The 224,788-nt window shown below is 68.7% G+C and carries 207 protein-coding genes and 1 tRNA gene; 135 read left to right on the top strand and 73 right to left on the bottom strand.

The annotated features are described in order from the left end of the window. The 18 genes from ACPCUW_RS20220 to ACPCUW_RS20305 form a co-directional block, all read left to right on the top strand. A partial coding sequence (locus tag ACPCUW_RS20220; protein ID WP_423426440.1) for a peptidoglycan D,D-transpeptidase FtsI family protein occupies positions 1–1,810 on the top strand: 1,810 nt, incomplete at its 5' end. A 183-nt stretch (positions 1,811–1,993) separates the two neighbouring features. Further along, positions 1,994–3,679, top strand: a complete 1,686-nt coding sequence (locus ACPCUW_RS20225) for a UDP-N-acetylmuramoyl-L-alanyl-D-glutamate--2,6-diaminopimelate ligase (RefSeq protein WP_423426441.1) — start codon at positions 1,994–1,996, stop codon at positions 3,677–3,679. Beyond that, entirely contained in the window at positions 3,676–5,196 is a 1,521-nt protein-coding gene (locus ACPCUW_RS20230; RefSeq protein ID WP_423426442.1) for a UDP-N-acetylmuramoyl-tripeptide--D-alanyl-D-alanine ligase, read from the top strand. The genes ACPCUW_RS20225 and ACPCUW_RS20230 overlap by 4 nt, the downstream gene beginning before the upstream one ends. Then, positions 5,193–6,269: a phospho-N-acetylmuramoyl-pentapeptide-transferase gene (gene mraY / locus ACPCUW_RS20235; RefSeq protein WP_030514716.1), complete on the top strand. Its 1,077-nt coding sequence runs from the start codon at positions 5,193–5,195 to the stop codon at positions 6,267–6,269. The genes ACPCUW_RS20230 and mraY overlap by 4 nt, the downstream gene beginning before the upstream one ends. 48 nt (positions 6,270–6,317) lie before the next feature. After that, positions 6,318–7,781 (top strand): UDP-N-acetylmuramoyl-L-alanine--D-glutamate ligase, encoded by a 1,464-nt coding sequence (gene murD / locus ACPCUW_RS20240; RefSeq protein ID WP_063017874.1) that lies wholly within the window; start codon positions 6,318–6,320, stop codon positions 7,779–7,781. Further along, positions 7,778–9,301 carry a putative lipid II flippase FtsW gene (ftsW, locus tag ACPCUW_RS20245; protein ID WP_423426443.1) on the top strand — a complete coding sequence of 508 codons (1,524 nt, stop codon included), beginning with the start codon at positions 7,778–7,780 and terminating at the stop codon, positions 9,299–9,301. Before murD ends, ftsW begins: the two co-directional genes overlap by 4 nt. After that, complete coding sequence (gene murG, locus ACPCUW_RS20250) at positions 9,298–10,473, top strand: undecaprenyldiphospho-muramoylpentapeptide beta-N-acetylglucosaminyltransferase (protein WP_423426444.1); 1,176 nt, start codon at positions 9,298–9,300, stop codon at positions 10,471–10,473. Before ftsW ends, murG begins: the two co-directional genes overlap by 4 nt. Before the next feature lie 98 nt (positions 10,474–10,571). Then, the gene (gene murC, locus ACPCUW_RS20255; protein ID WP_063017892.1) at positions 10,572–12,017 is read left to right on the top strand and encodes a UDP-N-acetylmuramate--L-alanine ligase; all 1,446 of its coding nucleotides are present in this window, start codon (positions 10,572–10,574) and stop codon (positions 12,015–12,017) included. A gap of 46 nt (positions 12,018–12,063) precedes the next feature. Beyond that, positions 12,064–12,837, top strand: a complete 774-nt coding sequence (locus ACPCUW_RS20260) for a cell division protein FtsQ/DivIB (RefSeq protein WP_195075530.1) — start codon at positions 12,064–12,066, stop codon at positions 12,835–12,837. 424 nt (positions 12,838–13,261) lie between these two features. Continuing rightward, positions 13,262–14,482 carry a cell division protein FtsZ gene (gene ftsZ, locus ACPCUW_RS20265; protein ID WP_063017882.1) on the top strand — a complete coding sequence of 407 codons (1,221 nt, stop codon included), beginning with the start codon at positions 13,262–13,264 and terminating at the stop codon, positions 14,480–14,482. Positions 14,483–14,870: 388 nt separating this feature from the next. Further along, positions 14,871–15,596 (top strand): peptidoglycan editing factor PgeF, encoded by a 726-nt coding sequence (pgeF, locus tag ACPCUW_RS20270; protein ID WP_030514709.1) that lies wholly within the window; start codon positions 14,871–14,873, stop codon positions 15,594–15,596. A 44-nt stretch (positions 15,597–15,640) separates the two neighbouring features. After that, positions 15,641–16,363, top strand: coding sequence for a YggS family pyridoxal phosphate-dependent enzyme (locus ACPCUW_RS20275; RefSeq protein ID WP_423426609.1), 723 nt, complete (start codon positions 15,641–15,643; stop codon positions 16,361–16,363). Positions 16,364–16,550: 187 nt separating this feature from the next. Further along, positions 16,551–17,354 (top strand): cell division protein SepF, encoded by an 804-nt coding sequence (locus tag ACPCUW_RS20280; protein ID WP_030514707.1) that lies wholly within the window; start codon positions 16,551–16,553, stop codon positions 17,352–17,354. Positions 17,355–17,477: 123 nt separating this feature from the next. Continuing rightward, positions 17,478–17,780 (top strand): YggT family protein, encoded by a 303-nt coding sequence (locus ACPCUW_RS20285; protein ID WP_025348651.1) that lies wholly within the window; start codon positions 17,478–17,480, stop codon positions 17,778–17,780. Between the two features lie 75 nt (positions 17,781–17,855). Continuing rightward, positions 17,856–18,689 carry a DivIVA domain-containing protein gene (locus ACPCUW_RS20290; protein ID WP_030514705.1) on the top strand — a complete coding sequence of 278 codons (834 nt, stop codon included), beginning with the start codon at positions 17,856–17,858 and terminating at the stop codon, positions 18,687–18,689. Between the two features lie 133 nt (positions 18,690–18,822). After that, positions 18,823–19,023, top strand: coding sequence for a hypothetical protein (locus ACPCUW_RS20295; protein ID WP_030514704.1), 201 nt, complete (start codon positions 18,823–18,825; stop codon positions 19,021–19,023). A gap of 316 nt (positions 19,024–19,339) precedes the next feature. Continuing rightward, entirely contained in the window at positions 19,340–22,612 is a 3,273-nt protein-coding gene (ileS, locus tag ACPCUW_RS20300) for an isoleucine--tRNA ligase (protein WP_423426447.1), read from the top strand. Between the two features lie 529 nt (positions 22,613–23,141). Further along, positions 23,142–23,717, top strand: coding sequence for a C40 family peptidase (locus ACPCUW_RS20305; protein WP_063017899.1), 576 nt, complete (start codon positions 23,142–23,144; stop codon positions 23,715–23,717). Between the two features lie 114 nt (positions 23,718–23,831). Here ACPCUW_RS20305 and ACPCUW_RS20310 read toward each other — a convergent pair whose 3' ends face one another. Then, positions 23,832–24,986 carry an ABC transporter permease gene (locus tag ACPCUW_RS20310; RefSeq protein ID WP_423426450.1) on the bottom strand — a complete coding sequence of 385 codons (1,155 nt, stop codon included), beginning with the start codon at positions 24,984–24,986 and terminating at the stop codon, positions 23,832–23,834. A gap of 54 nt (positions 24,987–25,040) precedes the next feature. Between ACPCUW_RS20310 and ACPCUW_RS20315 the strand changes: the two genes are divergently transcribed. Next, the gene (locus ACPCUW_RS20315) at positions 25,041–25,487 is read left to right on the top strand and encodes a MarR family winged helix-turn-helix transcriptional regulator (protein ID WP_051755705.1); all 447 of its coding nucleotides are present in this window, start codon (positions 25,041–25,043) and stop codon (positions 25,485–25,487) included. Between the two features lie 56 nt (positions 25,488–25,543). Here ACPCUW_RS20315 and ACPCUW_RS20320 read toward each other — a convergent pair whose 3' ends face one another. Further along, complete coding sequence (locus ACPCUW_RS20320) at positions 25,544–26,422, bottom strand: UTP--glucose-1-phosphate uridylyltransferase (protein WP_063017888.1); 879 nt, start codon at positions 26,420–26,422, stop codon at positions 25,544–25,546. Positions 26,423–26,658: 236 nt separating this feature from the next. On the opposite strand from ACPCUW_RS20320, the gene ACPCUW_RS20325 reads away from it, so the two are divergent. The 3 genes from ACPCUW_RS20325 to ACPCUW_RS20335 all read left to right on the top strand — a co-directional run bounded on the left by ACPCUW_RS20325 (position 26,659) and on the right by ACPCUW_RS20335 (position 32,021). Further along, positions 26,659–27,987 (top strand): DNA polymerase IV, encoded by a 1,329-nt coding sequence (locus ACPCUW_RS20325; protein WP_423426611.1) that lies wholly within the window; start codon positions 26,659–26,661, stop codon positions 27,985–27,987. 112 nt (positions 27,988–28,099) lie between these two features. Further along, positions 28,100–28,597: a hypothetical protein gene (locus ACPCUW_RS20330; RefSeq protein ID WP_104363133.1), complete on the top strand. Its 498-nt coding sequence runs from the start codon at positions 28,100–28,102 to the stop codon at positions 28,595–28,597. A gap of 154 nt (positions 28,598–28,751) precedes the next feature. Then, a complete protein-coding gene (locus tag ACPCUW_RS20335; RefSeq protein WP_423426612.1) occupies positions 28,752–32,021 on the top strand; it encodes an arabinosyltransferase domain-containing protein in 3,270 nt (1,089 codons plus the stop codon). A 5-nt stretch (positions 32,022–32,026) separates the two neighbouring features. On the opposite strand, the gene ACPCUW_RS20340 is transcribed toward ACPCUW_RS20335, so the two are convergent. Further along, positions 32,027–32,734, bottom strand: a complete 708-nt coding sequence (locus tag ACPCUW_RS20340) for a sensor domain-containing protein (RefSeq protein WP_423426452.1) — start codon at positions 32,732–32,734, stop codon at positions 32,027–32,029. Beyond that, on the bottom strand, positions 32,722–33,717 hold the full coding sequence (locus ACPCUW_RS20345; RefSeq protein ID WP_227462937.1) for a hypothetical protein: 996 nt from the start codon (positions 33,715–33,717) through the stop codon (positions 32,722–32,724). The genes ACPCUW_RS20340 and ACPCUW_RS20345 overlap by 13 nt, the downstream gene beginning before the upstream one ends. Positions 33,718–33,829: 112 nt before the next feature. Between ACPCUW_RS20345 and lspA the strand changes: the two genes are divergently transcribed. The 8 genes from lspA (at position 33,830) to ACPCUW_RS20385 (ending at position 42,236) form a co-directional block, all read left to right on the top strand. Beyond that, positions 33,830–34,576 carry a signal peptidase II gene (lspA, locus tag ACPCUW_RS20350; RefSeq protein ID WP_063017907.1) on the top strand — a complete coding sequence of 249 codons (747 nt, stop codon included), beginning with the start codon at positions 33,830–33,832 and terminating at the stop codon, positions 34,574–34,576. Beyond that, complete coding sequence (locus ACPCUW_RS20355; protein ID WP_030514692.1) at positions 34,573–35,499, top strand: RluA family pseudouridine synthase; 927 nt, start codon at positions 34,573–34,575, stop codon at positions 35,497–35,499. Before lspA ends, ACPCUW_RS20355 begins: the two co-directional genes overlap by 4 nt. A 12-nt stretch (positions 35,500–35,511) precedes the next feature. Next, positions 35,512–36,171, top strand: a complete 660-nt coding sequence (locus ACPCUW_RS20360; protein ID WP_423426453.1) for a hypothetical protein — start codon at positions 35,512–35,514, stop codon at positions 36,169–36,171. Positions 36,172–36,238: 67 nt separating this feature from the next. Then, positions 36,239–37,183: an ADP-ribosylglycohydrolase family protein gene (locus ACPCUW_RS20365; protein ID WP_051755749.1), complete on the top strand. Its 945-nt coding sequence runs from the start codon at positions 36,239–36,241 to the stop codon at positions 37,181–37,183. A 66-nt stretch (positions 37,184–37,249) separates the two neighbouring features. Beyond that, positions 37,250–39,697 (top strand): cation-translocating P-type ATPase, encoded by a 2,448-nt coding sequence (locus tag ACPCUW_RS20370; protein ID WP_423426455.1) that lies wholly within the window; start codon positions 37,250–37,252, stop codon positions 39,695–39,697. 93 nt (positions 39,698–39,790) lie between these two features. Continuing rightward, positions 39,791–40,630: a PhzF family phenazine biosynthesis protein gene (locus ACPCUW_RS20375; RefSeq protein ID WP_423426456.1), complete on the top strand. Its 840-nt coding sequence runs from the start codon at positions 39,791–39,793 to the stop codon at positions 40,628–40,630. A 243-nt stretch (positions 40,631–40,873) separates the two neighbouring features. After that, positions 40,874–41,743 carry an EamA family transporter RarD gene (gene rarD, locus ACPCUW_RS20380; RefSeq protein WP_423426614.1) on the top strand — a complete coding sequence of 290 codons (870 nt, stop codon included), beginning with the start codon at positions 40,874–40,876 and terminating at the stop codon, positions 41,741–41,743. Between the two features lie 79 nt (positions 41,744–41,822). Beyond that, positions 41,823–42,236, top strand: coding sequence for a VOC family protein (locus ACPCUW_RS20385; protein ID WP_064908164.1), 414 nt, complete (start codon positions 41,823–41,825; stop codon positions 42,234–42,236). A 64-nt stretch (positions 42,237–42,300) separates the two neighbouring features. Here the strand turns inward: ACPCUW_RS20385 and ACPCUW_RS20390 are convergent, their stop codons facing one another. Together ACPCUW_RS20390 and ACPCUW_RS20395 are read right to left on the bottom strand one after the other, a co-directional pair. Next, positions 42,301–42,918, bottom strand: coding sequence for a class I SAM-dependent methyltransferase (locus ACPCUW_RS20390; RefSeq protein WP_423426458.1), 618 nt, complete (start codon positions 42,916–42,918; stop codon positions 42,301–42,303). A 39-nt stretch (positions 42,919–42,957) separates the two neighbouring features. Then, positions 42,958–44,334 (bottom strand): alpha/beta hydrolase family protein, encoded by a 1,377-nt coding sequence (locus tag ACPCUW_RS20395; protein WP_423426459.1) that lies wholly within the window; start codon positions 44,332–44,334, stop codon positions 42,958–42,960. A 366-nt stretch (positions 44,335–44,700) separates the two neighbouring features. Here ACPCUW_RS20395 and ACPCUW_RS20400 point away from each other — a divergent pair, with 366 nt between their 5' ends. Continuing rightward, the gene (locus ACPCUW_RS20400; protein WP_423426615.1) at positions 44,701–45,867 is read left to right on the top strand and encodes a serine hydrolase domain-containing protein; all 1,167 of its coding nucleotides are present in this window, start codon (positions 44,701–44,703) and stop codon (positions 45,865–45,867) included. A gap of 64 nt (positions 45,868–45,931) precedes the next feature. Here ACPCUW_RS20400 and ilvA (ACPCUW_RS20405) read toward each other — a convergent pair whose 3' ends face one another. Both ilvA (ACPCUW_RS20405) and ACPCUW_RS20410 read right to left on the bottom strand, forming a co-directional pair. Beyond that, positions 45,932–47,287: a threonine ammonia-lyase IlvA gene (gene ilvA / locus ACPCUW_RS20405; RefSeq protein ID WP_423426460.1), complete on the bottom strand. Its 1,356-nt coding sequence runs from the start codon at positions 47,285–47,287 to the stop codon at positions 45,932–45,934. A gap of 147 nt (positions 47,288–47,434) precedes the next feature. Continuing rightward, positions 47,435–47,878 (bottom strand): nitroreductase family deazaflavin-dependent oxidoreductase, encoded by a 444-nt coding sequence (locus tag ACPCUW_RS20410; RefSeq protein WP_030514681.1) that lies wholly within the window; start codon positions 47,876–47,878, stop codon positions 47,435–47,437. A gap of 107 nt (positions 47,879–47,985) precedes the next feature. On the opposite strand from ACPCUW_RS20410, the gene ACPCUW_RS20415 reads away from it, so the two are divergent. Beyond that, positions 47,986–48,219 (top strand): hypothetical protein, encoded by a 234-nt coding sequence (locus ACPCUW_RS20415; RefSeq protein WP_423426461.1) that lies wholly within the window; start codon positions 47,986–47,988, stop codon positions 48,217–48,219. Positions 48,220–48,307: 88 nt separating this feature from the next. Here ACPCUW_RS20415 and dnaE read toward each other — a convergent pair whose 3' ends face one another. Continuing rightward, positions 48,308–51,853 (bottom strand): DNA polymerase III subunit alpha, encoded by a 3,546-nt coding sequence (dnaE, locus tag ACPCUW_RS20420; RefSeq protein WP_104390762.1) that lies wholly within the window; start codon positions 51,851–51,853, stop codon positions 48,308–48,310. A 537-nt stretch (positions 51,854–52,390) separates the two neighbouring features. Here dnaE and ACPCUW_RS20425 point away from each other — a divergent pair. Both ACPCUW_RS20425 and ACPCUW_RS20430 read left to right on the top strand, forming a co-directional pair. Beyond that, on the top strand, positions 52,391–53,644 hold the full coding sequence (locus ACPCUW_RS20425; RefSeq protein ID WP_423426462.1) for a DUF2235 domain-containing protein: 1,254 nt from the start codon (positions 52,391–52,393) through the stop codon (positions 53,642–53,644). A 538-nt stretch (positions 53,645–54,182) separates the two neighbouring features. Beyond that, entirely contained in the window at positions 54,183–54,704 is a 522-nt protein-coding gene (locus ACPCUW_RS20430; RefSeq protein WP_081879377.1) for a transglycosylase SLT domain-containing protein, read from the top strand. An 18-nt stretch (positions 54,705–54,722) separates the two neighbouring features. On the opposite strand, the gene treY is transcribed toward ACPCUW_RS20430, so the two are convergent. The 3 genes from treY to ACPCUW_RS20445 form a co-directional block, all read right to left on the bottom strand. After that, entirely contained in the window at positions 54,723–57,149 is a 2,427-nt protein-coding gene (gene treY / locus ACPCUW_RS20435) for a malto-oligosyltrehalose synthase (RefSeq protein ID WP_423426464.1), read from the bottom strand. Beyond that, positions 57,146–59,302: a glycogen debranching protein GlgX gene (glgX, locus tag ACPCUW_RS20440; protein ID WP_423426465.1), complete on the bottom strand. Its 2,157-nt coding sequence runs from the start codon at positions 59,300–59,302 to the stop codon at positions 57,146–57,148. The genes treY and glgX overlap by 4 nt, the downstream gene beginning before the upstream one ends. A 128-nt stretch (positions 59,303–59,430) precedes the next feature. Further along, positions 59,431–60,396 (bottom strand): bifunctional helix-turn-helix transcriptional regulator/GNAT family N-acetyltransferase, encoded by a 966-nt coding sequence (locus tag ACPCUW_RS20445; protein ID WP_423426466.1) that lies wholly within the window; start codon positions 60,394–60,396, stop codon positions 59,431–59,433. 120 nt (positions 60,397–60,516) lie between these two features. On the opposite strand from ACPCUW_RS20445, the gene ACPCUW_RS20450 reads away from it, so the two are divergent. The 7 genes from ACPCUW_RS20450 to ACPCUW_RS20480 all read left to right on the top strand — a co-directional run bounded on the left by ACPCUW_RS20450 (position 60,517) and on the right by ACPCUW_RS20480 (position 67,752). Continuing rightward, positions 60,517–61,788, top strand: a complete 1,272-nt coding sequence (locus ACPCUW_RS20450) for an adenosylmethionine--8-amino-7-oxononanoate transaminase (RefSeq protein WP_104363126.1) — start codon at positions 60,517–60,519, stop codon at positions 61,786–61,788. Between the two features lie 147 nt (positions 61,789–61,935). Further along, positions 61,936–62,781: a class I SAM-dependent methyltransferase gene (locus ACPCUW_RS20455; protein ID WP_423426469.1), complete on the top strand. Its 846-nt coding sequence runs from the start codon at positions 61,936–61,938 to the stop codon at positions 62,779–62,781. Positions 62,782–62,855: 74 nt separating this feature from the next. Continuing rightward, on the top strand, positions 62,856–64,208 hold the full coding sequence (locus ACPCUW_RS20460; protein ID WP_423426470.1) for an FAD-dependent monooxygenase: 1,353 nt from the start codon (positions 62,856–62,858) through the stop codon (positions 64,206–64,208). A gap of 68 nt (positions 64,209–64,276) precedes the next feature. Beyond that, positions 64,277–65,425 (top strand): 8-amino-7-oxononanoate synthase, encoded by a 1,149-nt coding sequence (locus tag ACPCUW_RS20465; RefSeq protein WP_423426472.1) that lies wholly within the window; start codon positions 64,277–64,279, stop codon positions 65,423–65,425. A gap of 30 nt (positions 65,426–65,455) precedes the next feature. Continuing rightward, the gene (gene bioD, locus ACPCUW_RS20470; RefSeq protein WP_030514668.1) at positions 65,456–66,136 is read left to right on the top strand and encodes a dethiobiotin synthase; all 681 of its coding nucleotides are present in this window, start codon (positions 65,456–65,458) and stop codon (positions 66,134–66,136) included. 58 nt (positions 66,137–66,194) lie between these two features. After that, positions 66,195–66,533: an MmcQ/YjbR family DNA-binding protein gene (locus ACPCUW_RS20475; protein WP_064904672.1), complete on the top strand. Its 339-nt coding sequence runs from the start codon at positions 66,195–66,197 to the stop codon at positions 66,531–66,533. A 73-nt stretch (positions 66,534–66,606) separates the two neighbouring features. Beyond that, positions 66,607–67,752, top strand: coding sequence for an alpha/beta fold hydrolase (locus tag ACPCUW_RS20480; protein ID WP_423426474.1), 1,146 nt, complete (start codon positions 66,607–66,609; stop codon positions 67,750–67,752). A gap of 9 nt (positions 67,753–67,761) precedes the next feature. On the opposite strand, the gene ACPCUW_RS20485 is transcribed toward ACPCUW_RS20480, so the two are convergent. The 4 genes from ACPCUW_RS20485 to ACPCUW_RS20500 form a co-directional block, all read right to left on the bottom strand. Then, entirely contained in the window at positions 67,762–68,784 is a 1,023-nt protein-coding gene (locus ACPCUW_RS20485) for an ABC transporter substrate-binding protein (protein WP_423426476.1), read from the bottom strand. A 219-nt stretch (positions 68,785–69,003) separates the two neighbouring features. Next, positions 69,004–69,867, bottom strand: coding sequence for an ABC transporter ATP-binding protein (locus ACPCUW_RS20490; protein ID WP_423426477.1), 864 nt, complete (start codon positions 69,865–69,867; stop codon positions 69,004–69,006). Then, positions 69,864–70,895, bottom strand: coding sequence for a FecCD family ABC transporter permease (locus tag ACPCUW_RS20495; protein WP_423426478.1), 1,032 nt, complete (start codon positions 70,893–70,895; stop codon positions 69,864–69,866). The genes ACPCUW_RS20490 and ACPCUW_RS20495 overlap by 4 nt, the downstream gene beginning before the upstream one ends. Positions 70,896–71,079: 184 nt before the next feature. After that, entirely contained in the window at positions 71,080–71,664 is a 585-nt protein-coding gene (locus ACPCUW_RS20500; RefSeq protein ID WP_423426480.1) for a TetR/AcrR family transcriptional regulator C-terminal domain-containing protein, read from the bottom strand. A 172-nt stretch (positions 71,665–71,836) separates the two neighbouring features. On the opposite strand from ACPCUW_RS20500, the gene bioB reads away from it, so the two are divergent. The 4 genes from bioB to ACPCUW_RS20520 all read left to right on the top strand — a co-directional run bounded on the left by bioB (position 71,837) and on the right by ACPCUW_RS20520 (position 74,113). Next, positions 71,837–72,850, top strand: coding sequence for a biotin synthase BioB (gene bioB, locus ACPCUW_RS20505; RefSeq protein WP_064904668.1), 1,014 nt, complete (start codon positions 71,837–71,839; stop codon positions 72,848–72,850). A gap of 83 nt (positions 72,851–72,933) precedes the next feature. Further along, complete coding sequence (locus tag ACPCUW_RS20510; protein ID WP_030514660.1) at positions 72,934–73,158, top strand: hypothetical protein; 225 nt, start codon at positions 72,934–72,936, stop codon at positions 73,156–73,158. After that, positions 73,158–73,784 carry a DUF2567 domain-containing protein gene (locus tag ACPCUW_RS20515; RefSeq protein WP_063012966.1) on the top strand — a complete coding sequence of 209 codons (627 nt, stop codon included), beginning with the start codon at positions 73,158–73,160 and terminating at the stop codon, positions 73,782–73,784. The genes ACPCUW_RS20510 and ACPCUW_RS20515 overlap by 1 nt, the downstream gene beginning before the upstream one ends. A gap of 152 nt (positions 73,785–73,936) precedes the next feature. Beyond that, the gene (locus tag ACPCUW_RS20520) at positions 73,937–74,113 is read left to right on the top strand and encodes a hypothetical protein (protein WP_167356813.1); all 177 of its coding nucleotides are present in this window, start codon (positions 73,937–73,939) and stop codon (positions 74,111–74,113) included. Positions 74,114–74,129: 16 nt separating this feature from the next. Here the strand turns inward: ACPCUW_RS20520 and ACPCUW_RS20525 are convergent, their stop codons facing one another. Both ACPCUW_RS20525 and ACPCUW_RS20530 read right to left on the bottom strand, forming a co-directional pair. After that, positions 74,130–74,774, bottom strand: a complete 645-nt coding sequence (locus tag ACPCUW_RS20525; protein WP_064908173.1) for a DedA family protein — start codon at positions 74,772–74,774, stop codon at positions 74,130–74,132. A 110-nt stretch (positions 74,775–74,884) separates the two neighbouring features. After that, entirely contained in the window at positions 74,885–75,601 is a 717-nt protein-coding gene (locus ACPCUW_RS20530) for an NUDIX hydrolase (RefSeq protein WP_423426616.1), read from the bottom strand. Positions 75,602–75,755: 154 nt separating this feature from the next. On the opposite strand from ACPCUW_RS20530, the gene nadA reads away from it, so the two are divergent. Genes nadA through nadC form a run of 3 tightly spaced genes read left to right on the top strand, consistent with a single transcriptional unit; the run spans position 75,756 to position 79,463 of the window. After that, complete coding sequence (gene nadA / locus ACPCUW_RS20535; protein WP_423426482.1) at positions 75,756–76,787, top strand: quinolinate synthase NadA; 1,032 nt, start codon at positions 75,756–75,758, stop codon at positions 76,785–76,787. Between the two features lie 44 nt (positions 76,788–76,831). Further along, positions 76,832–78,568, top strand: a complete 1,737-nt coding sequence (locus ACPCUW_RS20540) for an L-aspartate oxidase (RefSeq protein ID WP_423426618.1) — start codon at positions 76,832–76,834, stop codon at positions 78,566–78,568. Between the two features lie 34 nt (positions 78,569–78,602). Beyond that, positions 78,603–79,463 (top strand): carboxylating nicotinate-nucleotide diphosphorylase, encoded by an 861-nt coding sequence (nadC, locus tag ACPCUW_RS20545; protein ID WP_423426619.1) that lies wholly within the window; start codon positions 78,603–78,605, stop codon positions 79,461–79,463. A 6-nt stretch (positions 79,464–79,469) separates the two neighbouring features. Here nadC and ACPCUW_RS20550 read toward each other — a convergent pair whose 3' ends face one another. After that, positions 79,470–80,642, bottom strand: coding sequence for a winged helix DNA-binding domain-containing protein (locus tag ACPCUW_RS20550; RefSeq protein ID WP_423426483.1), 1,173 nt, complete (start codon positions 80,640–80,642; stop codon positions 79,470–79,472). Between the two features lie 173 nt (positions 80,643–80,815). On the opposite strand from ACPCUW_RS20550, the gene ACPCUW_RS20555 reads away from it, so the two are divergent. From ACPCUW_RS20555 to hisH, 8 genes are all read left to right on the top strand, one after another. Then, positions 80,816–81,682, top strand: coding sequence for an arylamine N-acetyltransferase family protein (locus ACPCUW_RS20555; protein WP_423426485.1), 867 nt, complete (start codon positions 80,816–80,818; stop codon positions 81,680–81,682). Positions 81,683–81,747: 65 nt separating this feature from the next. Continuing rightward, the gene (locus ACPCUW_RS20560; protein ID WP_423426621.1) at positions 81,748–83,514 is read left to right on the top strand and encodes a penicillin-binding transpeptidase domain-containing protein; all 1,767 of its coding nucleotides are present in this window, start codon (positions 81,748–81,750) and stop codon (positions 83,512–83,514) included. Positions 83,515–83,747: 233 nt separating this feature from the next. Then, complete coding sequence (locus ACPCUW_RS20565) at positions 83,748–85,313, top strand: serine/threonine-protein kinase (protein ID WP_063012985.1); 1,566 nt, start codon at positions 83,748–83,750, stop codon at positions 85,311–85,313. A 93-nt stretch (positions 85,314–85,406) separates the two neighbouring features. Beyond that, a complete protein-coding gene (locus ACPCUW_RS20570) occupies positions 85,407–86,012 on the top strand; it encodes a maleylpyruvate isomerase family mycothiol-dependent enzyme (RefSeq protein WP_423426486.1) in 606 nt (201 codons plus the stop codon). Between the two features lie 490 nt (positions 86,013–86,502). Next, on the top strand, positions 86,503–87,840 hold the full coding sequence (hisD, locus tag ACPCUW_RS20575) for a histidinol dehydrogenase (RefSeq protein ID WP_030514647.1): 1,338 nt from the start codon (positions 86,503–86,505) through the stop codon (positions 87,838–87,840). Continuing rightward, a complete protein-coding gene (locus tag ACPCUW_RS20580; protein WP_423426488.1) occupies positions 87,837–88,970 on the top strand; it encodes a histidinol-phosphate transaminase in 1,134 nt (377 codons plus the stop codon). The genes hisD and ACPCUW_RS20580 overlap by 4 nt, the downstream gene beginning before the upstream one ends. Continuing rightward, the gene (gene hisB / locus ACPCUW_RS20585; protein ID WP_030514645.1) at positions 88,967–89,599 is read left to right on the top strand and encodes an imidazoleglycerol-phosphate dehydratase HisB; all 633 of its coding nucleotides are present in this window, start codon (positions 88,967–88,969) and stop codon (positions 89,597–89,599) included. Before ACPCUW_RS20580 ends, hisB begins: the two co-directional genes overlap by 4 nt. After that, positions 89,596–90,225: an imidazole glycerol phosphate synthase subunit HisH gene (gene hisH / locus ACPCUW_RS20590; protein WP_030514644.1), complete on the top strand. Its 630-nt coding sequence runs from the start codon at positions 89,596–89,598 to the stop codon at positions 90,223–90,225. Before hisB ends, hisH begins: the two co-directional genes overlap by 4 nt. A gap of 15 nt (positions 90,226–90,240) precedes the next feature. Here the strand turns inward: hisH and ACPCUW_RS20595 are convergent, their stop codons facing one another. After that, positions 90,241–90,717: a hypothetical protein gene (locus ACPCUW_RS20595; RefSeq protein ID WP_393526683.1), complete on the bottom strand. Its 477-nt coding sequence runs from the start codon at positions 90,715–90,717 to the stop codon at positions 90,241–90,243. A gap of 231 nt (positions 90,718–90,948) precedes the next feature. Here ACPCUW_RS20595 and priA point away from each other — a divergent pair, with 231 nt between their 5' ends. The 4 genes from priA to hisI all read left to right on the top strand — a co-directional run bounded on the left by priA (position 90,949) and on the right by hisI (position 93,703). After that, the gene (priA, locus tag ACPCUW_RS20600) at positions 90,949–91,680 is read left to right on the top strand and encodes a bifunctional 1-(5-phosphoribosyl)-5-((5-phosphoribosylamino)methylideneamino)imidazole-4-carboxamide isomerase/phosphoribosylanthranilate isomerase PriA (RefSeq protein ID WP_030514642.1); all 732 of its coding nucleotides are present in this window, start codon (positions 90,949–90,951) and stop codon (positions 91,678–91,680) included. A 1-nt stretch (position 91,681) separates the two neighbouring features. Beyond that, positions 91,682–92,524 carry an inositol monophosphatase family protein gene (locus tag ACPCUW_RS20605; protein WP_063012994.1) on the top strand — a complete coding sequence of 281 codons (843 nt, stop codon included), beginning with the start codon at positions 91,682–91,684 and terminating at the stop codon, positions 92,522–92,524. Next, the gene (gene hisF / locus ACPCUW_RS20610; protein WP_030514640.1) at positions 92,521–93,294 is read left to right on the top strand and encodes an imidazole glycerol phosphate synthase subunit HisF; all 774 of its coding nucleotides are present in this window, start codon (positions 92,521–92,523) and stop codon (positions 93,292–93,294) included. Before ACPCUW_RS20605 ends, hisF begins: the two co-directional genes overlap by 4 nt. A 61-nt stretch (positions 93,295–93,355) precedes the next feature. Then, positions 93,356–93,703 carry a phosphoribosyl-AMP cyclohydrolase gene (hisI, locus tag ACPCUW_RS20615; RefSeq protein ID WP_030514639.1) on the top strand — a complete coding sequence of 116 codons (348 nt, stop codon included), beginning with the start codon at positions 93,356–93,358 and terminating at the stop codon, positions 93,701–93,703. A 5-nt stretch (positions 93,704–93,708) separates the two neighbouring features. On the opposite strand, the gene ACPCUW_RS20620 is transcribed toward hisI, so the two are convergent. The 3 genes from ACPCUW_RS20620 to ACPCUW_RS20630 form a co-directional block, all read right to left on the bottom strand. Beyond that, on the bottom strand, positions 93,709–94,233 hold the full coding sequence (locus ACPCUW_RS20620; RefSeq protein WP_227463178.1) for a MarR family winged helix-turn-helix transcriptional regulator: 525 nt from the start codon (positions 94,231–94,233) through the stop codon (positions 93,709–93,711). 149 nt (positions 94,234–94,382) lie between these two features. Beyond that, positions 94,383–94,979, bottom strand: coding sequence for a permease (locus ACPCUW_RS20625; RefSeq protein WP_423426489.1), 597 nt, complete (start codon positions 94,977–94,979; stop codon positions 94,383–94,385). Positions 94,980–95,110: 131 nt separating this feature from the next. Beyond that, complete coding sequence (locus ACPCUW_RS20630) at positions 95,111–95,587, bottom strand: peroxiredoxin (RefSeq protein ID WP_030514636.1); 477 nt, start codon at positions 95,585–95,587, stop codon at positions 95,111–95,113. A gap of 96 nt (positions 95,588–95,683) precedes the next feature. On the opposite strand from ACPCUW_RS20630, the gene ACPCUW_RS20635 reads away from it, so the two are divergent. The 9 genes from ACPCUW_RS20635 to ACPCUW_RS20675 all read left to right on the top strand — a co-directional run bounded on the left by ACPCUW_RS20635 (position 95,684) and on the right by ACPCUW_RS20675 (position 105,613). Further along, the gene (locus ACPCUW_RS20635; RefSeq protein WP_393527807.1) at positions 95,684–97,261 is read left to right on the top strand and encodes an anthranilate synthase component I; all 1,578 of its coding nucleotides are present in this window, start codon (positions 95,684–95,686) and stop codon (positions 97,259–97,261) included. 50 nt (positions 97,262–97,311) lie between these two features. Then, positions 97,312–98,310, top strand: coding sequence for a TIGR02234 family membrane protein (locus ACPCUW_RS20640; protein ID WP_423426490.1), 999 nt, complete (start codon positions 97,312–97,314; stop codon positions 98,308–98,310). Between the two features lie 151 nt (positions 98,311–98,461). Continuing rightward, positions 98,462–99,286: an indole-3-glycerol phosphate synthase TrpC gene (gene trpC / locus ACPCUW_RS20645; RefSeq protein WP_030514633.1), complete on the top strand. Its 825-nt coding sequence runs from the start codon at positions 98,462–98,464 to the stop codon at positions 99,284–99,286. Continuing rightward, positions 99,283–100,557 (top strand): tryptophan synthase subunit beta, encoded by a 1,275-nt coding sequence (gene trpB, locus ACPCUW_RS20650; RefSeq protein WP_064904652.1) that lies wholly within the window; start codon positions 99,283–99,285, stop codon positions 100,555–100,557. The genes trpC and trpB overlap by 4 nt, the downstream gene beginning before the upstream one ends. After that, positions 100,554–101,345, top strand: a complete 792-nt coding sequence (gene trpA, locus ACPCUW_RS20655) for a tryptophan synthase subunit alpha (protein WP_104366094.1) — start codon at positions 100,554–100,556, stop codon at positions 101,343–101,345. Before trpB ends, trpA begins: the two co-directional genes overlap by 4 nt. Before the next feature lie 83 nt (positions 101,346–101,428). After that, positions 101,429–102,664 carry a prolipoprotein diacylglyceryl transferase gene (gene lgt, locus ACPCUW_RS20660; RefSeq protein ID WP_423426623.1) on the top strand — a complete coding sequence of 412 codons (1,236 nt, stop codon included), beginning with the start codon at positions 101,429–101,431 and terminating at the stop codon, positions 102,662–102,664. Between the two features lie 31 nt (positions 102,665–102,695). After that, a complete protein-coding gene (locus ACPCUW_RS20665; RefSeq protein ID WP_423426492.1) occupies positions 102,696–103,181 on the top strand; it encodes a TM2 domain-containing protein in 486 nt (161 codons plus the stop codon). Positions 103,182–103,284: 103 nt separating this feature from the next. Continuing rightward, complete coding sequence (gene pyk / locus ACPCUW_RS20670; protein WP_423426494.1) at positions 103,285–104,706, top strand: pyruvate kinase; 1,422 nt, start codon at positions 103,285–103,287, stop codon at positions 104,704–104,706. Between the two features lies 1 nt (position 104,707). After that, the gene (locus ACPCUW_RS20675; protein ID WP_062966168.1) at positions 104,708–105,613 is read left to right on the top strand and encodes an acyl-CoA thioesterase; all 906 of its coding nucleotides are present in this window, start codon (positions 104,708–104,710) and stop codon (positions 105,611–105,613) included. A 17-nt stretch (positions 105,614–105,630) separates the two neighbouring features. On the opposite strand, the gene ACPCUW_RS20680 is transcribed toward ACPCUW_RS20675, so the two are convergent. From ACPCUW_RS20680 to ACPCUW_RS20695, 4 genes are all read right to left on the bottom strand, one after another. Beyond that, positions 105,631–106,035 (bottom strand): hypothetical protein, encoded by a 405-nt coding sequence (locus ACPCUW_RS20680; protein WP_030514626.1) that lies wholly within the window; start codon positions 106,033–106,035, stop codon positions 105,631–105,633. A 107-nt stretch (positions 106,036–106,142) separates the two neighbouring features. After that, entirely contained in the window at positions 106,143–106,868 is a 726-nt protein-coding gene (locus tag ACPCUW_RS20685) for a low molecular weight phosphatase family protein (protein ID WP_423426496.1), read from the bottom strand. A 51-nt stretch (positions 106,869–106,919) separates the two neighbouring features. Further along, positions 106,920–107,501 carry a phenylacetaldoxime dehydratase family protein gene (locus tag ACPCUW_RS20690; protein ID WP_423426498.1) on the bottom strand — a complete coding sequence of 194 codons (582 nt, stop codon included), beginning with the start codon at positions 107,499–107,501 and terminating at the stop codon, positions 106,920–106,922. A gap of 111 nt (positions 107,502–107,612) precedes the next feature. Next, positions 107,613–107,699: transfer RNA gene (locus ACPCUW_RS20695), tRNA-Leu, on the bottom strand. Between the two features lie 196 nt (positions 107,700–107,895). On the opposite strand from ACPCUW_RS20695, the gene ACPCUW_RS20700 reads away from it, so the two are divergent. The 4 genes from ACPCUW_RS20700 (at position 107,896) to ACPCUW_RS20715 (ending at position 113,222) form a co-directional block, all read left to right on the top strand. Continuing rightward, positions 107,896–108,522: an ANTAR domain-containing response regulator gene (locus ACPCUW_RS20700; RefSeq protein ID WP_030514623.1), complete on the top strand. Its 627-nt coding sequence runs from the start codon at positions 107,896–107,898 to the stop codon at positions 108,520–108,522. 302 nt (positions 108,523–108,824) lie between these two features. Further along, complete coding sequence (polA, locus tag ACPCUW_RS20705) at positions 108,825–111,605, top strand: DNA polymerase I (protein WP_423426500.1); 2,781 nt, start codon at positions 108,825–108,827, stop codon at positions 111,603–111,605. Between the two features lie 138 nt (positions 111,606–111,743). Then, positions 111,744–112,388, top strand: coding sequence for a class I SAM-dependent methyltransferase (locus ACPCUW_RS20710; RefSeq protein WP_423426502.1), 645 nt, complete (start codon positions 111,744–111,746; stop codon positions 112,386–112,388). 405 nt (positions 112,389–112,793) lie between these two features. Then, the gene (locus ACPCUW_RS20715; protein ID WP_063013019.1) at positions 112,794–113,222 is read left to right on the top strand and encodes an alpha-isopropylmalate synthase regulatory domain-containing protein; all 429 of its coding nucleotides are present in this window, start codon (positions 112,794–112,796) and stop codon (positions 113,220–113,222) included. Between the two features lie 89 nt (positions 113,223–113,311). On the opposite strand, the gene trxA is transcribed toward ACPCUW_RS20715, so the two are convergent. After that, positions 113,312–113,677: a thioredoxin gene (gene trxA, locus ACPCUW_RS20720; RefSeq protein WP_030514619.1), complete on the bottom strand. Its 366-nt coding sequence runs from the start codon at positions 113,675–113,677 to the stop codon at positions 113,312–113,314. Positions 113,678–113,753: 76 nt separating this feature from the next. After that, the gene (locus ACPCUW_RS20725; protein WP_423426504.1) at positions 113,754–114,263 is read right to left on the bottom strand and encodes a 2'-5' RNA ligase family protein; all 510 of its coding nucleotides are present in this window, start codon (positions 114,261–114,263) and stop codon (positions 113,754–113,756) included. Positions 114,264–114,436: 173 nt separating this feature from the next. Here ACPCUW_RS20725 and ACPCUW_RS20730 point away from each other — a divergent pair, with 173 nt between their 5' ends. The 4 genes from ACPCUW_RS20730 to ACPCUW_RS20745 all read left to right on the top strand — a co-directional run bounded on the left by ACPCUW_RS20730 (position 114,437) and on the right by ACPCUW_RS20745 (position 118,331). Further along, on the top strand, positions 114,437–115,528 hold the full coding sequence (locus tag ACPCUW_RS20730; RefSeq protein WP_423426505.1) for an isocitrate/isopropylmalate dehydrogenase family protein: 1,092 nt from the start codon (positions 114,437–114,439) through the stop codon (positions 115,526–115,528). A gap of 152 nt (positions 115,529–115,680) precedes the next feature. Beyond that, complete coding sequence (locus tag ACPCUW_RS20735) at positions 115,681–116,589, top strand: ABC transporter substrate-binding protein (RefSeq protein WP_423426507.1); 909 nt, start codon at positions 115,681–115,683, stop codon at positions 116,587–116,589. Between the two features lie 6 nt (positions 116,590–116,595). Further along, positions 116,596–117,546, top strand: a complete 951-nt coding sequence (locus ACPCUW_RS20740; protein WP_063013085.1) for an amino acid ABC transporter permease — start codon at positions 116,596–116,598, stop codon at positions 117,544–117,546. After that, a complete protein-coding gene (locus tag ACPCUW_RS20745; protein WP_423426509.1) occupies positions 117,543–118,331 on the top strand; it encodes an amino acid ABC transporter ATP-binding protein in 789 nt (262 codons plus the stop codon). Before ACPCUW_RS20740 ends, ACPCUW_RS20745 begins: the two co-directional genes overlap by 4 nt. Before the next feature lie 14 nt (positions 118,332–118,345). Here the strand turns inward: ACPCUW_RS20745 and ACPCUW_RS20750 are convergent, their stop codons facing one another. Together ACPCUW_RS20750 and ACPCUW_RS20755 are read right to left on the bottom strand one after the other, a co-directional pair. Next, the gene (locus ACPCUW_RS20750; protein ID WP_305779698.1) at positions 118,346–119,188 is read right to left on the bottom strand and encodes an oxidoreductase; all 843 of its coding nucleotides are present in this window, start codon (positions 119,186–119,188) and stop codon (positions 118,346–118,348) included. 179 nt (positions 119,189–119,367) lie between these two features. Further along, positions 119,368–120,279, bottom strand: a complete 912-nt coding sequence (locus tag ACPCUW_RS20755; RefSeq protein ID WP_423426512.1) for a LysR family transcriptional regulator — start codon at positions 120,277–120,279, stop codon at positions 119,368–119,370. 71 nt (positions 120,280–120,350) lie between these two features. On the opposite strand from ACPCUW_RS20755, the gene ACPCUW_RS20760 reads away from it, so the two are divergent. From ACPCUW_RS20760 to ACPCUW_RS20775, 4 genes are all read left to right on the top strand, one after another. Next, positions 120,351–121,715 carry an FAD-binding oxidoreductase gene (locus tag ACPCUW_RS20760; RefSeq protein WP_423426514.1) on the top strand — a complete coding sequence of 455 codons (1,365 nt, stop codon included), beginning with the start codon at positions 120,351–120,353 and terminating at the stop codon, positions 121,713–121,715. Positions 121,716–121,798: 83 nt separating this feature from the next. Further along, positions 121,799–122,737 carry an SPFH domain-containing protein gene (locus ACPCUW_RS20765; RefSeq protein ID WP_064904635.1) on the top strand — a complete coding sequence of 313 codons (939 nt, stop codon included), beginning with the start codon at positions 121,799–121,801 and terminating at the stop codon, positions 122,735–122,737. After that, on the top strand, positions 122,737–122,916 hold the full coding sequence (locus tag ACPCUW_RS20770) for a hypothetical protein (protein WP_030514608.1): 180 nt from the start codon (positions 122,737–122,739) through the stop codon (positions 122,914–122,916). Before ACPCUW_RS20765 ends, ACPCUW_RS20770 begins: the two co-directional genes overlap by 1 nt. Positions 122,917–123,025: 109 nt before the next feature. Next, positions 123,026–123,835: a hypothetical protein gene (locus ACPCUW_RS20775; protein ID WP_305779695.1), complete on the top strand. Its 810-nt coding sequence runs from the start codon at positions 123,026–123,028 to the stop codon at positions 123,833–123,835. Here ACPCUW_RS20775 and ACPCUW_RS20780 read toward each other — a convergent pair. After that, positions 123,810–124,691 (bottom strand): class I SAM-dependent methyltransferase, encoded by an 882-nt coding sequence (locus ACPCUW_RS20780; RefSeq protein ID WP_063013037.1) that lies wholly within the window; start codon positions 124,689–124,691, stop codon positions 123,810–123,812. The two genes, ACPCUW_RS20775 and ACPCUW_RS20780, sit on opposite strands and share 26 nt — an antisense overlap. A gap of 473 nt (positions 124,692–125,164) precedes the next feature. Between ACPCUW_RS20780 and rpsA the strand changes: the two genes are divergently transcribed. Further along, a complete protein-coding gene (gene rpsA / locus ACPCUW_RS20785) occupies positions 125,165–126,637 on the top strand; it encodes a 30S ribosomal protein S1 (protein WP_030514605.1) in 1,473 nt (490 codons plus the stop codon). A 221-nt stretch (positions 126,638–126,858) separates the two neighbouring features. Further along, a complete protein-coding gene (locus ACPCUW_RS20790; protein WP_064904694.1) occupies positions 126,859–128,388 on the top strand; it encodes a phospholipase C in 1,530 nt (509 codons plus the stop codon). Between the two features lie 54 nt (positions 128,389–128,442). On the opposite strand, the gene ACPCUW_RS20795 is transcribed toward ACPCUW_RS20790, so the two are convergent. Continuing rightward, complete coding sequence (locus ACPCUW_RS20795; protein WP_146098606.1) at positions 128,443–128,649, bottom strand: hypothetical protein; 207 nt, start codon at positions 128,647–128,649, stop codon at positions 128,443–128,445. A 291-nt stretch (positions 128,650–128,940) separates the two neighbouring features. Here ACPCUW_RS20795 and coaE point away from each other — a divergent pair, with 291 nt between their 5' ends. Further along, the gene (gene coaE, locus ACPCUW_RS20800; RefSeq protein ID WP_423426516.1) at positions 128,941–130,137 is read left to right on the top strand and encodes a dephospho-CoA kinase; all 1,197 of its coding nucleotides are present in this window, start codon (positions 128,941–128,943) and stop codon (positions 130,135–130,137) included. Positions 130,138–130,160: 23 nt separating this feature from the next. Here coaE and ACPCUW_RS20805 read toward each other — a convergent pair whose 3' ends face one another. From ACPCUW_RS20805 to ACPCUW_RS20815, 3 genes are all read right to left on the bottom strand, one after another. Further along, a complete protein-coding gene (locus ACPCUW_RS20805) occupies positions 130,161–131,123 on the bottom strand; it encodes an aldo/keto reductase (RefSeq protein ID WP_423426518.1) in 963 nt (320 codons plus the stop codon). A gap of 42 nt (positions 131,124–131,165) precedes the next feature. Then, positions 131,166–131,690, bottom strand: coding sequence for a DUF402 domain-containing protein (locus tag ACPCUW_RS20810; protein WP_423426520.1), 525 nt, complete (start codon positions 131,688–131,690; stop codon positions 131,166–131,168). An 86-nt stretch (positions 131,691–131,776) separates the two neighbouring features. After that, positions 131,777–132,340: a hypothetical protein gene (locus ACPCUW_RS20815; protein ID WP_082856930.1), complete on the bottom strand. Its 564-nt coding sequence runs from the start codon at positions 132,338–132,340 to the stop codon at positions 131,777–131,779. Positions 132,341–133,205: 865 nt separating this feature from the next. Here ACPCUW_RS20815 and uvrB point away from each other — a divergent pair. Beyond that, the gene (uvrB, locus tag ACPCUW_RS20820; RefSeq protein ID WP_305779691.1) at positions 133,206–135,389 is read left to right on the top strand and encodes an excinuclease ABC subunit UvrB; all 2,184 of its coding nucleotides are present in this window, start codon (positions 133,206–133,208) and stop codon (positions 135,387–135,389) included. Positions 135,390–135,460: 71 nt separating this feature from the next. On the opposite strand, the gene ACPCUW_RS20825 is transcribed toward uvrB, so the two are convergent. Continuing rightward, a complete protein-coding gene (locus tag ACPCUW_RS20825) occupies positions 135,461–135,931 on the bottom strand; it encodes a VOC family protein (RefSeq protein WP_030514599.1) in 471 nt (156 codons plus the stop codon). 142 nt (positions 135,932–136,073) lie between these two features. Between ACPCUW_RS20825 and ACPCUW_RS20830 the strand changes: the two genes are divergently transcribed. The 3 genes from ACPCUW_RS20830 (at position 136,074) to ACPCUW_RS20840 (ending at position 138,322) form a co-directional block, all read left to right on the top strand. Then, positions 136,074–136,913, top strand: a complete 840-nt coding sequence (locus tag ACPCUW_RS20830) for an AraC family transcriptional regulator (RefSeq protein WP_231982774.1) — start codon at positions 136,074–136,076, stop codon at positions 136,911–136,913. Between the two features lie 104 nt (positions 136,914–137,017). Next, complete coding sequence (locus tag ACPCUW_RS20835; protein WP_063013048.1) at positions 137,018–137,434, top strand: DoxX family protein; 417 nt, start codon at positions 137,018–137,020, stop codon at positions 137,432–137,434. 435 nt (positions 137,435–137,869) lie between these two features. Beyond that, on the top strand, positions 137,870–138,322 hold the full coding sequence (locus ACPCUW_RS20840) for a universal stress protein (protein ID WP_030514596.1): 453 nt from the start codon (positions 137,870–137,872) through the stop codon (positions 138,320–138,322). 27 nt (positions 138,323–138,349) lie between these two features. Here ACPCUW_RS20840 and ACPCUW_RS20845 read toward each other — a convergent pair whose 3' ends face one another. From ACPCUW_RS20845 to ACPCUW_RS20855, 3 genes are all read right to left on the bottom strand, one after another. Next, entirely contained in the window at positions 138,350–140,728 is a 2,379-nt protein-coding gene (locus tag ACPCUW_RS20845; protein ID WP_305779690.1) for a HelD family protein, read from the bottom strand. A gap of 65 nt (positions 140,729–140,793) precedes the next feature. Beyond that, positions 140,794–141,129 (bottom strand): antibiotic biosynthesis monooxygenase family protein, encoded by a 336-nt coding sequence (locus ACPCUW_RS20850; RefSeq protein ID WP_423426523.1) that lies wholly within the window; start codon positions 141,127–141,129, stop codon positions 140,794–140,796. Positions 141,130–141,139: 10 nt separating this feature from the next. Continuing rightward, the gene (locus ACPCUW_RS20855) at positions 141,140–142,480 is read right to left on the bottom strand and encodes a diguanylate cyclase domain-containing protein (RefSeq protein WP_423426525.1); all 1,341 of its coding nucleotides are present in this window, start codon (positions 142,478–142,480) and stop codon (positions 141,140–141,142) included. A gap of 306 nt (positions 142,481–142,786) precedes the next feature. On the opposite strand from ACPCUW_RS20855, the gene ACPCUW_RS20860 reads away from it, so the two are divergent. After that, positions 142,787–143,929 (top strand): beta-ketoacyl synthase N-terminal-like domain-containing protein, encoded by a 1,143-nt coding sequence (locus ACPCUW_RS20860; RefSeq protein WP_305779688.1) that lies wholly within the window; start codon positions 142,787–142,789, stop codon positions 143,927–143,929. A gap of 128 nt (positions 143,930–144,057) precedes the next feature. After that, the gene (uvrA, locus tag ACPCUW_RS20865) at positions 144,058–147,012 is read left to right on the top strand and encodes an excinuclease ABC subunit UvrA (RefSeq protein ID WP_305779687.1); all 2,955 of its coding nucleotides are present in this window, start codon (positions 144,058–144,060) and stop codon (positions 147,010–147,012) included. 88 nt (positions 147,013–147,100) lie between these two features. Here the strand turns inward: uvrA and ACPCUW_RS20870 are convergent, their stop codons facing one another. Both ACPCUW_RS20870 and ACPCUW_RS20875 read right to left on the bottom strand, forming a co-directional pair. Beyond that, a complete protein-coding gene (locus tag ACPCUW_RS20870; RefSeq protein ID WP_423426527.1) occupies positions 147,101–148,399 on the bottom strand; it encodes a hypothetical protein in 1,299 nt (432 codons plus the stop codon). After that, positions 148,399–148,620 carry a hypothetical protein gene (locus ACPCUW_RS20875; RefSeq protein WP_030514590.1) on the bottom strand — a complete coding sequence of 74 codons (222 nt, stop codon included), beginning with the start codon at positions 148,618–148,620 and terminating at the stop codon, positions 148,399–148,401. Before ACPCUW_RS20875 ends, ACPCUW_RS20870 begins: the two co-directional genes overlap by 1 nt. A 211-nt stretch (positions 148,621–148,831) precedes the next feature. Here ACPCUW_RS20875 and ACPCUW_RS20880 point away from each other — a divergent pair, with 211 nt between their 5' ends. From ACPCUW_RS20880 to ACPCUW_RS20890, 3 genes are all read left to right on the top strand, one after another. Further along, positions 148,832–149,800, top strand: a complete 969-nt coding sequence (locus tag ACPCUW_RS20880; RefSeq protein ID WP_423426528.1) for an NAD(P)H-dependent flavin oxidoreductase — start codon at positions 148,832–148,834, stop codon at positions 149,798–149,800. A 140-nt stretch (positions 149,801–149,940) separates the two neighbouring features. Next, positions 149,941–150,768 (top strand): class I SAM-dependent methyltransferase, encoded by an 828-nt coding sequence (locus ACPCUW_RS20885; RefSeq protein WP_423426529.1) that lies wholly within the window; start codon positions 149,941–149,943, stop codon positions 150,766–150,768. Positions 150,769–150,773: 5 nt separating this feature from the next. Continuing rightward, complete coding sequence (locus tag ACPCUW_RS20890; RefSeq protein ID WP_064904615.1) at positions 150,774–151,388, top strand: TetR/AcrR family transcriptional regulator; 615 nt, start codon at positions 150,774–150,776, stop codon at positions 151,386–151,388. Between the two features lie 22 nt (positions 151,389–151,410). Here the strand turns inward: ACPCUW_RS20890 and ACPCUW_RS20895 are convergent, their stop codons facing one another. Beyond that, on the bottom strand, positions 151,411–151,785 hold the full coding sequence (locus ACPCUW_RS20895) for a DUF1844 domain-containing protein (RefSeq protein ID WP_030518933.1): 375 nt from the start codon (positions 151,783–151,785) through the stop codon (positions 151,411–151,413). A 377-nt stretch (positions 151,786–152,162) separates the two neighbouring features. Between ACPCUW_RS20895 and infC the strand changes: the two genes are divergently transcribed. The 4 genes from infC (at position 152,163) to ACPCUW_RS20915 (ending at position 154,481) form a co-directional block, all read left to right on the top strand. Beyond that, on the top strand, positions 152,163–152,843 hold the full coding sequence (infC, locus tag ACPCUW_RS20900; RefSeq protein ID WP_030518932.1) for a translation initiation factor IF-3: 681 nt from the start codon (positions 152,163–152,165) through the stop codon (positions 152,841–152,843). Between the two features lie 66 nt (positions 152,844–152,909). Next, positions 152,910–153,104, top strand: a complete 195-nt coding sequence (gene rpmI / locus ACPCUW_RS20905; protein ID WP_030518931.1) for a 50S ribosomal protein L35 — start codon at positions 152,910–152,912, stop codon at positions 153,102–153,104. Positions 153,105–153,177: 73 nt separating this feature from the next. Beyond that, the gene (gene rplT, locus ACPCUW_RS20910; protein WP_423426531.1) at positions 153,178–153,558 is read left to right on the top strand and encodes a 50S ribosomal protein L20; all 381 of its coding nucleotides are present in this window, start codon (positions 153,178–153,180) and stop codon (positions 153,556–153,558) included. A gap of 71 nt (positions 153,559–153,629) precedes the next feature. Beyond that, positions 153,630–154,481, top strand: a complete 852-nt coding sequence (locus tag ACPCUW_RS20915) for a TrmH family RNA methyltransferase (RefSeq protein ID WP_423426625.1) — start codon at positions 153,630–153,632, stop codon at positions 154,479–154,481. A gap of 64 nt (positions 154,482–154,545) precedes the next feature. Here the strand turns inward: ACPCUW_RS20915 and ACPCUW_RS20920 are convergent, their stop codons facing one another. Continuing rightward, positions 154,546–156,960, bottom strand: coding sequence for an MFS transporter (locus tag ACPCUW_RS20920; protein ID WP_423426533.1), 2,415 nt, complete (start codon positions 156,958–156,960; stop codon positions 154,546–154,548). Between the two features lie 185 nt (positions 156,961–157,145). After that, a complete protein-coding gene (locus tag ACPCUW_RS20925) occupies positions 157,146–157,718 on the bottom strand; it encodes a TetR/AcrR family transcriptional regulator (RefSeq protein ID WP_064907476.1) in 573 nt (190 codons plus the stop codon). Positions 157,719–157,862: 144 nt separating this feature from the next. Here ACPCUW_RS20925 and ACPCUW_RS20930 point away from each other — a divergent pair, with 144 nt between their 5' ends. The 8 genes from ACPCUW_RS20930 to ACPCUW_RS20965 all read left to right on the top strand — a co-directional run bounded on the left by ACPCUW_RS20930 (position 157,863) and on the right by ACPCUW_RS20965 (position 166,453). Continuing rightward, positions 157,863–159,341, top strand: a complete 1,479-nt coding sequence (locus tag ACPCUW_RS20930; RefSeq protein ID WP_423426535.1) for an MFS transporter — start codon at positions 157,863–157,865, stop codon at positions 159,339–159,341. 373 nt (positions 159,342–159,714) lie between these two features. Beyond that, entirely contained in the window at positions 159,715–160,863 is a 1,149-nt protein-coding gene (gene pheS, locus ACPCUW_RS20935; protein WP_423426537.1) for a phenylalanine--tRNA ligase subunit alpha, read from the top strand. Between the two features lie 55 nt (positions 160,864–160,918). Beyond that, positions 160,919–163,420: a phenylalanine--tRNA ligase subunit beta gene (gene pheT / locus ACPCUW_RS20940; RefSeq protein WP_423426538.1), complete on the top strand. Its 2,502-nt coding sequence runs from the start codon at positions 160,919–160,921 to the stop codon at positions 163,418–163,420. A gap of 36 nt (positions 163,421–163,456) precedes the next feature. After that, positions 163,457–163,669, top strand: coding sequence for a ribbon-helix-helix protein, CopG family (locus ACPCUW_RS20945; RefSeq protein ID WP_104390936.1), 213 nt, complete (start codon positions 163,457–163,459; stop codon positions 163,667–163,669). Continuing rightward, positions 163,669–164,013, top strand: a complete 345-nt coding sequence (locus ACPCUW_RS20950; RefSeq protein WP_423426540.1) for a type II toxin-antitoxin system PemK/MazF family toxin — start codon at positions 163,669–163,671, stop codon at positions 164,011–164,013. The genes ACPCUW_RS20945 and ACPCUW_RS20950 overlap by 1 nt, the downstream gene beginning before the upstream one ends. A gap of 50 nt (positions 164,014–164,063) precedes the next feature. Next, a complete protein-coding gene (locus ACPCUW_RS20955) occupies positions 164,064–164,846 on the top strand; it encodes an alpha/beta hydrolase (protein ID WP_423426542.1) in 783 nt (260 codons plus the stop codon). 39 nt (positions 164,847–164,885) lie between these two features. Next, positions 164,886–165,371, top strand: coding sequence for a hypothetical protein (locus ACPCUW_RS20960; protein WP_030518958.1), 486 nt, complete (start codon positions 164,886–164,888; stop codon positions 165,369–165,371). A gap of 41 nt (positions 165,372–165,412) precedes the next feature. Further along, entirely contained in the window at positions 165,413–166,453 is a 1,041-nt protein-coding gene (locus tag ACPCUW_RS20965; protein WP_064904604.1) for a hypothetical protein, read from the top strand. Between the two features lie 70 nt (positions 166,454–166,523). On the opposite strand, the gene ACPCUW_RS20970 is transcribed toward ACPCUW_RS20965, so the two are convergent. Together ACPCUW_RS20970 and ACPCUW_RS20975 are read right to left on the bottom strand one after the other, a co-directional pair. Next, positions 166,524–167,009: a carboxymuconolactone decarboxylase family protein gene (locus tag ACPCUW_RS20970; RefSeq protein WP_104366176.1), complete on the bottom strand. Its 486-nt coding sequence runs from the start codon at positions 167,007–167,009 to the stop codon at positions 166,524–166,526. A 96-nt stretch (positions 167,010–167,105) separates the two neighbouring features. Further along, on the bottom strand, positions 167,106–168,062 hold the full coding sequence (locus ACPCUW_RS20975) for an LLM class flavin-dependent oxidoreductase (protein ID WP_423426544.1): 957 nt from the start codon (positions 168,060–168,062) through the stop codon (positions 167,106–167,108). A 280-nt stretch (positions 168,063–168,342) separates the two neighbouring features. Here ACPCUW_RS20975 and ACPCUW_RS20980 point away from each other — a divergent pair, with 280 nt between their 5' ends. Beyond that, positions 168,343–169,896 (top strand): amino acid permease, encoded by a 1,554-nt coding sequence (locus ACPCUW_RS20980; protein WP_423426545.1) that lies wholly within the window; start codon positions 168,343–168,345, stop codon positions 169,894–169,896. 35 nt (positions 169,897–169,931) lie between these two features. On the opposite strand, the gene ACPCUW_RS20985 is transcribed toward ACPCUW_RS20980, so the two are convergent. Continuing rightward, positions 169,932–170,846 carry an aldo/keto reductase family oxidoreductase gene (locus ACPCUW_RS20985; RefSeq protein WP_423426547.1) on the bottom strand — a complete coding sequence of 305 codons (915 nt, stop codon included), beginning with the start codon at positions 170,844–170,846 and terminating at the stop codon, positions 169,932–169,934. 75 nt (positions 170,847–170,921) lie between these two features. On the opposite strand from ACPCUW_RS20985, the gene ACPCUW_RS20990 reads away from it, so the two are divergent. Continuing rightward, positions 170,922–171,362 carry a winged helix-turn-helix transcriptional regulator gene (locus tag ACPCUW_RS20990; protein ID WP_423426548.1) on the top strand — a complete coding sequence of 147 codons (441 nt, stop codon included), beginning with the start codon at positions 170,922–170,924 and terminating at the stop codon, positions 171,360–171,362. A 52-nt stretch (positions 171,363–171,414) separates the two neighbouring features. Here ACPCUW_RS20990 and ACPCUW_RS20995 read toward each other — a convergent pair whose 3' ends face one another. Further along, on the bottom strand, positions 171,415–171,666 hold the full coding sequence (locus tag ACPCUW_RS20995) for a DUF397 domain-containing protein (RefSeq protein WP_423426549.1): 252 nt from the start codon (positions 171,664–171,666) through the stop codon (positions 171,415–171,417). A gap of 486 nt (positions 171,667–172,152) precedes the next feature. Between ACPCUW_RS20995 and ACPCUW_RS21000 the strand changes: the two genes are divergently transcribed. Beyond that, on the top strand, positions 172,153–173,889 hold the full coding sequence (locus ACPCUW_RS21000) for a pyruvate dehydrogenase (protein ID WP_423426551.1): 1,737 nt from the start codon (positions 172,153–172,155) through the stop codon (positions 173,887–173,889). Between the two features lie 51 nt (positions 173,890–173,940). Here ACPCUW_RS21000 and ACPCUW_RS21005 read toward each other — a convergent pair whose 3' ends face one another. Continuing rightward, a complete protein-coding gene (locus ACPCUW_RS21005; protein ID WP_423426552.1) occupies positions 173,941–175,473 on the bottom strand; it encodes an acyl-CoA synthetase in 1,533 nt (510 codons plus the stop codon). A 273-nt stretch (positions 175,474–175,746) separates the two neighbouring features. On the opposite strand from ACPCUW_RS21005, the gene ACPCUW_RS21010 reads away from it, so the two are divergent. Continuing rightward, positions 175,747–176,151, top strand: coding sequence for a hypothetical protein (locus ACPCUW_RS21010; RefSeq protein WP_423426554.1), 405 nt, complete (start codon positions 175,747–175,749; stop codon positions 176,149–176,151). 343 nt (positions 176,152–176,494) lie between these two features. Here ACPCUW_RS21010 and ACPCUW_RS21015 read toward each other — a convergent pair whose 3' ends face one another. The 7 genes from ACPCUW_RS21015 to ACPCUW_RS21045 form a co-directional block, all read right to left on the bottom strand. Beyond that, positions 176,495–176,965, bottom strand: coding sequence for a MarR family winged helix-turn-helix transcriptional regulator (locus ACPCUW_RS21015; protein WP_423426555.1), 471 nt, complete (start codon positions 176,963–176,965; stop codon positions 176,495–176,497). Beyond that, on the bottom strand, positions 176,958–177,383 hold the full coding sequence (locus ACPCUW_RS21020; RefSeq protein ID WP_423426557.1) for an SRPBCC family protein: 426 nt from the start codon (positions 177,381–177,383) through the stop codon (positions 176,958–176,960). The genes ACPCUW_RS21015 and ACPCUW_RS21020 overlap by 8 nt, the downstream gene beginning before the upstream one ends. 263 nt (positions 177,384–177,646) lie before the next feature. Beyond that, positions 177,647–177,871, bottom strand: a complete 225-nt coding sequence (gene infA / locus ACPCUW_RS21025) for a translation initiation factor IF-1 (protein ID WP_423426558.1) — start codon at positions 177,869–177,871, stop codon at positions 177,647–177,649. After that, complete coding sequence (locus ACPCUW_RS21030) at positions 177,862–178,614, bottom strand: GNAT family N-acetyltransferase (protein WP_423426560.1); 753 nt, start codon at positions 178,612–178,614, stop codon at positions 177,862–177,864. Before ACPCUW_RS21030 ends, infA begins: the two co-directional genes overlap by 10 nt. A gap of 417 nt (positions 178,615–179,031) precedes the next feature. Next, positions 179,032–179,634, bottom strand: a complete 603-nt coding sequence (locus tag ACPCUW_RS21035) for a flavodoxin domain-containing protein (protein ID WP_423426562.1) — start codon at positions 179,632–179,634, stop codon at positions 179,032–179,034. Positions 179,635–179,804: 170 nt separating this feature from the next. Further along, positions 179,805–182,153 carry an FtsX-like permease family protein gene (locus ACPCUW_RS21040; RefSeq protein ID WP_423426564.1) on the bottom strand — a complete coding sequence of 783 codons (2,349 nt, stop codon included), beginning with the start codon at positions 182,151–182,153 and terminating at the stop codon, positions 179,805–179,807. Beyond that, on the bottom strand, positions 182,147–182,914 hold the full coding sequence (locus ACPCUW_RS21045) for an ABC transporter ATP-binding protein (protein ID WP_423426565.1): 768 nt from the start codon (positions 182,912–182,914) through the stop codon (positions 182,147–182,149). Before ACPCUW_RS21045 ends, ACPCUW_RS21040 begins: the two co-directional genes overlap by 7 nt. Positions 182,915–183,066: 152 nt before the next feature. Here ACPCUW_RS21045 and argC point away from each other — a divergent pair, with 152 nt between their 5' ends. Genes argC through ACPCUW_RS21075 form a run of 6 tightly spaced genes read left to right on the top strand, consistent with a single transcriptional unit; the run spans position 183,067 to position 188,983 of the window. Further along, positions 183,067–184,164 (top strand): N-acetyl-gamma-glutamyl-phosphate reductase, encoded by a 1,098-nt coding sequence (gene argC, locus ACPCUW_RS21050; RefSeq protein ID WP_423426566.1) that lies wholly within the window; start codon positions 183,067–183,069, stop codon positions 184,162–184,164. After that, entirely contained in the window at positions 184,161–185,378 is a 1,218-nt protein-coding gene (argJ, locus tag ACPCUW_RS21055; protein ID WP_423426567.1) for a bifunctional glutamate N-acetyltransferase/amino-acid acetyltransferase ArgJ, read from the top strand. Before argC ends, argJ begins: the two co-directional genes overlap by 4 nt. Further along, positions 185,375–186,310 (top strand): acetylglutamate kinase, encoded by a 936-nt coding sequence (argB, locus tag ACPCUW_RS21060; protein ID WP_423426569.1) that lies wholly within the window; start codon positions 185,375–185,377, stop codon positions 186,308–186,310. The genes argJ and argB overlap by 4 nt, the downstream gene beginning before the upstream one ends. Positions 186,311–186,321: 11 nt before the next feature. Then, positions 186,322–187,509 carry an acetylornithine transaminase gene (locus ACPCUW_RS21065; RefSeq protein WP_104363194.1) on the top strand — a complete coding sequence of 396 codons (1,188 nt, stop codon included), beginning with the start codon at positions 186,322–186,324 and terminating at the stop codon, positions 187,507–187,509. 2 nt (positions 187,510–187,511) lie between these two features. Next, complete coding sequence (gene argF / locus ACPCUW_RS21070; RefSeq protein ID WP_195050397.1) at positions 187,512–188,450, top strand: ornithine carbamoyltransferase; 939 nt, start codon at positions 187,512–187,514, stop codon at positions 188,448–188,450. A gap of 59 nt (positions 188,451–188,509) precedes the next feature. Next, on the top strand, positions 188,510–188,983 hold the full coding sequence (locus tag ACPCUW_RS21075) for an arginine repressor (protein WP_030518235.1): 474 nt from the start codon (positions 188,510–188,512) through the stop codon (positions 188,981–188,983). 39 nt (positions 188,984–189,022) lie between these two features. Here ACPCUW_RS21075 and ACPCUW_RS21080 read toward each other — a convergent pair whose 3' ends face one another. After that, positions 189,023–189,625 carry a TetR/AcrR family transcriptional regulator gene (locus ACPCUW_RS21080; protein WP_423426571.1) on the bottom strand — a complete coding sequence of 201 codons (603 nt, stop codon included), beginning with the start codon at positions 189,623–189,625 and terminating at the stop codon, positions 189,023–189,025. Positions 189,626–189,702: 77 nt separating this feature from the next. On the opposite strand from ACPCUW_RS21080, the gene ACPCUW_RS21085 reads away from it, so the two are divergent. Next, positions 189,703–190,257, top strand: coding sequence for a TIGR03086 family metal-binding protein (locus ACPCUW_RS21085; RefSeq protein WP_423426572.1), 555 nt, complete (start codon positions 189,703–189,705; stop codon positions 190,255–190,257). A gap of 10 nt (positions 190,258–190,267) precedes the next feature. Here ACPCUW_RS21085 and ACPCUW_RS21090 read toward each other — a convergent pair whose 3' ends face one another. Both ACPCUW_RS21090 and ACPCUW_RS21095 read right to left on the bottom strand, forming a co-directional pair. Then, positions 190,268–191,074, bottom strand: a complete 807-nt coding sequence (locus tag ACPCUW_RS21090; RefSeq protein WP_423426573.1) for an SAM-dependent methyltransferase — start codon at positions 191,072–191,074, stop codon at positions 190,268–190,270. A gap of 173 nt (positions 191,075–191,247) precedes the next feature. After that, the gene (locus ACPCUW_RS21095; protein ID WP_063016099.1) at positions 191,248–192,117 is read right to left on the bottom strand and encodes an NmrA family NAD(P)-binding protein; all 870 of its coding nucleotides are present in this window, start codon (positions 192,115–192,117) and stop codon (positions 191,248–191,250) included. Positions 192,118–192,189: 72 nt separating this feature from the next. Between ACPCUW_RS21095 and ACPCUW_RS21100 the strand changes: the two genes are divergently transcribed. Together ACPCUW_RS21100 and ACPCUW_RS21105 are read left to right on the top strand one after the other, a co-directional pair. Then, positions 192,190–192,804 carry a TetR/AcrR family transcriptional regulator gene (locus ACPCUW_RS21100; protein ID WP_423426575.1) on the top strand — a complete coding sequence of 205 codons (615 nt, stop codon included), beginning with the start codon at positions 192,190–192,192 and terminating at the stop codon, positions 192,802–192,804. A 47-nt stretch (positions 192,805–192,851) separates the two neighbouring features. Continuing rightward, on the top strand, positions 192,852–193,649 hold the full coding sequence (locus ACPCUW_RS21105) for a maleylpyruvate isomerase family mycothiol-dependent enzyme (protein ID WP_423426577.1): 798 nt from the start codon (positions 192,852–192,854) through the stop codon (positions 193,647–193,649). A 48-nt stretch (positions 193,650–193,697) separates the two neighbouring features. On the opposite strand, the gene ACPCUW_RS21110 is transcribed toward ACPCUW_RS21105, so the two are convergent. After that, entirely contained in the window at positions 193,698–193,865 is a 168-nt protein-coding gene (locus ACPCUW_RS21110) for a hypothetical protein (RefSeq protein ID WP_423426578.1), read from the bottom strand. A gap of 318 nt (positions 193,866–194,183) precedes the next feature. On the opposite strand from ACPCUW_RS21110, the gene ACPCUW_RS21115 reads away from it, so the two are divergent. From ACPCUW_RS21115 to ACPCUW_RS21130, 4 genes are all read left to right on the top strand, one after another. Beyond that, on the top strand, positions 194,184–195,386 hold the full coding sequence (locus tag ACPCUW_RS21115) for an argininosuccinate synthase (RefSeq protein WP_423426579.1): 1,203 nt from the start codon (positions 194,184–194,186) through the stop codon (positions 195,384–195,386). A gap of 415 nt (positions 195,387–195,801) precedes the next feature. After that, on the top strand, positions 195,802–196,734 hold the full coding sequence (locus ACPCUW_RS21120; protein ID WP_423426580.1) for a class I SAM-dependent methyltransferase: 933 nt from the start codon (positions 195,802–195,804) through the stop codon (positions 196,732–196,734). Next, positions 196,731–198,146, top strand: coding sequence for an argininosuccinate lyase (gene argH, locus ACPCUW_RS21125; protein ID WP_423426582.1), 1,416 nt, complete (start codon positions 196,731–196,733; stop codon positions 198,144–198,146). Before ACPCUW_RS21120 ends, argH begins: the two co-directional genes overlap by 4 nt. A 53-nt stretch (positions 198,147–198,199) precedes the next feature. Further along, positions 198,200–198,523: a DMT family transporter gene (locus tag ACPCUW_RS21130; RefSeq protein WP_030518245.1), complete on the top strand. Its 324-nt coding sequence runs from the start codon at positions 198,200–198,202 to the stop codon at positions 198,521–198,523. 7 nt (positions 198,524–198,530) lie between these two features. On the opposite strand, the gene ilvA (ACPCUW_RS21135) is transcribed toward ACPCUW_RS21130, so the two are convergent. Further along, a complete protein-coding gene (gene ilvA / locus ACPCUW_RS21135; RefSeq protein WP_423426584.1) occupies positions 198,531–199,751 on the bottom strand; it encodes a threonine ammonia-lyase in 1,221 nt (406 codons plus the stop codon). A gap of 151 nt (positions 199,752–199,902) precedes the next feature. Here ilvA (ACPCUW_RS21135) and ACPCUW_RS21140 point away from each other — a divergent pair, with 151 nt between their 5' ends. Both ACPCUW_RS21140 and ACPCUW_RS21145 read left to right on the top strand, forming a co-directional pair. Next, entirely contained in the window at positions 199,903–200,385 is a 483-nt protein-coding gene (locus ACPCUW_RS21140; RefSeq protein WP_030518247.1) for an RrF2 family transcriptional regulator, read from the top strand. 216 nt (positions 200,386–200,601) lie between these two features. Further along, on the top strand, positions 200,602–201,837 hold the full coding sequence (locus ACPCUW_RS21145; protein ID WP_423426587.1) for a globin domain-containing protein: 1,236 nt from the start codon (positions 200,602–200,604) through the stop codon (positions 201,835–201,837). A 4-nt stretch (positions 201,838–201,841) separates the two neighbouring features. Here the strand turns inward: ACPCUW_RS21145 and idi are convergent, their stop codons facing one another. Further along, positions 201,842–202,405, bottom strand: coding sequence for an isopentenyl-diphosphate Delta-isomerase (gene idi, locus ACPCUW_RS21150; protein WP_227462773.1), 564 nt, complete (start codon positions 202,403–202,405; stop codon positions 201,842–201,844). A 22-nt stretch (positions 202,406–202,427) separates the two neighbouring features. Further along, positions 202,428–202,751, bottom strand: coding sequence for a hypothetical protein (locus tag ACPCUW_RS21155; RefSeq protein ID WP_423426589.1), 324 nt, complete (start codon positions 202,749–202,751; stop codon positions 202,428–202,430). 88 nt (positions 202,752–202,839) lie between these two features. On the opposite strand from ACPCUW_RS21155, the gene ACPCUW_RS21160 reads away from it, so the two are divergent. Continuing rightward, entirely contained in the window at positions 202,840–205,791 is a 2,952-nt protein-coding gene (locus ACPCUW_RS21160) for an AMP-binding protein (RefSeq protein WP_423426590.1), read from the top strand. 19 nt (positions 205,792–205,810) lie between these two features. Here ACPCUW_RS21160 and rffA read toward each other — a convergent pair whose 3' ends face one another. Then, positions 205,811–206,947, bottom strand: a complete 1,137-nt coding sequence (rffA, locus tag ACPCUW_RS21165) for a dTDP-4-amino-4,6-dideoxygalactose transaminase (RefSeq protein WP_063016114.1) — start codon at positions 206,945–206,947, stop codon at positions 205,811–205,813. Further along, entirely contained in the window at positions 206,937–207,959 is a 1,023-nt protein-coding gene (locus tag ACPCUW_RS21170) for a glycosyltransferase (protein ID WP_423426628.1), read from the bottom strand. Before ACPCUW_RS21170 ends, rffA begins: the two co-directional genes overlap by 11 nt. Before the next feature lie 397 nt (positions 207,960–208,356). On the opposite strand from ACPCUW_RS21170, the gene ACPCUW_RS21175 reads away from it, so the two are divergent. From ACPCUW_RS21175 to ACPCUW_RS21185, 3 genes are read left to right on the top strand one after another with little or no spacing between them, the layout of a single operon-like run. Continuing rightward, positions 208,357–210,579: a hypothetical protein gene (locus tag ACPCUW_RS21175; protein ID WP_423426630.1), complete on the top strand. Its 2,223-nt coding sequence runs from the start codon at positions 208,357–208,359 to the stop codon at positions 210,577–210,579. Continuing rightward, the gene (locus ACPCUW_RS21180; protein ID WP_321190231.1) at positions 210,576–211,067 is read left to right on the top strand and encodes a GtrA family protein; all 492 of its coding nucleotides are present in this window, start codon (positions 210,576–210,578) and stop codon (positions 211,065–211,067) included. The genes ACPCUW_RS21175 and ACPCUW_RS21180 overlap by 4 nt, the downstream gene beginning before the upstream one ends. Before the next feature lie 10 nt (positions 211,068–211,077). Then, on the top strand, positions 211,078–211,299 hold the full coding sequence (locus ACPCUW_RS21185; protein ID WP_063016117.1) for a Trm112 family protein: 222 nt from the start codon (positions 211,078–211,080) through the stop codon (positions 211,297–211,299). Here ACPCUW_RS21185 and ACPCUW_RS21190 read toward each other — a convergent pair. The 4 genes from ACPCUW_RS21190 to ACPCUW_RS21205 form a co-directional block, all read right to left on the bottom strand. Further along, the gene (locus tag ACPCUW_RS21190; protein WP_423426593.1) at positions 211,283–211,945 is read right to left on the bottom strand and encodes a TetR family transcriptional regulator; all 663 of its coding nucleotides are present in this window, start codon (positions 211,943–211,945) and stop codon (positions 211,283–211,285) included. The two genes, ACPCUW_RS21185 and ACPCUW_RS21190, sit on opposite strands and share 17 nt — an antisense overlap. After that, a complete protein-coding gene (locus ACPCUW_RS21195) occupies positions 211,942–212,727 on the bottom strand; it encodes an ABC transporter permease (RefSeq protein WP_063016118.1) in 786 nt (261 codons plus the stop codon). The genes ACPCUW_RS21190 and ACPCUW_RS21195 overlap by 4 nt, the downstream gene beginning before the upstream one ends. Then, positions 212,724–213,455 (bottom strand): ABC transporter ATP-binding protein, encoded by a 732-nt coding sequence (locus tag ACPCUW_RS21200; protein ID WP_063016119.1) that lies wholly within the window; start codon positions 213,453–213,455, stop codon positions 212,724–212,726. The genes ACPCUW_RS21195 and ACPCUW_RS21200 overlap by 4 nt, the downstream gene beginning before the upstream one ends. 101 nt (positions 213,456–213,556) lie before the next feature. Further along, positions 213,557–214,306 carry a DsbA family oxidoreductase gene (locus ACPCUW_RS21205; RefSeq protein WP_423426595.1) on the bottom strand — a complete coding sequence of 250 codons (750 nt, stop codon included), beginning with the start codon at positions 214,304–214,306 and terminating at the stop codon, positions 213,557–213,559. Positions 214,307–214,473: 167 nt separating this feature from the next. Between ACPCUW_RS21205 and ACPCUW_RS21210 the strand changes: the two genes are divergently transcribed. From ACPCUW_RS21210 to ACPCUW_RS21225, 4 genes are all read left to right on the top strand, one after another. Beyond that, on the top strand, positions 214,474–215,730 hold the full coding sequence (locus ACPCUW_RS21210) for an NAD(P)/FAD-dependent oxidoreductase (RefSeq protein ID WP_423426596.1): 1,257 nt from the start codon (positions 214,474–214,476) through the stop codon (positions 215,728–215,730). Positions 215,731–215,782: 52 nt separating this feature from the next. Next, complete coding sequence (gene sigJ / locus ACPCUW_RS21215; RefSeq protein ID WP_423426598.1) at positions 215,783–216,706, top strand: RNA polymerase sigma factor SigJ; 924 nt, start codon at positions 215,783–215,785, stop codon at positions 216,704–216,706. A gap of 110 nt (positions 216,707–216,816) precedes the next feature. Next, the gene (locus tag ACPCUW_RS21220; RefSeq protein ID WP_227462772.1) at positions 216,817–217,104 is read left to right on the top strand and encodes a DUF3761 domain-containing protein; all 288 of its coding nucleotides are present in this window, start codon (positions 216,817–216,819) and stop codon (positions 217,102–217,104) included. A gap of 65 nt (positions 217,105–217,169) precedes the next feature. Then, positions 217,170–217,793, top strand: a complete 624-nt coding sequence (locus ACPCUW_RS21225; RefSeq protein ID WP_423426599.1) for a DNA-3-methyladenine glycosylase — start codon at positions 217,170–217,172, stop codon at positions 217,791–217,793. 4 nt (positions 217,794–217,797) lie between these two features. Here the strand turns inward: ACPCUW_RS21225 and ACPCUW_RS21230 are convergent, their stop codons facing one another. Then, a complete protein-coding gene (locus ACPCUW_RS21230; RefSeq protein WP_423426632.1) occupies positions 217,798–219,492 on the bottom strand; it encodes a 2-isopropylmalate synthase in 1,695 nt (564 codons plus the stop codon). Positions 219,493–219,706: 214 nt separating this feature from the next. Between ACPCUW_RS21230 and ACPCUW_RS21235 the strand changes: the two genes are divergently transcribed. Continuing rightward, positions 219,707–220,375: a FadR/GntR family transcriptional regulator gene (locus tag ACPCUW_RS21235; protein WP_423426601.1), complete on the top strand. Its 669-nt coding sequence runs from the start codon at positions 219,707–219,709 to the stop codon at positions 220,373–220,375. 82 nt (positions 220,376–220,457) lie between these two features. Further along, positions 220,458–220,856: a DoxX family protein gene (locus ACPCUW_RS21240; RefSeq protein ID WP_423426603.1), complete on the top strand. Its 399-nt coding sequence runs from the start codon at positions 220,458–220,460 to the stop codon at positions 220,854–220,856. Positions 220,857–220,930: 74 nt separating this feature from the next. On the opposite strand, the gene ACPCUW_RS21245 is transcribed toward ACPCUW_RS21240, so the two are convergent. Further along, positions 220,931–221,899, bottom strand: coding sequence for a cupin domain-containing protein (locus ACPCUW_RS21245; protein WP_423426604.1), 969 nt, complete (start codon positions 221,897–221,899; stop codon positions 220,931–220,933). A gap of 102 nt (positions 221,900–222,001) precedes the next feature. Beyond that, complete coding sequence (locus ACPCUW_RS21250; RefSeq protein ID WP_423426605.1) at positions 222,002–222,967, bottom strand: NAD(P)H-binding protein; 966 nt, start codon at positions 222,965–222,967, stop codon at positions 222,002–222,004. A 225-nt stretch (positions 222,968–223,192) separates the two neighbouring features. Here ACPCUW_RS21250 and tyrS point away from each other — a divergent pair, with 225 nt between their 5' ends. Beyond that, a complete protein-coding gene (gene tyrS, locus ACPCUW_RS21255; protein ID WP_423426607.1) occupies positions 223,193–224,476 on the top strand; it encodes a tyrosine--tRNA ligase in 1,284 nt (427 codons plus the stop codon). The last annotated feature ends 312 nt before the right edge of the window (positions 224,477–224,788 follow it).

The raw sequence follows: 224,788 nt of genomic DNA on the forward strand, positions 1-224,788 counted from the left end.
GCGCGCGGATGCCTCCACGCGGCTGCGGTTCGGAGTCGGGCGCGTCCTCATGCTGGTGGCGCTGCTCGTCGTCGCGATGCAATTGCTCTGGCTGCAAACGTTTTCCGCGCCCAACCTGTCGGCCGAGGCGGCCAGCCAGCGCACGGTGCATCAGACCGACTGGGCGCAACGCGGCGCCATCCTCGATCGGGACGGCCGCAGGCTCGCGTTCACCGTCGTGACCAAGAAGCTCAACTTCCGGCCGGTGGCCGTGCGCAAGGATCTGGCCGACGCGCGGGCGAAGAGCGACAAGGCGCCCGAGGTCGACAAGCGGCTGGAGGAGATCGCCAAGACGATCCACGAGAAGCTGGGCAAGGACGCGCCCCCCGAAGCGGAACTGCTCGCCAAACTGCGCAGCGACGACCAGTTCACCTATCTGGCCTACAACGTCGACTCCCGGGTCGCCGACGAGATCACCGAGAAGTTCCCCGAAGTCGGGACCGAACGTCAGGACACGCCGGTCTATCCGGGCGGCGCGCTGGCGGCCAACGTGGTGGGCGCGACCGGCTGGGACGGGCACGGCCAGGTGGGGCTCGAGGCGTCGATGGACGCGACGCTGGCCGGCACCGACGGCTCGCACACCTACGATCGCGGCTCCGACGGGGCGGTCATCCCCGGCAGCGAGCGCGACAAGGTGCCCGCGGTCAACGGCTCCGATGTCGAACTGACCCTCGACTCCGATCTGCAGTACTACGTGCAGCAGCAGGTCCAGGAGGCCAAGGACAAATCCGGCGCGCAGGACGCCTCAGCGGTTGTGCTGGACGCCCACACCGGCCAGGTGCTGGCCATGGCCAACGACAACACCTTCAATCCGGCGCAGGATCCGAAGTTCTGGGCCTCGGCCGATATCGGCAATCCGTCGGTGACCAATGCCTACGAGCCCGGTTCGGTGAACAAGATCATCACCGCGGCGGCCTCCATCGAGTACGGCCTGACCAATCCGGACGAGGTGCACCAGGTCCCCGGTGAGATCCACATGGGCGGCGTGGTCGTGCACGACGCGTGGTCGCACGGCGTGATGCCCTACACCACTACCGGCATCTTCGGTAAGTCGTCGAATGTGGGCACGCTGATGCTCGCGCAGCGAGTCGGTGAGGACCGCTTCGCGGATATGGTCAAGCGTTTCGGCCTGGGGCAGCGCACCGGTGTCGGACTGCCCGGCGAGAGCGGCGGCATCGTGCCCCCGCGCGACCAGTGGTCCGGCTCGACGTTCGCGAATCTGCCCATCGGACAGGGCCTTTCGATGACGCTGCTGCAGATGACCGGGATGTACCAGGCCATCGCCAACGACGGTGTGCGGATCCCGCCGCGCATCGTCAAGGACGTGATCGGCCCCGACGGGCACCGCACCGGCGAACCGCAGCCGGACGGCGTGCGGGTGGTGAGCCCGCAGACCGCGAGTACGCTGCGGCAGATGTTCCAGGCCGTGGTGCAGCGCGATCCGATGGGTTATCAGCAGGGTACGGGCGCTCCCGCGGCGATCGAGGGCTATCAGATCGCCGGGAAGACCGGAACCGCGCAGCAGATCGACGACAAATGCCAGTGCTATTCCAGCGATCGCTACTGGATCACCTTCGCCGGGATCGCCCCGGCCGACAATCCGCGCTACGTCATCGGCATCATGTTGAACGCCCCCGTGCGCAGCACCGACGGCAGTGGCGGGCAGTCGGCGGCGCCGCTGTTCCACAGCATCGCCTCCTGGGCGCTGCAGCGCGATCGGATTCCGCCGTCCACCGTGCCGCCGAAACAGCTTGTGCTCCAGGCGATGTAGTGGTGTGTGCGCCTGAATGTCCGGTTTCGGAACCGTGGGTGTCCGTCTGCGGCCCGCCGCACGGGCGGGTGCGGGCGCGGTGAGTCCGGGGACCCGGTGCGCGCGAGGCGGCCACGCTGCGTGGCCGTCGATCGCCCACAGGTAACCTGACTCCCCGACCCCGAATCTCGACCCGATGCACAGATGTGCGCCCACGAAAGGAGCCTGGTGCCCGTGCAGCCCAGCCCGCAGGTGCTTCGCCCCGCCGTTGCGTTGTCGACGCCGGTGCAGGCCGTTGCCGAACTGACCGGTGCGCGGCTGAACTCCGGCGACCCGGCCGGGATCGAGATCACCGGCATCGAACAGCGCTCGAACGCCGTGCAGCCCGGTGACCTGTTCGCAGGTCTGGCCGGCGCCAAGGCCCACGGCGCCCGCTTCGCCGCCGACGCCGTGGAGCGCGGTGCGGTCGCGGTGTTCACCGACGCCGCGGGGGCGGAGCTGATCGGCGAACTGGATGTGCCGGTGCTCGTGCACGACGATCCGCGCGCGGTACTGGGCGAACTGTCGGCGGCTGTGTACGGTCACCCCTCGCGGCGACTACAGGTCATCGGCATCACCGGCACCTCGGGTAAGACCACCACCTCGTATCTGGTGGAGGCGGGCCTGACCGCGGCCGGGCTGTCCACCGCGCTGATCGGCACGATCGAGACGCGGATCGCGCGGCGCGTCGATCCGAATCCGGAGGAGACCGAGGCCGGTGCGAGCGCCGCCGTCGAGTACCGCCGGGTGCCCAGCGCGCTGACCACACCGGAGGCGCCGCAGCTGCACGCGATGTTCGCGCTGATGGTGGAACAGGGCGTGCAGGCCGTGGTGATGGAGGTGTCCAGCCACGCGCTGGCGCTGGGCCGCGTGGACGGTGTGCACTTCTCCGTCGGCGCGTTCACGAATCTGTCGCAGGATCACCTGGACTTCCACGCCGATTTCGAGGACTACTTCGCCGCCAAGCGCCGGCTGTTCGTCCCGGATCCGGGCGCGCCGCAGCGACAGGTCGCGGCCGACACCTGTGTGATCTGCGTGGACGACGCCTGGGGCCGGCGGCTGGCGCGGGAGGCGGGCGGGCGCGCCCGGGTCGTCACCGTGGCGACCGCGGACTGCCCGACCGGGGAGACCGAACCGGAATGGACGGTGACCGGCGCCGCCGCGCCGGCCGACGGCGGGCAGCAGTTCACCGCGATCGGTCCCGCGGGTGAGATTTCGGCGCGGCTGCGGCTGCCCGGGCGCTACAACATCGCCAACGGCCTGCTCGCGATCGCGGTGTGCGCCGCGGCGGGCGTCGACGCGGCGGTGGCGGCCGCGGCGCTGGGCGAGGTGGATGTGCCCGGCCGGATGCAGCGGGTGAACGCGGGACAGGATTTCCTGGCCCTCGTCGACTACGCGCACAAGCCGGCCGCGGTGGAATCGGTGATCGCGACGCTGCGCCGGCATCTGCGCGACTCCGGCGGCCGCCTGGCCGTGGTCGTGGGCGCCGGTGGCGATCGCGACGCCGGTAAGCGGCCGCTGATGGGCGCCACCGCGGCGCGCGGCGCGGATCTGCTGGTCATCACCGACGACAATCCGCGCACCGAGGATCCGGCCGAGATCCGCGCCGCGATCCGCGCGGGCGCGCTGGGCATCGCCGAGGCCGAACGCGGTGAGGTGCGCGAGATCGGCGATCGGGCCGCCGCCATCGCCGCCGCCGTGGAGTGGGCACGGCGGGGGGATGTGGTGCTGGTGGCAGGTAAGGGACACGAGACCGGGCAGGAGATTGCGGGTGTGAAGTATCCGTTCGACGACCGTGAGGTGCTGGGACAGGCCCTGGAACGTAAAACGAAAGACCTGACGGTTTCATGATCGAAATGACTCTGCGGGAGATCGCCGAGATCGTCGGCGGCACGCTGCACGATGTGGGCGATCCCGCGGTGACGGTGACCGGTGCGGTCGAATTCGATTCGCGCCGAATCAATTCCGGCGACCTGTTCCTGGCCCTGCCGGGGGAGCATGTCGACGGGCACGACTACGCGGGCAAGGCCGTGGCCTCGGGTGCGGTGGCGGTGCTGGCGGCGCGGCCGGTCGGCGTGCCGGCGATCGTGGTCGAACCCTTCGCCCCCGCGGCCGGCGCGTCGGCGAATCGTTCCTATGTGCTGGCCCACGACACCGACGGCTCGGGCGCCGCGGTGCTGGCGGCGCTGGCGAAATTGGCGCGGGCGAGTGTGGACCGGCTGGCCGTCGCCGGCCTGAATGTGGTCGGGGTGACCGGTTCGGCCGGAAAGACCTCCACCAAGGACCTGCTGGCGCGCGTGCTCGCGCCGTTGGGCGCGGTGGTCGCCCCGCCCGGATCCTTCAACAACGAACTGGGCCATCCGTGGACGGCGCTGCGCGCGGGAGCCGACTCCCGCTTCCTGGTGCTGGAACTGTCCGCGCGCGGTCCGGGCCATATCAAGGCGCTGACGGAGATCGCACCCCCGCGGATCGGTGTCGTCCTCAACGTCGGCACCGCGCACCTGGGTGAGTTCGGCGGCCGGGACGCCATCGCGCAGGCCAAAGGCGAACTGGTGGAAGCGCTTCCGCCCACCGGCGTCGCGGTGCTCAACGCCGACGACCCGCGGGTGGCGGCCATGGCCGAGCGGACCCGGGCCCGGGTGGTGACCTTCGGTCAGGCATCCGGCGCGGACGTGCGGGCCACCGACATCGTGCTCGACTCCGAGGCGCGGGCGCGATTCACCCTGCACGCCAACGGGTCTCACGCCGAGGTGCATCTGGCGGTGTACGGCGAGCATCAGATCTCGAACGCGCTGGCCGCGGCCGCCGTGGCGCTGGAATGCGGTACGGATCTCGGCACCGTGGCCCGGGCCCTGGCCGGTGCGACGGTCGATTCGGCGCACCGGATGGATGTGCGGACCCGGGCCGACGGGGTCACCGTCGTCGACGACTCCTACAACGCCAATCCGGATTCCATGCGCGCCGCGCTCAAGGCGCTGGTGTCGATGTCGCGCGCCGGCGGTACGCCGGATGCGCCGCGCGGCCGGCGCAGCTGGGCGGTCCTGGGCGAAATGGCCGAACTGGGCGAGGAATCGGTCGTCGAACACGACAACATCGGACGGCTCGCGGTGCGGCTGGACGTCGACCGGTTGATCGTGGTCGGCACCGGGCGCCCGGCCCGCGCGCTGCACCAGGGCGCGGTCATGGAAGGCTCGTGGGGCGAGGAATCGATCCTCGTACCCGATATCGAATCCGCGATCGCCCTGCTGGACAACGAGATCGCGGCCGGTGACGTGGTACTGGTCAAAGCGTCGAACTCCGCCGGTCTGTGGGCGGTGGCGCAGCACGTGCTCGCATCGGGTGGGCAGGGCACGGAGGCAGCTGGATGAGGCAGATTCTGTTCGCGGCGGGGATCGCGCTGGCGGTATCGATCCTGCTGACGCCGCTGCTGATCCGCATGTTCGCCCGGCGCGGATTCGGCCAGGAGATCCGCATCGACGGCCCCGAGAGTCATCAGGCCAAGCGCGGCACCCCGACCATGGGCGGCGTCGCGATCCTGATCGGCATGTGGGCCGGATATCTGGGCTCGCATCTGATCGGGATCGGCTATCACGCCGACGGGCCCTCGGTCTCGGGTCTGCTGGTTCTCGGTCTGGCCACCGCGCTCGGCGTGGTCGGCTTCATCGACGACTTCATCAAACTGCGCAAACAGCGCAACCTGGGCCTGACCGCCGCCGGTAAGTACATCGGCCAGCTCGGCGCCGCGGTGATCTTCGGAGTGCTCGCGCTGCAGTTCCGCGGCGCGGGCGGGCGCACCCCGGCCAGCCGGCATCTGTCGTACGTGCGCGAGATCAACACCGTCTCGATGAGCGTGATCATCTTCCTGGCATTCGTCTGCCTGGTCGTGGTCGCGTGGTCGAACGCGGTGAATCTGACCGACGGCCTGGACGGCCTGGCCGCGGGTTCGATGAGCCTGGTGCTGGGCGCTTACGTGATCATCACGTTCTGGCAGTACTACCACGCCTGCGAGTTCAAGGCCGAGGCCGGCTGCTACAACGTGCGCGATCCGCTGGATCTGGCGCTGGTGTGTGCCGCGGGCGCGGCGGCGTGCGTCGGATTCCTGTGGTGGAATGCGGCTCCCGCCAAGATCTTCATGGGCGATACCGGTTCGCTGGCCCTCGGTGGCCTGCTGGCCGGATTGTCGATCACCACCCGCACCGAACTGCTCATGGTCGTGATCGGCGCGCTGTTCGTCGCCGAGACCGTGTCGGTGGTGCTGCAGGTGGCGGTGTTCCGGACCACCCGCAACCGGCTGTTCAAGATGGCGCCGTTCCATCACCATTTCGAGTTGAGCAAATGGGCGGAGACGACGGTCATCATTCGGTTCTGGCTGCTCGCCGGAATCGCGGCGGCGGTGGGTCTGGGCTTGTTCTACAGCGAATACCTCTCTCAGGTCGGGTAAGCAGCGATGGTCGAACATACTCCGCGGGCCCTGCGATCACCGGGTCCCATGCTCGAATTTCTGCGTGGCCGTGACGTTCTCGTCGCGGGATGGGGGGTGTCGGGCCGCTCGCTGATCGAGCCGCTGCGCGATATCGGCGCCCGCCCCGTCGTCACCGACGCCGGGGAGAAGGCGATGGCCGAGGCCGCCGAACTCGGCCTCGACACCGCCACCGCGGCCGAACTCGTCGAACCCGGTGCGCTGGAACGGTTCGCGCTGGTCATCACCAGCCCGGGCTGGCGGCCGGGTTCGCCGGTGCTGGTCTCCGCGGTCACCGAGGGCGTTCCGGTCTGGGGCGATGTGGAATTCGCCTGGTGGGTGGATCAGGCCCGGCTCTACGGTCCGGTGCGCAAATGGCTGGTGATCACCGGAACCAACGGTAAGACCACCACCACCCAGATGACCCACGCCATCCTGCGCGCGGCCGGATTGCCCAGCGTCGCCTGCGGCAATATCGGGCTGCCGATCCTGGACGCGCTGCGCCGCACCCCGGGACCGCAGATCCTCGCGGTCGAGCTGTCGTCGTTCCAGCTGCACTGGGCGCCGTCGGTGCGCCCGGAGGCAGGCGTGGTGCTGAATGTGGCCGAGGATCATCTGGATTGGCACGGCGGCCTCGACGCCTACGCCGCGGCCAAGGCGCGTGCCCTGACCGGACGGGTCGGCGTGGTCGGCCTCGACGACCCCGTCGCCGCCGCGCTGGCGCGAAAGTCCAAGGCGCGCCGCACCGTCGGATTCCGGATCGGGGTGCCGGCCGACGGCGAACTCGGCGTGGTCGACGGTAAATTGCTGGACCGCGCCTTCACCAAGGCCGCGATCCTGGCCGAGGTCGGCGACATCAGCCCGCCCGGACCCGCCGGTGTCGCCGACGCGCTGGCCGCGGCCGCGCTGACTCGCGCTATCGACGTGGCCCCGCAGTTCGTCAAGGAGGGCTTGGCCGAGCACAAGGTGGGCCCACATCGCGCCGCCTTCGTGCGGGAACTGGCCGGAGTCGGATTCGTCGACGATTCGAAGGCGACCAATCCGCACGCCGCGCGGTCCTCGATCCTGGCGCATCCGCAGGTGGTGTGGATCGCCGGTGGTCAGCTCAAGGGCGCCCATATCGACGATCTGATCGAGGAGGTCGCCGAGCGTCTCGTCGCCGCGGTGGTTTTCGGTCAGGACGCGCCGGTCATCGCGGCGGCAATGGCGCGACACGCGCCGGATGTCCCGGTGGTCGAGCTCGGTTCGGGTGACGATGCACAGATGAGCGGGGAACCCTCCACGGCCTCTCTGGTCGCCGAGATCGACGGCGCCGACGCGGTGATGGCCCGCGCGGTACGCATCGCCGCCGGATACGCGGGGCGCGGTGACACCGTCCTGCTCGCCCCGGCCGCGGCCTCCCTGGACATGTTCGCCGACTACACCCACCGCGGCCGCAGTTTCGTGGCGGCGGTGCAGGCCCTGGACGAGAGAGATATCGGGAGCCAGCAGTGACGAAACCGGCGCGCAAGCCCGTGGGCACCTGGTTCGGTGCCTGGCTGGCGCGCCCGCTGGCCGATTTCCACCTGGTCGTCACCATCGCCACCCTGCTCACCGTGCTCGGGCTGGTGATGGTGCTGTCGGCGTCCAGCGTGGAGGCCTACGCCGACGGCGGTTCGGCGTATTCGCTGTTCATGCAGCAGGCGTTCTTCGCGGCACTCGGCGCGGCGCTGTTCTACGTGGCGCTGCGGATCCCGATGCGCGTGCTGCGGCAGTTGTCGTTCCCGTTGTTCGCGGCGTCGGTGCTGTTGCTGGTGCTGGTGCTGATTCCCGGCATCGGTTCGCAGGTGCAGGGATCGCGGCGCTGGTTCGACCTCGGATTCGTCTCGGTGCAGCCGTCGGAGATCGTGAAGGTCACCCTGATCCTGTGGGGTGCGCACCTGCTGGCGACCCGCCGCAGCGACCAGACCGGCTACAAGGACATTCTGGTGCCGCTGGTGCCGGCCGGTCTGCTGGTCTGTCTGCTGATCGTGCTGGAACCGAACCTGTCGACGACCATCGCGGTCGGCCTGGTGCTGGTCGCGCTGCTGTGGTTCGGCGGGTTGCCGGTGCGGCTGTTCGTGACCATCGCGGTCTCGGGTGCGGTCGCGGCGGGAATTCTGGCGCTGTCGGCCGGCTATCGCTCCGATCGCATGCGCGCGTTCTTCAATCCCGGCGACGATCCGCAGGGCATCGGCTATCAGGCGCGCCAGGCGCTGTTCTCCCTCGCCGACGGCGGGATCTGGGGGCGCGGGCTCGGCCAGAGCCGGGCCAAGTGGAGTTATCTGCCCAACGCGCACAACGACTTCATCTTCGCCATCATCGGCGAGGAACTCGGATTTCTCGGATGTGCCTTGGTGCTGGGCCTTTTCGCGCTGTTCGTCTTCGTCGGCCTGCGCATCGCCGGCCGGTCGGCCGATCCGTTCCTGCGATTGCTGACCGCGGCCGCGACCACCTGGATCACCGGGCAGGCGCTGATCAACATCGGCTACGTGGTGGGTCTGCTGCCGGTGACGGGCCTGCAATTGCCGCTGGTGTCGGCCGGTGGTTCGTCGCTGGCGATCACGTTGATGATGTTCGGCCTGATCGCGAGCGCGGCCCGGCACGAACCCGAGGCGATCGCCGCGTTGAAGGCCGGGCAGGACGGGCGGTTCAGCCGGTTGCTGCGGCTGCCGATCCCGGAAACCTACGCACCCGCTCGCGCCGGCCGGGCCCGCGCGGTCTCCGGCCCGCGCCGGCGGGAACTGCCGCCGGCGCGCAAGCGGTCGGACAAATCCGGTCGCTCGCGCGGCGCGGGCACGTCCCGCGGGGCCGCTCAGGCGCGGGGTGGGGGTGCGGCGATACCCCGGCGGTCGATAGATTCGGATTCGGCACGACGACGCAGCGCCGACGCCGGACGGCGGGAGGCGCGTGGAGCGTCGTCGTGGCGCACGACCCGGGCCTGGGAGCCCAGCTATCCGATGACACATGCGAGAGAACGAGGTAATTCGAGGTGACAACCGGCGAGAGCGGCGGCACGACGGGTTCCGGGCAACGGACGCTCTCGGTGATCGTCGCCGGTGGGGGCACGGCCGGGCATATCGAACCCGCGATGGCGGTCGCGGACGCACTGCGCCGGCTGGATCCCTCGATCCGGATCACCGCACTGGGCACCCAGCGCGGGCTGGAGACGACGCTGATCCCTGAACGCGGCTATCCGCTGGAGCTGATTCCGCCGGTCCCGCTGCCGCGTAAACCCACCGTCGACCTGCTGCGCCTGCCCGGCCGGGTCCGCGCCGCGGTCGCCCGCACCCGCGCGGTGATCGACGCGGTCGAGGCCGATGTGATCATCGGATTCGGCGGCTACGTCTCGGTGCCCGCCTACCTCGCGGCCGGTGGGGGAGTGCTGCGGCGCTCGCGCCGGGTGCCGCTGGTGGTGCACGAGGCCAATGTGAAGGCCGGGATCGCGAACAAGCTCGGCGCCCGCCGCGCGGCGCGTGTCCTCGCCGCCGTGCCGAATTCGGGTGTGCACGCACGTGGGCGCGCCGACGCCGAGGTGGTCGGAATTCCGGTGCGCGACTCGATCGCCACCCTCGACCGGGCCGGATTGCGCAACCAGGCCCGCGACCACTTCGGCCTGCCCCAGCAGGGGCCGGTGCTGCTGGTCTTCGGTGGCTCCCAGGGCGCGCGCCGGTTGAACGAGGCGGTGTCCGGCGCGGCCGCGCAACTGCTGGCGGCCGGTATCTCGGTGCTGCACGCGCACGGTCCCAAGAACACCCTCGATCTGGAGGGCATCGATACCGAATCCGGTCGCGACGGCGCGAAATACGTTGCCGTGCCGTATCTGTCGCGGATGGATCTGGCCTATGCCGCCGCCGACGCCGCGGTGTGCCGCTCGGGCGCGATGACCGTGGCCGAGGTGTCGGCGGTCGGCCTGCCGGCGTTCTACGTGCCGCTGCCGCACGGCAACGGCGAGCAGGAGTTCAACGCCCGCCCGATCGTCGCGCAGGGCGGTGGCAGAATCGTCGCCGATGCGGAGATGACGCCGAAGTATGTGATGGACGAGGTGATCGCGCTGCTCACCGACCCGGCCGCGCTGACGAACATGTCGGTCGCCGCCGCCGGTGCCGGACATCGCGACGCCGCGGATACGGTGGCGCGAATCGTGCTGGAGGTGACCGGACGGTGACCGGAGGAAACGAGACGGCCGCAGTGGGAGCCGCGGACCCGGTGAACCACACCGGGCAGGCTCCCGCCGAACTGCCGGAACTGTTGCGGCGGGTCCACATGGTCGGCATCGGCGGTGCCGGCATGTCGGGGATCGCGCGGATTCTGCTCGCCCGCGGCGGCGAGGTGTCGGGCTCGGACGCCAAGGAGAGCCGCGGCGTGCTGGCGTTGCGGGCACGCGGGGCCCAGGTCCGCATCGGCCACGACGCGAGTGCGCTGGATCTGCTGGAGGGCGGCCCGAGTGCGGTGGTCACCACCTATGCCGCCATCCCGAAGACGAATCCCGAACTGGTCGAGGCGAATCGGCGCGGTGTGCCGGTGCTCATGCGTCCCACGGTCCTAGCGGAACTGATGCGCGGCCACCACACCCTGCTGGTGTCGGGCACCCACGGCAAGACCTCCACCACCTCCATGCTGGTCGTGGCGTTGCAGCACTGCGGCTTCGATCCGTCGTTCGCCGTCGGCGGTGAGCTGAACGAGGCGGGCACCAACGCCCATCACGGCACCGGCGGTTATTTCGTGGCCGAGGCCGACGAGTCGGACGGCTCGCTGCTGCAATACGATCCGGACGTCGCCGTGGTCACCAACATCGAATCCGATCATCTGGATTTCTTCGGCTCCGACGAGGCCTACGTCCAGGTGTTCGACGACTTCGTGGCCCGACTGGTCCCCGGCGGACTGCTCGTGGTCTGCCTGGACGACCCCGGCTCGCTGGCACTGGCCCGCCGGGTCGCCGAGCGAGTGGCGGCCGGAGAACTCGATATCCGGGTGGCCGGCTACGGCTCGGCGGAAACGGTCGACGTGCCGGTGCCGATGCAGGCCCGGCTGGTGGCCTGGGAGCCGCGCGACGTGGGCGGTGTGGCCACGGTGCACCTGGGCGACGAACCTGCGCCGCGCACGCTGCGCCTGTCGGTGCCCGGCCGCCATATGGCCCTCAACGCCCTCGCCGCGCTGCTCGCCGCCCGCGACGCCGGGGCCGACGTGGACGAAATCCTGCAGGGCCTGGAGGGATTCGGCGGCGTACACCGGCGCTTCCAGTTCGTCGGCCGGGAGAACGGGGTGCGGGTCTTCGACGACTACGCCCACCACCCGACCGAGGTGCGGGCCGTGCTCGGCGCGGCGGCCGAACTGGTCCGCCAGGAGGCGGCCGACGGCGCCCGCTCCCGGCAGGGGCGGGTGATCGTGGTGTTCCAGCCGCATTTGTACAGCCGCACAGCCACCTTCGCCGAGGAGTTCGGCGCCGCGCTGTCGCTGGCGGACGAGGTCGTGGTCCTCGACGTCTACGGCGCCCGCGAGAAGCCGCTGCCCGGGGTCAACGGCGCACTGGTGGCTCAGGCGGTCACCAAACCCGTGCACTACCAACCGGATATGTCGCGGGTGGGCCGGCAGGCCGCGAGCCTGGCGCGTGCGGGGGACGTGGTGATCACCATGGGAGCCGGCGACGTGACGATGCTCGGCGGGCAGATTCTGGACGGACTGCGGGTACGCCCGTCGACGGGACGGTGAACACGGCGCCCCCGCCCGGCGGTGCCGGCCGGAGAGGGAGGTGGACATGACACGCCGCGCGACGATCGACGAGTCCGATCCGGACGCCGAGGACGAGTTCGCGGACGGCGACAACCGTCTCCGCCGCGCCGGGACCCGCGCGCGGCTGCCCTTCGACGGCCGGTGGCGGCGAATCCTGCTGTGGGGCGCGCCGATCGTGGTCGTGGTGATCGGGCTGCTCGTGGTCGCCTACTTCACTCCCGCGCTCTCGGTGCGCACCGTGCAGGTCGAGGGGGCGTCCGCGGTGCCCGAACAGGATGTGCGCGCGGTGCTGCAGATCCCCGGCGGCCGCTCCATGCTGCGCATCGACACCGACGCGATCGCGCGCCGGGTCGCGTCGCTGCCGAAGGTGCGGGCGGCGCGGGTCCAGCGGGTGTTTCCGTCCACGGTGCGGGTCACGGTGGACGAGCGCGCCGCGGTGGTGTTCTTCGACAGTCCGCAGGGACCGCATCTGCTCGACGCCGACAGTGTCGAATTCGCGATCGAACCGCCGCCGCCGGGCGTCGCGAAGCTGGTCACCGACCACCCCGGCAGCGCCGATCCGGTGACCCGGGCCGCGGTCGCGGTTCTCGACGCCGCCCCGCCGGCGCTTCGTGCGCAGGTGGGAGAGGTTGTGGCGCGGTCGGTTTCGGATATTGAACTGAAGCTGCGCGACGACCGTACGGTGGTCTGGGGCGGTGCGGACGACTCCGAACGCAAAGCCGCGGTGGTGCTTCCGGTGCTGACGCGCCCGGGAACGGTATTCGACGTTTCGAGTCCCGATCTGGTAACGGTAAGATAGTGACACTCGTTGTGCCGTTGCGGTTTTCGACCGGCGGCCGGGAGTCGATGGCCGTGCGTGATGGCCGTGGCACCTGGGCCCGTCCGGGTGCCGCAGTCGCGTGCGGGGCCGGTGAATCCGCGGTCGTGCGGATATCGAGACTCGATCTCGGTGTTTGCTGCGGCCGTTTGCGGTACCATGCCCGACGGGCTCGGACGAGACGGATCACACAAGATTCTGACCCTCGTGTCGGCGCGCCTGCGCACGGATCGCGACGGGTGCGAATAGCGTTCCGCACCAGTCGGATACTTGACATAACGCCAACCCTATGGTTCAGGTTTAGGGTTTGTTCGAGTGAAACCCCGGGCGGACCGGGGACCTCGAATCGGCGCTCTGCCGAGAATCCGAAAACGACAGGCTTTGGATCGAAGGAAGGCGAGAGCCCATGACGCCCCCGCACAACTACCTTGCAGTGATCAAGGTCGTCGGTATCGGCGGCGGCGGCGTGAACGCCGTCAACCGGATGATCGAACAGGGACTCAAGGGAGTCGAGTTCATCGCCGTCAACACCGACGCGCAGGCACTGCTGATGAGTGATGCGGACGTCAAACTCGACGTCGGCCGCGAACTCACCCGCGGTCTCGGCGCCGGCGCGGATCCCGAGGTGGGCCGCAAGGCCGCCGAGGACCACAAGGACGAGATCGAAGAGGTGCTCAAGGGTGCCGACATGGTCTTCGTGACGGCCGGCGAGGGTGGCGGCACCGGTACCGGTGGCGCGCCCGTGGTGGCCTCGATCGCCCGCAAGCTGGGCGCCCTGACCATAGGTGTGGTGACGCGGCCGTTCTCCTTCGAGGGCAAGCGGCGCAGCAACCAGGCCGAGGCCGGTATCCAGGCACTGCGCGAATCCTGCGACACCCTCATCGTGATCCCGAACGACCGGCTGCTCCAGCTCGGCGACGCGGCGGTGAGCCTGATGGACGCCTTCCGCTCCGCCGACGAGGTGCTGCTCAACGGTGTTCAGGGCATCACCGATCTGATCACCACCCCGGGTCTGATCAACGTCGACTTCGCCGACGTCAAGAGCGTCATGTCCGGCGCCGGTTCGGCCCTGATGGGCATCGGCTCCTCGCGCGGCGAGGGACGATCCGTGAAAGCCGCGGAGGCGGCGATCAATTCGCCGCTGCTGGAGGCGTCGATGGACGGTGCGCACGGCGTGCTGCTGTCGATCGCGGGTGGATCGGACCTCGGTCTGTTCGAGATCAACGAGGCCGCCTCGCTGGTGCAGGAGGCCGCGCACATCGAGGCCAACATCATCTTCGGCACGGTGATCGACGATTCGCTCGGCGACGAGGTCCGGGTCACGGTGATCGCCGCCGGCTTCGACGGGGGCACCCCGGCCCGGCGCATCGAACCGGCGGGCAGAACGAATATCGGCGCGGGCCGAGCCGGAGACATCGGCCAGTCCACTACCCGCCGCGAGTTCGGCAGCACCCGCCAGCCGGAGCCCGAGCGCACGGCCGACCCGACGCCTGCGCGTGGCCCGGCCCCGTCCTACGAACCGCGCCCGGTCGCCGAACCGACCATCGCGCACAACAGCCGCTCACACATTCAGATGCCGGACGAGGACACCGACGACGTCGACGTCCCCGATTTCATGCGCCGGTAGCAGACGCCGATCTCGCTGCCCCCTCCGACGTTTCGGAGGGGGCAGCGGCGTTTCCGGCCCGTGGAGGCCGATCGAAACCCTGTGTGCCACGGAAATTCCGGTGGTCCGGCACCGGGCAGGGTCTGGTGTGGGTCGTCGGGTGTCGCCGTCGATGTCCCGGGGCGACGACGTGTGATACCGGACACCGCGAGGGGAGCCGTCCCACCCGGCGGTGGTGAACGCGGCGATCTCGTGTGGCGGCACTGTCGTGTGCATGAACTCGCACGCCGTGGGTACTTCGGCGGTCATGCTCGCGCTGTGCCCCGTTCCGTCGCCTCGCCACATCCGTTCCGGATCACTCGGCGGCGGGCTCGACTCCGAACCGGCGCGGCCTATTAATCTCGGAGATATGACACAGGCTTCGGTTCGGACGCGACGGGTGACGACCACGCGGGCCGGTGGGTTCTCGGTGGCGCCCTACGACTCGTTCAACCTGGGCGACCACGTCGGCGACGATCCGGAAGCCGTGCGCCGCAACAGGATTCGACTCGCGGAGGGCATCGGCCTGCCGCCCGGCCGCCTGGTCTGGATGGAGCAGGTGCACAGCCGCAACGTCGAGATCGTCGACGGCCCGCGCGCCGAACCGGTTCCGGTGACCGACGCGCTCGTCACCACCGTGCCGAATCTCGCGCTGGTGGTCCTCACCGCCGACTGTGTCCCCTTGCTGCTGTCCGACGACGAGGCCGGTGTGATCGCGGCCGTGCACGCCGGACGCGTCGGCGCCCGCATCGGCATCGTGCCGAAGGTCCTCGAGGCGATGATGTCGGTCGGCGCCCAGCCGCACCGCATCGGCGCCTTCCTGGGACCGGCCGCCGGCGGCGAGGACTACGAGGTGCCCGCCGCCATGCGCGACGATGTGGAGGCCCATCTGCCCGGCAGCGCCACCACGACCCGGCGCGGTACGCCCGGGCTGGACCTGCGAGCCGGCATCCGCCGTCAGCTGGAAGCGGCCGGGGTCGGCGCGGTCGCGGTCGATCCGCGCTCCACCATCACCGACGAAACCCTGTTCAGCCACCGCCGCGGCGCGCCCACCGGCCGCATCGCCGGGGTGATCTGGATGGAGGGGGAGCGGTGAATCACGCCGAATCCGAGGTCGGCACAACAGAATCCGGGCCGGGGATGCCACAGTCTCGGGAGGCCGAGCTCGCCGCCGCTCTCGCACGCCTGGAAGATCGCATCGATGCCGCGTGCCGCGCCGCCGGGCGCGATCGGGCCACCGTCCGGTTGCTGCCGGTGACCAAATACTTCCCGGCCTCCGACGTGGAGATCCTGTATCGGCTCGGCCGGCGGGAATTCGGCGAATCGCGGGAGCAGGAGGCCTCCGCCAAGGTGGCCTCATTAGGCCATCTGGCGCAGATGCGCTGGCATATGATCGGCCGATTGCAGCGCAACAAGGCGAAATCGGTTGTGCGCTGGGCCGATACGGTGCACTCGGTGGATTCGGAGCGTCTGGTGAGGGCCCTTGACACCGCCACGGCGGCCGCGCGTGCGGACGGAGCGCGCGCGGATCCGCTGCGTGTGCTACTGCAGGTGAGCCTGGATCGCGATCCGGCGCGCGGCGGCGTTGTCCCGGATGATCTCCGGGCGCTCGCCGATCAGGTCGCGAAATCCGAGAATCTGCAGCTCGCGGGCCTGATGGCGATTCCGCCGCTGGGCGCCGACCCGGATCCGGCCTTCGCCGAACTGGCCGGTCTGCATCGCACGCTGCTGGCCGCGCATCCGGGCGCGACCGAGTTGTCGGCGGGCATGTCGGGCGACCTCGAGGCCGCCATTCGACACGGGTCTACCTGCGTGCGTGTCGGTACTGCTCTGATGGGCGCGCGACCGATAACCTCGCAGTAGCAAAGAAACCTCATCAGTCACATTCGAAACATATGCTTGGGGCTGACGAGGTCTGAGCAGGACTTCAACACCCCAGGTCAGTCGGGGCCGTAGGAAGGTCGACCAGGATGAGCGAGCGTAGCGAGCGAGACATCAGCGCAGCCACGAGCATGCTCGTGCTGGAGCCCAGCGTTAGTGAGGTGGGAGCATGAGTACGCTGCACAGGTTCAAGGCCTACTTCGGCATGGTCCCGCTCGAGGAATACGAAGACGACTACGTCGACGACCGTGGCCCTCGGGGTATCGACGACCGTGGTCCGCTGGGTGCGGACGACCGCGGTGTGCGCCGCTCGCGTTTCGACGACGATCCGTACGACGCCGGGCGCTCGCGTTTCGGCGACGACCGCTTCGCCGACGATCCGGGCTACCCGGAGCCGGCCTACAAGGCGCCCTATCAGCCCGGCTACACGGTGCCGCGCCGCTCGGAGTTCGCCGACGAGTCCTATTCCGACGACCGTTACGAGCCCCTGCGCCGCCCGACCCGGATCGAATCCGCACCTTCGGGCCGCTCGCGCGGGCTCGGCGGTGGCACTCCGATGGTGCGTGGCACCACGCACGGTGCGCTGGCGGTCGATCCCGAGGCCGAACGGCGGATGGAAGAGCGGCGGATGGAGGAGCGCGCCCGGTTCGAGCCGGCTCCGCGCCGCGCCCCCGTCTTCGAGGACGGAGGTCCGTTGTCCAAGATCACGACACTGCGTCCGCGCACCTATGCCGAGGCCGCGATCATCGGCGAGCGTTTCCGTGACGGTACGCCCGTGATCATGGACCTGGTCGAAATGAGCAACGCCGACGCGCGCCGCTTGGTGGATTTCGCCGCCGGATTGGCGTTCGCGCTGCGTGGTTCGTTCGACAAGGTGGCCACCAAGGTGTTCCTGCTCTCACCGTCGGATGTCGATGTATCGGCCGAGGAGCGCCGGCGCATCGCCGAAAACGGCTTCTACAACCAGAAATAAACCCCGAACCGGGTGCCGCGGCGCGGCGGCGGCCCCGGTCGGGTGAGCCGCGTGGGGGGAAAGGACGCCGGATGCACGGCGCGGGGAGTTTGCAGGACACCGAATCTGAGGCAAAGTGGACAGGTGGCCTTGTTTCAGGTGCTGTATGTACTCCTGTTCCTCTTCTGGCTGTTGCTGATCAGCCGAGTGATCGTCGAGTTCATCCGCAGCTTTGCGCGCGACTGGCATCCGCGGGGGTTCGTCGCCGTCGTTCTGGAGGCGATCTTCACGATCACCGATCCGCCGGTGAAACTGTTGAGGCGCCTGATACCTCCCGTGAACTTGGGGGGAATTCGACTGGATCTGTCGATTATGGTCCTGCTTTTCATCGTGTTCATTCTGATGTCCATCGTCAGCAGGCTCGGGCAGCCGATAGCTCCGGTGTGACAGAATGGGCCGAGAAGAAGAGCTTGCTAGAAGATCTACGCTAGATCTCCGTACGAAGCGCGAAGGGATCCTTCCATGCCGCTGACTCCAGCCGATGTGCACAACGTCGCGTTCAGCAAACCGCCGATCGGGAAGCGCGGCTACAACGAGGATGAAGTCGACGCCTTCCTCGACTTGGTCGAACAGGAGCTCTCGCGCCTCATCGAGGAGAATGCGGACCTGCGCCAGCGGGTTGCTGAGCTGGATGCCGAATTGGCGGATGCCAAGAAGTCGCGTCCCGCGCCGCAGGCGGTGAAACCCGCGCCGCCGCAACCGGAACCGCCGAAGCCCGCGCCCGTCGCGCCGCCGATGCCGGTGCAGGCCGCCGCGCCGGTGGCTCCCAAGGACAACTCCGCCGCGGATGCGAACCTGCAGGCCGCGAAGGTGCTGAGCCTGGCGCAGGAAATGGCCGACCGGCTCACCACCGACGCGAAGGCCGAGGCCGAACAGCTGCTCTCCAACGCCCGGGCGAATTCCGAGCGAATGGTCAGCGAAGCGCAGACCCGCTCGGACGCGATGGTCGGCGAGGCGCGGCAGAAGGCCGATTCGCTGCTGTCGGACGCGCAGACCCGGTCCGACAGCCAGCTGCGCCAGGCCAAGGAGAAGGCCGACGCCCTGCAGGCCGACGCCGAGCGCAAGCACACCGAGATCATGGCCACCATCACCCAGCAGCGCAGCGTGCTGGAGAGCCGCATCGAGCAGCTGAAGACCTTCGAGCGCGAGTACCGGGTGCGCCTGAAGTCCTACCTGGAATCGCAGCTCGAGGAGCTGGAGAACCGCGGTTCGGCCGTTCCGGTCGACGGTGGCGAGGCCTTCGAGGCGGTATCGAACAGCCACGGTCCGGCGTCGTACGCCAAGGGTGGCAAATAGCTCGTCCCGGGTGCCCGCCACCCCGCCGATACGCGGGGTCCGGCGTCGCATGCCGCTGTGTGGTCGTAGTTCTGCCGAGCCGCCCGGCCCCTCGGGGGCGCTGCGGCCCGCCCTGCCCGCCTAGGGGGTGACCATGCTCGTTCTGACGCTCGTCCTGGCCGCGATCGGCTTCGCCCTGTTGGTGACGGCGTTGACGACCGGATCGGTGATCTGGGCGTGGGGTTGCATCGTCGTCTGCGTGATCGGTGCGATCCTGCTGCTGGTCAGCGCGCTGGCCATGCGTGAGCCCGAGGACGGCCCGCAATCGCGTCCCGGCCGTCATGCCAAACGCTGAGCGGGCACGGGTGCGGTGAACGGGGTGGGGAGCAGGGCACGGAAATAACGTTGCCCGCACTGGCTACAATCAAACCTGTAGATCGGCAGTGATCCGGCCATCACCGGGGAGCCTTCGGAAGAACGGCGCCCACCGGCGCCCAGTAGAACCGAACGGGTGAGCCCGTCACAGCTCGCAACGAGAGGTCCGCCCGCCGGAACATCCGGCCGGACAAGCGGGGTGGTACCGCGGCAGCGGCGCACAGGCGCCGACGTCGTCCCCGTGCCCACCGACTGCGCCGAACGAGCGCACTGGCACGAGGGAGACCACAGCCGCCATGGCGGACGAGACATCCACCCGCAACGCCTATCCCCGCGTCGACTTCACCGCCGCGGATGCCGGCTCGCGGCAGGGCGCGAGCGTGTCGTTCCCGGAGCTCGAGCGCCGGGTGCTGGACTACTGGGCCGCCGACGACACCTTCCGTGCCAGCATCGACAACCGCGCAGTGTCTTCGCCGGCGTCCGCGGGGCCCTCCGTGGTTACGCAGGCTGCCGCCTCCGGGCCCGTCGCTACCGCCGAGGGGTGCGACGAGTTCGTCTTCTACGACGGGCCGCCGTTCGCCAACGGTTTGCCACATTACGGACATCTGCTCACCGGATATGTGAAGGATTTGGTTCCGCGGTTCCAGACGATGCGCGGTAAGCGCGTGGAGCGGCGCTTCGGTTGGGACACGCACGGATTGCCCGCGGAAATCGAAGCGGAGAAGCAACTCGGTATCACGGACAAATCACAGATCGATGCGATGGGCCTCGCGGAATTCAATGCCGCGTGCAAATCCTCTGTGCTTCGTTACACCAATGAGTGGCGTGACTATGTGACACGCCAAGCGCGGTGGGTCGACTTCGACAACGACTACAAGACCCTCGATCTCGACTTCATGGAGTCGGTGATGTGGGCGTTCAAGTCGCTGTACGACAAAGGTCTTGTCTACCAAGGCTTCCGGGTGCTGCCCTACAGCTGGTACGAGCAGACGCCGCTGTCGAACCAGGAGGCGCGCCTCGACGACGCCTACCGGATGCGCCAAGATCCGGCGGTCACCGTCGACATGCTGCTCGAGGTCGCGGCCGATCATCCGCTGCACGAGCTCGACGGCGCCAACGCGCTGATCTGGACCACCACGCCGTGGACGCTGCCGTCGAACCTGGCGATCGCGGTCCACCCCGACATCACCTATGCCCACGTACGCGGCAAGGACGGTAAGCGCTACGTGCTGGCCACCGAGCGGGTCTCGCACTACGCCCGGGAACTCGGCACCGCCGACGACGGACTCGAGGTGCTCTCGGAGCACTCGGGCGCGGCGCTGGCAGGCCTGCGCTATCGTCCGCCGTTCGACTTCTTCCTCGGCCACCCCCACGCCCACCGCGTGCTGAACGCCGACTACGTGACCACCGACTCCGGAACCGGCGTGGTGCATCTGGCGCCCGCGTTCGGTGAGGAGGACATGGACGTCGCCTCCGCCAACGGGATCGAGGTCGTGCAGCCGCTCGACGCCGGCGGCAAGTTCACCTCGATGGTGCCGCCGTACGAGGGCCTGATGGTGTTCGACGCGAATCCGGTCATCATCAAGGACCTCAAGGCCGCCGGAAAGCTGTTGCGGCACGAGACGATCGAACACTCCTACCCGCACAGCTGGCGATCGGGTCAGCCGCTGATCTACATGGCGGTGCCCTCGTGGTTCGTGGCGGTCACGAAGTTCCGCGACCGCATGGTGGAGCTGAACCAGCAGATCACCTGGGTGCCCGAGCACATCCGCGACGGCCAGTTCGGCAAGTGGCTCGAGAACGCGCGCGACTGGAACATCAGCCGCAACCGGTACTGGGGTGCGCCGATCCCGGTGTGGATCTCCGACGATCCGGCCTACCCGCGGGTCGACGTGTACGGCTCACTGGACGAGCTGGAACGCGACTTCGGCGTGCGCCCGGCGGATCTGCACCGGCCGGGCATCGACGAGCTGGTGCGCCCGAACCCCGACGACCCCACGGGGAAGTCGATGATGCGGCGCACACCCGAGGTGCTCGACTGCTGGTTCGAGTCGGGGTCGATGCCCTACGCGCAGGTGCACTACCCGTTCGAGAACAAGGAATGGTTCGAGGGCACGCCCGATCGCCCGGCGCACAGCCCGGGTGACTTCATCGTCGAGTACAACGGGCAGACGCGCGGGTGGTTCTACAACCTGCACGTGCTCTCGACCGCGCTGTTCGACCGGCCGGCGTTCAAATCCGTTGTGGCGCACGGCATCGTGCTCGGCGACGACGGATTGAAGATGTCCAAGTCCAAGGGCAACTACCCCGACGTCAACGAGGTGTTCGACCGCGACGGCTCCGATGCCATGCGGTGGTTCCTCATGGCGTCGCCGGTGCTGCGTGGCGGCAACCTGATCGTCACCGAGCGCGGCATCCGCGAAGGCGTGAGCCATGCGCTGCGGCCGCTGTGGAACGCGTGGACGTTCCTGCAGCTCTACGCCTCGAAACCCGGTGTGTGGCGGACGGATTCGGCGCATGTGCTGGATCGCTACATCCTGGCCAAACTGGCCGCGGCCCGCGATGTGATGACCGAGGCGCTCGAGGTCTACGACATCGCCGCCGCCTGCGACGAACTGCGTTCGTTCGCCGACGCGCTCACCAATTGGTATGTGCGCCGGTCTCGTTCGCGGTTCTGGGAGGAGGACCGCGACGCCATCGACACCCTGCACACCGTGCTGGAGGTCACCTGCCGGCTGGCCGCCCCGCTGCTGCCGCTGATCACCGAGGTGATCTGGCGTGGGCTGACGGGGGAGCGGTCGGTACATCTGACCGACTGGCCGGGCGAGACCGAACTGCCACGCGATCCGGAACTGGTGTCGGCGATGGACGAGGTGCGGTCGGTGTGCTCGACGGTGCTGAGCCTGCGCAAAGCGCAGAACCTGCGGGTGCGGCTGCCGCTGTCCGAGGTCACCATCGCCGCGCCCGATGCCGAGCGGCTGCGTCCGTTCGCCGATCTCGTGGCCGACGAGGTCAACGTCAAGAAGGTGGACCTGACCACCGATGTGGCCGCCCACGGCCGGTTCGAACTGGTCGTCAACGCCCGCGCCGCCGGTCCGCGGCTGGGCAAGGACGTCCAGCACGTGATCAAGGCGGTGAAGTCCGGACAGTGGCGCGAGGACGACGGTGTGGTCAAGGCGCTGGTCCCCGGCCACGACGACGGCATCGCGCTGCTGCCCGAGGAGTACACCCAGCGCCTGGTGGCGGCCGAACCCGAATCCACCGCCGCTCTGCCCGGCAATGCCGGCCTGGTGGTGCTGAATTCGGAGGTCACCGAGGAACTCGAGGCCGAGGGCTGGGCCCGTGACCTGATCCGCGACCTGCAGGAGACCCGCAAGTCGCTGGGCCTCGACGTCTCCGACCGCATCACCGTGGTCCTGGAGGTGCCGCAGGAGCGTGCGGAGTGGGCGCGGACCCACCGTGACCTCATCGCCGGAGAGATCCTCGCCACCGCACTCGATTTCGGCGCGGCGGGCGCCGGGGCTGCCGACGTGGTCGGTGGTGTACGCGCGGCGATCGCCAAGGCCTGAGTACGCGCGCGAGTCGCGAAACGAGCCCGGTCCGCTTCTGGCGGACCGGGCTCGTTCGCTACCGCGCTGCGAATTTCTGCCCGCCTAGGGGAAAGGGCGGGTGCGAGATCGATGAGCCGCGTGGGCAGGTCGCGTCCGCTGTCAGGTCGGGGTCGGTCCCACGTATACCCAGCTAGACGGGGGTTACACATGGCCGTGGCGGGCGGCGACAGGTGCGAGCGGGGTGGGCGATACGCCGATTCCCGGTATGACCTGGGGTGTGTCCTGTGAGGCCGGAGCGGATCACGGTTGCGGATTGGCACTTGTGGTGTGCATGTGACTTGCGCTAAAACAGCTATGTCACAGCAACCGTCACTCTTTAGTTGAGCTTAGGTGTTTTTCCCGGATCGACCCCCGCTGAAAACTGCACTACCAGGTAGTTGACCGGCTGAGATGCCCGTGGGGAAGCGGCCATCCCAAGTCCATGCTGTGTGCTGTGTAATCGCCGGTCGGCGTGCCGTGGTGGCTACATGTAATGAAGGGCGAGCACATGGCACCGTCATCCGTGCGCGGATCCTCGCGCCGCAGATCCACCCGCTATCTCCTGGCCGCGATCGCCGCGGCCGTCTCCGTATCGATCTGGGCGGGTCCGGCCACCGCCGCACCCGCCGACACCGGCAGTTCCTCCCTCTCCGGCGATTCCGGGAGCAGTTCCGGGTCGGGGAGCGGATCAGGCTCCGGTAGCGCCAGCGGTTCGGCGGCGCTACCGCTGCCCAGCCCGCGGGCGTCGATCGCCCTGAGCATCGCCGGTTCGCAGGCGGGCAAGCCCTACGAATGGGGCGGGACCGGGCCCAACGCCTACGACTGCTCCGGGCTGGTGCAGTGGGCGTTCCGGCAGGTCGGCATCATGCTGCCGCGCACCACCTGGGAGCAGGCCACCGCCGGCAGCGCCGTGCCGGTCGGCGCGATGATGCCCGGCGATGTGGTCATCGTGAATACCGACGGCTCGCACGAGGGCATCTACGCCGGCGGCGGCATGCTGCTCAACGCCTACGGGCCCGGCGTGCCGATCGGACTGACGCCGCTGAGCGAATTCGACATCTACGCGATCCGGCGCTTCTTCTGAGCCGAGTGTCCGGGTTGCGGGATCTCGCGCCGCAGTCCGGACACTCGCCGACTACTCGGCGGTGTGCGTGCGTCCCGAATCGCGATCTGCCGATCCGCTCGGAGGGACGGGAGCTCAGACGCCCACCGCCTGTTCGATCTCCTCCTCGGCGTCGGAGTCCTCGTCGATGTCTCCGCGGCCTGCGGCGTTCTCGGGCATCGATGTACCGGGGCGGTGTGCTTCGACAGGCATTCCGCTGGTGACCGGGACGGCGGAGTGCGCGGCGCCGGGCGTGGCCGCGTGCGCCGGACCATGTGCCGTGGACTGCGCGTCGCGGCGGCGTTCGTAGACGCCGCCGACCAGCACCAGCACCACACCGGCCGCGAACCACAGCGCCAGGCTCGCGATCCGGCCGCCGAGGCCGCCGTTGCCGTCGAAGTACAGCAGGCTGCGGGCGCCCTCGACGAAGCCCGCGCCGTTCCAGAACGAATGCAGGGCGCCGAAGAAGCCGTTCTGCAGTTCGGGTCGGTAGATGCCGCCGGAGGTGGTGAAGTTCAGCATCACGAACAGCACCATCACCGCGAGCGTGGTCCAGCGCTTCAGGAACGGGTGCAGGCCGATGCCGATGAAGAGGATGCCCGCGGCGTACAGCCAGCCCATCGCCCAGATCGAGGCGTAGTCGTGGTCGACGACGTGGAAGACCGGTCCGGCGAGCACGATGCCGATCACACTCACGACGAACGAGGTGGCCACCGCGGTGAGCGCCCGCACGGCCATGCGCGTGCCCGCTCCGGCGACGCTGATCGCGGCGACGCTGCCGTAGGCGCCGATACTGAGCGCGACGAGCACGAAGAACAGGCCCTGTCCGGTCGGGTCGCCCGAGGCGGTGGGCGCGACGTCGATCGTGCGCAGCGGCAGATTCTGCTGGGCGGTCACGGCGCCGAACACGGTCTCGACGGCCATGGCGGTGGTGTCCGAATTCGCCTTGGCGACAAGCAGTTCGGGTGATTGCGCATCCGGGACGAAGGCGCCGGCCAGATCCCGATGCCGCAGCCGGTCGACGGCATCGGCGCGGTCGGCGAGCGTGACGACCTCGAGCGCGTCCCCGGCCCGGTCCTTCAGCGTCTGGGCCATCACCTTGACCTCGGGGCTGTCGCCGACGATCGCGACCTGCACGTGGTTGGGCTCGGGCTGGTGGAAGGCGCCCAGATAGGCCAGGCCCATGCCCAGGCACATGAGCAACGGGGTCAGCAGATGTCCGGCCATGTGCCGTAGCTGGTGCAGGGGCATGTTCGCACTCCAAAGGTTGGTAAATACAACTATTGTTTGTTGTACTATACAACCATGAAGGGGTCGCAGCCATACCCGTCGCGCACTGTGGCGATTCAGACAATTCAGCGTGAGCTCACCGCGTTCGCCCGTCGCGCCCGTGGTCGCGCCGCGGAACTGCATCCGGAGCTGCCGCTGGTGGCCTACAGCATTCTCGATCTGGTGATCGCGCGCGACGGCTGCCTGGCCGCCGAACTGGCCGACTACTTCGTGCTCGACAAATCCACGATGAGCAGGCAGGTGGCGGCGCTGGAGAAGCAGGGCTACCTGGTCAAGGAGGTCGACCCGGCCAACCGCCGCAATCACGTCCTGCACGCCACGCCCGACGGCAGGCGCGTCGCGGCCGACTCCGAACGCGCGCGCAGTGCCGCGGTGAACGAGCGCTTCCGCGACTGGGACGATCGCGACGTTGCCCAGCTCGCCGCCTATCTGGAGCGCTACAACGCCGCCGACGGCGGCTGAACGCCGCACTTCCCCCGCGCCCGTCCCCGGAGGGGCGGGTCGTTACACCGTGCTGGTCACTCTTTGCACAGCTCGCGCAGCAGCGGCCCGTACTGGGGATGGCTGAGCGCGGAGGCGAACTGGGCGACCAGATAGTCCGCCGGATTGCCCGTGTCGTACCAGCGGCCGCGAATCACCTGTCCGTAGACCGGGTTCGAGGCGGCGAACACGTTGATCGCGTCGGTCAGGTACACCTCGCCGGTGCGGTGGGTGTACCACTTGTCGACCTGCTTGCGCAGTTCGTCGACGATGCCGGGGGTCACGACGTATCCGCCGATCGCGGCGTAGGCCGAGGGCGCGTCCTCCGGCTTCGGCTTCTCCCGCAGCCCGCTGATGCGCATCAGGCCGGGCTCGAAGGAATCCTCGACCACCGGCACGCCGTAGCGCTGGGAGTCGGCCGGATCCATCGGCATCAGCGCCAGCACCGGCGAACCGGTCTTGTTGTAGGCGTCGATGAGCTGCTGCGCCCGCGGCACCTCGGCGACGAAGACGTCGTCGGGCCACAGCACCAGCATCGGCTCGTCGCCCAGCGTGCGGGCGGCGTTGAGCACCGGGGTGCCGTTGCCGTAGGGACCGTGCTGGTCCAGATAGGTGATGTGGCCGAGCCGGCCGAGTTCGCCGACCTCTTCCACGGCGTCGGCATAGGCGGACTTGCCGTCGGCGCGCAGCTGCGCCACCAATGCCGGATTGGGACGGAAATGGTCCTGGATCAGGGACTTCCCGCCGCTCACCACGATCGTGATATCGGTGATGCCGGAGGCTACCAGCTCCCGCACAGTGTGCTCGATCACCGGTTTGTCGCCGACCGGCAGCATCTCCTTGGGGATGGCCTTGGTCAGCGGCAGCAGGCGGGAGCCGATGCCGGCGGCTGGGATCACTGCCTTGCGGATGGTCATGAACCGATCATCACACACTTCCGCCGCCGGATATGTCGGTCCCCACGCGTAGATTTCCGGGTATGCACTCTGCCCCCGATGCGGCTACCAGCGGTCTCGTGCCTGGTCAGCGCGCATCCGCCGGGGTCGGTACGGGTGCCGGGGGTGGGTCGGCCGTGCATCTGCACGCACAGGAATCCGACAGCAATTTCGGCGCCGACACGGTCGCGGCGCGCCGCTGGGTGCTGCACATCGATATGGACGCCTTCTTCGCCTCGGTCGAACAGCTGACCCGCCCGACGCTGCGCGGCCGGCCCGTACTCGTGGGCGGGATGGGCGGCCGCGGCGTGGTCGCGGGCGCCAGCTACGAGGCGCGGGTCTTCGGCGCCCGGTCGGCGATGCCCATGCATCAGGCGCGCCGGCTGGTCGGCGTCACCGCCGTGGTGATCCCGCCGCGCGGGGTGGTCTACGGCGAAGTCAGCGGGCAGGTCTTCGAAACCCTGCGGTCGTGGATTCCGGTGCTCGAGACGCTGTCGTTCGACGAGGCGTTCGGTGAACCCGCCGAACTCGCCGGCGCCGATGTCCGGCGGGTGCGCGAATTCTGTGAGCAGGTGCGGCAATCGGTGCGGGAGCGAACCGGACTGGTGGCCTCGGTCGGCGCCGGCACCGGCAAACAACTGGCCAAGATCGCCTCGGGACTCGCGAAACCCGATGGGGTGCGGGTGATTTCACCGGCCGAACAGCAGGCGCTGCTGGCCGGGCTGCCGGTGCGCAAACTGTGGGGTATCGGGCCGGTGGCCGAACATCGGCTGCGTTCGGTGGGCATCGAAACCGTCGGTGCGTTCGCGGCGCTGCCCGAGCCGGAGGCGGTCTCGCTGCTGGGCGGCAGTGTCGGCGCGGCGCTGCATCGGCTCGCCCGCGGGATCGACGAACGACCCGTCGCCGAGCGGGCCGAGGCCAAACAGATCAGCGCCGAAACCACCTACGAGACCGACATCGTCACGCTGGCGCAGCTGCGCCCGGCGATCGAGGCGATGGCCCAGGCCGCACACCGGCGGCTGCTGCGCGACGGCCGCGCGGCCCGGACGGTGGTCCTGAAATTGAAGAAGGGCGATATGAGCATCGTGACGCGTTCGCTCACGTTGCCCTATGCCACCACCGATCCGGCCACGCTCACCGCCGCGGCTCAGCGCTCGGCCATCGATCCCGTCGAACTGGGCTCGATCCGGTTGGTGGGCGTGGGATTCGGCGGTTTGTCCGCGGTGCGGCAGGAATCACTGTTCCCCGAGCTGGACCGCGACACCGGTGCGGTGGGCGCCGCGATCTTCGAAGAGCCGATCGCCGCGTCGGCGCCGGCGGCCGAGCCGGTGGTGCCGCCGCCGACGCGTTCCTACACCACCGAGTTCTGGTATCCCGGACGCGATGTCGGCCATCCCCGGTATGGCCACGGCTGGGTACAGGGCAGCGGGCACGGCCGGGTCACCGTCCGATTCGAGACCCGCTCGACAGGGCCGGGACCGGCGTATACGTTCGCTGCCGACGATGACGATCTCACCCCGGCCGATCCGCTCCTTAGTCTTCGTTGAAATTTGGCGGGTAGCGTGAGGCCACTCGTGCACTGCCGCCGGTCGGGTGGGAGCTGTCACGTGAACGGAACCAGACCAACTCGAACGCAAAGGACGAGCATTGAAGCTTCAGATGACTGGACGCATCGCGGTCGCCACCCTGGCAGTCGTGGCTGCGCTCGGCATGTCGGCCTGCGGCAGCGGTGACAAGCACTCGAGCCACAAGTCCACCACGACCAAGGCGGCCGCCACCTCGGCTGCCAACGTGCCGCCGGTGCCCACGGTCGCCGATCTGAACTCGGAGTTGGCGCAGGCGCTGGACCCGGGCGTGCCGGCCGCGCAGAAGGCGCAGTGGCTCGAGGACGGTCAGGACGCCCTGGCCAAGGACCCCGAGATGATGCAGAAGCTGACCGACGCCTACCAGCAGAACAACGCCAAGATCAACGTCACCGATGTGGCGTATCTCGGCGGCGACACGCTGACCGCGAAGGTGGACTTCTCCGTCAACGGCGGTGCGCCGACCAAGGCCGACGTGCCGTTCGTCGCCCAGGACAACAGCTGGAAGCTGCAGAAGAGCTGGGCCTGCGCCGGACTGAAGAACCTGGGCCAGCAGTCGCCCGCGTGCGAGTAGTTCTCGTCGTACCGGCCCGAGTCGTCGGCAGGGCGATGACGAGGCGCTATGCCGTGCCGGAGTCACAACGAAACTAAACAAAGACTGAGAAAGGTCGGACGACTTCGCTCGTCCCGGACACCCCGCGCTAGCATCTGCCTCCGTGACCGACACGATGGTGAGGGCGGACGACACGCCCGCGGCAGGACAGGGACACCGGGTCGACCGGTCACGACTCGCTCGCTGGGCCCAGCCGATCGCGCTGATCGCAGGCCTCCTGGGCGCCCTGTGCGCCATCGCCGTACCGCTGCTGCCGGTCCAGGTCGACCACACCACGCTGTCGTGGCCGCAGCAGGGCTCGACCCGCGGCATCGACGCGCCGCTGGTCTCCTACGCCCCGCTGACCTTCGACGCCACCGTCCCGTGCGCGGCGATCGCGCAGCTGCCCGCGCAGGGCTCCACGCTGACCGCGACCATGCCGGCCGGCGCCCCGGACCTGGAGCGCTACGGTTTCGTCGCGCGGGTGCGGCCCGGCACCGACGGTAAGCCCGGTCAGTTCGAAGCGGTGCTGCGCAATCAGTCTCTGACCAGTGTGCCGGTGGACCGGCTCGGTGGCGACTGCGCGTTCACGGTGCATTCCGAAATCTCGTACACCACAGCAACTTTCACCGGCACCGACGCGAAACCGGTGACGCTGCAGGGTGATTGGCGACCGCAGCTGGTGGGCGTGTACAGCGACCTGACCCGGGCCGCCGGAACCAGCGTCACCGCCCAGGTCGACAGCCGATTCTCCGTGGTGCCCACCGTGATCAAGCGGATCGCGACCGTGCTGGCGGTGGTGTTCACCCTCATCGCGCTGGCCGCGTTGTTCCGCCTGGACCGGCTCGACGGCCGTCGCATCCGGCGCTGGTTGCCGCAGCGCTGGTGGAGCTTCGGCGCCGTCGACGCCGTGGTCCTGGGCGGACTGGTGATCTGGCATTTCATCGGCTCGACCACCTCCGACGACGGCTATCAGTTCGGCATGGCGCGCGCGTCGCTGGTGTCGGGTTATATGGCCAACTACTTCCGGTTCTTCGGTGTGCCCGAGAACCCGGTCGGCACACCGCCGTACGACATCATCGCGCATATGACCGAGATCAGCACCGCGAGTCCGTGGATGCGGATTCCGACGCTGCTGGCCGGTGTGGTCACCTGGCTGGCGCTGAGCCGGGAGGTGATTCCCCGCCTCGGGGTGGCGGTGCGCCACGACCGGGTGGCGGTGTGGACCGGCGCGCTGATCTTGCTGGCGGTCTGGCTGCCCTACAACAACGGTCTGCGGCCGGAACCGGTGATCGCGGTCTGTGTCCTGCTCACCTGGTGTTTCGTCGAACGTGCCATCGCGACCCGGCGCCTGCTGCCGTATGCGATCGCGATTGTGGTGGCGGCGTTCAGTTTCACCGCGGCACCCTCGGGCGTGATCTGCGTGGCGCCGCTGCTTGCCGGGATGCGCTCGGTGTTCCGCTTCGGCGGTGCCCGAGCGCGCGAGCTGGCCGCCGATCCGCGGACCGGTGAACCCCGCTCCCGCTGGGCCATGGGGTACGGCTACGGTGCCCTGCTCGCGCCGCTGGCGACTGCCGGTGCCCTGGTGCTGGCCTTCGCGTTCGCGGTGCAGCCGCTCTCGGCGATGTTCGAGATGCGCCGCGTGCACACCGCGGTCGGCCCGTCCGACCCCTGGTTCAACGATTACCTGAACTATCAGTGGCTGTTCATGCCGACCGCCGACGGTTCGATCGGGCGACGCTTCGGCATGGTGGCGATGTGGCTGGGCCTGCTCGTCTGTGTCTTCGTCCTGCTGCGCAAGGGCGGGCGGATCCCGTTCACCGCGGGCGGGCCGGCGCGCCGGCTGCTCGGCATCACCTTCGCGTCGATGCTGCTGATGGCGACCACACCCACCAAATTCACCCACCACAACGGCGTGTACGCCGGACTGGCCGGTGCGGTAGCGGTGCTGACTGCGGTCGCGGTCGGCCCGCGGGTGATGCGGTCGCCGCGCAACCGGGCGCTGTTCGGCGCCGTGGTGGCCTTGGTGATGGCGCAGATCTTCACCAGCGTCAACGAATGGTGGTACGTGTCCAGCTACGGCATTCCGTGGTGGGACAAACCACCGTCGGTCCACGGCTTCGGGCTGAGCAAGGTCTTCCTCGCCGTGGCCGTGGTGCTGCTGGCACTGGCCGGATGGTGGCATGTGCGCGCGCCGGAACCCGGTACCCCGCACCGGATTTCGCGACCGGCGTGGCGATGGGCGAAGATCCCGCCGCTGACCGTGGCCGCGGCGCTGCTGGTGGTGTTCGAGATGGCCTCGTTCGCCAAGGGGGCGGTTGCCCAGTATCCGGCGTTCTCGCTGGCCCGCTCCAATGTGGATGCGGTACTGGGCAAACCGTGCGGGCTGGCCAACGATGTGCTGGTCGAAACCGATCCCAACGCCTCGATGCTGCCGCCATTGACCGGCGACCCGCAGACGACCTTCACCGCCGGCGCCACCGGATTCGTGCCCAACGGGGTCGGCGATCTGACCCCGGAGGGGGAGCCGACCAACAGCAGCAGTATCTCCAGCGCCTTCGACAGCGGGAAGAACCAGGGCGAGGCCGGCACCCAAACCGCAGGTGCGCCACTGCCGTACGGCCTGGACTCGGCCACCACACCGGAACTGGGCACCGCCGGTGAGCAGGATCCGGCCGAACTCACCACCGGCTGGTACCGGTTGCCCCCGGCCGCCGAGCGCACCGGCATCGTGGCGATCACCGCGGCCGGGCGCATTCGCTCGGTCGACAAGGACGGCGTGGTCACCCCGGGCCAGCGCGTCGAGATCGAATACGGCACCAGCGACTCACCGACCGAGGCGCATGCGCTGGGCTCGGTGATCCCGGTCGATATCGGGCCGACGCCGTCGTGGCGCAACCTGCGGGTGCCGTTCGGCCAGATTCCGCCGCAGGCCGATGTGATCCGCATCGTCGCCCAGGACAGCAGCCGCGACCCCAACCAGTGGGTGGCGCTGACGCCGCCGCGCGTCCCGCGCACCACGACCCTGCAGGACATGGTGGGCTCGCGCAGCCCGGTGCTGCTGGACTGGGCGGTGGGACTGCAGTTCCCGTGCCAGCGGCCCTACGATCACCGCGACGGGATCGCACAGGTTCCGAGCTGGCGCATCCTGCCCGATCGCACCGCCGCGCACGACACCACGCTGTGGGAGAGCCACGACGGCGGCGGCCCGCTGGGCTGGAGCCAGCAGTTGCTGAGCTCGCAGACCCTGGCCACGTATCTGAAGGACGACTGGCGCCGGGACTGGGGTGAGTTGCAGCGGCTGACACCGTGCGACACCTCCGCGACCGTCGCGGTGCCCACGGTGACTCGGGAGACCCACGGCGGCATGTGGAATCCGGGCCACATCAACACCGCCTGGGGGTGAGGCCCCTACGGTCCGGCGACGCCTTCCAGTCGCCGGACCTGCTTGGTGGTGAGGTCCTGCAGCGAGGACGGATCCACCTGCGCCGGTGAGGTTTCCGCGATCTGCACCACGTTGCTGCCGACGACGGCGATCGTGGCCGCGGAATACAGCGACATGCCGCCGCTGGTGGTGCGGATCTGGAACGAGGTCGACGCGGAACCGGCCTTCGGCTGATCGAGCCCGCCGAGCCGGTAGTCGACGGAGGTGCCGTCGGCGTCGGTGCCGGAATAGCTGCGGCAGTCGCGCAGCAGCTTCTGTGCCGCCGCGAACGCCTGCGCCGCATTGCCGTCGGCGTAGCTGGCGATATCGATATCGATGCTCGCGAAGTTCGGCGACGAGTAGTGCACCGCGCCCCGGGCGGACGGCCCGCTGTACAGATCACCCACGGGTGCCAGCACTTTCGCGCATTCGGCCGGATCGGTGCGGGAGCGGTCCGGCGGCGTCTGCCCGTTACCGGCCGAGGCGTCCTCGAGCTGCGTGAACCCCGGGGGAAGATCGGCCGGGGTGAGCAATCGCGCCCGCAGCGCATCGGAATCGGTGACGGCCGGGGCGGTGATCGGCGGTACGGTCGCCGTCGCGGGCAGCGACGGCAGCGAATCGTCGTGGTGCCCGCATGCGCTCACCCCGACGACGACGCCCGCGAGCACGACCGCGGCGCGATTCACTCGCCCCATCGCACCTGCGTCCGGACGTCCTGGCGCAGCAGCACATCGGTGTGCGGATCGCGGTAGCACTGATTGCCGCCGATGGTGATCGCGCCCGAAACGGGAAGCGGCAGGCCGAGATCCACGGTGATGGTGCCCGCACCGTGCATCAGGTAGTCGATGATGTCGAGGTCGCCCGAATTGTTGGGCAGCTGCCAGGTCGCCGTTTTCGGCGTCTGGGTGATGTCGAGGGCGATGGTCAGCAGATTGCCGTCGCGCTTGGTGAGCGTCGCGGTCGTCATCTGGTCCAGCGGAACCACTCCCGAGACGCGCTGATGCACCGTCCACACCGCACCCTCGCCGACCGCGTCGGCGGGGAAGGCGATCGCCTCGTACACCGCCTGGTAGAAGGCTTGTTCGATGGCGGCGCGCGCGGTGTCGGGCGTCGACGGGGCCGGTGCCATCCGCAGCGCGGTGACGGCGCCGAGGTCGGTGAACTCGATGCCGGCGTGGGATCCGTCGGCCGCGACCAGTTGCTGATCCAGGGCCGGGTCCGGTGACGTGGCCGTGCCGAGGACGAGGTCCACCCCGTCGGCCTTCGCGTCCGCGGTCAGCGGAATGGCCACCGACGGCGGCGAGAAGTCGCGCACCGCCTGATCGTTGATCTGTTGTTCGACGTGGTGGTCGGTGCGCAGGGTCACCTGCTGGGAGGTGCCGGGGCGCACGGCCGGGCGCAGCGGAGCGTGCGGTTCCTCGCCCGGGGTGACCAGGGTGGCGACCGCGGCGGAGATCGGCAGGGTGACCTCCTTGCCGAAACCCGAGGGCTCGACCTCGGCGTCGCTGGTGGCCTCGGTCCCGTCGCTGCAACCGACGCCGAGCGCGGACAGGGTCACCGCCAGCACCATCAACAGCACTCCCGAGCGCACCGCGCGCGGATTCGGGCCCCGGCCGGACGCGCCCGCGGGGCGCAGACCGGTCACCGAGGCGCAGGAGTGGGAAGACAACACCGTCACGCCGAACAGGGTACGACCGGTTCCTGAAAAACAGCTTTGACTCCCGTCCGGCCACGCGCTGGGTGACAGCACCGCGAACCGGTGATGACGTGATAAGGAATGATGTCTAGCTGTGAATACGGACCGGCCGCGTGAGCAGCACCTCGACGACCCCGACGAACCCCCGCGCGAATCCGCGGCGGATCGGGGCGCCGACCGCGACGACGGATCCGGCACCCGCGGCGACAGCGCGGATTCCGCTCCGGCGCGGGACGGCTCGGGCGCCGGCGCTCCCGGCGATTCCGCGACGAACGGGACCTCCGGCACCCCGGCGGCCTTCCCGCGCCGCCTGCCGTGGCTGCTGTTGATCGCGGCCGTCGTGCTGGCCGTGGACCTCGGCACGAAGGCCCTGGTGGTGGCGAAGATGACCCCCGGCGAACCGATTTCGGTCATCGGCGACGTGGTGCGGCTGACCCTCATCCGCAATTCCGGCGCGGCCTTCTCCATGGCCACCGGTATGACGTGGCTGCTGACCCTGATCGCGGTCGCCGTGGTGATCGGGGTGATCCGCATCGGCCGCACCCTGCGCTCGCTGAGCTGGGCGATCGGTCTGGGCCTGGTCCTCGGTGGTGCGCTGGGCAATCTGGTGGACCGGCTGTTCCGTTCGCCCGGCCCGCTGCAGGGACATGTGATCGACTTCATCGCCGTCACCAAATGGTGGCCGGTGTTCAACGTCGCCGATTCCTCGATCGTGTGCGGGGCGATTCTGCTGGTGGTGCTGACGGTGTTCGGATTCGAACCCGACGGCACCCGCGCCGGCCACGACGATGACGAGGGCGCCCACGCCGGTGACGATCAGGACGGGAAGGCGGGCGAATGAGAGAGACACGAGCCATGCCGATCCCCGACGGTCTGGACGGCATGCGGGTCGACGCCGGACTTTCGCGGCTGCTCGGCCTGTCACGGACGGCGGTCGCCGCACTGGCCGAGGACGGTTCGGTGCAGATCGACGGCGCCGCGGCGGGGAAGTCCGATCGGCTCGTGGCCGGGGCCTGGCTGGAAGTGGAGTTCCCCGAACCGAAACGGGAGCTCACCGTCGAGGCCACTCCGGTCGAGGGCATGAAGATCCTCTACGCCGACGACGATATCGTCGCGGTCGACAAGCCCGTCGGCGTCGCGGCGCACACCGGTGTCGGCTGGTCGGGTCCCACCGTGGTGGGCGGACTGGCCGCGATGGGGTACCGCATCTCGACCTCCGGCGCGCACGAACGCCAGGGCATCGTGCACCGGCTCGACGTCGGCACCTCCGGGGTGATGGTCGTGGCGCAGTCCGAGCACGCCTACACGGTGCTGAAGCGGGCCTTCAAACAGCGCACGGTCGACAAGCGCTATCACGCGCTGGTGCAGGGACATCCGGATCCCTCCAGCGGCACCATCGACGCCCCGATCGGGCGGGCCCGCGGCAACGACTGGAAATTCGCGGTCACCGCCGACGGCCGGCCCAGCGTCACCCACTACGACACCGTCGAGGCGTTCCAGGCCGCGAGCCTGCTCGACATCCACCTGGAAACCGGGCGCACCCATCAGATCCGCGTGCACTTCTCCGCGATCCGCCACCCCTGCTGCGGTGATCTCACCTACGGCGCCGACCCGCGACTGGCCGAGCGGCTGGGTCTGCAGCGGCAGTGGTTGCACGCGCGCAGTCTCGGCTTCGCCCATCCCGCCGACGGCCGCTGGATCGAGATCACCAGCGACTATCCCGACGATCTGGAGCATGCCCTGGATGTGCTGCGCGCGGTGTGACGGGTGCGGCCGATGAGTGAGAAGTGGCGTCCCGCAATCGGTTTCGCGGTAGTGGTGGCGCTGCTGATCTCCGTGGTCGTCCTGGGCTGGGCGCGGCCGCCGCGCGCGTCGGTCCTCGGCACCGACCGGCTCGGGCCGGACTCCGGTGAACGCGTCGCCGACTATCTCGAGCGCGCGCACGAATCGCTGTCCGGCGCCGACACCGCGCCCCGCTGGGCGCTGGTGACCTCCGATACCGGCCTGAACACCGATGCCGTCGTCGACATCGGTGCGGGACTGCGTATTTCGCAGGTGCTCTACCACGTTCCGATCGAGCGCGTGTACACCCCGGTGATCACCGTGCCGGTTCCGGCCGGGACCGCCGCGCTGCGGTCCGCGCAGGCGGCGGCCGCCGGCGCGATGGATCACGTGCAGGCCGACGACGACCGCTCCCGGCGCCTGGCGGCGGTGCTGGCCGCGCGGCTGCACTCCGGCTGCGCCTGTGCGGTGAACTTCGTTGTCCGCGGCACCCTCGCCGAGCTGCGAGGTCTGGCCTCGCGCAGCGGGATTCGCAGTGTGCAGGCGCTGCCGCCGGATGCCTCCGCGGGCGCGTTCGCGGTGGTGCCGCTGCTGCCCGAGCACGCCGACGTCGTGGCGCCGGGACCCGACGACGGCCCGATTCCCGACCACTGAGGCCGGCCTGCGCTGTCGGTGCCGCGCGGCATAATCGAGGCGGCGGGCGAGGGGAGAGGATGTGCCGGTGGATCGAGACGCAGGGCAGCGGGACAGGGCGCAGGGGGTGCTACTGGGGACGGCCGCCGGTGACGCACTGGGCGCCGGATACGAATTCACCCATCCGGCACCGGATTCGGTGATCGAGATGCGCGGCGGCGGCTCGCTGCGGTGGGAACCGGGGGAGTGGACCGACGACACCGCGATGGCGGTGGGTATCGCGCTCGCGGCGGCCGAACACGGTGCGCTGCACCACCCGGCGGGCCTGGACGCCGTCGCCCGGGAGTTCGTGCGCTGGTGGGACAGCCGGCCCAAGGACGTCGGATATCAGACGAGTCAGGTGCTGCAGTGGCGCAGCGCCGACGCCGCCGATATGCGCCGGCGCTCCTTCGAACTCGACGGGCTCACCGGCGGCAACGGATCGCTGATGCGCACCGCGCCGCTCGCCCTGTGCTATCTCGACGACCCGGACAACTGCGCCCGCGCCGCCCGGGCGGTGAGCGAACTCACCCACAGCGACGTCCGGGCCGGTGAGGCATGCGTGCTGTGGTCGTGGGCGATCCGGCATGCCGTGCTCTACGGCGACTACGACGGCGTGCGCGGCGGCCTGGCCTTCGTGGACGCCGATTTCTGGGCCGCGGTACTGGACGAGGCCGAATCCGGCACTCCCGCGGACTTTCCGAAGAACGGCTGGGTGGTGCACGCGCTGCAGACGGCGTGGTGGGCGATCACCCATACCGAATCCCTGCCGGCCGCACTGGAAGCGGCGGTGCGCGCGGGCGGCGATACCGATACCACCGCCGCCGTCGCGGGCGGGTTACTGGGCGCCCGCTGGGGTGCGTCGGCGATTCCGCCGCAGTGGGTCGCGCTCCTGCACGGATATCCGCGGCTGCGCGGCGACGATCTGGTCGCGCTCACCCGCCGCATCGTCGATCGCCGGATCGCACCGCGCGTACGGCCGGATGCCGGATGATTGCCCGCCTGGGGGGCCGGGACCGCGTGCCGTCCGATTCGCCGGAAACGCTCTAGGCTGTCGGACATGTCGATCACCGAGCAGCAAGCGGGCGCAGCGGGCCTGACCGCGGCCGAGGTCGCGCAGCGCGTTCGTGACGGGCAGACCAACGATGTGCCGGATCGGGCGAGCCGATCGGTTGCCGACATCGTCCGGGCCAATGTGTTCACCCGGATCAACGCCATCCTCGGCGTCCTGTTCGTGCTGGTCCTGGCCACCGGCTCGATCATCGACGGCATGTTCGGCCTGCTGATCGTGGCCAACAGCGTGGTCGGCATCGTGCAGGAGCTGCGCGCCAAGCGGACCTTGGACAAACTCGCCATCGTCGGCCAGGCCAAACCGGTGGTGCGCCGCGACGGTGCCGCCACCGAGGTCGGCCCGAAGGATGTGGTGCTCGACGATCTGATCGAGCTGGGGCCCGGTGACCAGATCGTGGTCGACGGCGAGGTCGTCGAATGCGAACTGCTCGAGGTCGACGAATCCCTGCTCACCGGTGAGGCCGATCCGATCGACAAGGCGGTCGGCGCGAAGGTCATGTCCGGCAGCTACGTGGTCGCCGGATCGGGTGCCTACCGAGCCACCAAGGTCGGCAAGGACGCCTACGCCGCGCAGCTGGCGCACGAGGCATCGAAGTTCACGCTGGTCGATTCGGAGCTGCGCAGCGGTATCGACACCATCCTGAAGGTCATCACCTACCTGCTGATTCCGGCGGGCCTGGTCACGATCTACAACCAGCTGTTCTCCAGCCACCAGAACTGGCAGCACGCGCTGAACGGTATGGTCGCCGCGCTGGTCCCGATGGTGCCGGAGGGCCTGGTGCTGATGACGTCGATCGCGTTCGCGGTCGGTGTGGTGCGGCTCGGCCAGCGCAAATGCCTGGTCCAGGAGCTGCCCGCGATCGAGGGCCTGGCCCGGGTCGACGTGGTCTGCGCGGACAAGACCGGCACCCTCACCGAGAACGGGATGCGGTTGTCGGAGCTGCGGGTCGTCGGCGATGTGCCGCAAGACCGGTTGCGTTCGGTGCTGGCCGCGCTCGCCCACGACGATCCGCGCCCCAACGCCAGCGTGCTCGCCATCGCCGAGGCCATGACCGAGGATCCGGACTGGTCGTCCACCGCGGTCGCGCCGTTCAGCTCGGCCAAGAAGTGGAGCGGCATCTCCTACGGCGAGCACGGGAACTGGCTGCTCGGAGCGCCGGATGTGCTCCTCGACCCGGATTCCGGCATCGCCGCCACCGCCCAGGACATCGGCGCGCAGGGGCTGCGGGTGCTGCTGCTGGCTTCCTCGGATCGGCCCGTCGACGATCCGGACGCGCCGGGCACGGTGACGCCGCAGGCGCTGGTGGTGCTGGAACAGAGGGTTCGCCCGGACGCGCGCGAAACGCTGGATTACTTTGCCGGCCAGGACGTCTCGATCAAGGTGATCTCCGGCGACAACGCGGTGTCGGTGGGCGCGGTGGCCTCCTCGCTCGGCCTGCCCGGTGGTGAGCATGCCGTCGACGCGCGCCGATTGCCTGCCGCCCAGGCCGAATTGGCCGATGTGCTGGACCGCGAAACCACCTTCGGCCGGGTCCGCCCGGATCAGAAGCGGGCGATGGTGGGAGCGTTGCAGTCGCGCGGGCACACCGTCGCGATGACCGGCGACGGCGTCAACGACGTCCTGGCGCTCAAGGATGCCGATATCGGTGTCGCGATGGGATCGGGCAGTCCGGCCACCCGCGCGGTCGCGCAGATCGTCTTGCTGGACAACCGTTTCGCCACCCTCCCGTATGTGGTGGGGGAGGGCCGGCGGGTGATCGGCAATATCGAGCGCGTCTCGAATCTGTTCCTCACCAAGACGGTGTACTCGGTCCTGCTGGCCTTCCTGGTGGGGGTGGCCGGCATCGGATCGCAGATCTTCGATTACGCCCCGCTGTCGTATCCGTTCCTGCCGCGGCACGTCACGATCGCCGCCTGGTTCACCATCGGCATTCCGGCCTTCATCCTGTCGCTGGCTCCCAACAACGAAAGGGCGCGAACGGGTTTCGTGCCGCGGGTGCTGCGGCTGGCGGTACCCTCCGGCACGGTGATCGGGGTGATGACCTTCATCGCCTACCTGATCGCCTACTGGAGCGCCGACCAGAGCCTGCCGACGGAGGCGCGCGAGGTGCAGATCGGCACGACGGCGCTGATCACGCTGCTGGTGATCGCGGTGTGGGTGCTGGCGATCGTGGCGCGGCCGTGGAACTGGTGGAAGATCCTGCTGATCGCCGGTTCGGTCGCGGGTTATCTGATCCTGTTCACGGTGCCGTTCACCCGCCACTTCTTCAAACTCGACCCGTCGAATGCCGAGCTGACCGGGGTGGCGTTCGCCTGCGGCGCGGTCGGCATCGTGCTGGTGGAGGTGGCGTGGTGGGTCACCGCGATGGTAACCGGTGAACAGCGGCACCTGTTCCCGGATTCGCCGGGCCGGAAGCCGCTGGGGCGCAAGGACTGAGCCGCGACGGCGCGTCAACTGGTCGCATGGTATGGCGCGCCGTGAACGTCCTTGTGCCACGCATCGATTCGCAACGCGGGTACCTTCGGCAGTATGGAGGTCCTGCTGCATCAGATCGATGCGTTCGCGGATGCGCCCTTCACGGGTAATCCGGCCGCGGTGATGCCGCTGCTCGGCTGGTTGCCCGACGAGCTGCTGCAGCGACTGGCCGAGGAGAACCGGCTGTCGGAAACGGCCTTCTACACCTCGGCGCTGCCGGTGGAGGCCGGAGTGCCGCCCGGTGACGGCCCGGCGTTCTGGCTGCGCTGGTTCACTCCGGCCACCGAGGTCGACCTGTGCGGGCACGCCACCCTCGCAACCGCGGCGCAGATCTTCGACGATATGCATCCCGCCGCCGACCAGTTGCACTTCTACACCCGCAGTGGCTGGCTCGGGGTGAGCCGCAGCGGCGACGAGCTCGAACTCGATCTGCCGCTCGCGGAATCCGTGGACGCCGTCCCGGACCCGGACCTGATCGCGGCCCTCGGGGTGCGTCCGCTGCGCGTGCTGACCGGCCAGGACGAGGTGGTCGTGGTCGCCACCGAAGCGGAAGTGGTTCGTGCCCGCCCGAATTTCGCCGCCTTCCCGGTGCTGCGCCGCGGGGTGATCCTCACCGCACCCGGCGACCACACGGATTTCGTTTCCCGCTTCTTCGCCCCCGGCGTCGGTGTCGACGAGGACCCGGTCACCGGTTCCGCGCACGCCCAGCTGGCACCGCTGTGGGCCCGCGATCTGGGCCGCGGCGATCTGTCTGCCCGCCAGCTCTCCGCCCGCACCGGTCGCCTGCGCTGCGCGGTCAGCGGCTCGCGCGTGCTGCTCACCGGCCGCTGCCACCGCTACCTCGACGGAGTGGTCCGCCTCCCGCAGGCTGAAATCCTGCCGACCTCGCCCTGAACGAATCCGCTCCCGGCGCCGGAGCGGACCGGCGACCGCCGGGCACTCGTGACCGCGGCGGTCCGCGGCCGTGCCGACGAATGAGCGCGTGGTCCGAAACCCGCTCGACAGGCGTTACCGGACGGAAGTAGCGTGCGGCTGGTGCGGGTGCGTGGATCGGTGAACGACGTGGAGGAGGCGACCGGCGCGGGAGGTGCCGCCGGGGGCCGAGGACGGTGGGGGCGCGCTCCGGCCGGTGGCGGTGTGGCGGTCGGCGCGGGGGCGTATCTGATCTGGGGCATGTTCCCGGCCTTCTTCGGATTGCTCGGTTTCGCGGGGCCGGTGGAGATCCTGGCGCAGCGGATTCTGTGGACCCTGGTCGTGGTGCTGGTGTTGCTGCTGGCGGCCGGGCGGTTGCGCGAACTGGGCGCGATCGACGGCCGGACCTGGCGGCTGGCGGCGGTGGCCGCGGCGGCGATCTCGATCAACTGGGGGACCTACGTCTACGGCGTGACGTCGGGGCACGTGGTGGAATGCGCGCTCGGCTACTTCATCAACCCGCTGGTCACGGTCCTGTTCGCAGTGGTGCTGTTCCGGGAGCGGCTGGTGTGGCCGCAGTGGGTGGCGCTCGGGCTCGGCGGCGCGGCGGTGGTGGTGCTGACCGTCGACTACGGCAAGCCACCGGTGATCGCGCTCGTGCTGGCCTGTTCCTTCGCCACCTACGGTCTGGTGAAGAAGGTGATCCGGCTCGACCCGATGCGCAGCGTCGCCGCCGAGGGTGTGGTGTCCGCGCCGTTCGCGCTGGCGGTCGTCATCGCGCTGGGGGTGCGCGGGGACGCCGAGTTCGGGCACGGCGCCGGCCACACCGCCCTGATGGTCGCCACCGGCCCGGTGACACTGATTCCGCTGCTGCTGTTCGCCTTCGCCGCCTCGCGGGTGCCGCTGTCGACCATGGGAATTCTGCAATATCTCACTCCCGCACTGCAATTGGCGTGGGGTGTGCTGGTGGGGCACGAGCCGATGCCGGCCTCGCGCTGGATCGGATTCGGGCTGATCTGGACGGCTCTGGCGGTATTCACCGCCGACGCGCTGCACCGATCCCGGCGCTTGGCACGGCGGGACGCGCTGGGTTAATGTCGGATTCGTGGCGATGCTCCCGTAGGCCGACGAGTACCGGTCCGGGGTCGGGATCGTCACTATCAGAGGAGAAATCCTGTCCATCCAGTTCAACCACACCATTGTCGGCTGTCGTGACAATCGGGAATCGGCGCAGTTCTGGGCCGATATTCTGGGATTGAGCGTGGGAACGCCGTGGGGGCCGTTCATTCCGGTCACCGTGCACAACGGTGTCACCTTCGATTTCGCTCCGGTCCCGCCGCATGTCACCGAGATTCAGCCGCAGCATTACGCCCTGCTGGTGTCCGAATCCGAATTCGACGCGGCCTACGCGAAAATCCGGGATCGGGGCCTGAGGTTCTGGGCCGATCCGCGGCAGAGCCGGGAAGGCGAGATCAACCACAACGACGGCGGTCGCGGTATCTATTTCCTCGACCCCAGCGGTCACTACATGGAGTTGCTGACCGTGCCGTACGGCGGATGGCCCGCGGCGACCGGCGAACAGCGATAGTGTGCGACCGGCGGCCGAATTCGCTTCGGCCGCCGGTCTTTTCCTCGAACGAATTCCCCCGTTGTCAGGGCGAGACCGCGATACCCAGCGACAGTGCGGCGAAGGTTTTCGGTGCCGGAGAATCGTAGAACCGATCCATTTCGGTGATCTCGAATCCGGCCTCGTCCAGTAATCCGCGGATATCGCGATTGAGGTGGCATCCACCGGCGATCACCTGCTGAACCGGATCGAGCCGATGCTGCCAGGCACGGACGTTCGCATCCGGCGCCAGCCCGTGCTCGACGAAATGAAATGTGCCGCCGGGCAGCAGAACTCGCCGCACCTCGCGCAGCGCGACGGCGATATCGGGAATCGTGCACAGCGTCCACGTCGACAGCGCGCTGTCGAAACTGTTGTCCGCGAACGGCAGCGACTGCCCGTCCAGGCCCGCCCGCTCCACCGGCACCGGCGATTCCGCGACCCGCGCCGCCGCCAGTCGCCACCCCAGATCCGCCGGCTCCACGGCGCTGACGCGACTCACCCCGGCGGGGTAGAACGGCACGTTGCGACCCGAGCCGAATCCGATCTCCACCACCCGGCCCCGCAACCCCGCGCACACCCGTCGGCGCAGCCGATCGTTGGCCGGCACTCCACAGACCCGATCCGTCAACCGCGGCAGCACCCGCTCGCTGTAAATTCCCACCCTCTCACTGTGTCAAGTCGCCCTGCGCGCCGCTACCCGTCAGGGCACGGGGGTGACGTATTTGCCGAGCCATGTGGTGATGTAGCTCAGCACCTCGGGTGCGATGGTGGTTTCGATGGTCGGGTATTCCTTCGGGCTGCCGGTATCGGCGGGCTGCATCAGATGGTTGAGGCCGTCGAATACGTGGACGTCGGCATTCGGGTTGCCCGCCAGATCCGCGCGCGCGGCCGGGGCGCTCTGGGCGGCCGGAACCTGCATGTCCTTGGTCCCGTAGAAGGCCAGCACCGGAATACGCAGTGCCTGCAGGGCCGGCGCCGGGTCGTAGTCGACCAGGGCCTGGAAATACGGGGTGGTCAACTGATCGATCGCCGATTGCGGCTGCCGCTGCTCCGGTGGCAAGGAGTCGTTGTGCTCGGTGGCGAAGCGGCGGATCTGTTCGTCGTCGCCGGCGCGGATCAACGTGGTCAGGGTGGTGATGTAGCCGACCTGCTTGCGGATGGCGTCGGCGTCGGCGTGCTCGCTGCGCAGCAGCAGGTCGTTCTGCGCGAGTAGCACATCCGAGCCGGAGACGGCCGGTCCGGCCATCATGATCACGAAGGCGAGCCGGCTGTCGGGGCGGGTGGCGGCCAGCGGCGCGAGATAGCCGCCCTCGCTGTGGCCGAGCAGGCCGATGTGGTTGCCGTCGATATCGGGACGGCTGCGCAGATAGCCCAGCCCGGCCATGATGTCGTCGGTCAGGTCGGTATAGCTGCAGGTGTCGAGTTGCCCGCCGCTGCCGCCCACGCCTCGGTCGTCGGTGCGCAGGACGGCGTATCCGGCTCGCGTGAGGGTATCGGCGAGCAGCAGGAACGGTTTGTGCCCGGCGATCTCCTCGTTGCGATCCTGGGGGCCGCTGCCGGTCACCAGGACGACCGCCGGGAACGGTCCCGGCCCGCGCGGCCGGGTGAGCGTCCCGGCGATGGTGATGCCGTCGCTGCGATAGGTCACGTCCTCGGAGAGGTACGGCCACGGCGGGTGCGGCTCCTGCGGGCGCAGCGGAGCCGGCACCTTCCCCCGATGCATGGTCAGTGCCAGATCGTGACCGGACTGGGTGAAGGTTCCGGTGACGGTATCGGCGCGGCGGTCGTAGCGGCCGGTGAAATGCGGATCGCCCGGCAATCCGGGGATAGTGAAGGCGATCGCATCCGGGTTGGTATCGACCTGTTCGAGCGGCAGATCGAAGATGCCCTGCGCCGGAACCGTCACGCTCCCACCGTCTTCGGTGAAGGCTACCCCGATCGGCAGCTGCTGGTTCGGCAGCGGCAGGACGCCGTTCCAGTCACCGACGACGGGGGCCGGGCGCGGCGTCGCGGTCACCTTGTCGGAACTCGAGCAGGCGGCCACCAAGGCCACGGCGAGCAGCGTGGCCACTGCCACGATCAGATCCCGATGCCGCCGCGCTCTCGGCGGTGTTCCCGCCCAGCCGCGGGATTCCGGCAATTCGGACCTCGTTGACCGCAACGATCGCATGTCTCAACCATGACACACCGCAGCGGGTGTAGAGGTGTTTCGGCAGGTCACGACACTGGGTGGGCGCGTGGTCCGAAGATCACGGACAGGGTCGGCGCCGTGTGCGGTCCGGCTCGAACCGGTCTCGGGGGTGTCACTGTGCGGACAACGTCGTTGCCCGCACAACGGTACGCCCGTACCGTAGGGTATGTGAGCAACGACGCTTTACCCGCAGGTTCTGCGGCTCTGCCCGCAGGTGTGCGTGGCTCGGCCGCGGTCGAGTTCGAACCCTTGGTGCGCAATTTCGCGCGTATTGTCGGGGGCCGTGCCGGAGCCGGAGGCGGTCTGACCGTGCTTCGGCACGGTGAGCCGGTGGTCGATGTCTGGACCGGCTACTCCGATCTCACCACGCCCTGGACCCGCGATACGGGTAGCGTCGCGTTCTCCGCGACCAAGGGCATCGCCTCCACTGTGATCCACCGCCTGGCCGACCGCGGCCTGATCGACTACGCGGCCCCGGTGGCGGAATACTGGCCGGAATTCGGCGCTGCCGGAAAATCGCGAATCACGGTGGCGCAGTTGCTCACTCACTGCGCCGGACTGTCCTCGCTGCCGGGTGTCGCCGGCGGACTGGACGAGGTGCTCGACCACGAACTCATGGAACATCGGCTGGCCGCCGCCGCGCCGGACCGGTTGCTGGGGGTGCCGGCCTATCACGCCCTCACCTACGGATGGCTGCTGGCAGGACTGGCCCGCGCGGTCACCGGTACGAGTATGCGCGAGCTGTTCCGCACCGAAGTCTCCGAGCCGCTGGGCATCGACGGCCTGCATCTCGGGCGCCCGGCGCCGGACTCGACCACCACCGTCGCCGCGCTCGCCGGTTCCCGGCTGGCCGTGGCCGGCACCGCACTGGGTGCCCTGCTCCTCGGGCAGGCCGGGCGTTTTCCGGGTCCGCCCGGCGCCGCGATTCGTGCGCTGTTCCTGCCGGGCGTGCATGCCCTCTTCGACGGTGACGAGCCGTCGATCCTCGCGACCGAAATGCCCGCCGGAAACGGCGTATTCACCGCGGGCGCATTGGCCTCGGTCTACGGCGTGCTCGCCGACGACGGCATGATCGCCGGTCGCCGGTATCTGTCGGCGCAGACCATGCGTCATATCCGGCGCGTGCAGACGCGCCGGCTCGATCACGCCCTGTTCTACTTCCCGATGATGTGGCATCTCGGATACCACACGTTCCCTATTCCGGGGGCCGCCTCCGGATTCGGCCACATCGGCCTGGCCGGATCCTTCGGCTGGGCCGAACCGCGGCTGGGCCTGTCCGTCGGATTCGTGCACAACCGGTTCACGCCCCAGTCGTTCGTGTGGGATCAGCTGGCCGCGGCCTGGGTGCTGCCGCTGGTGATTCGCGGCGCGCGGGCCATGCGCGACGGCCGTCGTTCGTCGCAGCGCCGCGCTGCCTGATCGGACGCCGAACTGCCCTGTGCCGCAGAACATCTCGCGGCACAGGGCAGTTCGTTCGTAGAGATCAGGTGAGGTACTGGTAGGTGGGGGAGTCGGGATCCAGCTGCTGGCATTGGATCGGCGAGGCCTCCATGCGCGCCAGCAGTGCGTCCAGGCCGGACGGCGCGCCCAGTTCGATGCCGACGAGTGCGGCCCCGGTCTCCCGGTTGTTGCGCTTGACGTATTCGAAGAGGGTGATGTCGTCGTCGGGGCCGAGCACCTCGTCGAGGAACCGGCGCAGCGCCCCGGGTTCCTGCGGGAAGTTCACCAGGAAATAGTGTTTGAGGCCCCGGTGCACCAGTGACCGTTCGATGATCTCGCCGTAGCGCGAGATGTCGTTGTTGCCGCCCGACAGCAGGCACACCACCGTCGACCCCGGCTCGATATCGATCTCCGCCAACGCCGCCACCGCCAGCGCACCCGCCGGTTCGGCGATCACACCCTCGTTCTGGTACAGCTCGAGCATGGCGGTGCAGATGGCGCCCTCGTCGACCTGCATCATGCGGAAAGAGCCCGCGCCCCTGGGGGATTCGGTGCCGATGAGCAGCGGCAGCGACGCATGCGACACCACGCGCCCGCCGAATTTCGAGATCGTGGCATAGGGCAGGTCGCCCACCCGCCGCACGGCCGCGCCGTCGACGAAGGGATCGATCTGCGGCAGCGTGACCGGACCGCCCGCGACGAGGGCGGCCGTCATCGAGGCGGCACCGGCCGGCTCGACGCCGAGGATGGCGGTGGCCGGCGAGCGGTCGCGCAGATAGGTGCCGATGCCGGCCAGGCATCCGCCGCCGCCGACGGGGATGATCACCAGATCGGGAGCGCTGGGCAGCTGTTCGAGGATCTCCACCGCCACGGTGCCCTGCCCGGCCGCGGTGCGAGCGTCGTCGAACGGCGGGACCATGGTGGCGCCGGTGCGGGCGACGTCGTCGGCGGCCGCCGCGGCCGCCGCGTCGAAGGTGTCGCCGACGGCGATCAGTTCCACGAAGTCGCCGCCGTGGGCGAGGATGCGGTCGCGCTTCTGCTTGGGTGTGGTGGTCGGTACGTAGATGCGGCCCTGGATCCCCATCGTGCGGCAGGCGAAGGCGACGCCCTGGGCGTGATTGCCGGCGCTGGCGGTGACGACTCCGGCCGCGCGTTCGCCCGCATCGAGCTGCACGATCAGGTTGTAGGCGCCGCGCAGCTTGTAGGAGCGGACCGCGGTGAGGTCCTCGCGCTTGAGGTAGACGTTCGCGCCGGTGGCCGCCGACAACCGCTCGATTCGCTGTAGCGGCGTCGGCTCGACGATGTCGGAAATTCGCTTGGCGGCCGCGTCGATCTCGTCCGCGCTCAGTTCGGGCAGCGGAGCGGATACTTTCTCTACGACATCCAGCGGTTCAGACACCCGAACATGCTATCGGTCGCGCTCGGTCCGGCGCGCGGCAGTTTCCGTAGCGGTCCGGAACGCCCGGAAACCGGCGACGCCCGGACCGTAGGCCGGGCGTCGCGGCGGTGCTCGTCGTGGATTGGTGACCGTGGTGATCCGGGTGAATCAGGACTTCGGGGTCAGGACGAAGACCGGGATCTCGCGGGCGGTCTTCTTCTGGTAGTCGGCATAGTCCGGGTAGGCCGCGACGGCGCGCTCCCACCAGACTGCCTTCTCCTCGCCGGTCACCTCGCGTGCGGTGTAGTCCTTCACCACATCGCCGTCGCGCAATTCGACGGTCGGGTTGGCCTTGAGGTTGTAGTACCAGACAGGATGCTTCGGGGCGCCGCCCAGTGAGGCCACCGCCGCGTACTCGCCGTTGTGCTCGACCCGCATGAGCGGGGTCTTGCGCAGCTTGCCGGTCTTGGCGCCGATGCTGGTGACCAGGATGATCGGCATCCCGCGGTCGAGCAGGGTATTCGCTTCGGACCCATTGGAAGCCTCGTACTTCTCGGCCTGCTCGCGGGCCCAGTCGGATGTGCTGGGTGCGTAATCTCCGGTGAGTGGCATGCCCGGCACAACATCGACGGCCGCGGATGTGTTCCCCGCGTCCTTCGTGACCGGATCGCCGCAAATGTTCGGTGGACCGAAATTCCGGATACGTGTAGCCTGACGACATGACAGCGGTCAGCCCCATCGTTCGCCCGGTCCGCCGTGCCACGCATACGGTGCGGATCGCGGGTGTGCCGTGGCCGGTGTACAAACTCGAGTCCGTCGCGCTGGGCGCGCTGCTCGCGCTGATCCTGGGCCTTATCACCGGTTCCGCAGAGCTCGCCGTCCTGGTCGCCGCCGGCGCAGCGGCGCTGCGATGGATCGCGGGAGCCGTTGCCCATCGAGGTAGCACCGCCTGACGGTGACACCACCCGGCGCACGGTAGCCGAATCCGCGTGCGCCCAGCGCCTACGCACGGACCGTCGAGGAGCGTGGCGACGTTATGCCTCAGCTCGCCAGGCAGCCCGGGCCCAGCAGCGCTTTCAGATCACCCATCAGTGCCGAGGACGGGGAGACCCGCAGGTTGTCGGCGACCTTGAGCATCGTGGTCTTCTCGCGTGATCCGACGTGGCGGATGTGCACATCGGCGGTGCCGGGGTGGCTGGACAGGACCCGCTTGAGCGCGCTCACCTTGTCGGGAGTGCACAGCCGGGTCGGGATCGTCACCGACAGCGGCTTCTCCATACCGATCGACGACAGATCCGGCACCACCAGATCGTTGGCGATCAGCGAGATCCGGTCGTCGCGCACCGAGACGCGCGCCTTCACGAGCACGACGGCGTCCTCGGCGATGTCCATCCCGTACACCGAATAGGCCTGCGGGAAGAACAGCACCTCGATACCACCGGTGAGGTCCTCCAATTGTGCCGAGGCCCAAGGCATTCCGTTCTTGTTGACGCGCCGGGTCACCGAGGCGAGGATGCCGCCGATGGTCACCTGGGCGCCGTCCTTGACATCGCCCTGCAGAATGGCCGGAATCGGCGTGTCCGCCTGTGCGGCGAGCACATGCTCGACCCCGTTGAGCGGATGGCCGGACACATAGAGCCCCAGCATCTCTCGCTCGAGGGCCAGCTTGTGCTTGGCCTCCCACTCCTCGTCGGGCACCTTGACGTCGAAGACCGAGGAGATCGAATCGTCGGCGTCGTCGAGCCCGCCGAACAGGTCGAACTGCCCGATCGCCTCGGCCTTCTTGGTGGCCATCACCGCGTCGATGGCATCGGAATGCACGAGCAGCAGGCCCTTGCGCGGATGTCCGAGGGAGTCGAAAGCGCCTGCCTTGATGAGGGATTCGGTTACCTTCTTGGTGCAGGCGATGGTGTCGATCTTGTTCAGGTAGTCCGAGAAGTCGGTGAACTTCGACTTCTCGGTGCGTGCGGCGATGATCGAGGACACCACGTTGGTGCCGACGTTGCGCACCGCGCCCAGGCCGAAACGGATATCGGTGCCGACCGGCGCGAAGTTCTGTTCGGACTCGTTGACATCGGGCGGCAGCACCGTGATGCCGAGGCGGCGGCAGTCCGACAGGTAGACCGCGGCCTTGTCCTTGTCGTCGCCGACGCTGGTGAGCAGGGCGGCCATGTATTCGGCCGGATAGTTGGCCTTGAAGTAGGCGGTCCAGTAGGAGACCAGGCCGTAGGCGGCGGCATGCGATTTGTTGAACGCGTAACCGGCGAACGGGAGGATGGTGTCCCACAGCGCCTTGATCGCGGCCTTGGAGTAGCCGTTCTCCAACATGCCCGCCTCGAAGCCCTCGAACTCCGCGGCCAGCACCTCGGCCTTCTTCTTACCCATCGCGCGGCGCAGGATATCGGCTCGTCCGAGCGAGTAGCCGGCCACTTTCTGGGCGACGTGCATGATCTGCTCTTGATAGACGATCAGACCGTAGGTTTCGCCGAGGATGTCCTTGAGCGGCTCCTCGAGCTCCGGGTGAATCGGCTTGACCTCTTGGCGCCCGTTCTTGCGGTCGGCGTAGTCGTTGTGCGCGTTCATGCCCATCGGGCCGGGGCGATACAGCGCGCCGACGGCCACGATGTCCTCGAAGGCGGTGGGCTGCATGCGTCGCAGCAGATCGCGCATGGGCCCACCGTCGAGCTGGAACACACCCAGCGTGTCACCGCGGGCGAGCAGTTCGAACGTCTTCGGATCGTCCAGCGGCAACGCGTCGAGGTCGACGTCGACGCCGCGGTTGGCCTTGGCGTTGTCGATCGCGTCACCGAGCACGGTGAGGTTGCGCAGGCCGAGGAAGTCCATCTTCAGCAGGCCGATGGCCTCACACGACGGATAGTCCCAGCCGGTGATGATGGCGCCGTCCTGGGCTCGCTTCCACACCGGGATCGCGTCGGTCAGCGGCTCCGAGGACATGATCACCGCGCAGGCGTGCACGCCGGCGTTGCGGATCAGGCCTTCCAGACCCTTCGCCGTGTCGTAGATCTTGGCGATATCGGGATTGGATTCGATGAGGGTGCGGACCTCGGCGGCCTCTTTGTACCGCTCGTGCTCGGGGTCGGTGATACCCGACACCGAGATGTCCTTGGCCATGATCGGCGGCGGCAGCGCCTTGGTGATCTGATCGGCGATCGCGAAGCCGGGCTGGCCGAACAGGACGCGGGCCGAATCCTTCAGCGCCGCCTTGGTTTTGATGGTGCCGAAGGTGATGACCTGGGCGACTCGGTCGGTGCCCCACTTCTCGGTGGCGTAGCGGACCATCTCACCGCGGCGGCGATCGTCGAAGTCGATATCGATATCGGGCATCGAGACGCGCTCGGGATTGAGGAATCGCTCGAACAGCAGACCGTGCGGCAGCGGGTCGATATTGGTGATCTTCAGTGCGTAGGCGACCAGCGAACCGGCGGCCGAACCGCGGCCCGGCCCGACCCGGATCCCGACCTCGCGGGCGTGGTTGATCAGGTCGCCGACGACGAGGAAGTAGGCCGGGAAGCCCATCTTCAGGATCACGTCGATCTCGTACTCGGCCTGATCGAGGTACTTCTGCGGGACACCGTCGGGGAAGCGGTACTCCAGGCCGCGCGCGACCTCCTTGCGCAGCCACGAGGCCTCGGTCTCACCCTCGGGCACCGGGAATTTCGGCATCCGGTCGCGGTGGGTCCACACATCCTCGTAGGACTGCACGCGCTCGCCGATCAGCACGGTGTTGTCGCACGCTCCGGGGACCTCGCCGTCCCAGATCTCGCGCATCTCCGCGGCCGACTTCAGGTAGTAGCCGCTGCCGTCGAATTTGAAGCGGGTCGGGTCGGACAGCGTCTTACCGGTCTGAATGCACAGCAGCGCTTCGTGATTCGTGGAGTCGGATTCGTGCACGTAGTGGCAGTCGTTGGTGGCCAGCGGCGGAATGCCCAGCTTCTTGCCGATGTCGATCAGGCCTTCGCGCACCCGGCGCTCGATGGACAGCCCGTGGTCCATCAGCTCGAGGAAGAAGTTGTCCTTGCCGAAGATCTCCTGCCACTTGGCCGCGGCCTCCAGCGCCTCGCGCTCGTGCCCCAGTCGCAGCCGGGTCTGCACCTCGCCCGACGGGCAGCCGGTGGTGGCGATGATCCCCTCGGCGTACTGGGCGATGATCTCGGCGTCCATGCGCGCCCACTTGCCGAGCTGGCCCTCGATCGAGGCCAGACTCGACAGCTTGAACAGGTTCCGCAGACCGGTCGCGGTCTCGGCGACCATCGTCATATGGGTATAGGCGCCGGAGCCGGAGACGTCGTCGCTCTTCTGGCTCGGGTCACCCCACTGCACGCGCTTGGTGTTGAACCGGGACTCGGGCGCGATGTAGGCCTCGATGCCGATGATCGGCTTGATGCCCTGCTTCTTGGCCGAGTTGTAGAACTCCGAGGCGCCGTACATATTGCCGTGGTCGGTCATCCCGACCGCGGTCATCCCGAGCCGCTCCGCCTCCTTGAACAGGGGCGTGATCTTGGCGGCGCCATCGAGCATCGAGTACTCGGTGTGATTGTGCAGATGTACGAATCCCGAGTCGGCCACGCGAGGAATCCTAGTCGACCGGACCGACAGCCGATGCCAGGGAACTACATGCGTGCAATTCGGAGCTCGGCGTGTCGGGCGAGTCTCCCGGAATCGCCGGGAATGCCCCGCATCGCCGTGGCGAACCTCACCGCCGCGACCGGGGCGGGCGGGCGATCGCCGGAACGGATTCGAGTGGCACCGGTAACGCCGCGCGGGCCCGGCGGCGATAACCCGGCTGCGAGAGACGAACGGTCCGGAAGGGCAGATCGGTGCGTCACGGCGGTCGGCGGTCATCGTGCCGCTCCCCGTCTCGCCGATGACGGTCGACCGAGACGAGGGCGGTCGGCCGTCATCATTTCTTCGTCGCCATCGTTCTCTTCGCCGTCGAACGCCGTCCCAGGTAGCTGCCGGCGGATCGCGGACGGGCGGGCTCCCACTACTCGCATCTCTGCCCTCCGATGCCGGCGAGCATTAACGTAATCACGCGCCCGGCGGGATAATTCGGGTAGTTCGCTACTCGCGAGCGGCACGGTACGGGGCGGGAGGATTGCCGGTATGAAGCGTTTGGTTGTGTGCTGTGACGGCACGTGGGGATCGGAGAGCAATCCGACGGTCTCCAATGTTGTGAAGATCGCCGAGTCGGTGCGGTCGAGCGCCGTCACCGACGCGGGCGACCATGTGGGACAACGGGTTTTCTATGTCGACGGCCCCGGCTCCCGCGGCTATCTGGCCGACAAACTGCTCGGCGGCGCGTTCGGGCTCGGCCTCGACGCCAACCTGTCCACGATGTACTGGCAGCTGGCACTGAACTGGGAACCGGGAGACGAGATCTACGTCTTCGGATTCAGTCGCGGCGCCTATACCGCCCGCAGTCTCGTCGGGATGATCAACCGGCTCGGACTGCTCACCGCCGACGCGATGGTCGAGCGCGCCTATCCCGAGGCGTTGAAGATCTACCGTCAGCGCAAAGTGGATCCCGACGGTCCGGATCGGCCGGAGTGGATCGAATTCCGTGAGCGCAACTGCGTCTATCCGGTGCCGATCACCTTCCTCGGCGTCTTCGACACCGTCGGCGCGCTCGGGGTGCCGCTGCTGACGTCGTGGCGCTACCGCTTCCACGACGTGCGGCTGTCGCGAAATGTGCGGTACGCGCGGCAGGCACTCGCGATCGACGAACGCCGCCGGATGTACGCACCGTGCCTGTGGGAGATCACCGACGACCCCGAGGGCGGCCCGAGCGGAGCCGACCGGGTGCAGCAGATCTGGTTCGAGGGTGTGCACACCGATATCGGCGGTGGCTACGCCGACAGCCGGCTCTCCGACATCACGCTGCGGTGGATGGTGGAGCAGGCGCGGACCGCCGGATTGAGCTTCGACGACGAGCGCATCGAACAACTCCTGAACCGCCCGGCCGCCGTGCCCCCCGTGCCCTCGGCCGCGGTGGCGGAGCCGGCGGTCACGGTGCCGGATTCGCCTCCGCGGGCGCACGATTCACTCACCGTCTTCTACCGCGTCCTCAATCGCGTGGGCTGGGCGCTGCATCCGCGCAACCCCCGCTTCTACGCGGATTCCTGGCGCCGTCTGTCCGCTCCGGGTGATCGACGTGTCTACCTCGCCGACTGTGCCGCGCCGTGCCCGACCTACCGCCCACCGAACGTCGTCCGCTGGGCCGAGGAACTGGACGGACCGTTGCCCACCCTGCCGGTCGGTGTGAGCGACGACAGCGTCGACGGTCACCCGGCAGGCGAACCTGTCGCGGGCGGACAGCACCCGGCGGGTAGCGGTTCGGTGGCCGGCACCGCCGCTTGATCGCCGCCGCCTGATCGCCGCCGCCCATCACGGCCTTCGCCAGGTGCGTTTGCCGGCGGTGCGGAGCTACGGCCCTGCTGATGCGCCGGAAATGACCGGTTTCGGCAACCGTCGGGATGGCCGACGGCGAATCGGCAGCGCCTCGCTCGCGGTGTGGCGCTGCCGGTTGCCGGGCTGTGCCCGCCGGCTGAACCTGTCCCCGGGCGCGCCCGCTGCGCGCCCGGGTTCGCTTGTGTCTCAGCGCCTTAGGCGGGCACGGCGACCCGAGTTCCGCATGCGCCGAGGGTGCGTGACCTGATCGAGATAAACCCGGCGTGTGATCGGTCGCACACATCACTGCAGGTCCAGCCAATTTTTCTCAGCGTAATAACATCTGTTGTTCACTTTACGTTATGTTTACGTTAACTTGCCGCAATCATTCTGTGACTCGCCAAGAAGCAGACAAACGGTCTGTTTTCACCGCGGCGAGCGGGCTTTTGTTCTGTAGATCGTCGCGTTGGTCCCACCACCGTTCGACGCATCCGGAGTTCATATCGCCATGCAGATCAGAAGACTGTTACCCCTCGCCGTCCTCGCCGCCGTCGTCACCGTGCCCGTCGCGGCCCACGCCGATGCCCCCGCTGTGCCGCCGCAACTGCAGCAGTTGGTGCAGGGATTGCCGCAGACGCAGCAGGACCAGGCTCAGCAATTCCTGCAGACCCTGCCGCAGCCGCTGCAGCAGGTGGTCCCGCAGACCTATTCCGACAACCTCGACGGCTGGATCAAGCACGCGCTCTTCGTGATGGGCCAGCACGGCATTCCGGGCAGCTACGACGGCATCTACCGCAATGCCATGCGCGAGTCGGGCGGCAACCCGCGTGCCATCAACCTCTACGACTCCAACGCCGCGGCCGGCATCCCCTCCAAGGGCCTGATGCAGGTCATCGATCCTACCTTCGCCGCCTATCACGTCGACGGCACCTCGGGCGACATCTACGACCCGGTCGCCAACATCGCGGCCGCCTGCAACTACGCCGCGCACCGCTACGGCTCGATCGACCACGTGTTCTCGGCGTACTGATCCGGGCTCGATCCGGCCTCAGCGCACGAGTAGCGCCACCGGCAGGCGGGCGAACAGCTTCTCCAGCCGGGTGCGGCCGGTGAAGGTGTGGCCGGTGAGACGGTCGGTCCAGGTGCCCGAGGGCAGGTCGAGGACGGTATCGGCCCACCCGCCCTCGGTCAGGGCCACGCTGTAGCGGGTCGCGGCCACGATCATTTGCGGCGCCTCACCGCTGCGGCCGCGTGCGTATCCCACCAGGTGCTCGCTGCGGTCGCCGCTGCCGAACAGCGGTGTGTAGGAGCCGCCGACGAAGCAGTCGGGCCGCTCCCGCCGCAACCACAGGGCGTAGGCGACGATCCACATCTTCGCCGCGCCGGAGTTCTCCAATTCCGGTGTGCCCGTGAGCGATTGCAACATTGCCAGGCGATGGCCGAAATCGACCGGCCGCCGGTTGTCCGGGTCGACCAGCGAGTCCTCCCACAGCTCGCAGCCCTGATACACATCGGGGATGCCGGGACCGCACAGCTGAAGCAGCTTCTGCCCCAGCGAATCCGACCACGCGTGCGGTGCGAGGCGGGTCGCCAGCTCACCGAGTTCGGCACCGACCGGCCCATCGATCACGGTGTCGAGCCAGCGATGCACCTCGGCCTCGAAGTCGACGTCGGGTTCCTCCCACGAGGACCGCAGACCGGCCTCGCGCACCGCCTTCTCGGCGAACAGGTGCAGGCGTTCGCGAAACCGCGGCACCGTGGCGGGGCGCCGCCCGTCGACCGGCCACACGCCGAACATGTTCTGCAGCAGGAAGTTCGCGGTCGGCCCGTCCGGCGCGGGCGCGAGTTCCAGCCAGGCGCCCACCGCCTTGGCCCAGCTGTCGGCCACCTGCGACAGCACCGTGATGCGGGCGCGCACATCTTCGCCACGCTTGGTGTCGTGCGTCGACAGTGTCGTCATGGTGGCCGGGCGGCGCACCGCGCGTTCGGCATTGGCGAGATGGAATTCCAGCACCGAACGGCCGAACCGGCCCGGGTCACCGCCCATCTCCTGCAGTGACACCAGACGCGACGCCTGATAGAACATGGTGTCGTCGACCGCCTTGGCCGCGACCGCGCCGCCGACCTGATGCATCCGCCGCGCCGCTTCTCCGCCGGCGGCCAGGGCCCGCACCAGGACCGACAGCGGGGCGGTCAGCTCCCGGTTGCGCTGCTGCACCTCGGCCACCACGGTGCCGAGCACCCCGGACAGGGGTGCGTAGTCGGTGCGGTACACCGGCATATGGGACAGCACCTCGATGGTGGCGTTGGTCAGCGCCATATCGCTGATCGCGGCGGAATCGAATCCGTTCACCGCCGCGTCGCGCTTCACCGCGCCGACCAGTCGCCGGACCTCGGGCACGAGCAGACGCTCGGCCACCGCGCGTTTGATGCGGTGTTCGGTATCGGCCATCCAGGCGGCATCGCTGCCGTGTCCCGACATCCGCCGCGACAACTCGGTGAGCGCGTTCTCCCCGGCCGGATCGACGAAGATGCCGCCGACCTCCGCGAGCGCTTCGTATCCGGTGGTGCCGTCGACGGGCAGGGTGGCGTCGAGCGGTTCGTGGCGGCCGAGCACCTTCTCCACCAGCAGCAGCCGCTGCGGGCCGATCAGTCGGCGCAGTTTCGCCAGATAGGCGGCCGGATACGCCAATCCGTCGGGATGGTCGACGCGCACCCCGTCGATGAGATCGTGTTCGCACCAGGCGGCCAGTTCGCGATGGGTCAGGTCGAAGACCGCCGGCTCCTCCTGCCGGATCGCCGCCAGCTCCGAGACCGCCAGGAATCGCCGATAGCTGCAGATCCCGGCCTTCCAGCTGACGAGGCGATAGTGCTGGCGGTCATGGATGCGCAGCGCGTTCTCCCCGTCGGTGCCGGGCGCGATCGGGAAACGCAGATCACGCAGGGCCAGGACCGGTTCGGGGCCCGAGCGGTCGACGGTCAGCGCGGCCGGATCGTTCTCGCTGTGCAGTACGGGCAGCGCCAGCCGCCCGCCCGCGCCGTTACCCGGGCTCCAGTCGATGTCGAAGAAATGCGCGAATTTCGAATTCTTGCCGTTGCGCAGCACATCCCACCACCACGGATTGCGCCGCGGATCGCCGACGCCGACGTGATTGGGCACCAGATCGACGATCAGGCCCATACCGCGGCCGCGGACCTCGTCGGCGAGCGCCTTCAGCCCGCCCGGCCCGCCCAGTGCCGCCGACACGGTGGTCGGATCGGTGACGTCGTAGCCGTGCGCGGAGCCCGGCATCGCGGTCATCACCGGGGACAGGTACAGATGCGAAATACCCAGCTGCTGCAGATATTCGGCGATCGCGCGGGCATCGGCGAAGGTCAGGGCGTCCGGGCGCAGCTGTAGCCGGTACGTGCTGCGCACGGGGGTCCGGCGGGCGATCGGGCCGGTGCGGTGTTCAGGGGAAGGGGTGTCTGTCATCTCGATATCGGTGTGGATTCGGTGCGGCGGAGAACGAGCAGGCAGCGAGCGGGTACGGCGACCGTAGCCGCTGCGGGGTAGGTGGCATCTGTGCGCCCGGTGGGTGTCGAGCAGTCCAGCGCCACCGTCCAGTGCGCGCCGAATTCCGGTCCGGGTACGGCGAATTCGAGGGGTGCGTCGTGGGCATTGAAACACAGCAGGAAGGAATCATCGCGCACTCGTTCCCCGCGTGGGCCCGGTTCGGCGATCGCCTCGCCGTTGAGGAACACCGCCAGGGAGCGGGCGAAGCCGGTATTCCAGTCGGCGGTGGTCATCTCCGTGCCGCCGGGGGTGAACCACGCGATATCGCCGGCGCTGGGGAGTTCGTCGGGTGCGGCGTCGGGGAGTTCGCCGGGGCGTCCGTCGAAGAAGCGCCGGCGCCGGAACACCGGATGGGCGTGGCGCAGCGCGAAGGCGGTGCGGGTGAACGTCAGCAGGTCGGCGTATTTCTGCGCGGCGCCCCAATCCATCCAGGACAGTGGCGAATCCTGGCAGTAGGCATTGTTGTTGCCCTGCTGGGTGCGCCCGATCTCGTCGCCGTGCAGCAGCATGGGTGTGCCTTGCGACAGCGCCAGCGTGGCGATCATGTTGCGGCTCTGGCGATCTCGCAGCGAACAGACCTCCGGATCGTCGGTGGGACCCTCGATCCCGCAGTTCCAGGACCGGTTGTAATCTTCGCCGTCGCGATTGTCCTCGCCGTTGGCGTGATTGTGTTTGTCGTTGTAGGACACCAGATCTCGCAGTGTGAACCCGTCGTGGGCGGTCACGAAATTGATGCTCGCGCCGGGGCGGCGGCCGGTGGCCTCGTACAGATCGGAACTGCCCATGAACCGGGAGGCGAATTCGCCCAGGGTCGCCGGTCGGCCGCGCCAGTAGTCGCGCACGGTATCGCGGTACTTGCCGTTCCACTCGGTCCACAGCCCCGGAAAGTTCCCGACCTGGTAGCCGCCCTCGCCGACATCCCACGGTTCGGCGATCAGTTTGACCTGGCTGACCACCGGGTCCTGCTGCACCAGATCGAAGAAGGTGGAAAGCCGGTCCACATCGTGTAATTCGCGCGCCAGCGTGGCCGCCAGATCGAAGCGGAAGCCGTCGACGTGCATCTCGAGAATCCAGTACCGCAGCGAATCCATGATCAGCTGCAGGGTGTGCGGATGGCGCACATTGAGGCTGTTGCCGGTGCCGGTGTAGTCCATGTAGTGCGCCGGATCGTCCTCGGCCAGACGGTAATACGCCGCGTTGTCGATCCCGCGCAGGCCGATCGTCGGTCCCAGGTGATTCCCCTCGCCGGTGTGGTTGTAGACCACGTCGAGGATCACCTCGATGCCGGCGCTGTGCAGCGCCCGGACCATCGCCTTGAATTCGGTGACCGCGGCCCCGGCCCGCGGGTCGGCGGCGTATTCGTGGTGTGGTGCCAGATAGCCGAAACTGTTGTACCCCCAGTAGTTTCGCAGTCCGCGGTCGAGCAGGATCCGGTCGTGCAGGAACTGGTGGACCGGCATCAGTTCGATCGCGGTGACGCCCAGCGACAGCAGATGGTCGATGATCGCCGGATGCCCGATGCCCGCGTAGGTGCCGCGCAGTCGCTGCGGAATCGCCGGATGTGTCATCGTCATACCCTTGACGTGGGCTTCGTAGATGACGGTTTCGTGATAGGGCCGCCGCGGTGCGCGGTCACCGGCCCAGTCGAAGTACGGGTTCACCACCACGCCGGTCATGGTGTGTCCCAGCGTATCCGCGCCGTAGGTGTGCAGGGTGGCGTCGGCGGCGAATCGGCCCGCGAAGGCCTTGCCGTAGGGATCGAGCAGTAGTTTGCTGCTGTCGCAACGCAGACCGCGGGCGGGATCGTAGGGGCCGTGCACGCGGAACCCGTAGCGCTGCCCGGGGGCGACGGTGGGTAGATAGGCGTGCCAGACGTATCCGTCGACCTCGTCGAGCGGGATGCGGTGCTCACCGCCCGCACGATCGATCAGGCACAGCTCGACCCGCTCGGCAACTTCGGAGAACACCGAGAAGTTGGTGCCGGCGCCGTCGTAGGTCGCGCCCAGCGGATAGGCGGCACCCGGCCAGACGCCGAGAGGCGTCATCTCACCGGATGTATCGGGCCGAACCATATATCGACAGTAACCGTCGCGCCGGAGCCGCCGGTGCGGGTGGGCCGGGTCGAGCCGGGCCGGTAATCCGGTGGCTATCGATGGCCCGGCCGCGGCCGACGGTCCGCGCGGGTCGCGCGGCACCGTGGTTACCGCAGGCCGCGCCGCCAGGTCTGCCCGACCAGGTCGGCGCCGAAACTGTGGTGCGGCCGGGAATCGACGAGCTCGAATCCGGCGCGCTGGTAGATCCGCCGCGCCGCGGTGAGCACATCGTTGGTCCACAGCACCATGTCCCGATATCCGGCCTCGGTCGCGAATCGCAGGCACTGCTCGACCAGTGCGGTGCCGACGCCGAGCCCGCGCGCCGACGGTTCCACGAGCAGCAGCCGCAGCCGGGCGGTGGTGTCGTCCTCGCGCACGCAGAACACCGCACCGGCCGCCGCGCCGTCGGTCTCGGCGATCCACGCCCGCTCGCTTTCCGGATCGTGCCCGGCCAGGAAGTCGGCCACGATCTTCGCGACCAGCGCCTCGTAGTCGGTGTCCCAGCCGTATTCGGCGGCGTAGAGCACCGCATTGCGCTGGATGATCCAGCCGTAGTCGCCGGGACGGGGAGATCGGAGACGGACCTCGCGCGCGCCGCTCGCCGCTGGTGAACTTGCGCGGCTCGCCGCGGTGGCCGGGTCGAGCAGTTGTTCGATCGTGCGCATCGCGGTGCGCAGGCGACGCCGGTCGGCGGCGCTGTGCCCGGCCAGCAGCGCGGCGATGTCGTGCGCGGAGCGGCGGTCGAGATCGTCGGCCGCGGCCCGCCCGGCGTCGGTGAGCTGGACGAGTTGCAGGCGAGCGTCGGAGCCGGAGCGGTGCCGGCGCACCAGCCCGGCGCTCTCGAAGCGGGCGAGGATCCGGCTCAGATAGCCGGGGTCCAGGCCCAGGTCGGTACGCAGTGTGCGGACGCCCAGCGGTCCGGAGTGCGCGAGTTCGAACAGGATTCGCGCCTCGGTGAGCGAGAAGTCGCTGTCGAGCAGATGTTCCTCGAGGACGCCGATCAACCGGGTGTAGCGGCGGTTGAACGCGCGCACGGCGCCGACGTCGTCGTGATCGAGCGCGGGGATCGTCACGACCCTCCCTTCGCAGTTCTTTGACCGAGTCAAAGATATCGCGCGGCGGCCCCACGCACGCCGGATTCGCCGCGGTGATAACTTGAACGGCGTTCAAGACCATTTCGTGAAGGGATCCGCGTGGCCCTGACAGCCGACCAGATCACCGCCCTCGACGCCGCGCACGTCTGGCATCCCTACGGCGGCTTCCCGGCGAGCACCGAACCGCTGGTGGTCGCCTCGGCCGCGGGCACCCGCCTGACCCTGGCCGACGGCCGCGAACTGGTCGACGGGATGAGTTCGTGGTGGGCGGCGGTGCACGGCTATCGGCACCCCGTGCTGGATGCCGCGCTGCTCGAGCAGTCGCAGCGGATGAGTCACGTCATGTTCGGCGGGCTCACCCACGAACCGGCCGTGCGGCTGTCCCAACTGCTGGTGGAGCTGACTCCCGACGGTCTGGACAAGGTGTTCCTCTGCGATTCCGGTTCGGTCTCGGTCGAGGTCGCGGCCAAGATGTGCCTGCAGTACTGGCGGGCGCTGGGACAGCCGGAGAAACGGCGGCTGTTCACCTGGCGCGGTGGGTATCACGGCGACACCTTCACCCCGATGAGCGTGTGCGATCCCGAGGGTGGCATGCATTCGCTGTGGACCGATGTGCTGACCGAGCAGATCTTCGCGCCCGTACCGCCGGTCGACTTCGATCCCGGCTACGTCGCGGAGCTCGACCGGATGCTGGCCGCGCATGCGCACGAGACCGCGGCGGTGATCGTCGAACCGGTCGTGCAGGGCGCGGGTGGAATGCGTTTCCATCATCCGCGCTACCTGAACGAGCTGCGCCGCCTGTGCGACGAGCACGGCGTGCTGCTGGTCTTCGACGAGATCGCCACCGGATTCGGCCGCACCGGAACGTTTTTCGCCGCCGAGGCCGCCGGGGTGGCGCCCGATGTGATGTGCGTGGGCAAGGCCCTCACCGGCGGATATATGACCCTGGCCGCCGCCTTGTGCACCACCCGCATCGCCGAGACCGTCAGCGCGGCCCACGGCGGGCTCATGCACGGGCCCACGTTCATGGGCAATCCGCTGGCCTGCGCGGTCGCGGTCGCCTCGGTGGAACTGCTGCTCTCGCGGGATTGGGCGGGCGAGGTCGCCGCGATCGAAGCGGGTCTGAAAACGGGACTTGCTGCGGCACAGGATAATCCGCGCGTGGTGGACGTGCGCGTGCTCGGCGCGATCGGGGTGGTGGAACTCGACCACGCGATCGATATGGTCGCCGCGACCCGCGCCGCCGTCGAGGCCGGCGTGTGGCTGCGGCCGTTCCGCAATCTGGTCTATACCATGCCGCCGTTCATCAGCAGTGCCGACGATATCGCCCGCATCGCCGCCGGTGTGGTCGCCACCGCCGCGGCCGGTTGAACCGAATTCCCCTCCGGCGCGCGGTTCGTCGTATATCGGAAATTTATTTTCGTGTGATATGGTAACAGCGAGCACGAAAATTCCTGTCTATCATCGGCATTCGCGCGGTGATATCCACCGGCTCTTCGGACGGTGAAAGGGAATTCGATGATCGGCACCGAACCCAGTCGTACGGCGATGATGGCGGCCGCGGCCCGTGCGGCCCACCTGCTGATCGACAGCGAGCCCTATCTGTTCCGCGACACCATGGCATCCGCCCTGCTCGGCCCGCATGCGGAGGAGCTCATCGGCTACCACCTGCAGCGCGGCGACCATCCGCTGCTCGCCGCGGTCCGGGCGCAGGCGACGGTGCGCAGCCACTGGGTCGAACGGCGCCTCGCAGAATCGGCTGCGGCGCAATATGTCGTTCTCGGGGCGGGACTCGACAGTTTCGGATATCGCGATGCGGCCGAAGGGATCCGGGTATTCGAGGTCGATCATCCCGGCACCCAGCGGTGGAAAAGGGAAATTCTCGCCATCGGCGATATCCGCCCGGTCGGGGAGGTGGTTTTCGTACCCGTCGATTTCGAACGCGACGATCTGCCGCGGCATTTGGCCGATGCCGGATTCGAGCCCGCACGTCCCGCGCTCATCAGCTGGCTCGGCGTCAGCATGTATCTCACCGCCGAGGCGATCGGCACCACGCTGGCCGGCCTCTCCGGTCTGGCCCCGGGCACGGAACTGGTGATGGAGTACATGCTCGATCCGGCACTGCGCGACGGCAACGGACACGCCTACGCCGAATCCGTCCAGCCCGTCACCAGTGCCCAGGGCGAACCGTGGCTGAGCACCTTCACTCCGGAAACCCTCGACGACGTCCTGCATCGGTACGGATTCACCACCGTCGAGCACATCAGTCACCGCGCGGCGGTACCGGCAGGCTGGTGGAGGCGCGCCGATGCGCTGCAACCGGTGGATCTGTGCCGGCTGGCATATGCGCGCATCGGCGGGTGACCCCGCCGTGGCCTGCGGCGGTAGGCGCGGTGTGTTTGGCTGGACTCCGACGCCTAGGAGCCGAGGAGTGGGGAATGCGGGCACTGCGAGTGATCGTCGTCGGCGGGGGAATCGGCGGAATGGCCGCCGCGATCGCGCTGCATCAGGGCGGGCACGACGTCGAGGTCTGGGAGCGGGCCGCCGATATCGGCGCGGCGGGGTCGGGATTGACGCTGTGGCCCAACGGATTACGTGCCCTGGACGCGATCGGAGTGGGGGCGCGGGTGCGCTCGCGCGCGATGGCCGACACCGAGGGCGGAATCCGTGACCGCTCCGGCCGCTGGCTGACCCGCACCGACACCGGGAAAATGGCCGAGCGGTACGGCTCGGTGGTGGCCGTGCATCGCGCGGACCTGTTCGATATTCTGCGCACCGCACTCGGCGACGACCGGCTGCGCCTGGGACGCACCGTCACCGGCGTCGACACCGAAGGTAGTTGGGAGACAACGGCATCGGGAAACGGCGGCGCGGCGCCGGCAACGGGTGTGCCCGGGCACAACGCCGCGGAAGACGAGACTCCGGAGGCGCGTGACACCACCGGAGATGTCCGGGCGTCCAATGGCGGACAGGGGCCGGATACCGCCGCGAACGCGCGGGAGCCGGTGCGGGATGTGCCCGCGGAGCGCGCGGCGAGCGAACATGGCGGGCGGGGAGCGCGGGTTCTGTATGCCGGGGGAGCGGAGACGGCGGATCTGGTGATCGGGGCCGACGGCCTGCGCAGTGTCGTGCGGGCCGCGGTCTGTCCGCACGCCCACCCGCCCCGCTATGCCGGATACACCGCCTGGCGGATGGTCACCGCGCCGCGGCCCGAACTTCGCCAGGGCGGCCAGATATGGGGCAGCGGTGAGATTTTCGGCATCGTCCCGCTGTCCGACCACCGGGTGTACATGTTCGGCGCGGTGAACGCCGCCGAAGGTGAGCGCGGGGCAGACGGCGAATTCGCGGAAGTGCACAGGCGTTTCGGTGAGTGGCCGGATCCGGTGCCGCGGCTGCTGGCGGCGGTGTCGCCGGAATCGGTGATGCGCCACGACATCTACGAGCTTCCCGATCTGCCGACATTCGTGCGCGGTCCCGTCGCGCTGCTCGGCGACGCCGCGCACGCGATGACGCCGAATATGGGACAGGGCGCCAATCTCGCGCTCGAGGATGCCGCCACCCTGGCCGCGCTGCTCGACGACCGCGGGGTCGAGGACGCACTGCGCGGCTACGACTCGCTGCGCCGCCCGCGTACCCGCGCGCTCGCTCATCGCTCGCGGCGGATCGGGACGGTCGCGCAATGGTCGTGGCCGCCCGCCGTCCGGGCTCGCGACACCGCGCTGCGGCTGATGCCCGGCTGGGCCATGCTGCGCAGCTTCGATCGGGCCCTCGACTGGAACCCGCCGCGCTGACCTGTACGGGTTCGATCGAGGCCCCCGCCGCAATCGTCCTGAACGGCGTTCAAGTATGCTTCCGAGCTGTGAACGAGGATCCGTTGAGCTGGTTGGACGAGCGTGCGGGTGACCGGGTGCGCGCCGGATTGCGGCGGCAGCTGCGGGCGCGACCGGCGCACAGCGGTCTCATCGACCTCGCCTCCAACGACTACCTGGGCCTGTCGCGGCACCCCGAGGTGATCGCGGGCGCGGTCGAGGCGGTCCGGACCTGGGGCGCCGGTGCGACCGGATCGCGGCTGGTCACCGGCACCACGGTCGCGCACGAGGAATTCGAGGCCGACCTGGCCGACTTCGTGGGGGCGCAGGCGGGCCTGGTCTTCGCCTCCGGCTATGCCGCCAACCTCGGCATCGTCACCGCCTTGGCCGGGCGCGGCGCGCTGGTGGTCTCCGATGCCGGTAGCCACGCCTCGCTGGTCGATGCCTGCCGACTCTCGCGGGCGCGGGTGGAGATCGCGCCGCATCGCGATGTCGAGGCGGTCGACCGGTTGCTGTCGCAGCGCACGGAGGACCGCGCGCTGGTGCTCACCGACTCGGTGTTCAGCGCCGACGGCGACCTCGCGCCGCTGGCCGATCTGCATCGGGTGGTCCGCGCGAACGGTGCGGTGCTGATCGTCGACGAGGCGCACGGCATCGGCGTGCGCGGCGACGGTGGCCGCGGCCTGGTGCAGGAACTCGGCCTGGCCGGGCAACCGGATCTGATCGTCACAGCCACCTTGTCGAAAGCCCTTGCCGCGCAGGGCGGAATCGTGTTGTGCGACGAGCGGGTACGCGCCCACCTCATCGATACCGCGCGCACGTTCATCTTCGACACCGGATTGGCGCCCGCCGCGGTGGGCGCCGCACATGCGGCCCTGCGGCTGCTGCGCAAGGAACCGGAGCTGGGCGGGCGAGTGCTCACCCGGGCCGCCGATATCGCGCGCATCGCCGGTGTGCCGCAACCGGATTCGGCGGTCGTCTCGGTGGTGCTGGGACAGGCGCAGGTCGCCTACGACGCCGCGCAGCAGTGCCGGGAGCGCGGTCTGAGCGTGGGCTGCTTCCGGCCGCCGTCGGTGCCGGAAGGCACCTCGCGGCTGCGGCTGACCGCGCGTGCCGACCTCACCGATGCCGAGATGGAGACCATCGCCACGGTGCTGGACGAGGTGCTGACCGCGGCGCGGGATCCGCAGGCCGCCTGAGTGATGCGAGCACCGGAGGAGCGAGACGCTATGAGCAGGTTGATCGTCACGGGAACCTCGACCGACGTCGGGAAGACCGTCGTCACGGCCGCGCTGGCCGCGGCGGCGCGGTCGGCCGGGCGCACGGTCGCGGTCTGCAAACCCGCACAGACCGGCGTGGCTCCGGACGAACCGGGCGACCTCGCGGTGATCGAGCGGCTGTCGGGCGTGACCCGCACGCTCGAACTGGCCCGCTATCCCGAACCGCTGGCCCCCGACACGGCCGCCCGCCGCTGCGGGCAACCGTTGCTCACTCTCGGTGAGACGGTGGCCGGAATCGACTCGCTGGCCGATGCCGACCTCACGCTGATCGAGGGCGCGGGCGGACTGCTGGTTCGCGTCGGGGAGTTCACGCTGCTCGAACTGGCGCAGAAACTGGACGCACCGGTACTGGTGGTGGCGGCCGCGGGCTTGGGGACCCTCAACCACAGCGAACTCACCACCCGAGCCCTCGCCGCCGCCGGTGTGCGCTGCGCGGGACTGGTCATCGGATCCTGGCCGAGCGCACCGGATCTCGCCTCCGAATGCAACCGCACCGACCTGCCCGAGGTCACCGGTGTCGAGGTCGTCGGGGTGATTCCCGAGGGCGCCGGACAGTGGCTGCCCGAGCGATTCGCCGATACCGCCTCCGGCTGGTTCCATGCGGACTGGATGCGGCGATACCTCGGCTGAGCCGGCCGAGGCGGCGACGCCCCGGTTCGTGTCGGTGGGGCCTGGCAGGATGCGGGGTATGAGCGCAACCGGGGAGGATGCCCGCGACTATGCCCTGTCGCTGCCGGAGACGTCGGAGCAATTCGCTTGGGGGATGCCGACTTTCCGGGTCGCGGGCAAGCTGTTTCTGACGCTGCCCGAGGCAGAGACCTCGATGGCGGTGCGCTGCCCGATCGTCGATCGCGACGAACTGGTCGTGGCCGAGCCCGGGAAATTTTGGATCGCCGCGCACGAGGCCGGTAACGCGTGGGTGCGCGCCCGGCTGGCCGCCCTGGACGACCGGGCCGAACTCGAGGCGATCATCCTCGATTCGTGGCGCCAGGCTGCACCTCGCCACCTCCTCGACGACCAGCGGTAATCGATATCGGGTATCACCGCGGCGCGGCGCGGAGGGGATGCGCCGGTCGCGAACGCCCTTACAGTGGGTGGGGATGTCCATGCGAGATCGGCACCCTTCCACGGTCGCGGATTACGACGATGCGCGACGGCGGGCCCGGCTGGCCGAAACCCGTGTGGGGCACCGCTGGCGGACGCTGGGGCGGACGCGGCGCGTGCTGCTGCGGGCGGCGCTGGTCCCGATCGTCGTTCTGGTCGTGTTCGCGCAGTACTGGCATTACGACGTTTCCCCCGAGCAGGCACGGCTGGCGCGCACCGATCCCGCGGTGCTGCCCATCTCCGGCCCGGCCGCGGCGAGCGACCGCGACACCGCGGTGTTCGACCTCGTCGGCCTGGGTTCGCTCGATGCCTCCGATACCGCGCGCGCGTTGCCCTCACTGCGGCAACTGGGTTCGGTGTGGGCGGTGCGATACGACAACACCGGTATCGACACCAAGGTCATCAGCGATCTGATCATCCGCGTCACCGAGGCCGCCCGCATCCACAAGGTGGTGCTGGTCGGCCACAGCATGGGCGGGGTGATCGCCCTCGAGATCGCCAAACACATCCACACCCACAGCACGCGCACCCTGTCGGGGGTGATCCTGGACTGCACGCCGGTCGACCTGGCCGCGGTGCGGCCGGAAAGCCGCGACCAGGGCGAGGATCTGCTGCGCTGGTTCGGCTGGTTCCCGGGCACGCGGGAGAGCCGGGGGCTGCGACTGCTGGCGGAAACCTATTCCCGGCATGACCAATTCGTCGACTACGGTTCCAGTCCGCCCGGCATCCGGACCGCGTCGCTGCGCCGTACCGTCACCGAGGTGCTGCGGCAGAAGATCTTCAACACCGACGCCGCCAGCAACGGCCTCATCGAAGATCAGTTCAAGGCCATCGTCGCCAGCGGCGCGATCGACGACCTGCGCGCGCTGGCGAAACCGGCGGCCGGCAAACCCCGCCCGGCCGTCGTGTTCATCCGACCGCACAATCCGTACCGGGATTCCGTCGTGGACGACGTATACACCCATCGCGCACTGATCGACACCGTCGGCGGTGTCGACGGCACACTCCTGGTGGTGCTGACCCGCAGCACGGGCCACGCCGATCCGCGCCGGCATCCCCGCGAATACAACACGGTGATCGCGCAGCAGGTCGTGCCGTTCATCGGGCTGGTTCACTCCGAGCAGTCCATGGGCATGCCGTGAACCGGCGGTTCAGCGCACGGCGTCGTCGAAGGCCGGGCGAATTCCCGAGGGCGGCACCATGTTCCACCGCTCGAGGTGGGCCCGCACCTGCTCGGCGGCATCGATGTTGAGCGGGCTCGACGTCCACAGCACATAGGGCAGATCGAGAAACCGCTGGTGCGTGACGGCGCGCAGCCGGTTGATTCCGGGTTTGGCGCGCAGCGCTTCCACCTTCTGGGCGAAGCTCTGCCCCGGATAGTCGACGAAGACGATAGCGTCCGGGTCGGCGGCGGCCAGGCGTTCCCACGACACCGTAGTCCACGTGTCGGCCACATCGTCGAGTGCGTTGCGGGCACCCGCGGCCTCGAGGACGGCCTGGGGTCCGCCGAATCTGCCGCTGGAGAAGATGGTGTCGCTCGCGCTGTCGAAGACGAACACGGTCGGGGGTGTCGCGGCCCGCGGTGCCGCGCGCAATCGCTCGAGGCGGGTATCGATGTCGGCGACGAGTGCGGTGGCCCGATCGGGACGGCCGGTGATCGCACCCAGATTCGACAGATCCGCGCGCAGCGCCGCCCACGGCTCGACGGTGCCGCGCTGCCGCTGACCGGCGTGCGGGCGGCAACTCTCGGTGAGGATGTAGGGCGCGATGCCGTGGGCGCGCAGCGTATCCGGGGTGAGGTCGGTGGCCTCGCTGTAGCCGTAGTTCCAGCCGGCCACCATCACATCGGGGCGCTGGGCGAGCACCGTCTCCCGCGACGGCGAGGTCGGCGCGACATTGTTCAGGCGATCGACCACGTCACCGTAGTGGCGCCGCAGGGTCGCGACGTCCTGTTGCAGACCGGCCACGGCGGCCACCGAATCCTGTGCGCCCAAGGCCAGCGTCATCGCGACCATATTGGTGTCGTTGACGAACATGCGCTGTGCCGGAGCCGGAAAGCGTGCCTGTTCACCGCAATTGGTCAGGGTCAGGTTGCCGTCCGAAGGCTGCGCGGGGCCGCACGCCACCAAGCACGCGACGGTCGACCCGACGGCGAGCCAACGCAGAAGTTGCATATCGTCCACCTTCAACGGTTTTCGGGACTACAGCTGCCGGGTTCGCGGCGCCGGCGAGGTTCGTGCACGGTGGACGGCCGGCATATGCGCCGCCGTTTCCGGGCAGCGGTGAGCCGGGTGGTGCCGAATCACGATGACCGACGTCCGCGAGCGGCGGGTGGGCCCTGGGCGGCGTCGGGCGGTGCGGTCGGCTCGGGTCACCGCAGCGGTGCCGGTACCTCATCCGGCAGCCTCGGAATTCGGTTCCAGCAGTAGATGTGTCGCACCCGTCTCCGGGTGTCGCACGCGCGCCGCCCGCACACCGAAGACGGCGGCGAGGACCTCGGAACTCAACGCCTCCCGGGGCGGACGCGGATCCGATGCGGATCCGTCGTGCACGACCAGAACCCGATCGCAGTAACGGTCGGCCAAGGTCAGATCGTGCAGGGCGACCACGACCGTGCGGCCCAGTCCCCGAACCAGATTCAGCAGCGCGAGCCGGTGGGTGATGTCCAGGTGATTGGTCGGCTCGTCGAGCAACAGCAGCGGACTCGCCTGCGCCAGCGCCCGGGCCAGCAGCACCCGCTGCCGCTCACCGCCGGACATCCGCCGCACCGGGCGCTCTGCGAAGCCGTCGAGATCGACCGCCGCTAAGGCCTCGCCGACCGCGCGGCGTTCGGCCGGACTACCGGCGCCCCACGGCGGCAGATACGGCGTGCGCCCCAAGGCGACCACCTCACCGGCGCACAGATCCGCCGGCGGCTGGTCGTCTTGTCCCACCATGGCGACCAGGCGAGCGCGCCGTCGCGGCGATATCGCGTGCAGCGCTTCGCCGTTCACCAGAACCCGGCCCTGCCGTGGGCGCAGCAGTCCGCCCAGTGTGCGCAGCAGCGTGGATTTTCCGGCGCCGTTCGGCCCGACGATGCCGACCACTTCACCGGGCTCGACGCCGAAATCGACGCCTGTCAGCACGTCCCGGTGGCGGGGCCCGCACGCCAACTGCCGGACCCGGAGAACAGCGGGCGCGGACTCCGCCGCCTTCGCAGCGGGCAGCCGCGTTCCGTCCACAGGTTCGGGCTCGCGGGTCCGGAGACGGCGGATCATGCCGCACCGAACCGGTAGTGCCGCCGACCCATCAGCAGCAGGAACACCGGTGCGCCGATCAGTCCGGTGAGCACACCGACCGGAATTTCGGTGGGCCGCACCAGGATCCGGGCCGCCGCGTCGGCCGCGACCAGGAACAGCGCACCGCACAGCGCGGCGACCGGCAGTAATCGCCGATGGGTGGAGCCCACCAGCATCCGCGCCGCATGCGGTACCACCAAACCCACGAAACCGATCCCGCCGGACACCGCCACCAGGACGCCGACCAGAATCGCCAGCCCGGTGAACAGCCCGTAGCGCACGGCCCGCACCGGCACTCCCACCGATGCGGCGGTATCGGCGCCCACGCTCAGCGCGTCGAGCCAGCCGTGTACGGCGAACAGCGCCGCGCCCGCGACCGCGACCACGGTGGCGGGCACCGCGATTCGGGTCCAATCCGCCCCGGCCAGGCTGCCGAGCAGCCAGAACAGCACCGACTGCGCGGCCTTCGGATCGGCGCTGCGGAAGATGAGATAGCTGCTCAGTGCCGAAAACGCCGATCCCAGCACCGTTCCGGTCAAGACGAGACGCAGCGGCGTCAATCCGCCCTGCGCCATCGCGATCGCGAAAACCGTTGCCGCCGCGACGAAGGCGCCGACGAGCGCGCCGCCCGACAGCGCCCAGATGCCCGCACCCTCGAACAGGCCCGACGTGATCACGGCCGCGGCGCCCACCCCCGCGCCCGAGGAGACACCCAGCAGATAGGGATCGGCCAGCGGATTGCGCACCAAGGTCTGCATGGCGGCACCGGCGAGCGCCAGTCCCGCGCCGACCACGGCGGCCAGTATCGTGCGCGGCACCCGCAACTGCCACACGATGGTGTCGAAGGCGGGATCGACCGCACCGCCGCCGTTCAGATGTCCGCCCAGCACTTCGATCACTGCTCGAATCGGCAGCGGTTCGGCGCCGCACGCGGTCGCCACGACCATCGCGACGAGCAGCGACGCCAGCGTCAGGGGAACGACGATCGTTGTCCGGACGCGGTTCATCGCCGGAACTCCACAGGCATCACGCGACCTTTTCAGAGCAGTGCCCGGCGACCGAGGTCTGACTCCCGCACCGGTCCGCATCAGCGGCCGCCGCGGTCACAGTGGCGCGACCGTCCCGGATTCCCACCGGATTCCCGCGCCGCCGGGGATGACGGTCCCGAATACTACCGTCCGAAATGTCCGGCTAGCGCACCCGGCTCCCGAGCAGATGCAGTACCCCGCCCACGAACAACTGCAGTCCGAAGTCGAACCGCTCGGTGGCCGAGGTGTTCTCGTAGAGCGGGGAATCCTCCTCGGCCAGTGCGCCCGCGGAGTCCATCTGCATCCGCGACTGCTCGTCCACCGTCTCGCCGAGTACGTAGTAGAGCAACGTGTAGGCGGCCAGATCGGCCTCCTCGCGCGTCATGCCGCCGCGAATCATCGCACTGGCCAAGCGTTCCCGGCCCTTGCTGGTGGTCAGCCGGGAAGCGTAGGTGGCCGAGACCACCTCCGCGCCGTCGCGATACGCCAGCAGGCACGAACGCAGCCGATGCGCCAGTTCGCTGATCTGGCCCGGCCAGTCCTCGGCGGCGACGGGCTCGTCCATCGGGGTGAGGATGCGGTCGGCGACCGCGCCGAGCAGCGCCTGCTTGTTCGGGAAATGCCAGTACAGCGCGCCCGGCTGCACGAGCAGAGCGGTGGCGAGGCGGCGCATGGTCAGATCGGCGAGCCCGTACTGATCGAGGATGGCGATGGCGCCGTCGATCACATCCGCCCGATGTAGCTGCACTTCTACCCCTCGTATGTTTTGACTCACTGACCCCGCTACCCTAGCCTGAACACCGTTCAAGTTGCACGGCATGGACGCGCAGGCCCGGAGGCGGCAGCCTGCGTAACCACGGAGGGCCCAGTCCATGCCACTACGGGCACGGCCGCACCGGCCGAAAGAAGGGATTCGTGCTGTGACGCAGGCACCCGTGAAGACCGACATTCTGGCCACCGCGCGTGAGCAGGTGCTCGAACGTGGCGTCGGGCTGACCCAGGAGCAGACCCTCGAGGTGCTGCGTCTGGGCGACGACCAGCTCGAGGCGCTGCTGGAGCTCGCGCACGAGGTGCGGATGAAGTGGTGCGGCCCCGAGGTCGAGGTCGAGGGCATCATCTCGCTCAAGACCGGCGGCTGCCCCGAGGACTGCCACTTCTGCTCGCAGTCGGGTCTTTTCCAGTCGCCGGTGCGCGCCGCCTGGCTCGACATCCCGAGCCTGGTCGAGGCCGCGAAGCAGACCGCCAAGACCGGCGCGACCGAATTCTGCATCGTCGCCGCCGTGCGCGGTCCGGACGAGCGGCTGATGGCGCAGGTCGCCGCCGGCGTCGAGGCCATTCGCAACGAGGTCGACATCCAGGTCGCCTGCTCGCTGGGCATGCTCAACCAGGAACAGGTCGATCAGCTCGCCGCCATGGGCGTGCACCGCTACAACCACAACCTCGAGACCTCCCGCTCGCACTTCCCGAACGTGGTCACCACCCACACCTGGGAGGAGCGTTGGGACACCCTGCGCATGGTGCGTGAGGCCGGTATGGAGGTGTGCTGCGGCGGCATCCTCGGTATGGGCGAAACCCTGGAGCAGCGGGCCGAATTCGCCGCCGATCTGGCCGAATTGGAGCCCGACGAGGTTCCGTTGAACTTCCTCAACCCGCGCCCGGGCACCCCCTTCGGTGACCTCGAGGTGCTGCCCGCGGCCGACGCGCTGCGCGCCGTCGCCGCGTTCCGGCTCGCGCTGCCGCGCACCATCCTGCGCTTCGCCGGCGGCCGCGAGATCACCCTGGGCGACCTCGGCGCCAAGCAGGGCATCCTGGGCGGGATCAACGCGGTCATCGTCGGCAACTACCTGACCACCCTCGGTCGTCCCGCCGAGGCGGATCTGGACCTGCTCACCGATCTGAAGATGCCGATCAAGGCGCTCAACGAGACCCTCTGAGCGCCCGCGGCCGCGGCGGTTCGGGTATTGTCGAGCAGCTGGAGAGCTGCACTTCATAAGGGGTTTCGCGAATGGTGGTCCAGATGCCACAGCCTGATATGCAAGAGCGCTACAACCCGTACACGGGGAAGCGGATCGTCGTGGGTCTCGACGATCCGGTGCCGGCGGCCGCGGCCCTGGGCCTGGAACCGCCGCGTTACTGCGAGCACTGCGGCCGCCGGATGATCGTGCAGGTGAGTCCGGACGGCTGGTGGGCGAAATGCTCCCGGCACGGGGTAATCGATTCCCACAGCCTGGACCATCGCTGATGACCTCCCGCGGCGCCGCCGCAGCCTCTCCCGCACCGCGCGAGCTGCGCGCGGCGCTGGGCATCGTCGCGGCGGTGCTGGTGGTCAGCATCATCGGCGGCGGAGTGTGGGCCATGCTCGCCCCGACCGAGAAGGTCTTCGTCGTCGAACCCGGTAGCGGTATGGCGCTCACCGGTGAAAGCGCGCACCGCTTCGACGCGGTCGCGATCTTCGGCTGCGTCGGTTTCGTGGCCGGCTTGCTCACCGCCGCCGCGGTGTGGCGCTGGCGCGTGATGCGTGGGCCGATCATGCTGGCGAGTCTGCTGATCGGCTCGCTGGCCGGGGCCTGGGTGATGTCGTGGTTCGGCGAACAGGTCGCGCGCTGGATCCACCCCCGCTCACACAACCCGCCCGTGCACACCGTCGTGGAGCTCGCGCCCACCGTCGAAGGCTGGACCGCTCTCCTGCTGCAACCGCTGATCGCCGGACTGGTCATCCTCCTGCTGTCGGCGCTGAGCACCTCCGAGGACCTCGGGAGCGGCCGCGGTGACACGGCGGAACCCGCACCCCGCACGCCACTTTCCGAGGTGACCTACGGCCCCTACCATCGGCCCGGGTCCTATCAGAACGCCGATTCGCAGCGCTGAATCGCCGACCACGTTGCGCCACTGGGTGAATGCTGTCGTGCGCGGCATGGCTGACCGCTGCCGGCAGCCCGGATCGCCGCTTATTCGATGGCGATCCGGGCTCGCGGTGGTTACCGTTGCGCCGGATCAGCCAGGAGGGGAGGTGTATACGAATGGCAGGAACGAACGCGCGAATCGGAAGTGATTGCGCGGCAACCGAACAGCTCGAACGGCCCGATCTCACCGCGTGGCGGCGTCGGCACGAACTTCGCCGGTCCGCTGCGGCGCAGCCGGTGGCGAACAAGCGCACCTATCGGCGCACGGTCAAGCATCGGGATCGGCAGTGGTGAGCCGGCGGTAAGGGATTCACCGACCGTCGTGGGTGGCGTGGTATTCGGATTCGATCCTCTTCTCCTGGCGTCGTTCCCGCAGCTTCCACACGATCAGTGCCACGACGACGATCACCACGACCGCGATCGCCATATCGCGGCCGACGGTCTTCGCCACCTTCTCGTAGGAATTGCCGGCGATGTAGCCGAGGACCACGAAGGTCGTTCCCCAGACGATGCCGCCGAAGGCATTGAACGAGAGGAACCTCGGGTACGGCATACGGGAGGCGCCCACCAGGGCCGGCATCACCGCGCGGAAGAAGGCGGTGAAGCGGCCGAGGAAGACCGCCCAGCCGCCGCGGCGGGCGAGGAATTCCTGAGCGTTGTCCAGACGACCGCGGTGCTTGTCCAGGTAGGAGGCGGCGAGCAGGCGGCTGCCGAAATGTTTGCCCACCTCGTAGCCCACCGAGTCGCCGATGATCGCTGCGGCCACCACCAGCAGGATCATCACCCACAGCAGGACATGCCCCTGGCTGGCCGCGACACCGCCGAGGACGGCCGCCGTCTCGCCCGGAATCACGAAGCCGACGAAGATCGCGTCCTCGGCGAAGACGAGCAGGCCCACCGTCAGGTAGATCCACACCGGCGCGATATCGAGAATCCGGTGCATCAGCGATTCCATTCCGCCGACGCTACCGTGCGCGGACCACAGGCGTCGGCGGCGGTCGGCGCACATCGTTCGCAGTGACCCCGCTGCCGCGGGCGGTCCGCTCACACAGCGGCGGAGACCGCTCACCCCGGGGGGCGCAACGCCGCGAATTCGTCGGTGACCCGAATCTCGTCGTCGGTGAACCGATAGACCGCCGCCGGCCGCCCGCCCGATTTACCGGGCGCGGCGGTCTCCCCGGTCGGGGTGATCACTTTGCGGCGACTCAGCACGCGCTGCAGATTCGTGGTGTCGACCTCGTAACCCAGAGCGGTGCAATAGATTTCGCGCAAGGTCGACATGGTGAACGTCGAAGGTGCCAGGGCGAAGGCGATATTGGTGTACGACAGCTTCGCCGCCAGCCGGGTGCGGGCGTGATGGACGACGGTGCCGTGGTCGAACGACATGTTCGGCAGCGCGGAAACCGGATGCCAGCGGGTGTCGGCGGGCAGTTGCGGGTCCGCGGTCAGCGGCACCAGACCCAGATAGGCCGAGGCGATGCGGCGCACCCCGGGCACGCGATGCGGATCACTGAAGACCGACAGCTGCTCGATATGCCACAGCTCCCGCACGTCGACCTTCTCGGCCAGCTGACGGCGGGCGGAGGTGTCGAGATCCTCGTCGTCGCGCAGCCGGCCGCCGGGCAGCGACCAGGTGCCGGTCTGCGGTTCCATCGCCCGCTGCCACAGCAGCACCCCGAGTTCGGTGCGTCGCCCGTGATTGCCGCGCGGACTCTGTGGATCCACCGGTTCGCTCGCAATTACCGAGCGATCACCCTCCGGACCTGCGGTGATGGTGTCCATGAAGCGACGAACCTGGAACACCGCGGTGAGCGATTCGTGAATGGTGCTACTATGGGCCACGTTTTCGATTGTAAGTCGAAAACCGGGTTGAAGCTAATCGGCCCGGGGTGATGCGACCGGTGAGGGTGCCGGGCGCATGAGGAAGGAGCATGCCATGGCGTCACCGACGCAGGCATTCGCAGCGCAGGTCGTCGACGGTCCGGCCGGTTACGGCGGAGTCGAGGCCACACCGGAGTGGGCGGCCGAGATCAAGCGACTCGCGCGCGAGCGCAACGCCACCATCCTGGCGCACAACTACGAACTACCCGAGATCCAGGACATCGCCGATCACGTCGGCGATTCCCTCGCACTGTCGCGGATCGCCGCCGATGTCCCCGAGGACACCATCGTGTTCTGCGGTGTGCACTTCATGGCTGAGACCGCGAAGATCCTGAGCCCGGACAAGACCGTGCTGATTCCGGATCAGCGCGCCGGATGTTCGCTCGCCGACTCCATCACCGCCGACGAGCTGCGCGCGTGGAAGGCCGAGCATCCCGGCGCCGTGGTGGTGTCGTATGTGAACACCACCGCCGCGGTGAAGGCCCTCACCGACATCTGCTGCACCTCGTCCAACGCCGTCGACGTGGTCGCGTCGATCGACCCCGGCCGCGAGGTGCTGTTCCTGCCCGACCAGTTCCTCGGCGCGCACGTCAAGCGCGTCACCGGTCGCGAGAACATGCACATCTGGGCCGGTGAATGCCACGTGCACGCGGGGATCAACGGCGACGAGCTCACCGAACAGGCCCGCGCCCATCCCGATGCGGAACTGTTCGTGCACCCCGAGTGCGGGTGTGCCACGTCGGCTCTCTACCTCGCCGGCGAGGGTGCCTTCCCGGCCGACCGGGTGCACATCCTGTCCACCGGCGGCATGATCGACGCCGCCAAGAACGCGCAGTCGAAGCAGGTGCTGGTCGCGACCGAGGTCGGCATGCTGCATCAACTGCGCAAGGCCGCGCCGGACATCGACTTCCAGGCGGTCAACGATCGCGCCGCCTGCAAGTACATGAAGATGATCACCCCGGCGGCGCTGTTGCGATGCCTGACCGACAACGTCGACGAGGTGCACGTCGATCCGGAAACCGCAGCGCTGGCACGTAATTCGGTGCAGCGCATGATCGCCATCGGCAATCCCGGCGGCGGCGAATAGCACCGGCACCCGCCTCCGGGCGGGCCGGAAAGGTTCGATCGATGATGATGACGCCTTCGATCGGCTGGGAAGCCGAAGCTGATCTGGTGGTGATCGGTGGCGGTGTCGCGGGTTTGACCGCGGCCCGCACCGCCTCGCTGCGGGGGTTGCGGGTCCTGACCCTGAGCAAGGGCGGCCCGACGGATACGTCCACGCAATACGCACAGGGTGGGATCGCGGTCGTCGCGCCCGACGGCGACACCGTCGACTCCCATGTCGCCGACACCGTCGACGCCGGGGCGGGACTGTGCGACGCACAGGCGGTGCGCTCCATCGTGGCGGGCGGCCGGGATGCCGTCGCGGCGCTGACCGACCTGGGCGCGGTCTTCGATCTCGGCCGCGACGGGCAGGTGTCGCGCACCCGCGAGGGTGGGCACAGCACTCGCCGCATCATCCACGCCGGTGGTGACGCCACCGGCGCCGAGGTGCAGCGCGCGCTCAACGCCGCCGGCCTGCCCGTGCTGTTCGGCACCGCGGCCCTCGACATCGTCACCGGGCCCGACGGTGTGCGCGGTGTGATCGTGGTGTCGGACCAGGGTTTCGGCATCGTGCACACACCGGCCGTCCTGCTGGCCACCGGCGGTCTCGGCCAGCTCTACGCCTGCAGTACCAATCCGCCCGGGGCCACGGCCGACGGCATCGCGCTGGCGCTGCGGGCCGGTGCGCTGGTCGCCGATCTGGAATTCGTGCAGTTCCACCCCACCGTGCTGTTCAGTCCCGGCGGGCTGGGCAGGCGACCGCTGATCAGCGAGGCGGTGCGCGGCGAGGGCGCGGTGCTGGTCGATTCGAACGGTGATTCGGTGACCGCCGGTGTCGATCCGCGGGGCGATCTGGCGCCGCGCGATATCGTCTCCAAGGCCATCGCCGCCCGGATGCGACAGCTCGGCACCGATCACGTGTACCTCGACGCTCGCGCGATCGACGGTTTCGCACAACGATTTCCGACGATCACCACCTCGTGCCGCGCCGCGGGCCTGGATCCGCGTGCCGACCTGATCCCGGTCGCGCCGGCCGCGCATTTCCAGTGCGGCGGGGTCGTCACCGATACCCACGGGCGCACCGCCGTCCCCGGCCTGTACGCGGCCGGCGAGGTGGCGCGCACCGGTCTGCACGGCGCGAACCGGCTGGCATCGAACAGCCTGCTCGAGGGCCTGGTCGTCGGCGAGCGGGTGGGTGCCGCCGCGGCCGAGCGGAGCGCCTCCGCATCGGAGGTGACCACGGTGCCGGAGCTGTCGTTGCCGCGCATCGACCGCACCGCCCTGCAACAGTTGATGTCGGCACACGCCGGCGTGGTGCGCGACGGTGACGGGCTGCGCGGGGCGATGCTGCGCGTCCTGCATCTGCGCGGTGGCGGATCCGGGAAATCCGAGGCCGCAGATGCTACGGAAGGTGCTGTGACACACGGGGTTCCCGGCGCGGAGCCGTCCGATCCCGCGGACGACGGAGGCGGCCGCGCGCCGGAAACAGCCGCAGTGCAGGCGATTTCGCGGCTCCACGGCGAGCAGGCCGGCGTGCTGGCCGCGGTGGAGGACGCCGCCCTGACCCTGACCGCGCGGACCCTGCTCCTCGCGGCCACCGCCCGCGCCGAAAGCCGCGGCTGCCATACCCGATCCGATTACCCCGATCCGCGCGATGAGTTGCGGCGCAGCGTCGCGATCCGGCTCGGTGACGACGGCCGTCCGCAGGTCGTCGCCGATCCGCTCCCCGCCGCGGACCCGCTGCCGGCGGTGAGCACTCGATGACCGCCGCCACGCACCACCTGCTGAGGAGTAGATGATGGCACTGGACCCGCAACTCGACCCCGGGGAACTGCGCACCCTGATCCGCACCGCCCTCGACGAGGATCTGCGCTACGGGCCCGACATCACCTCGGCCGCAACGGTTCCCGCCGAGGCGACCGTCAAGGCCGCGATGGTCTCACGCCAGCCGGGCACGGTGGCCGGCATCGACGTCGGGCTGCTGGTGCTCGACGAGGTGATCGGCGCCGGGAACTACGAGGTGACCGATCGCGTCGCCGACGGCACCCGCGTCGGCCCGGGCGACGCGGTGCTGACGATCGTCGCGCCGACCCGGCAGTTGCTGACCGCCGAGCGCACCATGCTCAACCTGGTCACCCACATGTCGGGAATCGCCACCGCCACCGCCGCCTGGGTGGATGCGGTCGAGGGCACCGAATGCCGCATCCGCGACAGCCGCAAAACCCTGCCGGGACTGCGTGCGCTGCAGAAGTATGCGGTGCGCGTCGGCGGTGGCGTCAACCACCGGATGGGCCTCGGCGACGCCGCCCTGATCAAGGACAACCACGTCGTGGCCGCCGGATCGGTGGTCGCCGCGCTGCGTGCGGTGCGCGAACTGGATCCCGATATCGAATGTGAGGTCGAGGTCGACAGCCTCGATCAGCTCGACGCCGTCCTCGCCGAGGATGTGGAACTGGTGCTGCTGGACAACTTCCCGCTGTGGGCCACCCAGGCCGCCGTCCAGCGCCGCAACAGCCGCTCGCCGCGCACGAAACTCGAATCCTCCGGCGGGCTCTCCCTCGAGTCCGCCGCCGACTACGCGCGCACCGGCGTCGACTATCTGGCGGTCGGCGCCCTCACTCATTCGGTGCGGGTGCTGGATCTCGGCCTGGACATGTGAGGCGGATCAGCTGGTGAGTTCGCGCTCCAGCGGGGTGCGGAAGCGGGGGATGGCGCGCACGTCGCCGTACCAGGCGGCGGTGCGCTCGACCTCGGCGTCGATCAGCGCTTTCGCGTCGGCGCCGACGTCCTCCAGCAGCCGCCAGGCGATTTCGCCGTCGGCGCGCTGAGCCCAGCCGCCGACGATGCGGCCGTCCACCCAGATGCTCGGGCCGATATTGCCGTTGGTGTCGAACAGGGCCGGGGCGTGCGGGCCGAGGAACCAGTCGCGCGACTGCCAGCCCATCGGAGTCGCATCCAGGGCCGGCAGGAGCGCCGCCCACGGTTCGGTCTCGGGTTCGGGATCCGTATCGTCGGACAGCATCACTCCGGGCCTGCCGTCGAGGTCGACTTCGGTGAGGTCGAGACTCGAAAGCGTCTTGCGCACATCCGTTTTCGTCCACCCCGTCCACCAGGTCAGATCCTCGACGGGAGCCGGTCCGAAGCTGCGCAGCCAGCGGCGGGCCAGTTCGGCGCGCGCCGCGTCGAGTGCGATCGGCTCGGCGTCGGCGGGTAGCCATGTCTCGCGCGGCGCCCAGGTGTACTGGCTGCTGGTCCAGCCGCCGTTGGGACGGCCGCGCACGATCAGCCCGTCGCACCCGAGGATGAGCAGCACCCAGGTGGTGATGTTGGTGGGTTTCGAATACGGCTTGCCGGGTGCGGTGTCGACCTGGGTGCGCAGCCGGGGCACGGCGGCCGACAGTTGCGCGCCGGTCGCACTGCCGCGGGCCAGCAGTTCGCGATGGGTCTCGTCGGCCACGTCGGCCAGCCAGGCATCGATATCGCCCTCGACGACCTGGGCCAGATACTTCCCGTAGGCGCGGCGCTGCTTGATCGCGAGCGCGTCGGCCACCGCGGCCTGCAGGACGGGAACCAGGCCGACCGGCGCGACGAACATGGTCCGGCGCATCGCCAGCAGCCGCAGCAGCGACCGATCCTCGTAGAGGGCGCGCTCCACGTCCGCCGGAGCCAGACCCCGCGTGCGGGCGCCGACCGCGAGGAACACCGTCGCGGGATCGGTGGCGTGCAGGGCGACCATCGAATCGGCGATATCCGCGGGATCGGTACCGCGGGATTCGACAGCGAGCCGATGCCGCCGCGCCAGCCGCGCGCGTCGCTGAGCGACCGTAATCGAACGCATGGGCGAATCCTAGCCTGCTCGGGCCGCGTCGAGGACGACATCCGCACCCCGCAGTAGTGGGAAGGATGTGGGACACGCTGTCGTTGATCATGAGGCGAACGACAGTCACCGAGACCGCACCTGCACGCGGGCGGCTGCGCGCCCTCCGGACGCGAGACCACACAGGAGAACTCATGACGGAAAACCCGGCCCCGGTCTCGAACTGGGACGGTGCGGCACTGGATCTGCCGGCGTATTTCGCCCGCATCGGCTTCACCGGAACGCCGGCGCCGACCCTCGACACCCTGCGCGCGCTGCAGTACGCGCACACCACCACCATCCCGTTCGAGAACATCGAGCCGGTGCTGAAACGTCCGGTGCTGCTGGATCTTCCGTCGTTGCAGGACAAGATCGTCCGATCCCGCCGCGGCGGCTACTGCTACGAGAACGTGGGCCTGTTCGCCGCCGCGCTGGAACGGATCGGCTTCGGCGTCACCGGTTTACACGGGCGCGTGAGTATGGGCGCGGGCGGTGAGATCCGCCCGGCGACGCACGCCCTGCTGCGCGTGACCACTGCCGACGACGAGCGGGTGTGGCTGTGCGATGTGGGTTTCGGTTCCGGGCCGCTGGCCCCGCTCGAGCTGAATCCCGATGCGGGGGAGGTGCGCGCCGGCGACTGGCGATTCCGGCTGGAACGCACGCGCGGCGAACTCGATTCGCAACTGTGGGTGCTGCATCACTTCGCCCGCGACGGCTGGATCGACCGCTACAGCTTCACCATGAATCCGCAATACCGCATCGACTACGCGGTCGGCAACCACTTCGTCTCCACCTTCCCGCGCTCGCCGTTCGTGACCCGGCCGTACGTGCAGCGATTCCGGCCGGACCGGCACGACGTCATCGACAACACCACCTGGATCACCGAATATCCGGACGGCACCTCGCACAGCCGCGATCTGCCGCCGGCCGATCTGCCGAAGATCCTGGCGGCCGAATTCGATATCGAACTCGACGACGCGGACGCGGCGACACTGGCGGCGGGGGAGTGGCTGCGCGGCTGACCGGCGGCCCGCGCGGGGCGGGCGATTACCGCACCGCGGCGGCGCACGGCGGTAGTGTCGGCCGAGTGCGCACCGGATCGAAGTTGTTCGCCCTGCTCGCCGCCCCGATTCTCGCTGCCGCCGCCTGTTCCGGAGACAGTTCCGCCGACCGGCTCGACCGCAGCGTGCACACCTTCGCCGAGGCGTTGAGTCACGGTGATCCCGCCGCCGCGGCCGCCGTGACCAGCGATCCGGCGCAGGCCACGACCACCCTCGGCGCCCTCTTCGACAGCCTCGGCAAGAAGGTGCGCGTCGACGTGCGCTCGGTGGACCGGTCCGACCACCACGCGGCGTTCGGCCTCGCCACCACCTGGACCTTCGGCACGGCCGGAAATCAGTGGACCTACACCACCACCGGCACCGCCGACGAATCCGGCGACCAGTGGAAGGTCCGGTGGAATCCGGCCACCGTGGCGCCCGGCCTCGAGACCGGGCCGCTGTCCTACGACACCGTGGCCCCGCAACCGGCCGCGCGCGTGCTCGACCGTGACGGCGCGGAATTGATGACCCAGCAGGTCGTCACCCTGGTGCAACTGGCGCCCGGCGCCGACCCGAATGCCGTTGCGGCCGTACTGGGACCGATCGATCCGAGTATCACCGCGGCGAGCCTGCGCCAGGACATGGACAAGGCGCAGGGCAAACCCGTCACCGCGATCGCGTTGCGGGCCGATGATCTCGCCCCGGTGCAGGACCGGCTCGCCGCGCTGCCGAACGTCACGTCGGCACCGCAGACCCGGCTGCTCACCGTCGACAAGACGCTGACCTCGCCGGCCCTGTCCGGCGTGAGCGACCTCTGGCAGCACAGTACCGACGCCGCGGCCGGCTGGGCCGTGCGCGCGCAGGCCGCCGACGGCGTCCACACGGTGGGCGGACAGGACCCGAAACCCGTCGCCGACATCAGGACCACTCTCGACACCGGAATGCTGCGCCGTGCCGAGGCCGCGCTCGCGCCGATCCCGACTCCGGCCGCGATGGTGGTGCTGCGACCGTCCACGGGTGACGTTCTCGCCGTGGGGCAGAACGCGCCCGCCGACGCGCAGGGGCCGATCGCGCTGACCGGGCTGTACCCGCCGGGTTCGACCTTCAAGACGGTCACCGTGTCGGCCGCGTTGCAGGCCGGGCAGGTCACCGCCGACACGATGCTCGCCTGCCCCGGCACCGAGAACATCGAGGGCCGGCAGATCCCCAACGACAACAACTTCGACCTCGGCACCGTCGCCTTGCACACCGCTTTCGCGCGGTCCTGCAACACCACCATGGGACGGCTGGCGGTGAACCTGCCGCCCGATGGGCTGACCCGCGCGGCCGCGCAACTCGGCCTCGGTGTGGATTTCACCGCCCCCGGCATGACCACGGTGACCGGAAAGGTGCCCCCCGCAGACACTTCCGCGCTGCGGGTCGAGGAGGGCATCGGCCAGGGCCGGGTGACGGCGTCGCCGTTCGGCATGGCGTTGGTCGCCGCGACCGTCGCCCACGGTTCGGTGCCGGCGCCCACCATCGTGGCGGGATCGCCCGGGACCGCGGACCGGACGCCGGAGCCGGTGCCGGCGCCGGTGCTCGATCAGGTGAAATCCATGATGCGCGAGACGATTACGAACGGCACGGCCACCAGTCTCGCCGACATTCCCGGCATGCTCGGCAAGACGGGCACGGCCGAATACATCGACGACACCCACGCGCACGGCTGGTTCGTCGGCATCGACGGCGATCTGGCACTGGCGGTGTTCGTCGCCGATGCCGGCAGCTCGACGCCGGCGGTCGAGGCGGCCGGACGTTTCCTGCGGAATCAGTAGTAGCACGCCCTGAGATCGAGTGAAGTTCGTCACACATACTCTCGCTGTATAGCGGAGTGATCTCGACCGCATCGCATGGTGGTCACACATATCCGGCACAGATCTCGCTCCGGCGTCAAAGCGGCCCGTCACGCCCGCTACACTCGTCCGGGAACACGCGCGGGACCTGACCCCGCGCGCGGTAAGTCACGGATCGCGGAGAAACTCGGAGTAGTGCCATCGAAACCGGCCAAGTGATCGCAGGGCATTACCGCCTGGTCGAGCGGATTGGTAGCGGCGGCACAGGCGTCGTCTGGCGTGCCGTCGACGAACGACTCGAACGGTCGGTCGCGATCAAGCAGATCCTCACCCAGCCCAGTCTGCCGCCGGGTGAGAAAGAGATCGTGCGTCAGCGCGCGTCTCGGGAGGCCCGCAACGCGGCCCGCTTCCAGCACCCCAACGCGATCGTGGTCTTCGATATCACCGACCACGAGGGTGATCCCTGCCTGATCATGGAATATCTGCCGTCGCAGAGCCTGGCCGTGGTGCTGTCCTCGCAGGGGACGCTGCCGCTGCTGCAGGTGGCGCGCATCGGCGAGCAGATCGCCTCGGCGCTGGTGGCCGCCCATCGCGCCGGCATCGTGCACCGAGACATCAAGCCCGGCAACGTGTTGCTCGGCGACAACGGGACCGTGAAGATCACCGACTTCGGTATCTCGAAGGCCAAGGGTGACGTCAACCTCACTGCCACCGGCCTGATCTCCGGCACCGCCGCCTACCTGGCTCCGGAGGTCGCCCGCGGGGCGGAACCCAGCCCGGCCGCCGACGTATTCGCCCTGGGCGCAACGCTTTTCCATGCCCTCGAGGGAGAACCGCCCTACGGCACCAATCCGAATCCGCTGGCGCTGCTGTACGCCGCGGCCAACGGTCAGCTGAGCCAGCCGCGCAACGCCGGCCCGCTCACCGATCTGCTGCTGGATCTGCTGAGCTTCGAGCCGGAGGACCGGCCGAGCATGACCGACGTGCGTGATCAGCTGGCCGATTTCGCGGATCAGGCCGCCGATGCCGAATCGACCCGGATGCTGGCCACCCACCGCGGCGGTGGTCGCCGGCAGGCCACCCGCACACTGGATCGCCGTGCGGCACAGGCGGATATCTCCACCGCGGAGATGATGGCCACCGCGGCGGTGCTCTCCGAGCCGGAGATGCAGCCGGTGCGGCCCGCCGCGGCCGCCGCGCATCCCACCCGCTCCCATCCGGTGCCCCCGGCTGCCGAGCCCGCACCGACCCGCAATGCGAAGCCGTGGGTGTTCGCCGGTGGTTTCGCCGCCGGTCTGGTGATCGTCGCCGCGGCGCTGTATCTGATGTTCGGCGGCGCCAAGACGGAATCGCCGGGCTCGCAGGCACATTCGCCGGCGGCGACCGCCACCGCGCAGGCGGGTACCTCGACGCAGAGCGTCGCGGCCGTGGGGCAGACCAAGAGCGCCGGGAAGACGGATGTCGGCTCGGCGGCCGGTGTCATCCAGAACTTCTACGACGCCCTCGTCGACCAGAACACCGGCACCGCGTGGAATCTGCTCACTCCCGCGGCGCAGCAGGTGTACGGCAGCCAGCAGGCGTTCGCGACCTACTGGAAGCAGAACCAGATCACGGCGTACAACACCATCGAAGGCGCACGCGGCGGCGGCAGCGCCAATTCCGACGGCTCGGTGGATATGTCGGTCGCCAGCATCACCTACGGCGGTCAGTCCAAGTCGATCGAACTCCGCGTCGTGGTGGGCAGCAGCGGGAAGCTGCTGATCGACAGCGACACCCACTGATTCCGCCGCGCGCGGTGCCTCCGCCCACGGGCGGAGGCGTCGATCCGTCCGCGGTAGCTGTCACCTCCGGTGTGCCCCCGGTAGGGTCGAGGCGTGAGCACTCGGCAGCTGCTGAAGGACGAACGGGCCGAACTGATTACGCTTCTGCGTGATCTGAGCGACGACGAATGGGAGGCGCCCTCCCTGTGCGCGGGGTGGCGGGTGCGTGATGTGGTGGGGCACCTGCTCTACGACGAGATCTCCCTGCTGGGCTACGCCCGCTTCGCCCTCGGCCACCGGCTGAACACCGACCGGGTCAACAACGGTCTCGTCGACCGGGTGCGCGACCTCACCCCGGCGCAGCTCATCGAGCGATTCGAGAACTCCGGACAGCGCATCACCGGCAAGTGGCCGAGCCTGGGCCTGGCCGACATCCTGGTGCATCAGCAGGACATCCGCCGTCCGCTCGGCCGGCCCCGCACGATCCCCGCCGACCGCCTGGTCGCGGTGCTGCGCCATCCCGACCCGTTCGCCGGCCCGCGCAAATACACCCGCGGCCTGCGCTTCGTCGCCACCGACGTGGAGTGGTCCGCCGGCACGGGCCCGGAAGTCCGTGGGCCGGGCGAGGCGCTGGCGCTGGCCGTAGTGGGCCGCCCCGTCGCCCTGGAAGACCTCTCCGGTGAGGGAGTGGCCACGCTGCGCCGCCGTCACGGCGTGTGATCCGCCGCAGCGACCGCCGACCGCGAATGCCGCTGTCGCGCAGCGGTTTCGGTCTCGGCCGGCCAGTCGGCGAGTAGGCGCGGAGCGGTCGCGCTCGGCGAGTCGGGCTCGACTAAGCGATCGACGCCTGATCGAAGTCGTCGGGCAGTCGGCGAAGACCGGGCCGTAGGTGTTGTGCGGCCGGCCCGCATGGTGGTTGTGGAGCGCCGGCATGGGCCCGACGCCCTCGAGGCCCGTTTCGTCACGCCGCCCTTCCGCCATATCGCCGAGGTCCCGGACGTGATCCTGGCCGGGCCGGTGCCGCCGTATCGCCTGGTGCCGAAACGAGTCGCCGCGGCCGCGGCCGGAGGTGGGGGCGTGCCGCCGCGTCCGGCTCGGGCGGCGGATATCCACTGGCGCCGACCCGATAGGCTGGTAGGCGGTCCGGAGCTTTCGCTTCGATGTGATGACCAGCACAGACCGGCCGGACAGACAAGGATTTCACACCGCTATGACTAGCCGCATCGAGCTCGCCCGCGTGGATCTGCGCGGACGTACGCCCTCCGCTGCCGAACTGCGCGCGGCCCTGCCGCGCGGGGGAGTGGACGTGGACTCGGTGCTGCATCATGTGCGGCCGGTGGTGGAGGCGATCCGTGATCGCGGGGTCGAGGCGGCGCAGGAATTCAGCGCGAAGTTCGACGGCATCGCCCCGGCGAGCGTGCGCGTCCCGGCCGCCGAACTCGACACAGCCCTCGCCGAGCTGGATCCGGCCGTGCGCGCGGCGCTCGAGGTGGCCATCGAACGCACCCGCAAGGTGCATGCCGATCAGCGCCGCACCGACACCACCACCGAGGTGGTGCCCGGCGGTACCGTCACCGAACGCTGGGTGCCGGTCGAGCGCGTCGGTCTCTACGTGCCCGGCGGCAATGCCGTCTACCCGTCCAGTGTCGTCATGAACGTCGTCCCCGCGCAGGCCGCGGGCGTGGACTCGCTGGTGGTGGCCTCGCCGCCGCAGGCGCAGTTCGGCGGACTGCCGCATCCGACGATTCTCGCCGCCGCGAAACTGCTCGGCGTCGAGGAGGTGTGGGCCGTCGGCGGCGCCCAGGCGGTCGCGTTGCTGTCCTACGGCGGCACCGACACCGACGGCGCGCAGCTCGCGCCCGTCGACATGATCACCGGCCCGGGCAACATCTACGTCACCGCCGCCAAGCGCCTGTGCCGCGGCCTCGTCGGCATCGACGCCGAAGCCGGCCCCACCGAGATCGCGATCCTCGCCGACGCCACCGCCGACCCGGCGCACGTGGCCGCCGATCTGATCTCCCAGGCCGAACACGATGTGCTCGCCGCCAGCGTGCTCGTCACCGACAGCGCGGCGCTGGCCGATGCGGTCGACGCCGCGATCACGACCCAGCTCGAGGTGGTCAAGCACCGGCAGCGGGTGTCGGAGGCGCTGTCCGGCAAGCAGTCCGGCGTCGTGCTCGTCGACGATGTCGAGCAGGGGTTGCGGGTGGTCAACGCCTACGCCGCCGAACACCTCGAGATCCAGACCGCCGACGCGGCCGCCGTCGCCGGACGGGTCCGCAGCGCGGGTGCGGTGTTCGTCGGCGCGTGGTCGCCGGTGAGCCTCGGCGACTACTGCGCCGGATCGAATCACGTGCTGCCCACCGCCGGGTGCGCGCGCCACTCCTCGGGGCTGAGCGTGCAGACCTTCCTGCGCGGTATCCATGTCGTCGAATACAGCGAAGCCGCGCTGAAAGACGTTGCCGGACACGTGGTCTCCCTGGCCAACGCCGAGGATCTGCCCGCCCACGGGCAAGCCGTGCAGGTGCGTTTCGAGGCCCTGTCATGACCGCCACCGCCGATATCCCGGGCGCCGCTGCGACTCTCGACGATCTGCCGCTGCGCGAGAACCTGCGCGGCAAGAGCCCGTACGGCGCACCGCAACTGGCGGTGCCGGTTCAACTGAACACCAACGAGAATCCGCATCCGCCGAGCCGCGCGCTGATCGACGACGTGGCCGAATCCATTCGCGCCGCCGCCGCCGACCTGCACCGCTACCCCGATCGCGACGCGGTCGCGCTGCGCACCGACCTGGCCGCGTACCTGACCCGTCAGACCGGCGTCGCCGTGCAGACGGCGAACGTGTGGGCGGCCAACGGATCCAACGAGATTCTGCAGCAGCTGCTGCAGGCCTTCGGTGGTCCCGGCCGCACCGCACTCGGCTTCGTGCCCTCGTATTCGATGCACCCGATCATCTCCGAGGGCATCGACACCGAGTGGATCGAGGCCAAGCGCAACAGCGACTTCTCCCTCGACATCGACTACGCCGCCGCGGTGATCGCCGACCGCCGCCCCGATGTGGTGTTCGTGACGAGTCCGAACAACCCGACCGGACATTCGGTCGCCCTCGCCGATCTGGAGCGTCTGCTCGAGGCGGCGCCGGGCATCGTGGTGGTCGACGAGGCGTACGGCGAGTTCTCCGCCGCGCCCAGCGCGCTCGCGCTCATCGACCGATTTCCGGCGAAGCTGGTGGTCAGCCGCACCATGAGCAAGGCCTTCGCCTTCGCCGGTGGGCGGCTCGGCTATCTGGTCGCCGCGCCCGCGGTGATCGAGGCGATGCTGCTCGTGCGACTGCCGTACCACCTGTCGGTGGTCACCCAGGCCGCCGCCCGCGCCGCGCTGCGCCACGCCGACGAAACCCTGGCCAGTGTCGCCGAACTCGCCGCGCAGCGGGAACGGGTGGCGACGGCGTTGCGCGAGATGGGGTTCGAGGTGGTGACCTCGGATGCGAACTTTCTGCTGTTCGGCTACTTCGCCGACGCATCCCGCACCTGGCAGCGCTATCTGAACGAGGGCGTGCTGATCCGCGACGTCGGCATTCCCGGCTATCTGCGCACCACCATCGGACTGGCCGCCGAGAACGACGAATTCCTGCGCGTGAGCGAGATGCTGGTGGCCACCGAGGTGATCTCCCGATGAGTACGGAAGCGAGTATGAATCGAACCGCCCGGGTGGAACGCACCACCCGCGAATCCAGCATCGTGGTCGAGCTGAATCTCGACGGCACGGGCCGGACCGACATCTCCACCGGCGTCCCGTTCTACGACCACATGCTCACCGCCTTCGGCCAGCACGGCAGCTTCGATCTGACCGTGCAGGCCAAGGGTGATATCGAGATCGAGGCCCATCACACGGTCGAGGACACCGCCATCGTCATCGGGCAGGCGCTCGGTGAGGCGCTGGGCGACAAGAAGGGCATCCGCCGCTTCGGCGACTGCTACATCCCGATGGACGAAACCCTCGCCCACGCCGTCGTCGACGTGTCCGGCCGCCCGTACTGCGTCCACGACGGCGAGCCGGAACGGCTGCTGCACACGGTGATTCCCAGCGCCGGTCCCGGTGCCTCGTATTCCACGGTGCTGAACCGGCACGTCTTCGAATCGATCGCCCTCAACGCCCGTATCGCGCTGCACGTGCGCGTGCTGTACGGCCGCGACCAGCACCACATCACCGAGGCCGAATTCAAGGCAGTCGCACGGGCTTTGCGCGCCGCCGTCGAACCGGATCCCCGGGTCACCGGTGTGCCGTCCACGAAGGGAACGCTGTGAAATCGGTCGTGCTGCTGGACTACGGCTCCGGCAATTTGCATTCCGCGGCGCGCGCGCTGGCCCGCACCGGCGCGGAGGTCACCGTCACCGCCGATCCCCAGGCCGCGCTCGACGCCGACGGTCTGGTCGTGCCCGGTGTCGGCGCCTTCGCCGCGTGCATGGCCGGACTGACCCAGGTGCGCGGGGAGCGGATCATCGGCACCCGGCTCGCCGGCGGCCGTCCGGTGCTCGGCATCTGTGTGGGCATGCAGATCATGTTCGAGCGCGGCGTCGAATTCGGGGTCGAGTCCGAGGGCTGCGGGCAGTGGCCGGGCACGGTGGAACGGCTTCCGGCGCAGGTACTTCCGCATATGGGCTGGAACACCGTGCAGGCGCCCGCCGACAGCGTCCTGTTCGCCGGGATGGATCCCGAGACGCGCTTCTACTTCGTGCACTCCTACGCTGCGCAGAAGTGGGAATGGGACGACAACGGCACCATCGCCCCAGCGAAGCTGATCTGGGCCGAACACGGCGGGCCGTTCCTCGCCGCGGTGGAGAACGGGCCGTTGTGCGCCACCCAGTTCCACCCGGAGAAGTCCGGCGACGCGGGTGCGCAGCTGCTGCGCAACTGGGTCGGCTCGCTGTAGGGCCCCGCTGTAGAGCTACGTTTGCGGCGGCAGGGTGTCGACCCGCCCGGCGAGCCAGCGGCCGTCGACGTTGTCCAGGAACACCCGCAGCTGGGACCGTTCGGGGCGGGGCAGGCCCAGCGTGGCATCGCTGCGTTCGGATCGATCCACGGTCACCACGACCTGCGAATGTTCGGGGTCGGCCACATCGGTGCGGCATTCCACCGAGTTGGCCTCGGAGCGGACGTGCACCGAGGTCACGTGCGCGTGCCGATCGGGCGCGGACGCCGCGAACTGGTCGTGGAACGCGCCGGTGGACAACTCCAGGACCCGGCGGTCGTAGTCGTCGTAGCCCGCCCAGTCGTAGGTGGTGAACTGTCGCCCGAAGTCGCAGGCCGCCAACTGAATCGGGTCGGTGGGCGCGGCCACTGCCGTCGGGGGCACGAGCATCGCGGCGCCTGCGGCCCCGCACGACAACGCGAACATGATGGGCCGCAACGTGATCCGCGACATGGGTGAAGATCCTCTTCGTCGACAACGATGGCAGTACGTGCCCCCGACCCAGGGTACGTACGCGGAGACCGTCGGTCCGGACCTCCTGCGCACAGTGACACACGCAGTCTTCGGATTGCCCGGCGTTGTCCAGTTCAAACGTGTGATGCGCCTCCCCGCAGGCAGTGACCGGCGTCCCATTTGCGCCATCCCGGCACCGCGACGCCAACCGGTAGCCAGTAGGCTGCACACGTGAGTCTTGTGCTGCTACCCGCCGTCGATGTCGCCAATGGTGAGGCCGTGCGCCTGGTTCAGGGGGAGGCCGGCAGCGAAACCAGCTACGGCGCGCCCCGCGATGCCGCGCTGGCCTGGCAGGAGGCGGGTGCCGAATGGGTGCATCTGGTGGATCTGGACGCGGCCTTCGGGCGCGGCTCCAACCGCGAACTGCTCGCCGAGGTCGTCGGTGAGCTGGATGTGAAGGTCGAGCTGTCCGGCGGCATCCGCGACGACGACTCGCTGAAGGCCGCGATGGCCACCGGCTGCGCCCGGGTCAACCTGGGTACCGCGGCACTCGAGGATCCGCAGTGGTGCGCCCGCGCCATCGCCGAATACGGCGATCGGGTCGCGGTCGGGCTGGACGTGCGGATCATCGACGGCGACTACCGGTTGCGGGGCCGTGGCTGGGTCAGCGACGGCGGTGACCTGTGGGAGGTGCTCGAGCGACTGGAGCGCGACGGCTGCGCTCGCTACGTGGTCACCGACGTGAGCAAGGACGGTACGCTGCAGGGGCCCAACCTCGACATTCTGCGGCAGGTGTGCGCGGCCACCGAGGCGCCGGTGATCGCCTCCGGCGGTGTCTCCACTCTCGACGATCTGCGTGCCATCTCCGGGCTGGTGTCCGACGGGGTGGAAGGCGCGATCGTCGGAAAGGCCTTGTACGCCGGGCGTTTCACGCTGCCCGAGGCGCTGGACGCGGTTCGCTGACGTGACCTCCGCCGTCTCCGACCCGGCCGCGCTGCTCGCGACGGCGAGCGAGATATTGGACGGTGCGGCACCGCGTTTCGTCGAAGGGTTGGGGGCGCCGAGCGCGGTCCAGAAGGGCCGCGGCGACTTCGCCACCGCACTGGATCTGGAACTCGAGCGCACCCTGTCGCAGCAACTGGCCGACCGCACCGGAATCCCGGTGCACGGCGAGGAATTCGGCGGGCCGGAACTGAGCTCGGGCACCGCCTGGGTGCTCGATCCCATCGACGGCACCTTCAACTACTCTGCGGGCCATCCGCTGTCGGCGATGCTGTTGGCGCTGGTGGCCGACGGACAGCCCGTTCTCGGTCTGACCTGGCTGCCGCTGCTGGACCGCCGGTACGCCGCGGCGGCCGGCGGGCCGCTGCTGCTCAACGGAAAACCGTTGCCGCCCTTGGAACCCGGCCGTCTCGCGGAGGCGATGATCGGCTTCGGCGCGTTCAACATCGACGCCCACGGCCGGATCCCGGGCCGGTTCCGCTTCGACCTGCTGGGCGCGCTGAGCCGGCTGTCGAGCCGGGTGCGGATGCACGGATCCACCGGCATCGACCTGGCCTACACCGCGTCCGGGGTGCTCGGCGGCGCGGTCGTCTTCGGGCACCATCCGTGGGACAACGCCGCCGGAGTGGCGCTGGTACGCGCCGCGGGCGGTGTGGTGACCGATCTGCGCGGCGACGAATGGTCGATCACCTCGCGGTCGGTGCTGGCCGCCGCGCCCGGGGTGCACGAAGAGCTACTGGACATGATCGACAGCGCCGTCGACCGCGCCTCCGAGCGCAACGAGAATTCGGAAGGGACGCAATGACACTGGCGGTACGCGTGATTCCGTGCCTGGACGTCGACGCCGGCCGGGTGGTCAAGGGCGTGAACTTCGAGAATCTGCGCGATGCGGGCGACCCGGTGGAACTGGCCGCCGCCTACGACGCCCAGGGCGCCGACGAGCTGACCTTCCTCGACGTCACGGCCTCGAGCGGTGATCGCGGCACCATGATCGACGTGGTGACCCGCACCGCCGAGCAGATCTTCATCCCGCTCACCGTCGGCGGTGGCGTGCGCACCGTCGAGGATGTGGACCGGTTGCTGCGCGCGGGCGCGGACAAGGTGTCGGTGAACACCGCGGCGATCGCGAACCCGGAGATCCTGCGCGAGATGTCGCAGCGCTTCGGTTCGCAGTGCATCGTGCTGTCGGTCGACGCGCGCCGCGTGCCCGACACCGGCTCGCCCACCCCGTCCGGCTGGGAGGTGACCACTCACGGCGGTAAACGCGGCACCGGCATCGATGCGGTCGAGTGGGCGGTGCGCGGCGCCGAACTCGGTGTCGGCGAGATCCTGCTCAACTCGATGGACGCCGACGGCACCAAGGGCGGTTTCGACCTGCCGATGATCAGCGCGGTGCGCGCCGCGGTCTCGGTGCCGATCATCGCCAGCGGCGGCGCCGGCGAGGTCGACCATTTCGCGCCCGCGGTGCGGACGGGCGCCGACGCGGTACTGGCCGCGAGCGTCTTCCACTTCGGCGATCTGACGATTCCCCAGGTCAAATCCGCGATGCGGGCCGAGGGCATCACCGTCCGCTGAGGCCGGACGGCATCCTCCGCCCAGCACGCTCAGTTCCGACAGGACAGGTATAACGATGGCTATGAGTTTGGATCCCGCCGTCGCCGCCCGGCTCAAGCGCAACGAGGCGGGGCTGGTCGCGGCGATCGCGCAGGAACGCGGCACCGGCGATGTGCTGATGATGGCGTGGATGGACGACGAGGCCCTGGCCCGCACCCTCGCTACCCGCAAGGCCACCTACTATTCGCGCTCGCGGCAGCAGTACTGGGTCAAGGGCGAGACCTCGGGACATACGCAATACGTGCACGAGGTGCGGCTGGACTGTGACGGCGATGCCGTGCTGCTGATCGTCGACCAGCAGGGCGCGGCTTGCCACACCGGCACCCACACCTGCTGGGATGGGGATCTGCTGCTCGCCGACGCGAGCTGAACCGGTCAGCGGGCGGCGCCGGCCGTCGCCTCGGTGGCCGGCGGGTCGGGGAGTCCGTCGGCGCGCCCGATGCCCCGGGACAGGCCCGCGTCGAGCTGCGCTACCAGCGCCTCACCGAGAGTGAGCAGCTGTTCGACCTGCTCGTCGTCGATGCCGTCGAACACCAGCCCCCGCACGCCTTCCAGGTAGGCCGGGGTGGCCTTCTGTACCTGTTCGAAACCCTCGTCGGTGAGCACCGCATAGGCGCCGCGGCGGCCGCGCACCACGTCGCGGCGCGCCCAGCCCAGCCGTTCCAGCTTCGTCACCACATGCGACAGCCGTGATAGCGAAGCATTTGCCCTATTGGCCAGTTCGCTGAGTTGCAGGCGATGTCCGGGCTCCTCGGACAGCAGTGCCATGAGGAAATACTCGAAATGCGTCATACCGGCTTCGCGTTGCAGCTGGGTGTCCATTGCCGCCGGTAATCGCGTCGTCAGCGCGACCAGAGTCCGCCACGCTCGCCGTTCGGTGGGATTGAGCCATTCCGTCACTTCGCGCCCTCTCTTGCAGCCCAGTGACGCAAATCTCGGTTCACCGTCACTCGCGACCAACAAGTTTGCCACGACTTCGCTCGCTGGTCAGCCCGGTTGCCGATGACGTGACAGCGATCACGCCGGGGCGCGATCACGACGCTGTCGGTTCACTCCCTGATATCGCCTGGTGGACGCGTGTCGTTAGCAGTGTCCGGCGCGGTGACCACGCCGGCTTCGGCGCGGCGGGCCGAGCGTGCTCGCCATTGTTTGCGTAGCAGTAGCACGAGCAACACCACGAAGATCGCGGCCGCGACGATGGCGCCGACCAGTGAGGCGCCGCGGAAGCCGGGCGCGTCGACGTCGAGCACGCGTTCCCCGGCGTGCGCGGCGCTGTTGCCGCCCAGCACGATGGTCAGCGTCATCAGATTGGGCAGGGCCACGATCAACGCCAGCAGCGCCGCGGCGCCGGCGGCGAATTTGCCGGCTCGGGTGCGCCATACCCGCACCGCGCCCAGTAGGAGCAGCAGGGGGATCAGCGTGCACAGGAACCCGATCGCCAGGCCCGACCAGATGCCCTGGGCGAAGCTGCCGTGCCCGGACATACCGGCGATCCGCTGCGCCCACCAGCGCGGAATGAAGGCCGACAGCACGAAATAGGCGACGACCAGCACGATGATGACCGCGAGCAGGCCGAGGGCTCGATTCCGCCACACGGTGGCTCGGGGTTTGGTCCCGGAGTTCGTGAGGGAGCTCGTCGATGTCATGAATCCAGCGTATGCGCGAGGCGCGCGCCGACGCCGGGAGAATCGTGTCGTATCAGGCCGTCAGTGCGCTCTCACCAGGGCAAAGGCGGCCGTGCACCTGGAGGTGGCCCAGGGTGTGTCCAGTAGTCGATTCAGGCCCGGTGCTCGCGCAGGGCGGCCAGCGCGGCGTCGGCGTGGACGTTCGCGCGCAGTTCGCCCGAGATCACCGCGAGTACCGTGCGGTCGGTGTCGATCACGAAGGTCTGCCGCTTCACCGGCAGGAAGTTGCCGAGCAGACCGCCGATCGCCCCGGAACGCTTGACGCCGAACCGTTCCGCCACCGCGCCGTCGCGATCGGACAGCAGCGGATAGCCGAGGGTCTGCGCCTGCGCGAAACCGGCTTGGGTGTCGACCGAATCGGTGCTGATTCCCGCGCAACTCGCGCCCAGGGCCGCGAATTCGCTTGTCAGATCACGGAAATGGCAGGCCTCGGCGGTGCACACGGGAGTATTGGCGGCGGGGAAGAAGAACAGCGTCAACGGCCCGTCGGCCAGCAACGAATCGAGCGACCGGACGGTGCCGGTCTGATCGGGAAGTTCGAACCCGGGTGCGCGCTGGCCTTTTTTCACAGTCGCGAGGGTACCGGGCGGCACGGTCGCCCGGTACCCGCCGCGGATCGCGGGGGTCGCGGCGGGGCCAGGAAATCTCGGTTGCGGCCGACTGGAATGATGAGCGATATGCACGGCGCCGCATTCGACCGTCCGGAAACCGCAACCACCACCACTCGGGACCAGTTCCGCGTGCTCGCGGCCGCGCACCGGGTGGTGCCGGTGACGCGCAAGGTGCTGGCGGATTCGGAGACCCCGCTGTCCGCCTATCGGAAGCTGGCCGCGGACCGGCCGGGCACCTTCCTGCTGGAGTCGGCCGAGAACGGTCGTTCGTGGTCGCGCTGGTCGTTCATCGGCGCCGGCAGCCCCACCGCGCTGACGGTCGTCGACGGCCAGGCGGCCTGGCTGGGCGCCACCCCCGCCGACGCCCCGGCCGGCGGCGATCCGCTGGAGGCGCTGCACGACACCCTGGAACTGCTGCGCACCGAGCGCCTGCCCGGCCTGCCGCCGCTGACCGGTGGGCTGGTCGGCTATCTGGGCTACGACATCGTGCGTCGTATCGAACGGCTGCCGGAACTGACCGCCGACGATCTGCGGGTCCCGGAGATGGTGCTGCTGCTGGCCGCGGATCTGGCCGCTTTCGACCATCACGAGGGCGCCATCACCCTGATCGCCAACGCGGTGAACTGGAACGGCACCGACGAGCGTGTCGACGAGGCCTACGACGACGCCGTCGCCCGGCTCGATCGGATGACCGCGGCGCTGGCCGCACCCGCCGAATCGACCGTGTCCGTCTTCGACCGTCCCGAGCCGGACTACATCCGCCGCCGCACCAGCGAGGACTTCGGTGCGGGCGTGCGGCGGCTGGTCGGCGAGATCGAGGCCGGCGAGGCGTTCCAGGTGGTGTTGTCGCAGCGGTTCGAGATGGACTTCGACGGCGAACCGCGCGATGTGTACCGGATGCTGCGCGCATCGAATCCGAGCCCGTACATGTATCTGATGCACATTCCCGACGGTGCGGGCGGCACCGCCTTCTCCATCGTCGGATCGAGTCCGGAATCGCTGGTGACGGTCAAAGACGGTGTGGCGACGACACATCCGATCGCCGGCACCCGGTGGCGTGGCGCCACCGAAGAGGACGATGTGCTGCTCGAGAAGGATCTGCTCTCCGACGAGAAGGAGAACGCCGAACACCTCATGCTCGTCGACCTGGGTCGCAACGACCTGGGCCGGGTGTGCGAGCCGGGCACCGTGCGCGTCACCGAATACCGCCACATCGAGCGCTACAGCCACGTGATGCATCTGGTGTCGACGGTGACCGGGCGGCTGGCGGCCGGTCGCATCGCCCTCGACGCCGTACGCGCCTGCTTCCCGGCCGGCACGCTCTCGGGTGCGCCCAAGGTGCGGGCCATGGAGTTGATCGAGGAGAACGAGCCCACCCGCCGCGGCGTCTACGCCGGGGTCGTCGGCTACCTCGACTTCGCCGGCGACGCCGATACCGCGATCGCGATCCGCACCGCGCTGCTCAAGGACGGCATCGCCTATGTGCAGGCCGGTGCCGGCATCGTCGCCGATTCCCAGCCCGACTACGAGGACGAGGAATCGCGCAACAAGGCGATGGCCGTTCTCAAGGCCGTCGCCGCTGCCCGCACCGTACGCACCTTCACCCCCGAACCCGACGGCACCCTGCTATGAGTAACCCGGAATCCGAACCAGCCCAACGACATTCGCCGGACCAGCCGGAGGTGAGGCCCGCGCCCGGCGCGAACGACGCGTCTGCGGCCGATGCGGCAGTGCGCCCGCGGCAGTCCGATGCCGACATCTCTGCGGCACAGCGCGCGCCGATGCAGAGCGGCCCCGAGGGCGAGGCCGTCCGGTCGGGTGCCGGACAAGCCGATGGCAGGGAATCCGACGGCCACGCAGCGGCGGTCCGGCCCGGCTCCCGCCTCGACGACGCCGCCGCGCAGGTGCCTCCCGGCGGTGACCCCGACCGCTATGTCCCCGAGACGGATGCGGGCGGCGCCGACAGCGTGCCCGGCAAACGCGCCCGCCCGGTGCTGCCGGTCCTCCTGCTGGCCGTCGGCGCGGCCGCGCTGTGGGGCGCCTCGCGCATGACCTGGGTGACCCTGCGGTCCTCCGACGGTCTGACCGAACCGCGCACCCAGCATCTCAACGGCGGCCTCTGGTTCGGCGCGCTCACGCCGCTGGCGCTGGTGCTGCTGGCCTCGATCGCGGCCGTCTTCGCCACCAAGGGCTGGCTGCGCCGGCTGATCGGGGTGGTGGTGGCGCTGGTCGCCGCCGTCGCCGCGGTGCCCGGCCTGGCGCTGCTGACCCAGCACGGCAAGATCGCCGAACGGGCCGCCCGGCTCGCCGAACTGCCCGCCCGCGCGCACGTCGACGCCGCCACGGCGGCCACGTTCCCGGCCGCACTCAGCGTCGTCGGTGCGCTCGCGGCCTTCGCCGCCGGAGTCCTGCTGGCCCGCATGCCCGAAACGACCGCCCGCATGTCGGGTAAGTACGACAATCCGGTGTTCCGCCGGGCCGCGGCCGCCGAACAGGTCGCCGAATTGCGCCGCACGGGTGATCCGGAATCGGCCGCCGCGGCCACCGACGCACCGCGCACGTCGACGCCGAAGTCCTCGCCGCACACCCCGGAACCGGAGTCGGGCGAACTCTCGCAGCGCGTGCTGTGGGACGCGCTCGATGCGGGAGCCGACCCGACCGACGATGAGCCGGGCCGATGAGCGCCCTACCACGCCACGCCGGGCGGCAGGCGTCACACCCCGCCGTCGGCTCGGCTTACCCTTCCATTTACTCTTTATCAGCATCGGTGAGACAGCACCTGGGGGGATTCTCAGGTAGCAAGTCCGTCTCCCCAGAAAGGATTCGAGCCAGATGACGGTACTCGACTCGATTCTCGACGGGGTCCGTGCGGATGTGGCCGCTCGGGAAGCCCTCCTGGATTTCCAGGCCGTCAAGAAGGCCGCCGCCGCGGCACCCTCGCCGCGCGATGCGCTCGCCGCTCTGCACGCGGACGGGATCGGAGTCATCGCCGAGGTCAAGCGCGCCAGCCCCTCGAAGGGTGAGCTCGCCGACATCCCGGACCCGGCCAGCCTGGCGAAGTCCTACGAGGACGGTGGCGCGCGCATCATCAGCGTGCTCACCGAGGGCCGCCGCTTCCACGGCTCGCTCGACGATCTGGACGCGGTCCGCGCGGTCGTCGACGTGCCGATCCTGCGCAAGGACTTCGTCGTCGGCCCGTACCAGATCCACGAGGCTCGCGCCCACGGCGCGGACGTGATCCTGCTGATCGTGGCCGCCCTGGAACAGGACGTGCTGGCCTCGCTGATCGATCGCACCGAATCGCTGGGCATGACCGCGCTGGTCGAGGTGCACACCGAGGAGGAAGCCGACCGGGCACTGACCGCCGGCGCCTCGGTCATCGGCGTGAACGCCCGCAACCTGAAGACCCTCGAGGTCGATCGCGACGTCTTCGCCCGCATCGCGCCCGGACTGCCCACCGAGGTCATCCGAGTCGCCGAATCCGGCGTCAGCGGCACCGCCGACCTGCTCGCCTACGCCGGCGCCGGCGCCGACGCGGTTCTGGTCGGCGAGAGCCTCGTGACCAGCGGCGATCCGCGTGCCGCCGTCTCCGAGCTGGTGACCGCGGGTACCCATCCGTCCTGCCCGCGTCCGCTGCGGCGGGGTGTCACCCGATGACCGGCGTGCACGAGCCGCTGCCCCAGGCCAGCGAGGGCGTCACCCACCGCAGCCACGAACCGGATCTCGGCGGCCACTTCGGCGTCTACGGCGGCCGGCACGTGCCCGAGGCGCTGATGGCGGTGATCGAAGAGGTCACCGCCGAATACGACAAGTCCCGCCTGGATCCCGATTTCCTGGCCGAACTCGACCGGCTGCAGCGCGATTACGCGGGCCGGCCCTCGCCGGTCTTCGAATGCAAGCGGCTCTCCGAACACGCCGGCGGCGCTCGCATCCTGCTCAAGCGCGAGGATCTGAACCACACCGGCTCGCACAAGATCAACAATGTGCTTGGCCAGGCGCTACTCGCCCAGCGGATGGGCAAGACCCGGGTGATCGCCGAAACCGGCGCCGGTCAGCACGGTGTCGCGACGGCCACCGCCTGTGCGCTGCTCGGCCTCGAATGCGTGATCTACATGGGCGCGGTCGACACCGCGCGCCAGGCGCTCAACGTCGCGCGGATGCGACTGCTCGGCGCCGAGGTGGTCTCGGTGACCACCGGCTCGCAGACGTTGAAGGACGCGATCAACGAGGCGCTGCGCGACTGGGTCACCAACGCCTCGGAAACCTACTACTGCTTCGGCACCGCGGCGGGCCCGCATCCGTTCCCGCTGATGGTGCGCGATTTCCAGCGCGTCGTCGGCCTCGAGGCGCGGGTGCAGGTGCAGGCGCAGACCGGCCGGCTGCCCGATGCCGTCGTGGCGTGCGTGGGCGGCGGATCGAACGCGATCGGCATCTTCCACCCGTTCCTCGACGACGAGGGCGTGCGGCTGATCGGCTACGAGGCGGCCGGTGACGGCGTCGAAACCGGCAGGCACGCGGCGACTTTCGCCGGCGGCCGGCCGGGTGCGTTCCAGGGCGCCTACTCGTACCTGCTGCAGGACGAGGACGGACAGACCATCGAATCGCATTCCATCTCCGCCGGTCTGGACTATCCCGGCGTCGGCCCCGAACACGCCTACCTGAAGGACATCGGCCGCGCCGAGTACCGGCCGATCACCGATACCGAGGCGATGGACGCGCTGCTGCTGCTCTCGCGCACCGAGGGCATCATCCCGGCCATCGAATCGGCGCACGCGGTGGCCGGCGCGTTGCAGCTGGGCCGTGAATTGGGTTCCGGCGCAATCATTCTGGTGAATCTGTCCGGACGCGGCGACAAGGACATGGATACCGCGGCGCGCTGGTTCGGCCTGTTCGACGACGCTGCCGCCACGGAGGAGAATCGCTCGTGAGCCGTCTGGAATCGACCTTCGCGGCCAGCCGCGGCGAGGGCCGCGCCGCGCTGATCGGATATCTGCCCGCGGGCTACCCGGACCTGGCCGGATCCATCGACGTGTGCACCGCGATGGTCGAATCCGGTTGCGACATCATCGAAGTCGGTATCGCCTATTCCGATCCGGTGATGGACGGCCCCACCATCCAGGCCGCCACCGAGCAGGCCCTGCGCGGCGGCGTGCGGGTGCGGGACGTCTTCGGTGTCGTCGAGGCGATCACCGCCGCCGGGGGCAATGCCGTGGTGATGACCTACTGGAATCCGGTGCTGCAATACGGCGTCGATCGTTTCTCCCGCGATCTCGCCGCGGCCGGCGGTCTCGGGCTGATCACCCCCAACCTGATTCCCGAGGAGGCGGGGGAGTGGTTCGAGGCCTCCCGCGCCCACGATCTGGACCGCATCTTCCTGGTCGCTCCCTCCTCCACCGAGGAGCGCCTGGTCAAGACCATCGAGGCCAGTAGCGGATTCCTCTACGCCGCCTCCACCATGGGCGTCACCGGCGCCCGCGACGCGGTGTCCTCCGCCGCGCCGGAACTGTGCGCGCGGGTGCGTGCCCACTCCGATATCCCGGTCGGTGTCGGCCTCGGCGTGCGCAGCGGTGCGCAGGCGGCCGAAATCGCTTCCTACGCCGACGGAGTGATCGTCGGCTCGGCGCTGGTCACGGCCGCGGGACAGGGACTGGACCAGGTCCGCAAGCTCACCGCGGAACTGGCCGAGGGCGTGCGTTCGGCGACTGTCGCCAGCTGATCGGAGACGCGAACTGGGCGGCGCGCGCCCCCTCCGTTACGGTGGGGCCCGTGACTTTTCCAGTCCTGGCAGACGGCGTCGATGTGCACGGTGGGGCAATACTGGCCTATATTCCCAGTCCGCCGCGAGGCGTATGGGATGTGGGGCCGTTCCCGCTGCGCGCCTATGCGATCTGCATCATCATCGGCATCATCGTCGCGATCTGGTGGGGTGAGCGGCGCTGGCGCGAGCGCGGCGGCGAGCAGGGCAAGGTGCTCGACGTGGCGATGTTCGCGGTGCCGTTCGGACTCGTCGGCGGCCGGCTCTATCACGTGGCCACCGACTGGGAGAAGTACTTCGGCGCCGGCGGGCATCCGATCAACGCGCTGAAGATCTGGGAGGGCGGTCTCGGGATCTGGGGTGCCGTGCTGCTCGGCGGTGTCGGCGCCTGGATCGGCTGCCGGGTGTATCGAATTCCGTTGCCCGCCTTCGGCGATGCCATCGCCCCGGCGATTCTGCTCGCGCAGGCCATCGGCCGCCTGGGCAACTATTTCAATCAGGAACTCTACGGCCGCAAGACCGATCTGCCGTGGGGCCTCGAGATCTATCTGCGGTTCGATTCCGACGGCCGGCTGGACATGATGAACGGCGTTTCCACCGGCGTGGTGGAGAAAATCGTGCAGCCGACCTTCCTCTACGAGCTGATCTGGAATCTGCTCGGCGTTCTGGTGCTGGTGATGGTCGACAGGCGCTGGCGGATCGGCCACGGTCGCTTGTTCGCCCTGTACGTGGCGATCTACACCTTCGGCCGCTTCTGGGTCGAGTTGCTGCGCGACGACGAGGCCACCCACATCTTCGGCATCCGGGTCAACTCCTACACCTCGGCGATCGTATTCCTCTGTGCGCTGGCGTATTTCGCCCTTGCCACCAAGGGGCGCGAAACCGCCGCCCAGCTCGCCTCCGGCGGTGAGCGCCCCTGGCCGTGGCAATGGGGTGCGTTGCGCCGGTACGGCGCCGCCGGACAGGAAGCCGCCGCCGAGAGCGCACCTGCCGCCTCGGCCGGCGAATCCGCCGCCGGCGAGAAATCGGACGAAGACGCGAAAGAGGAGGAAGCTGCCGAATCCGAATCCGCGCCCGCCACCTCCGCATCCGACGAATCGGGCGAGTCCACCGCCGGCCCGTCCGATTCGGTGAAGACCGGTACCGAGGCGACCGGCAACGAACTGGATCCGCCCGCCGATGACAAGGATGCGGCCGGTGTCACCACCGCCGAGAACAGCGAGCAGCGGGCCGAGGGCGAGTCGGGTAAGCCGGGCCGGAAGAAGGCGGACAAGAGCTGAGCGGGCCGACCGCTCGAATCAGGAGGACTTCGTGACCGACCCCTATCAGCCGCAGCCCGGCTACGGCCCGCAGTACGGGACTCCCGGTACCGGGCCGGGAAATCCGGGCGGCTACGGCCAATCCGGCCCCTACGGAGGCGGGCAACCGGGCCCCTACGGGCCGGCCGGCTACAGCCAGCCCTACGGCCAGCCCGCAGACCCGTACGCCCAGCCGTACGCCCCGGGCCCCGGCTACCCGCCCGCGCCCTACGGCATGGACCCGGAGGCGCCGTACGGGCGCAACATGTACGGCGAACCGTTCTCGGACAAATCGAAGCTGACCGCCGGGCTGCTGCAATTGTTCGTCGGTGGCCTCGGGATCGGCCGGTTCTATCTCGGCTACACCGGCATCGGCGTCGCCCAGCTCCTGGTCACGCTGTTCACCTGCGGTCTGGGCGGAATCTGGCCGTTCATCGACGCGATTTTGATCCTGACCGGCAAGGTTCGCGATCCGTACAACCGTCCCTTGCAGGAGTGACGACCATGCCGGTCGAATATGTGATGTGCGTCATATTTTCGTCGATTGACAGTGGCGGGAGTGCCGATCAGCGCCACTGCGGCGGCAGGACTAGGCTCGGCTCGTGATGCGACGGACAAAGATTGTGTGCACCCTCGGGCCGGCCACCGCCACCGAGGACCGGATCCGTGAACTTGTCGACAGTGGCATGGACGTGGCCCGGTTGAATTTCAGTCACGGAGAACACGCCGATCACGCCGAGAACTATCACAAGGTGCGGCACGCCGCCGAGCAGATGGGTCGTGCGGTCGGCATCCTGGCCGACCTGCAGGGGCCGAAGATCCGCTTGGGCCGGTTCATCGAGGGCCGCACCGTGTGGGCGACGGGCGAGGAGGTGCGGATCACGGTCGACGACGTGGAAGGCACCCACGATCGCGTCTCCACCACCTACAAACAGCTGTCCGAGGACGCCAAGGCCGGTGACCGGCTGCTCGTCGACGACGGCAAGGTCGGGCTGACCGTGGTTCGCGTCGAGGGCAACGACGTGGTGTGCCGCGTCACCGAGGGCGGCCCGGTCTCCAACAACAAGGGCGTCTCGCTGCCGGGTATGGACGTTTCCGTTCCGGCGTTGTCCCAGAAGGACATCGAGGACCTGGAATTCGCCCTGCGGCTCGGTGTGGACTTCATCGCCCTGTCGTTCGTGCGGTCGCCGTCGGACGTCGAGCTGGTCCACGACATCATGGATCGCGTCGGCCGCCGGGTGCCGGTGATCGGCAAACTCGAAAAGCCCGAAGCCATCGACAATCTCGAGGCGATCGTGCTCGCCTTCGACGCGATCATGGTGGCTCGCGGCGACCTCGGCGTCGAACTGCCGCTCGAGCAGGTGCCGCTGGTGCAGAAGCGCTCGATCCAGATGGCAAGGGAGAACGCCAAACCCGTCATCGTCGCCACCCAGATGCTGGAGTCGATGATCGGCAACTCCCGCCCGACCCGCGCCGAGGCCTCCGATGTCGCCAACGCCGTGCTCGACGGCGCCGACGCGGTCATGCTCTCCGGCGAGACCTCGGTCGGCCAGTATCCGATCGAAACGGTGCGGACGATGGCGCGCATCGTGCACGCCGTGGAATCGGAATCCTCGACCCGGGTGCCCCCGCTGACCCACGTCCCGCGGACCAAGCGCGGCGTGATCTCCTACGCGGCCCGCGATATCGGCGAGCGGCTCAACGCCAAGGCGCTGGTGGCCTTCACCCAGTCCGGCGACACCGTGCGCCGGCTGGCCCGCCTGCACACCACGCTGCCGCTGCTGGCGTTCACCCCGCTGCCGGAGGTCCGCAGCCAGCTGGCGCTGACCTGGGGTGTGGAAACCTTCATCGTCCCGCCGGTCGGTACCACCGACGAGATGATCGGCCAGGTCGACAAGGAACTGCTGTCGCTGAATCGCTACGCCAAGGGCGATCTCGTGGTGATCGTGGCCGGCTCCCCGCCGGGTACCGTCGGCTCCACGAACCTGATCCACGTGCATCGCATCGGCGAGGAGGACCACTGAGGTGAGTGCATCACTGGGCGAATCGGTCGGCACCGGCCGTGAGAGCGGCGGCGATCTCGCCGTCCTGCTCGGCCTGCTCGAACTCGAGGAGATCGGCGAGGACGTCTTCCTCGGTCACCATCCGGAGAAGGTGTGGAGTCGCACCTTCGGCGGCCAGCTGGTGGCGCAGGCGATCATCGCGGCCGGCCGCACGGTCGGACCGGGGCGCCCGGTGCATGCGGTCAACGCTCATTTCGTGCGCGGCGGCGACGTGCGCAAACCGATCGAATACCGGGTCGAACGCCATCGGGACGGGCGTGCGTTCGCCAACCGCACGGTCACGGCGTATCAGGACGATCAGGAACTGTTCGTGATGCTGGCGGCGTTCCAGGACTGGGCCAAGGGCCTGGAACACGCCAGCCCGCAGCCGCAGGTGCCCGATCCGGACGGCCTGCCCCGGGTGGAGGAGTCCTTCTCCGGGTTCGAGGACAAACTGCAGATGTTCGTGCAGGCACCGCATCCGATCGATATGCGCTACACCAACGATCCGGCCTGGATCCTCAAGGGCACCGGCGGCACCTTGAACCACAATCGCGTGTGGATGAAGGCCGACGGTGAACTGCCCGACGATCCGCTGATCCACGTCGCGACGCTGGGTTATTCGTCCGATACCACGGTGCTGGATTCGATCATCACCACGCACGGGCTGTCGTGGGGCCACGACCGGATCGTGGCCGCCACGGTGAATCATTCGATCTGGTTCCACCGTCCGTTCCGCTTCGACGACTGGGCCCTGTACGCGACGCAGTCACCGGTGGCCGCCGGTTCGCGCGGCCTGGCCACCGGTCACTTCTATTCGCGGGCCGGCGAGCTGCTGGCCACCGTCGTGCAGGAAGGCGTGATCAGGCACTTCCCGGCGCGCAAGTAGCGCCGGGAGCGCCGGTATCAGAGGCGTTCGCGGTTCTCGTCGAAGTCGTAACTGTCGCGATGGAGCGCGTGAATCGTGTAGGGGACGGCGTCGGCGGTGGTGGCGATCCCGAGGACCAGTCGATGCTCGAGTGCGGCCAGGCCGGATTCGGTCAGCTGATCGGGATCGCCCACCAGGCTGAGCGCTATCTCGTAGGTGCGCCGCGAGCCGGGGTCGCGGTGGGGGTGTTCCAGGCGCCACTGGGTCTCCAGGACCGTATGGCCGGGTTGATCGGCGTCGACGGGCAGGGTGAAGCGCCAGGCGAAAACATCGTGCTCGGCGAGGTGGTCGTCGACCACGCAGCGCACGGTGTGCACGACGCGGTCGAGCGTTTCCGGTGTGACGTAAACATGGAGTGAAACATCCGAAATTCGTTTCGGCATGTCTGTGTCCTGTTCCGGTGTCGAACCATCGGCGTCGGCAGTTACCGCGGGGAGTCTAACCCCGGATCCCGCTCCGCGGGAGGGCGGCATGCCCGGCGCCGGATTGTTCAGGCGTGGCGGCCGATTCGCACGGGCTCGATACCCCAGGGCGGGGTCTCGATACGTCCACCGGGCAGCAGCACCAGCCGGGGCCGGCCGGACTCCGCGCGGCCCGCGTCGCGATGGGGGTGCAGGGCGAGCAGCAGCGGGACCAGCGTTTCGGCGATCCGATCGCCGACGGCACAGTACTTTTCGCTCGACAATCCCACCGGGTCGGCGATGTTCTCCCGGCCCACCAGCGCGAGATCGTTTCGCGCACTGTCGATCTGGGCGATCGTGCGGGCGCCGGAGACCTTCGTCACCCGGTAGGCTTCGAGCAGTGTGAAGGTCCGCGGCCGGGCGGCCGGAACCAGGTCGATGATGTGGTCGCGGATCTGCTCGGTCATCGCCAGCACCAGGTCCGCGCGCGTGACCATCTCCGGCTTCAACTTGCGTGCTGAGAAGTTGCCGGGATCCGCGCCGAGGCCTGTGATGGTCTGTGCCGCAAGCGGATCGACGCCGAAGCCGACGAGCGCGCGGGTGCCGGCGCTCTCGGCGGTCAGGTCGTCGAGACCGTGTTCGGCCGCGACGGCACGGGTCAGACGTTCGGCGATCACCGAGCGGCAGACGTTGCCGGAGCAGACGAACAGGACGTGCATGACCGATACGGTAGGTCGCCGCGGGCCCCGGCAGAAGCCGAGGACGGCCGAAAACCGCTTATTTAACGCGATGTTCAGCTGCCGGTAGCGCGTCACGTTCGACCGTTTGCCGAATTTTCGCTGACCGGCTGGGCGACGGATATGGCGCTACGGCTGCCGATCCGTGTCGGAACCCTCGGCGCCGTAAGCGTTTCGATAGTAGGAGGCTTCCTCGACGACCGGGGCGACCGTCGGTTCGGTGCCGAGATGAGCGTTGTCCGCGCCGGCGCGCGTGGCGTTGTCCTGGGCCCGGCCGCGCGCACTGAACAGCGGTCCGCGCATGGTCCGGGTCGGAGCGAAGGCGCCCAGCCCGGTGGGCGTGGTCATATCGTCGTACATGGTGTCGATGCCGCCGCGCAGGAAATAGGCCTCGTGCCAGAATCCGGTGCCGCCGGAGTCGCGCAGAAACCGCTGCCACCAGTCGCGATGCGGCTGGGAACGGGTCCAGCGCTCCAGGCTGTCCAGGTCGCGCCAGTATTGGCGGGCGCCCCAGTGCGGCGGGAACAGCGACCAGATGATGTCCTCGTGCCGCAACAGGCCATCCGGCCGATCACGATGGGAGCGATACAGTTTCGGCCCCAAGCCGAGTAGACGCAACACCCCCCGCGGGGTCCGCACCCGCATCCCCAGATAGATCACCACCAGATCGGGATATCCCGAAAGATCCGCGGTGAGCCGGTTCACCCGCATACGCGACCTCCTCCTGCCCGGGGTCGTGTGCACCACCCTACGCGTAGTCACGGGTCATCCCGCCGATTCGGTTCGAAAACGACAAAAGCGGCCCGATCGGACCGCCGACGATGGTGCCGAGTGTGGGACTCGAACCCACACGTCCGTGAGGACAACGGTTTTTGAGACCGTCGCGTCTGCCAGTTCCGCCAACTCGGCGCACCGGGAGGAAATGATAGCCGGTGGGTGCCCAGGTTACCGAATCGGTGCCGCGCGGGCGGGTTCCCGCTGGGTAGATGGGTTGTGAGCGAAGTTGAACGGTACGCTTTAGGACACTCGGCGTGCGTGGCCGGTGACAGGGTGGGACCGGAGGCGCACATCGGGTGTCGGCATCGGAATATCGAGGGGTCTGTCTATGGGAACGAATGCAGGGGGCGCGGGCGCGAAGCAGGACGCGCCGGCTGCCGCGAAGCGTGTCGTGGTGGCCGAGGACGAGGCGCTCATCCGGATGGACCTTGTGGAGATGCTCTCCGAGGAGGGCTACCAGGTGGTGGGTGAGGCCGGCGACGGCCAGCAGGCGGTCGACCTGGCCGTGGAACTGCGCCCCGATCTGGTCATCATGGATGTGAAGATGCCGCGGCGCGACGGTATCGATGCCGCCGGTGAGATCGCCTCCAAACGTGTTGCGCCCGTAGTGATCCTGACCGCGTTCAGCCAGCGTGACCTGGTCGAGCGGGCGCGCGACGCGGGTGCGATGGCCTATCTGGTGAAGCCGTTCACGAAATCGGATCTGGTGCCCGCGATCGAGTTGGCGGCCAGCCGTTTTCATGAGATCTCGGCGCTGGAACAGGAGGTCGCGAATCTGTCCGACCGCCTGGAGACCCGCAAACTGGTCGAGCGCGCCAAGGGCGTGCTGATGCAGACGCAGGGGCTGTCGGAACCGCAGGCGTTCAAATGGATCCAGCGCACCGCGATGGATCGTCGCACCACCATGAAGGCGGTCGCGGAGGTCGTCCTGGAGAATCTCGCGCCGAAGTCCTGATCGCCCCTGTGGTCGGCCGCGGCTCGCGTGCCGGTCGAGCGCGGGAGTGGTCGGGTCGCGGCCCGCGCCGTCGGCGGGCTCGCTCGTGGGCTTCGGGTGAGCTCCTCGGGTGAACTCCGGCACCGACGCGGGAAAACCGCGGACATCGGCGAGCTTGTGCACGCCTCGCTGTCGGTCCGGTGGGGCGGATGTGGCCGGCGTGAAAGCGGGCACCGTATCCGCGTGTGCGAATTCGAACGCGACACATGTCGGTCCGTGCCCGGTGGCCGGGGATGTCGGTGGATATCCCTAGACTCTGTGCCGTGACTCCAGCCTCCACCGATCAGCGTCAGGGCAGTGTGTCGTCCACCACCGCCGCAGCGGCCGCGCCGAAAGCCGGCAGTACGGCGCCGGGTGCTCCCGGCGAGCGGCCCACGCTGTTGTTGCTGGACGGCCATTCCCTGGCCTACCGCGCCTTCTACGCGCTACCGGCGGAGAACTTCAAAACCGTCACCGGGCAGACCACCAACGCCGTCTACGGCTTCACCGCCATGCTGATCAACCTGCTGCGCGACGAACGGCCCACCCATGTGGCGGCCGCGTTCGACGTCAGCCGGAAGACCTTCCGGGTCGAGGCCTATCCGGAGTACAAGGCCAACCGCATCACCACCCCCGACGAATTCCGCGGTCAGGTGGAGATCACCCAGGAGGTGCTGGGCGCGCTCGGCATCCCGGTGATGGCCATCGAAGGCTACGAGGCCGACGACATCATCGCCACCCTCGCGACTCAGGCTGTGCCGCAAGGCTTCCGGGTGCTCATCGTCACCGGCGACCGGGATTCGCTGCAGCTGGTCAACCCCGACGTCACTGTGCTGTACCCGAAGAAGGGCGTCTCCGAACTCACCCGTTTCACGCCGGAGGCGGTCGAGGAGAAGTACGGCCTGACCCCCGCCCAGTACCCGGATTTCGCGGCCCTGCGCGGCGACCCGAGCGACAACCTGCCCGGCATCCCGGGTGTGGGGGAGAAGACCGCCACCAAGTGGATTCGCGAATTCGGCGATCTGCCCACCCTGGTCGAGCGGGTCGACGAGGTGCGCGGCAAGGTCGGCGACGCCCTGCGCGCGAACCTGTCCAGTGTGGTGCTCAACCGGCAGCTCACCGAGATGGTCAAGGATGTTCCGCTGCCGTACACCCCGGAGCAGCTGGCGCAGCAGCCGTGGGACCGCGACAAGATCCACCGCCTGTTCGACGATCTCGAATTCCGGGTGCTGCGGGACCGGCTGTTCGAGACGCTGGCGCCGCCGGAGCCGGAGGCCGAGAGCGGTTTCGAGATCAGCGGCGGTCCGGTCGCGCCCGGCGCCGTCGCCGACTGGCTCACCGAACACGCGAAAGCCGGTGTGCGCCACGGTGTGTCGATCGTGGGCACGACCACGCCCGTACAGGGGGATGTGAAGGCGATCGCGATCGCCGCCGCCGACGGGGAGGGTGGCTACTTCGACGTGGTCGCGCTGACCCCGGAGGACGAGCTCGCCCTCGGCCGCTGGCTCGCCGACGCCGGCACCCCGAAGGCGGTGCACGAGGCCAAGGCCGCCATCCACGCTCTGCGCGGGCGCGGCTGGCGGCTGGCGGGGCTCACCAGCGATACCGCGCTCGCGGCCTATCTGGTCCGCCCCGGGCAGCGCACCTTCAACCTCGACGATCTGTCGCTGCGGTACCTGTCGCGGGAGTTGCGGGTCGAAGCCGCCGAGGACGCCCAGCTGTCGCTGCTCGACGACGAAGACCAGGTCGACACCGAACTGGCCCAGGCCGAGATCCTGCGCGCCCGCGCGGTGGTAGATCTGGCCGAGGCGTTCGATGCCGAACTCGACCGCATCGAATCCGTGCCGCTGCTCACCGAGATGGAACTGCCGCTACTGGGCGTGCTGGCCGAACTCGAGCACGCCGGCATCGCTGTCGACTGCGACAAACTGGACGAGTTGCAGCGCGAATTCGCCGACCGGGTGGCCTCGGCCGCGGAGGCGGCCTACGAGGTGATCGGTGAGCAGATCAACCTCGGTTCGCCGAAGCAGCTGCAGGTGGTGCTGTTCGACAAACTGGATATGCCCAAGACGAAGCGGACCAAGACCGGTTACACCACCGATGCCGACGCGCTCGAGTCGCTGTTCGAGAAGACCCAGCATCCCTTCCTCGAACATCTGCTCGCGCACCGCGACGCCACCCGCCTCAAGGTCACCGTGGACGGGTTGCTGAAGTCGGTGGCCGACGACGGCCGCATCCACACCACGTTCAACCAGACCATCGCCGCCACCGGCCGGTTGTCCTCGACCGAGCCCAATCTCCAGAACATCCCGATCCGCACCGACACCGGCCGGCGCATCCGCGACACCTTCGTCGTCGGCCCCGGCTACGAGTCGCTGATGACGGCGGACTACAGCCAGATCGAGATGCGGATCATGGCGCACCTGTCCAAGGACGCGGGGCTGATCGAGGCGTTCAACTCCGGCGAGGACCTGCACAGCTTCGTCGCGTCCAAGGCGTTCGACATCCCGATCGCCGACGTGCACCCGGAGATGCGCCGCCGCATCAAGGCGATGTCCTACGGTCTGGCCTACGGCCTGTCCGCCTACGGACTCTCGCAGCAGCTGCGGATCAGCGCCGAAGAGGCGAAGGCGCAGATGGAGGTCTACTTCTCCCGCTTCGGCGCGATTCGCGACTACCTGCGCGACGCCGTGGATCAGGCGCGCAAGGTGGGCTACACCGAGACGCTGTTCGGCCGCCGCCGCTACCTGCCCGATCTGGATTCCAGCAATCGCCAGCGCCGCGAGGCCGCCGAGCGGATGGCGCTCAACGCGCCCATCCAGGGCACCGCCGCCGACATCATCAAGGTCGCGATGATCAACACCCAGGCCGCCATCGCCGAGGCCGGGCTACGTTCGCGCATGCTGCTGCAGATCCACGACGAACTCGTCTTCGAAGTCGCGTCCGGTGAGCGGGAGGCGCTGGAATCGCTTGCCCGCGAACAGATGTCGAGCGCCATCGACCTTTCGGTACCGCTCGAGGTCTCCGTCGGCGTCGGCCGCAGCTGGGACTCGGCCGCCCACTGACCGGGGCGCCGAAGGCTCCGGCCGGCCCGGTCTCGCGCGGCGTATGGAGCCACAGACGGGGATGTGCCGCGCACGGTGCCGGAAATCGCTCCCGGGCGGTCGGCGCGCGGTCGACCGGCCGCATCGTAGGGTGGCGCGATGGGTGCAGTGGATTGGGATCACAACGCCTTCTACCACCGGACGCTGCTGCGGCAGCTGCCGCGGCGCTGTGAGCGGATCCTCGAAGTCGGTTGCGGGGCAGGCGCTTTGGCGGTCGAGCTGGCGCGGCGTGCCGACCGGGTCGACGCGGTGGACCGCTCGCCGGAGATGATCGAGGCGGCCCGCGATGTCGTCCCGGGCAACGTCGAATGCACCCGAGCCGACATTCTCGAGTACCCGCTGCCGGAAGCCGCCTACGACGCCGTCGTGTCGCTCACCACGCTCCATCACCTGCCCCTGGAACGGGTGCTGCCGCGGCTCGCGCACACGCTGCGGCCGGGCGGGGTGCTCGCGGTGATCGCGCTGCCGCGGGCCGATCCGCTGCGTGAACTGCCCGCGGAGATCGCGGGCGTACTCGGCCATCGCCTCTTCGGTGCGACGTTCGCGATGCTGCGTGCCACGGGCCGCGGCGCCTGGTACGCGCACCAACCCACGCATGCGGTGATGCCGGTCGTGCTCGATCCGCCACTGACCACGCGCGAGGTCGCGCGCCGGGCGGGCGGCATCCTGCCGGGCGCGCGCGTGCGGCGGCTGGTGTTCTGGCGCTATCTGTTGCGGTGGGACAAACCCGGGCAAACTCGGTGACGACACGCCGACCATGTCCGGGGCGCATCCTGTGCACCCGCTGTGGCCTGCATGAATGCGGCGTTCACCACGGCACTGTCCGTTGGGATGCCGTTCACTCGAAAATGTGACGAAGTTACTCGTTGGTTCCGCCGCAATATTGTTGCCATCGACGCGGTGAGTCCATATTCTCGAAGCCGTGCCGAATCCCGCCGCAAGCCACAGCGCCGCGCGCAACGTCGCCGACCGCGACCGCGTGGTGCTCCTTCCGCTTACCGCGATGGTGGCTGCGGCGCGACTTCTCGTAGTACCTCGCCGTAGCGGGAGCTGATTCGGACCGGCCCCCTCGCTGCGGCCGTTACAAGTGTTTGCGCTGGTCCCCTCTGTCATCCGACCAACGACAAAGCTTCGGGAAGACCTAGTCCAATGACGATCACTATCGATACACATGCCTTCATCGCGGCCGCGCCCAAGGGGCTGCGCGCCGAATCCGCCGACCTGACGCCCGCGGAGTTCTACGACCGCTACTGCGCGCACACCGGCCCGGTCAAGCTCAGCGACTGGGCGCGGGCCGAACAGCGGGCGACCTACACCGCGACCATCGAACTGGCCGGACATGCGCGGACCGTGGTGTCCGCGGGCAGCCCGGTCGCCGCGCTGACCTCGGCGCTCTACGACGAGGGCTACCCGGTGGAGATTCTGCAGTTCCACCAGCGGCGTACCGGCGCCGGCACGGCCACCTTCGTGCAGTGCGAATGCAACGGCCGCCGAGGCTGGGGCGCCGCGCTCGCCGGAGACGGGCCGGAGTCGACCGTTCGGGCCATGATCGCCGGCATCAACAAACTCGGGAACTGAGCCGGTTCGGCAACCGAGCCGACACGCGAAAACCACAGTGCCGCATCCCCTTTCGTGAAGAATCGGGATGCGGCACCGGTTCGTGCGGGTCAGCCCTGCTGCTGTTCGGCGAGCTGCTTGCGCACCTCTTCCATATCGAGCGCCTTCACCTGGGAGACCAGATCTTCCAGCGCGGCCGGCGGCAGTGCGCCGGGCTGCGCGAAGACCAGGACACCCTCGCGGAAGGCCATGATCGTGGGGATGGAGCGGATGTTGGCAGCGGCGGCGAGGCTCTGCTCGGCCTCGGTGTCGACCTTGCCGTGGACGACATCGGGATGCTGTTCCGAGGATGCCTCGAAGGTGGGCGCGAACGCCTTGCAGGGCCCGCACCAATCGGCCCAGAAATCGACGAGGACGACGTCGTTTCCGGTCACAATCTCGTCGAAGTTCTGCGCGGTCAGGGTCTGGGTGGCCATGACTTCCTCTCGTGTCGTTGTATGCGGTGCAACGCGGGACGTTGGGCATATCTTCCGCGCGGCCGGCGTCCGCGGCTCAACCGTGGACCCCACCCCCTGGGGCGATCGGCCACTCGATCCGCCGATCACCGTCCCACCGCCGAATACCCACCACGGTAGCCGCAAAATCCCGCTCGGCGGCCACCGCGTCGATCGCCGCGGGCCAGTGCTCCGGTTTCAGCCGCCGTGCCAGCGTGATGTGCGGGGTCCACGCGTCCGGGCACATGTTCGCCGGAACGCCGGGGCACGCGTCGACGACCGCCGCGATGCGCCGTTGCATCGTCAGCAGGTCCTCGGTGGGCACCACCAGCCGTACCAGAATCGGATGGCGGGCGCCGAATATCAGCAGCCCGCCCAGTCGGATCGGGAGCGGCCGGAACGGCAGGGCGGCCAGCGTCTTGTCCATCCGGGGCCAGATCTCGCGGGCGACCGCGACGGTGATGTGCGGCCGGTGTTCCGGTGTGGGACTGTGCATTCCGGCCGTGGCCAGCGCACCCCACTGCCGGCGGACCTCGGCCTCCGCCGCCTCGTCGAGTACCAGTTCCACCGACTGCACCATGGTTCAGGCCAACTTACGCGCGCGGGACGGGCCCGGTGCGCCGATTACGTGAGTTGCCGGGCAGGCCGGGCCCGCGGTCGGCTCGGTGACCCGGCACCCAATAGGGTGAGCCGGTGTGCCGGGCCACGGACCGGCCGGGACGGGGTGGTGCGAGTAGAGGAGTGAGCGCGGTGGATGCGCGGCGGGTGGTGCGGCTCGGGCTGATCGAGGGCGACGGCATCGGGCCGGAGGTGGTGCGGGCGACCCGGGCCGTGGTGGACGAGGCTCTCACCGCGGCCGGTGCGGCGACGCCGGAATGGGTCGAGCTGCCGATCGGGCATGCGGCCATCGCCGAATGCGGGGAACCGCTGCCGGAGACCACGCTGTCGGTCCTCGCCGATCTCGATGCCTGGATCCTCGGTCCGCACGACAACGCCTCCTACGCGCCGCATCACCGCATCGGGGCCCCGCCGGGCGGGGCGATCCGCAAACGCTTCGGCCTGTACGCGAATATCCGCCCGGCCCGGGCCTTTCCGGGCGTGCGGGCGGCGGCGAAGGACATCGATCTGGTGATCGTGCGCGAGAACAGCGAGGGCTTCTACGCCGACCGCAACATGTTCGCCGGTTCGGGCGAATTCCGGCCCACCGCCGATGTGGCGATGGCCGTGGCCGTGATCACCCGGGCCGCCTGTGAACGCATCGCGCATCAGGCCTGCACGCTCGCGGCAGCGCGGCGCGGCCGGTTGACGATCGTGCACAAGGCGAATGTGCTGCCGATGACGATGGGACTGTTCCGCGAGGTCTGCGCGGAGGTGGCCGCGGGATATTCCGGAATCGAGGTCGACGACGAACACGTCGACGCCGCCGCGGCCCACCTGGTTCGCGCGCCCGGTGACTACGACGTGCTGGTGACCGAGAACCTGTTCGGCGACATCCTCTCCGACCTCGCGGGGGAACTCGCCGGGTCACTGGGCTTGGCGGCCTCGCTGAACTGCTCGGACGACAAGGCGATGGCTCAGGCGGTGCACGGCGCGGCTCCGACGCTGGCGGGGCGCAACCGGGCGAATCCGGGCGCACTGCAACTGTCGGCCGCAATGCTGTTGCGCTGGCTGGGCACCCGCGACGGCGATCCGGCGCTGCTGGGCGCCGCCGACCGGATCGAGCGCGCGGTGGCGGCGACCCTGGCGGCCGGTATCGCCACCGCCGACCTCGGCGGACTGGCCTCGACCAGTGAATTCACCGAGCAGGTCCGGGCTCGCGTGCATCGCCGGTGAATCGGCGTGTACCCCTGCCGCCGGTCGTGGCGCGCATTAACCTTCGGTAACCGACCGGCGCATCTCGTGCCGATCGCCTAGATTTTCGAATGGCTGCATTGCTACACGGCGACCCGCTCACGGTGGCGGGTCGCGCGAATACGGAGGGCCGCGTGTCAGTTCGACTCGGCGCCCGCGGGTACATCCTGCGAGCCGCGTGCGTGATCGTCGGTGCGGCGGTGCTGGCAGCGGGATGCGCGGACAACACCGAGGACGAATCGCCCAAGGTGCCCAAGGTGCCGGTGACGAAGGTCGAATCGATCGCCGCGCAGCTGCCGCCGAAGATCGCGCGGGCGGGACGGCTCGTGGTCGGTGTGAACGTGCCGTACCAGCCCAACGAGTACCGGGACCCGCACACCGGACAGATCATCGGATTCGACGTCGATCTGATGGATGCGGTCACCGCTGTGCTCGGTGTGCGCGCCGACTACCAGGAAGCCGACTTCGAGAAGATCATCCCCGCGATCGAGGCCGGCACCGTCGACGTGGGAATGTCGTCGTTCACCGACAACCTGACGCGGGAGAAGACCGTCGACTTCGTCGACTACTTCTCCGCCGGCATTCAGTGGGCACAGCGCAAGGGCCGTCCGATCGATCCGAACGACGCCTGCGGCAAGAAGGTCGCGGTGCAGCGCACCACGACCGAGGACATCGACGAGATCCCCGCGAAATCGAAGGCCTGCGCCGATGCCGGCAAGCCCGAGATCCACAAGATGTCCTACGACGAACAGAGTGCGGCCGCCACCGCCCTGGTCCTCGGCCAGGTCGACGCCATGTCCGCCGATTCCCCGGTCACCGCGTATGCGATCAAGCGCAATCCCGACACCATCGAGGCTGCGGGCCCGGTCTTCGAGGCCGAACCCTACGGCTGGCCGGTACCGAAGGGTTCGCCGCTGGCCCCGGTACTGCAAGCGGCGCTGCAGCATCTGATCGATTCCGGCGTCTACCGCACCATCGCCGAGAACTGGGGCGTGGAGGCCGGTGCGATCACCACCTCGGTCATCAACGGTGCGAAAGGCTGAGTGCACATGTCCGCGCAACCCCCCGCCGTCTCGCAGGCCGGGCCGCCCGAGGCGTCCATGCCGGAGCCGATCGAGGCCGTACCGCTGCGGCGGCCCGGGCGCTGGATCGCCGCGGCGATCCTGCTGATCCTGCTCGGGCTGTTCGTCTACGGCGCCGCCACCAACCCGGCCTATCGCTGGGACACCTACTGGAAGTATCTGTTCGATCGGCGGATTTCCGAGGGGGCGGTGGTCACTCTCGAACTGACCGTGCTGGCGATGGCGATCGGCGTGATTCTCGGCGTGATCCTCGCGGTGATGCGGCTGTCGCCGAATCCGGTGCTGCGGTCGGTGTCGTGGGTGTATCTGTGGATCTTCCGCGGCACCCCGGTATACATCCAACTCGTCTTCTGGGGCCTCTTCCCGGCGCTGTACAAATCGATTCAGCTCGGAATCCCGTTCGGCGGGCCCAGTTTCGTGCAGTGGGATGTGCAGGACTGGTCGCAGCCGTTCATCTTCGCCATGATCGGCCTGGGCCTGAACGAGGCCGCCTACATGGCCGAGATCGTGCGTGCCGGAGTCAATTCGGTGGGTGAGGGGCAGCGCGAGGCGTCGGTGGCGCTCGGCATGTCGTGGGGACAGACCATGCGGCGCACGGTGCTGCCGCAGGCGATGCGGGTGATCATCCCGCCCACCGGCAACGAGCTGATCTCCATGTTGAAGACCACCTCACTGGTCACCGCGATCCCGCTGACCACCGATCTGTACGGCCGCGCCCGCGATATCTACGGCATCAACTTCCAGCCGATTCCGCTGCTGCTGGTCAGCGCGACCTGGTATCTGGCGATCACCAGTGTGCTGATGGTCGGCCAGTTCTATCTCGAGCGGTACTACTCGCGCGGGGTGACGCGGCAGTTGACCGGCCGGCAGCTGCGCGCACTGGCCACCACCCAGCAGACGACGGAGGTCGGCAAATGAGCAGCGCCTTGGCGGCCCCGGCCGATGTTCCGATGATCCGGGCCGAGCGGGTATGCAAGAACTTCGGTGCGTTGCAGGTGTTGCAGGGAGTGTCGCTCGAGGTCGCGCGCGGGCAGGTGATGTGCCTGATCGGCCCGTCCGGATCCGGCAAATCGACCTTTCTGCGTTGCATCAACCATTTGGAACGGGTGAACGCCGGGCGCCTCTACGTCGACGGCGATCTGGTCGGCTATCGCGAGCGCGGGGGCAAACTCTACGAACTGCGTCCGCGGGAGTCGGCTCGCCAGCGCCGCGACGTCGGCATGGTGTTCCAGCACTTCAATCTGTTTCCCCATCGCACCGCGCTGGCGAATGTCATCGAGGCGCCGATCCATGTGAAGAAGCTCTCCCGCGCCAAGGCGGTCGCCCGGGCGCGGGAACTTCTCGATCGAGTCGGCTTGGCGGACAAGGCCGATGCCTATCCGGCGCAGCTGTCGGGCGGCCAGCAGCAGCGGGTCGCGATCGCCCGCGCCCTGGCGATGGATCCGAAGCTGATGCTGTTCGACGAGCCCACCTCGGCCCTGGATCCCGAGCTGGTCGGCGAAGTCCTCACGGTCATGCGCGAATTGGCGCAATCGGGCATGACGATGGTGGTCGTCACGCACGAAATGGGATTCGCTCGCGAGGTCGCCGACCAGCTGGTGTTCATGGACGGGGGCGTGGTGGTGGAGGCCGGAGATCCGCGCGAGGTGCTGGCGAATCCGCAACACGAGCGAACCCAGGCCTTCCTGTCCCGCATACTGTAGAACGCGATCGAGGCTCAGTTCTCGTCGAACGCCGTTGCGCGCGAGACCTTTTCCCATTCGCGGATCTCGGCGCGCACGGAGTCGAGGTGTCCGAGCAGCGTGTCGACCGAATCGCTGCCCAGCGGCAGCCGCAACGGGGTGCGCTCAGCCTCGAGTGCGGCGCGGATGGCGGCTGCGGCCTTGACCGGGTCGCCGGGCTGGGTGCCGTCGCCGCCCTCGATCATGCGGCGGGTCTTGCCCGCGGTGTCGGCGTAGACATCGGATTCGGCGCTGAAATAGGCTGCGCCGGAACCGAACAGGCCGGTGCGGAAGGCGCCCGGCTCCACGACGAGCACCCGGATGCCGAACGGCGCCACCTCGTCGGCCAGCGCCTCCGACAACCCTTCCAGCGCGAATTTGGTTGCGCTGTAGGCGGAGAAGCCGGCGAACGACATCTGGCCGCCCACACTGCTCATCATGACGATCGCCCCGCTGCCCTGGGCGCGCATCTGCGGCAGGACGGCGCGGGTGAGCGCGGCGGGACCGAAGACGTGCAGGTCGAACAGGTCCCGCAACTCCCGGTCGGTGGTTTCCTCCACCGCGCCGACCTGGGTGCGTCCGGCATTGTTGACCAGCACGTCGATGCGGCCGTACCGGGCGATCACATCGGTGACGACCGCGTCGACGCGGGCGGTGTCGGTGACATCGAGGGCGACGGCCTCGATGCGATCGGGGTGGGCGGCGACCAGATCGTCCAGCGCGGCGGTGCGGCGGGCGACCGCGACGACGATATCGCCGGCATCGATCGCGTTCTGGGCGATCGCGCGGCCGAAACCGCTACTGGCGCCGGTGATCAGCCAGACCTTGCCTGTGCTCACGGAAACTCTCCTCGGTAGTTCGGGGTACGAGAGAAATCTTTGTCTGTCCCCAGTGGTGAAGTCCAAGGCCTTTCGCCCACCGCGTTCCCGCTCGCCAAACCCGTCCTGCGCCGATCGGGATGGTCCGATCCGTCCGCCGGACTGGGCGACGGGAGCCGCGCATGGTGGCCCCTGCCTCTTCATCGGCGCGCTGTCCTTCGGGGGCCCAGCGCGATCCGCAACTGCCCGAGCAGTACCTTCGCGGCCGGTGCCGCCGGCCGATCCGACCGCCAGACCAGGGCGAGCTGTCCGTACATCTCGGGGTCGGTGATCTCGATCATCCGGACTCCCGCGGCCTCGGCGTGGGCGGCACCGAGGGCCGGTACCACGGCGATACCCAGTCCTCCGGCGGCCAGTTGAACGAGCAGCGGCGGCGCGGCGGCCTCGAACTCGATCATCGGAGTGAATCCGGCAGCGGCACAGCAACGTTCGAGCACGCCGCGGATTCCGGTGCCTCGTGGCAGGCAGATCAGGGAGTGCTCGCGCAACTCGTCCAGTGCTATCCGGGAGCCGAACGCGTGGTCGTCGCGCGCCACGGCAGCGGCCAGGCGCGTCTCGAAGACGACGTCGGCGGCGAGGCGTTCGTCGAGTTTCTCACCGGTCAGCCCGACCAGGGCGATATCGAGTTCGCCGTGCGTCAACGCGGCGAGCATGCGGTCGGTGGTGTCCTCGGTGAGGGTGATGCCGACCTGCGGATGATCGCGGTGGAAGGCCGACAGGACCGTTGCGACGTCGAACTCCTCGGTCGCCGCCCCGGAGATCAGGCCGATGCGAACCTGCCCTCGCAACAATCCGGTGAACTCGTCGACGGTGAAGGAAACCTGTTGTGCCGCTGCCAATGCCGCCCGCGCGTGCGGCAGCACGGCGGCGCCGGCGGCGGTCAGTGTCACGGTGCGTCCCGACCGGTCGAGCAGCGGCTGACCCAATTCCCGTTCCAGCTGCCGGATCTGCGCCGAGAGACCGGGCTGGGCCAGGTGCAGCCGCTGGGCCGCCCGGGTGAAATTGGCCTCCTCGGCGACGGTGACGAAGTAGCGCAGCTGCCGCAGTTCCATAACTACCGATTCTAGTATCGAGAAGAACTATCTGTTTTACTTCTCATCTGCCCGGCGGCAGAGTTCAGGACATGACGAACTCGAACTTCCCCGCCGAACTGCCCACTGTCACCGGCCCGGTATTCCGTCCGGGTGACGACGGCTACGACGCCGAGGTCTCCGGCTTCCAGACCGCGTATACGCACCGGCCCGATCTGGTCGTCGGTGCGCTCCACGCCGAGGATGTGCGCGCGGCCGTGGAATTCGCCGCCCGGCACCGGCTGCCCGTTGCCGTGCAAGCGACGGGGCACGGGCTCTCGGTGCCGGCCGACGGTGGTGTGCTGATCAGTACGCGCCGGATGACCCGGGTGCGCGTCGATCCGGGCGCCCGCACCGCCTGGGTGGCCGCCGGCGTGCAGGCCGAGGCGCTGATCGCCGCGGCGGTCGCGCACGGTCTGGCGCCGCTGAACGGTTCCTCGCCCTCGGTCGGCGTGATCGGTTATCACCTGGGCGGCGGGCTCGGCATTCTGGCGCGCACCTTCGGCTACGCCGCCGACCGGGTCCGCGTCCTGGAACTGGTGACGGCAGACGGCCGGTTGCGCCGCCTCACCCCGGGCGACGAATTGTTCAGCGCCGCACTGGGTTCGGGCGGCAACTTCGGTGTGGTCACCGGCATGGAAATCGAACTGTTCCCGATCGCCGAGGTCTACGGCGGAAAGCTCACCTTCGACACCCCGCTGGTGGAACCCGCCCTCGAGGCGTGGCGGCAGTGGACCGCCGAGGTCCCCGAGGAGATGACCTCGGCGATCACCATGATGACGATGCCCGATGTCGCGGCGATTCCGGAACCGCTGCGCGGGCGCTATCTGGCCACCGTCAACATCGCCTTCACCGGGTCGGCCGCCGACGGTGAGCGGCTGGTCCGGCCACTGCGCGAGGTGGGCGCCCGGATCGCCGACGACCTGCGAACGATGCCCTACATCGACACCCACGGCATCTACCGCGACCCGAATTTCCCGCACGCCTATACCGCGACCAACGCGCTGCTGGCGGATCTGACCGCGGACGCGGCCTCGGCCTTCCTCGATGTCACCGGCCCCGAGGCGCCGGTCGCGGCGGTGGCGGGCTTCCGGCATCTCGGGGGAGCGCTGCGCCGCCCGGGTCCGGCGGGGATCGCGATGGATCACCGGGAGGCCGAATACAACGCGCGCGTCATCACGATGCCGAACTCGGACGGCCCGGATCCGCGGGGCTACCACGATCTGGTCGCGAAGACGTTGGCGCCGTGGACGATCGGCCACAACCTGAACTTCCTCTACGGCGCCGGAGGGTGGGCCGATGAGAACCAGACCCGGGCCGGGTACTCGGCGCGGACCTATGCGCGGTTGCGGGCGCTGAAGTCCGAGTACGACCCGGCCAACCTGTTCCGTTTCAACCGCAACATCCGGCCCGCCTGAGCGGAGTCCGCCGATTGGACCCCTGGCGTCCGGGATATCTCTGCGCTATCGTCGTGATATCACTTCAATATTGGGAGGATGTCATGTCGCTGCGTCCGGCCTTCCGGCTGAACGGGTTCTTGATGCTGTTGGTGCTGCTGGTGGTCGGCACCGCCGGACTGATCGGCGGGGTCGCCGCCTCCAGCGCCGCCGGTTCGGGCGGGGGCGCCGGTGCGGCGATCGGCGCGGCCGCGGGATACGTGATCTTCGCGGTCGCGGTGATCCTGCTGACCGGGCTCACCACGGTCGGCCCGAACGAGGCCAAGGTGCTGCAGTTCTTCGGCCGCTACGTCGGATCGGTCGCCGACGCCGGCTTCTTCTGGGCCCTCCCGCTGACCACCAAACGGCGAATCTCGCTGCGGGTCCGTAATTTCGAGACGCAGAAGTTGAAGGTCAACGATTTCGACGGCAATCCGGTGGAGATCGCGGCCGTGGTGGTCTACCGGGTCGTGGACAGCTTCAAGTCCGCCTTCGCCGTCGACGACTACGAGGAGTACGTGCAGACCCAGTCCGAGGCCGCGGTCCGGCACCTGGCCACGGTGCACCCCTACGACGCCGCCCCGGACGTGGTGCCCGCGGCCGTGGCGATGACGCCCGCTCTCGCGGGCGCCGACGACCCGGCCCCGACCAGTCTGCGCAACGGCGCCGAGGTCGCCGAGGAACTGACCACCGAACTGCGCGAACGTACCGCGCTCGCGGGTATCGAGATTCTCGAAGCGCGGATCACGCACCTGGCGTACGCGCCGGAGATCGCCCAGTCGATGCTGGTCCGCCAGCAGGCCGCACAGGTGGTGGCCGCGCGCAGCCGCATCGTCGAGGGTGCGGTCGGCATGGTGGGCATGGCGCTGCAACGGCTGACCGAGGAGGGAATGGTCGACCTGGACGAGGAACGGCGGGCCTCGATGGTGTCGAATCTGCTGGTGGTGCTGTGCGGTGATCGATCCGCCCAGCCCGTCGTCAACACCGGAACGCTCTACTCCTGATGGCCAAGCGCGAGCCCAAGAAGGTGCTCGTCCGGCTCGATCCGGCCGTCCACGAGGCGATAGCCAAGTGGGCGGCCGACGACCTGCGCAGCATCAACGCTCAGATCGAGTTCGCTCTGCGGATGGCGCTCGATCAGGTGGGGCGCTCCCCGCGGCGGTCCGGGGAGACCCCCGAATGAAAACAAACCTGACACCCGTTTCGTCCGATATTTATTACCAGGTGGTCACGCCTTGAACACAAAACGCCCCAGGAAGTGCGAAAAGGTCACAGATGGGTAGCTTGGTTGCGTGCCAATCGTGTTCGAAACCGGGGGACTGCAGCAGCTTGACCAGACCACGTGGGGGAATCCGGCCACCCGTGACATCATCACGCTGAGCTATATCGATCTGGTACCGGACTTACCCGCCCCGCTGGCCGACATCGACACATTGCGCCGCCGCCTCACCGAACTGCAGGCCGAGTTCGGCTGCCTGATCGAGGCACATGCCATCACCGTGGATTCCCAGCCGGCCCTGCTGCGCCTGGAGAAGTTCCCGCTGGCCGATCCGGCGTCCGGACTGGGCTTCACCGCCGGAATCGTCGTGCCCAAGGCCGGATGCAGCGCGATCGTGAAGATCATGTGTCCCGAAACCGGCCGCTCCGGCGTCCGGGAGGCCGCGGTCGTGCCGAAGGTCGGCTTCGCGAACATGTTCCCGCCGCATCCGTACGCGCCCGAGGTCAAGGGCAAGCTGCCCTACAACATCGCCGACGACGCGCGCTGGGATCCGCAGTTCCCGGACCATCCGCTGACCCGCGCGCGGCGCTGGATCACCCACGTCAGCCGGACCGCACGTATCGACCCGCGGTTCGCGGCCCTGCCGCCGTTCGCGGGTCCGGCCGGCGCGGAGGCGTCGAGCGGTAAGGCGGCGCCGACCGGTAAGACACCGCCGACCGGTAAGGCGGAGTCCGCCGCCGCGCCCGGCGCGCCGGTGGCCAAACCCGATCCGGGCAAGACCACGCCCATTCCCGCGCAGAACTCGGTGTCCGACGGCAAGGCGACGGTGGCGCCGCCGCTGCCGCGGGCCGCGCGGGCTAATGCCGCGACGGCTTCTCGGTAACGAAAATGGCTGTGCCGGGGAAGATCTCACCGCGCAACGGGCTCCACTGACCCCATTCGCGCTCGAGCCACTCCGGCCATTCGGGTTCGACGATGTCGAGCAGGATCAGGCCCGCGCCGACGATGTCGCGGACCCGATCGCCGATCGTGCGGTGATGTTCGACGTAGATCGGTTCGTCGTCGGCGTCGACCTCGACGTAGGGCGTGCGGTCGAAGTAGGGGATCGTGGCGCGCAGTCCGTCCGGGCCCGGATCGTCGGGGAAGATCCACCGCATCGGGTGATTGACCGAGAACACCCAGCGCCCGCCCGGCCGCAGCACCCGGGCCACCTCCCGCATCACCCGGGCGGCATCGGCGACGAACGGGACCGCGCCGAACGCCGAACAGGCCAGATCGAACGATTCGTCCGCGAACGGCAGCGCCTCGGCACCGGCCTGCACCAGCGGCACCCGCGGTCCGCCGCGCGCCATGGCCGCGAGTCCGCGGTCGAGCATCGCCCGCGACAGATCCAGTCCGACCGGATGCGCGCCCTGGGCGGCCAGCCAGCGCGAGCACGGCGCCGATCCGCAGCCGATCTCCAGGACGCGCCGCCCGGCGACCTCGCCCAGCAGATGCCAGTCGCCCTCGTGCAACCCCTCCGGGCACCAGACGAATTCTCCGGCCTCGGAGTCGACGCCCAGGAAATCGGCGTGCGTCTCGTGGTACTGCGCGGCATCGGCATCCCACCAGCGCCGGTTGGCGCGTTCGCTGACCGCCGACCCGACGGTCGCGCGGGTCACCCGCGCGGTGCCGAGCAGGGCATTGGCCTGGGCGTGGCGCTCGTCGTCGAGGAGGGCCGGATGCGGGTCGTCGGACATGGTTCGCAGCGTATGGCACGGCCCGGTCCGCGCCCCTGCGGACGCCGTCTCCGATCCGGCCGGCCCGGGCGCGACCGGGGTGCTTACGTCTCCGCCGTGACGGGTACCACACTGTGCGGGAACGGTGTTCGGTGCCGGCCGTATGATCATGGTGCGGGCGGGGGCCCGTGTTTGCTTGGCGTAACTCACGTCGCGTACGCTGTTTCCCGCGAGTGTCTTCGGCATTTGCGTAGCCGCTGTCGGTACTGTAGCGCTCGGTACCGGGCGCAGGGGTTACGGATTTCGGAAGTCGCCCGCGGGCTGTGATTTCGCAGCCGGTGCTGTGAGTTTCTGCAGTGAGTACAGCGTTGTGCTGTGTCGCAGCGATGTGCTGTGCATGGCCGTCAACGTAGTTCCACCGCTGTGACTTCACAGCAAAACCGAGAGTTCCAATGTCCACTACCGACCACAATCCGTCCGGAGCAACCCAACATATGCCCACCACCGTCACCTCGCCGCAGGTAGCCGTCAACGACATCGGCTCCGCCGAGGACTTCCTCGCCGCCATCGACAAGACGATCAAGTACTTCAACGACGGAGATATCGTCGAAGGCACGATCGTCAAGGTCGACCGCGACGAGGTTCTGCTCGACATCGGTTACAAGACCGAAGGCGTCATCCCTTCCCGCGAACTGTCCATCAAGCACGATGTCGACCCGGCCGAGGTCGTTTCCGTGGGCGATGAGGTCGAGGCCCTCGTTCTCACCAAGGAGGACAAGGAAGGCCGCCTGATCCTGTCGAAGAAGCGGGCTCAGTACGAGCGGGCGTGGGGCACCATCGAGGAGCTCAAGGAGAAGGACGAGGCCGTCAAGGGCACCGTCATCGAGGTCGTCAAGGGTGGTCTGATCCTGGACATCGGCCTGCGTGGCTTCCTCCCGGCCTCTCTGGTCGAGATGCGCCGCGTCCGCGATCTGCAGCCGTACGTCGGCAAGGAGATCGAGGCCAAGATCATCGAGCTGGACAAGAACCGCAACAACGTGGTGCTGTCCCGCCGCGCCTGGCTGGAGCAGACCCAGTCGGAGGTTCGCAGCGAGTTCCTGCACCAGCTGCAGAAGGGCCAGGTCCGCAAGGGCGTCGTGTCCTCGATCGTCAACTTCGGTGCGTTCGTCGATCTCGGCGGCGTCGACGGTCTGGTGCACGTCTCCGAGCTGTCCTGGAAGCACATCGACCACCCGTCCGAGGTTGTCGAGGTCGGCATGGAGGTCACCGTCGAGGTTCTCGACGTCGACCTGGACCGCGAGCGCGTTTCGCTGTCGCTCAAGGCCACCCAGGAAGACCCGTGGCGCCAGTTCGCCCGCACCCACGCCATCGGCCAGATCGTGCCCGGAAAGGTCACCAAGCTGGTTCCGTTCGGTGCGTTCGTGCGCGTCGAAGAGGGCATCGAGGGCCTGGTGCACATCTCCGAGCTGGCCGAGCGCCACGTCGAGGTGCCGGACCAGGTTGTCGCCGTGGGCGACGATGCGATGGTCAAGGTCATCGACATCGACCTGGAGCGTCGCCGGATCTCGCTGTCGCTGAAGCAGGCGAACGAGGACTACCACGCCGAGTTCGACCCGTCGAAGTACGGCATGGCCGACAGCTACGACGAGCAGGGCAACTACATCTTCCCCGAGGGCTTCGACCCCGAGACCAACGAATGGCTCGAGGGCTTCGACAAGCAGCGGGAAGAGTGGGAAGGCCGTTACGCCGAGGCCGAGCGTCGCCACAAGATGCACACCGCTCAGATGGAGAAGATGGCGGCCGACGCCGCCGCCGAGGCCGCCAACGGTGGTGCCTCCGGTAACTACTCCTCCGAGAGCGGCGCGCAGAGCTCGTCCTCCAGCTCCTCGTCGGAGTCGGCCGGCGGTTCGCTGGCCAGCGACGCGCAGCTCGCCGCGCTGCGTGAGAAGCTGTCCGGCAACGCGTAATTCGCTGAGCTGAAACGAAGGCCCCGGTCCATCGGACCGGGGCCTTCGCCCATCTCCGGGCTACTCGTTCAGCCCCTCGTCACCGCGTCGATGCCGCCGGTCCATTATTCTCGGCGAGGATCTGCCACTGTCCTCTGTCAGCCGGCACGGTCTTGTCGGCCGGCACTGTCCTGTCAACCGGCACTGTTCATTTCACCGACGCGGAAGGTCTCGGCACCGGCATGGGTCTGTTCGACGGCATCAACAGGCGTGATTTTCTGGCGAAGGCCATGGCGGCCGGTGGAGCGGGGGCCCTGGCCGCCTGGGCGAATCCGATCATCGAGCGCGCACACGCGGCCGACCCGGCGGGGATGGGCGGGCTCGGCGATATCGAGCATTTCGTCCTGCTCATGCAGGAGAACCGCTCGTTCGACCACTACTTCGGAACCCTGTCCGGTGTAAGGGGTTTCGACGACCCCTCGCCGGCGTGGAAGCAGTACGGCTATGCGCCCGGCGTCGGGCCCACCGCCGACGGGTTCATCGTCCCGTTCCGGCTCGACACCACCCGTGGCGCGACCCTCGACGGTGAGTGCATCAACGATCCCGATCATTCCTGGGCCGGAATGCACGAGGCGTGGAACGGCGGCCGCAACGACCGCTGGATGCCGATGTCGGTGGCCGGCGTCGGCGCTGCCAACGGTCCGGCGGCCATGGGGTATTACACCCGCGCCGATATTCCGGTTCACCACGAGCTGGCCGATGCGTTCACCCTCTGCGACCACTACCACTGCTCGGTGCTCGGCCCGACCGACCCGAACCGGCTGTACTGGATCTCCGCCACCATCGACCCCGACGGTCTGGCCGGCGGGCCGATGGTGGAGACGCCGACGCTGATCCCGCAGAACGTCTACAGCTGGCGCACCTATCCGGAGAACCTCTCGGAGGCCGGTGTCGACTGGAAGATCTACAACAATCGCGATGTCGGACCGATCTCGTCGGTGATCCTCGACGGCATGATGGGTTGCTTCACACAGGCCGCGGACCCGAATTCCGAACTCGCCAAGCGCGGCAAGGCCCCGGTGTATCCGCAGGACTTCGCCGCGGACGTGGCCGCCGACCGGCTTCCCTCGGTGTCGTGGGTGATCCCGCCGCTGTTCAACTGCGAACATCCCGCGCTGCCACCCGCGTTGGGCGCCGTGGGCATCATGCAGGTGCTCGACATCCTCACCTCCAATCCGAAGGTGTGGGAGAAGACCGCGCTCATCGTGAGCTACGACGAGAACGGCGGCTTCTTCGATCACGTCACCCCGCCGACCCCGCCGCCCGGCACACCGGGGGAGTACTTGACGGTGGATCTCGGCAGGGTGCCGGCGGCCAAGGGGGTCGCCGGTCCGATCGGGTTGGGTTACCGCGTCCCGTGCTTCGTCATCTCCCCGTATTCACGCGGCGGGCTGGTCGCCTCGCAGACCTTCGACCACACCTCGCAATTGCGTTTGCTGGAACGTCGTTTCGGCGTGGAGGTGCCGAATGTGACCGCCTGGCGGCGCAGCGTCACCGGCGATATGACCTCGGCATTCGATTTCGGTTCGACGCCCGATTCCGTGCCGCCGCGAATTAGCGATCCGAAACCGAAATCGGATGCCGCACTCGCGCAATGTGGGCCGAATATCGCGCTCGGTACCGAGGGTAAGGGAATTCCCTATCCGGTGCCGCCGAATGCGATGCCGAGCCAGGAACCGGGCTCGCGCCGGACCCCGAGCGGCTTGGTGTGAAAAACGGGCGGCCCACCGAATCCGCGGTGGGCCGCCGAACGTTCGATGTACTGGTCAGCTCGCCGTGGCGGGAATCCAGCGGGTGACCCCGCCCCGGCTGCGCATGGCCGCGAAGCTGTGCCGCGCCGGGCTGAGCAGGGCGGTCAACCACGAACGGCGATGTTCGGCCAGTGCTGCCGCAACGGCGGGAATCCGAATGCAGTGCACGGTGCCTGCCATACCCAGCCGGTGGCGACCCGACTGGATGTTTGTGGTGCCCAATGATCTTCCTTCGCTAGCTCGGATGGCCTGGATCGCCCGCGGCGAAACAGTAGCGGAACAAAAGTGTGGGGTTGCGGATTTTGCGTGACTTCGAGCCCGGCGTGTCGGAAAGTTGCCGACCCCAGGTCGGTATCGGGCGGAAAAAGTTGCGAATTGATATCACCGGCGTCACGGAATGGGTAATACCGCGTGGTCGAGGTGAAAAGTATTCACGCGGTGGGTAATCGGCCCTATCGCCTAGCGGCCGGGGTGCGGGCGCGGACCGCGGTGGTGGGATGCGAGACTGGGGAAATGTTGCGTATCGGTCTCACCGGAGGCATGGGAGCGGGTAAGTCGACGGTGGCGCGGCTGCTGGTGGAACACGGGGCTGTTCTGGTCGACAGCGACGCCATCGCCCGCGAGGTCGTCGAACCCGGCACCGAGGGCCTCGCCGCGCTCGTCGCGGCGTTCGGCCCGGAAATCCTGGCCGAGGACGGCAGTTTGAACCGCCCCGCGCTCGCGGCGGTCGCCTTCGCCGACGAGCAGTCGCGCACGACGCTGAACTCGATCACCCATCCGCTGGTCGGCCGGCGTACGACCGAGCTGATCGCCGCCGCGCCGGCGGACGCGATTGTGGTGCAGGACGTTCCGCTCCTGGTCGAGAACAATCTCGGCGCGATGATGAATCTCGTCGTGGTGGTGATGGCCGACGAACAGACGCGCGTGCACCGGCTCGAGCAGTTCCGCGGCGTGAGCCGAGCGGACGCGCTGGCGCGGATCAAGGCACAGGCCAGTGACGACCAGCGGCGGGCGGCCGCGGATGTCCTGCTGGACAACAACTCCGACGCCGAGGCGCTGGCGCCGCAGGTGCGGGCGCTGTGGGAGCAGCGCCTGGTGCCGTTCGAACACAATGCGCGCACCCGGACCCCGGCGCGCTCGACCGGCGCGGTGCGGCTGGTCGAGCCGGATCCGCAGTGGCCGGCGCAGGCGCAGCGGTTGATCGGCCGGCTGTGGCTGGCCTGCGGTGGCGATGCGCGCCGCATCGATCACATCGGTTCCACCGCCGTGCCGGGGCTGGCGGCCAAGGATGTGATCGACATCCAGATCACGGTCGCCGACCTCGCGACGGCCGACGCACTGCGAGACCGATTGGCACTCGCCGGTTTTCCCCTGGTCGACTCGGTCACCGGCGACAACCCCACACCGACGCCGCAGGATCCCGCGGGCACCGATGCCGAACTGTGGGCGAAACGTCTGCACGGCAATGCCGACCCCGGGCGGCTCGCCAATATCCATGTGCGCGTTGACGGTTCGCCGGGGCAGCGCTTCGCGTTGGACTTCCGCGACTGGCTGCGCGCCGACGCCGACGCCCGTACCGAGTATGCGGAGATCAAGCGCCGCGGGGAGGCAGAGGCAGCGGGCAAGGTGGGCGACGAGGCCGTCGAGGCCTACCTGTCGGTGAAGGAACCCTGGTTCGACAAGATCTACGAGCGAGTTCCTCGCGCCTGATACAGGCACCACCGGTACCGCGGTCAGCGCGATACGGAGGTGATCCGGTCGATCTCCGCGAGGTCCTCGGCGGTCGGATGCCACCGCCCGGCCCGGACATTGGCCTCGACCTGTTCGGGCGAGGTGGCGCCGGCGATCACCGAACTCACCGCGGGTTGCGCGGCGAGACCGCCGATGGCGACGTCGAGCACGGTGATCGAACGCTGCGCCGCGAAGTCCTCCAGCTGTTCCACGATGTCGAAAGCCGCGTCCGTGAGTGCGGATTCCCGGCCCCACGCCTGGATCCTGCTGCCTTCGGGCGCGGGCACGCCGCGCTTGTACTTCCCGGTGAGCAGACCGCTCGCCAAGGGGAAGTAGGGGAGCAGTCCGATCCCGTAGTGCTCGAGCGCCGGCACCAGATCGGCCTCGATCCCACGCCGCAGCAGGCTGTACTCGTTCTGCGCGCTGATGAATCGCTCGAGACGGCGCGTGCGTGCGGTCCACTCGGCGTCCGCGGTCTGCCAGCCGGTGAAGTTGGAATGACCCAGGTATCGGATCTTGCCCTCGTGGACGAGATCGTCCAGCGCCGACAGCGTCTCCTCGATCGGTGTCGCCGGATCGGGGCGATGGAGTTGATAGAGATCGATCCAGTCCGTGCGCAGCCGGCGTAGTGACTGCTCGACCGCCCGGCGAATATAGCGGCGTGAGCCACGCGCGCCCCAGTCCTCGCCGTTGTCCCCGCCGAGGCGGCGCACGTCGCTGCCGAACTTGGTCGCGATGACGACGTCGTCGCGTGTGCCCTGCAGGATCTCGCCGATTCGCCGCTCCGATTCCCCGTAGGAGTCGGCGGTATCGATCAGGTTGATGCCGTGGTCGAGCGCGGCGTGCAGCACCGCCCTGCTCTGCTCGAGATCGAGCTTCATCCCGAAATTGTTGGTGCCCAGTCCGACGACCGACACCGCGAGCCCCGAGTTCCCGACCCGGCGCAGCGAAGACGGCTCACCCATAGCTCTCCTTGTTCTCGAGGTTGCGTAGCTCGGCCCGGCCCGTTACCGCCAGCCGATCTCGATACCTCGCGAGCGCAGCCAGGACTCGAAATCGTAACCGTGCGAGGCGATTCCGTCGATCGCCCGGGTGGCGGCCTCGACCGCCTGCTGCGCCTGCGACGCGCTCAGATATCCGGCGGCGTGAGCGGCCAGGAGCTCGTCGACGTCGAGCAGAATCGCCTCGCGACCGGTGCGGACCACGATGTCGAGGTAGTGGTCGACCGACTTCCACATCTGCGGTCCCGCCGCCTCGAAATCGCCGATATCGAGGTAGAAGTCCTGGTCGCGCCGGTGGGTGGGGCGGAAGTGGAAGATGGTGGCGCGCAGCGACAGCTCCGGCAGCAGCCAGGATTCGAGGTAGTGGAATTCCGGATGATCGGCGGTGCGGGCCATGTAGAGCCCCCACGGTTCGGTCCGATAGGTTTCCACCGGCCGCACGAAGCCCTTCGGATCGGTGTTGGTGGACCCGGCGAGGTCGAAGTATTCGATCTTCGGCCGATGCAGATTGACCACATGCCCCTGCGTCATGCCCCGAATCTACCGCCGCGGGCCCGCAAAACGCCCGCTCGCGCCGCGATCCGGATGATCATCGACGCGAGCGGGCGGTGACGCGGTTACAGCCAGTGCAGGGCGATGCCCTGGGTGGTGAGCCAGCGTTCGAAGTTGTGATCGTGCGAGGCGATACCGTCGACGACCGCGGTGGCCTGCTCGAACGCGCGCTGAGCGGTCTCGGCCGATACGTGGCCGGCCGCGTGCGCGGCGAACAGTTCGTCGACCCCGTGCAGTTCGCAGACGTGGCCGTTGCGGGCGACGATGTCGATGTAGTGGTACTCGGCCCGCCAGCGCTTCGGCTCGATCTTGGCGAAGTTGCCGATATAGATGTGATAGATCGGATCGCGATCGTGTGCCGCGTTGATGTGATGCATGGTGACGCGGATCGACTGCCTGGGCAGCAGCCAGGTCTCGGTGTAGCGGTAGGGCGGGGTATCGGCGGCCCGGACCAGATACAGCCCCCACGGCTCGGCGTGATAACTGTCGACCGAATGGACGAAACCGCGGGAATCGGTTCTGGTGAGATCGGCGATATCGAAATATTCGACGTGCGGTCTGTGTGCCGTACCCGATGGTGGCACCGGAATCGGTGCTTTTCGGCCCGGAATGTTGCGATTCGACGGCATTGGGCTGACTCCATTGGGCGCGGCAGTGCGCAGAGTCCGGGTGACACGTTCAGCGAGGAAACCGGCCATAACACTTGCCCTTCTCGACTTCCGACCGGATCAGCGTACACCCGGGCAACCCCCTCCGGCGGGGTGAAAACGACACGGAATTCGGCTGATTCGGCCGTGCCGTGATCATCGACGCGGCTTGCGCTACCGGACATTTCGGGCATCTGGTCGGTTGATCCAATGCTGCGCGCGCGGTTGCCGGAGCAATGCTCCCGCAGCCCCGGCAAACCTCCGGCCAGGCCTGTCGCAATGGTCGGCGGCGGGGTTCCGGACCCGCCGGTGGGCGGGAGTGTGGCCGCGCGTTGGGGGAATTGTCGAATTACTCTGCGGGATAATATTTTCGGCCCGCAGGGGCCGAAACGTGGTGGCGTATTTCGAATTGTTCGGAATGTCCGAAAGGGGCGGCGGAGAATTGCGCCACCGGTAGCGCGGGCCGGGCCGAAATGATTGGCATACGGCATGTTCCGGAGGAGGGGACGGCCTCGGCGGGCCCGCCGGGTGTGTCGAGGCTCGATCCGGAGGGTCCGGCTCACGGTGGACGGTCCCGGGCATGTGCGGGTTCGGGCGCGCCGGCGGGGTCACACGGGGCAGCCGTCTCATCGAAGGCCGGAGGGCCGCCGGTTTTGCCGTGCGGTTGCCCCGCGTGGCCGTTGCGCACGCCGGGCGGCCGCACCGGCCGAGGCGGTGTCAGGGTCGTGCGGCGGCAGGCCGCTGCCGCCGATACACAGTCGTGGCCGAAAAATGATCACCGGGTGTCTGGCTGTGCCCGCGGTCACGGCGCCGGAACTTGTCGGTGCCGCGGCTTACCATGGTGACCATGGCTTTCGCAACGGAGATCCCCGCGGATTCGGACGCACCCGGCGGGCAGCTGCTGGCGCATTCGGAATTCCGGCCGATCGGGGCGATCGAGCGCTCCGACGGGCGGTTCGAGGTCGTCAGCGAGCATCAGCCCGCCGGTGACCAGCCCGCAGCGATCGCCGAGCTGGAGCGGCGGTTGCGTGGCGGCGAGAAGGACGTGGTGCTGCTCGGCGCCACCGGCACCGGCAAGTCGGCCACCGCGGCCTGGCTGATCGAGCGGGTGCAGCGCCCGACCCTGGTCATGGCGCCGAACAAGACCCTGGCGGCCCAGCTGGCCAACGAACTGCGCGAGATGCTGCCGCACAACGCGGTGGAGTACTTCGTCTCCTACTACGACTACTACCAACCCGAGGCCTATATCGCGCAGACCGATACCTACATCGAGAAGGACTCCTCGATCAACGACGACGTGGAGCGGCTGCGCCATTCGGCGACCTCGAGCCTGCTCTCGCGGCGCGATGTCGTGGTGGTCGCCTCGGTCTCGTGTATCTACGGTCTGGGTACTCCGCAGTCCTATCTGGACCGCTCGGTGCAGCTCGAGGTCGGTACCGAGGTCGAGCGCGACCGGCTGCTGCGCCTGCTGGTCGATGTCCAGTACACGCGCAACGACATGGCCTTCACCCGCGGGTCGTTCCGGGTGCGCGGCGACACCGTCGAGATCATTCCCTCCTACGAGGAGCTCGCGGTCCGGATCGAATTCTTCGGCGACGAAATCGAGGCGCTGTACTACCTGCATCCGCTCACCGGCGATGTGGTGCGTCAGGTCGACACCCTGCGCATCTTCCCGGCCACCCACTACGTGGCCGGGCCGGACCGGATGGAGCGCGCGGTCGTCGATATCGAGACCGAACTCGAACAGCGGCTGGCCGATCTGGAGCGGCAGGGCAAACTGCTCGAGGCACAGCGGCTGCGCATGCGCACCCAATACGACCTGGAGATGATCCGGCAGGTCGGGTTCTGCTCCGGTATCGAGAACTATTCGCGGCATATCGACGGCCGCCCGGCGGGGTCGGCGCCGGCGACGCTGCTGGACTACTTCCCCGAGGACTTCCTGCTGATCATCGACGAGTCGCACGTGACCGTCCCGCAGATCGGCGGCATGTACGAAGGCGATATGTCGCGCAAGCGCAACCTCGTCGAATACGGCTTCCGGCTGCCCTCGGCGGTCGACAACCGCCCGCTCACCTGGGAGGAGTTCGCCGACCGGATCGGCCAGACCGTGTACATGTCGGCCACGCCCGGCCCGTACGAGCTGGGCAGTACCGGTGGTGAATTCGTCGAGCAGGTGATTCGCCCGACCGGTCTGGTCGACCCGCAGGTGGTGGTCAAGCCGACCAAGGGCCAGATCGACGATCTGGTGCACGAGATCCGCGCCCGCACCGAACGCGACGAACGCGTACTGGTGACCACCCTGACCAAGAAGATGGCCGAGGACCTCACCGACTATCTGCTGGGCATGGGGGTTCGGGTGCGCTACCTGCATTCGGAGATCGACACGTTGCGCCGCGTCGAACTGCTGCGGCAGCTGCGGCTGGGTGAGTACGACGTGCTGGTCGGCATCAACCTGCTGCGTGAGGGCCTCGATCTGCCGGAGGTGTCGCTGGTCGCGATTCTGGACGCCGACAAGGAAGGCTTCCTGCGCAGTGCCACCAGCCTCATCCAGACGATCGGGCGCGCCGCGCGCAACGTCTCCGGCGAAGTGCACATGTACGCCGACAAGGTGACCGATTCGATGCGCCAGGCCATCGACGAGACCGAACGCCGGCGGGCCAAGCAGGTCGCCTACAACGAAGCCAACGGTATCGACCCGAAACCGCTGCGCAAGAAGATCGCCGACATCCTCGATCAGGTCTACCGTGAGGCCGACGAGACCGAGGTCGAGGTCGGCGGATCCGGACGCAATGCCAGCCGCGGACGCCGTGCCCAGGGCGAACCCGGCCGCGCGGTGAGCGCCGGCGTGTACGAGGGCCGCGACATCGCGAATATGCCGCGCGCGGAACTGGCGGATCTGGTGGCCCAGCTGACCGATCAGATGATGAACGCCGCCCGCGAGTTGCAGTTCGAGCTGGCCGGGCGATTGCGCGACGAGATCGCCGACCTGAAGAAGGAGTTGCGGGGTATGGACGCTGCCGGGCTGAAATGAGTTCCCGCACAGCATCTTTCCCGCGGATACGGCGGTGCCCCGGCCGGACCGGGGCACCCGTGCGGCCCGCTTCAGCTCTGCGTGGCCATCCACTCGTTGACCCGGCGCTCGCCCTCCTCGCGCGAGACGTCCTCGACCCGGGTCATGACCACCCAGCGATGTCCGAACGGATCCATCACCAGCCCGTAGCGGTCGCCGGTGACGAACGTCTGCGGCTCCTCGACCCGGGCTGCGCCGTGTTCGGCGGCGCGGGCGACGACCGCGTCGACATCGGGGCAGTAGTGCACGATGCTGGTGTGCACCCAGCCCGATTCGGGTGCGCGCACCCCGTGATCGGGGATGGGCATACCCATCTGGATGGTGGAATCGCCGATCGCCAGTTCGGCGTGCGCCGGTTGCCCGTCGGGGAGGTCGTTGCGGCTGAGCACCTTCGCGCCGAAGACCGCGGAGTAGAACTCGATGGCCTTGTTGCCGTCGGGTACGGCCAAGAAACAGTTGATGGAGTGATAACCCTCGGGAATGGGATTGACGTCGTTGCTCATAGGGACAACTCTCGGCCGTTGCGCGGAGAAGATCTTGGAAGAAGGCGACAATCTCGTCCGCGGCGGGAGACGATCCGTGCCGACCGGTGACGGGCGCGCGAAAGGCGCTGCACTGCAACCGGTTCCGGTACCACCACCGGAAGTGACCAAGGGCATTCTGCATCCTCGCGAGCAGGAGCGACACCGTCGGCTGATCCGCTTGCCGGCCGGTCCGGGCACCGCCGAATTCGTCGAATGGTATTGGTCGGTCTCCTGGGATCTGCGCGGCAGGCCGCCTTACCAGGCGCAGGTGCTGCCGTTTCCCTCGGTCAATGTCAGCTTCGAGCGGTCCGTCACCCGCACCGGCGGGTTCGTCAACGGCGTGACCACCGGCAAATTCGTCCGCGAACTGGCGGGGGAGGGTGAAACCTTCGCCGCGAAGTTCCGTCCCGGTGGCTTCGGTGCCTTCACCGGAATCGATGTGGGCGCCCTGCGCGATACCGCGATCGAACTGGCCGAGGTGCTGCCGGAGGCCGCAGGCCTGACCGAACGCGTGCTGGCGGCCGACAGCGCCGGCGACCGCCGCGACATCGTCGACGCATACTTCGCCCGCGCCGCGCGCCGCCGCACGCCCGACGACAACTATCTCCTGGTGCTGCGCATCATCGCCGCGATGGAAGCCGATCCGGACCTGACCCGCGTCGACCAGGTCACCGCCCGTTTCGACATCCCGATCCGCACCCTGCAACGCCTGTTCCGCCGCTACGTCGGAGCGGGCCCGAAGTGGGTGCTGCGCCGCTACCGGCTTCAGGACGGCGCACAACTGCTGGCGCAGGGCCGCACCGACGATCTGGCCACTCTGGCATTGGAACTCGGCTATTTCGATCAGGCCCATTTCAGTCGCGAATTCGCGAACGAGATCGGAATGGCGCCGCTGGAATACGCGCGCGCATCGCTACTGTCACACCACGCCTCACCGCGGGACTCGGCGCCGGATCGCTGATTCGTTTCGGCCGAACCGGTTCCGGGAATAACCGAACACATAAGTAGTTGAATGCTGTACTACCAGCCCGGCGGCGGTGCTGCCGGCCGACAGAGGAGTTGGCGATGAGTGTTCTGGTGCTGATCGGGCGGATTCTGTTCGTCATATTGTTCGCGAGTTCGGCGATCGGGCATCTGACGCAGGCCGATGCGATGACCGGTTACGCCCGCAGCAAGGGTGTTCCGATGGCGAAGGAGGCGGTGCTGGGCTCGGGGGTGGTGCTGCTGCTCGGGGCCTCGAGCGTGCTGCTCGGGGTGTGGGCCGATCTGGGTTCACTGCTGCTGTTCGTATTCCTGCTGCCGACCGCATTCCTCATGCATCCCTTCTGGAAGGAATCCGATGCTCAGGCCAAACAGGGGGAGATGATTCATTTCAACAAGGATCTGGCATTGGCCGGTGCGGCGCTCATGCTGTTCGCCTTCTTCGCTCATGTCGACGATCTCGGCGCCACAATCACCGGACCGCTATTCCACCTCGGATGATCGCGAACGGCCGCATTCGGCATTCCGTTTATTACCTCGCATATCCGGTAAGCGCCCGAATCGGTTCCCGCTGCCCGGAATTGTGAGTTCTCACCATCGCGCCCGGGTGTCGTTGTGCACCCGGGCAATCGAGGTCGGCGCAATTGGGGAATACCCCTTCTGTGACGAAAATCCCAGGGCCACAAGCGGGTTCGCAACTGCGACAACGATCGCAGCGAGATGGGTCTGCGGTCGGGATCCGCGCTGGTGAGACGGCTCGTGCGGCCATCCGGCCGGCTAATGTGGCGTGGGGATCGCGAGGCGCACCGATGTGATGTATTGCGATTGTCGATGATTCCGGCGCGATAGCGGTTATGGTCTAGCGCAGTTGCCCGCGCGGGTTTCTGCTCCGGAATTGCGCGCAGGCATCCGCCCACTTGTATGTTTGGAGGAAAGATGACCGCCTACCGGTCCATTGTCGTCGGTACCGATGGCTCGGATTCGTCGTATGTCGCTGTCGAGAAGGCTGCCGCGCTGGCCGGCGACGCGGGCGCCACCCTGTACGTCGCATGCGCGTACTACCCGACCGACGACCGCGATGTGGCCGCTGCGGCCGATGTCCTCAAGGACGAGGCCTACCAGGTGCGCGGCTCGGCGCCCACCAACGAGATCCTGCGCGTCGCGCGGGACAAGGCCGTCGCCGCCGGTGCGACCAACATCGTGGAGCGGGCCGTCGTGGGCGAACCCGTCGAGTCGCTGCTGAACCTGGTCAAGGAGGTGGAGGCCGATCTGCTGGTCGTCGGTAACCGCGGCCTCAACACCCTGACGGGGCGCTTGCTCGGCTCGGTGCCCTCCGACGTCGCGCGCAAGTCGCGCAGCGACGTCCTGATCGTGCACACCGTGCGCTGACGTTCGCCCGACCTGCCGCCCGGGTCCTCAGCGCAATGCGCCGAGGACCTCGGGCAGTGTGCCGGTGTGAACCACCGATAATCGCTGTGTGGCACGGGTGAGCGCCACGTAGAGGTCGTTGAGTCCGCGCGGCGACTCGTCCAGGATGGCCTGCGGCTCCACCAGCACGACCGCGTCGAACTCCAGGCCCTTCACCTCCGCCACCGTCAGCACCTGCACGGATTCGCCCGCCAGCGAGGCGAATTCGCTCACCGTCGCATGTGGGGCGAGCACGGCGGTGATTCCCGGCTCGCCGGCCTCGGCGTCGACGAGTTCGGTGACCGCGGCCAGCGAGCCGCCGGCCGCGACCTGCACGGCCCGCGGCGCAAAGCCGGATTCCCGGACGGAGCGGGGAATGGTCGCCTCCGGGTCGATCGCGGCCAGCACATCGGCAGCGACCGCCATGATCTCGGCGGGCGTGCGATAGTTGACCGTCAGCTCGGTGAGCTTCCAGCGCTGTGCGACATAGGGTTCCAGCATGCGCTGCCAGGACGAGGCGCCCGCCGGATCTCCGGTCTGCGCGACATCGCCGACCACCGTCACCCAGCGATTCGGAATGCGCCGCATCACCATTCGCCACGCCATCTCCGACAGTTCCTGCGCCTCGTCGATGATCACGTGTCCGTAGGTCCAGCTGCGATCGCCGGCAGCCCGCTCGGCGGTCGTCTGGCGGTTGCGCACATGCTGGCGTTCGGCGAGCTGTCCGGCGTCGATCAGGTCGTAGGCCATGAGGATTTCCGGATCCAGATCGTCTTCGAGATCCTGCGGCGCCGAACCGGTCAGGATGTCGAGCGCCTCCTGCGCCTCGGCCAGCTGCGCGCGCCACCGCCGCCGCGAGCGTTCCCGCTCCTCCGCGTCGTCGATGCCCAGCAATTCCGCCAGCTCGTCGAGCAGCGGCGCGTCCGCCGCCGCGAAAGCGGGCCCACTCGCCGCGTCGAGCGCGCGGAACAGCTCCTTGCGGTCCTCGGCGCTGAGCCGGTCCGCGGCGTGCGCGAGCCGCTCCGGCTCGGCCCACAGGTCGGAGAGCACCTGCTGCGGGGTCAGGATCGGCCACAACTGCGCGATCGCGCGCTGAATGCCGGCGTCGGCACGCATCTCGTCGCGAATCTCGGTGAGGTCGGCCTGGCTCAGCAGATTGCGCCCGGAACTCGACGGCCGCCGGCCCGCGGCGGCATCCGCCTCGTCGACGGTGTCGGCGAACTGGTCCTTGCCGATGATCTGTGCCAGCTGGTCGGTCAGCGCGTCGACCACCGAGGCGGCGAAGATCGGGCGGGCGAGGTTGTGCGGGCGGCGCGAGGAGCGCGCCCGGCCGCGCGCACGGGTGGCGATCTTGCGATCCAGCGTCAGCTCGTACCCGTCGAAGTCGAGGCGGACCGGGTCACGCGGTACCTCCTGCCGGTCGCGCACCGCCTTCTTCAGCACATCGATCATGTCGAGCGAACCCTTGAGTTCGCCCGCGCGCAGCGAATCCTCCAGTGTCGCTTCGACTCCCGGATACAGATTGCCGATCGTGGACAGCAGCACGCCGGTCTCGCCCAGCGACGGCAGCACTTGGCCGATGTAGTCGAGGAAGGTGGAATTGGGCCCGATGATCAGTACGCCGGCCTTGTCGAGCTGCTGGCGGTAGGTGTAGAGCAGATACGCCGCACGATGCAGCGCGACCGCGGTCTTCCCGGTACCCGGACCGCCCTGGACCACCAGCACGCTGCGGTGTTCGGAGCGGATGATGGCGTCCTGCTCGCTCTGAATCGTCTCGACGATATCGGTCATGTGGCCGGTGCGCGCCGCGTTCAACGCGGTGAGCAGGGCGCTCTCACTGCCGACGCCGCCGTCGTCGGAGTCGATCGCGCCGGCCCGCCGTGCCATTTCCAGATCGAGATATTCGTCGCTGATACCGGTCACGTTGCGGTTGCGTGAGCGGATGTGCCGGCGCCGGGTCACGCCGTCGGGGGCGGCGGTGGTGGCGAGGTAGAACGGGCGGGCCAGCGGGGCCCGCCAGTCCAGCAGCAGGGTGTTGTAGTCGTCGTCCTCGTCGAGGATGCCGAGGCGGCCGATGTAGCGGTACTCGCCCTCGGCGCCGTCGTCGCCGGTGTCGTCCGCGGCCAGATCGATCCGGCCGAAGCAGAGCCCGTTCTCGGCGGCGTCGTATTTGGCGAGGTCCTCGGAGTAGAGCTGGGTGAACGATTCGCGTTCGCTGCGGGCCTGCGGCGTGCCGCCGGTCTCGAGCAGCACCGTCTTCAACCGGCGCTGCGCGTACTCCCGCATACCGTCGAGCCGCTGATACAGCAGGGTGAGATAGCTCTGCTCCCGCTCCAGTTCGGCAGCGCGATCGGTGGCGGGGCGATCCTCGGTGAGGCGGTCGGGCAAAACGGAACTCCTTGTCACCACAGGGGCCGAGCGGGCCGCGCGCGAAGAGAACGGAATCGTCGAGTCTAGTTCGGGTTCGCGGGACTCGCCGTAGTCGCAGGTGAACGCGTCGCGCACAGGGTAGTGAAATGTTGCACTACCGGGAACGGATCGTAGAAGTGATGCAGGAGTCGCTTCCAGTCCTGATAGTCCGTGGAGCCGCGGAAGCCCTCGGTGTGATCGCTGAGTTGCTCCCACTCCACCAGCAGCAGATAGATGTTCGGCGACTCGGCGGACTTCGACAGCGTCAGCGACCGGAACCCCGGCGCCCGGGCGATCAGGGGGCGCGCCTGCTCGAACGCCGCCTCGAACTCGGCCGTGCGATCGGGCCGGACGGGCAGCAGCGCGTGTTCGAGGATCATCGCGGATCTTTCAGGAGGCGTGAGTGTTGTTCGGCCGCCGTCCCAGGGCGTTGCTCTCGGAGGTCGCCGGTTTGGCACGGTACATCGCCAGATCGGCGTCGTGCAGCACCGTTTCGGGGGTGCGCGGATCACCCGGGCGCAGCGCGGTGACGCCGATCGACGCCTCGATGTGGATGCGGTGGCCACGGGCGATGATCGGCTCGGCCATGGTCTGGCGCAACCGGGCGATAAGGCCGTCCAGGTCGTCCGGCTGGGTGCGGCCGGACAGCAGTACCAGGAATTCGTCGCCGCCGATGCGGCCGACCACATCGTCGGTGCGCAGGCCGCGCTGCAGTCGCTGGGCCACGATCTGCAGCACGGTATCGCCTATCGCGTGGCCCAGGGTGTCGTTGATGGCCTTGAATCCGTCGAGGTCGATGAACAAAACGTTCGATACCGGCGACTGTTCGTCGACGCCCAGCGCGGTCGCCAGCCGCGAGAGCACCAGCGATCGGTTGGCCAGCCCGGTGAGCGGATCGTGGGTCGCCTGATATTCCAATTGCCTTCGGCTGGCACGGAATTCGGTGACGTCGTTGAACGAGGAGACGGCCGGCGAGTCGGCTGCGCCCGGGTTGAGCAACCGGCTCGAACCCGACAGCCAGCGCCGCTGCCCGTCCGGGCGGTCCACGCCGAACACGTAGCGGGAGATGGTTTCTCCCGTGGCGAGGGTTCGTGCCACCGGGTGATGGCTCGGGGCCAGTGGCTGGGCGTTCGCGTCGAGCAGCGCCAACGGCAGCGAATCGATGCGGCGGCCGACCAGATTGTCGCCTTCCTGACCGAAGATGCGCAGCGCCGCCGGGTTGATCGATTCGATCCGGCCCTCGCGGTCGATGACGACCACACCCTCCTCGAGTTGCGACACCACGGCCGTGAAATGGTGTTCGGCCCGGCGCTGCGCGGCCTCGGCGCGGCGCTGAGCGGTGAGGTCGTGGATCACCACCTGATAGGCCAGCCGGTTCTGCCAGACCGTGAGCACCGAGACCGTCTCGACGTCGACCGCCTGGCCGTCGCTGCGGATCAAGGTCATTTCCGCTGTCTCGGACGCGTCGCCGGTCTGGTGCAGCCGGTCGATGCGCTCGAGCATCGCGGGCACGTCGCGATGCGCCACGAACTGGGTGACCGGATGCCCGACCACCTCGTCCACTCCGGGGACGGCCAGCAGCCGCACGATCGCCGGATTGGCGTAGACGACGATGCCGTCCTCGTGCACGACGACGCCATCGGGACTGTGCTCGACCAGGGTGCGGTACCGCTGGGCGAGCAGTTCGGCGTCCATCACGGCCTCGGGCCGGTTCTCACCTGCCTCAACCACATGTAACCCCCTGATCATGGTCTGTTCAGGTCAATTGGCGCACGGGATCATTCTGATGGTGACGTACCGCGGATCACAGCGCGGACGGTATTGGTTCGGTCACAGTTCAGGTTCTTATCGGGCCTGTGAGTGATCATGACAGGTGCCCGTTCCCGCGGTATCGGCGGACGGTACGCTGTCGGGTTCGGGTTCGGTCCGGTCGGGGGGCCGGACCGGGTGTTACGCCGGAGGCAGCTGCCCAGGCCGGGTGTAGGAGCGCGAATGCCGAACACAACCCCGATGTCAACTCGAGAATATCAAGATCGTATGCCGATCGCAGGTATCGGCGTCGTCAGCGGTTACGGCTGGGGCAGGGAGACGCTGTGGCGCGGTCTGCACACCGGTAAGGCGGCCGCCGGGCTCTATCCCGGCTACGGCGCCGACCGCGACGAATACGCGTGGATCGCCCTGGTGCCCGACGGCGGCGACGAGTCGCTGAGCCCGAGCCGCTACGCCCGGGCGGTTCAGGAGGCCGCGCGCGAGGCGATCGCCGACGCGACCGAACGAGGCTGGCGGCCGGGCCGCACCGTCGGGGTGATCCACGCGATCGTGCTCGGCGACGTCCGGGATTGGGAGGACTTCTACCTCGCCGACGACAGCCGCCGCCGCTCCCGCGACTATCTGCGCCTGCTGCCGTCGACTCCGATCTCGCTGCTGATGCAGGAATTCGCCTTCCACGGCCCCTCGATGAACGTCTCGGCGGCTTGCAGTTCGGCCAACGTCGCGCTGATCACCGCGCAGATGTGGCTGGATCAGGGCTTCGCCGACGACGTGGTCTGCGTGACCACCGACCTGTCGGCGAGCCCCGACATGGTCCACCACTTCGTGCAGATGGGCGCGGCCGTGATCGACGCCGACCCGCTGGAGGCGTGCCGGCCGTTCCAGGAGGGCAGCCGGGGCTTCAGCTTCGGCGAGGCGTCGGTGGCGTTCGTGGTCTCCCGGCAGGTGGAGCGGCCGTACTGCGCCATGCTGGGCGGGGCGATGACCAATGACGCTTATCACGTCGTGTCCGTCGACCCCGGTCTGGAGCGGATACTGGACTGTACGCACCAGGCCCTGGACCGGGCCGGGGTGCGCCCCGGGGACGTGAGCTACTACAACGCCCACGGACCGGGAACCCGGCAGTGCGATGTGGCCGAACGGGCCGTGCTGGCGCGGATCTTCGACGACCGCCCGCAGGTCTATTCGATCAAGCCGCTGACCGGACATTGCATGGGTGCGGCGGCCGGCGTCGAGATCGCGGCGACGGCGCTGGGGTACGAACGCGGCGTCGTGGTGGCGCCGCCGATCGTGGCCGAGGCGCATCCTCGCCTGCTGGACGGACCCACCCCGTTCGACGGCGGATTCACGGTGAAGACCTCGCTCGGAATGGGCGGGCACAACTCCGTGGTGGTGCTCGGCCCGGCGTGAGAGCCGGGACCCTCGGGTCCCGGAACGGGGCCGCTCGCGGTCGTGTCACCGAACTTGTCGGTGGGTGTGCTTAGCATGGCGTCTGGGGAGATTCTGGATGCCGAATTTCGATCGAGAAGGGACAGCCGGTGGCGGATCTGTTGACCGTGCGCGGAGCTCGGGAGCACAACCTGAAGGGAGTGGACCTCGACCTGCCACGCGACAGCCTGATCGTGTTCACCGGACTGTCCGGGTCCGGCAAATCCAGCCTCGCCTTCGACACCATCTTCGCCGAGGGCCAGCGTCGCTACGTCGAATCGCTGTCGGCGTACGCCCGCCAGTTCCTGGGGCAGATGGACAAGCCCGATGTGGATTTCATCGAGGGACTCTCCCCGGCGGTGTCGATCGACCAGAAGTCGACCAACCGCAATCCGCGCTCGACCGTCGGCACCATCACCGAGGTCTACGACTACCTGCGCCTGCTGTACGCCCGCGCCGGAACCCCGCACTGCCCGGTTTGCGGTGAACTGATCGCCAAGCAGACCCCGCAGCAGATCGTGGATCAGGTGCTGGAGATGGAGCCGGGCACCCGCTTCCAGGTGCTGGCCCCGGTGGTGCGGACCCGTAAGGGCGAATTCGTGGACCTGTTCGACCAGCTCAACACCCAGGGCTATTCCCGGGTGCGGGTCGACGGTGTGGTGTATCCGCTCACCGAGCCGCCGAAGCTGAAGAAGCAGGAGAAGCACGACATCGAGGTCGTGATCGACCGGCTGGCCGTCAAGCCGACTTCCAAACAGCGGCTGACGGATTCGATCGAGACGGCGCTGCGGCTGGCCGACGGCATCGTGGTCCTGGACTTCGTCGACCGCGACGAACACGCCCACGACCGCGAGCGGCGGTTCTCGGAGAAACTGGCCTGCCCGAACGGTCATCCGCTGGATATCGAGGATCTGGAACCGCGGTCGTTCTCCTTCAACTCGCCGTACGGCGCCTGCCCGGACTGCACCGGTCTCGGCATTCGCAAGGAGGTCGATCCGGATCTGGTGGTGCCCGACCCGGAACTGAGCCTCAACGACGGCGCGATCGCCCCGTGGTCGCGCGGGCAGACCGCCGAATACTTCAACCGGCTGCTGTCCGGGCTGTCCGAGGCGATCGGCTTCTCGATGGACGCGCCGTGGAATACGTTGCCGCTCAAGGCCCGTAAGGCGGTGCTCGAGGGCAGCTCCGATCAGGTGCACGTGTCCTACACCAACCGCTACGGCCGCAAGCGGTCCTACTATGCCGACTTCGAGGGCGTGATGCCGTTCCTGCAGCGGCGGTTGGAGAGCACCGAGTCCGAGCAGATGAAGGAGCACTACGACGGGTACATGCGCGATGTGCCGTGCCCGGTCTGTAGCGGTGCGCGGCTGCGCCCGGAGATTCTGGCCGTCACCCTCAACGCCGAAGCCGGACGCCGTTCCATCGCCGAGGTGTGCGATCTCTCGATCCGCGACTGCTCGCGCTTCCTGAACTCGCTCGAGCTGGGGGAGCGGGAGGCCGCGATCGCCGGTCAGGTACTCAAGGAGATTCAGGCCCGGCTGGGTTTCCTGCTCGACGTGGGCTTGGAATATCTGACGCTGTCGCGGGCGGCGGCGACGCTGTCCGGCGGTGAGGCGCAGCGCATCCGGCTGGCCACCCAGATCGGTTCGGGACTGGTCGGCGTGCTGTACGTGCTCGACGAGCCGTCCATCGGCCTGCATCAGCGCGACAACCGGCGCCTGATCGAAACCCTCACGCGGCTGCGGAATCTCGGCAATACGCTGATCGTGGTCGAACACGACGAGGACACCATCCACTCCTCGGATTGGGTGGTCGACATCGGCCCGCTGGCCGGTGAGCACGGCGGCCAGGTCGTCTACAGCGGCCCGTACCCGGGTCTGCTCGAGGATCCGAATTCGCTGACCGGCGCCTATCTTTCGGGCCGCGAAGTGATCGAGGTGCCGCTGGTACGCCGGCCGGTGTCGAAGAAGAAGCAGCTCACCGTGGTCGGCGCGAACGAGCACAATCTGCGCGGCATCGATGTGGCCTTCCCGCTCGGCGTGCTGACCTCGGTCACGGGCGTCTCCGGTTCCGGCAAGTCGACGCTGGTCAACGACATCCTGGCGACCGTGCTGGCGAACAAGCTCAACGGTGCGCGGCAGGTGCCCGGTCGGCACACCCGGATCAACGGTCTCGACCACCTCGACAAGCTGGTGCAGGTCGACCAGTCCCCGATCGGGCGCACCCCGCGCTCCAACCCGGCCACCTACACCGGCGTCTTCGACAAGATCCGCACCCTGTTCGCGGCCACCACCGAGGCCAAGGTGCGCGGCTATCAGCCGGGCCGGTTCTCCTTCAACGTCAAGGGCGGCCGGTGCGAGGCCTGTTCCGGCGACGGCACGTTGAAGATCGAGATGAACTTCCTGCCGGATGTGTACGTGCCCTGCGAGGTGTGCCACGGCGCCCGGTACAACCGGGAAACCCTCGAGGTGCACTACAAGGGCAAGACCATCGCCGAGGTGCTCGACATGTCGATCGAGGAGGCGGCCGACTTCTTCGAGCCGGTCACCTCGATCCACCGATACCTCAAGACCCTGGTCGATGTCGGCCTGGGGTATGTGCGGCTGGGGCAGAGCGCCCCGACGCTGTCCGGTGGTGAGGCGCAGCGCGTGAAGCTGGCCGCCGAACTGCAGAAACGCTCGACCGGGCGCACGGTCTACATCCTCGACGAGCCGACCACCGGCCTGCACTTCGAGGACATTCGCAAACTGCTCGCGGTGATCAACGGATTGGTCGACAAGGGCAACACCGTCATCGTCATCGAACACAACCTCGACGTCATCAAGACCTCCGACTGGGTGATCGACATGGGTCCCGAGGGCGGCTCCGGCGGTGGCACCGTGATCGCACAGGGCACCCCGGAAGACATTGCGGCCGTTGCCGACAGCTATACCGGCCAGTTCCTGCGCGAGGTTCTCGACAAGCCCGCCGCACCGGCGAAGGCGACGAAGACCAAGAAGGCGACGGCCGCCAAGTCGGCGGCTGCGAAGCCCGCCGGACGTCGCAAGACGGCTGCCGTCGGCTGAGCATCGCGCGGCGGACCCGCTGGTTTCCAGCGGGTCCGTCTCTCAACGATGTCGATCGGTATCAGCGGCCCCGGTAGGTCGCGCTCGATCAGACCGCGTCCCAGCTGTCGGCGCCGCGGCGGCGGCCGAGCTGCCGGCGCCGGAAGAAGACCTCTTCCACCGACACCGAACTGGCAGCCACCGCGTCGGCCACCGTGGTCAGCCGCGGGTCCTCACTGCGTTCGTCCAGATGCCATTGCACGCCCGCGCGGCGTTCCGGCGGCAGCATCGCCCAGCGGCTGCCGATCCGCGCCTGGACCGAATGATCGCCCGCCGCAATGATTTCCAGCAGGACGGGCCACAGATCGGCCTCGGTGGCATGCGAGGGCAGCGCCGCGATAGTGGCGTCGGACTGCTGGGCGAGCATATCGGCCAGCGCCGGCCGCATCGCCGGATCGAGCAGTGCCAGCAGGGCGAACAACCCGCGCCAGGGCGCCGGATCGGAGCAGCCCTCCAGGCCCTGCAGCAGGGCGGCGGCCACCGCGGTATCGGTGAAAATCGGCAGTGCCGCGATCGCCGCCAGGGCGGGCGGGCGCAAGGTGTCGAAGAAGACGGCCATATCGCGCACCGCCCGGCCGTGGATCGCGGTCGTCACCAGATTGCCCAGGAGGGCGGGCGTCCCGACGCCCAGCACGATATCTCCTACGTCGGCGACGACATCGGTATCGCAGCGCGCGAAGATCGACAACGCCGCCAGCCGCAACTCCGGTGACCCGTGCAGGACGGTCTGGATCATGCGCGGCATCCGGCGCGCCGGGCCGTTGAGCAACTGGCGCAGCACGGAGGTCAGGGCGCTGGTGGAGAAGGCGAACGACGCCGAGAAGATCAGGCCTTCGTCGTCGGGAACGCCGCGCTCCACGGCTTCGATCAGCCGGGGTGACGCGTAGCCGAGAAACGGCCCCGCGGTGATGTAGTCGCGCCGGCGAAGCACCTCGTTGACGATCTGCACGATCGGTTCCGGCGGCGCGATATCGGCCAGTTCACCGACCGTGCGCGGGTCCAGATACGGCGCACAGTCGGCCGCGTAGCCGATGCCGAGCAGTGCGACGGTTTCGGCGGCCTTCTTCGGGTGATCGACGCCCACCGCGCCGGCCGCGCGCCCGGTCAGCGCCGGCGGCACCAGCTTCTGTACCAGCGGCATCGAGATGCCGAGCGGAATGATCGGCACCAATCTGCTGATCCGCTTGAAGGTTTCGGCATGCTGATCGAAGACGATCGCGGCCATCCGCTGCTGCAGTTCGTGCAGATTCCGGGCGCCGAGGCGCTCCAGATGAGCGAGCCGTTCCGGTGGAACGTGCAACGTGCGGGCGAGCAGGATGAGCTGGGCGCGGGTTACCGGATCCGTCATCAGTCCAGCAGGTTCCCGAACATGATCTTCTTCGCCGGCGCCCGCAGCGGCCGCGGCAGGGCGCTGATCATCGAGTCCACCGACTGCGACAGCGCCTGCGCCTCCTCACGACGTGCCTGCGTGAACAGCGACAACAGGTCCGCGCACTCGTGATCGGTCAGTAGATCCGTGGCGGCGATCGGCCCGCCGAGTTCGTGGTCCAGATCTCTTCTGGCGGTCATGCTGCACCCCGGTATTCGTCACGTCTTCCGCTGGAACGTACCCACGAAGACATCCGGCGAATCATAGAAGCCGGCTACCGCGGGGCGAGGGCGGAAATGCCCGCATTGGGGTAAGTCACCGCGAAAAGCGGCGAGTGCTCGAGCACGACAACGACCGGCCGGTCCGCACGCCGCCGTCAGGTCCGCCGCGCACACCTGCGACGATCGGGGCATGGCGATCCCGACCGCATTCACCGAAATCCTCTCCGTCCGCCACCCGATCGTGTCCGCGCCCATGGGGGGCGAAGCGGGCGGGGCCCTGGCCGCCGCGGTCTCCGACGGGGGCGGTCTGGGGCTCGTCGGTGGTGGTCGCGGCGACCGGGAATGGGTCGAGCGCGAACTGCGGCTGGTGCGCGAGAACACCACCGCGCCATGGGGAGTCGGCTTCCTGAGCTGGGCGATCGACCGAGCCGTACTCGACCACGCGCTGTCGTTCGATCCAGCGGCGGTGGTGCTGTCCTTCGGGGACCCGATGCCGCTCGCGGCCGCCGTCCGGGACGCGGGTGCGGTGTTGATCGTGCAGGTCACCGATGCCGACGAGGCGCGGCGGGCGCTGGACGCGGGCGCGGACGTGCTGGTGGCGCAGGGCAGCGACGCCGGTGGTCACTGTGCGGCCCAGGGCATCGGGACGCTGTCGTTCGTGCCGACGATCGTCGATCTGGCGGGTGCGGTGCCGGTGCTCGCGGCCGGTGGCATCGCCGACGGTCGTGCGATCGCGGCCGCGCTGGCGCTCGGCGCGGCCGGGGCGATGGTGGGCACCCGCTTCCAGGCGACCCACGAGGCTCTCGTGCCCGCCGAACTGGGCAAGGCCCTGGTGGACGCCGCCGGCGCCGATACCGAGGTGAACTGGACGCTCGACATCGCTCGCGGCGCACCGTGGCCGGAGAGATATCCGGCCCGCACCCTGCGCAACACCTTCCTCGACCACTGGCGCGGCCGCGACGACGAACTGCGTACCGACGAGGCCGCCCTGCGCGACTACCGCGAAGCCGCCGCCCGCAACGACCTCACCGCCGTTCCGGTGTGGGCGGGCCAGGCCGTCGACCGGATCACCTCGATCGCTTCGGCCACCGAACTGGTGGGTGTGCTCGCCGCCGAAACCGAAGCGGCGCTGCGCCGAATCACGGTGCGCGAGGACTGAGTTCGACGACGGCGCCGCTGTCGTAGCGCCGTTCACTATCGGGCCGAAATCCGCCTGGACCTTGACCACAGGGCGACGCGTCCATCATTATGAACACACGTTCATGAACAGACGTTCATAATGACTCGAAGGAGACTCCCATGACCGCGATCGTCAATACCGCCCAATCGGAGGCGTGGAACGGGTACGAGGGTGAACACTGGGCCGGGAACGCCGACCGCTACGACGCGGTGAACTCGGGGATCAACGAGCCGTTGCTGGCGGCGGCCGGTATCGCGGCCGGAGATCGGGTCCTCGATATCGGCTGCGGTAACGGTCAATTGACGCGCGAGGCGGCCCGGCGGGCGGCCTCGGCGATCGGAGTCGACCTCTCCGGGCCGATGCTCGCGCGGGCGCGCTCGCTCGCCGAAGTCGAAGGCGTGCACAATGTTTCGTTTCATCAGGGCGATGCGCAGGTGTTCGAGTTCGCGCCCGGCTCCTTCGATGTGGCGGTGAGCCGGTTCGGCATCATGTTCTTCGCCGACCCGGTGGCGGCGTTCACCAATATCGCCCGCGCGCTGGGGCCGGGCGGGCGGCTCGCGATCGCCGTACCGGCGATGTCGGATTCCGACGTCAGTGCCGTATTCGCCGCGGCGGCAACACATCTGCCCGGATTCGAGGTGGGGCACGGCTTCAACGCCTTCGCCGATCCCGCGGCCACCGCCGATCTGCTCGGCGCGGCGGGGTTCGCCGATGTCGCGAACGAACTCGTCGTCACCGACAGCGTCTGGGGCGCGGATGTCGACGATGCCACCGAATTCGTCGTGGGCTGGGGGCCGGTGCGGTACCACCGGATGCGCAACGACTTCGCCACCGATGCCGAGGTGCGGACCGACGTCGCCGCCGCTCTCGCGCCGTTCGCGGGCGACGGTCCGATCCGGTTGCGCGCGGCCTCCCGGCTCGTCACCGCCACCGTCGCACTACCGTAGATCCCATGTCACCCCGACGGGCGGCGGCGCTGCACGACCGCGACGATCGCGATCTGCGCGCCCATCTGATCGCCACGGCCGAGAAGCTATTCGCCGAACAGGGCAGCGCCGGGCTCACCGTGCGTGCCATCGCGCGGGCGGCCGGGGTGTCCGACGGGGTGCTCTACAACCATTTCGCCGACAAGGAGGAACTGCTCGCCGCGGCGCTGCGGGCCCACGTGGAATCGGTGGATCGGAGCTTCCCGCCGCTGCCCGCCGCCGGTAGCGGCGATCTCGCGGAGAATCTGGCGGTGTGCCTGCGCCAGGGGCTGGCGCTGCATCAGGCGGTATTGCCGGTGTTCGCGGGCCTGATCACCCAGCCCGCGGTCCTCGCCAGATTCGCCGAAACCGAAGGCCGGCAGCGAATCTGGCGCGAGGAATTGGTGGTCTATCTGCGCGCCGAACGCGATCTGGGCCGACTGGCGGCCGACGCGGATGTCGATGCGGCCGCCGCGGTCCTGGTCGGCATCTGCCACGACGCGGTGCTCTCGTCGTTGCTCTCGGGAACGCCGCGTCCGTTCGCGCCGCCCCCGGTCGCCGCCGTCGTCGCCACTCTGCTGTCGGGGATCGCTGTGCGGTGATCCGCGCGGCGGATGCCCGAGCTCAGTACACCGGCCCGGTGTACTTCTCGCCCGGTCCCGCACCCGGCGCGTCCGGATGTGCCGACGACTCCCGGAACGCGCGCTGCAGCGACTGCAGACCCTCGCGGATGGGTCCGGCGTGGGGGCCCAGATATTCGACCGACGCCGTCACCAGCCCGGCGAGGGCCGTGATCACGCGCCGGGCCTCGTCCAGATCGCGACGCGGGCTGGAATCGGGGTCCTCGTCGGCGAGGCCCAGCTTCTCGGCGGCCGAGCTCATCAGCATCACCGCGGCCCGGCTGATCACCTCGACGGCGGGGATATCGGCCAGCTCCCGCACCGTTTCCGGATCCGCGGACTCACTCAGGGCCGACGGGTCGCCGGCATGCTCGCTCATATCCGTAGCATGTCATCGGGTTCGCGTCGCCGGGTTGCGGGGGCGGCCGATTGGGAGTAGAGGCGCCTCCGGTGTTAAAGTGGTTGGCGACGACCGCCCCGGTCCCGTGCTGGAACCGATCCAGCGCACCGGCTCGGGGCTGTAAGTGGAGCCCGACTCCCACCATCGGCCGGCCTGCGTGCCAGGTTCGATGGTCCGGTCACCCGCCGTATGCGGCGGGTTTCTCGCTCGGATCCGTCCGTGGCGAGGTCGAGGTGGCAGTCCTGTTGGTGGACGCCCGCGGCGACCGGTCGACATTCGGGCCCCGTGGCGGTGAAATACCGCAACGGGGCTTTCGTGTTGGGTATGGGGTTGCAGTTGTTGCTCGCGGTCGTTGGATGACACCGCTTGACCTAGGAGGCCCCATCAGCACTGAGACCCGCATCAACGATCGCATCCGCGTGCCCGAGGTCCGACTCATCGGACCGGGTGGTGAGCAGGTGGGGATCGTGCGTGTTGAAGATGCACTACGCGTCGCCCAAGAGGCTGACCTCGACCTCGTCGAGGTCGCACCGGACGCGCGTCCACCGGTCTGCAAGATCATGGACTACGGCAAGTTCAAGTACGAGACCGCGCAGAAGGCGCGCGAGTCCCGCAAGAACCAGCAGCAGACCGTGATCAAGGAGCAGAAGCTCCGCCCGAAGATCGATGACCACGACTACGCGACCAAACGGGGACACGTGATGCGGTTCCTCGAGGCCGGGTCGAAGGTCAAGGTCACCATCATGTTCCGTGGTCGCGAGCAGTCGCGTCCCGAACTCGGTTTCCGGCTGCTGCAGCGGCTGGCCTCCGACGTCGCCGACCTCGGCTTCGTGGAGACCTCCGCCAAGCAGGACGGCCGGAACATGACGATGGTCCTCGCGCCTCACAAGGGTGCGAAGACCCGGGTCAAGGCGCAGACCGCCGCGCAGCAGACCGCGCAGCGTGGTGCGGCGCCCGGCAGTTCCGCGCCCGCTGGGGGCGACGCTGCGGCCGGTTCGGCGCCCGCGCCGGAAGCCGAAGCGGCCAGCCCGCAGTAAACCGATACAGCACCGGCGGTATCGCACGATGCGATGTCGCCGGAACGAGACAAGATTGAGGAATCCATGCCGAAGATGAAGAGCCACAGCGGCACCTCGAAGCGATTCAAGGTGTCCGGTCGCGGCAAGCTGCTGCGCCAGCAGGCGAACCGTCGCCACCTGCTCGAGCACAAGTCCAGCCGCCGGACTCGTCGTCTGGACGGCACGGAGGTCGTCGCGCCCGCTGACGTCCGTCGCGTGAAGAAGCTGCTCGGTATCTGAGCGCACTCGCGCACCGTTCCCTCTCCCAACCTGTGGGCGCCGCCGCGCCCCTCGATCGAACAAGGACTGACCAGTGGCACGCGTCAAAAGGGCCGTCAACGCTCAGAAGAAGCGCCGTTCCGTGCTCGAGGCCTCCAAGGGCTACCGTGGGCAGCGCTCGCGGCTGTACCGCAAGGCCAAGGAACAGCAGCTGCACTCGCTCACCTACGCCTACCGGGACCGCCGGGCTCGCAAGGGTGACTTCCGCAAGCTGTGGATCGCGCGCATCAACGCCGCGGCTCGGCTCAACGACATCACCTACAACCGCTTCATCCAGGGCCTGAAGGCCGGGGGTGTCGAGGTCGACCGCAAGATCCTCGCCGAGCTCGCCGTCTCCGACGCCGAGGCGTTCGCCGGCCTGGTGGCGGTGGCCAAGGCCGCCCTGCCGGAGGATGTCAACGCCCCGGCCGCCTGAGCTGCGACCAGTTGACCAACACGTCGAAACGACCCGCGGAGCGCGGCTCCGACGACCGGACGAATCCGGAACTGTCGGAACGCAATCCGCGGGTCGTTTCCGCTGTCAAGCTGCACCGCTCGGCATCCCGCCGCAAGACCGGCCTCTTCCTGGCCGAGGGCGCCAATTCCGTGGCCGCGGCGCTGGATACCGAGCGGGTCGAGGAGTTGTTCTACTCGAATCGCGCCGCCGAACGCGAGCACGAACTGGTGGCGACGGCCGCCGCGCTCGGGGTCCGCACGACGCTGGTGAGCGAGCGGGCCGCCGAACATCTGGGTGAGACGGTCACCCCGCCCGGTTTGGTCGCGGTCTGCCGCCTCGTGGATGTGCCACTGTCGCAAGTCGTTTCGCCGCGGCACGAGGATGCACCGGCGGCAGCCGGTGCCGTGCCGGGACTCGCCTCGGGCGCCCGCCTGCTCGCCGTCCCGGTCGAGACCGCCGACCCCGGCAATGCCGGCACCCTGATTCGCGTGGCCGACGCGGTCGGCGCCGATGGTGTGGTGCTGGCCGGTGATTCGGTGGATCCGCACAACGGAAAATGTGTGCGCGCCTGCGCGGGCAGCCTGTTCCACGTCCCGATCGCGCGCGACCGCGATATCGACGCCGTGCTGAATGCGCTGCGCGACAACGACATCACCGTGCTGGCGACGACCGCGCGCGGTGAGGTCGATCTCGACGACGCCGACGACCTGCTGCGTACCGCGGGCGAATCCGGCGGCACCGCATGGCTTTTCGGCAACGAGGCGCACGGCTTGGACCCAGCGGTCGCGGCCCGCGCCGACCACCGCATCCGCATCCCCATCCACGGCCGCGCGGAAAGCCTGAATCTGGCCGCCGCCGCGGCGATCTGCCTCTACGCCGACGCGCGGGTCCGCCACCGCTGACCTCGTGCCCCGAATATGGCTGTGGGCGCCGGGTTTCCGAATCCGGCGCCCACACTCACGTCGATCAGTCGCGCGGGTGTGCCAGCTCGATCACGTGGTTGTCGCCGGTGCCCGCGGCCAGGGTCAGCGTGGAGGTGGTTTCCGGGTAGCCGGACGCCACCACCGTGTAGTCGCCGACCGCGAGGTTGGCGAACAGATAACTGCCGTCGGCGTCGGTGGTGGTGCTGTCGATCACCGCACCCGCCGCGTCGACGAGGGTCACCCGGGCATCGCGCAGCGGACCGTGCGCACCGTGCACGACACCGCGCAGCTGCGCGCCGCGCGACAGCACCACGTCGAGCTGGGTGATGCCCTGGCCCGCGACCTCCGCCGGCAACGCCACCGGCTGGAACGTGGCGGCGTTCACCGCGACGGTCACCGGTCCGGGAACCAGTTCGGTCAGCGCGTAGTCGCCCTCGGGCCCGGACGCGCCCGCCGCCAGCACATCGCCGCGGCTGTCGGTGACGATCACCAGCGCATCGGCCACCGGCGTGCCGTCGTCGGCCGCCCGCACGGTGCCGGCCAATCCGCTCATACCGCTCAGCCGCACATCGTGTTCCAGCGGCCGCGTACCCACCGTGATCGGCGTGGCCTGCGGCTGGAATCCGTCGGCCGAGGCGATCAGCACATAGGAACCGGGTTCCGGGGCGTCGAGCGCGTAGTGCCCGTCGCCGCGAGCGATCGCACGGCCGATCTGGCGGCCGGTGGGGGAGATCAGGGTGAGCGCTGTGCGCGTCACCGGCGTGCCGTCACCGGCCAGGACGCGGCCGTGGACCATGATCCCGGTGCTCACGAACTCCTCCGGGACCAGGCCCGAGGCGTCCTCGGCCATGACCTGGGCCGACAGCACCGGTTCCGGCCCCGACTCGGCGGCCTGTGCCAGCGCGCCGGTGGTCCGCAGCGCGACCTCCTTGATGAACAGCGTCAGCAGGAAGGCGACGAGCGCGATGGGCGCCGCGATGAGGAACACGTCGGCGATGCCGTGACCGTAGCCGTCCTCGACGACCGTGCGGACCGGACCGGGCAGCGCGGCGATGTCCGGAATCCGGCTGCCGCCGCCCATGGCCTGCGCCGCGGCCGGGTTCAGGTGGCTCAGACCGTCGCTGATGTAGTCCTTCACCCGCTCGGCCATCACCGCGCCGAGCGCCGAGACGCCGATCGCACCGCCGAGGCTGCGGAAGAACGTCACCAGCGAGCTGGCCGCGCCGAGTTCGTGCGGCGCCACCTGGTTCTGGGTGCACAGCACCAGGTTCTGCATCGTCATACCGATGCCCAGGCCCATCATCGCCATGTAGATCGCGACCAGCCAGTAGTTGGTGTCGTAGCGGATGGTGCCGAGCAGGCCCAGACCGGCGGTCACCAGCAAACCACCGGTGACCAGCCATGCCTTCCACCGGCCGGTGCGGGTGATGATCTGGCCCGACACCGTCGAGGAGATGAACAGGCCGCCGATCATCGGGATGGTCATGATGCCCGACATCGTGGGCGATTCGCCGCGCGCCAGCTGGAAGTACTGGCTGAAGAACACGGTGCCCGCGAACATCGCGACACCGATGAACAGCGAGGCGGCCGAGGCGAGGCTGATGGTGCGGTTGGCGAACAGGTGCATCGGCACGATCGGCTCGGCGGCCCGCAGTTCGGCGAAGACGAACAGCAAGGCCAGCGCGACGGCGCCGAGCACCATCGTCAGGGTCTGCCAGGAAGCCCACGCGTACTTGTCGCCGGCGAAGGTGACCCACACCAGCAGCAGGCACACCGCCGCGGTGACCAGGAAGGCGCCCAGCCAGTCGACCTTCACCTCGCGCCGGGTGACGGGCAGACGCAGCGTGCGCTGCAGCACGATCAGCGCGACCACCGCGAACGGCACACCGACGTAGAAGCACCAGCGCCAGCCCAGCCAGCTGGTGTCGGTGATGACACCGCCGAGCAACGGGCCGCCGACGGTCGCCACCGCGAACACCGCGCCCAGATAGCCGCTGTAGCGGCCGCGTTCGCGCGGGGAGATCATCGCGGCCATCACGATCTGGGCCAGCGCGGACAGACCGCCGGCGCCGATGCCCTGCACCGCGCGGCAAGCGATCAGCATGCCCGGGTTCTGCGACAGACCCGCGACCACCGAGCCGGCCACGTAGATCAGCAGAGCGATCTGGACGAGTGCCTTCTTGCTGAACAGGTCGGCGAGTTTGCCCCACAGCGGGGTGGTGGCCGTCATCGCGAGCAGGGAGGCGGTGACGACCCAGGTGTAGGCGGACTGTCCGCCGCCCAGCGTGCCGATGATCTTCGGCAGCGCATTGGTCACGATCGTGGAGGAGATGATCGCGACGAACATGCCCAGCAGCAGACCGGACAGGGCCTCCATGATCTGCCGGTGCGTCATCGCCGCCGTCTCACCCGGTTCCGGGGATCTGCGCGCGACGTCGTTCGCAGAGGTGATTGCCATCGTTCTCTTTCCGGAAGCGTTGATGCGGCGGTCGGCCGGTCGCCGACGTCGCCGCATCACAAGTGTTCGGGGGATATCAAACAAGTTGATTAACGAAAGTAACTATAATCCTGTGAGAACCCTGCGCAAAGGCCGAACGTCCGGTGTGTTCGATCACATCCGGGCGCGGAGGGCGAAACGGCTGGTCAGTCGTCCTCGAAGCAGGCGTTGATTTCCTCGGCCCAGCGGGTCGGCACCGCATCGGGTCCGATCACCTGCATGGCGGTCATGACGGTGATGAGCATGCCGGTGGCCATGAACTGGCGGGCATCGTCGGCGTCGGCGCCGGTGAGTTCGCGGACCAGGTCGTAGATGCGCCCGAACCGCTCGCGCACGTGGTCGCCGATCGCGGGATCGGCGCTGGCGGAGAAGCCGTGCAGCAGCAGGAGCGGCAGTTCCCGTTCGGCGAGGAAGGTCTCGTAGCCCTTGCCGAGCGCCTTCAGTGCTTCCTGTGGGGTCGCGTTCGCCGGTGCGTCGGCGCGCGCGGCGCGGAAAACCTCTTCGATCCGCGCGCAGGACCGATTGACCGCGGCGACGAACAGGCGTTCCTTGGTGCCGAACAGCCGGATCACATAGGGCTGCGACACACCGGCGAGGCGGGCGATCTCATCGGTTTTCGTTGCGGCGTAACCGGTTTCGGCGAATGCGGTGACCGCAGCGGCCAGTACCTGCTCGCTGCGCTCGGCTGCGGTCAGCCGCGTGCGGGTCGAGTCCGCCATGGTCCTCCTCGCGATCGTCCGACGGTCACGGTAGCGCGATGCGGGCGGGGATCGAGCCCGGCATCGCTACCTGTTGACATGTTATCAGTGGATGCATACTCTTTCGGCATCAAGTTATCAGTCGATAACAACAAAGGATCTGCGATGACCTCCACCCTCGAAACCATCCCCCGTGCCGGCACGGCCGGCTCCCTCCGCCGACCGCTGGGCGCGGTCCTGGCCGCCGTCGGCATCCCGATGTTCATGGTCGCCCTGGACAACCTGGTCGTCACCAACGCGCTGCCGGTGATTCGCACCGAACTGAACGCCTCGTTGAGCGACCTGCAATGGTTCGTCAACGCCTACACCTTGTCCTTCGCGTCGCTGCTGCTCACGGCCTCCGCACTCGGAGACCGCTTCGGCCGGCGCCGGATATTCCTCGCCGGCATCGCGCTGTTCACCGCCGCGTCGGCGGCCTGCGCCCTGGCCACCGAGCCGTGGATGCTGGTCGCCGCCCGCGCGATCCAGGGATTCGGCGGCGCGGCGGTCATGCCGCTGTCGCTGACGCTGCTGTCCGACGCGGTGCCGGAGAAGATGCGCAGTGCCGCGATCGGCATCTGGGGCGGCATCTCCGGACTGGGCATCGCGGTGGGGCCGGTGGTCGGCGGCGCTGTCGTCGGCGGCCTGAGCTGGCAGTGGATCTTCTGGCTGAACGTGCCGATCGGCATCGCGGTGCTGCCCTTCGCGGCCCGGGTGCTCGGTGAATCATTCGGCGGCGCACGACGTTTCGATCCGCTCGGGCTGGTCTTGTCGGCGGGCGGGGTGCTGGCGATCGTGTGGGCGGTCGTGCACGGCGCCGACGACGGCTGGACCTCCGCGCCGGTGCTGAGCGGACTGCTCGGCGGGGCCGCGCTGCTGGCCGCCTTCATCGCCTGGGAGATGCGAACCCCGGCCCCGATGCTGCCACTGCGACTGTTCCGGTCGCGTGCCTTCCGGGTCAGCAACATCACCAGCTTCACCTTCGCGGTCGGCGTTTTCGGCGCGATCTTCCTGATCTCGCAGTACTTCCAGGTCGTGCGCGGCTACAGCCCCTTCGAATCCGGTCTGCGCACGCTTCCCTGGACCGCCGCGCCGATGGTCGTGGCGCCCGTGGCGGGCCTCGTCGTCGGCCGGATCGGCGCCCGCACCCTGCTGGTGGCCGGGCAGGCGATGCTCGCCGCGGCCCTGGCCTGGATGGCGACGGTGAGCACGGTCGACGCCGGCTACGGCTCGTTCATCGGCGCCATGGTGCTCGGCGGCGTCGGCATGGGCTTGACCTTCGCGCCCAGCGCGACCGTCGTGATGGCGAGTGCCGCCGCCGAGGATCGGGCCATGGCCTCGGGAACGAACAACACCGTGCGCGAAGTGGGTGTCGCGATCGGTGTGGCGATTCTGGCCTCGATCTTCGCCTCGCACGGGTCGTATGCGAGTCCGCAGGGATTCGTCGACGGGCTGGTCCCGGCCGTGTGGACCGGCGCGGTGATCGTGGCGGCCGGGGCGGTGATCGTCCTGCTGCGGTTGCCCCGGCACCTCGTCGCGATCGAGGCGCCGGCCGGCGCGCGGGAATCGGACCGCGACGCTGTGACCGTATCGGCCGACGCATGACATCGGGCCCGGCGCGCCGTCGGTGAGCAGTAGGCCCGGTCCGCATCGATCGGCGAGGCCGGGCCGGACGCCGGGGATGCGTACCCCATATATCGGCTCGCAGGATGGCCTGCCCAGGCGCGCGCCCGGATCTCGGGCGACGCGCCCTTCCCTGTCGCCGCCTCCGATGGACCGATTGCCGGTGTTCGGGCCGATGCCGCGGAACGTCCGAACGCCGGAAATATCCGTGTGAGGCGGCCTGCCGACATCGCCTACGATTCGACCAGCGACAATAGTTGGCATCGCGTAGTCGTGTATCGCATGTGCCGATGCCCGATGTGCGTATGCAGGCAACCGCACGGACCCGACCAGCCCAGGGGAGAGACGAACCATCGTGGCCGACGAGAAGGATGCAGCCGAGCAGTCAGCGACGCCGGCGGAGGCGCTCAGCGAAGAGTCTCTCTCCGCTGCTGCCGCCGCCGCGGAGAAGGCGTTCGCGGCCGCGGCCGACCTGGATGCGCTCGCCACCGCCAAGACCGAGCATATGGGCGGCAAATCGCCGATCGCCCTGGCTCAGCGGGCGATGGGCGGGCTGCCCAAGCAGGACAAGGCCGACGCCGGTAAGCGCGTGAACGTGGCCCGCGGCCGCGTCTCGGACGCCTTCGAGGCCCGCCGCGCCGAGCTACTCGCCGAACGCGACGCCGCCGTCCTGGTCGCCGAGGCGATCGACGTGACGCTGCCGGCCCGGCGCGGTGCGATCGGCGCGCGTCATCCCATCACGGTGATCTCCGAGCAGATCGAGGACGTCTTCGTCGGCATGGGCTGGGAGGTCGCCGAGGGCCCCGAGGTCGAGACCGAGCACTTCAACTTCGACGCGCTGAACTTCCTGCCCGACCACCCGGCCCGCACCATGCAGGACACCTTCCACGTAGCGCGGTATATATCGGCGTCCGGGGCTGGGCCTGCGGGGTCACGCTCCGCTACCGCCTCCGGCCCTGACGCCTCGGACGCGGAAGGCTCCCGCCAGGTCCTGCGCACCCACACCTCCCCGGTCCAGGTGCGCTCGATGCTGTCGCGCGAGCTGCCGATCTACGTGGTCTGCCCGGGCCGCACCTTCCGCACCGACGAACTCGACGCCACCCACACCCCGGTCTTCTCCCAGGTCGAGGGTCTGGCGGTGGACAAGGGACTGACCATGGCGCATCTGCGCGGCACCCTGGACGCGTTCGCGCGGGCGCTGTTCGGTCCCGACACGCGAACTCGCATGCGGCCCAACTACTTCCCGTTCACCGAGCCCTCCGCCGAGGTCGATGTGTGGTTCCCGGACAAGAAGGGCGGCGCCGGCTGGGTCGAATGGGGCGGCTGCGGCATGGTCAACCCGAAGGTGCTGATCGCCAGCGGTATCGATCCCGAGGTCTACAGCGGATTCGCCTTCGGTATGGGACTCGAACGCACCCTGCAGTTCCGCAACGGCATTCCGGATATGCGCGACATCGTCGAGGGCGATGTGCGCTTCACGCTGCCGTTCGGCATCCGCGCCTGAGTCCGGCCCTCAATCCACCACCCGAGAACCTTCATACGAGGAAGCGAAACGTCACGTGCGAGTAGCGCAGTCCTGGCTGACGGAAACCCTGCAGCGGACCACCCCCGGCTGGTCGCTGACCCCCGAGGAGCTCGACGCCGGTTTCGTCCGCGTGGGCCTCGAGGTCGAGGAACTCGACACCCTCGCGCCGGTCACCGGCGATATCGAGCACCCGCTGGTGGTCGGCCGGGTCGCCGAGATCACCGAGCTGACCGAGTTCAAGAAGCCGATCCGCTTCTGCAAAGTCGATATCGGCAAGCCGGAACTGCAGGAGATCGTCTGCGGCGCGCGCAATTTCGCGGTCGGTGACCTCGTCGTGGTGGTGCTGCCGGGCGGCGTGCTGCCGGGCGGATTCGCGATCAGCTCGCGCAAGACCTACGGCCACGTCTCCAACGGCATGATCTGCTCGGTCGCCGAACTCGGTATCGGCAAGGACCATTCGGGCATTCTGGTGCTGGAGCCGGGCACCGCCGAACCGGGCGCCGACGCCAACGAACTGCTGGGCCTCGACGACACGGTGATCGAACTCAACATCACCCCGGACCGTGGCTACTGCTTCTCGGTGCGTGGCCTGGCGCGCGAACTCGCGTGCGGTTTCGATCTCGACTACGCCGATCCCGCGGTGCGCACGCTGCCCGACGACGAGGCCGACGCGTATTCGGTGACCGTCGAACCGGAATCCGGCTGCACCCGCTTCGCGGTGCGCAAGGTCACCGGCGTCGACCCGAACGCGGTGAGCCCGTGGTGGTTGCAGCGCCGGCTGCTGCTGGCGGGTGTGCGGCCGATCTCGCCCGCGGTGGATGTCACCAACTACGTCATGCTCGAACTGGGCCAGCCGCTGCACGCCTTCGATGCGGCGAAAGTGACCGGGCCGCTGGTGATCCGGCGCGCGCACACCGGTGAGACGTTGCGCACGCTCGACGAGGTCGAGCGGGTGCTGGACGCCGAAGATGTCGTCATCACCGACGATTCGGGGGTGATCTCGCTGGCCGGCATCATGGGTGGCGCGAGCACCGAGGTCGGCGACGCCACCACCGACATCCTGCTGGAGGCGGCGACCTGGAATCCGCTGGCGGTCTATCGCACCGCGCGCCGGCACAAGCTGGTGTCGGAGGCGGGTAAACGCTACGAGCGCGTCGTCGATCCCGAGATCAACGTCGCCGCGCTCGACCGCGCCGCCACGCTGTTGGCCGAAATCGCCGGTGGCACAGTGGAACCCGCGCTGACCGACGTGCGGCTCCCGGTGCCTGCCGTCGAACCGATCCGGATGGATATCGATCTGGCCGACCGCACCGCGGGCGTGGTCTATCCCACCGGCACCTCGGCGCGCCGGCTCGCGCAGATCGGCTGCGCGGTCGAGGTGAGCGTCAGCGAGACCGGCCACGGTCAGCTGGTGGTGACCCCGCCGAGCTGGCGGCCCGACCTCGTCCAGCCCGCCGATCTGGTGGAGGAGGTGCTGCGGCTCGAGGGCCTGGAGCAGATTCCGTCGGTGCTGCCGACCGCTCCGGCCGGGCGCGGCCTCACCGCCGTGCAGCGCCGTCGCCGCGCCGTGAGCCGTGCGCTCGCCTTCTCCGGATGTGTGGAGGTTCCCGCGCCGATCTTCATGACCGCCGGGGTTTTCGACACCTGGGGTCTGGACGCCGACGATCCGCGCCGCGACACGATGCGCGTGCTGAACCCGCTCGACGTGGAGAAGGCGGAACTGGCGACCACGCTGCTGCCCGCCCTGCTCGAGGTGGCCGCCCGCAACATCTCCCGGGGTGAGCGCGATCTGTCGATCTACGGCATCGCCCAGGTCGTCCTGCCCGGTCCGAACACCCGCGGGGTGGCCGAACTGCCGGTCGACCGCCGGCCCACCGACGAGCAGATTCGCGAGCTGATCGAGTCGCTGCCCGCCCAGCCGGTGCACGTTGCCGCGGTCCTGACCGGCCGACGCGAGCCGCGCGGCCCGTGGGGGCCCGGCCGGGTCGCCGAGGCGGCCGACGCCTTCGCGCTCGCCGACGCCGTGGCCGATGCCGCCGGCGTCACCATCGAGCGCCGCGCCGCCGCCTACCTGCCGTTCCACCCGGGCCGCTGCGCGGAACTGCTCGTCGACGGCACGGTCGTGGGCCATGCCGGTGAACTGCATCCGGCCGTGCTGGAGCGCAGCGGTCTGCCGCCGCGCACCTGTGCGCTGGAACTGGATCTGGACGCGCTGCCGCTGCGCGAATCCCGTCCCGCCCCCGTGGTTTCCGCCTTCCCGGCGGTTCTGCAGGACGTGTCGGTGAGTGTCGACAAGACCGTGGGCGCGGCCCAGGTCGAATCGGCGCTGCGCACCGGTGCGGGCGAGCTGCTCGAGGACATCGCGCTGTTCGACGTCTACGAGGGCGCCCAGGCGGGCGAGGGCCGCAAATCCCTCACCTACGCCCTGCGCTTCCGCGCGAGTGACCGCACCCTCACCGAGGACGAGGCGAGCGCGGCCCGTGATTCCGCGGTCGCGGCGGCGGCCGACGCCGTAGGCGCGGTTCTGCGTGGATAGTGTGAACCATATTCCTACCCTGGTAGCATCATGGGTATGAAGCTGAGTGTGAGTCTGTCGGAGGACGACCTGGCGACGATCGACGAGGAAGTGCGTCGGTCGGATTTGCCTGGTCGGTCCGCCGCTGTGCACAAAGCCATCGAGCTGCTGCGTGCCCGCGCACTGGAAGATGCCTATGAACAGGCGTGGGAAGAGTGGGAAGAAGCGGGCGAGGAAGCTGCCTGGTCGGTCGCGACCGGTGACCTGTAGTGCGGCGCGGGGACGTCGTGCTGGTCGACCTCGACCCGGTTCGAGGAAACGAGGTGGCGAAGACTCGTCCCGCCGTCGTCGTCAGCAACGACGGCGCCAACCGGCGTGCTGTACAGCTCGGACGCGGTGTGGTCACCGTGGTGCCGGTGACGAGCAACACGGAGAGAATCTTTCCGTTCCAGGTGCTGTTGGAGGATGTCCCAGGGTTGCGAGTGGCGTCGAAAGCGCAGGCCGAACAGGTTCGTTCGGTATCTGTGGAACGGATAGGGCGGGTGCTCGGCACCTTGCCACCCGCGCTGGTCAAGGACCTGGACCGGGCGCTACGCCTGCATCTGAACCTGTGAATTCAGCGGCCGAGTGGAGACTTGGTGGTAGTCGGCGCTAAGAAGGGGTTATGCGACATCCGGCCGAGGGCGTGCTCAACGCGCTGACGTTCCATCCCGAACGTCGGATCACGATGACGCCCGAGCAGTTCGGCTTCGACCACGAGGAGCTCTGGCTCACCGCGGCCGACGGAGCCCGGATCAATGCCTGGTTCGTGCGCGCCGAGAAGCCGATCGCCCACGTGCTGTACGCCCACGGCAACGGCGGCAATATCGGTGATCGCTCGCCGATCCTGGCATTGCTGGCTGCGGCCGGCTTGAACGTGCTGACCTTCGACTATCGCGGTTACGGTCGCAGTCCGGGCCGGCCGAGTGAACGCGGGCTGTATCTGGACGCCCGCGCCGCCCGCCGGGCGCTGCTGGAACAGTCCGGCGTGGAACCGAAACGCGTTGTCTATCTCGGTAAATCGCTCGGCGGCGCGGTGGTCACCGAACTGGCGACCGAATATCCGCCCGCCGCGATGATTCTGATGTCCACCTTCACCGGCCTGCGCGACGCGGCCCGCGCGGTCTACCCCTTCATTCCGAAAGCCTTGGTGCCGAACGCGTTTCCGACTCTGCAGCGACTCCGCACCCTGCGCGTGCCGACGTTCGTCATGCACGGCGACGCCGACGAACTGCTCCCGGTCGAGATGGGCCGGACGCTGCACGCGGCGGCGGCCGACCCCAAGCGGCTGCTGATCTACCCCAACGCCGGTCACAACACCCTGGTCTCGATTCCCGGGTGGTCGGGAACCGTATCGGCGTGGGTTCGCGAGGTTCTCGCGGGCGTGGAGTCGGTGACCGGCGAGTGAAATCGGCCGGACCGCGGTCGCGGTGCGTAGCCTGGGTGCATGTCCGAAACCGGTGATATGGCGGCCCTGCTCGCCGCGATGCAGGATGAGGATCTGCTCGAGGTCGTGGTCACCGCGACCACGGGCCGGCCGGGTCTGGAGAAGTTGCATCTGACCGCGGCCGAACTGGCGGCCCGCCCCACTCATGCCGAACCGGAGGTCGATGTGAGTTCGGACACTCCCGGTGCGGCCGCCGCCGTGCCGCCGCCGATCTCGGGCGGATTCGGGCAGGTCGCGGTGGGCTCGGGCGTGCCGCTGCCGCCGGAGGGCTTCGGGGTGCCCGGCGGATACTCCGAATCCGGAGTCCCTACTTTCGAGTCAGTTCGCGATAAGGTCGAGCAGCGCTACGGCACCGCCCAGGGGTTGGGCGAACTCGACCGGCAGACACCGGCGGGCCGCAGCGCCGACGAACAATGGCAGGCGCGGGAGAAAGCCGCGCGGGAACGCCTGGACGAGATCCGGAAGTCGCTGCGCGACGACGTGTGATTCCGGCTGGTCCGGCGGTCCGGACAGCTGAAGGGGAACCGATGACCGCAGCACAGGACATCGCCGCGAAACTGCTCGACGCGCAAGTGGACTACCTGCTCGCGGAGGTGACGGGAGATCGGTTCGCCGAGGTCGTCGCCCGCGATGTGGACGATGTGCTGGCGGTCGCCGACACCATCGTCTTCCGCGATGTGGTCTCCGTCGAGGAGGCGCGGCAGACGGTGCGCACCGTGGTGAATCGCATCGGCGGCAGCCCGGTGCTGCAGGATTCGGTGGCCGTGTTCGCCGACGCCATCTACGACAACGTCGCCGAGAACAACGACTACACCCTCGGTGACGTCGTGGACCGCGAGCCCGTGGAAGCGTTGCTGGAGAAGATCTTCGGCATGCACCAGGCGCAGGAGCGCCTGCTGGAGCGGCTGACCGAAAGCCCCTTGGTCGCGACGGCGGCGTCCAAATTCGTCGACAAGCTGATCGACGATTTCATGGAGTCGAACCGGCAGATGGCCAGCAAGGTTCCGGGCGTCGGATCGCTGGTGTCGTTCGGCACCAACGCGGCCAAGTCCGCCCGCAAGGCCGCCGAGAAGGCCAGCAGCGGCACCTTCATCGGCGATATGGCCGGTAAGGGCGCGATGTTCGCCCTCAAGCGCACCAACAACGCGATCCGGGAGATGCTGCGCGACGCACCGGTGCACGGCGCGGCGATGGAGTTCTGGGATCTGCACGCCGGTGAGCCGGTCAGCGGCCTGCGCGATTACCTGACCCAGGCCGACCTGCGCGAACTCGCCCTGCTGGTACACCGGATCGTCGTCACCACCCGCGACAAGGAGTACGTGGGTGTGCTCCTCGACGAGTGCGTCGACGTGTTCTTCACCAAATACGGCGACCACACCCTCGGCGCGCTGCTGCCCGAACTGGGCCTGTCCGCCGACGACATCCGCACCGAGATCCTGCGCTACGGTCCCGCGGTGGTCGAGGCGGCGAAGCGAAACGGCGTGCTGGCCAAGCTGATTCGCGAACGCCTCGAACCCTTCTACACCTCGGAGCCGGTGCTGGCGATCCTGGCCGAGGCCACGCAGTAGACGGGCACACCCGAACCGCGACCGCGGCCCGGCCCGGGGCGACACCCCTGAGCCGGGCCGAGCTCGCTGATCAGCCGTCGATATCGGCGAACATGCCGGGCTCGTACGAGCCGCCCTGCTGGCGCACGATCACGCCGAGCCGGTTGGCCGCGTTGATCTGAGCGACGAGGCCGACCAGTGCGGCGATCTGGTCTTCGTCGTAGTGCTTGCGCACCTGCGCCCAGGTCTCGTCCGAAACTCCCTGATGGGCGTCGGCGAGCCGGGTGCCCTCCTCGGCCAGTGCCAGCGCGGCCCGCTCGGCCTCGCTGAACACCGACGCCTCGCGCCACGCGGCGACCAGGTTGATGCGCACCGCGGGCTCCCCGGCGGCGGCGAGGTCCTTGCTGTGCACATCGGTGCACCACCCGCAGCCGTTGATCTGGCTGACGCGCAGCATCATCAGGTCCTGGGTGGCCTTGGGCAGCGTCGACTGGAGGATGACCATGCTGGTGTTGCCGAATCGCTTGGCGAACTTGGCGCCGAGTGCACTGTCGGTGAGGGTGAAGCGGGATTCCATGACGTCGTCCTTGCTGTCGTGATCGTTGGCGGGAACGCACACAAGATGCCGCTCACGCGATCGATGTGACAGTGCGGAAAAGTGATGTGCGGCACATCAGCGCGAGATCGTCATGGGCTGTAGCAGGGACTCGATCAGGGCCAATTGCCCGGTGAACTCGGCCGGGTCGAGGGCGGCGATGCGCAGGAGGATGTGTTCGGCGCCCGCGTCGATGTACCGATGCAGTTGCGCCGCAACGTGTTCGGCGGTGCCGGTCAGCAGGACCTGGATCGTTTCGACCGTCTCCACCGGCATCCGGTAGGTCGCCTGCGCGTAGCGGTCCAGCGCCGCCCGGCCCTCCTGCGCGTCCTCGCTGAGATAGACGGTCGCGAAAAGTGCCGGAGTAATGGATGTTTCGGCGCGGCCGGCGGCGGAGGCGGCGGACCGGACGGTGGCCAGGCCATCTGCGTAGGCGGCCACATCCGGTGGGTAGGGCAGCCAGCCATCGTAGCGCCGTCCGGTCCGGGCGAGCGCGGCGGGCGTGATGCCGGTGGCCCAGATGGGCGGTCCGCCCGGCCGATGCGGCTGCGGGACGTCCGGCAACCAGTCGTAGTGGAGAACCTTGCCGTGGAAGGGGTAGGTGTTGCCGGACCACAGCCGCCGCCACAGGTCGACGGTGTCGTCGAGCTGGGAGAAGCGGGTTCGGTAGTCCACGCCGACGAGGTCGAATTCGGCGCGGCTGAGTTCCGGGAATCCGGCGCCGACGCCGAGGATCAGTCGGCCGGAGGCGAGCTGGTCCAGCGATGCGAGGGTGGCGGCGGCCTGTACCGGGTGCCGGTAGGCCGGCATCAGCGCGGCCGTCCCGAGGGTGATCCGCTCGGTCACCGCCGCCGCGGCCGCCAGGACCGTCAGGGGTTCGATCCGAGCCCGGCTCAGCGAATCGCCCAGCCACACCGAATCGAATCCCATTCCTTCGGCTGTCACCGCCAGCTCGGCCAGGCTGCGGGCCGCGCCGCCGCGTTCCAACTGCGCGACGCCGCCGGGGAGGAGCAGGCCGTATCGAATGTCGTTCACGAGACCAGCGTGGGCCGCGGTGCGAGTGCCGGCAATTCCCTGCGGGGTATGGCCGGGTGCCGCTATCGCGGTCGCCGGACGCGGCCGGCAACGATTCGGCGACATCGAATTGCCCCTCGGCGAATTCGATTATGCACGTTTGAATTTTCGATATTGGGGGGATCGTGGCCATTTTCTGAGAACCGACCGCGCGGTATATGAATATTCCCACCAGTGAACGTACCGGTGTCCGACGCTACGTTGTTTGAAGATTCAATGTTGTCCACCGGAAGGTCCGGTCATGAGCACAGACCACCGACCCGTCGAATTATCGGCTCTGGCCGCGGCGTTGCATACGGAGCAGGACGGTTACCGAAAGTCGTTACGTAACCGTCAGTTGCAGATGATCGCGATCGGTGGAGTGATCGGCACCGGGCTGTTCCTCGGTGCGGGCGGACGTCTCGCCGATGCAGGTCCGGGGCTGTTTCTGGTCTACGCGGTCTGCGGTGTCTTCGTCTTCTTCGTGCTGCGGGCGCTGGGGGAGCTGGTGCTGTATCGGCCGTCGTCGGGATCGTTCGTATCCTACGCGCGCGAATTTTATGGCGAGAAACTCGCATTTGCCGTCGGCTGGATGTATTTCTTTCACTGGTGTATGACCGGCATCGTCGACATCACCGCGATCGCGACATATGTCCGCTATTGGGATGCGTTCTCGGTGGTGCCGCAGTGGGTGATCGCACTGGTGGCGCTGGTCGCGGTCGTCGGCACGAATCTGATCTCGGTGCGATGGTTCGGAGAGCTCGAATTCTGGGTGGCGCTGGTGAAAGTCGTCGCCCTCATCGGATTTCTGATCGTGGGCTCGGTCTTTCTCGCCGGCCGGTTCGCCATCCGGGGCGAAGCCACGGGGGTCGGCGTGATCGCTCATCACGGCGGACTGTTCCCGACCGGTGTGCTGCCGCTCGTCACGGTCACCACGGGCGTCGTATTCGCCTATGCGGCAGTGGAGTTGGTCGGTATCGCGGCGGGGGAGACCGAGAATCCGCAGGAGGTGATGCCGCGCGCCATCAATTCGGTCATCGCCCGCATCGGGGTGTTCTATGTCGGCTCACTCGTCCTGCTCGGACTGTTGCTGCCCTACACCGCCTTTCGTGACGGCGAGAGCCCGTTCGTCACCTTCTTCGCCCGCATCGGCGTCCCCGCTGCCGGGTCGATGATGAATCTGATCGTGCTCACCGCCGCGTTCTCCAGTCTCAACGCCGGCCTGTATTCCACCGGCCGCATCCTGCGCTCGATGTCGGCGAACGGCAGCGCCCCCGCGGTGGCCGGCCGCATGTCCCGTACCGGCGTGCCCTACATCGGCATTCTGGCCACCGGCGTGATCGCGCTGATCGGCGTGGGGCTCGACGCGGTGGTGCCGGACAAGGCCTTCGAGATCGTGCTGAACGTCTCGGCTCTCGGCACGATCGTCTCGTGGATGGTGGTGCTGCTCTGCCAGTTGCGCCTGTGGCGACGCTGGTGGGACGGCATCTCCCATCGCCCCGCGTACCGCATGATCGGCGCGCCCTACACCGGTATCGCCACCCTCGTCTTCCTGGTGGCCGTGGTGGTACTGATGGCCTGCAGCAGCGACCCGATCCAACGCTGGGCGGTCGTGGCGACGGTCTGTGTGATGGGCCCCGTCCTCGTCGGGGGATGGTTCCTGACGCGCCGGAAAGTGTTGCGAATAGCGGCGATTCGCCACGACCACACCGGCCAGTTCCCGGTGGTCGCCGAGCGACCGTGGCCGGGAAGGCCGGCGGAGCCGGAGGTGATCGTGGAGGATCCGGGCCGGCGCCGACCCAGCCACGAGGTATGAGCGGCCACAGAGTTAGCGGCTCCTCGGCGGCATGGTCAGCGACCGATTCCGTCCAGCGCGGCGACGTCCTCATCCGGCAGTGAAAGCCCGGCCCCCGCGATGTTTTCGCGCAGGTGAGTCGCGGATGACGTACCGGGGATGAGCAGAATGTTCGGTGCCCTCCGCAACAGCCAGGCCAGCGCCACCGGCAGCGGCGCGGCACCCACTCGGCTCGCGACCTGGGCGAGTGTCTCCGACTGTAGCGGCGTGAAGCCACCGAGCGGGAAGTACGGCACGTAGGCGATGCCGTCGGCGGCGAGCCGGTCGATGAGGTCGTCGTCGTGGCGATGGGCGAGGTTGTACATGTTCTGCACGCATACGATCGACGCGATGCTCCGCGCCTCGGCGACTTGATCCGCGGTGACGTTGCTGACTCCGAGATGGCGTATCAGGCCATCCTGCTGAAGGTCGGCGAGCGTCTCCAATGCCTCTGCGAGCGAGCCGGGCCGGGGGCCTGCGGCATCGCCCATGCGCAGGTTGACCAGATCGAGGGTCTCGACCCCGAGCGACCGAAGGTTCTGATGCACCTGTTCGCGCAGGTCTTCGGGACGCCGGGCCGTAGGCCAGCCGCCCTGCGCGTCGCGGCGCGCCCCGACCTTCGTGGCGATGTACACCGTGTCCGGGTAGGGGTGCAGTGCCTCACGGATCAACTCGTTCGTCACGTCGGGCCCGTATGCGGCGCTGGTGTCGATGTGGGTGATACCGGCATCGACTGCCTCGCGTAGCACGGCCAGCGCGCCGTCGCGGTCGGCGGGCGGCCCCATGACCCCGTGGCCGGCGAGCTGCATGGCGCCGTAGCCGAACCGGGTGACAGTCGCGTCGCCGAGCATTCGGGTGCCGCCGGGAAGTAGGGGTGTGCTCACGTGGTGCCTTTCGTCTCCGATCGGGAGTCTCCGATCTCCTGGCACCATTGTTGGAGAGCTACTTCCTTTCGGGAAGTAGGCACTTGAAAGTGCGTAACTCTCCGAAAGCGAAAGGCGAGACCGGTGACAGCGAAGGTATTCGAGGGGGCTCGAAGCAGCGCGGAGTACAACGCATTCCTGGCGGCATGCCCCAGTCGTCAACTCCTCGATCGGATCTCCGACAAGTGGGTCGTGCTGATCTTGTGCGCATTGAGCGGGGATGCGGGCGACCCATCCGATCGGCCCGGTGTCGCGGCTGCCGCGAAGGCGATGCGCTACTCCGAACTATCGCGCCTGCTGGTCGGAGTCAGCCAGAAGATGCTGACCCAAACCCTGCGGGCTCTCGAACGTGATGGCTTGCTCACCCGCACAGTGACGCCGACCGTTCCGGTCACGGTCACCTACGAGCTCACCGAACTCGGCCTCTCACTCCAGCACCTGACGCGCGGCCTCAGATCCTGGGCGCAGGACCATATGGACGAGGTGTTGGCCCACCGTGAGAACCACGACGCTGGCACCTCCTGATATGACAAGGGCGTTCGAGCGAGGTGCTCGAACGCCCTTGTGGCACAGAAGGTCAGGCCAGGTCGAAGCTGCCGCGCTCGAGGCGGGCGGTGAACGCATCCCATTCGGCGGGGGCGAAGACGAGGGCGGGGCCGGTGGGGTTCTTGGAGTCGCGGACGCCGACCATACCTTCGGAAAGGTGGGCTACCTCGACGCATTCCTTGCCTGACGAACTGGCATCAGCCTCGGTAGCCGGGAAGAACCAACCGCCGAATTCCGACCGTTTTCCGCGATGCGGCGGTCTCCGGCCTCGGCTATCGGGCATGCCATTACCGAAAGCCTCAGGAGCGCATGGATGTACCGACCTCCGATCGCCGATCACATCGAGATCACGGTGGTGGTTGCTCGATGTCGTGTATGCGTCGTCGGTCGTATCGGCAAGTGGGTGGTGCCGTATGCGGTGTGGCCGATATCTCTTGTCCGCCAACGTCTTTGCGGCTGCAAGATCGTGCCGGACGATGGCTCGGCCGGTTGGTCGGAATTCGCTGTGAATATTCAGGGGTAATTTCGCCGACGGCCGGCGCACCTTGGCCGTGAATCGCCTACGACATCGAACAGCAGGGCGCGCTTCGGCGCTCTGTGCGAAATCTGCTCAGCTGCGGCAAGCGGTCCGCGTGCTGTGCGACGCCATTTCCGCTCCATCCCGCCCGGTAGTATTCGTGGCGATCGCGATCTGTTCATCCGGAAGGGAGCTTCGGCTCCGGGCGAAGGCGAATACGCCGGCGCCGATCACAGCGGTGGAGGAGTGCGCATGGCGAAAACGAATGTGGCCGACCAATTCGTGCACGTTCTCGTACAGGCCGGAGTGCGGCGGATCTACGGCGTGGTGGGCGACAGCCTCAATCCGATCGTCGACGCCGTGCGCCGTACCCCGCAGATCGAATGGGTGCATGTGCGCAACGAGGAGGCCGCCGCCTTCGCCGCGGCGGCGGAGGCGCAGTTGACCGGCCGCCTGGCCGTGTGCGCGGGAAGCTGCGGCCCGGGCAACACCCATCTCGTCCAGGGCCTCTACGACGCGCACCGCACCGGGGCGCCGGTATTGGCGCTGGCCTCACACATCCCCTCCGATCAGATCGGCACGCAGTTCTTCCAGGAAACGCATCCGGAACGCCTCTTCGTCGAATGCAGCGGATACTGCGAAATGATCAGCCGGCCCGAGCAGATGCCGCGCATGCTGCGGATCGCGATCCAGCATGCGCTGGCGCGCCACGAGGTGTCGGTGGTGGTCCTCCCGGGCGATGTCGCCCAGTTGGACATCGCGCATCCCACCGGCGAAACGAGCCTCGTCTCCGAACTCGGTCGCGTCATGCCCGCCGCCGAACAGGTGCGGGCGCTCGCCGACGCGCTGAACGCGGCACGAACCGTCACCCTGTTCTGCGGTGCCGGCGTTCGCGACGCGCACGAAGAGGTGATGCGGCTCGCCGAGACGCTGCACGCACCCATCGGGCACAGCCTGCGCGGCAAGGAATGGATCCAGTTCGACAATCCCTACGACGTGGGGATGAGCGGTCTGCTCGGCTACGGCGCCTGCTACAAGGCCATGCACGAAGCCGATCTGGTCCTGCTGCTGGGCACCGATTTCCCCTACGACGAATTCCTGCCGGGAACCAATACCGTGCAGATCGACCACGATGCCGCCCGCCTCGGCCGGCGCACGCCACTGAAGCTGGCCGTGCACGGCGACGTTCGCGAAACCCTGCGCGCGGTCCTTCCCCTCCTGGCGCAGAAATCCGACCGGGAATTCCTGGACCGCATGCTCGGCGAGCACTACCGGCTGCTCGAGCAGGTCGTCGACGCCTACACCCGAAATGTCGCCGACCACAAGCCGATTCACCCCGAATACGCCGCCGACATTCTCGACGAACTCGCCTCCGACGACGCGATCTTCACCGTCGACACCGGCATGTGCAATGTGTGGGCGGCCCGCTATCTGACCCCGAACGGCCGCCGCCGGGTGATCGGGTCGTTCCTGCACGGCACCATGGCCAACGCCCTGCCGCATGCCATCGGCGCGCAGTTCGCCTATCCGGACCGGCAGGTGATCTCGATGTCCGGCGACGGCGGTCTGGGCATGCTGATGGGTGAGCTGCTCACCGTGGCGCTGCATCGGCTGCCGGTGAAGATCATCGTCTTCAACAATTCGTCGCTGGGTATGGTCCGGCTGGAAATGCTGGTGGACGGCCTGCCGAATTTCGAAACCGACCATGCCCCAGTCGATTTCGCCGCCGTGGCCCGCGCCGCCGGCATACACGCCGCGCGGGTCACCGATCCGTTCGCGATCCGGAATGCCATCGCCGAAGCGCTGGAACATCCGGGCCCCGCCCTGGTCGATCTCGTCACCGACCCCAACGCCCTGTCCCTCCCGCCGCACATCACCGCCGCGCAGGTACGCGGATTCGCGCTCGCGGCCAGCAAGATCGTGCTCACCGGCGGCGTCGGCCGCATGATCGACATGGCCCGATCGAACCTACGCAACGTGCCGCGCTGAAACGCGCCGTGTGCCAGCCGGATTCATGGTTGCCTGGGCCGCCGGCGAATCTCACACGTACTGCTCGCGCAGCTTGCCCTTGACCAGCTTTCCGGTGGGCGTACGGGGCAATTCGTCGGCGAAATCGACGCTGCGCGGCACCTTGTAGTGGGCGATGCGCTCGCGCAGGAAATCGCGAAGTCGTTGTGCCAGTTCGGGTCCCGGCTCGACGCCGGGTGCGGGCTGGACGACCGCCTTCACCGATTCGCCCATCTCCTCGTCGGGGACCCCGATCACCGCCACATCGAGGACATCCGGATGCAGGGCCAGGGCGTCCTCGATTTCCTGCGGGTAGATGTTCACCCCGCCGGAGATGATCATGAACGCCTTGCGGTCGGTCAGGAACAGGAATCCGTCGGCGTCGATATAGCCGATATCGCCGGTGGTGGTCCAGGTCGGATGCTCGGGATGGATTGCCTTGGCGGTCTTCTCGGGATCGTTGTGGTAGTCGAACGGGACTTCCTCGCGCTCGAAATAGATGGTGCCGATCTCGCCGGCGGGCAACTCGTGGCCGTCGTCGTCGCAGATGCGAACGGCGCCCAGGCCCGCCGGCCCGACCGAGCCGGGTTTGCGCAACCACTGCTCGCTGTCGATGAAGGTGGCGCCGTTGCCCTCCGTGGAGGCGTAGTACTCGTACAGCACCGGACCCCACCAGTCGATCATCGCCTGCTTCACCTCCACCGGGCACGGCGCGGCGGCGTGCACGGCGACTCGCATACTCGAAACGTCGTAGCGGGTACGCACGCTCTCGTCCAGTTTCAGCATGCGCACGAACATCGTCGGCACCCACTGGCTGTGGGTGACGCGATAGCGTTCGATCGCGGCGAGCGCCTGTTCGGCGTCGAAGCGTTCCATCACCACCACGGTTCCGCCGAGGGCATGAACCACGCCGCCGAATCGCAACGGCGCGGCGTGATAAAGCGGAGCCGGCGACAGGTAGACGGTGTCGGTGTCGAATCCGTAGAGCGGGCCGAAGACGGCGGTATAGGTGTCACCCGGCGCATCGCCGACCTGGCGATCCGGCAGCGGATGCTTGATGCCCTTCGGGCGGCCGGTGGTGCCCGACGAATACAGCATGTCGGCGCCGCGTGGCTGATCCGGCAGCGGTTCGGGAGACGCTGCGGCCACAGCCTTTTCATACGATTCGTAGCCGGGAACATCCCCGCCGAAGGCGAGCCGAATCCCGACCGCGGGAGTCTGCTCGACCACCCGCTGGGCCACCTCCGCCAGTTCCGCCGACACGATGAGCGCCCGCGCGCCGCAATCGTTGACGATATAGCTGATCTCGTCCGCGGACAGATGCCGGTTGACGGCCGTGATGTAAAGACCGGATCGCAACGCCGCCCAGTAGACCTCGTACACCTCGAGCGTATTGCCGGACAGCAGCGCGATGTGATCGCCCTTGCGCAGGCCCGCCTCGTACAGATGCCGCGCGAGGCGAACCGAGTTGTCCTCGAGCTCGCGGTAGGTCAGCGTGCTCCCGCTCCCGGCCAGCACGACCGCCGGTTTATCAGGGAATCGATCGACATGCGCACCGGGGTACATCCTGCTCCTCCACAACACCGCCGACGGCTCTGACACGACCGCCGGTCGAGAGGGACCTGCCTCGCCGCCGCGACACCGGCCCCGCCGAGACACCGTCCCGACGAGCGCGACGATAGCGGAAAGTGAACGACGATTCGTGAGTTATCGCCAAACTTGTGAACCGCTCGAGAGCACACGAAGGCTCGCGTGCCCGGCGCCCACCCTTTTCGGGGCATAACAGGTTTGCCGAGGTCTCGATATTCCGTACGAGAGTTCGTCGAGCGGGAGGTTCCTATGAAGATCGGGCGTATCAGCGTGCTGGCCGCCGGGGTGGCGATGGCGGCCACGACCGCGGTGGGTTTCGGCGTTGCGGCGCAGGCCGAACCGGCCGGTGCCGATGTGGAGGTCTACACCTACTGTGGCGGGGCGCTGCCGGGCTTCCCGCCGCCGTTGCAGGTGATCGTCCGCAACATCGGCACCGCGACCGCGGAGAATGTGGCGGTGAACTACTGGACGCCGTTCGGCCCGTCCGGATCCATCATCAAACCCACTCTGGCACCGGGAGAAATCGCCAACTACACGGTCGGCACCGCGCGCACGCTGGAACTGATCACCGCCACGGTGACGAGCACGACGCCGGATACGAACCCCGGCAACAATTTCGTGGTCCAGCCGATGGTGTGCACCGGCTCCATGTAGCCCTGCCCGTGCTGCGTCGCCGGCGGTGTCGACCGGGCAGACCGAATACCGCTGCAGCGACGCTGAACTAATCGTGCAAACTTCGGCGAAGTTGCCGCTTTTCGCCCGATCGCGCGGAGGTTTGCACGAATAGTTCGGCCGCGGAAAGGGTTCCGCGTGCGGAGAACGCGGCGAACGAGGCTCGGCTCGCCCTCGCCGGTCGGTGACCCATCAGCACCCGCGAGCCGGTGATGCTGCCCGGTGCGGATCCGGGTGCCGTCCGGCTGTCGGATCGCAGCCGCCTTCGCCCGGCGGACAACGTAATTCGTTCGGCGCTACCGGATCAGGTCGCTCGGTGTCGGTTTCATTCGGTCGGTCGGTCCGCCGGTACTCGGTGGGCGGCGATCGGGCGGAGGTGTTCGCGCAGGAGGTCAGCGTCGGCGCCGAAGATCTGTTCGTCGGTGTCTACGGCGACCTGGATCGCCGTGCTCGCCAATTTCCCTCCGGCGGAGGTGATTTCGAGTCGGAATGCGCGGGCGTCGGCGGGGTCGGGGTGACGCCGGAGCAAGCCGCGCTCCTCCAGGGCGCGGATCACCCGGGACGCCATCATTCGATCGACACCCGCCATATCCGCCGCCTGCTGCTGAGTGGGGAGCCCGCCGCGGTGGGCCAGCCATCCGGTGGAGGCCAGCAGATTGAACTGAGTGGGCGTCAGTCCGAGCGGACGGAGGTTTCGCTCCAGCGTCGCCCGCCATTCCAGGGCGGCGTGATGCAACCAGAACCCCGGAGAGACGAGTGGGCCCCGCGGTACGGCCTGTGCCGATCGCTCAGCCATGCCGTGCCGCCTCCGCCGCGAGGGCCGCGAAGGTGCGCGGCAGGTCGGCGCGCATACCCTTTTCCCAGATGAGCTTGAACAGCGGTCCCATCGGCCCGTGGACTTCGACGTTCTCCGATACCCGCACGGTGCCGTCGCCGAGTGGCTCGTAGGTGCGCCGGCCCCGCAACTTACCGAACGGCAGGCCCGCCTCGCTGGTCCACGACCGTCCGGGTTCCACCGCGACGATCGTGAACGGTCCCGCCGGTGCTCCTTTGGGCTTCACCCACCCCTTGGTTCCCGCTTCGAACGGCCCGTCGATACGCGCCTTCTCCTCGTGCGGATCCCATTCGGCCCAGCGGGCCACGTCCGTGGCCACCGCCCAGATGCGGTCGATCTCGCCCGTTACCACGGCTTCTTCGGTGAACGAGTACATCATGGCTGCCTCCCTGATTGTTGCTGCAACAACAATAACTGTTGTTGCAGCAACAATCCTAGGAGATGGCCGATACCCGCTAGGTCGGTCGTGGCTGAGCAGTCCAGGCGCGCGGGCCCCGAACCAACCGTGCAAACCTCGGCGAAATAGGCAGTTTTCGCGCATCTCCGCGGAGGTTTGCACGATTAGTTCGGCCCGGTAGGCGGCGAACCTGCGCCCACGGAAACGGGTGCGCAGATCGTCGACTTACCTCGCCCTATGGGGCCTCAACTCCGATAACGGAACAGGATTCGGCCCCTGGTCAGGTCGTAGGGACTCAGCTCCACCAGGACCCGGTCGTCCGGGAGGATCTTGATGTAGTTCATCCGGACCTTGCCGGACAGGTGGGCGAGGACTTTGTGTCCGTTGGGGAGTTCCACCGTGAAAGTCGCGTTGCGCAGGCATTCCACGACGTACCCCTGAACTTCGATCGCTCCTTTCTTCATCGCCACACCAACTCCAGGGTGCTGTTCGACCGCTCGGCGCCGATGCCTTCGAACAGGGCGGTCGCCGCCGCGTTGGATTCGTCGATTTCGGCCGAGGCCCAAGCCTTTCCGGCGCGATGCAGCGAGCCCAGCGCCCGCCCCAGCAGGGCGCGAGCGATGCCGCGCCGGTGCGCGTCGGCGCGAACCGCGATCAGGCCGATGCGCGGTAGCCGAGTCGGCTGCGTCACCCGGCACAGCCCCGCATAGCGGCCGGCCTGGGCCGCCACCACGTAATTCGCGGGATCGATCGGTGGGGAGATCACCTCGGCCGGCATGGTCTGCCAACCGGCGGCGGCCTCGACTTCGGCGCGTACGGCGCGGTCCAGTTCGCGCAGTGAATACGCCTCGGCCGCCCCGAAATTCAGGATCTCGATACCCGGCGGCGATGCCGAATCGAGTCCCGTGATCGCCGGATCGGTGGGAACCCGGTATTCCCATTCGCGCCGCCGGATCGCGAGACCCGCCCGGCGCCAGTGCGCGGTCAGTTCGAGGTCGGCCTCGTCGACCACCGTGTAGAGCGGTGTGGGCAGGTCGGCCAGCATGGCGGCGGCGAGCCGGTCGAAGGCGTCGGCCTGCCAGGAGTCGATGCTGAGAAACAGTCGCCCATCGGGCCGCGGCGATGCCTCGCCACAACCGACCATCCGGTCGCCGGCCAGCGCATGCCACTGCCGGTCCGCGATGCGCGTCACCATGAGTTCGGAAGAGTGCATTGTCGTCCCCTCTCGGGATCGCTCGGACGAGCACTCCCGATGACGACGTGCGTCAATCGTCCGATCGTGAGAACGGGGAGCGCCCAAGGAATGTCGTGAAAATGGGACTCACCCCCTCGCGTGATCAGGTCGGACCGCAGAAGGTTAACAACTCCGATATCCCGCGCCAACCCATTTTCCGAACATCCCGCCCGAAGTCCGGAACGCCGTGATCGCCCGCGAAGATCGCCACATTCAGCCGATCGCCGCGATGATCACCGGCTGCCTACCCGGCCTTGCGGAGGCGTCATCGGCAGCGCGATCATCGTCGCCGTCGTCCGATCGGCGGCGTGGCCAGCTCGGGAATATCGAATGATCCTGTAGCACAACACATTCAGTGAGCCGCAGGGCTCGTGCGCCGACGGGATCCGATGCGGCTCAGGCCGGGCCCGGATTGCCGTCGCCGATCGTGGTGTCCGCCGGGTCGCGGGTCGCCGGGAATCGAGTAGCGGGCAGGGCATCATCGATCCACGAGACGATCTCGTCGGCCCAAGCCGTGATCGCGGCCCAATCGCGTAGATCGCCGTACGGGCAACCGAACAGGCGGATCAGCAGCCGGTTGCGCAGCTCAGGGGGCCGGACGACGACACCGGCGAAACCGCGATATCCCTTGCTGCCGGCCGAAGTCCGGCATTCGGTGACGACGGGCGGCGTGAGGCGTTTGAAGAACGCTCCCACCGGGCCACGCAGGGCCGGCCCCATGCCGACGCTGAACAACCAGTTCGGGCGTTGTTTCAATGTCTTCGCATAGCGCTCGATGTAGTCGGCGAACCCGGGTAGGAAGCCTCCGTTGTGGATCGCGCTGCCCAGCACGACCGCCTCGAAGCCGCCGGGGTCCGGTGCCCGATCCACCGGCTCCACCCGGACGTGCAATCCCGCGTCCCGCATCCGGCGCGCCGTGAACTCGGCGATCTGGGCGGTCGAACCCGCTGCGGAGGCGTAGACGATGAGTACCGTGTGCTCGCTCTGATCGGATGCCATAGACCAACTGTCCGTCCAGGGTGATCGTTCGGGCAGGGTCCTCGGTCCCATCGCTTCGGCGACCTTCGTCGTCGGCTTCCGCGCAACGGAGGCGATCCGGCGGCAGCGGAACAGCCGGATGGCTCCGGTGCTGCTCGGGCGGTCCGCCACGCCGGCCGGAGCGCTCCTCGTCAGAGTGAGCGCTCGCGAACGATGCGGGCGATGTCGAGGTTGCGGACGCGGCGCAGTGCGGGAAGTTGGACGGTGATCGCGGCGGCCAGAACGGCTGACGCGACAAGTGCCGGTGTCGGCGAACTCATCGCCAATTCGAGACGGGCGCCCTGATTTTCGTAGGTGGCCAGCAGCCTGCGGGCGAGCAGGATGCCACATCCGATGCCGAGCGGAATGCCGACCACGACGAGGACGAGATTCTCGGCGGCGATCAGGCGCGACAGCATTCCGGTACCCATCCCCGCTGCCCGCAGGGCGCCGAGTTCTCCCAGCCGCTCGCCGATGTTGGCCGACATCGCGTTGAAAAGCAGCGCCGCGGCCATGGCTGCGGCGAAAATCAGCATGATTCCCACCAGCGTGTTGTACATCGCGAATGCCTGCCGCATGGCCGAGGCCACGGTGGCCGTGGAAAGGTACGCGACCGCACCGGGGATCGCGGTGAGCCGATCGGAGACGGCGCGCTCATCGGTCACGCCGGGCCGCAGTTTCACCAGCACGCCCGTATCCGGTACGGGACCGATAGCCTGCCGCAGGTAGTCGGCCGAAACGTACACAACCGGAGACAGCGGCTCGTCGACGAATCCGGCGATCGGTGCCGATAGGTGTTGTCCGGTCGCGGTATCGGCGACATCGACGGTGTCCCCGACCGAGACGCCCAGGGTGTCGTGCAACCCCGAGCCGAGCAGTAAACCTTTGTTGGACAATTGGTTCGAACCGGACTCTGCGATGAACCGGTGCATCTGCGTCGTGGGCGGCAAGCTGATCACGAGGGTGTCGTAGTGACGATCCCCGGCCGAGAGTGCCACGTCGTAGCGGCCCATCGGCTCGGCTGCGGCGACGTCGGGGTCCTGCCGGACGCGGGTCAGCACCGAATCGGTAGCGCCGGGGGCGGTCGCGATCTCGCCGTCCTGCAGCATGATCCGGCCGTACTGCCGGTCGATGAGTGTCGCGACGGTGTCGCGCAACCCGGCGAACACCATCACCAGGCTCACCGAGACGGCCACACCGACGATGGTCAACACCGCGCGGCGACGATTCCGCAGCACGGCCCGCAGCATCATCCGCCAGCGTGCCGGTGCGCGTTCGAGCGGTGGAACGAGGCGTTCGAGGACGCTGCGTCCTCCGCGCCGGGACGGCGGCGCGACTCGCATGGCCTCGGCGGGCGACATTCGCGCTGCGGCCCGCGCGGGCGCCCACGCGGCAACGGTCGCGGCGGCCAGGGTCGCGGCGGAAGCGACGAACAGGATGCCCGGATGCCATGCGGTCACATGCAAGGGCAGTCCGAGAGCCTGGGTATAGCGGGTGGTGATCCAGCCGCCGAGTAGATAGCCCCCGGCCAGGCCGGGAACGATGCCGAGCACCGCGCACGCCACGCCGTATCCGAGGTAGTGCCGGCGCAGTAGCCCGGGGGAGAAGCCGTTGGCAGCGAGGGTTCCGATGACTGCCCGCTGCGCTGCCACCACGCGGGACAGCAGCACGTAGGTACCGAGCACGGCTGCGGCCAGGAACAACCACGGCAACAGATTCGCGAAGGTCCCGAATGCCTCGACGTCGTCCTGCAACGCTCGATACGACGGCTGCTGATCACGCGGGACAAGCTGCAGTCCGTGTGCTCGCGTGTAGCGTTCGGCTGCATTGACCAGATCACCCGCCGCAGCACGATCCGTTGCGTACAACGCGACCTGTTCCACCGGATCGGGCAGATTCCGGACCAGATCGCGGTCGGGAAGGAACACGACGCCGAAGTGCTCGGGGGTGGTCATGATCTCCTGCGTGGAGCGGGCGGGCCAGAAGTACTCCGTCGACAACGCCGAACCCGCCACCGGAATCGCTTGCCAGCCGCCGGGATTCAGAAGTTCGACGCTGTCGCCGGGGTGCAGGTCGTAGTGATCGGCGAGGTGCTGTTCGACCACGAGCCGGCCCGCCGACGGCAATGTACCCGACCGCATCGAGAGCCGGGAGACCTCGGGTTGTGACCCGTCCGGGATACCGATCGCGCGGCCGAGGAAGGTCCGCCCCCCGATGCGAATGCCGACCTCGCTCTGATGTCTGACCTCGGCCACCGGCGCGCCCGGTAGCGCCTCCAATGCCGCAACGGATTGTCCGGCGCCCGGGCCGGAGACGACCACGTCGGGCAGTCGTTGCGCACTGTAGGCCCGGGAGAAGGATTGATCGAGATTGCGGTAGGCGCTCGCGGCGGCGACGAACGCCGCGACGCCGATGGCCAGGACCGTGGCGACGGCCAGGAACTGCCAGCGCTGCCGCCATAGATCCCGGCGCAGCTTGCGTAGCAGCGTCCGGCCTACCACTGCAACTCCGACGCCTCGACCGGATGGTCCACCCACTCGGAACGGCTGATCTCACCCGACTGGAGCCACACCACGCGGTCGGCCATCCGGGCGATTTCGGAGTTGTGCGTCACGATCAGGACGGTGTGATGGCCCTCCCGTGCGAGACCGCGCAATACGGCCAGCACCTGTCGGCCGGTGGTGAGGTCGAGACTGCCGGTGGGTTCATCGCACAGCAGCAGCGGCGGTTCCTTCACGATCGCCCGGGCGATGGCCACTCGCTGCTGCTGTCCACCTGACAGCTGTCCCGGAAATCGCTCGGCGACATCTGCGACACCGACGAGGTTCAGTGCGGCGCGACTGCGGGCGGCGGCATCCGGCCCCGTCAGCTCCGCCAGGATTTCCACATTCTCCAGCGCGGTCAGGGTCGGGACCAGATTGAAGAATTGGAAGACGAATCCGACGCGGTCCCGCCGGAACGCGGTGCGCTGCTTGTCGTTCAGCGCGCCGATGTCCATGCCCGCCACTTCGATGACACCGCCCGAGGGCTCCTCGATCCCGCCCACCAGGTTCAGCAACGTGGTCTTACCCGACCCCGACGGACCCAGCAGGACCACGAACTGCCCCGGCCGAATCTCCAGGTCTACATCGCGCAGCGCGACCACCTGACCCGCACCGGAACCGTAGGTCTTACCGACTCCGGTCATTCGTAGCGCGGGCGCGCCCGATGCCACGGCGGCCTCGGCCGCGAGCAACGGATCCGCGTGGGTGCGGCGATTCATGATCTCAGCGTCGCGAACCGGCTGTTACGGCGGGAAGGGCCGGTTGTCACATATCGTTGCTGAACTGGGTCTTCACCCACCGGAGCGATCCTGTGCCCACGGATCCGCAACCCGCCCGTGAATGAGCTTGCATGATCGTGCATAATCATCACATGGCGGATACCTCGAGTGGGCCCGTGGTGCGGGTCGCGGTAGCTGGTGCGAGCGGATACGCGGGCGGTGAGGTCCTGCGTGTGCTGCTGGGGCATCCGGAGTACCGAGCCGGGCGCCTCGAGATCGGGGCGCTGACCGCGGGATCCAATGCCGGGACCACGCTGGCACAGCTGCAGCCGCATCTGCTGCCGCTGGCCGATCGCGTCCTCGAGGCGACCACGGCGGAGGTGCTGGCCGGGCACGACGTGGTGTTCCTCGGGCTGCCGCACGGGCAGTCCGCCGCCATCGCGCAGCAGCTGCCGGAGTCCACGGTGATCATCGACTGCGGGGCCGATTTCCGGCTCACCGACCCCCAGGACTGGGAGACCTATTACGGATCCCCGCATGCCGGAAGCTGGCCCTACGGTCTGCCGGAGCTGCCCGGCGCCCGGGAACAGCTGCGCGGGGCCACCCGGATCGCGGTACCGGGCTGCTATCCGACGGTGTCGAGTCTGGCGCTGGCGCCGGCGGTCGGGGCGGGCATCGTCGAACCGGATGTGACCGTGGTCGCGGTGAGCGGCACCTCGGGCGCGGGCCGCAAACTCGACGTGGGGCTGCTGGGTTCGGAGGTGATGGGCTCGGTCCGCGCCTACAACATCGCCGGCGCGCACCGGCACACCCCCGAGATCGCGCAGAACCTGAAGGCCGCGGCCGCGGCGACGGGCGCCGACATCGGCGATGTCACAGTCTCTTTCACGCCGGTGCTGGCCCCGATGCCGCGCGGCATCCTGGCCACCTGCACCGCGCGCCTGCGCCCCGACGCCGCGGGCGCGGTGGCCGACCCGGCCGCCGCCCGCGCGGTCTACGACAAGGCATACGGCGACGAACCGTTCATCCACCTGCTGCCCGAAGGCGTACTGCCACAGACCGGTTCGGTGGTCGGCTCCAACGCCATCACCCTGCAGGTCGCCGTCGACACCGCCGCCCGCACGCTGGTGGTGATCGGCGCCATCGACAATCTGACCAAGGGCACTGCGGGCGCCGCGGTGCAATCGATGAATCTCGCTCTCGGTCTCGACGAGACCGCCGGACTTTCCACCGTAGGAGTGGCACCGTGACCGACACCGATATCGCCGGCGGCAAACTGGTCCGCACCCAGGGTGTGACCGCACCGCTCGGATACCGGGCCGCCGGCATCGCAGCCGGCATCAAGGCCAACGGAAAGCTCGATCTGGCACTGGTTTTCAACGAAGGCCCGGACTATGCTGCGGCGGGTGTGTTCACCCGCAACAAGGTGAAGGCCGCGCCGGTGCTGTGGTCGCAGCAGGTGCTCACCAGCGGGCGCCTGCGCGCGGTGATCCTCAATTCCGGCGGCGCCAACGCCTGCACCGGCCCGGGCGGCTTCCAGGACACCCACGCCACCGCCGAGGAACTGGCGAAAGCGTTGAGCAACTGGGGAACCGAAACCGGCGCGGGCGAAATCGCGGTCTGCTCAACGGGTTTGATCGGTGACCGGCTGCCGATGGACAAACTGCTGTCCGGCGTGACCGAGATCGTGCACGAGATGGCGGGCGGCCTGTCCGGCGGCACCGACGCCGCGCACGCCATCATGACCACCGACACCGTGCCGAAGCAGGCCGCGTTCCATCACGCCGACAAATGGAATGTCGGCGCGATGGCCAAGGGCGCGGGCATGCTCGCCCCGTCCCTGGCCACCATGCTGGTCGTGGTCACCACCGACGCCGCTGCCACCCCGCAGCAGTTGGATACGGCGCTGCGCAATGCCACCCGGCTGACCTTCGACCGGCTCGACGTCGACGGCTCCTGCTCGACCAACGACACCGTATTGCTGCTGGCCAACGGCGCCAGCGGCGTCACCCCGAGCCAGGAGGAGCTCGACGCCGCGGTGCTGGCGGTCTGCGACGACCTCGCCGCGCAGCTGATGGCCGACGCCGAAGGCGTCACCAAGCGCGTCGAGATCACCGTCACCGGCGCGGTGAGCGAGGACGAGGCGCTGATCGCCGCCCGAGCGGTCGCTCGCGACTCGCTGGTCAAGACGGCGTTCTTCGGTTCCGATCCGAACTGGGGCCGGGTGCTGGCCGCGGTGGGCATCGCCCCCATCGAACTCGATCCCGATCGGATCACCGTGTCGTTCAACGGAAATCCGGTGTGCGTCAACGGAACCGGCGCTCCCGGCGCACGTGAGGTGGACCTGTCCGGGCCCGATATCGCGGTGCTGGTCGAACTGGGGCTCGGCGAGGGCACCGCCACCGTGCGCACCACCGACCTCTCGCACGGCTACGTCGAAGAGAATTCGGCCTACAGCTCATGACCACCGAAGCGACACCGGAGGTTCCGGTGACCACCCAGGACCTGTCGGCGCTGGACAAGGCGCACGTGCTGGCCGGCGCGCTGCCGTGGCTGCAGAAGTTCCGCGACAAGATCGTGGTCGTCAAATACGGCGGCAACGCCATGATCGACGACACCCTCAAACATGCCTTCGCCGCCGATATGGCGTTCCTGCGCACCGTCGGCGTGCATCCGGTGGTGGTGCACGGTGGTGGCCCGCAGATCAGCGCCATGCTGAAGAAGCTGGGGCTGCAGGGCGAATTCCGCGGCGGCTTCCGCGTCACCACCCCCGAGGTGATGGATGTGGTGCGGATGGTGCTGTTCGGTCAGGTCGGCCGGGAACTGGTCGGGCTGATCAACGCGCACGGCCCGTACGCGGTCGGCATCTCCGGTGAGGACGCGCGGCTGTTCACCGCCACTCGCCGCACCGTCACCGTCGACGGCGAGCAGACCGATATCGGCCTGGTCGGCGACGTCACCGCCGTCAATCCGGACGCGGTGCTGGATCTGGTTCGCACCGGGCGCATTCCGGTGGTCTCGACCATCGCGCCCGATGCCGACGGCGTGGTGCACAACATCAACGCCGACACCGCCGCCGCCGCGCTGGCCCAGGGCATCGGCGCGGAGAAGCTGGTGGTACTCACCGATGTCGAAGGCCTGTACACGAATTGGCCCGACCGCTCGTCGCTGACCACCCATATCGACACCGACGCCTTGGCAGCCCTGCTGCCGAGCCTGGACGCGGGCATGGTGCCGAAGATGGAGGCCTGCTTGCGCGCGGTGCAGGCCGGTGTCCCGACCGCACATGTGATCGACGGCCGGGTACCGCATGCGGTACTGCTGGAACTGTTCACCGGGGAAGGTATCGGAACGATGGTGACCCCACCCGAGACGGCAGGAACGACAACGTCATGAGCGACAACGTCATGAGCACAGAGCAATTGCAGCAACGGTGGTCGTCCGCGCTGATGAACAACTACGGCACCCCGAAGGTGGCGCTGGTGCGCGGCTCGGGCGCGGTTGTCTACGACGCCGAGGGCAACCGCTACGTCGACTTCCTGGGCGGTATCGCGGTCAACAGCCTGGGCCACGCCCATCCGGCGATCGTGGAGGCCGTCACCCAGCAGCTCGGCACCCTCGGCCACGTCTCGAATCTGTATGTCAGCGAGCCGGTTCTGGAACTGGCCGAGAAGCTGCTCGCGCATTTCGGTGACGGACACGGACGGGCGTTCTTCTGCAATTCGGGCACCGAGGCCAACGAGGCGGCGTTCAAGATCGCGCGCCTCACCGGACGGCACAAGATCGTCGCCTGTGACGAGGCCTTCCACGGCCGCACCATGGGCGCGCTCGCGCTCACCGGGCAGCCGTCGAAGCGGGCGCCGTTCGAACCGATGCCACCCGGTGTCGTGCACGTGCCTTACGGTGACGCCGCCGCGCTGGCCGCCGCGGTGGATTCCGATACCGCCGCGGTCTTCCTCGAGCCGATCATGGGGGAGAGCGGTGTGGTGGTGCCGCCGCTGGACTATCTGGCCGAGGCCCGCCGGATCACCTCCGAGCACGGCGCGCTGCTGATCCTCGACGAGGTGCAGACCGGAATCTGCCGCACCGGACCGTTTTTCGCGCATCAGGCCGCGGGCATCGTGCCCGATGTGATCACGCTGGCCAAGGGGCTCGGTGGCGGTCTGCCCATCGGCGCGGTGCTGGCGCAGGGCCGGGCGGCGGAACTGCTCACCCCCGGACTGCACGGCACCACCTTCGGCGGTAATCCGGTCAGCGCCGCGGCGGCGCTGGCGGTGCTGCGGACCATCGACGAGCAGGGGCTGGCCGCGCACGTCGAATCGGTCGGCAAAACGCTGATCGACGGCATCGAGGAACTCGGCCATCCGCTGGTCGACCACGTGCGCGGCGCGGGGCTGCTGATCGGAATCCAACTGACGGAGGACGTTTCGGCGAAGGTCGAGGCGGCCGCGCGTGCCGCCGGCTATCTGATCAACCCGCCGAAGCCGAATGTGATCCGGTTGGCCCCGCCGCTGATCCTGACCGAGGCACAGGCGCAGGGCTTCCTCGCCGACCTGCCCGGCATCCTCGACGCGGCTTCCCAGGAGAGTGAGTGACCATGGTGCGGCATTTCCTGCGTGACGACGACGTCACGCCCGCCGAACAGGCCGAAATCTTAGCGCTGGCAGCGGAATTGAAGGCCGCGCCGATTTCTCGTCGGCCGCTGGAGGGGCCGCGCGGGGTGGGTGTGATCTTCGAGAAGAACTCCACCCGTACCCGGTTCTCCTTCGAGATGGGCATCGCGCAACTCGGCGGGCACGCGGTGGTGGTCGACGGCCGCGACACCCAGCTGGGCCGCGAGGAAACCCTCGCCGATACCGGACGGGTGCTGTCGCGCTACGTCGACGCCGTCGTCTGGCGCACCTTCGAACAGCACCGGCTCGACGAGATGGCTTCGGCGGCAACGGTTCCGGTGGTGAACGCGCTGTCCAACGAATTCCATCCGTGCCAGGTGCTGGCCGATCTGCTGACGTTGCGCGAACGCAAGGGCGAACTCGCCGGGCGCAAACTCACCTACTTCGGCGACGGCGCGAACAATATGGCGCATTCGCTGCTGCTGGGCGGCGTCACCGCCGGACTGGATATCACCATCGCCGCGCCCGAGGGGTTCCAGCCGTACGACTGGGTGCTCGAGGCCGCCCGCAAGCGGGCCGCCGAAACCGGCGCCACGATCACCCTGACCGAGGATCCGGTCGCGGCGGCCACCGGCGCCGACGCCCTGGTCACCGACACCTGGACCTCGATGGGGCAGGAGAACGACGGCCTCGACCGGGTCGGCCCGTTCCGCCCGTTCCAGCTGAACGCCGAACTGCTCGCCCATGCCGCCTCGGATGTGGTTGTGCTGCATTGCCTTCCGGCGCATCGGGGCGAGGAGATCACCGACGAGGTGCTCGACGGCCCGCACAGTGTCGTATGGGACGAGGCCGAGAACCGGCTGCACGCGCAGAAGGCGCTGCTGGTGTGGTTGCTGGAGCGACGATCGGGCGGTGCGGCGTGAGCACCGCGAGAACGAACGGGTCGGGCGCCGGATCGGAGGGTCCGCGCACCGGCCCGGCCATCGCACGCACCCGCGCCGGGCGCCAGCAGCGCATCGTGGAACTGTTGTCCGCCAACGCGGTTCGCAGCCAGACCGAGTTGGCGGCCCTGCTCGCCGACGAGGGCATCGAAACCACCCAGGCCACCCTGTCGCGTGATCTGGACGAACTCGGCGCGGTGAAACTGCGCGCCGCCGACGGTGGCGCCGGTATCTACGTCGTCCCTGAGGACGGCAGCCCCGTGCGCGGCGTTACCGGCGGCACGTCCCGGCTCTCCAAACTGCTCGGCGACCTGCTGGTCTCCACCGACCACAGCGGCAACCTCGCTGTCCTGCGCACGCCGCCGGGTGCGGCGCACTTTCTGGCCAGCGCACTCGACCGCGCGGCACTGCCCGAAGTGGTCGGCACCATCGCCGGTGACGACACCATCGCGGTCATCGCTCGCGAACCCATGACGGGTGCCGAACTGGCCGCGAAGATCGAACATTTGGCGTAGACGGCCGAATCGGAGATCGACCCGGCTCGGACGTCTGCTTCACGGCGCCAGCCCCAAGGCGGCTCGAAGCGCCGCCCGCCCGCGATCGGCGGCGCGGGGATCGTCCAGCAGTTGAATCTCCTGGTTGACCGCCATCGTGATTCCGATGACAGTCGTGACCAGTTCGTCCACCGGGCGATGGGGACCGTCCGATTCTGCTCGGCAGGCAACGATTTCGGCTGCCAGCGCTGCGCGAGCGCCGTCCACGTACGCGCGGAGGCGATCGCGGAGCACTCCCGGCCGGCCGTCGAGTTCGGTCGAGGCGGCGGTAACGAAACAGCCTCCGGGAAAAGGGCATTCGGCCAGATAGACGATCCAATTGTCGATCATCCGCCCCAGCCTTTCGGTGCCCGGCGGCAATCCCTCCAACGGTGCGATCACCGCCTCGCGGAAGATCTTCCCGGCTTGTTCCAGGGCGGCGAGTTGCAGCTGTTCCCGCGAGCCGAAGGGGCCGGCGACGCCGGCCTTGCTCATCTCCAGGCTCTCGGCGAGAGATCCGATCGTCACACCCTCCAGGCCCCTCAGCGAGGCCTGCTCGACGGCGACGGAGACGATGCGCTCTCGCGTGCGAGATGCGTCGACGGCGGAACGGCGAGGTGACATCCGTTCAGCATAGCGTCCGATCGTTCGCTATAGTCATTTGGCGAACGCTCGTACGCTAAATGATGAAAGGTGTTGTGATGAGCGAACTTCTGCGGCTGGACGCGATGGCTCTGGCCCTGATCGGCCACGATGTGGTCACACTCGAGGACGCGGATCTCACCGCGCCGACGCCGTGCGCGGGATGGAATGTCGCCGATCTGATCTCGCATATGAACGAGCGGCACGAGGCGGTCAACTCCTCCGTGCTCGGCACCTCGGCCGAATTCGCGGACGATCCGCGCGCCGCGTTCGCGCACGTCACGGCCCGGTGGATCGCGGCGATCGAGCGCTGCGGTGAGGTCGTGGAACTGCCGCGGTCCGGCCCGCTCGCCACCGAACGAGTGCTGGGCATCCATCTGGTGGATATGCTCACTCACCGGTGGGACCTCGCGCGGGCGCTGCACCGTCCCTGTCCCGTCCCGCCGCGATTGACGGCGGTGGCATTGCCGATCGCCCGGTCGATCACCGCGCCCGGCAGCCCGCTCACCGGCCCCGGCGGCGCCTACCGGCCCCGGCTGGCCGAGGACGAATCACGCCCGCCACTGGACCGTATCGTCGCCCTCCTCGGCCGCGACCCGGACTGGCGCGGCTGAGCGTCGAACGCTACGGCTTACGGGCGACCGCGCCCCAGCAGTTGACCTGGGCGTCGAGCCAGGACGGGGGTTCGATGCCGGGGCGCCAGCGGTTGACCGGGACCACGCCCGGATCCAGCAGTTCGAGGCCGTCGAAGAAGGCGGCGAATTCGTCGCGGGTGCGGGCCTGCGCGTATACGGCGCTGCGGCGATACATCTCGAGCGCCCGGTCCATCCCTTCCGGATCCAGATCGGCGGTGATGTGTGACGCGACGACGAACGAGCCGGGCGCGAGGTTGTCGAGCAGGGTCTTCAGGATGCCGGCCGGATTCTGTTCGGCGGACAGGAAATGCAACACCGCGACCAGGCTCAACGCCACCGGACTGGCCAGATCGAGGGTCTCGCGCAATTCCGGTGCGGACAGGATCGCCTCGGGATCGGTGAGGTCGGCCTGAATGTAGGCGGTGCGGCCCTCGGGCGATCCCGCGAGCAGGGCGCGCGCGTGTGCCAGCACCACCGGGTCGTTGTCGACGTACACCACGCGGGCCTCCGGGGCCCGCTCCTGCGCCACTTGATGCAGATTGGGTTCGGTCGGGATGCCCGTGCCGATGTCGAGGAACTGTTTCACCCCGGCATCGGCGAGGGCGTCGACCGCGCGGTGCATGAACTGCCGGTTGTGGCGGGCCGCGATCCGTACCGTCGGAAAGCCTTCCATGACCTTCTCGAGGGCGCGGCGGTCGACTTCGTAGTTGTCCTTGCCGCCCAGTGCGTAGTCGTAGATGCGGGCACTGCTCGGCGCCTCGGCATCGGAGGTCGCACTGCTGTCGGACGCGTTCATCACATTCCTGTCGGCACGGGATCGTCTCGATCGGATGGTATTCGAAATCAAGCGCTCGTGCACGGATTCCGCGCCGACCGGAAGGCGTTGCCGATCAAAGGGTTTGGGGTTCCGGAACGGCGGCCGCCGATGACGCGGGCGACATTCCGGACCCGACGGCCGAATCGGGCGAATCAGCCGGCGACCGCCGGAGCGAGCACCTCCTCGCACCACTGCCGGAAACCGGTGGGGGAGTAGGATTCCGGTGTGCGAGGCGTGTCGTAGAGGCCGTCGTCGACGGCGGCCGACATATCCGCCAGCCCCTGCGCCCAGGCCGCGCTCATCCCGTGCGCCGTCAGCGATGCCGTGTAGTCGGCCGCCGAGACCTGCTGGTAGCCGATCGGGCGGCCGAGTACCTCGGACATGATGCGCGCCATATCGTTGTGCGACAGATCTTCCGGACCGCGGATCTCCACGCTGTCCTGTCCGGTCCAGGAATCGTCGAGCAGCAGCCGGGCCGCGACGGCCGCGATATCCCGTGTGGCACAGGCGGGCAACCGGTGATCGCCGGATACGGTGCCGAAGAAGGTGCCGAGGTTCCGGATCGGATCGACCTGCCGCAGCATATTGTCCATGAATCCGGGCGGGCACAGCGACCGGTAATGCACCCCGCTGCTCTCGATCAGCGCGTCCATCGCGAAAATCGCCGAGATCTGTCCCGCCTTGCGGCCGTTGGCGCGACCGAGGCTCGAGACGGCGACGATCCGGCCGATGCTGTCGAGCGCCTCGCACAGCGGCGTCACGAATTCCAGCAGGTGACCGGGCACGCTGGGCGCCGACGGATTCGGCGGAACCAGCCAGAACACGGTGTCGGCGCCCTTCACCGCGGCGGCGACGACCTCGCGATCGGAGGTCGATCCCTGGACCACCTCGACCCGCTCGCGGATGTGCGGGGCCAGGCGCGCCGGATCGCGGGCGATCACCCGGATCGGCTGGTCGCTGCCGGCCACGAGATCGAGGACCTGCTGTCCGATACTGCCTGTAGGTGTGGTTACGACGATCATGAACTACTCCTGAACGAGTGCGACGTAAGTAAACTACACCGTACCGTTTACTTTGACGGAAGGGAAGACCGCATGGCGAGGCGTGGTGATCGGCTGCGCGAACACATCCTGTGGACGGCCAAGGACGTCTTCCTCGAGGTGGGGTTCGAGCGGACGTCGATGGATGTGCTGGCCGCGCGCGCCGAAACCTCGAAGCGAACCCTGTACGCGCATTTCGAGAACAAGGACGCGCTGTTCCTCGCCGTCGTCGACTTCGTGCGAGGGCTGCATCTGAACCGGCTGGGGACTCCCGAGGACTACGGTGACGACCGACTGGCCGCGGTGACCGGATACTGCGTCGGATTCCTCCGGTCGGTGGTCTGGGTCCAGTCCGTGCGCACCTGCCGGCTGGTGATCGCCGAGGCGGAGCGGGTACCGGCGGCCGCCGCCGATTTCTACGACGCCATCTTCGCGACCACCCGGCGCAATCTCACCGCATTCGTGGCGGCGAAGTGGCAGCTGCCCGAATCCGAAGCGCTCGCCGCCGTCGACGAAATCTTCTCTCTCACAATCCATCCGCGCTTCACGGCGGTCCTGTTCGGCATCGAGGAAGCGCCGGACGAGTGGCCCGAACGGCAACCGGCCACGACCGATCCGGACCACGAGCGAATTCGCCGGATCGTCACCGGAGTACTCGGGGACGCCTGACCCGTCGAGTCCGCGAATCTGTCGGTGCCCGTCCTTAGGGTGTGCGCATGGCGCTGACCTTCGAGCGGTACTGCGATGAGATCGTTGCCCAGACCGACTTGCTGCGAGCCACACTCGCGCATGCCGATACCGCGCTTCCCGTCCCGACCTGTCCGGGCTGGACCGTGGGCCAGCTGGGACGCCACCTCGGCGGTGCGCAGCGGTGGGCACGGGCGGCCGTGGCCGGCCGGGTTCGAGAACCGTTGCCGGAGGACGACTTCGCGTTCCGGGATCTGTCCGGATATCTGGACGAGGACCCCGAACAATTACGTGATTGGCTCGCCGAGGGTGCCGCGGAGTTGTCCGCCGAACTGCGCGAGGCGGGGCCCGGCCTCGCGCTCTGGACGCCGGTGCCGGTCGTGCCGACCACGGACTTCTATGCCCGCCGCTTCACCCACGAAACGCTGATCCATCGCGCGGATGCCGCGCTCGCGCTGGGTGCCGAATATCACGCCGCGCCGGATGTGGCCGCGGACGCCATCGACGAATGGCTGGAACTGGGCTCGCTACCGGTGATGTTCGACTACAAGCCGGAGGCGCGGGAACTGCTGGGGCCCGGTCGCACGCTGCACTTCCATGCCACCGACACGTCCGAGGAGTTGCAAGCCGAATGGATCGTCGATCTCACCGGCGACGCCATCGGCTGGCGGCGCGCCCACGAGCGCGCCGCGGTCGCGATTCGCGGGCCGCTCACCGAACTCCTGCTGGTGATCTACCGGCGCCGGCCGGTCGAGGACGCCGATATCGAGATCCTGGGCGAGCGGGAACTGTTCGACTTCTGGCTCGATCGGGTCAGCTTCGGGTGAGTAGCGGGCCCGCAACGAGCCGCAGGCCCGGCGCTCGGGTCCCGCGGCTCAGGCCAGCGGATACTGCCCGGGCGGGTAGTTCCCGCCGAACCCGCCGCCCGGCGTGCCCGCGCCGCCCGTGCCGATGAGGTCGGAGATGAGGGTGATCACCGATTGGCCGATCGCCAGCACGTCCGAGCCGATCGTGCCGAAATAACCCGCAAACGTGGAGAGCATGGGTCCGCCTTTCCCGGGGCATCTGGGGTCGTTCGCTATCAGGGTGACATATCGGTGATACCCGGTTGCGGCAATCTCATTGACGCTCACGGGTTTCGGGGTGAATGTCCGCGGTTGTCCGATCCGTCGGGTGGGCCGGTGGGGGCGCCGTGGTGCTCGGGCGGTGGTACGCCCACCCCCGGTTATGAATGGGATTGCATCATCATGCATAATCATTTGCAGTTGATGTGAGCCGTCCGAGGGCGGGTAGCGGCGGCACATCGCACCGGTGACATCGCGCACCCCTACGCATACGCACGAACCTGAGGAGCATCAGATATGGCCGATCGCGTCGTACTCGCCTATTCCGGCGGGTTGGACACCTCCGTTGCCATCAGCTGGATCGGCAAGGAGACCGGGGCCGAGGTGGTCGCCGTCGCGATCGATCTGGGTCAGGGCGGCGAGGACATGAACGTGGTGCGCCAGCGCGCACTGGACTGCGGCGCGGTCGAGGCCATCGTGGTCGACGCCCGGGACGAATTCGCCGACGAGTACTGCCTGCCGACCGTGCAGGCCAACGCCCTCTACATGGGCCGCTACCCGCTGGTGTCCGCGATCAGCCGCCCGTTGATCGTCAAGCACCTGGTCGAGGCGGCCGAGTACCACGGCGCGACCACCGTCGCGCACGGCTGCACCGGTAAGGGCAACGACCAGGTTCGCTTCGAGGTCGGCATCGGCGCGCTCGCGCCCGATCTGAACGTCATCGCCCCCGTGCGCGACTACGCGTGGACCCGGGAGAAGGCCATCGCCTTCGCCGAGGAGAACGCGCTGCCGATCACCGTCAGCAAGAAGTCGCCGTTCTCGATCGACCAGAACCTCTGGGGCCGCGCGGTGGAGACCGGCTTCCTCGAGGATCTGTGGAACGCGCCGACCAAGGACGTCTACGACTACACCGTCGACCCGACCGTCAACTTCGAGGCGCCCGACGAACTGATCGTCACCTTCGACAAGGGTGTGCCGATCGCGATCGACGGCCGCCCGGTCAGCGTGCTCGAGGCCATCACCGAGCTCAACAAGCGCGCGGGTCGCCAGGGCGTGGGCCGGCTGGACATGGTCGAGGACCGCCTGGTCGGCATCAAGAGCCGCGAGATCTACGAGGCGCCGGGCGCCATCGCGCTGATCACCGCGCACCAGGAGCTCGAGGCCGTCACCGTCGAGCGCGAACTCGGCCGCTACAAGCGTCAGGTCGAGCAGCGCTGGGGCGAGCTGGTCTACGACGGCCTGTGGTTCTCCCCGCTCAAGCGGGCCCTGGACGCCTTCGTGCGCGACACCCAGCAGCACGTCTCCGGTGAGGTGCGCATGGTGCTGCACGGCGGCAACGTCGTCGTCAACGGCCGCCGCAGCGAGGAGTCGCTCTACGACTTCAACCTGGCCACCTACGACGAGGGCGACAGCTTCGACCAGTCGCTGGCCAAGGGCTTCGTCCAGATCCACGGCCTGTCCTCCAAGGTCGCCTCGCGCCGGGACCTGTCCAAGAAGTAGGAAGCCGGCGGGCTCGGCCGCACGATCGGCCGAGTCGTGCGGCCGGTCGGGAGCAGCGGCAGCCGGTCGTCGCCGCGAGCGCTCGGTCATCGTTCGGTCGATGGCCGAGCCGCCGAGCAGGGTGTCCATGTCGGCGCGTGTGTCGAGCCGGAGGTGCGCTGTGATCGCCGCCGTAGCGCCGCGCGTGGCACACCGAATGCCGTTGCGTTTGGCAATCGTCGCCACAATGCCGGATCGCCTCCGGCGGGAAGTCGGCGTGATCCGGCCGCACCCACTCCTCGCCGAGCGTGTACATCCGTGGTGCGGAGTCCGGCGCCGCACCAGGCGCGGAGTAGCCTGCCACCGGGTGAAACCGCACGACCGCAGGGTGCGCATCGTGTAGGAGGCGACGCAGCCCGAACGGGAGGAGATGTCCGTGCGCAGTGACGACGACAGCTGGGATATCACCGAAAGTGTCGGCGCGACCGCCATCGGTGTGGCCGCGATGCGGGCGGCCGAGACCCGGCGCCCCGATGCGCTGTTCCGTGATCCCTACGCCGCGCGTCTGGTCGAGGCCGCCGGTTCGGGCTGGAGCCACATCATGCGCGCTCAGGTCGCGGCGACATCGGCCGGTGCGGATCCCGCCGGCGAGGGCGGGCATGCCTACAGCTCGCTGGCCGCGATGCTCATCGCTCGCACGGTCTACTTCGACGAGTACTTCGCTGCCGCCTCCGCCGCCGGCATCCGGCAGGTCGTGATCCTCGCGAGCGGACTCGACGCCCGTGCGTATCGGCTCGAATGGCCCTCCGGCACTGTGGTTTTCGAGATCGACCAGCCGAAGGTGCTGGAGTTCAAGAACTCCGTGCTCGCCGATGAGCAGCCCGCCGTCGACCGGCGCGCGATCGGCGTGGATCTGCGCCAGGATTGGCCGAAGGAGCTGTGGGACAACGGTTTCGATCCCACCGCACCGACCGCCTGGCTGGCGGAGGGACTGCTGCGCTACCTGCCCGGCGAGGCGCAGGACCGGCTGTTCGGCGATATCGCGGCGCTCAGCGCGCCCGGCAGCCGGATCGCCCTGAACATCGGACGCGGACGGAGCGAGGATTCGCCCGCACTGCAAACGATGCGGGAGCGCCGCAAGCGACTGCTCGCCGAGGCCGGGATCACGCTGAACCTCGAAGAACTCTGGTACCCCTGGGAGGGCCGTACCGACCCGCGCGACTGGTTCACCGCGCACGGCTGGGCCGTGACGGTCGGCGATCCGGTCGCCGTCCTGTCCGACCACGGCCGCGAGCAGCCCGAGGCCGCTCGCGCCGAACTGAACCGCCACATTTTGATGACCGCCACACGAGGAGACGAGAACCGATGAGCCAAGCCACCAACGAGGGCGCGCTGTGGGGTGGGCGTTTCGCCTCCGGCCCCGCCGCGGCCATGGCGGCGCTGAGCAAATCGACCCATTTCGACTGGGCGCTGGCGCCCTACGACATTCGCGCGTCCAAGGCCCACGCTCGTGTGCTGCACAAGGCCGGACTGCTGTCGGAGGCCGATCTGGCGGACATGCTGGACGGACTCGACCGGCTCGCGGCCGATGTCGCCTCCGGCGCCTTCACTCCGGCCGAATCCGATGAGGATGTGCACGGCGCGCTCGAGCGTGGTCTGATCGATCGGGTCGGCGCCGAACTCGGCGGCCGGTTGCGCGCGGGGCGCTCCCGCAACGATCAGGTGGCCACCCTGTTCCGCATGTGGCTGCGTGATGCGGTGCGCCGCATCGCCTTCGGCGTGCTCGAGGTCGTCGACGCCCTGGTCGAGCAGGCCGCCGCGCATCCGGATGCGGTGATGCCCGGCAAGACCCACCTGCAGGCGGCCCAGCCGGTGTTGCTGGCTCACCAGCTGCTCGCCCACGCGCACCCGCTGTTGCGCGACGTCGACCGGCTACGCGATTTCGACAAACGCGCGGCGATCTCCCCGTACGGTTCGGGCGCGCTGGCCGGATCGTCGCTGGGGCTCGATCCCGAGGCCATCGCCGCCGACCTGGATTTCGATGCGGCCGCGGCCAATTCGATCGATGCGACCTCCGCACGCGACTTCGCCGCCGAGGCCGCCTTCGTCCTCGCGATGATCGCGGTCGATCTGTCGCGCATGGCGGAGGAGATCATCATCTGGAGCACACCGGAATTCGGCTACATCACCCTCGCCGATGCCTGGTCCACCGGATCGTCGATCATGCCGCAGAAGAAGAATCCCGACGTGTCGGAGCTGACCCGCGGTAAGGCCGGTCGCCTGATCGGCAACCTCACCGGCCTGCTCGCCACTCTCAAGGCGCAACCGCTGGCCTACAACCGGGACCTGCAGGAGGACAAGGAGCCGCTGTTCGATTCGGTCGCGCAGCTGGAACTTCTGCTGCCCGCCATCGCCGGTCTCGTCTCCACCCTGACCTTCCACACCGAGCGGATGGCCGAACTGGCGCCCGCCGGGTACACCCTGGCCACCGATATCGCGGAATGGCTGGTGCGCCAGGGCGTTCCGTTCCGCGTGGCGCACGAGGCGGCCGGTGCGTGCGTGCGCACCGCCGAAACCCGGGGCGTCGGCCTGGACGAGCTCACCGATGCCGAGTTCGCCGCCGTGGATCCGGCGTTGACGCCGCAGGTACGCGAGGTGCTCACGGTGCAGGGGTCCATCGCCTCCCGCAACTCTCGCGGTGGCACCGCCGGGGTGCGGGTCGCCGAACAGCTGGGCGAGGTCCGCGCCACCGCCGCCGAAGCCCGTACCTGGCTGCACTGACCCAGCGGGTAGTTGCCCGCGCTTCGGTCACCGCGCCCGATATCGTGCGCGCTATGATGTTCCTCTTTCTCGGATTGGCCATCGTGACCGAGGTGTCGGCGACGGTGTCGCTGAAGCTGTCCGAGGGGTTCACCAAGCTGGTGCCCTCCCTCGTCGTGGTGGTCGGCTACGTGGCGGCGTTCATCTTCCTGTCGCAGGCGCTGAAGCGGGGGATGTCGGTCGGTGTCGCCTACGGGGTGTGGTCGGCGATCGGGGTGGCGCTGGTCGCCACGATCGGCGTGCTGTTTCTCGACGAGCCGCTGTCCGCGGTGCAGATCGGCGGCATCGCGCTGCTGATCGCCGGGGTGCTGGCGCTGGAACTGGGCGGCGCGCACTGACGCGCGCTCAGTCCTGAACGCGCACAGCGTATTCCGCCTGCTCGAGCTCGTCGAGAACATCGTCGCGATGGGCGGGGCCGCGGGTCTCGAGGGTCAGCTGCACCTCCACCTCGTCGATGGCCAGCGCGGCGGGAGTACGCGAATGCACCACGTCGAGCACATTCGCGCCGGTGCCGGCGACGGCATCGAGTAACCGGCTCAGACTGCCCGGCCGATCCGAAATGGTGATCCGCACGGCGAGGTAGCGCCCGCCGGTGCTGAGCCCGTGGCCGATGATGCGAGTCAGCAGGATCGGATCCACATTGCCGCCGGAAATGATCGCGCAGACCGGTCCGCGCAGGCGCAGTTCCTCGGCGGGCAGGCTCAGCAGCGCCGCGACCGCCGCCGCGCCCGCCGGTTCCACGACGAGTTTCGCCCGTTCCAGGCACAGCAGCACGGCCGCCGAGAGCGCGTCCTCGCCCACGGTGACGATCGTCGGCTGATGGGCGATGACATGGGCGAACGGCACCTCACCGGGTCGCCCGACGGCGATGCCGTCGGCGATGGTCGACATACCTTGCAGGGCAACGGGTTCCCCGGTACGCAGCGAATCTGGCCAGGCTGCCGCCAGCGCCGCCTGCACGCCGATCACCCGCACCTGCGGTGCGGCCGGGTGCAGGGCCGCGGCGACACCCGCGAGCAGTCCGCCACCCCCGGTCGGCACCAGTACGGTCCCGACGTCCGGAAACTGTTCCAGCAGCTCCGAACCGACGCTCGCCTGGCCCGCGACGATATCCGGATGGTCGAAGGGATGGATCAGCGTCGCCCCACTGCGATCGGCGAATTCCTGGGCCGCGAGCAGCGCCTCGTCGACCGTCTCGCCCACCTGATGAACGGTGGCGCCGTAGGCGCGGGTGGCGACGAGTTTGGGCAGAGGCGCTCCCACCGGCATGAACACCGTCGAGGCGATGCCCAAAGTCGTTGCGGCCCAAGCAACTCCCTGCGCATGATTGCCGGCGCTCGCGGCCACCACCCCGTGGGTGCGTTCTGCCGGGGCGAGATTGGCGATCCGGAAGTACGCGCCGCGCGGCTTGAACGACCCCGTGCGCTGCAAATTCTCGCATTTGAGCCGCACATCGGCGCCGGTCCGCTCGGACAGCACCCGCGAGGCGATCATCGGGGTGCGGCGGATGACGGGCGCCAGCATCTCCCGGGCCGCGCTGATGCGATCGAATCCGATCAGCTCCATGCGGCCATGCTGCCAGACACCTGCGGTGAATCCTCGCAGCCGGACGCGCGATGGTGGTGTGAGCCGGCCCGCAAAATCCGCACGATGCGGGGTAATTGAACCCACACCGCTGAATGCGCTTTTGAAAGGCGGAATTAAGTAGCCTGGGGGAATGCAGTTGTCGCGATTCACCGATCTGGGGCTGCGGGCGATGATGCGGCTCGCGGTGAGCAGCGGCGTCGAGGAGCGGGTTACCGCGAAGCTGATCGCCCGGCAGGTCAACGCCTCCGAGCACTACGTCGCCAAGGCCGTCACCAAACTCTCCGAGCTGGGCCTGGTGGCCTCGCAGCGCGGCCGCGCCGGTGGCATCTTCCTCACCGACGCCGGTCGCACCGCCACCGTCGGGCAGATCGTGCGCGGCCTCGAGGGGGCGGCCGAAGTGGTCGACTGTGTGGGTGAGCACCCCTGCCCGATGGCCGGGGCGTGTCGTCTGCGGCGGATCCTGGCGGAGGCGCAGGAGTCGTTCTATCGAGAACTCGACCGCTACACACTCAGTGATCTGGTCGATCAACGGACGCAGCAATTACTGCATCTGTCGGCCTCGCCGAAATTGCCGTTCGGCGGTTTCGCGGCCGATATTCCCGCCGTGTCCTGACCCCATCGCCTCTTCGTGATGCGCTGTGCACCAACACCTTCGGCGGCACAGCGCATTTCCTGTATTCGAACGAAAATGTGGCGCGGACAACATAATCCGCACCCGGAACCGTAATTGAACACACGGGCTCGGAAATGGATTCGAGGCACCCGAAATGGTTACCGTGGAATTCGCCCGGTGATGCACCGGAATTGTTGCTCGAAGAGGAGTTTCACCATGACGACCGCGTCGACATCGGCCCTGGACACCAGCGCCGAACTGGAACCGCATCACGCCGAGATCGTGCGGGCGACCCTGCCGGTGATCGGGGCGCGGATCGACGACATCACCGCCGAGTTCTATCGGCGTCTCTTCGCGGCACACCCCGATCTGCTGCGCAACGTCTTCAATCGCGGCAACCAGGCCCAGGGGGAGCAGCAGCGCGCGCTGGCCGCCTCGATCGCCACGTTCGCCACCCACCTCGTCGATCCGAACCTGCCGCATCCGCGCCAGCTGCTGGCCCGCATCGGGCACAAACACGCCTCGCTCGGGGTGGTGCCCGACCAGTATCCGATCGTGCACGAGCATCTGTTCGCGGCGATCGTGCACGTGCTGGGCGAGGCGGTCACCCCGGAGGTCGCGGCCGCCTGGGACCGGGTCTACTGGCTGATGGCCGACACCCTGATGGGATTCGAGAACGAGTTGTACTCGGACGCCGGTGTCGAACCGGGCGCGGTCTTCCGTGAGGTCCGGGTGGTGGAGCGCGTCGAGGACCCCGCCGAGACCGTCACCTTCGTCGTGGAATCCGCCGACGCGGCCACGCCGCTTCCCGGCTTTGTTCCGGGACAATATGTTTCGGTCGGCGCCGATCTGCCCGACGGCGCCCGGCAGTTGCGCCAGTACAGCCTCGTCAACGCTCCCGGCGCGGGCCGGCTGGCCTTCGCGGTGCGCCGTGTCACCGCCGCCGGCGACCGCCCCGAGGGTGAGGTGTCGTCGTGGCTGCACACCGACGTCGAGGTGGGCGACCGGCTGCAGATCACGCTGCCGTTCGGCGATCTGACCATCGACACCGCCGCGCGGACGCCGCTGGTGCTCATCTCGGCCGGTATCGGCGTCACGCCGATGGTCGGAATCCTGGAATATCTCGCGGCCGCCGGGTCGCCGCGCCGCGTGCTGGCGCTGCACGCCGACCGCGCCGCCTCCACGCACCCGCTGCGCGGCACCCAGGCCGATCTGGTCGCCGGTCTACCGGATGCCGAGCTGCACGTCTGGTACGAGGAGCCCACCGCCGGTGCGCACGCGGGCCTGCTGTCGCTGGCCGGCATCGACCTGCCCGAGGACGCCGACATCTATCTGTGCGGCGGCACCGGTTTCCTGCAGGCGGCACGGGCCCAGCTGAAGGCGGCCGGCGTGTCCGACGAACGGGTCCACTTCGAACTGTTCGCGCCCAACGACTGGCTGCTGGATCTTTGAGCGGTCAGCGCCCTGTGCGCGCCGCGGCGAGCACTCCGTGCAACCAGGGCGTGAAATCCGCTGGGGCGGAGGCGATATCGGCCTCCAGCCGATCGGGCTCCGCCCAGCGCACCGCGGCCACCTCGGCCGGGTCGGGATGGTCGGGCACGCCGGCGAACTCGCCGATCAGCACATGATCCCACTCGTCCTCGACCCGCCCGGTCGCCGGATCGTCGGCCCGATAGCGATAGACGCCGACCTCGCGCAGTTCCGCGCTCACCCGCAGTTCCTCACCCAGCCGGACCGCGGCGGCCTCGGCGAGGGACTGCCCCGGCGCCGGATGTCCGCAGCAGGTGTTGGACCAGCGCAGCGGGAACCGGGTCTTGACCGCGGCCCGCTGCTGGAGCAGCACCCGGCCGTCCGGCCCGAACAGCAGCACCGAGAATGCGCGGTGCAGCCGTCCGGGCGCGGTGTGGGCATCGGACACCGGGCAGATTCCGGTCGCGCGGCCCTGCTCGTCGACCAGTTCGACGGGCAGGGACTCGCGGTCGACCGTGCTGTCGGTGGAGGTGATGTGGGTGCCGGTCACGGTCCCACCTTATCGGCGGCTGTCACCAGGGGAAGGAACCTGCCCTCGCGATATGCCGCTCGGCGACGACGGTGCCGCCGCAGCCGGCCCGGGCCTCCGCCGGCCGGTCGCCGGGGCCGATATCGGTGGGGAAGCCCGCGCGGCGATCGGTCCCGGCGATGGCCGAAATCGCCGGCGCGGTGAATTCCCCTCCGCAGGAGAGGCCTTCGGGCACCATCGCGGCCGGGTCGCCTACCGGCCGGGGCACGGTCGGCGCTGCGTGACCGTATTCGCGAAAACGTGGCGCCGCCTGCCGCATCCGCACCCCGTCCGTGCGCAACCTGTGATCGCGGATGGGACCGATCACACCAGGCCCGCAGTAGGCTGTCGATGTGGCAGGCTCGACCCGCACGCAGGGGGCGTGAAGGTGTGAGCGCAGGGCGCAAGGGCTGGGAGTGGTTGTGAAATTCGATACGAGAACCCTGACGGGACCGGCGCGACGGTTGATGGCGACCGCGCAGAACGGTCTCGAGGTCATCCGTTTCGGCGGCCTCGCCCACGATGTGGAGTCCTCGCCCTTCGAGGTCACCGAGCGCAAGCGGATGTACCGGCTGCGCCACTACTTCCCGGACGACCCGGCCGCCGACCGGCCCGTCGCGCTGCTGGTGCCGCCGCTGATGGTCAATGCCGACATCTACGACGTCAACGCCGAGGGCGGCGCTGTCGGTATCCTGCATCGCGCCGGAATCGATTGCTGGGTACTGGATTTCGGCTCGCCCGCCACAGAGGAAGGTGGCTGGCAGCGCGATCTGGCCGACCACGTCCTCGCCCTGTCGAGCGCGATCGACACGGTCAACGAACTGACCGGCCGCGGCGTGCACCTGATGGGGTACTCGCAGGGCGGCATGTTCGCCTACCAGGCCACCGCCTTCCGCTACGGCAAGGGCGTGCAGAGCATCGTCACCTTCGGCAGCCCGGTCGACATCGTCGCGGGGCTGCCGTTCGGACTGCCCTACGGGCTGGTGTCGGAGGTGGCCGATTTCGTCGCCGACCACGTCCTCACCCGGTTGCCGATCACCGATGCGATGGTGCGCGTCGGTTTCCAGTTGCTCGACCCGGTGAAGACGGCGAAGGCCCGTATCGACTTCCTGCGCCAGCTGCACGACCGAGAAGCGTTGCTGCCCAAGGAACGTCAGCGCCGCTTTCTCGAACACGACGGCTGGGTGGGCTATTCCGGACCCGCGGCGGCCGATCTGCTCAAGCAGTTCGTCGCCCACAACCGAATGATGTCCGGTGGCTTCGTCATTCGCGATCAGCCGATCTCGCTGGCCGAAGTCAAATGCCCCATCCTCGCCTTCGTCGGCGAGGTCGACGATATCGGCCAGCCGGCCGCGGTGCGCGGCATCGTGCGCGCGGCGCCCAATGCCGAGGTCTACGAGGCCACGCTGGTGGCCGGGCATTTCGGCCTGGTGGCGGGCAGTACCGCCACCAACCAGACCTGGCCGCTGGTGCGCGACTGGGTGAACTGGCTGGGCGGGAACGCCGACCTGCCCGAACAGATCGCGCCCATGCACGAGCACGTCGCCGCCGACCGCCAGACCACCGCGGCCACCCGGGTCGTGCACACCGCGGCCACGCTGGCCGAGGCCGGCGCCGGAATCGGCGCGGCGTTCGGCAGCCTGGCCGGAAACGCGCTGCGCGGATCCAGGGAGCTCACGGGGGAGGCCGCCCGTGCGCTGCCCCGGCTGACCCGGCTCGGCATGATCCAGCCGCACACCCGGATCTCGCTGGGCCGCCTGCTCGCCGAACAACAGCGCAACGCGCCGATGCGCGAGCTGTTCCTCTTCGACGACCGGGTGCACACCCACGCCGCGGTCGGCGCCCGCATCGACAACGTGGTGCGCGGGCTGATCTCGGCGGGCGTACGCCCCGGCACCCGCGTCGGAGTGCTGATGGAAACCCGCCCGAGCGCGCTGGCCTCGGTCGCGGCACTCTCGCGGATCGGGGCGGTCGCGGTGCTACTGGCGCCCGGTGGCGAGACCGCGCGGGCGGTCGAATCGACCGGGACCACGGTGATCGTGGCCGATCCGGAGAACCTGCGGGCCGCGGCCGCCGCCGGAACCCGGGTCCTGGTGCTCGGCGGCGGCAATGCCCGCACACTCGACATCCCGGACGGCGCGGACGTCGTCGACCTGGAGCAGGTCGACCCGGCGGCGGTGGACCTGCCGGGCTGGTTCCGGCCCGATCCCGGATTGGCGCGCGAGCTGGCGTTCATCCTGGTCACCGGTACCGGCGACAAACTCGACCTGAAGTACATCACCAACCACCGGTGGGCGCTGTCGGCCTTCGGCACCGCGACGGCGGCCGACCTGGACCGCCGGGATACGGTGTATTGCCTCGCACCGCTGCATCATTCGTCGGGCCTGCTGGTGAGTCTGGGCGGTGCGGTGGCCGGTGGCAGCCGGATCGCGCTGGCCCGCTCGCTGGATCCGCCCAGCTTCGCCGCCGAGGTGCACCGCTACGGCGTCACCGTGGTCACCTACACCTGGACCATGCTGCGCGACATCCTCGACGTGGAGACCTTCCCCGCCGGCCATTCGCATCCGATCCGGCTGTTCATCGGCTCCGGCATGCCGGCCGGTCTGTGGCGGCGCACCACGGAGCGGTTCGCGCCCGCGCGGGTGCTGGAGTTCTACGCCTCCATCGAGGGTGACGTCGTGCTCGCCAATGTGGCGGGCGTGAAGATCGGCTGCAAGGGCCGGCCGGTGCCGGGCACGGCGAAGGTGGAACTGATCTCCTACGATCCGATCGCCGAACAGATCGTCACCGACACCCGGGGCTTCGCGCGCCGTGCCGCCGACAACGAGGTGGGCCTGCTGATCGGGCGGGCCGCCGACACCGTCGACATCTCCCGCGGCGGCCTGCGCGGGGTCTTCACCGCCGGTGATGCCTGGATGCCGACGGAAAATCTGTTCCGCCGCGACAGCGACGGCGACTACTGGCTGATGGACCGCCGCGACACCGTCATCGCGACCGCCCGCGGGCCGGTCTACTCCCAGCCGATCGTGGACGCGCTCAACGACATCACGGCCGTCGATATGGAGGTCGCCTTCGGCCGCCGCACCACGAGCACCACGCTCGCGGTCGCCGTGGTGAGCGTGCGCGCGGGCCACCGCCTCGAACCCGCCGACGTCACCGAGGGCCTGCGCTCCCTCGACCCCGCCCAGCGTCCCGACATCGTGCAGGTGGTCGACGAAATCCCGCGCAGCTCGAGCTTCCGTCCCGCCACCCATGCGGTGCGATCGGCCCTTCGCCTGGAACCGAACGAGAACACCTGGTACTACAACCGGGAATCGGAGAGCTACGAAGTGCTCACCCCGGAGGTCGCGGCCGCACTGCTGGGATAGGTGCCACGAGGTCTCCCGCTCACACCGTGAACGCGGTGACCGTCTCGATGACGCGCGCGACCTGCTGATCGCTCAGATCCGGCCACAGCGGCAGGCGCAGCAGAGTCGCCGAGAATTCGTCGGTGCGCGGGCAGGGAACCGTGGTGCGGCCGAGTTTCTGCCCGGCCGGGCTCGAATGCAGCGGCACGTAGTGGAACGGGGCCGAAATGCCTTGTTCGCGAAGGTATCCGATCAACGCGTCGCGGGTGTCCTCGGTGGGGGTGCGCAGGTAGTACAGATGCGCGGTGTGCTCGCGATCGTCCGGTACCTGCATCAACCGCACGTCGTTGCGCGCTGCCCACTGCGGCAGTGCGGCGGCGTAGGCGTTCCACACCCGCATCCGCCCGGCCTGGATCCGGTCGAATTCGGCCAGCTGCGCATCGAGCACTGCGGCATTCAACTCACTGGGAAGATAACTCGATCCGATGTCCTGCCAGGAGTACTTGTCGACCGCCCCGCGCAGGAACCGGGCCCGGTCGGTGCCCTTCTCGCGGATGATCTCGGCGCGCCCCATCAGGATCTCGTCGGTGAGCAGGATGGCCCCGCCCTCACCGCAGTGCACGTTCTTGGTGTCGTGGAAGCTGAGCGCGCCCACGGTGCCGATCGTGCCCAGCGGCCGTCCGCGCCACCGGCCGCCGAGGCCGTGCGCGGTGTCCTCGACGATGGCCAGGCCGTGCGCCTCGGAAATCTCGAGCAGCCGGTCCATATCGGCGCCCACTCCGCCGTAGTGGATGACCACGATCGCCTTGGTGTGTTCGGTGACCGCCGCGGCCACCGACTCAGGATCGAGGTTGCCGCGCTCGTCGATATCGGCGAAGACGCAGGTGGCCCCGCGCATCGCGACCGCCGTGGCGGTGGAGGTGAAGGCGAAACTGGGCACGATCACCTCGTCGTCGGGCCCCAGTTCGAGCAGCAGCCCGGCCATCTCCAGCGCATGGGTGCACGAGGTGGTCAGCAGGGTGTGCGGGGCGCCGGTGATGGCGCGCAATTTCGCCGTCGCCGCCGCGGTGAACGGCCCGTCGCCGTGACTGTGGTCCGAGGCCAGGACGGCGGCCAGATTCGTCAGCTCGGCCTGGGCGCGGTAGGGACGGCTGAAGAGGATGCGGTCAGTGCTCACCCGGATTGTGTCCCCCGATTGCTGCGGCCGTGGTCGGAACCCGCGCCTCGGCATGCGGACGCGGTGTCGGGGAATCTACCGTCAGATACAGCGGTTTGCCCACCAGCACGTGCAACGCCACACCCAGATACTCCGCGATCAGGCCGAGCGAGAACAGGATCGCGCCCGAGACCAGCAGCAGCACCACGATGATCGAGGCCCAGCCCTCGGGGTCGTGACCGCTGCCGAACAGGGCATTCCAGATCACCACCGCGGCCATCACCGCACCACCGGCGGCCAGGGTCACGCCCAGCAGGCTCACCAGGCGCAGGCCGCGGGTTCCGCTGCACAGCACCATCTTCCAGAACAGCGAGAACAGCCGGCGGTAGTTGTAGCCGGACTCTTCGCGGCCCTCCGCGCGCAGGACCACCGGCGCCTGCGCGGTGTTGTCCACCACCCAGGTCAGCGCCACATCCAGATACACCCCGTTGGAGGCGACCTCGGCGAGCTGACGGCCGATATCGCCGCGGATCAGCCGGTAGCTTTCGAAGCGGGTGGAATCGGGGAAGGCGAAGACCGTCGCCAGCACCACCTTGGCGCCGCGCGAGGTGAGGTTGCGCAGCACGCCGTGCGGGCGGGTGTTGGTCGGCTTCGAATAGACCAGATCCGCGCGCTGCGCGAGCGCGGTGTCGAGGAAGGCGCCGATGAATCCCGGATCGTGTTGGCCGTCTTCGTCCATCGTGACGATCCATTCGCCGCGCGCGGCGGCCATGCCGGCGATGGTGGCCGCGTCCTGGCCGAAGTTGCGGCTCAGCCAGATCACGCGCACCTGCGGGTATTCGGCGGCGAGCCGCTGCAGCACGATGTCGGAGCGGTCGGGGCCGTGATCGTGGACCAGCACGATCTCCTCGACCGCGAAGCTGTTGCCGTCCGGCGTGCGCGCGGACTCCGCCAATCCGTGCAGTTCGGCGACCAGTCCGGCGATGGTCTGCTCGCCGCGATACACCGGGATCACCACCGAGACCGCATGCACTCGCTCGCCGCCGCCGGTGACCGGCGGGTGAACATTCGGTGTCGAAGCCTGCCCGGCGGCAGGGGGATATGCGGTTGCGGACGGAATCGGCATCAGCTGGTTCGACTTTCGATGACGGTGCGCACCGGAACTCCTCGCCTGTATCCAGAGCCCGAATCGGGGTGAACTCTAACACGCTGCTGGTCACCGGCTTCGGCTGCGCGAGAGGGGCGGCGGTTCCGGGGGCGATGCCCGCGAGCGCGCGGGCGGGTAGGGTCTGTCAATCGTGGTGGAAAGTGCAGTGTCGACGACGGCGCTCGCGGAGCCCGGGAAGGATCGGCGCGATGTCGCCGTCGAGAATGGGCGGCCCGCCGCTCCCCGGCCCGAGTCGAGCGCCGCGGGGCATCCGCGGCAGACCGTGTTCCGATGGGGAGCGGTCACCGCGATCGGGGTCATTGCCGGATATGTCGCGGTGCTGCTCGCCAACGCGCGGCATTTCTACACCGACGACACCGAATCCCAATACACCCCGCTGTGGGTGATGCTCGGCCGGCACCTGCGCGAGGGCCATCTGCCGCTGATGGTGCCCGAGCAATGGATGACCGGGAACTACACCATGGAAGAGGCGGGCCTGTTCAACCCGCCGCAACTGCTGATCGATCTGATCGCACCGTCGGTGGACAATCTCGCGCTGCTGGCGACGGTCGTCAAACTGATCTTCTCGATCATCGCCGCACTCGGCGTGTACCGGGTCTGCCTGGTCTACGGCAGTCGCGCGTCCTGGGCCGCCGTGGCGGGCATCGCCTTCCCGCTCTCGGGCTGGTTCCTGTTCTTCGACGAGGCCAGCTGGGTCACCTCGCTGACCGGCACCGCCTGGATGCTGCACGCCTGGGCCAGTGCGGTCCGCTACGCCCGCGGCCCGGCAGGGGATCGGTCGCGCTACGGCGGCACCCGCGGTTACGGGCCGATTCCGTTGTTCGTCTACCTGTATCTGGCGATTTCGGTCGAATACGTCTTTCCGGCCGTCGAGGCGGCGCTGATGTTGGTCGCCGTGGCGGTGGGAGAGCTCGTCGTCCAACGCGCCTGGCGCCCGGTGCTGCGGGTGGCGGTGGTCGCGGGCGCGGCCGGTATGGCCGGTTTGATGACGTATCTACCGAGCATGTTGTCCGCGACGGTGAGCTGGCGGGGCAACTCGCAGATCAACAACGACCGGTTCCTCACAGTGCCGTGGTCGGAATCGCTGAATGCCAGCCTGCCCTCGGCGATGCCTGCGTTCACCTCCTGGTGGGGGTATGTGCAGCCACTGCCGGTCACCTATATCGCGTGGTTCCTGATTCCGGCGCTGGCATTCGTCGACTGGAATCGCGCGCGCCGGGTGTGGCGGGAACTGATCTCGGTGGCGCTGTTCGCGATCATGTTCCTGATGTGGACGGCCGGACCGGGCACGGTCGGCCCGCTGCGCTGGCCGGCGCGGGTGCTGCCGATGGTGGCGGTCGGCCTGCTGATCCTGGTCTGCGTGCTGCTGGGCCGATTCGGCACGGTGCGGGACTGGCGCCCGCGCGCGGTGGCGGCGGCGGTGCTGATCGGATTGCTCTGGGTGCGAACGTTTTCCGCCGATCCGCACCACATCTGGTGGCATGTGCTCTCCGCGCTCGCGGTCGCGGCACTGGGCGCCGGCGTGGTGTGGCTGTGGGCGCGCCGCGGAAGTGGGGCGGCCGCGCTGGCGACCGTCGTCGCCATGCTCCCGATCGCCTACCTGCAGGTGAGTCTGGTCCAGCCGACGCCGATGGGCTGGAATCTGCCCGTGCACCGCTCCGAGGCGGAGGCGGCGTTCCCGGCATTCGACGGTGTCACCATTCAGCTCGGCGACCGCGGACTGCTGCAGCCGGCGGACAAGAGTCTGCAGGGCGCCTACGGATCGCTGGTGTTCGGCAACTTCGCCAAGGACGTGCATCGCAACTACGTCAACGGCTACACACCCAACGGGCACTACTGGTTCGGCGAAATGCTGTGCATGCGATGGGATTCCAGCGTCTGTCCGGACTCGTTCCGGCGGCTGTTCACCGCCGAGCCGATCACCGGTCGCGCCCCGGTGGACCTGATGAAACTCGACCGGGTCGTGCTGCAGCGGGCGATGTTCCCCGACCTCGGGAACCAGCCCGCGCCGCCCGGCTGGAAGTGGGTCGGCTACCCGGGCCACGAACGCTACATCTGGGTGCTCGAGCGGGAGCAGGGTCCGGTGTCGACCACGAACGGCCGCATCTCCGACGCGCACGACGTACAGGCGACCTCACTGTCGGAATCGGACCGCACCAGCCGGGTGCGCGTGAGCTCGGCCGACGGCGGTCGCGTGGTACTCGCGCGGCTGAACTGGCCCGGCTATCGCGCCACCCTCGACGGCCACGAACTCCCGATCCGCGAGATCGCGAAATCGATCATCGCCGTGGATATCCCGGCCGGCACCCGGGACGCCACGCTGGAGGTCTCCTGGGAGCCGCCGGGCTGGCGTATCGGTGTCGCCGGCGCGGTCGGCGGCCTGGTGCTGCTGGCGGTGATGCAGTGGCTGTACCTGCGTTCCCGCCGGCGCGCGAGCGAATCCGGCGATTCGGTGAAACAGGAAGCAGCGGAAGTGGTTTCGTGAGCGTCGGCGCGGACGGAACGGCCGCGGCGCGGGCGGCGGGGGAGCCGGACATCCCGCCACCGGGTCTGCTGCTGCGACTGATTCGCCGCCAGGAGATCGCGTTCGCCGCGGTCGGGGCGGCCAACACGCTGCTGGGCATGGTGCTGACGGTGATGTGGCTGAAAGTGTTGCCCGGCGGCTGGCCGCCCGCGGTGGCGGTGGCACTGGCCTACGCGATCAGCATCGTGTTCGCCTTCTTCGCCCATCGCACCCTGGTCTTTCGAGTGCGCGGTCACCTGATCGCCGACTTCCTGCGATTCGTCGCGGTCAACTCGGGCGGGTTGATCTTGAACATGGCGGGCGTGCAGCTCGCGGTCGGGGTGTTCGACCTGCCGGAGACCCCCGCCACGGTGGTCGTGATGGGCGCGGTGGCGGTGCTCAGCTTCTTCGGGCATCGGCACATCTCGTTCCGCCGGGCGGCCCGGCCCGCGGATTCGGCGGGCGGGTAGGTTGTCGGATATGGCGGAGCAAACCCTGGACCCGACGTTGTTGAGCCTGCTGGCCTGTCCCGAGGACAAGGGGCCGTTGTCGCTGGTGCGCGACGCGGAGGGCAACAGCGTGCTCTACAACCCGCGCCTGCGTCGCGCCTACCCGGTCGACAACGGCATCCCGGTGCTGCTCGTGGACGAGGCGCGTGCGGTCGGCGACGCCGAGCACGAGTCCTTCACCGCCCAGGGCTGATTCCGGACGGCGGTAAGTCCGCCCAGCCGCCGGCGAAGGGCAGATCGCCCGTCAGATAGCGCTGGATGGTCGGCCCGACCGCCGCGGCCAGCTCGTCCAGCGGCATCGACGCCACGGGTTCGACCTGCAGAATCTTGCGCGCAACCAGCAGGCCGATCATCTGCGACACGGCCAGCACCACTCGCGTGGTCCCGCTGCCCGGTGGCGAATCCACCTTCTCCCGAACATCTTTCAGCGCGACCTCCAGCAGGAAGCTGCGGGCGAGCGCGGCATCGCCGCCGGCAAGGATGCCGCGAAAGGCCGCGACCGCGTGCACGCCGACCGAGGAATCCCATGCGCCGACCACGGTCCGGACCACGGTCTCGCCGAGCCGGTCGGGTTCGGCGGCCCGGATCGGCGCGCGGATCAGCTCCGGATCGATCGGCAGATTCAGTGCGGCGGAGAACAATTGCTGTTTGGTGCCGAAGTAGTGATGCACCAGCGCGGGATCGACCCCCGCCGCGCCCGCGATCGAGCGGATCGACGCCTTGTCGAATCCGACCTCGGCGAAACGGGTGCGTGCCGCATTCAGAATCGCCTCCCGGGTCCCCGATTCACCGGCCCGCCGCCCACTGCGGGCGCTCACACCATCGGTCACATCGCTCATGCTGTTCGCCTGCGTAGAGTGGCGGCGCCCAAAGTCAGTGCGACAGCGGCGAATGCGGCGACGATGCCGAGATCGCGCCACATCGCGGCGGTCGCGCCCGGATGGCGGGAGACCTCCTGCAGCGCGTCGACCGCATAGCTCAGCGGCAGCACATCGCTGATGATCTCCAGCCAGCGCGGCAGCTGATCGCGCGGCACCAGCAGCCCGCAGAGGAAGAACTGCGGGCCCACCACCAGCGGCATGAACTGCACGGCCTGAAATTCGGTGCGCGCGAAGGCGCTCGCCAGCAGTCCCAGCGCCACGCCCAGCACCGCGTCGACCACGGCGATCAGCAGCACGAGCCATGCGCTGCCCGCGGCATGCAATCCGAGCAACCAGAAGGAGACCAGACACGCCAGGCCCGCCTGCGCCGCCGCGGCGACGGAGAACGCCGTGCCGTATCCGCCCAGCAGATCCAGCTTCGACAGCGGTGTGGTCATCAGCCGCTCCAGCGTGCCCGAGGTCCGCTCGCGCTGCATGGCGATCGCGGTGATCAGGAACATCACGATGAATGGCAGGATGCCCAGCATGCTGATGCCGACGCGGTCGAACAGCGACGGCGCTCCCGGCATGGTCGGCGTCTCGTGATAGACGAAATACAGCAGTGCCATGAGCAGAGTCGGCACCAGCAGCAGCATGGCGACGGTGCGCCGGTCCGCGCGCAACTGACGCAGGATGCGCGCCGAGGTCGCGGTGTAGCAGCGCAGCGGCGGGCGTGACGGCGGGGCGAATGTCGTTGTCATCGCGGCTGTCCCATCGTGATGAGGGCGAGAAATGCGTTCTCCAAACTGGTTTCGCCGGTGTCGGCGCGCAGTTGGTCGGGAGTGAGCTGGGCCAGGAGATGGCCGTCGCGCATGAGCAGTAGCTGGTCGCAATGCTCGGCCTCGTCCATGACATGACTCGACACCACGAGGGTGCGGCCCTGAGCGGCGAGCTCGTGGAACTGCTTCCACAACTCGACCCGCAGCACCGGATCCAGTCCGACCGTCGGCTCGTCGAGGACCAGCAGTTCCGGGTCGGCGACCAGCGCACACGCCAGCGATGCCCGGGTGCGCTGCCCGCCGGAGAGTTGATTGCCCCGATGCCGGATATGCGGGCTCAGGCCGACCTGTTCGATCGCCGCGTGCACCGCTTCGGAGTCGCGGCCGTACAGCGCGGCGAAGTAGGAGACGTTGTCCAGCACGCTGAGATCGTCGTAGATACTCGGCGCCTGGGTGACGTAGCCGACGCGCGCACGCAGTCCGCGGGCGCCGGCCTCCTCGCCGAGCACCCGCACACTGCCGGCCTCGATCAGCTGGGTGCCGACGATGCTGCGCATCAAGGTGGTCTTACCGCAGCCGGACGGCCCGAGCAGGCCGGTGATGCTGCCCGCCGGAACGGTCAGCGAAATATCGTGCAGCACTTCATGTCCCCCGCGACGCACCCGCAGGTGCTCGACGGTGATCGCCGGGGACGAATCGGGGTTCGCCACGTCCACCTCTCACGTCACACGGCCGGCGAGGTTATTCACCGAGCGTTGAATTCATTATGTGTTGAATTCTGCCCGGGGTCCGGTCGCGACGCAAGAGGGGATCAGTGGTGATCGCGCGGTGGCGCTGCGGCGGTGCCGCCCGGCTCGATCACGCAGCCGTCCGGACCGCAGGTCTCGCCGTCGCCGAGCACCTGCAGCGCGGGGGCCTGATCTGCCCATGCCCGCTCCAGTGCCTGCGTGAACACCTCCGGCGGCTGAGCCCCCGATACGCCGTAGGTGCGGTCGAAGACGAAGAACGGCACGCCGGTCGCACCGAGTTCGGCGGCGGTCTGTTCATCGGCGCGCACCGCCTCGGCGTAGGCCCGCGGGTCGTCGAGGGTCGCGCGCACCTCGGCCGCGTCCAGCCCGGCTCGCGAGGCCAGCTCGATCAACCGTTCCCGGTCCCCGAACACCGGCCGCTCGTCGGCGAAATTGCCCTCGTACAACGCGTCGAGCAGTTCTTCCTGCCGCCCGCGCTCCAGTGCGAAGTGCAGCAGCCGATGCATGTCGAAGCTGTTGCCGAAGTCGCGTCCCTCGGTGCGATAGGGCAGGCCGACGGCCTGCGCCTGGGCCGCGATGCCGCGTTCGTTGGCGGCTGCCTGAGCCTCGCTGATGCCGTACTTCTCGGCGATATGGGCGACCACGGGGCCGCTGTGCCCGGCCGGCAGTATCGGATCCAGCTCGAAGGATCGATGCACGACCCGCACCTGGTCGCGGTGCTCGAAACCGGCCAGTGCCTGCTCGAAGCGCCGCTTGCCCAGGTAGCAGAACGGGCAGTTGATATCGGTCCAGATCTCGACCTGTACGGCCATGGTCACCTCATTCGCGTCTTCCGAAAGTCCTGACATGTCAACCGGGCGGGTATCCGGCCTGTTCCCGGGGGTGTGACCGGCATCACATCGGGGCGTGTCACGAAAGTCGCGGCCGACTTGTCCCATCACCGAATCGCACAGTCGACCCGCCGCGAAAGGACAGGACCATGAGCGACACCCAGCGCAGTGATCGGAAGACCCAGCGCAGCAACCACGAGACTCGGTTCGAGCCGGACGCCGGGCGTCAGCACGAGATCGTCGTCCTCGGCGCCGGTTACACCGGAATGCTGGCGGCGATCCGGCTCGCGCGCCGCACCCGCAAGCAGGCGGTGCACATCACGCTGGTCAACCCGTCGGACCGGTTCACCGAACGGCTGCGTATGCATCAGGTCGCGGCCGGCGCCGAACTCGCCGATCACCGGATCCCGGACCTGCTGGCCGGAACCGGTGTGGCCTTCCGCCGCGCCTCCGCCACCGCGATCGATCCGGTTGCCCATCGCGTGATCTGCGACGACGGCGTCGAACTCGGCTACGACACCTTGGTCTACGCCCTCGGCAGCCGCGCCGATACCACCACTGTGCCGGGTGTGGCCGAGCATGCGTGGACCCTCGACGATCCGCGCACGGCGCATCGGATGTCGCAGCGTCTCGCCGAACTCGAGGCCGGCGGGGGAGCGGTCGCGGTCTGCGGCGGTGGTCTCACCGGCGTCGAGGCCGCCACCGAAATCGCCGAATCCCACCCCGGCCTCACCGTCACCCTGATCAGCACCGGTGAACCCGCCGCCATGCTGGGCGAGGGCCCGCGCGCCTACGTCGAGCGTGCGCTGGACCGCCTGAACATCGTGCGCCGCAGCGGAACTCGCGTCACGAAGGTGCTGCCCGACGCAGTGCGCCTGGACAGCGGCGTGATGGTGCCCGCCGGGCTGACGCTGTGGACCGCGGGAGTGCGCGTAGCCGCCGTGGCCGCCGCGGCCGGCATCACCACGGATGTGGCGGGGGCCGTCGTCACCGACCCGACTTTGCGGTCGGTCTCGCATCCGGACATCTACGCCATCGGTGATGCCGCCGCCATCACCCAGCCGTGGGGGCGGATGCACGGCACCTGCCAGAGCGGTATGCCGACCGCGGCCTACGCCGCGGACGCCATCGCGCGGCGGCTGCGCGGAAAGTCGGTGCGGCCGTTCCGGTTCGGATACTTCCATCAGCCGGTCAGCCTCGGCCGCCGCGATGCGGTCATCGGATTCACGCGCGCCGACGACAGCCCCCGCCGCGCCTACCTGAAGGGCCGCGCCGCGGTGCGCTACAAGGAGTTCGTGAGCAGCAGCCCGGTCCCGACATTCCGGCTGAGCCGCCGCGCCAATGTGTCGGTCACGCTGTCGCGTGGGGGACGCGCGACGCGCGCGGCCGGCCGGATCGCGGCGTGAAGGACCTGCCCCGATATTGCGGGCCCTCGAGCGATCGGGAGAGGATGAGCGCATGGACGGTGACGCCGAGGACGCCGGTGCGGTGACCGCGCGGCCCGCGGACCCACCGGCGGGCCCCGGCGATGCGTTCGACACGCATCGCCGGCTGCTGTTCGCCACCGCGTATCAACTGCTCGGCAGTGTGGCCGACGCCGAGGACGTGCTGCAGGACGCCTGGCTGAAATGGCACGAGGTCGACCGGGAGCGGGTCCGCCACCCCAAGGCCTACCTGGTGCGGACGGTCACCAACCTGTCGCTGAACCGGCTCACCAGCGCCCGCGCGGTACGCGAAACCTATGTCGGCCCGTGGCTGCCCGAACCGCTGCTCAGCGAACCCGATGCCACCGACCGTGTCGAAATCGTCGACACGGTGTCCACGGCCATGCTGGTCGTGCTGGAGACACTGGGCCCGGTCGAACGGGCGGTGTTCGTGCTGCGCGACGTCTTCGGATTCTCACCCGCCGAGATCGCCGGTTTTCTCGATCGCCCCGAGCCGACCGTCCGGCAGATCTCGCATCGCGCCCGCAATCATGTGCAGGCCCGCCGTCCCCGCTACGACACCGATCCCGTTGCGCGGCAGGAGATCACCGAGCGGTTCCTGGCGGCCGCCGACGGCGGCGACGTCAACGCGCTGATGCAGCTGCTGGCCCCCGACGTCACCCTCTGGAACGACGGCGGCGGCAAGGTCACCGCGGCCCGCCGGCCGTTGCACGGCCCCGACCACGTCGCCCGCTGGCTGCTCGGTGTGCTGGCCAAACCCATCCTGACCGGAATCCGGATGCGGGCCGCGGTGCTGAACGGCGAACTGAGCGTGGTCGGCGAGATCGGCGGATTCCCGGTCGGCGCGCTCACCTTCGACATCCTCGACGGTCGGGTGCAGAACCTGCGCTTTCAGGTGAACCCCGACAAACTCGCCGGGCTGCGCCCGCCGCGGTAGAGCCGCTACCACTGATTCGCCCGAAATGTCCTGTGCGGCTATGGGATGCGCTATTTTTGTCATCCGCCGGGACAGTTCCGGCCGAAATTAGAATGGTAGGAGTTTCACAAGTGCACAGCGTAGCGAGCCGCACCCGTCGCACCACCCTGACCGGCTGGCTGCTTGCCGCCGGTGTCGGCTTTGCCGCCGTCTTCGCCCCCACGGCGACCGCGACCGCCGCCCCGGCCTTCATCTCCTGCCCCGCAGGCGATTACGAGAACGTCGACCACGCCTGCGTCCCGCGTCCCGGCTCGGATCCCGACGGCGCGACCGCGCAGTGCGGCGACGGCACCTACAGCTACAGCCGCCACCGCAGCGGAACCTGCTCCCATCACGGCGGTGTCGAGCGCTGGCTCTGACCGAGCATGGTCCACGGCGGGCGTGGCGTCGGTCACCACGGGTGCTCGAGTAAGAATGAGAACCCGTGTCTGCCGAGGAACTCGCCGTGGAACCGCTGGCCGCCGCTCGCCGCGTACTGGGCGCGACGATGCGGTCCGGCCCGGTCGCCGTGCGCATCGTCGAGGTCGAGGCGTACGGCGGTGACCCGGCCGGACCGTGGCACGACCCGGCGGCCCACTCCGGCCGCGGGCGCACCCCGCGCAACGCCGTGATGTTCGGTCCGCCCGGCGTGCTCTACGTCTACTTCAGTTACGGCATGCACACCTGCGTGAACGTCACCAGCGGCCCCGACGGCGTCGCCAGTGCCGTGCTGCTGCGGGCCGGCGAGGTGATCGAGGGCCACGAGGTCGCGCGCTCCCGGCGCCCCGCGGCCCGCGCCGATACCGATCTGGCGCGCGGGCCCGGCAACTTCGGCAGTGCCCTGGGAATTTCGCTCTCCGACTACGGCACCGCCCTGTTCGACCCCGCGGCGCCGATCAGATTGGAATTGGGCCCCGAGATCACCGACTCCGCCGCGATCGGGGTGGGCCCCCGCGTCGGCGTGAGCCTGGCCGCCGACCGCCCGTGGCGGCTGTGGTTGCGCGACTCCCCGGCGGTCTCGGCCTACCGCCGCAGTCCGCGCGCCCCGGAGGCCGGGCGGTCGGCCTGAGCGGTCAGCTCGTCAACTCGGCGCGGATCCGCCCGCGCTGCGCCGCCGCGATCGTCGCCGCCGATTCGGCCGCCGCGACGGTATCGGCGACGCCGAGCGTCCATCGAACGTCACCGCCGACCCGGAACTCGCCGTAGACCACGTATTCCGCACCCGCGCCGGCGGGCAGCCGATGGTGGGTAGCCTGCAAAGGCTCGATCGAGATGCCCTGTGCGGCAAATATTTCTGTGAGCCGACTGGCATCGGCGGCCGTGCAGGTCGTCTCGACCTCGGCCCCGGCATTCGGCGCGGTGATCACGACGTCGCCGGACTCGCCGAATCGCCAGTGGATCCGGCCTCCGGCGCAGTCGATACCGTCGCCGGTCGGGCCGTACACCTGCTGCAGCAGCTCCCACAACCACCGCGCACCCACCTCGGCGCCGGTGTCGTCGGTATGGCGTTGCACATGCCGCGCGAAGTCGATCTGCAACCGTCGCGGCAGCTCCAGTCCGTATCCGGTCTGCAGCAGATACGCGATACCGCCCTTGCCGGACTGTGAATTCACCCGGATCACCGCCTCGTAGCTGCGTCCGACATCCGCCGGGTCGATGGGCAGATACGGCACCTGCCACTCGATCTCGGATTCCGGCACCCCGGCCAGCTCGGCCCGCCGGCGATGGTCGGCGAAACCCTTCTTGATCGCATCCTGGTGCGTCCCGGAGAACGCGGTATAGACCAGATCGCCGACGTAGGGGTGTCGCTCCGGGATCGGCATCCGCGTGCAGTACTCGACGGTGCGGCGAATGCCGTCGATATCGGAGAAATCGATCATCGGGTCCACACCCTGGGTGTGCAGATTCAGGGCCAGCGTCGCGATGTCGACGTTTCCGGTGCGCTCACCGTTGCCGAAGACGCAGCCCTCCACGCGCTGGGCTCCGGCCAGCATCGCCAATTCCGCGCAGGCGATGCCGGTGCCGCGGTCGTTGTGCGGATGCACCGACAGGATCACACCGTCGCGGCGGCTCAGATTGCGATCCATGTATTCGATCTGGTCGGCGTAGACATTGGGCGTGGCCACCTCGACCGTCGCCGGCAGATTCAGCACCACCGGGCGCTGCGGGCTCGCGTCCCACAGCTGCGTCATCGCATCGCACACCTCCAGCACGAAATCCGGTTCGGTGAGCATGAAAACCTCGGGGGAGAACTGGAATCGCAGATTCGGCCGGTCGCCGGCCGGCCGCGCGATCTCGCGGCCGCCCGCGAGGATCATCTCCGCCACCTCGGCCCGGGACCGCCCGAGCACGACATCGCGCCACAGCGGCGCGGTCGCGGTGTACATGTGGATCACCACGTCGTTGGTGATCCCTTCCACCGACTCCAACGTCCGCGCGATGAGATCGGCACGGGCCGGGGTGAAGACGACCAGGGTGACGTCGGCGGGCGCGAGCTCGGCGTCGCGGATCAGGCGGACGAAGTCGAAATCGGTCTGCGAGGCACTCGGGTAGCCGACCTCGATCTCCTTGTAGCCGATCGCGACCAGCATCTCGAAGAATCGGCGCTTGCGCACCGGATCCATCGGTTCGGCGAGGGCCTGATTGCCGTCGCGCAGGTCGACCGGCACCCACAGCGGGGCGGATTCGAGGCGTTTCGAGGGCCAGTTGCGCTCGGTCAGCGGCACCGAAACTCGGTGATACACATCGTGATAACGATCCGAGGGCATGGCGGAGGGGCGCTGGCGATTCCAGCGGGGAGTGTGGTCGGGCACGGGATCGGCCTTCTGCGTCGGAGGTGTCGACCGGCGCAGCCCAGCAACCCGCGGGCAGGGTGCCGGTCGTTCAGACCCCGCCGCGGCGGCCGAGGAGAAGCAGTCCCTGTCCCATGTCGGCTACCATAGCGAGTGACAACTCCTCAGACAAGTAGAGAGGTGAGGGCCGATGGTGACCGTGCAGAGGCAACCGCTGGCGGCCCAGGCCGCTCAACTCCTGCTCGACCGGATCCGCTCGGGTGAATGGCCGCTGGGACACAAACTGCCGGGCGAGACGACCCTCGCGGTCCAGCTGGGCGTGGGACGCTCCACGCTGCGCGAGGCGATCCGGGAACTGTCCGGTCAGGGCGTGCTCGAAAGCCGCCAGGGGGCAGGCGTTTTCGTCACCGCGCTGGAGGTGGCCGAAGACTGGGACGAGGTGCTGCGCCGTGCCGACATCGCCGCCGTCATCGAGGCCCGCATCGCCATCGAGGCCGAAGCCGCGGCTCTGGCGGCGCAGCGGCGCACCCCCGCCGACCTGCGGATCATGCGGAAGGCGCTGGCGGTGCGTGCCGGATCCGACGATTCGGTCGACCATCTCGTCGACGCCGATACCGCCTTTCACCGCACGGTGATCGCGGCGGCGCACAACGAGGTGCTGTTGCAGTTGTTCGACGCCTTCGTCCCGCGCGTGCACCGCGCGATGACGCAGATGCTTCGCATGCGGCCGATGGCCGATCCCGCCGCGGACCATCACGCCCACGAGGTGCTGTTCGAGGCGATTCGCGATCGGTCGGCCGAGACGGCGGCCACGGCCAGCCGGGTGCACCTGAGCGCCCTGAGATCCGCTTTCTCCTGACCGATGAATTCTTCCGGGGTGGCCCGTCTTCTGTGGTGAGCGCGCTCGAACCGACACCGAGCATCCGGAAGGACACCGAATCATGACCGCCATCACCGCCTCCGCCCCGTCCGTCGCCACTCGTCCCGGCAAGATCCGCACGCGCGTGCTGTGGATCCTGCAGATCGTGCTGGGCCTGTTCTTCGTCATCGCCTCGGGACTGCCGAAGGTGGTCGGCCAATCCGACGCCGTCCGCATCTTCCACGACATCGGCTGGGGCGACTGGTTCCGCTATTTCACCGGCCTGGTGGAGATTTCGGGCGGTATCGGCCTGCTGGTGCCGCGCCTGTCCTGGCTCGCCGCCGCCGGACTGTCGATCACCATGGTCTGCGCGGCCGCTACCCAGGCCTTCGTCATGGACGCCCCGGCCGGCGCGATCTTCCCGCTGGTCCTGATGGCGGTCTTCGCCTGGATCGCCTACGAACGCCGCCCCGCACACTGAACTCGCACCCGCCCGATGGGGCCCGCTCCGGAAAACACCGGCGCGGGCCCATCGACATGCCGGCTGAAGGCTCGTCAGCCGCCTGCTCCGGCGTCCCGTTCCGGTTCCGCCGCAAGGGTTTCGGTGCGCCGATGCATACCGGGGCTGACCCCGTAACGCCGTTTGAACGCGGCACTCAGACTGAACGCCGTTCCGTAACCGACCTGCCGCGCGATCGACTCGATGGTGGCGTCGGTCCCGCGCAGCAGGTCCGCGGCTCGCGCCAGCCGCCATTCGGTGAGGTAGGCGATCGGCGGATCCCCGACGAGTTCGGTGAACCGGCGCGCGAGCGCCGCCCGGGACGCGCCGACGGTCGCCGCCAGCTCGGCGACCGTCCAATCGTGGGCGGGATTGTGCTCGAGCAGCCGCAACGCCTGGCCCACAACGGGATCGGCGTAGGCGCTGTACCACTGCGGCGCCTCCGCCCGTGCGAACCAGGTGCGCAGTGCGGCGATGGTCAGCAGATCCAGCAGCCGGTCGAGCACGGATGCCTGCCCGGGGATGTCGCGGCCGGCTTCGTCGACCAGCAGGCCGAGCAGACGTTCGTCGACCTCGTGACCGTCGAGGACGGCCCGCGGCGGCAGTGCGCGCAGCAGACGGTCGCTGACCGTGCCGGCCACCTCGTAGGTTCCGGTCAGCAGCGCGGTGGTTCCGGCCGCGTTCGTCCCCCAGCTGCGAACCCCGAGATCCCATGTCTCACAGAGCAGTTCACCGCCCGGAGTGGTCGTGGTCTGCCCGGGGTGAACGATCGCCTGCGGCGGGGTCGACGGTTCGTCGGCCACCGTGTACGGATCCGGACCGCGCAGAATCGCGACCGCACCTTCCTCGAGCCGGATCGGATCGTCGCCGTCCGGTACGAGATAGGCGTATCCACGGGTCACCACCACCACCGTGAGCGGCGCCCGGTCCTGGATCCGCAGCGACCACGGCGGGTCCAGCAGCGAGCGCATCACGAACGCACCGCGAGCGCGCGGGCCGTCGAGCAGGTCGGCGAGGGCATCCATGCCACGACGATCGCGCATGGCGGCCGGTGCGGCAACCGGCTTCCCAGCACCGGCGGGGCGACGGAACCCCGGGAAATCACGCACGATCACCGGCATCGCCGATCACCCGCGCGGCACACCGGCCGGCTCGCCACCGTCGGTCACGGGCCAGCCGCCCTCGGCCGCGGTCCGGCGGGCATAGTCGGCGAACGATCGCGGCTCCCGCCCCAATGCCCGCTCGACACCGTCGGTGACGGCGGTGTTGCGGCCGTCGAGAACCGTGCCGAACAGATAGGTCAGCGAGTCGACCACTTCCCGAGGCCGTCCCATCTCCGACATCGCGGCGGCGTATTCGTCGAGGCTCACCGGCCGATACCCGATCGCGCGACCGGTAGCGGCGGCGATCGTGGCCACCGCCTCGGCGAAGGTCAGTGCCTGCGGCCCGGTCAGTTCGTAGATCTCACCGGTATGCCCGTCCTCGGTGAGTGCGGCGACAGCGACATCGGCGATGTCCTCGGCGTCGACGAACGGCTCGGCGACCGTATCGGCGGGCAGTGTCACCTGTCCGGTCGCGATCTCCTCGGCGAGAAAATCCTCGCTGAAGTTCTGTGCGAACCAGCTGCACCGCACCACGGTCGTGGCCAGGCCGCTGCGCAGGGCGATCTCCTCACAACGCTGCGCTTCCGGCTCGCCCCGGCCGGACAGCAGAACCAGTCGCCGCACCCCGGCCCGGCGTGCCACCGCGGTCAGTTCTCTCACCGCCTCGTCGGCGCCCGGGGCGGCAAGATCCGGCTGGTAGGTCAGGTAGACGGATCGAGCGCCGTCCAGGGCGGCCGCCCAGGTCGTCCGGTCCTCCCAGTCGAACGGGATCGCCGTCGAACGGGAGGCCGGGCGCACCTCGATGCCGCTCTCGGCCAGACGCGCCACGACCCGCCGACCGGTCTTCCCGACGCCACCCAAGACGACGACGGGGCCCACGGCCGTGTGGTCGGGGCCGGTCTTCGGGGTGGACGTGCGGTCGGTGCCGGCGTCGGCGGAAACCGTTGTGGTGCCGTGGGTTTCGTTGTCGATCATGGTGTTCTCTGTCATGTATCGAGTACATCCGGATCCGAGGCGATCGGCCATGGCCCGGACGCTCGCACACATACGCACGCGTCCACGCTCCGCTCGCGGACTGCCCAGCCGATGATCGTCGAGCATCGGCCGGGCCCCCGACGCATCGGCGCGGTTCATTCCTGACCGAACGGCCCGCCCGGCCCGGACATCGCCGACCCAGCGCAGCCGAGCGGGCTCGGTGCGGAAAGATGGGAGGGCGTGAGCGCCGACATCATCGACGAACTGACCTGGCGTGGGCTGATCGCACAGTCCACGGATCTGGACGCCCTGCGGGCCGAAACGGCGAAGGGCCCCATCACCCTGTATGCAGGTTTCGACCCCACCGCGGCGAGTCTGCACGCGGGCCATCTCGTTCCGCTGCTCACGCTCAAACGCTTCCAGCAGGCCGGACACCGCCCGATCGTCCTGGCCGGCGGCGCCACCGGTCTGATCGGTGACCCCCGCGACGTGGGGGAGCGGGTGATGAACTCGACCGATACCGTCGCCGAGTGGGCCGACCGGATCCGCGGCCAGCTGCAGCGTTTCGTCGACTTCGACGATTCGCCGACCGGCGCGATCATCGCCAACAATATGGACTGGACGGGCAACCTCAGCGCCGTCGACTTCCTCCGCGATATCGGCAAGCACTTCTCGGTGAACGTGATGCTGGCGCGGGATACCGTCAAACGCCGCCTCGACGGCGACGGCATCTCCTACACCGAATTCAGCTACATGCTGTTGCAGGCCAACGACTTCGTACAGCTGCGCCGCGCCCACGCCTGCCGCCTGCAGGTCGGCGGCTCCGATCAGTGGGGCAACATCATCGCCGGCGTCGAACTCAACCGCCGCCTCGACAGCGAGCAGGTCCACGCCCTGACCACCCCGCTGGTCACCTCCGCCGACGGTAAGAAGTTCGGCAAGTCGACCGGCGGCGGCAGTCTCTGGCTCGATCCCGAGATGACCAGCCCGTACGCCTGGTACCAGTACTTCGTGAACACCGGCGACGCCGACGTGATCCGCTACCTGCGCTGGTTCACCTTCCTCGACCGGGAGGAACTGGCCGAACTCGAGACCGCGACCGCCGAACGTCCGCATGCCAGGGAAGCGCAGCGTCGCCTGGCCGCCGAGATGACCACGCTCGTGCACGGCGAGGCGCACACCCGCGCGGTGCAGCTGGCCAGCCAGGCGCTGTTCGGCCGCGGCGATCTGCACGATCTGGACGAAGCGACACTCGGTTCCGCGCTGGCCGAAGCCGCGGGTGAGGGCATTGTGGCGGAGGCCGGCCCCGAATCGACGATTGTGGATCTGCTGGTCGCCTCGGGACTCTCGGACAGTCGTGGCGCAGCTCGCCGGGCGGTCGCCGACGGTGGCGCCTCGGTGAACAACGTCCGCATCTCCGATCCGGAGTGGATGCCCGCCGACACCGACTACCTGCACGGACGCTGGTTGGTTTTGCGGCGCGGCAAGAAGAACTTCGCCGGCGCCCGCCGAGCCGGGAGCTGATCTGGCCATGACCTGAGTCACATCCGTGTGATTCGGGTCGGTCACCGGCCCGGAGCCGGGCCGGTGACCTGCGAAAATGCGAGCCGACGTGGCGATTTGACGTTCTGTTCTCCGCCACGTAACTTATTCCAAGTCAGAGCGACACGGACACCGACCCGGAGCCGAGAGGCCCGGGACAACGAGGTCGGACGAGGAGCGCCTGACGGCCAGTGGGACCCAGAGATCGTGAGTTGACTTCGCGAGCTTCAGTGGTTAGGCTGGAAAAGTTGCCTCTCAAGAAGGTCGGTTAACCGGCCGGACTGTTTGTGCGCC

The sequence above is a fragment of the Nocardia sp. AB354 genome (genome assembly GCF_049538315.1).
Classification (GTDB): Bacteria; Actinomycetota; Actinomycetes; order Mycobacteriales; family Mycobacteriaceae; genus Nocardia; species Nocardia nova.

Bases quoted from the DNA above. Each gene is read 5' to 3' on its own strand.
- ACPCUW_RS21185 (WP_063016117.1), top strand. From the start codon at position 211,078: ATGGCGGAGCAAACCCTGGACCCGACGTTGTTGAGCCTGCTGGCCTGT.
- uvrB (WP_305779691.1), top strand. From the start codon at position 133,206: ATGGCTTTCGCAACGGAGATCCCCGCGGATTCGGACGCACCCGGCGGG.
- hisI (WP_030514639.1), top strand. From the start codon at position 93,356: ATGAGTTTGGATCCCGCCGTCGCCGCCCGGCTCAAGCGCAACGAGGCG.
- ACPCUW_RS20260 (WP_195075530.1), top strand. From the start codon at position 12,064: ATGACACGCCGCGCGACGATCGACGAGTCCGATCCGGACGCCGAGGAC.
- hisF (WP_030514640.1), top strand. From the start codon at position 92,521: ATGACACTGGCGGTACGCGTGATTCCGTGCCTGGACGTCGACGCCGGC.
- ACPCUW_RS20595 (WP_393526683.1), bottom strand. From the start codon at position 90,717: ATGTCGCGGATCACGTTGCGGCCCATCATGTTCGCGTTGTCGTGCGGG.
- ACPCUW_RS21115 (WP_423426579.1), top strand. From the start codon at position 194,184: ATGGCCGATCGCGTCGTACTCGCCTATTCCGGCGGGTTGGACACCTCC.
- rpsA (WP_030514605.1), top strand. From the start codon at position 125,165: ATGCCCACCACCGTCACCTCGCCGCAGGTAGCCGTCAACGACATCGGC.
- ACPCUW_RS20375 (WP_423426456.1), top strand. From the start codon at position 39,791: ATGGAGGTCCTGCTGCATCAGATCGATGCGTTCGCGGATGCGCCCTTC.
- infC (WP_030518932.1), top strand. From the start codon at position 152,163: ATGACACCGCTTGACCTAGGAGGCCCCATCAGCACTGAGACCCGCATC.
- ACPCUW_RS20410 (WP_030514681.1), bottom strand. From the start codon at position 47,878: ATGCCACTCACCGGAGATTACGCACCCAGCACATCCGACTGGGCCCGC.
- ACPCUW_RS20780 (WP_063013037.1), bottom strand. From the start codon at position 124,691: ATGTCCGACGACCCGCATCCGGCCCTCCTCGACGACGAGCGCCACGCC.
- ACPCUW_RS20745 (WP_423426509.1), top strand. From the start codon at position 117,543: ATGAGCAGCGCCTTGGCGGCCCCGGCCGATGTTCCGATGATCCGGGCC.
- ACPCUW_RS21195 (WP_063016118.1), bottom strand. From the start codon at position 212,727: ATGACAACGACATTCGCCCCGCCGTCACGCCCGCCGCTGCGCTGCTAC.
- mraY (WP_030514716.1), top strand. From the start codon at position 5,193: ATGAGGCAGATTCTGTTCGCGGCGGGGATCGCGCTGGCGGTATCGATC.
- ACPCUW_RS20550 (WP_423426483.1), bottom strand. From the start codon at position 80,642: ATGCGTTCGATTACGGTCGCTCAGCGACGCGCGCGGCTGGCGCGGCGG.
- ACPCUW_RS20970 (WP_104366176.1), bottom strand. From the start codon at position 167,009: ATGGAATCCCGCTTCACCCTCACCGACAGTGCACTCGGCGCCAAGTTC.
- argB (WP_423426569.1), top strand. From the start codon at position 185,375: ATGACCACCGAAGCGACACCGGAGGTTCCGGTGACCACCCAGGACCTG.
- ACPCUW_RS20690 (WP_423426498.1), bottom strand. From the start codon at position 107,501: ATGCGGGTGAACCGGCTCACCGCGGATCTTTCGGGATATCCCGATCTG.
- murC (WP_063017892.1), top strand. From the start codon at position 10,572: ATGGTCGGCATCGGCGGTGCCGGCATGTCGGGGATCGCGCGGATTCTG.
- ACPCUW_RS21145 (WP_423426587.1), top strand. From the start codon at position 200,602: ATGACGACCGCGTCGACATCGGCCCTGGACACCAGCGCCGAACTGGAA.
- ACPCUW_RS20770 (WP_030514608.1), top strand. From the start codon at position 122,737: ATGGCCAAGCGCGAGCCCAAGAAGGTGCTCGTCCGGCTCGATCCGGCC.
- ACPCUW_RS20230 (WP_423426442.1), top strand. From the start codon at position 3,676: ATGATCGAAATGACTCTGCGGGAGATCGCCGAGATCGTCGGCGGCACG.
- ACPCUW_RS20875 (WP_030514590.1), bottom strand. From the start codon at position 148,620: ATGACCGCCAGAAGAGATCTGGACCACGAACTCGGCGGGCCGATCGCC.
- ACPCUW_RS20995 (WP_423426549.1), bottom strand. From the start codon at position 171,666: ATGCCCGATAGCCGAGGCCGGAGACCGCCGCATCGCGGAAAACGGTCG.
- ACPCUW_RS20335 (WP_423426612.1), top strand. From the start codon at position 28,752: ATGGTGAGGGCGGACGACACGCCCGCGGCAGGACAGGGACACCGGGTC.
- ACPCUW_RS21090 (WP_423426573.1), bottom strand. From the start codon at position 191,074: ATGAACGCGTCCGACAGCAGTGCGACCTCCGATGCCGAGGCGCCGAGC.
- ACPCUW_RS21095 (WP_063016099.1), bottom strand. From the start codon at position 192,117: ATGATCGTCGTAACCACACCTACAGGCAGTATCGGACAGCAGGTCCTC.
- ACPCUW_RS20945 (WP_104390936.1), top strand. From the start codon at position 163,457: ATGAAGCTGAGTGTGAGTCTGTCGGAGGACGACCTGGCGACGATCGAC.
- ACPCUW_RS20320 (WP_063017888.1), bottom strand. From the start codon at position 26,422: ATGACCATCCGCAAGGCAGTGATCCCAGCCGCCGGCATCGGCTCCCGC.
- ACPCUW_RS20755 (WP_423426512.1), bottom strand. From the start codon at position 120,279: ATGGAACTGCGGCAGCTGCGCTACTTCGTCACCGTCGCCGAGGAGGCC.
- ACPCUW_RS21000 (WP_423426551.1), top strand. From the start codon at position 172,153: ATGGCGAAAACGAATGTGGCCGACCAATTCGTGCACGTTCTCGTACAG.
- ACPCUW_RS20920 (WP_423426533.1), bottom strand. From the start codon at position 156,960: ATGGCAATCACCTCTGCGAACGACGTCGCGCGCAGATCCCCGGAACCG.
- ACPCUW_RS20315 (WP_051755705.1), top strand. From the start codon at position 25,041: ATGAAGGGGTCGCAGCCATACCCGTCGCGCACTGTGGCGATTCAGACA.
- ACPCUW_RS21105 (WP_423426577.1), top strand. From the start codon at position 192,852: ATGGCGCTGACCTTCGAGCGGTACTGCGATGAGATCGTTGCCCAGACC.
- ACPCUW_RS21205 (WP_423426595.1), bottom strand. From the start codon at position 214,306: ATGGCCGTACAGGTCGAGATCTGGACCGATATCAACTGCCCGTTCTGC.
- ilvA (WP_423426584.1), bottom strand. From the start codon at position 199,751: ATGGAGCTGATCGGATTCGATCGCATCAGCGCGGCCCGGGAGATGCTG.
- ACPCUW_RS21190 (WP_423426593.1), bottom strand. From the start codon at position 211,945: ATGAGCGATGTGACCGATGGTGTGAGCGCCCGCAGTGGGCGGCGGGCC.
- nadA (WP_423426482.1), top strand. From the start codon at position 75,756: ATGGCGTCACCGACGCAGGCATTCGCAGCGCAGGTCGTCGACGGTCCG.
- ACPCUW_RS21110 (WP_423426578.1), bottom strand. From the start codon at position 193,865: ATGCTCTCCACGTTTGCGGGTTATTTCGGCACGATCGGCTCGGACGTG.
- coaE (WP_423426516.1), top strand. From the start codon at position 128,941: ATGTTGCGTATCGGTCTCACCGGAGGCATGGGAGCGGGTAAGTCGACG.
- ACPCUW_RS21020 (WP_423426557.1), bottom strand. From the start codon at position 177,383: ATGATGTACTCGTTCACCGAAGAAGCCGTGGTAACGGGCGAGATCGAC.
- ACPCUW_RS20635 (WP_393527807.1), top strand. From the start codon at position 95,684: ATGATGAGCGATATGCACGGCGCCGCATTCGACCGTCCGGAAACCGCA.
- ACPCUW_RS20790 (WP_064904694.1), top strand. From the start codon at position 126,859: ATGGGTCTGTTCGACGGCATCAACAGGCGTGATTTTCTGGCGAAGGCC.
- ACPCUW_RS20415 (WP_423426461.1), top strand. From the start codon at position 47,986: ATGACAGCGGTCAGCCCCATCGTTCGCCCGGTCCGCCGTGCCACGCAT.
- ACPCUW_RS20475 (WP_064904672.1), top strand. From the start codon at position 66,195: ATGAGCGCAACCGGGGAGGATGCCCGCGACTATGCCCTGTCGCTGCCG.
- argC (WP_423426566.1), top strand. From the start codon at position 183,067: ATGGCGGATACCTCGAGTGGGCCCGTGGTGCGGGTCGCGGTAGCTGGT.
- ACPCUW_RS20835 (WP_063013048.1), top strand. From the start codon at position 137,018: ATGAGTGTTCTGGTGCTGATCGGGCGGATTCTGTTCGTCATATTGTTC.
- hisD (WP_030514647.1), top strand. From the start codon at position 86,503: ATGACTAGCCGCATCGAGCTCGCCCGCGTGGATCTGCGCGGACGTACG.
- ACPCUW_RS20895 (WP_030518933.1), bottom strand. From the start codon at position 151,785: ATGAGCGAGCATGCCGGCGACCCGTCGGCCCTGAGTGAGTCCGCGGAT.
- ACPCUW_RS20305 (WP_063017899.1), top strand. From the start codon at position 23,142: ATGGCACCGTCATCCGTGCGCGGATCCTCGCGCCGCAGATCCACCCGC.
- pgeF (WP_030514709.1), top strand. From the start codon at position 14,871: ATGACACAGGCTTCGGTTCGGACGCGACGGGTGACGACCACGCGGGCC.
- ACPCUW_RS21210 (WP_423426596.1), top strand. From the start codon at position 214,474: ATGAGCGACACCCAGCGCAGTGATCGGAAGACCCAGCGCAGCAACCAC.
- ftsZ (WP_063017882.1), top strand. From the start codon at position 13,262: ATGACGCCCCCGCACAACTACCTTGCAGTGATCAAGGTCGTCGGTATC.
- glgX (WP_423426465.1), bottom strand. From the start codon at position 59,302: ATGGTTCGGCCCGATACATCCGGTGAGATGACGCCTCTCGGCGTCTGG.
- ACPCUW_RS21100 (WP_423426575.1), top strand. From the start codon at position 192,190: ATGGCGAGGCGTGGTGATCGGCTGCGCGAACACATCCTGTGGACGGCC.
- ACPCUW_RS21085 (WP_423426572.1), top strand. From the start codon at position 189,703: ATGAGCGAACTTCTGCGGCTGGACGCGATGGCTCTGGCCCTGATCGGC.
- bioD (WP_030514668.1), top strand. From the start codon at position 65,456: ATGAGCAGGTTGATCGTCACGGGAACCTCGACCGACGTCGGGAAGACC.
- ACPCUW_RS20980 (WP_423426545.1), top strand. From the start codon at position 168,343: ATGAGCACAGACCACCGACCCGTCGAATTATCGGCTCTGGCCGCGGCG.
- ACPCUW_RS21130 (WP_030518245.1), top strand. From the start codon at position 198,200: ATGATGTTCCTCTTTCTCGGATTGGCCATCGTGACCGAGGTGTCGGCG.
- ACPCUW_RS21065 (WP_104363194.1), top strand. From the start codon at position 186,322: ATGAGCACAGAGCAATTGCAGCAACGGTGGTCGTCCGCGCTGATGAAC.
- ACPCUW_RS20330 (WP_104363133.1), top strand. From the start codon at position 28,100: ATGACTGGACGCATCGCGGTCGCCACCCTGGCAGTCGTGGCTGCGCTC.
- trpC (WP_030514633.1), top strand. From the start codon at position 98,462: ATGACGGTACTCGACTCGATTCTCGACGGGGTCCGTGCGGATGTGGCC.
- ACPCUW_RS20370 (WP_423426455.1), top strand. From the start codon at position 37,250: ATGTCGATCACCGAGCAGCAAGCGGGCGCAGCGGGCCTGACCGCGGCC.
- nadC (WP_423426619.1), top strand. From the start codon at position 78,603: ATGGCACTGGACCCGCAACTCGACCCCGGGGAACTGCGCACCCTGATC.
- ACPCUW_RS20540 (WP_423426618.1), top strand. From the start codon at position 76,832: ATGATGACGCCTTCGATCGGCTGGGAAGCCGAAGCTGATCTGGTGGTG.
- ACPCUW_RS21240 (WP_423426603.1), top strand. From the start codon at position 220,458: ATGACCGCCATCACCGCCTCCGCCCCGTCCGTCGCCACTCGTCCCGGC.
- ACPCUW_RS20765 (WP_064904635.1), top strand. From the start codon at position 121,799: ATGTCGCTGCGTCCGGCCTTCCGGCTGAACGGGTTCTTGATGCTGTTG.
- ACPCUW_RS20805 (WP_423426518.1), bottom strand. From the start codon at position 131,123: ATGGGTGAGCCGTCTTCGCTGCGCCGGGTCGGGAACTCGGGGCTCGCG.
- treY (WP_423426464.1), bottom strand. From the start codon at position 57,149: ATGACAGACACCCCTTCCCCTGAACACCGCACCGGCCCGATCGCCCGC.
- ACPCUW_RS21250 (WP_423426605.1), bottom strand. From the start codon at position 222,967: ATGACAGAGAACACCATGATCGACAACGAAACCCACGGCACCACAACG.
- ileS (WP_423426447.1), top strand. From the start codon at position 19,340: ATGGCGGACGAGACATCCACCCGCAACGCCTATCCCCGCGTCGACTTC.
- ACPCUW_RS20880 (WP_423426528.1), top strand. From the start codon at position 148,832: ATGGCGATCCCGACCGCATTCACCGAAATCCTCTCCGTCCGCCACCCG.
- ACPCUW_RS20840 (WP_030514596.1), top strand. From the start codon at position 137,870: ATGACCGCCTACCGGTCCATTGTCGTCGGTACCGATGGCTCGGATTCG.
- ACPCUW_RS20825 (WP_030514599.1), bottom strand. From the start codon at position 135,931: ATGAGCAACGACGTCAATCCCATTCCCGAGGGTTATCACTCCATCAAC.
- ACPCUW_RS20485 (WP_423426476.1), bottom strand. From the start codon at position 68,784: ATGCAACTTCTGCGTTGGCTCGCCGTCGGGTCGACCGTCGCGTGCTTG.
- ACPCUW_RS21235 (WP_423426601.1), top strand. From the start codon at position 219,707: ATGGTGACCGTGCAGAGGCAACCGCTGGCGGCCCAGGCCGCTCAACTC.
- ACPCUW_RS20850 (WP_423426523.1), bottom strand. From the start codon at position 141,129: ATGATCCTCGAACACGCGCTGCTGCCCGTCCGGCCCGATCGCACGGCC.
- ACPCUW_RS20925 (WP_064907476.1), bottom strand. From the start codon at position 157,718: ATGGCGGACTCGACCCGCACGCGGCTGACCGCAGCCGAGCGCAGCGAG.
- ACPCUW_RS21140 (WP_030518247.1), top strand. From the start codon at position 199,903: ATGCAGTTGTCGCGATTCACCGATCTGGGGCTGCGGGCGATGATGCGG.
- ACPCUW_RS20360 (WP_423426453.1), top strand. From the start codon at position 35,512: ATGAGTGAGAAGTGGCGTCCCGCAATCGGTTTCGCGGTAGTGGTGGCG.
- ACPCUW_RS20960 (WP_030518958.1), top strand. From the start codon at position 164,886: ATGTCCGAAACCGGTGATATGGCGGCCCTGCTCGCCGCGATGCAGGAT.
- ACPCUW_RS20295 (WP_030514704.1), top strand. From the start codon at position 18,823: ATGCTCGTTCTGACGCTCGTCCTGGCCGCGATCGGCTTCGCCCTGTTG.
- ACPCUW_RS20495 (WP_423426478.1), bottom strand. From the start codon at position 70,895: ATGAACCGCGTCCGGACAACGATCGTCGTTCCCCTGACGCTGGCGTCG.
- ACPCUW_RS21030 (WP_423426560.1), bottom strand. From the start codon at position 178,614: ATGCACTCTTCCGAACTCATGGTGACGCGCATCGCGGACCGGCAGTGG.
- rpmI (WP_030518931.1), top strand. From the start codon at position 152,910: ATGCCGAAGATGAAGAGCCACAGCGGCACCTCGAAGCGATTCAAGGTG.
- argF (WP_195050397.1), top strand. From the start codon at position 187,512: ATGGTGCGGCATTTCCTGCGTGACGACGACGTCACGCCCGCCGAACAG.
- ACPCUW_RS20710 (WP_423426502.1), top strand. From the start codon at position 111,744: ATGGGTGCAGTGGATTGGGATCACAACGCCTTCTACCACCGGACGCTG.
- ACPCUW_RS21005 (WP_423426552.1), bottom strand. From the start codon at position 175,473: ATGTACCCCGGTGCGCATGTCGATCGATTCCCTGATAAACCGGCGGTC.
- ACPCUW_RS20515 (WP_063012966.1), top strand. From the start codon at position 73,158: ATGACCTCCCGCGGCGCCGCCGCAGCCTCTCCCGCACCGCGCGAGCTG.
- hisB (WP_030514645.1), top strand. From the start codon at position 88,967: ATGAGTACGGAAGCGAGTATGAATCGAACCGCCCGGGTGGAACGCACC.
- ACPCUW_RS20425 (WP_423426462.1), top strand. From the start codon at position 52,391: ATGAAGCGTTTGGTTGTGTGCTGTGACGGCACGTGGGGATCGGAGAGC.
- ACPCUW_RS21045 (WP_423426565.1), bottom strand. From the start codon at position 182,914: ATGAATCGCCGCACCCACGCGGATCCGTTGCTCGCGGCCGAGGCCGCC.
- ACPCUW_RS20555 (WP_423426485.1), top strand. From the start codon at position 80,816: ATGACGGAAAACCCGGCCCCGGTCTCGAACTGGGACGGTGCGGCACTG.
- ACPCUW_RS20680 (WP_030514626.1), bottom strand. From the start codon at position 106,035: ATGCCGAAACGAATTTCGGATGTTTCACTCCATGTTTACGTCACACCG.
- ACPCUW_RS20490 (WP_423426477.1), bottom strand. From the start codon at position 69,867: ATGATCCGCCGTCTCCGGACCCGCGAGCCCGAACCTGTGGACGGAACG.
- ACPCUW_RS21080 (WP_423426571.1), bottom strand. From the start codon at position 189,625: ATGTCACCTCGCCGTTCCGCCGTCGACGCATCTCGCACGCGAGAGCGC.
- ACPCUW_RS20810 (WP_423426520.1), bottom strand. From the start codon at position 131,690: ATGACGCAGGGGCATGTGGTCAATCTGCATCGGCCGAAGATCGAATAC.
- ACPCUW_RS21035 (WP_423426562.1), bottom strand. From the start codon at position 179,634: ATGGCATCCGATCAGAGCGAGCACACGGTACTCATCGTCTACGCCTCC.
- ACPCUW_RS20430 (WP_081879377.1), top strand. From the start codon at position 54,183: ATGCAGATCAGAAGACTGTTACCCCTCGCCGTCCTCGCCGCCGTCGTC.
- ACPCUW_RS20340 (WP_423426452.1), bottom strand. From the start codon at position 32,734: ATGGGGCGAGTGAATCGCGCCGCGGTCGTGCTCGCGGGCGTCGTCGTC.
- ACPCUW_RS20985 (WP_423426547.1), bottom strand. From the start codon at position 170,846: ATGGTGCCAGGAGATCGGAGACTCCCGATCGGAGACGAAAGGCACCAC.
- ACPCUW_RS20455 (WP_423426469.1), top strand. From the start codon at position 61,936: ATGATCGGCACCGAACCCAGTCGTACGGCGATGATGGCGGCCGCGGCC.
- ACPCUW_RS20860 (WP_305779688.1), top strand. From the start codon at position 142,787: ATGCCGATCGCAGGTATCGGCGTCGTCAGCGGTTACGGCTGGGGCAGG.
- ACPCUW_RS20275 (WP_423426609.1), top strand. From the start codon at position 15,641: ATGCCACAGTCTCGGGAGGCCGAGCTCGCCGCCGCTCTCGCACGCCTG.
- ACPCUW_RS20290 (WP_030514705.1), top strand. From the start codon at position 17,856: ATGCCGCTGACTCCAGCCGATGTGCACAACGTCGCGTTCAGCAAACCG.
- ACPCUW_RS21245 (WP_423426604.1), bottom strand. From the start codon at position 221,899: ATGGATGCCCTCGCCGACCTGCTCGACGGCCCGCGCGCTCGCGGTGCG.
- ACPCUW_RS21010 (WP_423426554.1), top strand. From the start codon at position 175,747: ATGAAGATCGGGCGTATCAGCGTGCTGGCCGCCGGGGTGGCGATGGCG.
- ACPCUW_RS20815 (WP_082856930.1), bottom strand. From the start codon at position 132,340: ATGCCGTCGAATCGCAACATTCCGGGCCGAAAAGCACCGATTCCGGTG.
- trpB (WP_064904652.1), top strand. From the start codon at position 99,283: ATGACCGGCGTGCACGAGCCGCTGCCCCAGGCCAGCGAGGGCGTCACC.
- ACPCUW_RS20740 (WP_063013085.1), top strand. From the start codon at position 116,596: ATGTCCGCGCAACCCCCCGCCGTCTCGCAGGCCGGGCCGCCCGAGGCG.
- ACPCUW_RS20510 (WP_030514660.1), top strand. From the start codon at position 72,934: ATGCCACAGCCTGATATGCAAGAGCGCTACAACCCGTACACGGGGAAG.
- ACPCUW_RS20530 (WP_423426616.1), bottom strand. From the start codon at position 75,601: ATGGACACCATCACCGCAGGTCCGGAGGGTGATCGCTCGGTAATTGCG.
- ACPCUW_RS20885 (WP_423426529.1), top strand. From the start codon at position 149,941: ATGACCGCGATCGTCAATACCGCCCAATCGGAGGCGTGGAACGGGTAC.
- ACPCUW_RS20625 (WP_423426489.1), bottom strand. From the start codon at position 94,979: ATGACATCGACGAGCTCCCTCACGAACTCCGGGACCAAACCCCGAGCC.
- ACPCUW_RS20965 (WP_064904604.1), top strand. From the start codon at position 165,413: ATGACCGCAGCACAGGACATCGCCGCGAAACTGCTCGACGCGCAAGTG.
- argH (WP_423426582.1), top strand. From the start codon at position 196,731: ATGAGCCAAGCCACCAACGAGGGCGCGCTGTGGGGTGGGCGTTTCGCC.
- ACPCUW_RS20715 (WP_063013019.1), top strand. From the start codon at position 112,794: ATGACGATCACTATCGATACACATGCCTTCATCGCGGCCGCGCCCAAG.
- murD (WP_063017874.1), top strand. From the start codon at position 6,318: ATGCTCGAATTTCTGCGTGGCCGTGACGTTCTCGTCGCGGGATGGGGG.
- trxA (WP_030514619.1), bottom strand. From the start codon at position 113,677: ATGGCCACCCAGACCCTGACCGCGCAGAACTTCGACGAGATTGTGACC.
- ACPCUW_RS20700 (WP_030514623.1), top strand. From the start codon at position 107,896: ATGGGAACGAATGCAGGGGGCGCGGGCGCGAAGCAGGACGCGCCGGCT.
- ACPCUW_RS20325 (WP_423426611.1), top strand. From the start codon at position 26,659: ATGGACGCCTTCTTCGCCTCGGTCGAACAGCTGACCCGCCCGACGCTG.
- ACPCUW_RS20520 (WP_167356813.1), top strand. From the start codon at position 73,937: ATGGCAGGAACGAACGCGCGAATCGGAAGTGATTGCGCGGCAACCGAA.
- ACPCUW_RS20460 (WP_423426470.1), top strand. From the start codon at position 62,856: ATGCGGGCACTGCGAGTGATCGTCGTCGGCGGGGGAATCGGCGGAATG.
- ACPCUW_RS20930 (WP_423426535.1), top strand. From the start codon at position 157,863: ATGACCTCCACCCTCGAAACCATCCCCCGTGCCGGCACGGCCGGCTCC.
- ACPCUW_RS20580 (WP_423426488.1), top strand. From the start codon at position 87,837: ATGACCGCCACCGCCGATATCCCGGGCGCCGCTGCGACTCTCGACGAT.
- ACPCUW_RS20870 (WP_423426527.1), bottom strand. From the start codon at position 148,399: ATGACGGATCCGGTAACCCGCGCCCAGCTCATCCTGCTCGCCCGCACG.
- ACPCUW_RS20955 (WP_423426542.1), top strand. From the start codon at position 164,064: ATGCGACATCCGGCCGAGGGCGTGCTCAACGCGCTGACGTTCCATCCC.
- ACPCUW_RS20310 (WP_423426450.1), bottom strand. From the start codon at position 24,986: ATGCCCCTGCACCAGCTACGGCACATGGCCGGACATCTGCTGACCCCG.
- ACPCUW_RS20225 (WP_423426441.1), top strand. From the start codon at position 1,994: ATGTGCGCCCACGAAAGGAGCCTGGTGCCCGTGCAGCCCAGCCCGCAG.
- ACPCUW_RS21230 (WP_423426632.1), bottom strand. From the start codon at position 219,492: ATGCCCTCGGATCGTTATCACGATGTGTATCACCGAGTTTCGGTGCCG.
- sigJ (WP_423426598.1), top strand. From the start codon at position 215,783: ATGGACGGTGACGCCGAGGACGCCGGTGCGGTGACCGCGCGGCCCGCG.
- ACPCUW_RS20890 (WP_064904615.1), top strand. From the start codon at position 150,774: ATGTCACCCCGACGGGCGGCGGCGCTGCACGACCGCGACGATCGCGAT.
- ACPCUW_RS20480 (WP_423426474.1), top strand. From the start codon at position 66,607: ATGTCCATGCGAGATCGGCACCCTTCCACGGTCGCGGATTACGACGAT.
- ACPCUW_RS20760 (WP_423426514.1), top strand. From the start codon at position 120,351: ATGACGAACTCGAACTTCCCCGCCGAACTGCCCACTGTCACCGGCCCG.
- ACPCUW_RS20525 (WP_064908173.1), bottom strand. From the start codon at position 74,774: ATGGAATCGCTGATGCACCGGATTCTCGATATCGCGCCGGTGTGGATC.
- ACPCUW_RS20280 (WP_030514707.1), top strand. From the start codon at position 16,551: ATGAGTACGCTGCACAGGTTCAAGGCCTACTTCGGCATGGTCCCGCTC.
- ACPCUW_RS21015 (WP_423426555.1), bottom strand. From the start codon at position 176,965: ATGGCTGAGCGATCGGCACAGGCCGTACCGCGGGGCCCACTCGTCTCT.
- ACPCUW_RS20355 (WP_030514692.1), top strand. From the start codon at position 34,573: ATGAGAGAGACACGAGCCATGCCGATCCCCGACGGTCTGGACGGCATG.